Source organism: Butyrivibrio sp. M55, from assembly GCF_900116865.1.
Classification (GTDB): Bacteria; Bacillota; Clostridia; order Lachnospirales; family Lachnospiraceae; genus Butyrivibrio.
In genome coordinates this window covers 113,050-343,735 of the sequence record NZ_FPCD01000002.1, presented here as the reverse complement: position 1 = coordinate 343,735, position 230,686 = coordinate 113,050, and the positions used below count along the sequence as shown (strand labels likewise).

The window sequence follows — 230,686 nt, the reverse complement described above, 5'->3', positions numbered from 1 at the left end:
CAACACGCGCATTTCCGTATAGCGCGCAGAAAGGAAAATTATATGATCAAGTGGAGTACGGTTGGAAAGATAGCCTGTGGTTTTTTGGTTGGAACGGCAGGAGTTAAAATTCTGGGAAGCAATGACGCAAAGAAATGCTACACCCATATAACCGCCGCTGCATACCGCTGCAAAGATTCAGTTATGGAAACATATACGAACATCAAGGAGAACTGCCAGGATATCAGCGCTGACGCAAAAGAAATCAACGAAAGCAGATACGCCAAAGAAAGAGAAAAAGAGATTGCTGATGCCAAAGCCGTCCTTGAAAATGCAGGAGTATAAGCAAGAGGCGCTATATGAGATGTAAAATACTTCATGAATCAAAAGAAAGAATGAGAGTCCATTTATACAGGTCGCACATGGCACCATACGAAGCCGACCGACTTGAGTATTATCTGGACTCTTTTGATTATGTAAAAAAAGTTTCGGTAAACGAAAGAACATCGAATGCCATCATATTTTTTGACCAAAACAAACGTGATGAAGTCCTATCTTCACTCGCGAATTTTGACATTATAAATACCGAGGTTACGGTTCCCGAACACACAGGGCGCGAACTTCGTATAGAATATGAAGATGAGATGTTCTTTCATATTGCACGAAAGGTACTCAATCAACTCTTTCTGCCCGCTTCTATCGGCAGGCTGATAATCATTTGGAAAGCTATTCCGTATATCATCAGCGGAATTAAAACTCTGCTGCAGGGAAAGCTCGAAGTATCCGTTCTTGACGCAACAAGTATCGGAGTTTCTTTGCTTCGCGGAGATCACAATACCGCAGGTTCCGTAATCTTTCTTCTGAAAATCGGCGAGATAATGGAAGAATGGACACACAGAAAATCTGTGGACGACCTTGCAAGGGCAATGTCACTTAATATTGACAAAGTCTGGGTTATAACAGATGATTCTCAGGAAATTCTTGTAAATATTTCCGATGTAAAAATTGGTGACAACATAGTGGTTCGCACAGGAAGTATGATTCCTTTGGACGGAATTGTTTTACACGGCGATGCCTCCGTCAATCAGGCGGCAATGACAGGCGAATCCGCTCCCGTTCATAAAACAATCGATTCCCTCGTATATGCGGGAACCGTTCTCGAAGAAGGAGAACTTATCATCTCTGTGCAAAAAGCTCAGGGCTCGGGAAGATATGACCGAATCGTAACAATGATCGAAGAGTCGGAAAAACTCAAATCCGACACCGAAGCACATGCTTCCCACCTCGCAGACAGGCTTGTTCCTTACACATTTGGTGCAACTCTCCTTACATGGCTGTTTACACGGGATGCCACAAAAGCCACATCTATTCTGATGGTGGATTTCTGCTGTGCACTTAAATTGTCAATCCCCATCGCCGTTCTTTCCGCAATGCGCGAAGCCGGAAATCATAAAATCTCGGTTAAAGGCGGCAAATTTATGGAAGCCGTGGCTGATGCAACTACAATTGTTTTTGACAAGACGGGAACTCTTACTTATGCCAATCCCAAAGTATATGATATTGTCACGTTCAATGATTCAGACGCGGATGAAATGTTAAGGCTTGCCGCATGCCTTGAAGAGCACTATCCTCACTCTATTGCAAACGCTGTTGTAAAGGCTGCCGAAGATAAAAATCTTTCACATGAAGAAAAGCATACTAAAGCCATGTACATCGTTGCACATGGAATTTCAAGTACCATCGATAATCAGAAAGTATGTATCGGAAGCCATCATTTCATTTTCGAGGATGAAGGATGCAGTATTCCCGAAACAGAAAAAGAACGTTTTGATAAGCTTCCTGATGAGTATTCGCACCTATATATGGCGATAGGCGGAGTTTTGTCAGCAGTCATACTTATAGAAGATCCGATCAGAGAAGAAGCTCCGTCAGTTATAAAGAAGCTAAAGAACATCGGATTTGAAAATATCGTAATGATGACAGGCGACAGCGAAAGAACTGCTGCATCGGTCGCTTCAAAAACGGGCGTAACCAAGTATTTCTCAGAAGTTCTGCCTGAAGACAAAGCCACATTTATTAAAGCAGAACACGAAGCAGGTCGAAAAGTCATAATGGTCGGAGACGGAATAAACGACTCTCCCGCTCTCTCCGAAGCTGATGCCGGAATAGCCGTAAGTACAGGTGCTTCAATAGCAAGAGAAATTGCTGATATAACTATATCTTCCGAAGATTTATCCGTTCTCATAACATTAAAAAAACTGAGTAACAAACTTATGGGCAGAATTGACTTTAACTATCGCACAATACTGGGATTCAACTCATTCCTTATCGTCATGGGAATACTCGGAATCTTCACCCCAACCACAACGTCACTTCTGCATAACACATCGACGGTTGCACTTAGCATAAAGAGCATGACAGATCTGCTTGAATAACCTCCCAGCTCTATCTAAGTTTTAAAAATGCAGTAGACCAACTTAATGATCTACTGCATTTTATGTATATTGCAATATTAACTTGTTATTTCTGAAGCTGTTTGGAAATGATCGTCCTATCACTGTCAGATATACCCAAATTACTAAATGCCTGATCTAACGTAACTGATGTGTTCTTCATCAACATCTTAACACTCTGTACCAATGTATTGATTCTGCTAGCTTCAGCACTCTTTATTGTTTCTGCTTCAGCATACTGTTCTGCATATTTCTTTACTGATTCACACACAATATCACGCCCTTCCTCTGTTTCTTTGAAATGATGAACTCCTGCGGCCAGTTCTTCATAATGCATGTCTTTGGAAGACTTTGCATGAAAATCCTGAATAAGCTTTCCTATTGCATCATTTCCTTTGTACGCTCCATTCACATAAATGATATGTGATCCATCATTCAATGGTTCTCCTGTTTCCAAAACAGTTCTGTCTGCTCTATATAATGAAGGAATTCCTGTCCAGCAGAAAAGAAGATATAAGATTCCTTTACCTATTTATGAAATCTAATCTAGTGGACTATATGCAATAATAACATAACCATCTTGCGAATCAGCCAATTTTATTATACTCTTTTTTGTACTCCACTCGTACCAACGATCCTCGATATCATCTGGTTCCCCATATAGCTTTGTGTACTCTGCTTTTATTTCATTGGCTAACTTGTTTGGCGTATAAGCGCAGTCATCACTTATAGTGTACATCAATACTACACTTGATAATGTAGCATTATTTTCAAACTTAAAAACTGCTGCCCATGTAATGCCTTCTCCCCCCTTATAATCATCAAACTTTCCTACAATAGTCTCACTATCCGTCACCATCAAAGAACCTGTTTCGGGACATTTCTTACTCATAGTGTAAAAAGCCGTGTCTATATCAGTCCCCCAAGCCAAGTTTTCATAAAAGCCATTCTTTTTTGTATTTAGATTAACTAGCAATATTGCGCCAGCGGCAATAACCAAAGCTATAAAGGCAACTATAATCGACATTACTTTCTTTGCCGCTCCAATTTTTGCACCACAATTCAAACAAACATCACCACCATCAGGAATCCTGGCTCCACACTTACCACAGATCATTCTTTACTCCTCCTAGCTTACGTCCTTTACCAAAAGTCTAATTTTTAAAATATACCATATCTTGCAAAAAGCCAATACATGAAATATATAGTTGTAAACATCATACAAAATAGTCTTCTAAAATAATAGGCGGCACATGGTAAACCATCACCACGTACCGCCCTATTATACTAATTTTATGCCATCTTCCACTTCTCAGACTGCATCTGAACCGAGATCATATGCTTGTAGATACCGTCAAGTTCTCTTAACTTTGAAGGGCTGTCTGATTCTGCAACCGTTCCGTCCTTAAGAACAACTATCTTATCCGCTCCGTCTACAGTTCTCATACGATGTGCAATAATAAGAACTGTCTTATCCTTTATAAGGTCGCTGATTGCTTCCTGAATGAGCGATTCGTTGTCTACATCAAGAGACGCTGTCGCTTCATCCATGAGGATAATAGGTGAATCCTTGAGGAATGCTCTTGCAATAGATATTCTCTGGCGTTCACCGCCTGAAAGCTCAGATCCATTCTCACCTATAAGTGTGTTATAGCCATCGGGAAGTTTTTCTATGAATTCATCACAGTGAGCAAACTTAGCTGCTGACATAACTTCTTCATCCGTAGCTTCTTTTCTACCAATCCTGATATTCTCAAGTACGGTATTATTGAAAAGAGTAACATTCTGGAAGACGATTGAATACATAGACAAAAGCTTCTCCGGATCGATCTTCGAAATATCCATTCCGCCGACCGTGATCTGTCCCGCATCGATATCCCAGAATCTTGAAGCAAGTCTTGAAACTGTAGTCTTACCGCCGCCCGAAGGTCCGATGAGTGCTGTAACTTCGCCCTGCTTAGCAACAAAGCTGACATCTTTAAGAACTGTCTCGCCATCCTCGTAGGAGAACTTTACATTCTTAAATTCAATGTCATAGCCCTTGTTTGAAAGAGTTTCCGTTCCCGTCTGCTCATAATGTGAAAAGATTTCATCCATTCGCTCACACTGTGTATCTGTCGCGATAAGTGCCGAGAAATTCTGAAGTGCGATCTGAAGGGGCTCATACATTCTTGAAACTACAAGTAAGTACATGAAGAATGTAACAACATCAATCTCATTTTTGATAAGAAGTGCAGATCCTGTTACCGCAACCGTACCTATTCCCAATTTGAGTATCATCTGCGCGCTGCAGACAAATGCTGCATTTAAGAACTCCGAGAAAATATTGTGAGACTCAACATCTTTTATCTTCTTCGTAAGTCCTACCATATATGAATCCTGCGCATTGTATGCCTTAAGATCTCGTACAGTCTCAAGCGCTTCCTGAATTCCGTCAAGACATGCAACCTTGTATCTGCTTCCTCTTCGGTTTACAACATGCATCACATTTCTTGATGTAAATACTATAATGAAAGCAACGGGAAGAACCCATACTGCTGCCACAGCCATTCTCGCATCAAAGAAGAAAAGGCTGACAACAACAATCGTAGTTGAAATAAAAGCTCCCACAAGTTCGGGCAGCCAGTGCGACGAAGCAGTCTCGATCATCGCACAATCCGCCATGATAGTATTTGTAAGATCGGCAAGATCTTTTTTTCCAAAAAACGAAAGAGGAATCTTTCTAAGTTTCTCAGCAAGTGAACGTCTTCTTACACCACTCTCCACATAGGTTGAAAAGAATGTCGCATTATATTGCAGATATTCCGTAAAAGCAATAAGTGCAAGGCAGATAAGACCGCCTACCACAAACAGCATTACATGTTCCTTTGGAATACTGCCATCCAGCAGATCTCCTGCCATTGTAAAAAGAATACCAACAGGCATCATCTGTGCAAGATTTGCTAAAGTGCACGCCCCGAAAGCTTTCACCATATCTTTGGTACCCTGCTCCGAAAGCGCATATTTATGTTGCATTTTTTCCATTATACTCATGCGCCCTTACCTACCTTCCAATTAACAGACTTCTGATACTCGTTCCACATATGGCTGTAGATACCGTTCTTTTTAATAAGCTCATCATGCTTACCTGATTCTGCCACTTTTCCACCTGACAAAACGCATATCTTATCGGTATCAACAACTGTAGATAAGCGGTGTGCGATCATTATTACAGTCTTGTCTTTTGACAGATTTGCAAATGCCTGCTGAACCATGATCTCATTGTCAGGGTCTGCAAAAGCCGTCGCTTCATCAAGAATAAGGATTGGCGCATTCTTAAGAAATGCTCTCGCAATTGAGATTCTCTGGGCCTCTCCGCCTGATACGTAAGTCCCCTTACTTCCGATCATCGTGTGTATACCATCCGGAAGCTTTTCGATAATATCCCAGCACATGGCATCTTTAAGAGCCTTAATAACTTCCTCATCCGTCGCGTCGGGTCTTCCCATTCTGACATTGTCCAAAATTGACATCTTAAGAAGCTTACTGTCCTGAAAAACGTATGAAACCTGCTTCATAAGCTCGTTGGTCGCAATATCTTTTACATCGACTCCGCCAATCTTAATGCTGCCCTCTTTAACATCCCAGAACCTTGCGATAAGTGAAGCGAGCGTGGTCTTACCGCCTCCCGAAGGTCCGACAAACGCAACATGCTCACCGGGCTTAATATCAAGTGTGATGCCGTCTATCGCATTCATCTTGTTTTCGTCATAAGTAAATTTGATATTGTCTATGCTGATTCCGCTATTCTTAGGCACCTTCGGATCTGCTGCCTCTCTAAGCGGTTCAACTTCCAAAAGAGAATACATCCTGCTGAGAGCATCTTTAACTATCATCTGGCTCTCTCCCGCGTATGCCACTTTCATAAGTGTAACCGTGAGAATAGGTGTGATTATGATGTAGAAAAGAATGTTATACAAAAACGGATCCGTTACCACATTTCTTGCAAAGATAAAACTGCATGCAACAAGTGCCGCAAATATTGCATTTGCCGCCGTGGTAAAGCCTATCATAGGCATCCTCATGCCGACGGTATAGGTAATAGTCCACTTTTCATATTTATCAATCGCATCTTTGAATCTTTTAAAAGAAAATACAGACTGACCGAAAGTCTTTACAACAGGTATACCTCTTACATATTCAACAGCCTCGGCAGACATCTCATCGAGGGCATTCTGATATTCCTTCATGTCGTTCTGCATCTTTTCACCCATCATACTGCCCATCATAAGAAAGGCCAGAACAGCAGGAATAAGACAGATAAGACCTATCTTCCAGTCAAAAATAAGAAGCATAGCGATGAGACCAATAGGAGTTGCATAGCTCACCGCTTTGTCGGGAAGGCTGTGCGCAAGATATGTCTCCGTAGCAGCACTTGAATCAGCAACTATCTTTCTTATCTTTCCGCTTCCCTGAGATTCGATATATCCCATCGGAAGCTTCATTACATGCTCCATCATCCTGGTTCTCATATTTGCCTGAACCCTGAATGCGGCAACATGTGAACACATAAGAGCTGCGATATAAATCACCATCGCCAGAAGGCTCATTCCTACCGCACTCCAGCCGTAAGATACAATATGTGTCGCCTTTCCGAAATCGGGACGTACTTCAACAACCTCTTTAATAATGCACCATATGTAATAAAATGGTACCAGTGCTATGATCGCACTTATCGCAGCCAGTATCCATGAACTTATGGTAAAGTACTTGTGATTTCCCGCATACTCAAACAGCTGCGAAATAACGCTCTTTTTCTTTTCCATCTTTGCTCTTTCCTCCGCTTGTGTTTTGTTAGTTTTAGCTAACCAATAATTAAACTTATCTTGAGTGTCTCTTCGACATTCTGATATATAATATCACTATTTGTTAGTTTTTGCTAACTGTTGAACAAAAAATTTTGGAGCAACACTTAATTAGATGTTGCTCCAAAATCTCAAAATAATCCCTTTTATAGTCTTACCCGTAGCTTTATTTATTCCAATACTTCTTTACTTCTCTGTAAAAATTTTCATGTGTTCCGGCAAGAATAACAACTACAAGTTCGTCATTAACATACTCTACAGTATATGCCACGCGATATTCCGTCCTGTTATATCTGAAACCATATGACAAAATTCCTTCAAGATCACCATGTTTTTCCTCTCCTACTGTAGGATCAGCTTTAATTTCATCAAATGCTTCCTTGAATAATTCCTTTAAATTCTTGTCTTTCAATTTCTTTATATACTTACCGGTAGCAGGAGAAATAATAATATTTGCCAATTACTTACTCCTCCTCACCAAATACATCATCATATGACATCGATTTCATTTCACCTTTAGCCATCTTATGAGCTTCATTTAGCATTTCCTTTATGGCAGGTCTGACTTTCGATTGTCTTGACTTAAATTCTTTTAAGAGATCCTTTCCCGAATACCCTTCATTTATTAATTCTTCAAGTATTTCTTCCGCAAATTCCCCGTTAGACTCCAAACGAGCAGGACGAATAACAAGTTCATTGTCTCTTATAATGCATTCTGCCTTGTCATCAAAACCAAGCTTTTCAAAAAATGCTCCCGGTATTGTTAATTGACGTTTGGAAGATATACTGATTATTTTCCTGTTCAATCCTGCAATCATCGGCTTTCCTCCTATATGTAAACCAATTTCACATTTTCTTTGTTTCTTGGTTTCATTGTAATCAAATTTCTTTATTTTTTCAACTTCAGTATAGTATCTTTATACTTTTTTCATTCTTATAATAAAGTCTGTATGATAGCCACAGCATAATACACAATAAAAATGAAATTAGTATACCCTCCGCATATGACCATATGAAGTCCCTTTGGAAGTTTACGTGATAATGGTTTTAATAGAAAAAGAAATCCCGGTGATATAAGCGCCATCCACTGAGGAAATACCGTTTTTCCTAACGCTATAAGAATTATCAAAATAAGAAGTCCCAAGCCTTCACCTGCATACAATATAAGTGCAAGCTTCTGAAAATACTTCATGGCTATATCCAAACCGGCCCTATGTTCATCGTCTCCCAGAAGTCCAAGATACGCACAGTGACTGTGATATGCACCTCCTGCAATAATACCGAAACAACTTAGCAAAAATGCCGCAAACGCAGCATTATGAAATGACTCATCCGTAATCATTACAATGTGATAAAAGCCTATGCAATAAAGAAACGCCGCAACAGGCCCTATCAAACCTCCCAGCGTTACACGCTTAGGAGGAAGCTTTTTCATAATATCAATAATGGGATTTATTGTTCCGTCCTGCACATAATCATTCTTATCAAAGTATAAGGTCATGTCTCCGCAAAACATAAGAAGTGCTCCTATAATTCCTACCGTAATTACCGCTGTCATATCTGCTCCTTTTCGATATTCAATAAAAGTCCCGTGCCCTTAAACAATTCGTCCAACAGCACGGGCATAAATGCAATTTCTTCTTAATAACTATCACCCTACCCCCACATCAAGCGCCATCATCATAATGAACCCTGCCGCAAAACATACCGTTCCTATATTGGAGTGTTCACCTTCAGACATCTCAGGGATCAATTCCTCAACTACAACATAGATCATCGCTCCTGCCGCAAAACTGAGAAGATACGGCATCATTGGAATAAGTACTCCGGATGCGACTATTACCAGAATTGCTCCGATTGGCTCAACTATTCCCGACAGTACGCCATACAGGAAAGTTTTCCCTTTCGGCACTCCCTCACCAAGAAGCGGCATTGAAACTATCGCTCCCTCAGGAAAGTTCTGTATTGCAATACCCAGTGCCAAAGCAAGTGCTCCCGCATAAGTAATGGCACTGTTTCCATACATCCATCCCGCACAAACTATTCCAACCGCCATTCCTTCGGGGATATTGTGAAGCGTAACGGCAAGAACGAGCTTTGTTGTTCTCTTAAGCCCGCTTCTCGGACCTTCCTCAAGCTTATCAAGATGCATATGAGGAGTCACAACATCAAGAACAAGTAAGAATAGCATTCCTATTCCAAAACCGATAGATACGGGAACAAATCCCATCTTTCCCATCTCAGCGGTTTGATCAAGCGCCGGCAATATCAAACTAAAAAAAGATGCCGCAACCATTACACCTGATGCAAAGCCCGTAAGAGCACGCTGAGTCTTTTCTCCTATCGCTTTCTTAAAAAAGAACACGGTCGCTGCTCCAAGCGCAGTTCCGATAAATGGGATCATAATAATCTGAAACATAGAACCTTCTTTCTAACTTATATCTCTCCCACTTCGTAGGATGTTACGTTTTCTTTCTTACATATAATGGCAGAAGTACCATTATCAATATTAATTATATCATCTATTTGAAGCCCAGCTTTTTTAAGAAGTACTTCAAATTCTGCTTTTGTCCGTTCCTTTCCGTTACAGAACACCCACATCTGTATGTCACATATATATCCTTTTATACAAGCAGGATTGTTCGAATCAAGGATAATCTCATCAATTATCACAAGTTTACTGTCATCGCCCATTGCATCTTTTACATTTTTCAATATAAGTTCAGATTTTTCATCATCCCAGTCATGCAAAACTCTGGAAAGAACAAATATATCTCCCGTAACCTGCAAAGGTTTAAAGAAATCAGCCTCTTTAAAAACACACCTTGTGCTAAATCCATCTTTCAAAAGCCCTTCTTCCGCTGCATCTTTCGCCTGACTCAGATCAAGTATGGTGCCCCTGGCCTGAGGATAATATCTCAAAAACTTCTTTATTATGGTTCCTGTCCCGCCCCCTACATCCACAATATCGATACAAGAAAATTTGCTTTCAAGTTTTATAAACAGAGCCTCAAGATCAAGTTGTTTGCTTACGGAGCTCATCATCTTGTTAAATGTAGAAAAGCGGTCTTCATCATTCTCAAGATTATTAAAAAGTTCATCCTCTCCCAAAAGTTCCATCGGTGCTTTGCATTCAACCATGGAATCATACATTTTCATCCATACTTTTATACATTCTCTTCCGCAAAACAAAGTGTAATCTTTAAGTGAATCTTCCGAATCCTCCGCAAGATACTCTCCCATATCAGTCAAGCTGTAGACTTCATTTTCACATCTTATTATTCGATACTGTTCCAACGGTCTAAGTATTTTTATAAGATAAACCGGATCTACATTAAGATCCTCTGCCAAAAGATTCAGCTTATTTTTTTCTCTTTTTATAGAATCAAATACACCGAGTTCGCAAGCGGAATAAATAATCGCAGTGCTCATAAATCCATTGATGAGCATCTGTGTTTGGTTTTTTGCGTTCAAAATCATCTCACCCTTTCATCATTAGTACTTATCCAAGAATTCAATAAGCTTGCCAACTACAAAATCATTGTCATATATATCATGATTTCCGTCCAAAGTCTGAAATGAAACATTATCATTTTTCACTTCATCTCTGTATCCGACCAAACTACATTCTGTTGGTAGAATTTTATCATTGTTGCCCTGAAATACGATTATCGGCAAGTCGACATTGTTTACTCCGTCAAGCGCCGAATAATCGGCATATTCTTTGTAGAATATACGATTATAATCCTCAGCCCCGTATATCATCTGTTTTGTAATAAAATTGGAAAACTTCTTATAATACATCTTTGCATATTCAATTCCGCTGTTAAATGCGGCAATTGCAGCAACTGCCCTCACCTTAAATGAATAATCTTTTAAAATAGCACAGATTGCGTATGCTCCCACACTGTGCCCGGTGAAATACAGCGACTCATAATTATAGTTTTCTTCAACATCATTCAATACAGCCTTTAGATCAATGATCCATTGCTGATAGCCCTTAGGAATGTATATACCATCCTTTACAAATTTATCTACAACATCAAAAGAATATATATCATATCCCGCATCAGACAATGCAATAATAAGCTTTCTGTAATCAGGACAAAAAAGCCCCGTTCCCTTATTCAATACAGCCAGTTTTTTACTTCTTTCCGTACCTCTTGTAAATAAGTATTTTGTAAGCTCTCTTTCTCCCGATGTTACCGTTCCCTTTTTCACAGATATATTCTCTTTTTCAAAACAGGAATAATCTGTCTGTGCCGGATTCAGTTTAAGCTTCATTCTAAAGACAACAAACAAGACCCCAAAACCTACCAACCTGCATAGCATCATTAAACAGATTAGTATTGCGACAAGAATAATAATTAAAGAAGTAACCTTCATAATTTTCATGCCTCCCCGCAGTCAGTATTTAAAAGATCTTTCATTTTGATCGGAACAATTTTTTCTTCAGGTACATCTCTGCTTGTCCCTATCATTCTTCCAATCTCATTCCAGTACTTAGCCGCAGTAAGGTTATGCTGCTGTAAGAGTTTATCGTCAGATTCGCTTTTTATCTTTGAATAGTGGATATTCAGATAATTCCTTATTGTATTTGGCCACTCTTTTTCAAAAAGTCCTCTTATATCAAGGTTATCCTCTTTTTTCAGGATTTCACTTAACTCAATGTTTAAAACGTCATCATTTTGATACGGATCCAGCACGCCTCGCTCATCCCTCGGAATCAGATATCTTGGATTCCAGATTATTTCTCCATGCGACTCCGTCATGCTAAGACTTCCGGACTCTGTATACAGTGTTATTCTCTGCATAAGATAAACATAGTTATCCGGATTATCACTGTTTAATTCATTTTGAATCTTTATCTGGCAGGGAATATTCTTAACCTTTCCCGAAAGCTGACTAAACATTCCAACGTTCAAAAGACTGTTTTCATCAATCTCCCAAGGCGTAAATCCTTTTAATACTCTTCCGATAACATCTATGAGAGGCAGAAGCACCTGCAAACTGCAGGATGCTTCCAGATAAACAGGTCTTGTTTTTTCAATAAGCCTATTTGCCATCTCAATAAATTTATTTGTCACCGGTAAATAGGAATAGAACATCTCGACAAAATAATGGCAATTATTCTTCTTAGCTGCCATATAACATTTGCGCATGTCATCAAAATGCACCGGTTGTTCCTGAATGACATGAATTCCTTTTTCAAGAAAAGCGAGGGCAAGCTCAGTTCCTTTACCTCCGACAATGTTTGATCTGACAACAACACATGCCAGATCGACATCATCTTTTGAAATATCATTCACATCAGTATATAGCCTTACATTCTCTCTTTCGGCAATTTCTTTGGACTGACTGCTCCCCGTAGAAAGAATTCCGACCAGTTCATATTTGTCATCGGATAACTTTACTCCCTCTATGTAAAATCTTCCGAAAGATGTTCCGCATACGACAGTTCTTATCTTACTCACTAAATCTCTCCTTCCTCAGCGTCACATATCTGTTCTTCGATAACTCCTGCCAAAGCTTCAATAGTCGGATGTTCAAAAATCGTTCCAAGATTTAATTCGACATGGAATGAATTTTTAATCTCGTTGACAATAGTAACCGCTTTAAGCGAATCTCCTCCTTTTAAGAAGAAATTATCCCCGAGATAAATCTGCTCAATTCCCAGACACTCTTGCCATATTCCCGCAAGATTTATTTCAACTTCAGATCTTGGAAGCTCACATTTTGCAACATTGTCTGTATTATCGAACATTTTGATAAGCTTCTTTCTGTCTACTTTTCCGTTTGCACTAAGAGGCATATCATCAATATCATAAACTGCTTTCGGAATCATGTAGCTCGGTATCAGATCTTTCAATCCTTCCAGTACATTAATATCGTTATCGTTACGACTAACATATGCCGTGAGCTGATTTCCACTAAACACTACCGCATTGTTGCAATTTGTCAGCTTCCTGATAGCGGATTCAATTTCTCCTATCTCTATACGATATCCGCCAAGCTTGATCTGACCGTCTTCTCTTCCCAGAAATACTATATGTCCTTCGGGAGAATACATTGCCAAATCTCCTGTATTATAAAGACGAAGTCCATCAAAAGCATTTTCTATAAATGCTGCTCTTGTGCGTTCAGTATCATTCCAGTAACATCTCGCAAGACCGGCACCTGCAATATAAAGATCCCCCGGCACATTATTGGGCACAATTTCCATATTGTCATTTAAAATAAACATTTTCTGGTTCGCCAAAGGTATTCCATAGGGAATGCTGGCCCTGTCCTTATCAATGTCCGTTACCTCATGCCAGTTAGACCATATTGACGCTTCCGTTGCACCTCCGAGACCATAAACGATTGCATTTGGAATACATGCATTTACGTTCATCTTTATATCTACCGGAATCCAGTCTCCGCTTAGAAGTATGCTTCTAAGAAAACTACATTTTTCATTTTCGTTCTGCAGATATTCAACAAACATCTGCATATACGCAGGTACCGAATTCCAAACAGTAATTCTCTCTTCTTCCAGTAATTCATACCAATATGAAGGTTCTATGGCTCTCTTAGACTCAGGAATAACAATCTTGCCACCCACGTCAAACATTCCAAAAACGTCATAAACAGACAGATCGAAATTCATTTGAGAAAGAGCTATTGTGGAATCATGTTCCGTACATCCCAATCTTTCATTCACATCTGTTATGGTGTTCATCGCACCTGCATGTGTAATGGCAACTCCCTTTGGTTCTCCTGTTGTTCCCGAGGTATAAATTATATACGCAAGCTCATCCGAACTTACCTTGGGAAAATCTACAACAGTATCATCCAAAGCATTAATATCTATCACACGATAATCATCCTTATAATCATCACATTTGTCGCTGTCTTCGACTATCATTATGCAGACCTTGGCAAGTTCCATGATTCTTTTATTTCTGCTTACGGGATGATTCATATTAAGCGGCAAATAGCAGCCTCCCGCCATCATTATTCCAAGCGCCGCCACAATCTGATTCTTTCCCTTGTCCATGTATATTGCCACGGGCTGCTCTTTATCAATACCGATTTTTAAAATATTGCATGCACATTTTTGTGCAAGTTCATAGATAAGAGCATATGAATAACTCTTTTTATCAAAAACAATCGCAGTACTATCAGGATTATTCTTCGCATTTCTAATAAATCCATCCAGCAAAGTTTTCTCTTCAAACTGCTTATCGGTATCATTTATACTTGCGACCATTGCCTGATTATCAGGAATAACTATACTCTTTTGCTTCTTTTCCCAAATAGCATCATCCTCAATAAATCGGTTCAAGGCGTTTGAATAACATTCAAACATCTCCTCCACCATGTTTTCCGGGAACAGACTTTCAACCGCATCAAGCGATACCACCAATCCCGTCGCATCATCATACACCTGCATATCAAGCCAAACCTGCGGCGTTTGAGACAAGCCGTATCCAAGCTTTCCAAGATAAGAATTATCCTCACTTGTTCTGTCTTCGGTAAGTCCGATTCCACTTGTAAATACCACCGGCATGGTAATTCCGGTCTCTTTGTTTTGATTCATCATTCTCTCAACTTCTACTCCGCTTACTGTAGAATGTGACAGATCTGACCATAAAACTTTTTGAAGATTCTTGGCCCTCTCTACAAAAGAGTCACCCTCTGTCATATCAAGACTTAAAATAGTCAGAGTTGTAAAGTCACCGACAACATGGTTGATATCTTCAACAAAAGGTGTTCTGTTAAACCTCGTCAGATTCAGACTGAATTTCTGATGCCTGCTGTATCTTGCGATTACTTCCGCATACAGATTCATCAGGAATACAGGTTCCGTCAATCCGTTACTCTTAATAAGTTTTTTAAGTTTCTCCCACTTTTGATACGAAACACTTGTGGAAAAACGTCTGAACTTACCGTTACCGCCATCTTTATTAACAGGAAGTTCGGGAGCGGGATAAATACTGTCTATTTTGTCATGCCAGTATTCCACATCCTTCTTATAAGTAGCACTGTCCAGATTTGCATTTGTGCTAAGCACATATTCTTTAAATGTAAAATCTGATTTACTTACTTCAGCATTCGGATTGCCGTAAATCTGCTTCCACTGCCTGAATATGTAGAACATACTCCATCCGTCAAAGAACATGTTGTCAAAACTGATAAACAGCCTTCCTTTATTGTTCTTAAGCTTTGCATATCTAAAGTCATACGCAGGCCATGTATACGGATCAAATATCTGATATGACAATTCATCTCTGATCTCCGATAATCTTTTTTCCGTAAGTTTTTTGGACATGTGCGTAAAATCTTCTATTCTGATATGATACTCAGGTGTTTCCTTCAAAACTCTCTGATTCATATTGTCCGCACATACAACCACTCTCATCATAGGATGAAGCTGTATTATTCGGTTCAGACTTGTCTGCAGTCTTTCTTCATCCAGATCTTCCGTGTCCATCTCAAAATAGCAATGACTGCTCACATTGCTAAGATCGAATACTCCGCTTCGGCCGATAAGGTAAGACTGCTGTATCTGAGTAAGAGGAAACGGTTCATATGGCTCTGTATCCCTTATGATCACAAGTTCTTTTTCTTCTGACCTGTTATCATTCAAAAGCTCTTCAATCTTTTCCGCCATGTCCGAAAGAACAGGCTTAAGGAATATATCTTCCAAAGAATAATCTATATGAAATATATTCTTTATTTCATTTCTAAGAACCGTCGCAAGAAGGGAATCTCCTCCAAGAACAAAGTAGTTATCAGAACGTTCCGAATCTACCTTTAAAAGTTTATCCCATATTCTTTTTAGACTTCGCTCTGTTTCAGAATACTTGACTTCAGAGACCTTCGTTTCTTTTTCTTCTTCAATTTCAATACTCTTAAGCTTTGCTCTATCGACCTTTCCGTTGGTAGTAACCGGTATCTCATTAATAAAGACACAGTACTTGGGTATCATATATTCAGGCACGGTATTCTTAATACCATCACGAATCCACTTATCATCCGTAACTTCGAAATGCCTATTTTTACTTATAAGTTCAAAAAAGCTGAATCCTCCAAATTTTTCTTCGTCGCTATAACTTATGATTACAGAAAGAGGCGATGCATCAATTATCTTTTTCCAATCATCAAATGATAAAAGCATATTGCCTGTATCGGCTCTTAAATCTGTATACTCCCTCTTCAAAAATACGGTTGTCAGAAGTGCAAGCGATGTCATATTTGCAGGCTCCGCAAAGATTACTCTTCCGTTTTCTTTAAGTATTTTGCCTATATTATTAAGAGCATTGTCTACATTTTCGCTTCTGTGAATTGACTCATTGGCAACGATCACGTCATAACCGCTTGTAAGTTTTAAAACAGGTTTTGATATATCAAGCTTTATAACGCTTACGTCTGCATCAATATCCTCTTTAAGCTTGCCTACATAATACTCTGATGACAAAGCCAAAGTGCAATTGCCATATCCGCAGATATCACATACTCTTTTTATAAACTCAGGCGAATGCGAATCAAGTATGAGCACCTTTAGATTCTTATTATCACCAACTACCAAATCCAGTCTTTTGATAATAATATCTTCCTGCACTTTTCCTACTTCATCGTCCATTAACAATTGATCCACTTCAACAAAATCTTCTGAAGTAACAATGTCTTTGGCTGTCATACTTCCTGATAACAACTTACCGATATTTTTTTCAAAAGTTTTAAAAAAGATATCAAGCTGTTCGTCACAGAAATTCTCTTCGTCATATAAACCTGCGATTTTTTCCCATTCACTTATCAGATTCTTATATTTTCCAAGAACCTGCTCTTTATCGATTTTCTTTAAAAGCTGTTTTGCCTTATAAGAACAATATCTGTCATATCTTCTGTTCGCGTTCCTGATCTTATCTATAGTTTCATCCGCTTGGCTGATCTGAATATCATTTTCCGAATCTTTACTGTATATTGATGATTTCAGATTATTAATACAGTCATTTGCAGCATTCTTCAAAGAAACATAAGCAACAAGTGCCTTGCTCTGCTTTCCTTCAATAATATCCACGTAAGATTTCTCTACAGAATCCAGTTTGTCTATGGCATTTTCTATTTCACCCAATTCGATTCTGTGTCCCCGAAGTTTAACTTGCCTGTCGCTTCTTCCAAGAAACTCTATTGTATCGTCATTCCAGAATCTTCCCATATCTCCGGTTCTGTACCATCTTCCGAAAGAATCTGTCACAAACTTATTGGCTGTCAGCTCTTCATCTCCAAGATATCCTTTTGCTACGCCCACGCCGCCGATCCATAGTTCACCCGGAACATAATCGGGACAATCGTTTCCGTTCTCATCAACAACCCTATAAATCTGTTTAGGCAAGGGCTTGCCATAAGGAACAGATACCCAGTCCTTTGGAACACATCCTTTTACAGCGATATAATTTGACCATATAGAAGCCTCTGTTGCACCTCCCATCGCGAGAATCCGAGAATCAGCGTTTAATGCACCGACTCTTTCGGGAATATCCAGATCGATCCAATCGCCCGAAAGCATGATCCATCTAAACGAAGAAAGCGCCTCATTTTCAGCCTCCGCCTCTATCAAAAGCATTTTAAAAAGAGTGGGAACCGAATTCCACAAGGTAATCTTTTCTTCTTTTATAACTTCCAACCATCTGTCAGCAGCTCTCCAAGAATCCTGCGACAATACAAACAGACTTCCTCCTTCTCTGAGTATTCCCCAGAAATCATATACGGAAAGATCGAAGTCGTAAGATGATACATTAAGAATGCTGTCATTCTCCGTCACATCGCATAATTCATTTACGGAATCAATGGTATTTGCCGCACTCTCATGACTTATCTCAACACCTTTGGGCTTTCCCGTCGTACCTGATGTAAAGATTACATATGCACTGTCCGTGCCCTTTACTTCAACCGGTGCTTCAAGCGGTCTGTTATTTATCAAAGTTTCATAATCAAAAACAGTAGCACACGTATCATCAATGTTTTCTTTATACTCACCTTCTGTAATTACATAGGCAATATTTTTCTCCGAGATCATTGTGCGAACTCGCTCTTTTGCCTGTCCGACATGAATCGGAACATATCCCATTCCTGCACATAGAACTCCAAGCGCAGAAATAATCTGCTTTTCACCTCTTGGCATAAATATAGCAACAAGCCCCGACTCATCATCCTTTTTTCGAGATGTTAATCCGCAAGCTATAGCCAAAGCTTTTTTCATAAGCTTCTCATAACTCACGGTATTTCCGCTGTCTACATTTTTAATCGCTATCTTATCGGGATTATTCTTTGCACAATTAAAAATCTTTCCATGTAAAGTCTGTGAAAGAGCACGGTATTTTAAACTTTCTTCCACAGCCTTTTTCCTACGTATCTCACCTAAGGACAGATTTTCAATTTCCTTATTGATTCCATACCCGATGACATTCGACAATTCATTTTTGAAATGCTCAAACATCTCATCAAGAAGTCCGTCCGGAAAAATCTCATCAATGCTGTCCCACAAAAGTGTAAGACCTTCATCCTCATCAAAAGCCTGAAAATCAATCCACACCTGAGGCGTCTGAGAGATCATATAATCAATCGGGCCAAATTCCTCGACAAACTCATCGGAAAGCAAAGGTTCACCCAAATTGCATGAAAAAACAACAGGTGCCTTTATATCGCTTCCTTTTTCCTTTTGAAGCCTGCGCATTACCCAAACACCCGATACATTGGTATGCTCTACGTTTTCCAAAAAATTCTTCCGAATAGCCTTTGCATCTTCAATAAAACTCTTTTGCTTCGTAAAATCCATTTCAACAAGGACAATGTTGGTAAAATCGGCAACAACATTCTCTATTCCTTCCGCAGTATCCCTGTTAAATAACGGAAGATTCATAAGGAATTCTTTATTCTCACTCCATTTTGCCACAGTCCTTGCATAAGCTGTAAGCAAGATCATTGCAGGTGTGAGCTCATTGTCGGATGCGCTTTTTTTGATGGATTCCCAGCCCGACTTATCAAAATGAACCAATCTTCTTTTAAATCTTGGATATTTAATTGATTCAATCCCATGTCTAACGGGTATTTTAGGGCCATCGGGAAGATTCTTTATCTTTTTATTCCAATATTCTTCATCTTCCATGCGACGAGCTTTGTTATTATCGTGAGTATCTCTTAGATACTGTGCAAAATTCCAGTCTGACACATTCGGCAATGTACCGTCTTTATAAAATCTCGCAAGATCGCGCAAAATAATCTTAAAACTAAGTACATCACATATAAGAAGGTCAATATCAAAATGCAATATATAATCCTTATCATTTATCTTTGTAAGCTGTAATGCAGCCACCTGACCTTCATCTATCTTTAAAAGACGATGTGATAACCGCTCCCTCTTTTCAGTAAGATATCGTACCCTCTCATCAGCTGATAAACCTGAAACATCTTCAACATTTATCTTTGATAAATATGGTTTATCCATAATGCACTGCTTGCCATCCTCAGTGTATCTTGCACGAAGCATTTTATGTGAATTCTGAATGGCTAGCCATGCTTCCTCAAGCTTTGAAATGTTTATATCACTGCATCTGACTTCCATATAACCGTGACAACCTACTCCGCCCAGATACTGGCTTTCTCTTCTTCCTATCCAATAAGCATATTGAACATCTGTAAGGTCAAACGGCTCTTTGTCTGAAACGATACCGGCTTTTAATTTCTTAACACCTTTCCTTGGTGCATTCGCAATAATATCCGCCCAGCTGTTTATATAGGGTGCCTTCATAAATTGCGTAAAATTAACCTTGTATCCTTCCTTCATCCAATAGGAAATAATGCGCATGATACTAAGCGAATCTATATTAAGTTCATATAAATTCATCTCGGCGATCTGATCTGCTGCCACATCTTTATTTTTCTCTTTTATCTGCCTGATTAAAGTTTCTTTTATCTGTGATTTATCCATTGACCGGCTCGCTTTCTTCCAACATCTTCTTTAAACGTTTTTTATCAACCTTGCCTACATTCGTAAATACAAGCCCATCCCTTAAATGTATCTCATCGGGAATCTTATATTGTGCCACTCCCTGTCGGTTAAAAAAGCTTGTTATATCAGTAATTGAGATTTCTTTGTTATCCGAGACAAGTACAGCACATGTTCTCTCTCCCAGATTTTTATCTTCACGGCCAAATACCGCCGCGTCTTTTATATCCGGATGTTTCTTTAAAATCGATTCAACCTCCGAAGGAGTTACATTCTCTCCCGCCCTGTTTATCTGTTCTTTTACGCGTCCGCAGATAACAATATTTCCGGCATCATCCATATAGGCTTTATCACCTGTATGAAGAAATCCATCTTCTGTAAAAAGATTCTCATTCAATCTGTCATCACCGTAATATCCAAAGAATGTATACGGACCTTTTTCAATCAATTCTCCCTGTCCGTATCTTGGTAATTCATTTCCATCCGAATCTACAATCTTAACTTCATCTCCTGCAGAAACAGGTTTTCCCTGAGTTGTAAGAATCACCTCAAGATCGTCAGATGCAGATGTATAACAGGTTATTCCTTCACCAAGTCCATATGCCTGATGTAATGCTATTCCCATCTTATCTATCAATTTCAGCGCTATTTCTCTTTCTAATTTGGCTGCACCGATAGTTATCCGTTCCAAAGAAGAGAAATCTCCCTCGTACCAATCAAGTACCTCCGTCCAGATTTGCGCTATAGCAGGAACTATGGATGTGATCGTAACTCTATGTTCCTCTATCATTTCAAAAGCTTCGTCAAAGCCTGCAGTCTGACACATCACAACAGTTCCGCCGTTATAAAGACATCCCAGAATTCCGGGATCGGCAAGCGGATAATCATGTGATGTAGAAAGTACTGCCATATATACTGTTTTTTCCGTAATATCAGTCACCTTGCTTACTGCCTTGGCATTATAAACATATGCCTCATGAATCCTTGGAATCAGCTTCGGCATATTGGTTGTTCCGCCGGAAAGTAAAAATAGTGCGATTTTTCTATAATCATCCTCATAATCCTTGAATTTGGCGATTCCAACGCTTTCCTCATACTCAGGTATCACCGTAACAGGAAATCTTTTCTCTCCTCCAAATTCCTTGTCGGAAAAGACTTTTTCTATTGTAAGCTCAACAGTTTCTTCAGACTCCTGCACCATTTTGACATACTCAAATCCAAGAAACTCATCACATCCTATATAAGCTTTTGGTTTTATCACCTCCGAAACGCTTGACAGTTCCTGTCCCCTATGCGTTGGAAGCATGAGCACGGGAACTATCCCCGCCTTTAAAAGTGCCATCAGAACCGCCACATAAAGCCTGCAGTTAGGAAGCTGAAGTAAAACCGTATCTTCTCTTTTTAATCCGTTCTGTAAAAAGAAAGATGCGAGCCTGTCAGAATATTCATCTAACTCTTTATATGTGTATGAACCGTCACAATCTATTACCGCCGTTTTTTCAGGAAACTTTCCGGCTATATTCGATACCGCACCATGAATTGTTTCCTTTTGCAAATAACCTTGCTCTTCATACATTTGCAACATTTCAATTGAATTCATATTCCGCATTCTCCTATATCAAGTAATCCATGATCTGTTCATAATGATCGCAATCTATACATGTATTGTGATCACCATGTACAATATGCTTTTCACAGTTTCCGAGTACAAATTCATCCCAATCTGTATCAGGTATCATATTGGGATATATCGTTGTCAGATCCTCATCCGGAATAAGTGCAACTATATCACCCGTAAAGAAATCCGGCTTGTATCTGATCATAGCTTTGTATGTATGTTCAAAAATGTCATAGAGAATATTAAGCATAATAACCGTACTCTGATCTCCGCAAAAATCAGGATTTTCTATACTGTCATAAATACTCTCCATGCGCTGCTTATGAGTTTGTTTTGTAAGTTCGCTGAATGCTTCTCCAAGTTCCTTATACTTTCCTGTAAGAGCGCACAATTCCTTGTCGGTTACATTTCTATTCTCTCCTTTAAGGATTTCCTCAAGCGCTCCTCTTATAGATGCAGGATTACCTCTGTATCCGGCTTTGTAAATATCAGCTCCGAGTATCACTCCGTATGCACTTTCAAACAAAAGCTGATTCTCAACGCTATGCAGGCACAGATGCGAGCTTATGGTAAGTACAGGCTCAACATTATATCCTCTCTCAATAAGTACCTTAGCTGTCTCCATTGCTACAAATCCGCCGACGCAATATCCAACAAGCCTGTAACTCTTTGCTTTAAGTTCTTCCAACCTGTTTGCATATGCCTGAGCTCTTACATATATAAGTTTTTCAGGCGGTACATCCAGATACAATTCCTCATCGCCGTATGTAAATCCGACAACGGTTCTATCCTTACATCTCTCGCAAAGATCCGGTGCGATCTGCGCATAATCCTTTATTCGGCCGGTTCCCGCATGGAAAAATGCTGTTACAACATTCCCATCACCCTTTTGATATATGTGCATACATTTGCTGTCATGGTATACGTCTCTCTTTTCGGAAGTACGCGAATTTGCTTCAGTTTCCGAACTGTTATCCTTTTGTGTTATTGCACTTATACCGGCAATTGTCGGATCTTTAAGGATATCTCTCATAAGATCGTCCCATGCTACCTCCTCAAATTCCGGAATGTTCTCACGCATCTTAGTAACAATCTGTGCAATTAAAAGAGAATCTCCTCCCACGGAATAGAAATTGTCATACAAACCGACTGAATCGATATTCAAAACATCTTTCCAGATATCGGCAAGTTTTTTTTGTATCTCATTAAACGATGTGGTTTCATCCGTATTCTCACAATTCAAAGTATCAAAAGCCGGTTTTAACTTTTTCCTGTCAACTTTTCCGTTTGAACTAAGCGGCATTTCCTTTAATACGCTTACCTTGCCTGGAATCATATACGGTAATAAATATCCTTTTAAGAATTCCCTGATACTGTCCGTATCTATTTCTGCCTCCGCCATGTTGACGATGTTCACAAACATCTTTTGTCCTATCTCACTTAAAAGATCCGAATTTCCGGGATAAGTTATTACCGTATCAATTCCTGCTCCGTCAAACATCGTGATCCAGTCTTTTTCAGTAAAAAATGTTTGCTCCCTGTCTTTTCTTACATCTGTAAAGTCGTTAAGTCCCCCTTTTAATTCAAGCGACGTCAAAAGCGAATAAGAATCTGCCGTCGTGTCAATGATAATAAGCGCACCGTTTGCCACAGTCAGCTTTTTGATAATCTCAAGCGCATCAGGACAATTCTTTGCATTATGAAGAACATTTGCGCACAGAATAATGTCATAGTACCCTTCGTGAATATCCTGCTCCTTATAATCTCTGTTGATGTCATAAAGGGCATACTTCATGAACCCGTAGTCCTTATATCTGTCCTTTGCTTTACTCAGAAAAAAGTTTGATACATCAGTAAAGGTGTATGTGATATCCATATCCTTTATGGCAGGAAGTATTGTATTTGTAGTTCCTCCGACACCTGCACCGATCTCAAGAATATTTATTGTACGTTTTAAACGGGTCTGTTTTTCATTGATAATGCCAATCATCGCTGTTTTTACTCCTTGATTCAGCGCGTTGTTGACAATATTATCCTGATATGCCGCCTCAGCCACATCTGTTTTTCCCTCTGGAAAAAACAGATCAAGACCGCGAACTTCACCACGCACCTGCTTTAAAAGAAGATCGGATGACTTTTTCTGATACTCAAACAATTCATGACTGTATTCCACTTTATCTTCCAGTCTCCTGAATTCGTTCCATGCAGCATCTCTGTCAACGAATCCCGTGCCTTTTGGCGTAAGTGAATACTCCGATAAACTCTCTTTTACAAGTTCTTCCTTTTCAAGAACATTGAGCCAGCGTTTTACAATATGCTCAAATTCCGCATTAGGATTTACCGCATCCATTATCTGTCTGTAGGTATATTTTTCGTCTGTTGTATTAAATACCCCGGCACTTCTAAATACCCAGAGCATATCTGTTACAGCTGTATTCTCAGAGCATTTTTTCCAATCGAGTATATCCTTCTTGCTCCTGTCTTTTAAAACTTCATCCGCAGCGCAATTAACTTTTTTCTCAAATGACTTTGCATTCATTCTGTAATCAACTGAAGATTCCTGGGATTTCTTGGGAACAACAAACGCTTCCAATGACTTCCTTCCGTTGGCATCTTCAAATATGGTAGCTACCGCCTGATCGACCAAAGAATGTTTCATTAGAGCGTTTTCGACTTCTCCCAGCTCTATCCTGTGACCATTTAGCTTAACCTGAAAATCCCTTCTTCCAACGAATTCTATAATGCCTTCTTCGTTGTAATACCCAAGGTCTCCTGTGCGATATATTCTCTTACAAAGATCACGGTGCATATAGAATTTTATATTTGTCATTTCCTCATCGCCGTAGTAACCGTCTGCCAGTCCTGTTCCGGCAATGCAAATCTCACCAATGACATTATCGGGACATATCTTGTCCATATCATCCAGAACATAAAACTCCTGATTGGATAAAGGCATTCCATAGGGAATATTTTTGTCCAGGTCATAATATGTAATAGGATAATAAATTGACCAGATTGCCGCTTCCGTCGCACCGCCTAAGCTATAGATTTTTGCACTGTTAAATATCTTTCTTATTTCTCCCGGAAAAGTTCTTGGAATCAAATCTCCGGATAACATAATGCACTTCATCGAGTTGTTCTTAGGATGATTCTCCATACTCTTGTAATCCACGAGCATGGACAGTAACGCAGGTACGGAATTCCATACCGTCACACCGTATTCGTCAATGAGTTCACTCCAATGTGCAGGGCTCTTTTCTTTAGTTTTATCAGGAAGAACCAACGTTGCGCCTTCAGTAAACGCACCAAAAATATCGTATACGGAAAGATCAAAAGTAAGGCTTGATACACCAAAGAGCACATCCTCAGAAGTGATGCCAAACCTTTGATCAATATCCGTTATTGTATTCATGGCTGCTTTATGCGATATAACAACTCCCTTGGGACGTCCCGTACTACCGGAAGTAAAAATTATATATGCACTGTCTTCATACTTAATGTCTTTAAGGCTAAGATCAAATTTTTCAGCAGGCGAAACCTCATTTATATCTATGAATGCAACGTTGTCACATTCAATATTTTTTTCCGTAATAACAATCTTCGCACCTGCATCTTCAATGATTGCCTTCTGCCTAAGAGCAGGTTGGTCGACAGCAATAGGAACATATACTCCGCCCTGAAACAGAGTTCCGAGCACAGCCGCAATCTGCATAATTCCTTTGTTTACGATAATCGCAACCTTATCTCCCTTAACAATCCCCGCATTTTTTAACGAATCGCTGAAGATCTGCACATACTTTGCAAGTTCCCCGTAAGAGTATTTAACCCCCTCGGAAATAAGAGCAATATTATCCGGATTCTTTTCCACATTATTAAGAAAACCTTCATGCAAAAATCTGTCTTTTATTTCAAGCCCTGTCTTGTTAAGCTTTTCTCTCTTTAATAATGTGGCATCCGATAAGCGAATGAGTTCCTTTTCATTCCAAGATTCTTCTCCTTCTGACAGCCTTCTGATTCCGTCCTTTAATGCATTAAACATTTCATCAATAACACAGGAGTCAAAAACCCCGTCTCTTACATCCCAATTGACGACAAGGCAACCGTTCGATTCAATAGTCTGACAGTCTATCCATACCTGCGGTGTTCTGCTTACGCCATAAGTAAGCTCGGATTTTTCTGAAATAGACTGATCTTCTTTAGATCCGAGTGTACTTGTGTATACTACAGGAATCATGACTTTTTCACCCTTAAATCTGCTAAGTTCCTGCAACACTTCTATTCCCGAGAAGCTTTTATTGTCTAAATCTTTGATTAATTCTTCCTGATTATCCTTTGTCCTATCGATAAAGCTATCGCTTGATTCATTCACCGAGAAAACACTGACTGTTGTAAAATCACCGACAACATCATTTGAATCAAGATAACTTCTATCTCTATCCATCAAAGTAAGATTTATACAGAAATTCTTTGAAGATGACCATCTTGATATGGTCTCGATATATGCAGTCATAATAGCTGCAGAAGATGTTACACCTTTATTCTTGGCAATCTCTTTTATCATATTCCACTTGGGAGCTGCCATTTTATAAGTGTGCCTGGTAAAATTAACCTTATTTGTAATATCATCTTTTACCGGAAGAACAGGTGCTCCGGCCATAGTCTGTATCTTATCATTCCAATAATTCCTTGCAGCCCCATACTTTCCCGTCTGCTTGCTCTTTGCCATTTCTTTCCCGTCGGCAATGACAATATCTCTAAATGACAGCTTATCAGCCACATCCGGCAATTCTTCACCCTCATATAATTTAAATAACTGGGAAACGATGACATTTACGCTAACAAAATCTGCAATCAGCATGTCGATAGAGAAATGAATGATATAGTGCCCTTTTAACTTTGAAACTTCAAAACTGTGCATTGGCCACTGACCTATAACATAGTCATAGCTCTCAAGCCTTTTTCTTACATCCATAAACTTATTTGAAGCATCTTCCTCTGTGAGCTCAGAAAAATCATTTACCAAAAGTGCCGGCATCTCGGGCGATTCGATAACCTTTTGGAATCCCTCCTCCGAAAAAACAGCTCTTAGCATGTCATGTCTCATTATGAGCTTATGCCATGCCTCTTCTAACTTTTGGCAATCGATGTCCTCCACCTTAAACTCTGTATAGCTGTGGCAACCTGTTCCGCCCAATTCATATTCTTTGTTTCGGCCGATCAGATACGCATTTTGCATCGATGTAAGCGGAAAAGGCTCGTACCTGTTATCCTCATCATGCTCTACTATATTATTATTTTTAAAGAAATCTATAATCTCCTGCTTGTTCTTCTTAAGCCACTCCAATACCTCTCCATTCATGGCTCCGTCTTTTGCTCTGTACTTGAGCTTACCGTCTTCAGTCCAAAGATTTATTCCCTTACCTTTTAACTGCGCAATTTCCAACTCGATATTCATTGTTGCTTCCCTTTCTATATTTCTCCATACATTAGTTCTCGGGCTTTTTCTTTAACAATATGTTCAACAAAAACGCCACATTCTTTAAGCACTGACAAAAGCTTTTCTGCATCAACATACTCAAATGCCCACATTGTTCTATTAGCCGGATTCTCATCATTTATCAACTTTTCGCACGCTACAGCAGCAACAATGCCCGAAATAAATGAACTCCCCTTTGCTCGTATAACCAGCTTATGTGTCTTTTCAGCGTTATCGGAGATTCCTACCATTGAAAACCATTGCATAGAATCTCCAACAATCAACGATTGTTTTTTAAGTAATTTTTTAAACACCTCCTCCTTTTCTTCAGTATGCTGAATTCCGGCACAAGCAATGCATCCTTCCGCTATTAATTCCTTTGATCTGATATCTCTGATGCAATGATATTGCTCGATATTACCCACATTATATTTTTCATGGATTCTAATCCCTTCCCGGTCAAGCAATGGATCTTTGTATACCAGTTCCGGAAAATATTCGATTTTTTCCTTCATGTCGGCAAATTTTATCTTTTCTTCTATCCCTCCGTTATGAATAATGCGATTTGGCAAACTGTATTCATCTACAGAGCTGTAAACAATATCCTTTAATGCAGCAAGACCACCCAATTCGTTTCCGCCGTGAATAAGCGTAATCTTGTCCGGTACCCCGCACTCCTTCGCAAGGTAGGCCATAACTATTCCTGATAATCCCGGCACACATCCTGCGTTTATGATATTTACCATCTCTTTGTTATTCAGTTTTTCTTCAAGTTCTGCTCCGCCAAATAAGTCAATGCATGGCTTTCCGCAACTATTAACACAATCAATTATTTTCTTTGAATTTATATATGAAGGACCGATAGCATTTATTACCACATCACAGTTTTTACAAAAATTACTTAGTGAAGCGCCATCAAGCGCATCTACCGCAATTTCATTGTTTGAGACATCACTAAAAGTCCTTACCCCCTTAATCACTTCATGATTCTTTTGCAAATATTGAACAATCAAACTTCCGATTGTTCCTCTCGCTCCCAAAACACCTATTTTTTTCATGATCATCCCGCAATCCAGTTTTTCATTGTTGTAAATACATTTTCGTTATCTCTGATAAAGAAATGAGAACCTTCAAACATCTCAAAGGCAAAATCTCCCGGGTTTACCTGCTCCCATCCTTTTATGGCTTCTTCACTTGCTTCCCTGTCGTCATAACCGCCCATAGCTCTTACGGGCGCTTTCAAGCAATTAAGGCTCTCACATTTGTATCCTTCACTTACGATAAAATCAGCTCTTAAGATAGGCAGAAATATTTTCAAAAGGTCTTTATTGGCGACAAGTTCTTCAGATATGCCGTTATAAGAGATCAGTTTTTCCACAAAATCATCATTCGGCAGATCCGCTATCAGCTCTCTGTCTTTATCCATAGGATTCTGACAACCGGATACAATGACAAGTTCAGCTGTTTTCCCCCTCTCTTCCAACCTTTTTTCAACTTCATATACAATTTTGGTTCCCATACTGTGCCCGTATAGGATTAGGGGATTTTCTGTCTTTGAAAGAATTTCCGATACATCATCCGCTATCTTTTCAACAGATGTATAAAACTTCTCGCCAAATCTTTCTTCGCGCCCGGGCAATTGAACAGGACAGACACTACATATACCGTCAAACGGTTTCTGCCATCGATAATAAAACGATGCCCCTCCTCCCGCATACGGAAAAGCTACCAGCACTTTCTTGTCACTTGTAACCTTTTCCAAACCTTTTATCAGTTTTGTATCTTCCATTTAAATTTCTCCCCTGCAATTAAAAATTCTGCTTTAGGCATATTCAGTACTCTGAATGCACCTAAAGCAAATAATGCTAACTAATCCAGTTTAAAAAAGGATTGAACAAACCGGATGTTTTCCTTATTCCATGAGCCGGAAAGCTCTATTTTCCCATCGACCATATAGATAAAATAGTTACAGCACTCCTGAACCAATTCAGGATCATGTGTGATAATAAACTGCGTCTTTCCCATATCATTCAATTTTTTGATACTCTCCGACACTTCTTTCATGTGCCTGTAATCCAAACCGGATGTAGGCTCATCATAAAAGATCACATCTTTATTGCAGGCCAGCGCACCAGCAATGGCAACTCGTTGCTTCTGTCCTCCCGAAAGAGACATAGGATGTGCCTCTTTATATTTGCTGATATCCATCTCTTCCAATATTTTAGAGAGCTTTTGCTCTTTTTCTTCCTCAGACAGATCCGTAACGCCAAGCATTACTTCTTCTTCAACGCTACTGGTAAACAATTGATGATTAACATCCTGCATAACCATATAGCTCTTTTTTATACGCTCTTTTGGCGTTATTTTTCTGCCCGAAAGTTTGACCGTACCTTCCGCTTTTTTCTCCAGTCCGCAAAGACACCTTGCTAACGTGGACTTTCCTGCTCCGCAATTTCCTACTATTGCAACTACCGCTCCTTTGGGAATCTCAAAATTGTCAATATCCAAAATGGTTTCTTTATTTTTGGTAAGCTTCATCTTAGAAATGCTTATGCTCTCCGCCCCATCTTGAACCGTGCTAAACTTTGGCTCAAATTTTTCAGGAGCTCTAAGACCGAATTTATGCATTTTTTCCACAGGATAATCAAAGAATTCTTTGGCGGTCGTATCAAATTTGATTTTTCCGTCTTCAAAACATATGACTCTGTCAGCCACATATTTCAGCCAATTCAACCTGTGCTCCGCTATAAGAATGGTTTTGCCGTTCTTTTTCCATATTTTTATTATGTCTCTTAATTCGTGAATAGACTTTATATCAAGATTTGATGAAGGTTCGTCCAAAACAAATATCTTTGGCATAAGTGCCCCAACCGATGCACACGCTACCTTTTGCTTTTCTCCACCGGATAGGTTATAAAGATTTTTTCCAAGGAGATCTTCTATTTTGAACGCTTTGACCACCTTGTCGAATCTCTTTAAGATATCATCATGCGTAAATCCCATATTCTCACAGCCAAACACAATCTCAGTATCAGTCATCAGTGTGTAAAACTGCGACTTCGGATTTTGAAAAACAGATCCGACATCCCTGGCCAGCTCATACAAATGAACTTTGCTGATATCCTTTCCGGATACCATAATCTCTCCGTCCATTTTGCCTTCGTAATAATGAGAAAGGAGACCGTTTATAGCCTTTATATAGGTAGTTTTCCCACTGCCGGATTCACCGCACAAAAGTACTACCTGGCCTTCTGCTATATCTGTTGTTACGCACGTAAGCGCCGCTCCTTCTATAGTGTTTTCATACGTGTAATTGACATTATGTGTTGTTATCAATTTCTTTCACCTTCCTATATACCAAAAGCCATAGATAAGGCCGCCAGTATCAGTATTACTACCGAAACAGCGATAGCTATGTAATCTTGCACATTAAATCCGATTGCGCACATATTGCTTCTTTTATTTGGCGCATCCAAACCTCTTGTAAGTGCCGATATCGAAAGATCATTTCCTATTGCAGTCAACGAGATCATAAGCGGCACCAGCCTATACTCAAGCATATCCATAGGATTCCTGAAACTTCCGACATTTCTTAGCCTCATCGCGTCGGTTATTCCGTGATACTCCTCAACTATCGTAGGAAAGAACCTGAACATAACAGAGACAGGTACCGTCATTACCTTAGGAATATGCATTCTCTCCATGGCTGCTATAAACTCGCTCACAGAGGTTGTTGCTATCAAGAAATAGAACATTGACATTCCGGGTATCAAACGTGTCATCGTTGCCAGCACCCCTGTAAACAAAAGATTGACTGCCTGAGGCAGATACGCAACTATCATCTTTGGAACAAAGAATGCCACCAAATAGAGAATGCCATAATATACCGCCATCATAGGGCTCTTTATTATTGCAAGAAATATAAGCGGAACAATCGTCATTACAGGAATTATGTAGACAAATATTCCGGTATTATCCATTGCCAGCATTACAGTTGAAACTGTAATGCATAGCAGAATCTTTGTTCTCGGATCAAGATACAACTGTCTTGAGCTTGCTTTTGTATTTCTTAAAATAGTATCCATTTAAATCAATCCACTCTTAACAAAATGCTTTTTAAGCACGGCCTTTCCGAAAAATCCACCGATAAGACCGGCAACAACAGTAACAACACATAATACAGGAAATACCCATCCGGCCGAAAATGCTCCCGACACTCCTTCAACAAAAGCATCACCGTAATTTGCTCTCTGACCTTCAAGCCACTCTTCACTGGCATATAACCAATGGATGTAATTTGTTACAGCAATAAGACCAAATACCGCATAAGCAAGTATTGCTTTAAAAGCACTCTTGTACTTGCCCCAGTACATGATAAGTTCACATAAAAGCCCTATGAAGAATCCGTATCTGAGCGCATCAGGCCCCATTCCGGTAAGAATCATTATTACTCCGTTTATAACTACAGTTATAAGTATCATTCCAAACTTCTTAACACGGATAAAATAAAGCATCATGGGAATTCCGAGAATAATTGCTTCTACGACAGAGATGAGAAGAAATCCCATCGGAAAAACTCCGAGCACACATGCCACAATTATTTCTATAACCAAAAAAACCGCCGTAAAAATACCTACATTCATTAAATCCTTACCGTTTAATCTGTTACTTGTTTCTTTTGAACTCATTTTTTTACTCTCTTTCTTTAATTATTTTTCATATAAAAAATGAACTTTCATAGGCTGTTCACCGATATGTATGCTTAGCTGGCTACATCCTCCCAATTCATTTATAAAGTCAGCTTCCTTTTGCGTTACGTAATAATCGATCTTATCTATTCCTATAGCACCATTCGGATGCCTGGCATTCTCGGTAGATCCGCCTGTAAACCTTGATTTGATAAACGGATATCTTTCATCGTAAGGGAAAAGACATTTGCACCTCAGTATATTTCCGTTTATATCTTTTCGTTTTACAGGCACCACGACTGTCTCCAATTCATTTTTTTCATATATAGGTTTTTCAACCGAAAATGTTTCATCTTCATTTTCGAATGAAATTCTTATATATCCTTGCGGGCCGTTCTGCTGCCGCATCATTCCCTCAACAAACCTGCCGTATCCCATTCTTTTTAACATCCAGCTTAAAAGCTTCGTAAATCCCATGTTTTGAATTATCTCCACATAGCTTCCATCCGGAAAATGAATTATTGCATTATGCGGATTTTTCTTCGATCCGTACTCAACAAAAAATCCTTCTTTCTCGAATAACTTTTTCCCTTCTTCGAGATTGTCTACTTTGTATAAAACATGACTGATTCTCATTGCCGTTTCTCCAACACCCTTTTGTAAAGTCCATACATCACTCATCCTTGTCTATTGTTTCAAGACATTTCCACCTGCACACTTTACGTTCAATCAGATGAATAAGCACATACAAAACAACTCCAAGTAACGCCAGCGAAAGAATTCCCGCATACATATCTTCAAACCTTCTTGCATCCATTGATTTAGTTATGAAATAACCAAGCCCTGTTATAGATGCAAAATTTTCTGTTATGAACAAAAGTGCAGTTGATATTCCGAGAGTTCCTCTTAATGCGGAAAAAATTTCAGGCATACAACTTGGAATCACAAGATGGCTTAGATACTGAAATCTATTTGGATTAAGTGCTTCCATAGAATTGATGAGTTCCATGGGAATATGCCTGACAGCATCTCTGATTGTCAATGAAAGCTGAAAAAACAACACAAGCGCTATTAAAAAAATTTTGGGTTCATCGCCTATTCCCAGGCAGACAACAATTATCGGCAAGAAAACAACTTTCGGAATAGGATACAGAATGTCAAAAATCTTCCCGAAATAATCATCAATCTTCTTATTACAACCTATCAAAAGTCCTATTGGCATTGCCGCAATCAAACCTATAAGTGTTCCAATAACAATCCTGTAGCAGCTCGCCCATAAATGTCTCAACAGTTCCCTACCACCCAAAAGCTCTACGAACGCCTGCAATGCTGTTATAGGTGAAGGCAAAAAATTCTTATCAAAAAACACACTTGTTAATTGCCACAAAAGCAAGATAGTAACAAAAGCTACCATATATTGAAAAATTTTTTTCGTCATTCATCCTCCTCCCAGCATTGCCTTCTTTATAATGTTATGAATAGCCCTTACCTCGGGAGTCCCCATCTTACCTGCAAGATTATTGTCCAGAATTTTGCCTGTATTCTCCTCGTTTCCAAGCACAAGTATCTTGTCTCCAAAGTACGCTGCCTCTTTAACGCTATGTGTCACCAGTACCACCATTATGTCGTTCTCTTTAAAATAAGTTCTGAACTTACTGCATAATTTTTCTCTCAGTATCGGATCGATAGCCGAAAAAGGTTCATCCAGCAGAATAAGTTTTGGCTTTGCCATAAGCGCCCTCGCAAGCGCAACTCTCTGTTTTTGTCCGCCTGACAACTGGCTCGGATATGAATTTCGGACTTCATAAAGCCCAAGATCTTCAATAATTTTGTCCGCAAGATGATATTCAGATTTTTCATGTTTAAGTTGTAACGGAAGAATGACATTTTTTCTCACTGTCTTCCACGGAAACAGTCCGTACCCCTGAAAGACAACCGCAATATCGTCTCTGATATTCTTAATATTCTTTCCGTTGAAAAACACTTCACCTTCCGAAGGCTCGATTATCCCTGCGATAATGCTGATCAAAGTAGTCTTACCACAGCCGGATCCACCAACAATGGCAAGACAATTGCCTTCATCAAATTCAAGGCTTAAATCTTTTAATACCATGCTCTCGTTTTTGCCGTAGCTCTTACTTATATTCTTTAGTTCCAGCATTTATTTCTCCCCGGAAATATAATCGGAATCCACTATATCTTCGTAATCGGGCTCTTTATCCAATAGTTTCTTTTCAACCATCCAATTTACTGTTCTCTCAACTTCTTCTTTATCGGGAACACAATTCTTCGGATAATGCGGAATCTCCCACTTTTCTTGTAAAGGTTCAGGTACATTTGCAACAGAATAAATGAACTCTTTGTCTTCTTCGTTGTGTTCATTGATTCTGTCAACGGCTGCATTATATCCGTCCATGAACCTTTCAAGTGTTGAACTGTTTTCATCTATAAACTTCTTGGTAAAAGCAATAACGGTTACTGAATAATTGTTTTGTAATTTTGTATCATTGATCACTTCGTTACATCCGCTTGCAAGAGCAAGATCTCCCATGGGATCGGGCAATATAGCCATATCGACCTCATCGGCACACAGCGTTTCAAAACGAAGTGCAAGACTTGGAGTGTTTACCTTTTCCTCTTTACTGATATCAAGGCCAAGTTCATTCCAATATGAATCAACAAGATATTCCATCATTGTGCCCTCTGATATAGCAAGGCTCTTCCCTTCTACATCAGCTATATTCTTTATGTTTGAATTAGGGCTTGAAACAATAAGAAATTTTCCTTCGGAAGTATTCTCTCCCAAAGCTGTAGTCACAGCTCTTAGCTCAGTTCCTCCCTTTGTGATCAGATTTTGAACAACCATGTCCGTCATCATCGCATCAATTGCTCCGCCTTCCATGGCTTTGGACTGATCTGAAGCACTTGAAAACTCGACCAGTTCAACATCCGCGCCTTTTTCTTTAAAAAGCCCCATCTCATCACCGACATATATTGGCAAACTGTCTGCTGTTCTAAGTACCCCCACTTTAACTGTGGCTATACTTTCATTTTGAGGTATGGCATCAGAGGCATTATTATTTGCCCCACATCCAGAAAGAATTGATGTCATTACCATGATAGCTAAAACTTTTTTCTTCATTTTTCCCCTTTCGTTAGCGTTAGCTAACCCTTGTGTATTAATAAAGTGCTTCGCTTTGAAGCACTTATTTACAAAACAGCCAAGTCGTTAGACAGAACTAACAGTATTCAAGATACACTCTCACGTCCCAAATATCAACAGCAAATTTTATTTGATATTTTTTTTCGCAATAAAAAAGATCTTCAAACCGTAACTTGGTGTGAAGATCTTTTTATTAAAATTTAAACTTTTATACCGATTGCCTTCTGCCAGTCAAACAAGTCTCCGACTACCTTACAGTGATGTTCAATTTCTTTGTCGGACATTCCGTGAATGATCGGTTCCGTATATAATTGCCACAATGCCGTAACAATTACATGCAGTTCTTTGCGAGAAATTTTCTCATCTGCAAGCTTCCTTTTTTGCAAAGCTTTTAAGTAGTCATAGTCTATATCTGACATTTTATCAAGCCAATGTTCCTGGTATCGACTGTATTGGGTCCCTTCTGAACACTTAAGAAGCAGTTCCAGTCCGTCTTTCATATCCATGAGACGCCTGTTCCAAAGCTTTGTATTCTTCTCGGTATCAACCCAAACTCCTATAAGTTCCTCATCTGAAAGCTTATTTGGATCAACAGTCTTTGCTTCTTCCAAGATATTGTTCATACTTTCGACCGTATCTTTTACAACGGCTTCGAACAGCTCTTCTTTTCCTTTATATCTATTATAAATTGCTCCTGTGGTAATTCCCGCATCCTTACAAATATCTGAAAGCTGCACGCCCAAAAAACCTTTTTCCCGAAATTGCTTTCTTGCGCTTTCAAGTAATCTCGGATCTATACTTGTATCTCTAACTGCCATAATCAGCCAATCTTTCTTTTGCACCATCCGGAATCGGAATTCTTGATCTGCACAAAGTTCTTATAGATTCCGTCTTTTTCCATAAGTGCATCATGTTTTCCTTTTTCAACAATCTTACCATTGTTTACAACAAGGATGCAATCTGAGTCCTTAATGGTCTTAAGTCTGTGTGCGATTATGATAAGCGTCTTACCCTTGCAAAGTTCTGAGATTGCCTGCTGGATAGCGGCTTCATTATCGGCATCGATGCTTGCTGTCGCTTCATCAAGGATAACGATAGGTGAATCCTTAAGAATACATCTTGCAATTGATATTCTCTGTTTCTCACCACCTGAAAGTGATGCTCCGCCTTCACCAACCATTGTTTCAAATCCATCCGGAAGACTCATGATAAAGTCGTAACATCTTGCCTTCTTGGCTGCCTCGATAACCTCTTCTTTAGTCGCATCTGGTCTGCCCATGATGATATTGTTGTAAATGGTATCTTTGAAAAGATATACGTTCTGGAATACCATACTGATATGTTCAAGAAGGTTCTTAAGCGGCACTTCTTTTATGCTCGTTCCGTTGATAAGGATATCACCTTCATCTATATCCCAGAATCTCGCCATAAGATTGGCAAGTGTGCTCTTTCCGCTTCCCGAAGGTCCTACAAGCGCAATTGTCTCTCCCTCTTTAACCTTGAACGAAACATTACTGATTGTCTCTTTTGCATCATATGAAAATCTTACGTTCTTAAACTCAACGGCAGGCACGCCTTCCTTTGCATCTGCTATCTCCTTATTTCCCGAATCGGAAAGTTCCTTCTCATCCATTACTTCTTCGATTCTGTCAAGACACTTATCCATGATTGTAAGCTTCTCAGATTCCATATATGCAACTCTCAAGGGAATAAATACATTAAGCATGAAAAGAGTCACTCCAAGGAAAGCTGTTATATCAATCGTTCCGTTCAAAAACAGGATTGAAGCCACAAAACCAAGCGCAATAGAACAGATTTCATAAATAATATTTATGACAACTCCAAAAGGAATCATCTTGCCTTCAAATCTTAAACTCTCCTTACAGGACTTCTCGAAATTGTCACTCATTTCTTTTGACTTATCTCCGAGAAGATTATAAGTCTTGGTGATTCCGATTCCTTCGATGTAATCAAGAACTGCTTTTGTAAGTCTTTCGCTCTGTTCCTGTCTTTCACCTGAAAGTGCAATTCCTCTTCTGTATTTCACTTCACCGATCAGAACCAAAACCAATGATCCCATAAGCGCTACTACACCGAGTGCTGGATTAAAAACAAGCATGAATACTGTAAAGATTGCAGCCGCAAAAAGATAGCTCATTGTATCTGCAAGTGTCATCATTGAGTTTTCTTCAATGAATACCATATCTGTCGAAAGAACCGAGCTAATCTTACCAATGTTTCCTGCTGTAAAATATCCCATGGGAAGTTTTCTCAAATGCTCACCAAGCTTAATTCTCATATCAGCCATGAGCATAAATCCCGCAGCTGACTGAAGTCTGTCTGAGGCGTGGATGAAGATTGCCTGCGCAATAACACATCCAAGCAACATAAATCCATATTTTACAAAGCTTCCCGCTACAAGTGTTCCCTTAAAGAACTCGTCAACCATAAGGACCGTCAATATTATTACCGCATTCTGAAGAACTGATTTCAAAAAAGAAAAAATAAAAGCAATCTGTATCCTTCCCTTATATTTTCCAGAACAGTCTATAATTCTTTTTATTGCCCCGATCATGCAAATGCCTCCTTCATTGTTACCTTGCTGCCTTTACCTGCAGCAGACCACTCCTTTGCTCCTTCAGACAGTTCCCAAAGATTAGCATACATCTCAGAGTTCTTAAGAAGTTCATCATGAGTCCCTTCTGCCTGAATCTTTCCGCTTTTCATAACTACAATCTTGTCAGAATTCTTGATTGAATATAATCTGTGAGCAATTACAATTACTGTTTTGTCAGAAATAAGCTCAGCTATCGCATTGTTCATCTTTTCCTCATTTTCAGGATCCATAAATGCAGTAGCTTCATCAAGAACAATAATTGGAGCATTCTTTAAGATAGCTCTTGCAAGCGCAATTCTCTGTCTCTCACCACCTGATAACATATTTCCAGCAGCGCCTGCCGGTGAATATATTCCGTTATCAAGCTTCTTAAGGAACTCGGTACACTGCGCTTTATTTGCAGCTTCTATTACTTCCGCATCGGAAGCTCCCGGCTTTCCGAGCCTGATGTTCTCAAGAATACTCATATTGAAAAGGAACTGCTCCTGTGAGACAAAAGATATCTCGCGGTTCAGAGCTTCCAACGTCATACCTGTAATATCCTGTCCGCCAATCTTTACACTTCCTCCCGTAACATCATAGAAATGTACCAGAATTTTTGCCAATGTCGACTTTCCGCTTCCCGACTCACCAACAAGTGCCGTTACTGTATTCTCAGGAATCTTAAGGCTTACATCTTCTATTACGTTCACTTTTCCGTCGTAGGAGAAGTTTACATTCTTAAATTCAATCGAATGATCTTTTCCTTCAAAAGGCTTTGTTCCCTGCTTAAGAGGTGCTGCCGAAAGGATATTTTCCAAAGCTGTGATCTTATAGTTAAGCTGAGGAAGTACGCTTATAAATGTAAGTGCTCTTAAAATTTCGGGGCCTGTTGAGAAAGACATGCACATGACAAGAAGGAAATTGGAAAGCGTTGAACTTCCCGTATATACAAAATATCCTCCGATAGGAAACGTCAAAAGAGCTACACAAGGAAGGAAACTTCCGTACAAAGCCATCCATGGCCAACAGATTTTGTACCATGCAAGCGTAAAATCTCTGTAACTCATGACATCACCTGAAAATCTCTTGTAGCTGTCACCGTCACGTCCGAAGATCTTTACAACTTCCATACCGTTTACATACTCAACGATGGTATCATTCATTTTCTGCGCTGACGCATAATAATCTCCCATCTTGCTTGTTCCCGCACCATACATGGCAAACATTGCCACAACTCCGATTGGAAGAGATGCAAGCGAAAGAAGCGCAAGTTTCCAATCAACAAAAAACATAACTATAATTACAAGCAACGGTACGGTAAGATTAGAAAAACCTTCCGGAAGCGCATGTGCTATCAGAATTTCCATGTTATCGATATCATCAATGAACACCTTTTTAAGTGATCCCACGCCAAGTTCCTGAATAACACCGAGAGGAAGATTCTCCATCTTCTTCTGGAGAGAGATTCGCAAATTCTTAAGTGTCTGATAAGCGCTGAAATGAGATCTGTCCAATCCGTAAATATACAGAGCAACATATATAAAACCACAGATCAACATGATAGCCGACCATTTTACATAAAACGAAATACTCGTCTCTCCTCCGATTGCACCATCTATCATTTTATAGATAGCCACAAACTGAAAAACATTAAATGCCAGTCCTACAACCAGCAAGAACATTGCCAGAAAAGTATATTTCTTATACTTCCCCGTATACTCCAAAACCTTTTTTAACATTGCTTCCTCCTGTCTTTATCGTTAGACATCGCTAACGGAATAATAAAAAAATCGTAGAGAATAATAATTAAATTATTGATAATCCAATTATTATCCTCTACGATTTCTAATACTACCGCATATAATTGTAAAGTCAATACAGATTAGGCTTTGGTGTTGATAAGTTTTCTCAGCAAACAACAGTTAATTGCTCCAAAGATACTCCGTTTCTGTGCGCTGTACTGTAAATCTCGGTAACCTTTTTGTACTTATCGAATGTCTCAAGAGCCGACTTGGTGTCACCGTAAACTTTCCAGAAACCTGTGTATTTCACGCCCTCATCAGGGCTTTTCATGAATCCCAAAACATCTGTCACGGGATATCCAAGAAAAAGCCCTATCTCATGCGGAAACTTTGCATCCTGTCTCAAATGCTTTGCAAGCTCCGCAACACACAGGTCTGCGTTACTGTATGAGTATCCTTTTTCTTTGAGGACTTTACATACTTCTTTATTTGCAAAATCTCTTTTTAAAAAATCAGGCCTGTATACATAGATAAGGACGCGTTTTTCATAATACTTTACGGGTATCATTCGCAGTCCTTTCTTTGCAAACCTGTAATTAAAGTCTCTCACTTCTTTGTTGAAACTATCTCTGTCATCGATATCGACAGTAAAAAGATTTCCTGTTTTAAGCCCCGCCAAAGTCGGTGAGCAAAGACTTATAAGTAATTGATCTCCCATTTTTGTTTCTCCGATTTTATTCTTTAGTATCAGATAATCACCAGCACGCAGTTAGCATCAACTAACCATTCACCATAATGTGATAAATATTATCAATACTAATTCTTGATTATTATGTTAGCATTTGCTAACGTATTTTTCAAGAGCACGACTCGTGAAAATGCTCAGAAAGGATGATCATTAATATGAGTAAAGTTAAAGTAGTTTTTTGGAGTGGAACAGGAAATACTCAGGCAATGGCCGATGCTGTAGCTAACGGAATTACAAGTGCAGGCGGCGAAGCTGAGGTTACAACATTTGACGCTATCAGCGCAGCTGATGCAGCAAAAGATACTGTTATCGCATTCGGATGCCCCGCTATGGGAGCTGAAGTTCTCGAAGAGACAACAGTTGAGCCCTTCATGGCTGATTATGAAGGTTTTGCAAGCGGCAAGAAGATTGCCCTCTTTGGTTCATACGGCTGGGGAGACGGCCAGTGGATGCGCGACTGGCAGGACAGACTTTCATCCGCAGGTGCAACTATTGTTGGCGGCGAAGGTGTAATGGCTAACGGCGCACCCGACGAAGATGCAATTTCAGCGCTTGAAGACCTTGGAAGACAGCTTGCACAGGCATAAAAACACAACAAACAAGTATTTAACCCCGTAAAATTCATATAACAGGAAATGGGCTGTTGCACTAATTTAGTGTGGCAGCCTTTCCTTACGCCCGGCCGCAAAGGTATATGTTCGAAAATGGCTGTAAACATAAAAGTCTAACTTAGAAAAGCCCGACGTTTCTACGTATATAAAAAAGACGTGAACATTACTTCACGCCTTTTTATACTTATCAAAAATGCCTGTCTTGCACCCTCTTATGTAGGTCTGATGCACCATATAACACATCAGTGACTGTTACAACTCCCGGAATTTCTCAAATGCAGCTGCTGCATTTTGAGTTTTTCCGGCTTTATATGATTCATAACCATTTTGCAATTTCTCATGAATTTGCTCACTGCTCATCCCTGTAGTATCAATACTTTCAGGCGCATTAGGAAGCTTTAATGCAAATGGAATTCCTCCCACCAAAACTATCTGGTTAAGGAACATATCTACAGCAGTAGACATCGGTATTCCCAATCGTCCCAATATTGTTTCCGCATCTTTTTTCAATGCAGGATTTACTCTTAAATTTAATGTGGCTGATTTTTCCATGGCATTTACCTCCTCATCTGTTTAAATTGTAACGACATTGTTGTTACTTGTCAATTATTCATAATATCTATATAGAACAAAGAGTTGCTTTGCAACCCTTTGCGCGCCGATGCACGCAAGCTTTAGCTTGCATAATTCATCTGCGCATCGGTCGCATCCATAGCGGAGCGATTTTATTTGATAAGAATTTCCTATCAAATAAAAAAGACGTGAAGCACTGAATATGCTTCACGTCTTTTTAGTCCGTTAACCCCGTCCCCTGAGACCACTTCTTACTTCTTTACATGGAATGCATCCATCTGAGGATATACTGCACTCTCACCAAGCTGCTCTTCGATACGAAGGAGCTGGTTGTACTTGGCAACTCGCTCTGAACGGCTGGGTGCACCTGTCTTGATCTGACATGTATTGAGTGCTACAGCAAGATCTGCGATTGTTGTATCTGCAGTCTCACCTGAACGGTGTGAAGAAATTGCTGTATAACCTGCATTGTGAGCCATTTTGATTGCTTCAAGTGTCTCTGATACTGAACCAATCTGGTTAAGCTTGATAAGGATTGAGTTACCTGCACCAAGTGAGATACCCTTTGAAAGACGCTCTGTATTTGTAACGAAAAGATCGTCACCAACAAGCTGAACCTTGTTACCAATCTTAGCTGTCATCTTCTGCCAGCCTTCCCAGTCTTCTTCATCAAGTCCGTCTTCGATAGAGATGATAGGATACTTATCTACAAGGCTCTCCCAGTGAGCGATAAGCTCATCTGATGTAAACTCTTTGCCTGACTTGGGCTGCTTGTAGAATCCTTTTCCTTTTTCGCTCTTCCACTCTGATGAAGCCGCATCCATTGCAATCATAAAGTCTTTTCCGGGCTCAAATCCTGCTGCCTTGATAGCTTCAAGAATCTTCTCGATCGCATCCTCATCACTCTTAAGCTGATTGGGAGCAAATCCGCCCTCATCACCTACTGCTGTTACATCGCCCATATCCTTGATGAGCTTCTTAAGGCTGTGGAACACCTCTGCACACCAGCGAAGCGCTTCTTTGAATGAAGGTGCTCCTACAGGCATGATCATGAATTCCTGTGTATCAACGGCGCTGTCGGCATGTGCTCCACCGTTAAGGATGTTCATCATAGGTACGGGAAGTCTGTTTCCTGATACACCGCCAAGGAATCTGTAAAGAGGAATATCAAGTGACTTAGCTGCTGCTCTTGCAGTTGCGATTGATACCGCAAGGATTGCATTTGCGCCGAGCTTAGACTTGTCCTTTGTTCCGTCAGCCTTGATCATTGCCGCATCTACAGCATATGTATCAGAAGCATCGATACCTTTAACCGCATCATTGATCACTTTATTTATATTATCTACAGCCTTTGTAACTCCCTTTCCAAGGTAGCGAGACTTATCACCGTCTCTGAGCTCAAGTGCCTCAAATTCTCCTGTTGATGCACCACTTGGAGCAGTACCTGTTGCCACTGTTCCGTCTGCAAGAGTAACCTCTGCCTCTACTGTAGGATTTCCTCTTGAATCCAAAATTTCTCTTCCGATTACTTTTTCAATTGCAAGCTTTCCCATTGTTTTGCTTACTCCTTTCAGATTTTAAACACAGAATTCCCCTTCTCATAGCCGATTCATAGGTTCAGCTATTCAAAAGAGGAATTCACATGATTTACTCAAGCGTTAGCAGGTGCTAACACCACATATTTTATTATAGCGTTTTTTGCATGTCAACGAATCAGACGTGTTTTAGGGGTTAATGAGAAATAGTATCATTTTTATCCTGTTTATGGATTATAGTACTCCGTTAAGAACTTCCTTTAGTGTATCGGCCGATGCCTTGAGCGCTTCTTTTTCACCGTCACTTAGCCTGATCGGCACAGCTCCTTCAACACCGCTTCTACCTACAATCACAGGCATACTGAGTGCAACATCTTCTATTTCAAACTCACCATGCTGAATACTTGATACTGGAAGGATTGATTTCTCATCTCTTACAATGGCTTCACATATACGTCGTACGCTCATTGCTATTCCGTAGTATGTCGCACCCTTTTTCTCGATAATCTTGTATGCACTGTTCTTTACATTCTCAGCAATCTCTTTCATTGATTTCTCATGTTCGAAATGACCTCTCATCTCACAGAAATCATTGAGCGGGATTCCCGATACGTTCGCGCTGCTCCAAGCCGCAATCTCGCTGTCTCCATGCTCACCTATGATGCAAGCGTGAACCGATCTGCTGTCAATCTTAAGGTGTTCTCCGAGGAGGTATTTAAGTCTCGCGGTATCAAGAACGGTACCCGAACCGAATACTCTGTTCTCAGGAAATCCGCTGAGCTTAGCTGCCGTATATGTGAGTATGTCCACGGGATTTGCCACTATCAGAAGTATTCCGTCTTTGTTATATTTTGCGATTTCAGGGATAATACTCTTAAAAATAGATACATTCTTTTTTACAAGATCGAGCCTTGTCTCTCCCGGCTTCTGACCTGCTCCCGCAGTTACCACAACTACTGCCGCATCCCCTGCATCCTTATAGTCTCCTGCATATATCTGCACAGGCTTTGCAAAAGGAAGTCCATGGCTTATATCAAGCGCTTCGCCTTCTGCCTTTTCTTTGTTCACATCTATCAGCACCATCTCAGAAAACAAGCCGCTTTCCATAAGTGCAAATGCTGATGCCGATCCGACAAATCCACAACCTACTACCGCTACTTTTCTTTCATTTAATGTTGCCATGACGTGCCTCCTTTATATATGCATTTATTCAACTGTATTTACCAACTCGCCAATGCCTTCAATAACGCACTTTATAACATCACCTGATTTTAGGAACTTAGGCGGATTGAATCCCATTCCCACTCCTCCCGGAGTTCCGGTTGCAATTATGGTTCCTGCCTTTAATGTCATTCCCTGTGACAATTCGGAAACAGCTTCTTCAACAGTCGTTATCATGCAAGCTGTGTTACTGCTTTGCCTCTTTTCACCGTTTACAAAACATTCAATCTTAAGATCATGAACATCTTTTAACTCATCGGCTGTAACGATATACGGTCCCATAGGTGTATATCCGTCAAAACTTTTCCCTCTGTACCATTGCTGATGCTTAAGCTGAATGTTCCTGGCGCTTACATCATTTATAACGGTATAGCCAAAGATATAATCTTCCACTTCAGAAGCAGACACTTTGAACGCATCTTTTTTTAGAATAACTCCAAGTTCAACTTCATAATCCAAACTGTCGACAAAATCATAGCTTGGTATTATTCCGTCAGGGTCATTACTTCTGTTAACTCTTTTTGAAAAATAAACTGTATCTGCTTTCTTTGTAAAATCGATCACATCCGCTGTCTCGGCTATATGCTCATTGTAATTAACTCCAAGGCATATGACATCCTGCATCGGAACAGGAATCGGAGCAAGTAGCTTATACTCCGTTTCTTCCAATCCTCCTACATCTGCCTCTTTAAGTGCTGTTTGGATTTTTTCTTCGAACTCATCATATCTTTTGATAAGATCATTCATATCATTTACATCAAATCCCAAGCTTTCGATAGTTATCGGTCTGTTCTTTTCGGATAATACCGCAACTTTTTCTTTTCCGTTGATTTCAATCGTACAAAATTTCATATGTCTCCTCTCAAACTGTCATTTCCATAAATTCATCAATAGCTTTAAGAACAGGTTCTGCATACTTTTGCTCGCCGAGTAACCATTGTTCATGCTGCATATCAAACTCTCTGATATCAGGATTGTGAAAATACTTCTTGTAACGTTTTAAGTACTTTTCCCCCATCTTGTTTGCATAGATGAAATGTGCCCTTGTGTGTTCCACATATATATCATCCTCAAGATGAGTAAGTAAATCCGTATAATACTCATTCTTTATAGACTCAGGATTGAACTTAGAGAAACAATTCATGAATTTCTCTGCCGTTTCATCACTCATGAGAAAAAGATTTTTCAACTTTTCCTTAGTTTTGTTCCTCTTTTTCTCACCTTTTGTAAAACTTGTAAGAAGCGGAACAACCAGCAACGACTGTAATTTAGCCGCTATTTTTCCGCTCTGATCAAGGTCCGGACTTCCAAAAATTGCATGATCGATATGTATTTTTTTCCTCATTACAAGTTGTCCGACAAAACTTGAGCCAAGCGAGGAGCCTATAGCTCCGTCCACTCTGCCGCCATGCTTATCCGTTATATATTTTTCAATCTTTTCTGTCACAGTGATCATATCGGGAAAAATTTCATCGCTACCGTCAAATCCATCATAATTAACACATATAAGATGATATTTCTCAGAAAATTTTTCAATCACACTCCCAAAATTTGTCTGCCAATCGCAGCATGTTCCCGGTAATAACACTAACGTCTTTCCTGACATATTTCCCATTTCTTCAAATTGCATAACTTATTCCACCTCTATTAAGCAATCTCAGGTTCTCTGACAAGATCATACATATGAAAATTTTCTCCGCAGTTTCTTACTCTGTCAAGATTCATGCCAAGATGTCTGTATCTGTCGCTCTTATCTTTATCATCGGTGTCAAGGATTACAAAAACGCCTTTTTTATCAGCCATATCATATACATACCGGAGCATTTTCTTCATAAAGCCCTGCTTCTGGAACTCTTTTCTGACTACCAGAACTTCAATCTTTATAAATTTCTTTTTGGCCTTCTTCATTCTTGTTTCAATGGAATGGCCGTTAGAAAAACATGCAGATATAAACTCTTTCATCTTCTTGAATCCGCCCAGAGCCCTTTTCTCAGCAAAGATCATTTTCATTCCGTCTATGAAACCTACAGTTCCTACTCCCTCTCCCGAGAGCACCAGAAATCCTTCTCTTTTCTCGGAAGTAGTATATAGAATACCGCTTCTGTAGGCAGCTTTGATAATGCCACCGATATATGTATACATACTTTCTCTGTTTGGAATAAACTTTATAAGTCCTTGGTCTTCTTTGTTATATTTGTAATCGTAAAAAGCATCAGCTATCTGCCTTGAGATAACCTCAACTTCCGAATCGGACAGCCCTGTAAGTTTGGTCATTGTATCCCCCTGTTATTTTGTGCCTATTAAAAGAGTAGAACCGGAAAGTCCCATCCATGAAGCTTCCCACTTACTCATAAACATTCCGTTTGTCGTATCGATAAGTCTTACCTGTTCGTATCCCATGTCTTTAAGCTTATTTGCAAAACTTTCCATATCTCCATATTTGCTTTTAGACATGATGTCATGGATTGCGAAAGTTCCGCCCTTTTTAAGAGTCCTTAGTGTCTCAAGCAAGATTGCCTGTCTATCCTTACTGGGAATATTGTGATATACGTAATTGCTTGTCACCGCATCAAAGGTCTCATCGCCAAAATCAAGCTTCACAGCGTCTCCCTGCTGAAAAGTCGTGTTTGAAACACCTTCGGCAGAAGCATTGCTTTCACACAGATTTTTGCTAAAAGAAGCGTACTCTTTGCCCCATCTGTCCATTCCTATCATTCTTGCTTTCGGATTTTTCTTGGCACATGCGATGGTAAGCGCCGCGCTTCCGCATCCGACATCAAGACCAACACCACCGTCAGGAATCTTCACATATGACGAAACACCTTCAATTATCTGCTTTGACATCTGCCTTGTTCCGTTGTAAGAAAAGGCTCTGTACATAAGGAACATCCAAATAGTCATAAGTGCACTTAGTATCGTTAGCGCCAGCAAAACCTTTCCGATTATCGTTCCGACACCTACTGCGCATGCTGAGGCACATAGCACTATTGTAGATATTAGCGTCCCTCTTATCATTCCCTTCGGCATCCAGTTTTTATAATTCGCTTTCATACTCTTCCTCCATCAAAAAAATCATTTATGAATCTCATGATATCACTTTTTGTTAGCTATTGCTAACATTTATTTAAAACCGCAACCCATCATTTTGATGGTTTTTCAAGGTGCATTTACCATCATTTTGATGGTTTGCCCCATAAAAAAGGAGTCACAGAACTTCAAAAAAAATGTTCTGTGACTCTTTGCTAACCGTAATCTTTTACCTGTCAATTGCCTCTATTTCCGCAACAACTTTGCGTTTTCTGTACAGCACTACTACTTGATAAATAATAAATGCATAAAGTGCGGCTTTGTACCAATAGTATGAATATCCATACCACGATATGTGCCAGTCACCTTCTATAGCTGTTTTAATAAAATCATAAAGCTCATGTAATACATCAACATACAATCCAAATATTGAAATGATTCCAAGTATTGTTGCCCACATTATATTATTATTCTTTTTTATAAAAAAGAATATACATGAAACTACGCCCAATAGATTAATCATAGCATTTGCCAATATTAGTGAAATAATCTGCCAATCCGCTCCATAGCTTAATAAGGCGATAAAATTGGTGCAATGGATTACAAAGTTAACAGTAAAAAACATTATCCACCCCAATCCGATTCTTCTAGGTGAAAGCTTCCCTTTTATAGCATTTATCAAGCAATACAAAAAGCCAGCCACCTGAAGTAAAGATACCACCCCACCTGTGAGATAAAATTCACCAAACTTTTGTTCCAACGTGGAATGATCGACAATATCTACATCAAAACCCAAAAACCGCGGATACGGCGTAATTATAAGTGATATTACAGCAACCGTATAAAGCAATACCATTAAGGTATTTATCAGACTATTCTCTATAACAGGATTTCTTTCAACTATATTTTCCATATCTTCTTCAGATATAAGATCATCAGGACTCACACCGAGAATCTGTGATATTTTCTTTGTTGTAACAAGATCAGGATAACGTTCGCCGCATTCCCAATGTGATACAGTCTGCTTTGTCATAGACAATTGTTCAGCCAAAGCCTGCTGGGTCATTCCCTTTTTTTCTCTTGCTCTTCTGAGCTGTTCGCCAAATTCAACCATATTAAACATTCGCTCCTTCCTCTATTACTTTGCCACTTACTTCGGCAGTGTTATCTTGTCTTCTGTACAGCACTATTGCCTGATAAATGATCAAAACATACAGTGGAAGTCTTAAAATCAGCGTTTCAAGTACGGCTCCCGGCCCCGGTAAATAATTTGGAATAAGTCGCGACATCTTAATCTCATGCCCATAGTAAAGCACTACATCCCCAAAGAATCCAAGCACTGAAACAATCCTCAGAATCATACTCCATATTTTGCAATTTTTGTTTTTGATAAAAAATGAAACACTTCCAACCGCTCCGAACGCATTAAGCAGAATATCCGCAAACGTAAGCAGCGCGACCTGCCAGGTTAAACATTCACGAAAAACACTAAAGAAATTGCAGAAATAGAATAAAGCGTTAATCGTAAAAAATATCAGCCAAACACTCCCAATTCTTTTAGGTGTGAGTGTCCTCTTAACAGCATTAAACACACAATATGTAAAAATAACTATATAAAGAATTTGTACCACATGATGAATGTGAACAAACATCATAAACAATTCAGCTTCTTGAACAAACCTGATTGCTTCCGCATAAAATCCCATAAAATTGCTAAACGGATTCCTGATCAAAAACATTATAATAACCGTATAAAGTGCCAACATCATATTATTTGACGCTTCATTCTCAACTTCAACTACAGGATTTCTTTTCTCTTCCTTCGCCATATCTTTTTCGGATAAAAGGTCTTCAAGGCTCACATCCAGAATCTGCGTTATTCTCTTTGCTGTAATAAGATCAGGATAACGTTTGCCGCACTCCCAATGGGACACTGTCTGTCTTGCCACAAATAATTCTTCAGCCAGAGTCTGCTGCGTTATACCTTTCTCTTCTCTTGCTTTCCTGAGCTGTGCACCAAATTCGACCATATAAATCAAATCCGCTCCTTTCGATTTTTTCACCTGCAGATGTGATTTTATTATCCCGTCTGTGAGAAAAAATAACAAGCTACACTCTCAAAAATCACGGTCAACGCTGTGGCGACATTAAGCAACCATGCGTTTTCACACTTCTTCGCAAATATATATCCGTTTCTTTTTCATCCAATAAAGAGCTTCTTTTTCATCGGCAAATTCTTTTCCGGTCACAGAATTAAATGCATCAAGATTCGTAATTTTAGCCATTATCACGGGATTGTCGGGAAGCACTTCTCCCATATCGAGTTTTCGAAGTTCGTCTTCCTTGTTCATTCTCCTGATGTAGTTATCGTCTCTTACACAGTAAATATCATATTTTTTCTGAATTTCATCATAACTTGGGATCCTGTCTTTAGAAAAATCGCATATCTTTTCAAAGCCCATCCAAGAATATATGGACTCATCGACAGGTAAAAGAAATATAAAAGGGATCTTCTCACCCTTAAGAAGTTCAAATGTCTTTTCAAACACGCGGGTCATATGCCCTCTGTGGCGCATGTTCTTCTTAGTTGCAACCGCAACAACGTAATAACTTGGAACGACCGTTCCGCACAGATTTACAGAAAAAGGATTCAAGTGAAGCATGGACACAACTTCCCCGCCCTCAAGACTCACTATCATCCTGTTGTCGATGCACTTGTCCGAATAATAATAATCGACAAATTCCTTCGGATCGTCAAATGCCTCTTCATACAGCTTTCTCGTATTCTCTTTTTCCGCATACTCTATTATCATATGTTCTTCTCGCAAACTCTGTATTTTCTGGCAAAGCCTACAGGATTGTAACTCTCCTTGGCCTGCCGCAGTCCTTCGAGTCCCATGTCGTCTTCTCTGTTTACAAGTTCCGCATCTTCGAAAGCGTTTAAAAGAAATTGCTGATTGATCATCTGATATATTCCGGGGATTTCAGGATTTCCTTTTTCCACACTGATAACCGCCATTTTTTCCCGACTGTTATATGAACCGATGGAAAACGCCTCAAGAACTTCATCGATAAAAACCCCGCCAATCCTGAAAGTAACTTTATCACAGTTTCTGAGTATATCTATAAGTCCGTCTTTTTCCGAAATAAGGGTTTCTCTACTCTCCGCACCTTCGGAAAGCCTTATATCAACCCATTTTTTCATAAACTCCTCAAGGAAATACTCATCAACACAGCACATGGTTTTATACTCCCATCTACCATCGTATTCCTTCATGAATTTATTCACAAGATTTCTCTTTTTCTGAAACTTCTTTCCCGCAAGGCTCCTAAGTTCCTCCGCATCATAAAGATAATCCTTAAGATCAAACTCTTCCTCAACGGTAAACTCCGGATTATTCATAAAATCAAGAACATTCAGCGCATCTTCATCCGCAAGGTCTATTCTCAAGGGGGTCTTTAATTCCTCATTGAAATAGTTTCTTAGCATCTCAAAATATCTCGGAAGCTCCTCACTCCTGCAATACGGCATTGCCGCAAAGTAGCCCTTATCATCCCGCATTAAAATAAGCGCCGCTTCATCCTCAATATAAACTTCTGTATTATACAGCTCTTTCCAAATATATGTATCAAGAACCGTGCTGTCGCAGGTCTTGTTGTCTCTTAACGCGTATATTTCCGAAAGTTTCGCCGCTTCTTCAAATGTCGGTTTATGAAAATCAAGATTTTTTTCCATATGACCTTTCCGCTCCATGCATGCGCATTATAAATGTGCCGCAAGCTCCGCTCCGATATTGCTTTCCTTGATTCGATTCTTTTTGTACCACACATATCTAAGCCATGCGGTAAATCCGCTCATCGACCAAACGATTCCGACAGACCACCAGATTCCCCAGAGTCCGATAAACGAAATCTGTGTCAAAAGAACCGGAACTATAAATCTTCCGATAACCTCAACAATTCCGTTGAGCAGGGCAAAAAACGAATCTCCGAATCCGTTGAGTACACCTCTTACAACATATATCATTCCAAGCATAACATAGAAATAGCTTGTTATCCTAAGCGCCATCGCTCCCATTGCGATAACGGCTTCATCTTCAACAAAGATTCTTATGATAGCCTCGCCAAAAAACTGCATTATCGGAAGCATAGCCGCTGAAAAAATTGCCATCAGCATCATGCTCTTTTTATAACCTGCAGTAATGCGGTCATTCTTACTTGCGCCGTAATTCTGTCCCGTAAATGTTGAAAGTGCGGCACCGAGTGTCTGATACGGCTGATGTATAAGCTGTTCAATCCTACTAGTTGCAGTAAATGCGGCAACTGCCACTTTTCCAAAAGAATTAACTACTCGCTGAAGTGCCATGCATGAGATTGCAATAAGCGAAAACTGCAGTGACAACGGAATTCCCAGCTTCAACACTTTCATAGAAATATTCATATCAACCTTAAGTTCATCACGCCTGATTTTGAAATACTCATTAAATTTCATGGCATAGATAAGGCAACTGATTCCAGAGACAAGCTGTGCAATTACCGTAGCAACGCCCGCGCCGACAACACTCATATGAAGTCCGCACACGAACAGCACATCAAGCGCTGTGTTAAGAAGGCATGAAAAAATAAGGAAATAAAGCGGTGTCTTTGAATCACCGAGCGCCCTAAGCATCGAAGATGCATAGTTATAAAGCGACACAAAAACAAGGCCAAGGCACATGATTCTAAGATATGCCACTGCATCCGGCATTATCTCATCAGGCGTTGCAAGCATCTTTAAAATCGGTTCAGATAAAAGAAACGCAACTATACCAACAATGATCGGAAATACCAGCATAATATACCCTGTGTTGACAATACAGCTTTTTATCTCATTTTTATTGCCTTTGCCAAAAAACTGGGATGTTATGATTCCTCCGCCACTTCCGATTCCGTTGCACATAGCAAAGAACAGGAATGTTACAGAGCCCGTTGCTCCGATTGCCGCAAGCGCATCAGCGCCGACAAATTGTCCCACGATAACAGAATCCACCAGATTGTATAGCTGCTGGAAAAGATTTCCGATAAGCATCGGTATGGAAAAACGGATAATTAAAGAAACCGGGCTTCCTTCGGTCATATTAAGTACTGCTGATCTTTGTGCTTTCATTTTAAAACTTCCTTGCAATCATAAAAATAAAAGGGACGGTGCCAAGAGCTAAGCTCCTGACACCCGCCTTATCCTACATAACCAAATAGAAATTATATGCCCGTATTTTTATGAATGCTTCTTATTTTCTGTTATGAAACATCTCAATTTTTGTCTTTTTTGATAGTTTCGCGTATCTATGCCGTTTGGTAAAGATTATGCATAAAATCGGGTTGTCTATTTTTCTTTTATGCTCGCAAGAACATCATCGCTCATATCGTAACTATCCCCAATTACGAAAAACACAAATAACCAGACAAATAAAAATACTCCCAAGAACAAATGATAAACACCTATAATATTTCCAAACAATAAAATCAATGCTGACATAACTATATTCCTCCCATGATTCTTCAAAAAAATATATTCAACATAAATTCTGCTTTTTCGCTTTCAAAGAAGATATCTTCAGTATCATTTTCAGCCTGGAATATTACAAGCAACGCATCGGAAAATGGGCGCTCCAATATGGTGACATGCGGTAAAATCAAGGTTTCAACGTCACATTTTATGTTGCTTTTTCAAAAAGGAATGGCACCTGCTTTTTTAAAAAGAAAACACCACAGAAAATCCTCTTAGGAAATTCTGTGGCGTAATACCCGTCTCATTGCACCGTGGCTTCCACAAGCTGCTCTTCGTTGCTTAGATCCATAGCCATTCTGCGCTTTCTGTACAAAGTGTATGTCTGATATATAATCAGAGCCGTAAATGCAATACCAAGCATAAAACCGGCTATTATTTCATTTACATTCCCAACAGCCTCTCCAAGGGTAGCCGTTGAGGAGTTCGCTGTATAAAACTTTTCCACCTTAAATCTTTTGATAAATGTGATAATAGTATCAAGTATTCTCAATGCCGCGGATATTATAATCATAAGTTCCCATTTCTTGGAGTTTTTACCGCGTATAAAGAAAGAGTAAGACGCCAGTCCCCCTAAAATACCGGGAATTATAGAAATGCACAATATATAAAGTGCAACATTCATCAAAAATGACATCAAAACTGCTTTGCTTTCTTCTCCTGAAATAAAATCTGTTATCTGATAATTCCCACCAAAAATATCAACAATACCATTCATTAAAACATAAACCGCAAAATACGAAGTAAGAATTATTCCGATTATTTTGGGTGTCAGCTTATCAAGTATTTGGTTATATAAACCATAAGCAAAAATAACAAATAAAACTATACTTTCTATACTTCTTATAAATCTTGGAAGATAAAAATCAAATCCAAATCTTGTATATGCGCTAACAAAATATAGGGCCACCTCTCCGGCAATTCCCATAAATAGCATTATCACCACAAACGCATACAAAACACTCGTAATATTATTAATTGTCTTATTTTCCACTACAGGATTCTTTTCCGCCACTTTAGTCATCTCCTTTCCGGATAAAAGGTCGTCAAGGCTGACACTCAAAACCTGAGATAATTTCTTTAATGTGATAATATCCGGATAACGCTCTCCGCACTCCCATCTGGAAACCGTCTGCCTTGTTACATATAATTGATCGGCCAGTGCTTTTTGCGTCAATCCTTTTATCTCTCTCGCACTTCTGAGTTGCTCACCAAATTCGACCATAACAAAACCGTTCCTTTCAAAATTTATTTTTTCACCTGCAGATGTTGAGATAAGTATCTCTCGACTCATATTTTTTTACAAGAAAAAGACATCAAAAAGCGGGGTTCCATAATGGTACCCCGCACAGTTACTGCATTTGCAGCACATACACTTTCTTTACTTACTATCAAATTTTTGGTCCAATAACCCCGTCCCCCAGGGTCATTTCTTCGTCAAAAATGTCTACATATCCTTTCAATGAAAGAGCTTTTTGACGAAGTGTCTTGGAATGTCCCCAGACCAAAATGTGAGATTTTCCTTTTCCGTTCTTGGCTTCCTGAATGAGATTTGCGGCGGCGCTGTTTCCGTCAAAGGCTACAACCATCGATGGTCTTCTCTCAAATATCTCATAGTTAAAGCTCTTGTAGATTCCCATTCCCTGAGTCTCCGTAGAAACTCTGATCCTTACATTATAGGAAAGAAGCATCTCTTTTTCCTTCTCGGTGATCATGGCAGGAACAACCGCATATACAATGAAATTCTTCTTATTGTTATCAAGAAGGTACTTTTCATATCCGGACAGCTTATGTCCTATGACAAAGCAGACTTCTTCCGGACTAAGCTTATCCATAAGAGCATCAAGCTGCGCGGCGCCTTCCTTGGTAACTCTTGTAGCTCTGTTCTCTGTATTAAAGCTGCCTCCAAGAAGTACGACCGGGAAATGTGACCAGGAAATTTCTCTTATGCGATCCTTGAGTTCTTTATTGGCATCGAGCAAAAGATCTTTTGAAGAAGGTCTCTTTTTCGATATCTTAACGGCTTTCATCTTCTCAAGAAGCACTTCTTCCATATCTCTGTCTTTTATAAGAGCATTGAACGCTTCTTTCTTGGCCGCATATGATGCTCTGCTTATCTCTATTATCTCTGTCTCTGCCTGTTTCATTAGGCTTATGTCGTTATCAGAAAGTCCCAGCATCTTAACAAGTGAAAGCTGCTCATCCACTGAATTTGTTCCGTAAAGAGCCGCTCCGTCGGTTCCCTGAACACACTTAAGCCCCTGTTTCAGATATTGCTTCAAAGGGTGCTTATCAAGTGAATTAAGGTTATTAAGTCGTACGTTACTCGTAAGCTGAAACTCAAGAACCACGCCGTTTTCCTTAAGCTGTTTAAGGACTTCTTTTCCCTTCTGAGACCTCGGGCTGTAGGTATAAAGTCCGTGTCCAAGTCTCATACGTGGCATCTGCTGTCCCGTAGCAAGTGATTCTCGTACACACTGTATGCTGTGCGAGATGTTATCTTTCTGGCTGTCGTTCTCTCCCGCATGAACTCTTATCACAAAAGAAGGATCTTTGGCCGCGATCTTCACTATCTCTTTAAAAGCAGGCTTCAAAGTTATGATGTCATTTATCTCTTCTCCCACGAAGTCGCATCCCGCAACATACGGATCAAGTGCCGTTGCCTTCAGAACTTCGAGGTTCTGCTCAAGATAATTTGCCGGAGTTACAGCATCTTTGATGATTGTAAGCGGTATCCTTCGCATAGCGGCAAGAAATCTGATCATGACTCCCGTCTCTCTGTGGATACTAGGCATAACCTCGTGCACCTGCCTAAGCATATCGATCGACTCATATTTTTTTACAAGAGTCGTATCGCTTATCTCTGCGTAGTAGATGCCCTGCCTTTTGTAATTCCTTGCAATCCACAGGAGCTTATCCTGAAAAAGAGTATTGTGACAGTATTCTTCCGTTTCTTTGTCCATCAACATCTTTTCCAAAACTCTTTTCACATCTTCGTCGGGAATCTGGGAAACGCTGTGAATATCTATCTTTTCATCACATTCTTTTCCCTTGGTAAAGATATATCTGTAAATGTAAACCTTCTCAAGATTGGTAAAAACGGCCTGTCCGTCCTTGATAACGGCAAGAGAGCCTCTGATCTTAACAATGTTCAGCTCCGCGTCATTTAAGTTATTAAGGATAAGATCCGCAAAGTTGATAAAGGTGTTGTCATCTATTTTTCTATCAAGATATTTGCCCTGTAGTTCAGATGATGAGAACTGCCTTGCGACTTTCTCCCTGTTCTTGAGAACCTTGATCCACTGCTTCTCAGTGAGCTCGAGATTCAGTTTTTTTACATAATACAAAGGATATCTGATCTGATGATAGATTCCGAGCGCGATAAGAATATCCGCAGGGAGGTTGCCGTTCATATGCGTATGAAGATCGGTCCTGAACTTAAGATTCTTGTTTATATAAGTCTTGAAAACAGTCTTGTTAAGGTCAAGCTGATAGTTCTTGGTCTGGCTCATCAGTGTCTTGGCGATTGCCGGAACCGAAGCCATGACTTCAACTCTTTTATCCGGAAAGATCTTGGCTATCTCTACATCACGCAAGCTGAATATGTAGCTCTCTTCATTGTTTCCGTCAATAAAACAGGGAACCTCGCCCTTTGCAACAAGCATCCCGTTCTCATCCTCAGAAAGATTCAGTTTGCATATCGCGGCGAGGTTCCTTATAAGGTTTCCTGTGTGGTGATTTGGCGTTGAAAGCACATACCACATCTTATCAAGATCTTTGTACAGACTTACTATGATATCTTTTTCATCATCAAGAAAAAAACACGTAAAATAAGTCATAAAAGTTATCCTTCCTTCATGTGCTTCATAAGCTCATCAATTGTCATTTGCTTTCCTGTCTGTCTCTCATAAATCTCAGTGAAAGAAAGTCCCTGATCCTCAGGGTTCAGATCTACGTCCTTAGTTCTTGCTTTCCATCTGTTGTCATCCGGAAGAAATGCATATGCAAGATTGTGCTGCTCCCACTCGTAAGCCATATCATCAGGCGTTCTGTACGACTCCATGTCGCTTCCGTGTACGGGGTGCTCCTCTATCAAAGCCGAGCAGATAATCTTCATATCCTCATTATTTGCAATCTTATATGAGTTGATTATCTTCCAGTTATCCTTGGTGTATACTGCCGAATACTCTTCTCCGTCATAGGTAAAAGCGTAATTTTTGCCCTTTCCGTCAACATCGTGAAGATTTATGTCGGAAGGGGCACTCAAAATTCCTTCCTCATCCAATTGTTCTTTTACTTCTTTTGCCTTCTCAACACCTTTTTTGAGTTTCTTCTTTGTTTCAGTTTTAGTATCATTCAATCCGTCTATTTCTATGCCAATGCCGAATTCGGACTCAAGATACGAACTTGCATCGGAAACAACTCCCGTCATGGCTTCAGAAACAGTTGAAAGCCCGGATGCAATTTCTTCTGTTCCCTCAAACCGAGAAAGAAAATCCGCGCCGCAACCTGAAAAGCATACCACTAAAACAATCAGTAGTAGTAGAATAATCCATATTTTACTTTTTCTATTATATTCATAATCATATCTTCTCATAACGTAATTATAAGGGCTCAGGTCAAAAAGGTCAAAAAAGTTAACAAACTACATCTTTGACACTATTATGTTTATGGTGTATTTTGGAAAAAAGAGATAAAGAAATAACGCTCAAATTAAGGAGGAGTTTTCATGTCAGATACAATTACACTTACAATTCCGAAGCAGAAATCAATTGCACTTATCGCTCATGACGGCAAAAAGCCTGAGCTTATCAAATGGTGCAAAGATAATGCCGAGACATTAAAAAAGCATTTTCTCTGCGGCACAGGTACAACGGCAAGAATGATCACAGATGCCACAAATCTTCCTGTACGCGGATATAATTCAGGCCCTCTTGGCGGCGATCAGCAGATCGGTGCAAAGATCGTAGAAGGAAAGATCAATTTCGTAGTATTCTTCTCAGATCCTCTCACAGCAGCTCCTCACGACCCTGACGTTAAGGCTCTTATGAGAATTGCACAGGTATACGATATTCCTTTTGCAAACAACAAGGCTACGGCTGATTTTCTTCTCCACTCGAGTTTCATGGATGAAGAGTATGACCACGACGTAATAAACTTCAAGCAGAATATTGCAGAGCGTGCTGAGACTCTTCCGAATGAGTGATGTGATTCTTTAACCGATAGGTTATGCGAGAAGGTCAAGGTATCAGTATATAAGGCGTACTTTCACAGTGAGTTTTGTTCGTTGACATTCAAGGCATATAAAGACGGAGGAATTTATTCTTTCAATCCAAACTCGCCCATAAATGGGCTCAAACAATGGATTGAAAAACAGAATAAATTACTCCGTCTTTTTATGCTCTTGAATGTTGCAATTCACAAAAATACTGTGAAAGTACGCCTTATATACTGATACCTTTTACTTTATCGATGATGTATTCGGTTAAAGTTTTCCTTATTTCAGTTTTTCTTTCTCAACATTCACTTAGATTTCTTAAAGAATATCCTGCACTAAGCTGTGTTTGCCGTTATTTGATTCGTAGACGAAAATTTCGCAGTTCTTGGGACGTGGACGCCAGATGTAACCGCGCTTGGCGTTTTCGAAGTAGCCGCGAATGGGACGAATAATTCCGCCGTGGCAGACAACGAGTACGTTTTCATAATCTTTTTGCTCAAGTTCTGTGAGGAAAGATCTGGTACGATCGACCATTTCCTTTATAGTCTCCACTCCTGACGGAGCCGGAAAAATTTCAGGAAGCGTCCAATACGCTGTCATGGGAAGGGCTACTTTGTAGTAATTTACAGCTTCATATCTGCCAAAGTCTGCCTCAATGATTCGTTCATCTTTTATTATCTCTGAAGGATCTATATCTCCTATTATCGACGCCGTCTGCACCGCTCTTATAAGTGGACTGGCATACACGGCATCAAACTTAACATCACCAACTTTTGCCTTAGTTGCATGTGCCTGCTCCATTCCCGTTTCGTTCAAAGGAATATCGCTTCTTCCCTGCATCAGTTCTTTTTTGTTATAGTCAGTCTGTCCGTGTCTTGTAACGTATATCTTCATCTGTATTCCTCATCTAAAGCTTATCTTGCACGTTTTCCTCTCTAATAGAAAAACGCATATCATATTGCATTTATTCAAGTCATCGCCTTGCCTTCTTGCTGTAATCGGGTCGGGCGTTTTTCAGATCTTCGTATATTATCTTGTAATTCTCATAGCGAACTGCAGAAATCTTGCCTTCGCTAAGCGCATTCTTTACGCCGCAGTCAGGTTCTGCGATATGCGAGCAGCCACCGAACCTGCACTCGGGCTCAAACTCCTCAAATTCAGGATAGTACTGCATAAGATTGTCTGTCGTGACATCATTTAAGTTAAGCGACGTAAATCCGGGAGTATCAAAGAGATATGTCTCATCGTCACCATCTGAAAGCTCGCTTACGAAAAAGAGTTCCGAATGTCTCGTCGTATTTTTTCCCCTGTCTATCTTACGGCTAAGCTCTCCTGTCTGCATAAGCGCATCGGGTACAAGTTTGTTTAAAAGAGATGACTTGCCGACTCCGCTTGGTCCCGCAAGAGTTGTAGTCTTGCCTCGAAGGAGCTCTTTTAACTCATCAAGTCCCTTGTCCTCTTTGACACTTATGAAAAGGACTTTATAGCCACACTTCTCGTAGGCATTATAAAGTTCCAGCTGTTCTTCCTCCGTTGCAATATCCTGCTTGTTGAAACAGATTATGACGGGGAGATTCTGCTGTCTCATCATGATAAGAAAACGATCGAGCAGGTTGTAATTGGGATCCGGCTTAACTATGGCAAACAAAATAACCGCCTGATCCACATTGGCAACAGGCGGTCTTAAAAGCCGGTTCTTGCGGGGAAGTATCTCTGTGATATTCCCCTTTTTATTCTCTTCGTCGATAATGTCTATCATGACATTATCGCCAACCAGCGGTTTTACATTATCTTTTCTAAAGATGCCCTTTGCTTTACATTCATAGATTTTCTCATCATGAGTTTCTATGTAGTAAAAGCCGGCAATTCCTTTAATTATCTTTCCCTGCATTAATGGGTCTCCTGTGTAAACTGGGCTCGTGTCTGAACATCAACCTGCTTCGGTACAAAGCCCGCATCAGGTTCCTGTGCAGGTACAGAAACATAATATGTATAACTCACCACTCCCGTAGGTGTTTTAATACCACTGATATCAACAGGATACGGGAATGAAGTTGTATCAAACTCACGAAGTACCGCTCCATCTGATGAAGTGATTGATACATGCACTTTATCTCCGGGATTATAAGGTGCTTCTCCGCCTTCAGGTGCAGGTAAATTCGCCTTAAATGAATACGAAACTTCACCGGGGCCTGTAGATACCTCTATATGTACAACAGTTCCTTCCTTAACTTTCTTTCCGGCTTCGGGAATCTGTCTGCAAACCTTATCTATAAGCTTAGGATCGGAATTCTTAACATCCTTGGCTGTTCCAAGTTCAAGTCCTGCTTCTACCAATACAGCCATAGCCTCATCTGTCTCAAGTCCGACAAGATCCGGAACTTCGATTTCGCCTTCCATTGAAGACGACTCAGATGATGCATCTGCTTTTCCCTTATAATTTGAACCGTTACTTACATACACAGTGATCGTAGAGCCTTTATCAAGCTTCTCTCCGGCCGCAGGTGATGTTGATACAACGGTATTGTTGGGTTTGGTGTTATCTTTATCAGCTTCTTTTTTTACCTTATAGCCTCTGTCATCTTCAAGTAATGACTTTGCCTCGGCATATGTCTTTCCGACTACATCCGGAACTTTTCCCTTGTCACTGTCCTCGGCTGCAACCTTGGCATTACTTGCACCTGAAGAACCTTCGTTAGAATCAATTGTTCCGAAAAGTCCGATTCCTCTTGCCACAAGCAAGACAACAACAAGAGCAACTATTACCGCCATCACAATGGCTATTGAAGATGTAATTCTCTCGATTTTACCATCTTCCTGCATTGTTCCTCTGCGTCTTCTGTCATGCTCTTCGCGGTAATAATAGTCTTCCTCTTCTTCATCGGCATCGTCGTCTTCGTAATCTCTGCCGTATTTTCTTATTTCTCTATCGTAATCGTCATAGTCATCCTGTTCATATTCTCTGACTACATCGCGTTTGAGCCTCATCTGCTCAGGTTCAGGCATACGTGGATCTCTATTCTTCACATGCCTCACCTCCTCATCGGAAGCAACTCTGGTTACACCGTCCTCATCGGGATCTACCATAGATACAAAATCCTTGTCAGGTGTAATAAGTGATTTCTTAAGGTCCTGAATAAGCTCGGCTGCATTCTGATATCTTCTGTCAGGACTCTTTTGACAACATTTAAGAACAATCTTTTCCACACTGATAGGAATTTCTTCGTTAAAGTCCGCCGGTGTGGGAAGTTCCTCCTGAATATGCTTAATAGCTATTGCAACGGTAGTGTCCCCGTTAAAAGGAACTCTTCCGGTAAGCATCTCAAAAAGTGTGATACCAAGTGAGTAAATATCACTCTTGGCATCGCTGTATCCGCCTCTTGCCTGCTCGGGAGAAGTATAATGTACCGATCCCATGACATTGGAGGTGATGGTGTTACTTGTAGCTGCTTTTGCAATACCAAAGTCTGTAACCTTAACCTTACCATCTTTGGATATCATAATGTTCTGAGGCTTGATATCTCTGTGAATGATATTGTTATTATGTGCAGCCTCAAGACCCATGGCAACCTGTATAGCAATGCTGACAGCCTCTTTTACAGAGAGTCTGACCTTTTTCTCAATATATTTTTTGAGAGTGATTCCGTCTACAAGCTCCATGACGATATAGTTGATACCGTCCTCGTCACCAACATCATACACATTTACGATGTTAGGATGCATAAGCCCTGCTGTTGACTGCGCCTCAACACGAAACTTTGCTACAAAATTCTCGTTCTCGGAAAATTCCTGTTTCAGTATTTTTACCGCAACAAGACGATTAAGTTTATGATCTTTTGCTTTATACACATCGGACATTCCGCCGGTGCCAATCTTTTCAAGCACCTCGTAGCGATCTCCGATCACCATACCTATTTTAATCATTCAGTCCTCCATCGCGAGTGGGTTCATCGGCAAAGGGTTCTATCAGGATAACTGCTATATTATCCTTGCCTCCGTTATTATTTGCCGCGACAACCAGCTTCTGGGCCTTCTCTATAATGTCTCGCTGACCGCTGACAATCATGCGGATTTCTTCATCTTCAAGCATATTCGTGAGACCGTCCGAGCACATAAGGACGATATCCCCTCGATTAAGTTCCACTGTAAAAAAATCGATGTCTACAGTTTCCGTGGCACCGATTGCCCTCGTGATAATATTTTTATCAAGATGTGTCCGAGCAGTTTCTCTATCAATTCCGCCCATTCTGACCATCTCTTCCACAAGGGAATGGTCTCTTGTTATCTGGGTGATTTTATCATTGATGACGTAGAGCCTGCTGTCACCGACATTCGCTACTTGCAAATACCTGCCGATAACCGTACATGCGACAACCGTTGTTCCCATACCAAAGAGCGACGGGTTTTCTGCCGCTTTTTCTCTGAGGTTGCGATTCGCTATCTTAATCGCGTTCTCCAGAATCTTAACAGGACTCTGTTCAAAAGACTTCTCTATCTCTTCTACCATTGTGTCAACCGTATACCTGGACGCATAGTCACCTGCGTTGTGACCTCCCATGCCGTCCGCAACAATAAACACATTGGAAAGATTACCGATTTTTCTGTCTGAGGAAAAGATATAATCCTGATTAAGCTTTCGCTTCTTTCCAATATCCGTCACGGAAAAAGTCTTTAACAAACCAACATCCTCCACAAACCCTTTTTCATCATACACATACAAAATAAGCAGGTACTACATTTTCTCCTCCAAAAGCTTCCTGCAAAGTAGTTTACAGGCGCTATAAACATCCCTGCTCATTTCACTCCTAATTATAACCAACTTTATAGTCTTTAGCAATTATAAGTGTTTGATATTGTATTTGCAATCTTTTCATATTTTAGTCATCAAATGCCTTTATATCCCCATTTTTATGTATCGAGCGCGATCACTTTTACATTGCCATCGCAAGGAATGCCAAAATATATATCGCTATAACCGATACCGTCGCAAATATATCAAATATACCTAAGATCTTTACAGTCTTGTCGCCTTTTCCCAATGAACGTCCCACAAAAAAGAACACAAAGCCAAAAAATGCAAAAAACATTGTAATTGAATTTAATGCTCTTATTAAGTTTGAGTCCTCAAAAGCATATAAAAAGATAAAATTCAAAACTGCCGATACTATCGGTACTATCTCCACTATTGTTGCTATCTTTTTCTTGTCCATTCCCCTGTTATCATGGTCATCCGAAAATGACCATTACTCCTTTCCTTTTCTTTCCAATCACTTGAGTTCTATTCTAACTCATAATCGGAATTTTTTTAAGTTTCGATATTTCGTCAACCCCAGAAATAATCAGAACTTTCTCCCCGAACCGATTTCAAAATGGCACTTTACGATACCGATATCTATCTTGCTGTATGGGCCACCCTTATCGACAAATTCAACATTTTCACCATCCGTAAGCTTAATCGCAAACTTCTGCTGATTTATCGCAGTTGGGGCCAAAAGAGCCAGCTCAACACCTTTATCAAACCAATCGGGACGCTCTCCTGCTGCCTCAACAATCTGCTCCGCAGTCTTAGACTTGCGCGCCTTGCCCTGATCCTTGCCATAGCCTATGGCAATAGCTATAACAAGCTTTTCATCGGGAGCGACCTCGGCAGGTATCGTCTTGTGATTAAAAGTTCCGGTCCAGCAAGTGTTTAGTCCCAGACTCTGTGCAAAAAGAACCAGCTTCTCGCCGTAGTAACCAATCCTAGTCTCCAGATCCGCCGCATCTTTACCGACACATGCGATAACACTCGGCGCCGAGCCAAGTCCCATAGCCCTGTTCAAGAGCTTATTATATGTATTTCCCGCATCTTCAATAAACTGCATGCGCAGTCCGCCTTCAGCATTAAGCTCTGCTATCTTCGCCCTTAGCTGAATAACCTTCTCCGGCTCGATCATGCCCCGCTTATAACTTCTAACCGAATGTCTGGCCTTGATTGCTTCGATCTCTGTCATAGTTTTTCTCCTTCCAGATATGAAATGGTCTTTCCATGTTCTTTTGCATATTCAATCTCTGATCTTGTGCTGTCTCCGATATAGCCTCCGACATTTATCACAAAAATCTCATCAGCCATATCTATCTTTCTCTTATGCATATCATCAAGCATTTCTTTTGTCTTTGTAAGTGTTCCCTCGTCCATGCTTTCCCAAACTTCTTTATCACCTGAATGGCCAAAAAGCCCTACGCTGATAACGATTTTTCCATCCAATGTCAGTTTCTTCTGAGCTTCCATAAATTCGTTCTTAAAACGTGTACTTCCGCATAATGTGACTACTTTGTAGTTTCCGACCATTGATAAACACTCCCATCCAACCTATTTATTTTTGAATATAACATTCAGAAAAACTATGAACAAGGCAATTTTTATATTTATTTTATACTTTTCCTCTTCATATACCAAACGCTTCCGTCGATAATAAAAATAAGAAATGGGTAAGTATTCGCTCATTGTATTTGAAACGGATGTCAGCACTGATACGCTCTATGTTTTATGACAATTTACCGGAGCGTTTTTTACAAGGAGGTAAAAAGAATATGTCAGGAATTAACAGTATTTCCTCATCCGGAGGAAGCTCGGAAATCAATAAAACTTCTTATACAAATAAAAACAATCAGGCAAATGCCGCTAAATCATCCCAGCCAGCAAAAACCGAGTTAAAGTCATGGAGCCCGATAGATACCAAGAGTTCACTCGTTCCCTCTATGACCGATTACGGCATGACTATCGGAAACGTGGAGCTTTCAGATAAGGCTAAAGATTACCTTGATAAACTCAAAGCAAAATATCACAACATGGAATTCATCACCGTCAGTAAGGATATGAAAGCGCAGGTTCAGCAGAATGCTGCCGCGTACGGCAATGCCAACAAGATGGTGGTTCTTATAGATGAAGAAAAACTCGAGAGGATGGCTACCGACGAGGATTTCCGCAAGAAATATGAAGGTATCATCGCTTCATCTCAGGCAAAAATGTTACAGGCAAAGATGGGCCTTACAAGCAGCGGAGCAAACATAAAGAATTTCGGAATGTCCGTCGATTCAAACGGAAAAGAGAGTTTCTTTGCTACAGTTAGTGATTCTCTGGATCTGCAGAAGAAGCGCATCGAGAAGAAGGCCGCAGAAAAGAAAGCTGAGAAAGCAAAGGAAAAGAAAGAAGCCGAAAAAGAAGCCCGCGAAGATCATATTCAGAAGGCAAAGGACAAAAAAGCCGAAAAAGCTGAACCTGATAAGAGCAAATCTGATAATGATATTGATGAAGTCAATGATGAGAAATATGTTATGTTCGAAGCTGATTCAATGGAAGAGCTTCTTTCCAAAGTACAGACCTACTCTTACAACAGCTCCTCAAACAAGATCATGGCCGCTTCCGAGCGCACCGTCGGCACCACAATCGATTTCAAGGGGTAAAAACATTTCGCTATTCAATAAAAAACAAGTGTCTGAGCACTATTATGCATAAGCGGAAGTGTATTTTAATTATATTCTGTTCTGCCCCTAACCCTCATCTTATCGATATAGGCAGTTTATTTTGCCAATGTCTTTCTGCCTCTCTAAGTGTTTATAACAATAGAGGCAGAAAGATTACTTAAAAATCAGCTGCCTCTATTCTTCAACACCTTCATATAGGCATTAACCTAATTCATAATTCAAATGCCTATATTCTCAGCTGTCTTGATATAGGCAGAATAACACCCCAAAAATCAACTGCCTTTATGGGCAAAATAAAAAAAGTGGCAGAATAAAAGCCTTCATTAAAGACTCATTTTGCTGAAATATGCTATAAATGAACACAACGCAGACCATCTTGAGGAAGATGTTCATTTTCAATATAGGAAAATTACTGTCTCTTCTCCCCGACATATCTTCTTCTGAGCTGGCCACAGGCTCCGTCTATGTCCCTGCCCATCTCTCTTCGAATTGTCGCATTTATCCTGCTCTTTTCAAGCTTTTCCTTAAACTTAACCGCATGAGAACGATCAGTAGGTTTGAAATCTCTTTCTTTTATCGGATTCACAGGAATAAGGTTTACAACGCAGTTAAGCCCCGACAAGAGCGTAGATAGTTCAACCGCATCCTCGTCAGAATCATTAACTCCCGCAACAAGTGAATACTCAAAAGTAAGCTGTCTTCCCGTCTTGTCAAAATAGGTCTTGCAGGCATTCAAAACTTCGTGAATCTCATACTTGTTCGCGATGGGCATTAGCTCTTTTCGCTTGTCGTTATTGGATGCATGAAGAGAAAGTGCCAGATTTATGGACAATTTCTTTTCCGCAAGTTCCAAGATTTTTGGCACGATACCACATGTAGATACCGTGAGATTGCGCTGCCCGAGATTCATTCCATGCTCATCTGAAAGAAGCTCAATGAACTTAAGCAGATTATCATAGTTATCAAGCGGCTCTCCGCTACCCATGACAACGACTCTGGATATCTTTTCCCCTGTGTAACATGCTATCGCGTATATCTGATCAAGTATCTCCGAGGGCAAAAGATTTCGCACAACGCCGTCAATTGTCGACGCGCAGAACCTGCATCCCATCCTGCATCCAACCTGAGATGATACGCAAACGCTGTTACCAAACTTGTACTTCATGAAAACGCTCTCTATAACGTTTCCGTCCGACAATCCAAACAAGAATTTCTTGGTACCGTCAATCTTAGATTCCTGAACCTGCACAATATCATGCGATGTGTACGTACACTTTTCAAGAATTTTTTCTTTCAAAGATTTCGGGATATTCTTCATCTCGTCACAGCTTCTTACCTGTTTCACATGCATCCAGTCATAGAGCTGCTTAGCTCTGAACGTAGGCTCACCGATTTCCTTGATGAATGTTGTAAGTTCATCAAAATTAAGCGACTTTATATCTATTCTGTTTTCTTTTCCTAAAATGTAATCACTCATAATTCTTTCCATTAATCTTATCGCAGTGCTTGCGCTGTGTGCGACTTTTTATAGTCTTGGTTATATGCATGGAAAGCATGATTCCAAGACACAAAAATAACCGCCTGGCCTGAGAAACTAAGCGGTTATCACAACGTTTATTCATCTTGGGACTAACCGTCTACCGGTAGCACCTTTTCATTTAATATACTATCATCAACTTTCAGCATCGTCAAACAATTTAATACCACATAAATATAAGCACGCTTTATTTCACCACTCTCTTAAGCTTCGCAATGAAGAACCCGTCTGTTCCGAATTCTCCGGGAAGAAGCTGTATGTAGCCCTTCTTTGCTGTATCTTTTATGTTGTATTTATCGTTCTCAAGGATGTACTTCGGAAGTACATTTGTGATATCCACAGGCTCAAAAGGCAATTCGTTGCAGATTCTTGTGATCATCTGCTCATTCTCGGCCTTATTTACCGTACATGTAGAATACATAAGCGTTCCGCCGACCTTAACATAGTCCCAGCAAGACTTTACGATATCCCACTGAAGTTTGGTAAGTTCGGTCAGTTTTTCTTTTTTGATATTATGCTTGATATCGCTCTTTCTTCCTATGATTCCAAGTCCTGAGCAAGGAACATCGAGATAGAGATAATCAGCATTTCTCTTCATGTTATCATCGTGAATTTTGGCATCGACGACCTCTATCGTGATGTTATCAAGTCCAAGTCTGGCGGCATTCTCTGCAATAAGCTCTTTCTTGGACACCGATACGTCTCGGGAAAAGACCTTTCCGTCCGCGCCGACTTTCTGCGCCGCATGCATGCTCTTTCCACCGGGAGCGGCACATACATCAATGACTGTATGTCCTTTTAAAATACCGGCAATCTCAGTCACAAGCATAGAACTTACGTCCTGAACCGCAAATCTTCCTTCCGCATATCCGGGAAGATACTTAATGTTATCAGTCTTCTCAAGTTCAAGAGCATATGGCAGGATCGGGTTCTCTTTTACAACAACTCCGGCATCCTCAAGCTCTTTCTTGAGCTTATTGGCATTTTCCGTTGCAATTTCCATATCGGATGGTCCACTAACCCCGTCCCTGTGGTCCACTGTGCACCTGATGGCTGTGGGGCGAGGTTCAAGGAAGAACTTAAGCATTCCTTCGGTTCTTTCAAAGCCGTACTCAGTAAGCCACATCTTGCAAAGCCAGACAGGAACCGAATAGAGCACCGAAAGATAGTCTGCTCCCCCGTTCTGCGTTTTATCCGGATATGAAATATTTTCTTTATTCCTTGAAATATTTCTGAGAACGCCGTTCACAAAACCCTTGAGTCCCGCAAACTTATGCTTCTGCGCAAGTTTAACCGCCTCGTTACATGCTGCGCTGTCGGGAATGCTGTCCATAAACATTATCTGGTACGTTCCCATTCTTATAAGACTTCTGATCAGAGGCTGCATCTTTTTTACCTCTGTCTTGGAAAAAGAATCTATAACATAGTCTATCTGTATATTTCTCTCAAGGCAGCCCTCAACCACTCTTTTGATAAACGCTTTGTCTCTTGTTTCAAGATAATCGTATTTTTCAAGCGCATCCTTTAAAAGCGTAGTTTTCCTGCCGCCGTCCTTGTCGTACTCCATCAGAATGTTAAGTACTATCTCCCTAATATTCACCATTTATCAGTGCCTCTCATTTTTATTTTCGTATCTTTCGCAGAACCTTGCAGAAAAAGAAGGTTCTTCCCCCGCGATATTAAGATGAGTAATGTCTCCCATGCCTATTGTTCTGAACGTTCCTATCCCCTTCTCACGTTCTTCGGAAGCCACGATCGTAACCGAAGTCGGCGCAAGTGCAATGAACTGAAGTGGAACAAAAGGTGAGACATTCCATAGATATGACAGAAGAACAGACGTAATGCCATAGTGGCAGAAAAAAGCTATAACTTTGTCATTACTCTCATTTATCTTAAATATCAGCCCGTCTTTCTCATACCCTTGCCTGCGCAAGAATTCATCAAAAGACGAAACTACATAATCATACACCTTACACATGTCGCTGTATATAACAGGTTCGGCATTTCTCCACGCATCCTTGTCAAAAAGCTCCGGATGAGCTCCATAATACGACGGAAGCATATCCCACAAAATTCTCGTCTCGTATTTGCCTGTCGCAGGATCTGTCTTAAGCTCGGTTTTATATGCCTGCCTTGCACTCTCTGAAAGATTCGGATCAAACTGAGCCGGGAACTCTTTTAACCAGTCATAAGTAACCGCCTCTTTTCCAAGTGCCTTAAGCGAATACTCCGCAGTCCTCTGCGCCCTTCCAAGAGGCGACATATAGATCTCATCGATGTTGTAATTCTTTATGTACTCAGCAAGGAGCTGTGCCTCTCTCTGCCCCTTCTCGGTGAGCCCGTCAATCTCATAGTCCGGATCACCGTGCCTAATAAATATCAGTTTCATTTCTCTTTCCTTCATCAAAAAAATTAGCTTTCGCCATGTAATTATTATATATCCAAAACGGCTCACGGTGGGCTCTTATTAAGAATCCCGCTTTACAAATCCCGTCTTATTTTTCTCGACTCTCAAAAAACTTTTATTGTTTCTCAATAAAAAAATATTGCAAATCAAAAAGGAACGTGTTATAAAAAAATTATACAAGTACTTGGTGAAACAATTGGAGGATAACATGGATAGCAGATTAAATAATTTCGTTAAAGCCATCTTGGATCTTTGCTTTTATTTCGGGCTTGTGGTCATTGTCACAGTTCCTTTTTTCCTAAAGCATGCAGTTAAGCTGGCAATCTACACTTTAGGTGAAAGCACAGAATACAGTGCGATCAACGATCACTACGGATACGCGCTTGTTTCTATCATGATCGCGGGCATTGCTGCTCTTCTCATTTTGTACGAACTTCGAAAGATGATGAAAACAGTAACCGATGACAACTGTTTTGTTGATGCGAATGTAAAAAGCCTGTACCGCATGGGAACTTACGCTTTTATTATAACCGGGATCAAACTTCTTAGATGTTTCGTATACTTCACCCCGGCAGCCGTGGTTATCGCAGGTGTATTTCTTTTCGCCGGACTGTTCAGTAAAGTCTTGGCAAGGGTCTTCGACAGGGCCGTGAGATACAAGCAGGAAAACGATTTAACCATTTAACGGGGCAGGTGAGAATATGATCGTAATTAACTTAGATGTAATGATGGCAAAGAGAAAAATGGGACTGACCGAGCTCGCCGGCAAAGTCGGTATCACCCTGGCTAATCTTTCTATCCTAAAAAACAATAAGGCGAAGGCCGTCAGGCTCGAGACCCTTGATGCAATTTGTAAAGCTTTGGATTGTCAACCGGGAGATATCCTTGAATACGTTGACTCTCAGGAGGAATAAAAGTATGGAAACACAAAATAATCAGATGCCGCAGAATAACAATAACGGATATGAATATAATGGACAAACAGGCAATTACACCCCTGTCGGAGCCATGCAACAGCCCGTAAATCATTTTGCGATTCAAGCTGCTGCCGTTCAAAAAGAAAGTGCTGAACATTTCAAAAAATACGGAATATTATCCGCTATATTCGGCTTAATATACAGCATCTGTCTGTATAATAACCACTCAAGCATAACATACCCCGTATTTATGCTCTGCGCTCTGATAATACTCAAACTTGTAAGGGGAAAAGACGGCCTCTCACTGATAGCCGACTGTAACGGCAAAAAAGGGCTCGGAATCTTTTACGTAGTTTCCCTGATGCTTCTTTCCGTTCACAGATGCCTTACGACCAGTTTCACATTGGCTTTTTGGGAAAGAACCGCTATCTTCATGCTGTTCTTCAGCTACATTATCTATCTTTATGTAGACACGACAGGATTCAGTATCAGTGAATGGCTCATAGGTCTTTTTTCAACCGTCATAAAACCTTTTGAGCACTTTTCACGCCCGTTCTCAGACTTTGTTGCACATGTCAAGCTCAAGAACAACGATGTTGACACAAGCGAGAAAAAGAAAACTATCCGTGCAGTACTCATCGGAATTGTCATCGCAGTGCCTATGCTTCTTGTGATTGTTCCTCTCCTGTGCTCTGCGGATATGGTTTTTAAAGATGTACTGACAACCATAAATATCGATTTCAGCATCACTGAAGAAATCTATCATACGATAATGATGGTCTTTACTGCAGTTTTTGTCTTCTGGAGTTCTTATACCATCATCACTTCGATGATTGCAAAAGAACTGAAGATAAAGATCAATGACCTCGGCACAAAGAATCCTGTAATTGCCATTACATTCACAGGCATCATCGGCGCTGTTTATGTTCTGTTCTGTATCATTCAGCTTCTTTATCTTTTTAGCGGAAGCGTCGCTCTTCCCGAAGGATATACTTATGCAGAATATGCACACGAAGGTTTCTATCAGCTTTTGACCGTTTGTATCATTAACATCGTTATGGTATCGGTCTGCCAGACCTTTTTCAAAGAATCAAAGGTGCTTAAAGCCCTGCTTACAGCCATCGCCGGATGCACATATATAATGATCGCATCTTCAGCAATGAGAATGGTACTCTATATCGGCGTTTATCACCTGACATTCCTTAGACTTTTCGTACTCTGGTTCCTTGCCGTACTGTGCTTCTGGCTCGCCTTTCTTATTGCAAGCATGTACATCAAAAACTTCCCGGTATTCAGAGCCGGAATGGTGACGATAACAATTGCGTTTTTGATATTTATCTACAGTAATCCGGAATACAGGATTGCCAAATACGACATCGAAGCGACAGGCCCGTCAATAAACGTGCAGTCTCCCGACGCCTCATATATAAAGTGGTTTCTTTCTTACGATGCGGTTCCGGCGCTTGAAGGAAATGAAGTCTTAATATATGACTACAAGGACGGCCGCAAAGATTACAAATTTGATGATGAGAAAAAATATACGGGACTTAGAAGATTCAATTTTTCATATCATATTGCGCAGAAATATCTGAAATAAATCACATAAAAGGATAGAGAGTTCGTATGTACTCTCTATCCTTTTTAGCATCACTGAGCTTTGGGAAGCGATTCATGCATAAATGCAAAAACATCATCCGGTTCAACTATGTTTTTGGGCTTAAGAAGAGTATTCTTCACATCTTGAAGAGTGTAGGTATAATCACCAACATCCTCAAACATCTCCTTAATAAATATATTCTCATAGTAATCAGGGCTGATATCTCTTCTCTTAGTAACAGGCATCTTCTCGATAATCTCCCAAACCAATGTAGCAAGAGTGTTACGAAGATATTCGGTCAGTTCATATTTCCTATCAGGTGAATACTTGCTTGCATCTATGTTTTTTCCAATGTTCATATAATACTTATTCCCATCACGCACAAGTGCAACAGGAACTATATCTGAATTTGTATCTATCGCCATCTCAGCTGTTCCGGCATACGGATGCATTACCAACTTATTTGGACTGATATTATATGCACCTTCTGAAAAAATAATAAGATTTCCTCCTTTTCTAAGAAGTTCCATAGATCTCATCTTAGCAATATGCCTGTCCTTTTTGTGGTCTGAGTCAAACGCAATAACACCGTTAAATTTCATCATCGCCCCCGGAAAATTGTGGTACATCTCACGAGGATCTGCCATCATAAACCAAGCCGGTTCACCTATACCCTCAAAAACCATTTCGACATCAGCTCCTCCAATATGCGTGGGAGAAAAAATAGTAGCCTTGCCATTCTTAAGATGTCTGTCATTTACAATAATAAGCTTCTGTCTTTTTACAATTCTTTGCATCATTAGAAGCATTACAAATATTCTATTGGTGAAACGATGCCACAAAAGATGCTTAATATCAAGATTCCCACGTTCATAACTATCATAACGCTTTTTTCTGTATTTGATTTCTATGTTGATAGTCTTCTTGTTCATAGCTTTTAACTTCCTCTCCCAATTTCAACCGCATGATCAATATCTTCTGAATCTCATATATCTGTCATTTGTTATAGATTTCCCGTTCTTCTTTCCATATTTCACCAAGAACATGACCATCTCATCTTTGATATGATTACACATCTCCTTCATATTCTCTTTACTGAGATTCTCAGGTTCACTGATAACTTTTTCTATAATCCCGAGCTCATACAGATCGTCTGAAGTCATCTTCATAATTTCAGCCGCCTCAGCTGCCTTGGAATTATCTTTCCATAAAATACTTGCATAACCTTCAGGTGTAAGAACAGAGTACACAGAATTTTCCAGCATCCACACTTCATTTCCCACTGCAAGGGCAAGTGCTCCACCGCTTCCTCCTTCACCGATTATTATCGATAATATGGGAACCTGAATCGAAGATACATCTCTTAATAGTTCTGCAATAACTGCCCCCTGTCCTCTCTCTTCAGCATCTCTTCCACATGCAGCTCCTATTGTGTCAACAAAGCAAATGATTGGTCTGTTAAACTTCTCTGCTTGTTTCATAAGCCTGTATGCTTTACGATATCCGCTTTGAGAAGCCATACCCCAATTACGGTATACTGCTTCATTTAAGTCCTTCTTACCCTTTTGCTGTCCAATGACCGTGACCGGATATCCATCTAATGTAGCTATACCTCCAACTATGGCATGATCATCTTCATAACTTCTGTCACCATGAAACTCAATAAAGTTATCAAACATCCTTTTCACATAATCAAGCGTAGTAGGGCGTTCATGAGCTCTGGCAATCCTTACTCTCTCCCATGGACTGCTTTTTTGGTTTTTGTCTGCAACATAATCTTCCCAATTAATTATATGATTTGCCTTAAGTTTTACCTTTTTTCTGCTGTGCATATGAAGAATCTTTCCAAGCAGATCCCTCATCTCCGGTCTCGTCACAACTCCATCAACAAAACCTTTCGAAAGTTGAAACTCTGCTGTCTGAAAATCAGGTGGTAGTTTTTCGCCAATATTCTGTTCTATAACTCTTCTGCCGGCGAAACCAATCATAGCTCCTTTCTCAGCCAGAATAATATCCGCAGACATCGCATAACTTGCTGTAACTCCACCCATAGTCGGATTGGTTAATACTGAAATATACAATAATCCCGCCTCAGAATGTCTCTTAACTGCTGCAGCGGTCTTTTCCATCTGCATCAGAGAGACTATTCCTTCTTGCATTCTTGCTCCTCCGGAGCAACAAAACAAAAGCACCGGAAGTTTTTTCTTCCTAGCCTCTTCAAATAACAGTGTTACTTTTTCACCTACAACCTGTCCCATACTTGCCATCATGAATCTCGTGTCCATAACTCCGATAGCAACCTTTTCTTCCTGAATTTTCATCACTCCTGTAATGATGGCATCCTTAAGATTATGCTTTTGTGATGTCTCTTCAAGTTTTTTGGCATATCCCGGATCGTTTAACGGATTTCTGCCAAGAAGCCCCGCTTCCCATTCTCTAAATGTTCCCGGATCAGCTAAAGAAGCTATTCTCTTTCTGGCATGAAATCTTAAATAATTGCCGCAATTAGGACATATTGAATAGTTATTGTCCAACATACTCCGAGATATCTGGCTTTTACAACAACTGCAAGTTCTTTCGCTCATAACACTTATACCTCTCTGCTCTCTCAAGCATGATCAGGTATTATCGGAAGCAAATTTCTCATATGTGGTTTGTTCAACTACGCTCTTTCCTATAAGTGTAATAGCCTGAACCGGACAATGGCTTATGCATCTATAACACATAGTGCATCGTCCAAGCTGCTTTGGCTTATCCTGCCCTGTATGAACTAAATTATTCATCGGACATTGCCTTTGACATAACCCGCATTTTATGCACGCATCGCTGATCTTCAGCTTATCAGAATAGTGCTCTGTCTTTTTTAAATACCATACTCTTTGTCCCATAAGCCCTGATATATGATTCAAAAGATTAAGCCCTTCTTCGGGATATATGCCCTCTTTTATCTTTTCCACCCACTTCTCAATCTTTTCATCAGCCTGCTTAATAATCTTCTGATTTGCCTCAAAACTCTTCTTAAGTAACTTGCTGTCACAAACGGAGTCCGGCATTTTTATCTGCAGTCCACCTAAAACATTTGCACCGTATTTCTTAAACAGCCTTGCGGTACATCCTGTTCCGTCGCCACTAAATGCCCCCATAGTATTAATGCAAAAAACTTTCTTTCCCCTCCAAAGACCAGCATGTTCCCTAATGAAATCTCTAACCATCAAAGGTGCATTTGAAAACTGAGTCGGATAACCAACTACAATAAAATCATTTTTTCTAATCTCATCTACTACCGTTTCTGTCTCAATTGGAAATGTTTTTCCCTTTTCATCCAACAATCCGACAAATCGTTCAACACAATGTTTGGAATTACCTGTCCCACTTAAATAAATTCCCAGCATAATTAAGCTCCTTCTCTATTATTCTTTCAGTCTCTATTAACAAAACATATAACCTGACATATACCATTTTCAGAAGAGCTTATAACTTTTGCATCACATTGCTCCAAATCTGACAGTCTTATATGTAATCCTTTTAATCCGACTTCAAATCCAATTCCCATTGCCTTTAGGTATGCCTCTTGAATACACCACATTTCAGTTTGCCCAATACCATTCATGCAATTTATAGTTTCTGCATTTTCCTTTACATAAAACATGTTCACAAAACAATCGGAAAATAATCTGACTTTTTCAATATCAACTCCAACAAAAGCTTTATCGCTTATGCCAACGCATACATAGCCATCTGCATATGAAATAGAAATGCTTATATCGGTCAGTTCACCTTTTATATATAATTGGGGCTGACCTTTTATGCCATCAGTACCGTTAAGCACCTCTATATCTTTATATGTAAAAGCATTACCGTTTCTTTCTGCGATCAACTTTTTTATAAGCATCCTTCCACTTATGATTGATGCCATTCTTACAGGATTACGATACATTCTTTTTATCTTTGCCCACTCTCTCACGGAAAAAAAATGCACATAATCATCTGATGCATCTTTATCTATATGGGAGAAGTAAACTTCTCCCATATCATTTTTATACTGCCGCGGAATACTCGTCTGATGCTTCACACAAATTGAAGTCTCCATTAAACTTATTGATTCTCCTAAGTCTCATATCCTTAATATCAAAAACAAGATTTCCATTCTCATCTAACGCATACGCCGAATATACGACATCCATACCGTTTTCCGACTCAAACCTGCAATAGACATTAAGCACTTCACCCGGAATCATTGTTCTATACTGAACTGCACTGTCTATCAATGTCGGCACTATTGTATATCCATTTAAATTGAATTCTCTAAACAGCATAAGTCTGCCAATATTATCAATTGTTACCGGTGATATACATGTATCGGCGCAGCGTGTAAATGTAAAGTAACTGCTGTCATTGGGAACACGTACTTTACCTACTATTTCTCTTTCTCCGGTAAGCTTGACATCATAGATACATTTAAATGTTTCACCAAATGTAATTGCTCCGGTAGCAAGATCATAGTACTTATCAAGATTCAACAACTGTCCGTCATTCTCAAACGTTCTCTTTTCTGCGGAAAGATTTGTTGATCTTGTCGCAACAATATCGCCCTCTGAATGGAGTCTGTCCTTCTCGATTGTCATTCCCTTTCCGTTTACAAAATCTGATTTAAGCGTTACATGCATCTTAATTGATTCACTGTTACGATCAACTATATTTCCTTCAATCTTAAGTTCCAAAGGATTTCCCCTGAATGCCTTAATAAACTTATAGAAATTGAAACCGGAAATATCGCTTATCCTGTAATCCTTCATATCGTTTGCTTCAAGGAAATATTCCAACATCTCGCATGCAGTCTCAACATGCATAACTCCTGCAAATACATGTTTTCCTTCTACCTTATGATCGATAAGGTGAACATCATTTTTTAATGTAAGCCCCTTGACTGCACTGATTTTCTTGTCGCTTATCTCCTCTATCTTCTCCAGCATAGGATACTTAATCCTATCTATAACAATTTCATCCGATACCAGCTGATTTTTAACTATCCTCCTATCTGCGGGATCAAGTGCATCAAGCTGTCCCAAAGGTAGATTGTCTTCTCCGAGTTTTCCAAATATCAATACTTCCGGATAATTTCCTCCAAAGAATACTTCATTTAAGAATCTGCTTGTTCCTTCTTTTACAGAAAGATATTCCAAACCTCGTGTCTCTTGCTGTACCTTCTTCACCTGCTCGCCTGCAGCCATTCCAACTTCATCCCATGCAGACCATCCCATAACCGTAAATCTGGTTTCTTTTTTCAACTGACTTACATACATTGTCATCCTTACAAGCAAATCTGCAGCTGCGGAATAATCAACCTGACCGTCCATTCCAAATCTTCCCGATATGGATCCCATGCTGATAAAGAACTTAAGTGGCTCATTCATACATTCCTTCATAGCCACATATGTGGAATCGGCTTTTACTTTAACAACCATTTCCGCAAATTTTTCATCCTTCTTTGGTATCTTTCCAAACGAAGGCAATCCTGCACCATTAACAATGCCTGTTATCTTCCCGTACTTATCCTTGATATTTTGGATTAGTTTTTTCATATCGGTCATATTTGCAGCATCGCATTGAACATACTCTACTTTATAACCCTTTTCTTTCCAATTTGAGATATTCTTTCCAAGAATACGCTTATTTGAAATCTTATCGTATTCTCTTTGAATAGCAACAGGTGACAGTTTAGGATCAGATGCATGCTTTTCTTTAAAGAATTCATTTCTGTAGCTTTCAAATTCTTCATCTGACATCTGCATTTCTTTTGCATCATGCGTCAATAATTCGGTTCTTCCCGTCACAATAACTCTTGGCGAAGATATTTTTAAAAGAGCATCAACACACTCATAGATTATTCCTCTTCCTCCGCCTGTTACCAAAATCACGTCATCATCCTCAACCGAGTATGAAAGTGCATCTTCTCTTATTTCCTTTGGAAGGACTTCAACAACTTTTCTTCCGTCATTGTCATATCCAACTTCCACCAATTTCTCTATAACCGATGCCTCTGCGAGTATTGTTTCCGCTGTCCTATCCGAATCCGAGATATCACTGAAATCCACCACCTTACACTTAAATGGACGTAGTTCCTTTTCAAGTGCTTTTACAAAACCTGCGCTTATTGCTCCTACAGGGTTCCCTTCATATCCCCTTTCCATTCCATATATTCCGCCAATGTTTGTTGCTGCAAAATATGCTGTTCTTTCCTTATCGTTTTCAAAGTTGGAATAGATAGCTTTAGTCACATAATAGTTGCTATCATAAACTCTCATACACTCTTTTTCCCAATCCTCAGCAGATTCAGAAGTAATATCCAGTTTACTTCGTATTGCTGAAAGATTGATCACAACATCTGTCCTGTTATTAGAATTGATATCCGCAACAACCTTCTTAATTTCTTCACTTTCATCAAGTTTTACTATTCTGATATCTTTATCAGCTACAACAGATGATTTTTCTTCTGAAAGAACAGTCACCGATTCTGCCCTTTTAATAAGTTTTTCATATAAGCTATCTGCAATCTTATGTGTTTCATCAGCAACAATTATTATGTTCTTCCCGTCAAAACTGTAGTTTTCTTTACCGATTTCTTTATGAACCGGAATTGAAACAAATCTTCCTGATGAAAACCCTTCGCTTATAAGCTGTGGATTCTGTCTGTTGATAAACTCATCTTCTTTTTTGGGACTTCGATTACCGGATAGCTTAGAACAAATATATTCTTGCACTTTATTTACAGTTGCAAGTTCCTTAATTGACTCTCCTTCTTCAACATCATACCTATATTTGTCATGTAGCACTGACATTATCTCGCCCTGCTTTACAGAATCAATTCCAAGATCCGCCTCAAAATCAAGATCTTCTCCAAGCATATCCTTGGGATATCCCGTCTTTTCTTCGATAACATCAAGAATAAATTCTCGTATTTCATCTGCATCAACGCTCATTTCTTCTATATTATCGAGATTGCTATCCTGAACCACACTTACTTCTTTTGCCAAACCTGTTCCAATAGCTGTTTTCTTGCTGACATAGGCGACAATTTTTGAAATATTACACAATTCTTTTATGCTCTCGCCCTCAGCTACCTGATATTGGTATTTCTCTTGAATCTTCGAAAGAATTTCTCCTTGTTTTACAGAATCAATTCCAAGATCTGCTTCAAAATCAAGCTCATCTTCCAACATATCTACCGGATAGCCTGTTGTATTTTCAATTATGCCGAGTACAAATTCTCTTATATCTTCTGAAGATTCCGTTATCATAGTCGTATTTGCCTTTTCTTCCACATCGCCGGACTTGTTCTCATTAGATGTCACGTCAAGTGCAAGTTCTCTGTTAATTCCATCGATTGACACCAAGTTCCAATCAATGTTCTTGCCGACATTATATTTAGAAGAAATATCCTCAATTATCAGATCTTTAATACGATCAGTAATCGCATAATATGTGAATACAGGATGTTCTCTGTCCACAAAAACATTTTCAGGGTACATCGTATACCTTGAAAAAATACCAACAATCTCATCTTTTTGAATTGTCTGCTCCATCTTTTCTCCCACTCCCATACATTCCGCTTTTATTTTGAATTTTGCTATTTCCTCCAGTTCATCACGCTTTGCTCTGTTTGTTGAAAATACATAGCATCGCTCTCCTACAATATTTCCAACCAACTTTGTCATAATGTCCTTCGGTCCTGCTTCAATAAAGAAGCCCACTTTATAGTCTTCCACAAGCGAATCTATAATATCGGCAAAATTAAACGGTGTAATCAACTGATTTGCCAATATTCCTGCGAACTTTGCAGAGTCATTCATCTCATCTGCATACATATTCATAAGAATAGTTGAATAAACAGGAATCTCCGGTTTATTAAAAGTAAATTTCTCTATACTTTTTCTATAAGGATCCACCGCAGGTGTCATAATGTCCGAATGAAACGCGTGTGATACCTTAAGCACTACCGAACTGATATTATTATCATCACAATATTTTTTAATCTTATTGATTGCCTCTGTAGATCCGGATATATTGAACTGATTGTGTGAATTGATAATGCTTACCTGACAATCTTTTCCTCCTTCATTACACAGTCTTTTAGCCAGATCTTCCGAATACTCAACACCTATACTGAGCATCCCCCCTCGCTCATTAAGTGGTATAAGTTCAACTGCCTCAGCCCTTCTGTATGCAATTTCCATAACAGCTTCCATTGAAACTACTTTTGCCGCGTATAAAGCAGCAAGTTCCCCCAAACTATGGCCAATGAGATAATCGGGCTTGTATCCCATATCAAGTATGTATTCATACATTGCTATATCGGCCAATACTATCGCAGGCTGCATTGCAGTAGGTTTAAGAAGCTCTTCTTCCGCTTCTTGTCGTTCGGAAAAGATAATATCCAACAGACTTTTCCCTGTAAGCTTTATATATATTTCTTCCCCCCTGTCAAACATCTTTCTTATGACATCTACGTTGCTGTACAATTGTTTGAACATTCCCACATACTGTGCGCCGTGTCCGGGAAAGACAACTGCTGTTTTCTCAGCAACTGAAATATCTTTTAAAAATATGCCTTTCTCCTCGAGCATATATCTCACTTTAGTATTCATTCTCCCCTCCATTAAATCATTTGATTATCTCAAATTCTTTTCCTACTTTATAAAGTTCATCCAATGCTCTATCCAACTGGCTTTTCTCCAAAGATGCCGTTATTGTTGCTCTAAGTCTGCTCATATTATGCGGTACAGCCGGGAAAACAGCTGTAGCAATATATACACCTCTGTTGAATAGTTCTTTTGTCATCTGCATGTTTTTGATATCATCTCCAATGAAAATCGGGACGATAGGTGACATACTCTGCAATGTATCAAATCCCATTTCTTTGAGCCTTCTACGGAAATAAATTGTATTCTCCCATAATTTTTCAGCTCTCCATGTTTCTTTTTCCATTACATCAAAAGCCTTGATTATACCGGCTGCCACTGCAGGCGGTATGCTGGCATTAAACATATAAGGATGTGCATTATGCCTAATGTAAAGACAAGTATCCGCATCAGAAGCAATACATCCTCCCACACCTGCCAATGATTTACTGAAGGTTGTCATCTTAAGATGTACTTTTTCTTCCACACCGAAGTGTTCACTTGCCCCACGTCCTGTCTTTCCGACAAAACCAAGCGAATGTGCTTCATCTACAAAAACCGATGCATTGTACTTCTCTGCAAGCTCAGTGATTTTATCCAAAGGAGCAATATCACCATCCATCGAATAAACACCGTCAACTACTATGAGTTTCTTTTTGACATCTGAATTATTCTTGAGAATATACTCAAGTTTTTCCATATTGTTATGTTCAAAAATCCTAACTTGGCCATTGCTCATGGTTATTCCATCCACAATGCTCATATGATTAAGCGAATCTGTTATGATCATGCCCTTTCCGTCATCAACCATCGCAGATAATCCCGCAACATTCGCAAGATATCCCGCACTTACAATAACTGCATCCTCTGTTCTGAAATATTCCGCACATCTTCTCTCAAGTTCTTTGTGCAATTTCGTTGTTCCGTTATGCAGTCTCGCACCACATGTTCCACTTCCATAAATATCAACCGCGTCTTTTATAGCTTTTTTAATTTCCGGATGTGTAGCAAGTCCAAGATAATTATTTGATGTCAACATAACAACATCTTTACTTTCACATACAGCTTCTCCGTCCTGAGCGCTTTCAAAAGCCGGCCCAAAAAGATATAGTCCCTGTGCAATACCATATTTAATCTGCTCGAGTCTTGTGCTAATATCTTCAGCAAAACCACTCCCCATCATAGCTCTCATTATCAAATTCCTCCCCCGATACTTTTGATCAATAGTTTTTTCTTATTTTCTAACTCTTCTAAAGAGTTATACGTAATAACCAGTTTGAATCTTGACCTGTTTGTACTAAATTCTTTATGATCGATCATATTGTTTAAAAGTTCCTGCTTCGTATCCGCAGCATAATAAGATATATTTCCAATTTCGATAGTCTTTTTTTCCTCTGCTGCAAAATGCTCATCTCTACCACATAGCGGATATGAATATGTTTCTCCAAACATATTCGTGGATTCAATCACTTCAGGCTTACTATCCGTTCTTATATTGGATACCTTATCAAGAAGCTTAAATGCACCATCTGCTCCAAAATAAAATGGTTTATTTGTAAAATCACATTTCTGTGCATTTACAGAATGCTTAATTCCGGATATCTTTGCATATATATTGTCATCAGGAGCAATATCTTCTACTCTCTTTATGGCAAAGAACGCTGCACCCTCTGCCGGAATAGAACCTGCGCATCCCATCTTTTCAAGGTTTGCAAATGTCTCAGGTAACATATTTCCATGGACTCCGCCTACTATGATAAGATTGTTTTCTTTCTTATTAAGCGAAGCAAGCCCTTGATAAAGTGCCGCTTCAAAAGATGCAATATCCTTGTCATAAACAGCATTGCTACCTGAAAAATCATAGAAATTCGATATACGTCCCGCTATGATATTGTCCATATATCCGGGAAGTGTATCCTCCTTAACCTTGATCAGATATGAATGTATCTTCTCTGTTATTGTTTTTTTGATATCTTGCAAAGATACTCCCATATCTTTTTCACAATCATCAAGTGCATCAAGATATTCAACATGCCTTACTCTCAGATCGGTTTTCAATGCCGAAGATAATCCCATCATAGTTCCTACATATACTCCGGTCTTATCTCCATCAATCTTATCTTTCCCATAATCCTCAATAGCCTCTCCGGCTGCAACAAGAGCATATTGCTGACTTATATCTATCTCATCAAGAATCTTGGGTGGTACCTTGTACTTCATAAATGGGAATTTAAAATCAGATATAAGATAGCCTTTCATATCTTCATATAATCCTTTTGCTTCCTCAGGATAAAACTTGCTTATGCTTGTCTTGGAATAATCTGCTTTTTGAGTAATCTTATCTTTCCACTCCTTATAGTTGTTTCCTTTATGATCCAAACATCCGATTCCGACTATTGCATATTCACCGTCATGAAGTGCTTCTTTCTGCTCTTTAACTAGATTTTTATGATAATCCGGAATATATTCCTCGAGAAATACATTGGCATTTATTCCCCCAAAGCCAAATGCATTTAACATCGCTCTTCTTGGAGTATGATCATTTCTACGTTTCCAATATTGCTGTTTGGTATTTACATATAAATTCCCCAAATCGACTTCCTGAGGTGGTCTGTTGTAATTGTGTGTAGGAGGTATGATCTCATGTTTCATTGCTTCAAGAATTTTAACCATGTTCGCCATGCCGGCAGCAGAAAACGCATGTCCAATCTGTGATTTCACAGAGCCTATCGGCACCTTACGATTACTGTCTCCTTCACTCTTAAAGAACTGCTTTATCGTTTCTATCTCAACCTTATCCCCCACCTTTGTTCCGGTAGCATGCGTCTCAATATAATCAACATCTTCGCCTTTAAGACCTGAAACAGCGATTGATTTCTTCATCGCCTTAAGCTGGCCTCGTGAACTTGGAGCATATATAGATTGTCCTTTTCCGTCGCTTGCAACTCCGGTTCCTCTGATAACTCCTAATATCCTATTTCCATCCTCAATGGCACATTTAAGATCTTTAAGGATAATTGTCCCGGCTCCCTCTCCGGGGATAAGTCCGCCCGCTCTTTCATCCAACGGGAATGATGATGTCTCGGATAAGCCTCCAATCTTGGCAAATCCGATATTTCCCGTAACAACCATGTTTCCAAGAACTGCAGAAGTAACGCACATTTTTTCGGGGCCATACTGTATGCTCTTTATAGCCTCATCAATAACCAGTCCACTTCCTGAACATGCACCGTCTACGATACAACCATGTCCATTTATCTTTAGCAGATTTTTCAATCTGTACAAAAGCGATGAAGGTATAAGGTTTTCATTATCTGCTTCTTCAAATCGTCCTGAAAACTTTTCTTCAAACAATTCAAGGAGTTGCTTTTTCTTTTCAATTTCCAGGTTTTTGTACTCATCGGAAGCTTCTATATACTTTTCAATTTCTTTCACTCTGTTCTTCAACATATTGTCAGGAACATCAGCATCCCCCAGCATGTTTCCGACAAAAAAATTAGCATCAGATAAATCTTTTAACTCCAGCCCCGATTGGCGTATTGCTTGAATAATTGTATCCAGAGTCATCTTCTGTGTTTTATTTAACCCTGTAAGATCATCTTTTAAAAAACCAAGTTCCAATGCATTATCCATTGGAAACTCATAATCTGAAACAACTCCCCCTTTCTTGCAATACGTCTTGTCTTCAACATGCTTATCCTCGTTGAAGTATAGATCCTCTTTCCAATACTTTTTGCTAACATCTTCTATTCCGTTAGCACCGCTTAATACATTTCCCCAAAATGCATCTGCGTCCTTTCCCCCTCCTGGGAAGACACAGCCATAGCCTATTACGGCTATTGGTTTAAACTGTTCCATTGCTTTTCTTCCTCCAAAAATGATTATGTTGACAGTGTCAATATTGCTATAGTATACTCGCTATGTTGTCACTGTCAATATCTTTTTTTAGGAGGAAAATTTATGATAAACCAAACAGAATTACAAGAAGCACTGTATAATCGTCACAAAGTAACCAAATATAAGTCACAAAAAATATCTGAAAAAACACTGGAAAAATTGAATTCATTTATATCAGAAATCAATTCCGAATCAGATTTGAATTTTTCTATCAACATAAATGATTCAATGTGTATGGGCTTTTTCTTCAAACATTTTGCATCAAAAAACGCATGTAACTATGTTGTACTGACAGGCGATAGCGACAATCTTGAAGAAAAAGTGGGTTATTATGGCATGAAATTCATGCTTTATGCGCAATCTTTGGGGCTTAACACATGGTGGATCTCTGATACATATAACAAGAAATACATCTCCGAAAAATACCCCAATAAACATATTGTTGGTATAATTGTTTTTGGATATGGGATGAACAATGGTACTCCTCATAAATCCAAAACCATGTCAGAAGTAAGTAGCTACACAGGCAATACTCCCGAATGGTTCAAAAACGGTGTAAGCGCCTGCTTACAAGCACCTACTGCAATGAATAAACAAGCTTTTTTTGTCAAGGGAAACAAAAATAAGATTGTACTGGAATGCAGCAGTAACAAAAAATACTGTAAAATTGACAAAGGAATTCTCAAATACAGCTTTGAGCTGGGCGCCGGAATAGGTGAGTATTCCTTTGAATAGAAAACAAAGAAAGGAAAAAGTGATCAGAATAGATCAAAGGTTTTCATATGCCAGATTCATACCACCACGGAAATCTAAAGAACGATCTGATTGAGCGCGGCAAAGAACTGATACTCCAAAACGGTATACACGATTTTTCTCTTAGAAAACTTGCTGCCGAATGTAATGTTAGTTACGCAGCACCAAAAAATCATTTCAAGGATAAAGATGAGCTGATTGAAGCTATTATAAATGAAATCTCTGAAGAATTCACAGAACATCTTCGCTCAATATACTCAGCTCATAAAGATGATAACAATCTGCTTGTTTTACTAGGGGAAGGATATGTCGAATTTTTCATAAATCGCCCTAATTATTTAAGTCTTTTTTTTCATGAATTCGCAATACAAGAAAAAATAAAAATGAAAGATGATGGTAGCATTGAAAGCAATTTTATGCCATTCACCTTCTTTATGGACATTGCAACAAAGTTTCTTTTAGATCATGGAGTAACAAATGAAATAAATGAATGTATTCTATCGATGTGGTCATTGGTACATGGCATTTCATCAATATATACTTACTCATTTTTTACATATAACGGCGACATCCTGGAATTGACAAAAAAAATCCTCAATCAATATGTTGTAGCTAATTTTCAACGTTCTCCCTTGTCACGTTCCGGAGACAGCAAAATAAAAGAAAAAATCGACAGATAGTGATTGGGCTCATAATTGTTTATTTAAAAAGTGCGTATCTTGTTTTATCTATAACAAAATACGCACTTTGTTCTTTTTTCGTATTCAATGCAGCTTACTATAACCTGCAATTTCTTCGTAAGATACTACCGTATATTCATCCGGAATCCCGGTCTCTTTTGAGCAAACGCATAGGCTGTAATCCCCGGCAAATTCATATCTCATAAAATGATACTCACCGGATTCTTCACCATTTTCACACAGCTTGTACTCTCCGTCTTTTTTTACGATTCCAAACTCATCAAGAGGCTTGGACAGCCCCATGCCGATGCACTTTATGTAAGACTCTTTAAGGCTCCACATGTCGTAGAAGAGTTTTTGTTTTTCATCATTCGAATCCGAAGCTCTTTTAAGCGCATCTTTTTCTTCCTTAGAAAAGAATCTGTCCGCTATATCAAGTCCGCCGCTCTTGTGTTCCTGAACATCGATTCCTACAGGACTGCTGCCTACCGCGCATACAACATAGTTACCGGAATGTGAGATATTAAAATGAACACCGCTCTTTCCTATCACGTGTGGCTTTCCGTACTTATTTTTTTCAAACCTTATCTCGTCCTTCTGAATGCCAAACGCCTCGCCTATCGCATATTCAGATAAAAGAATCCCTGCGAGAGCTCTCTTTTTGTCCTCAATGAAATGAAATCTCATTATCCTGTCTTTATGCTCAGGCTCGACCTTAGACAGCGAGTTCTCAAATTCTTCATCGCTTAATTCATTTAATGCATTTATTACATAAACCTGCATAGGTAATCACCACTCAGACAAGTACTCCGCTTGCTTTTCTCCTTCGATTATCTTCTTTATCTTTCTTGTAAAAACTGCTCTTACAAGGAAACAGATTATGTTTAATATAACAAACATATAGACAATCGTAAAACCTGAAACTTGAAACGGCATATAATCACCGGTTGCAAAGGACGTATTTATCTGTATTTTTCTCGCCGCATATATGCATATCGGAATCGATAGGAAAAAGATTATATTCGATACGATAAGGTACGGATCAAGAAGTATACTGTTTATCTTCTTATTGTCATATCCAAGCAGGTCAAAAATCAGGATGCTCTCTGTGTTTCCTGACAGTCCTATAAATATCGCAAGGAAAATGAGAAGGCATCCGGTCGCCACGCCGATGCTCTGATTTATTATCGCGCTAGCTTTATTGGAAGTCTGATCTCTTGAAAGCGCCTCCATCTTGTCTTCATAAAGAGTACTTGCGCCCTCATCCAATGAAGCTTTTGACAAAGTGCCGTTATATACTGCATTATCAACATCCATTAACGCAGCAAGTTTTTCTTTTGAAACGTACATGCTTTTTATTCCGGCGTTTCTCGCAATACTCGTTGTTTCGAGCTCTACTGCCCTTCCGTCTATCTCAATGTTTAATTTATCGCCGACCTTGATTCCGTAGTTCTCAGCAAGCTCGGGATTAAGTACAACTCCCTGTTCGTTTGAAATATCGATTTTATTATGCTTTTTATCATACAGGCTAAAGAGCCCGTTATCGCTGTCGATACCTATAATGTTGTAGGATATCTTTTCGCCGTTATGATTTATTTCCGCGTTGAGTTTGAGGTAATATGCCAAATTGTCAGTGTTATCTGATGAAGTAACCTCTGTCGCTTCGGACTCGATTGTTTTCATCTCATCATACTCAGTAATGTAGCTGTATTCTCTTCCTTCGCGCTGCGATCCCATAATCTCTCTGCTGCTAAGAAGCAGGGAAACACTCAGAACAAACATGATTCCAAACGTAACAATCGCAGTGATAAGAAGCAACAACTCACTTATATTCTTCAAAGTAAGCTTGTACTTATATCCGCCTTTCAGCTTGAAAAAGCCGATGACCTTCTCAACAAATCCGGGCTTTGCGGCTGAGCTGTCAGCTTTTTTCATAAGTAGCGCAACTTCCTTGTTGGCCGATAGCATATATGCTATAACTGTCACGATATATATATACGCTCCCCAAGCAAATGGATAAATGAATGACGAAAAGCTTATCCCCTTTGAAATAGAATCTACCATGTATGTCTGCTTATATGCGGACATAAGTATGCTTGAACCAAAATAGCCGGTAATAATCCCTATCAAAGCCGTAATCCAAGATACTACAGAAAATAAAGTAGAAGTCTGTAGTGCTATGCTCAAAGTTGTATATCCAAGTGACTGCAAAAGTCCCATTTTTGCCTGATTTTTCTTTATGGTATTTGTCAAAAAAAGAAATAATATCAAAAGAAAAACTGTGAGCATCGCCGTTGTCATATTGCGAATCAGAGTTTCATTGATCTCCAGCGCGTTAATAAACTTGAGCTCGTTCTCGGCAAGAGCCGCTTGATCAAGCTTTCTGTATATCTTTAAATTTTTATCAGCAGAAAAATGAACAAAATAATGCAGAAAGGATGTACCTATCAAAAACAAAGACAGAATTGCCATCATTGTCTTTTTGGCAAGAAAATCTTTTTTAATATGCTTGTAAAGTAATTTCATTGTACTCAAATCCCCCATGCCATTGCGTCAGGCTCAATGATCTCGTCGTTCATATAATCGTTTATGATATTTCCGTCTTCGAGCACAAGCACCCTGTCGGCTGTTTTTGCGATTTCTCTGTTATGTGTGGTAAAAAATATCGTGGTTCCGAATTTCTTTTTTATCTCATGAAGGAGCTTAACGATATTGATACTGTTGTCCTTATCAAGCGCTCCCGTTGCCTCATCGCAGAACAAGATCTCAGGATTTTTTGCGACAGCTCTTGCAATGCAAACTCTTTGCTGCTCGCCTCCCGAAAGCTTAAAAGGATACTCGTCAAGATACTTATCTATTCCAAGAAGTGCGCACAGCTCCTCGAGATCCTTCATATCCGTCTTGTCTTTTTCATAACTATTTCTTTTCTCCGCTCCAAGGAAAATATTCTCCCTGACAGTAAGATTCGGAAGAAGCATATAGTGCTGGAAAACAAAGCCTATCTTGTCTCTTCTGAGATTTGCGATTTCTCCTTTTGAATAGCGCGTAATGCTTTTTCCGTTGTATAGAACTTCACCCTTTGTCGGAGTAAGTATTGTTGAAAGTACATTAAGAAGCGTCGATTTTCCCGATCCGCTATGTCCCAATATTGCGATAAAATGGCCTTTTTCGATTGAAAGGCTCACCTCATTAAGTACATTTCTTTCATCGAACTTTTTGCTTATTGATTTTGCTTCAAGAATTATATTTCCCATGACTGTCTCCTCTTTTCTTGCTAATATCTAGAACTGCAAAATGCAAACATCTCCATACATTAACATACGAATAATTCCGATAATTATCAGATGCGCCGGATAGTAAATGTAGAAAAACCACTTAAGCCATCGCACCTTCCCTCGCTCTCCGTTGTAACACTTCATAACGGGATAAACGATTATAACAAATAATTCCAGTATTCCATGAATCTTGCTGACAAAAAGGAATGAAACAACAGCATACAGAAGCACCCACGCCATCATAGCTGCGGTCTGCTTCTTTAAATTGCCTCTGTTTCTGTAAATCCCGATAATTGAAAGAACCGCGATACAGCTCCAATCCGCAGGAAATGCAGACCATATCAAAACAAATATAAAAATATGTTTGATTGTTTTGTTCATAGCATCGTTATCCTGCAGCCACAGAACAACAACCGCGATAAACAGCGGATACATGACACTTGTCTGATTGAAGATTCCCGTTTTGAACGGAACATAACTCATTCCGAACGCGAAACAATATGCAAAATGCGAAACAAGCGCAAATATACCAAGTCGCGACATATAGTTCTTTAAATTATGAGTATAATGGTATCCTTCCGCCACAAAGAACCACATGATAGGCGCCGTGAGCCTGCCTATAACGTGAAGAATAAACGGCATCGGTAACGCCGGAAATGAAGGATAAAAAAGATCTGTTGCATGATCTACGGTCATTGCGATTATCGCAAGTAACTTCAGGTGGTTCGAATTAAGTCGTTTCATGACGTCTTCACCGCTCCTGTTTTATATTTCTTCAACAACAACACAAAATATATTTTAGCAGGGTAACGTGATGAATTGCAACTTTTAAATCATCTTTCAAATTTTCTATTCAAAAAAGAGTGCTATCTCGCACTAAGATAACACTCTCAAACATTTGAACTATTTTCAATTTCTCCTTCTGCCGTTCAAGAGAACAAGTCTAAGAAGCTGTACTACTGCTGCCGCTGCACTTGCAACATATGTCATTGCAGCAGCCGAAAGAACTTTTCTTGAATCCTTAACTTCCTCGTAGCCGAGAATTCCGTACTCTTCAAGCATTACAAGCGCTCTGTGAGAAGCATCAAACTCTACCGGAAGTGTTACAAGCTGGAACAAAACCGCCAGTGAGAAAATCCAAATTCCCAAAGTAATAAGCGGTGAAAGACTTACCAGCATACCAAGGAAAATAAGCGGAATTCCTGCTTTTGAACCGATATTGGCAGCAGGAACTATTGCCGTCCTTATCTTAAGAGGTACATAGCCGTAATAATGCTGACAAACATGACCGCACTCATGCGCCGCAACTCCTATCGCCGCAACACTGCTCGAATTGTATGTCGCATCCGAAAGACGGATAACTTTTGCCTTTGGATCATAATGATCCGTGAGATTACCGCTAACGTGCTGGATCATAACATCTGTGATCCCGTTTCTTCTAAGGATCTCAGCCGCAACCTGTGCACCTGTCATGTTAGACATACTGCGAATTCTCTCATATTTTTTATAAACAGATGAAACCCTGTGGCTTGCGACAATGCACAAAATACCCATTATTATCACAAGAATATACATCGGATCAAATCCGTATCCATACATCACTCTGCTTCCATAACCGTAACCCATATAATTCACCTCCGATTCCGGTATATTACTTAATTCATGATTTATCACATCAGCGTACTATCCGCATGTGTAATTATCCAAGCTTAGTTCCGATTTCTACCTTGTTTCCAAGTAAAAAATCTTTCACAAGCATTCTCTTTTTGCCTTCAAGCTGAACTTCTTTTAAAACCAAAGTTCCTTTTCCGGTTGCCACGCCAATGGTATCTTTAGTAACAAAAGAAACCGATCCGGCTGCAGCGTTCTTCAAAACTTCCGCATTTCCCGCAATTTCTTTTGCATTCTTATCATCAACAGCATCGGCCACCCAAATCTTAAGCATCTTACCGTCAAGACGGGTAAATGCACTGGGCCAGGGATTAAGGCCTCTTACAAGATTCCTTATATCCACCGCGCTCTTATTAAAATCTATTTTTCCCATGTTCTTGGAGAGTTTCCCACACTTCGTCGCAAGCTCTTCATCCTGCGGAACAGGTGTAAGCTCGCCTCGCTCTATCTTGGGAAGTGCCTCTACAATAAGCTCTGCACCAAGCTCTGACAACTTATCAAACAGACCGCCGCCTGTCTCATTGTCATCTATAGGTATTTCTCTCTGAAGAAGTATATCTCCGGTATCCATACCTGCTGCCATCTGCATTATCGTAACGCCGGTTGTCTTCTCTCCGTCGATAATTGCCTGCTGAATAGGCGCCGCGCCCCTGTACTTCGGAAGAAGTGACGCATGGATATTTACACATCCAAACTTCGGAATATCAAGGATTTCCTGAGAAAGAATCTGTCCAAACGCCGCAACAACGTATATGTCAGCCTCGTAGTTTTTTAAATAATCAACATTCTCGGGAAGCTTTATTCTTTCAGGCTGAAACACAGGAAAACCATGTTTCAGAGCACATGCCTTAACATCCGAAACCTGAAGTTCGCCGCTTCTGCCCTTTGGCTTATCGGGCTGTGTAACAACCAGAGTTATCTCATGCCCCGCTTCTGCTATTTTTTCCAAAGCGCTCGCCGCAAAATCAGGCGTACCCATAAAAATTATTTTCATATTTACGCATCCTCATTTTCAGCCATGAGATCTTCGTTATCTACAAGCTCGCCCTCAACTTTTTCAACATACATATGTCCGTCAAGGTGATCGTTTTCGTGAAGAATCGCTCTGGCCATGAGCTCTTCGCCTTCTATAATAAACTCTTCGCCTTCAAGATTGATTGCTTTAGCTTTTACATAATTAGGTCTTGTTACGATTCCTGATTTTCCGGGAAGTGAAAGACATCCTTCATATCCGGTCTGCTCTCCGCTTGTCTCAAGTATCTCAGGATTGATAAATACTATCGGTGAATCACCCTCAGGAGATACATCTATAACAAATACTCTTTTAAGTATTCCAACCTGCGGAGCAGCAAGTCCGACACCGTTTGCCTCATACATGGTGTCGATCATGTCCTGCACAAGTTCTTTTATCCTGGGCGTGATCTCTTTTACTTCTTTGCAACGGCTCTCAAGTACATTGTCGCCGTATTCTCTTATAGTTCTAAGTGCCATTTCGGTCTCCTTTAATTCTACTGCTTTTAAAACATCAATATATTACATTCTTGCTTATTATAAAACGCTCCCACGCTATTATCAAATCATTTTATATACTGCAATAGCACCGATCAGAACCCATTTACCGGATCAAAATCAAACTGAACCGATATAGTCTTAAGCCTGCCGGAATCCTGCAGGTCTTTTATGTATTTCTCAAGTACATCTTTTAGGAGAATCAGGCCGTCATAGTCATCAAGCTTAACGTACACAGCAATTCTGTACACATCGTTGATCCTGCCGATCGTAGCAAGCGCCGGCCCGATAAATACAGCATTTTGAATATGCTGTTGCTCCATAAGAGCTCGTAGCCTGTTTGAAAATGCCATTCCCTCTTCTTCATCCCTACTCTGGATCTGAACTGACATCATATGAGAGATTGGAGGATATCTCAAGATGTCCCTATATGCGATTTCTTCAGCATAGAAGGCATCGTAATCCTGCTTTGCCGCCGTCTGAATGCTGTAGTGGTCGGGCTGATAGCTCTGAATAACTACGTTTCCTGCCCTGTCTCCTCTTCCTGCTCTTCCTGCGGCCTGCGTAAGAAGCTGGAAAGTCCTCTCACTTGCTCTGTAATCCGAAGCATAGAGCGACATATCCGCGGCAAGCACACCTACAAGCGTAACATTGGGAAAATCGTGTCCTTTGACTATCATCTGCGTTCCCACGAGAACATCCGCTTCCTTATTTGCGAATGCGGACAAAATCTTCTCATAACTTCCTTTTGTCCTCGTTGTATCCGCGTCCATTCGAAGAACTCTGGCATCAGGCCAGAACTTTTTGACCTCGTCCTCAATCTGCTGTGTTCCTGCCCTAAACGAAGACACGAACTTTGATCCGCACTTGGGACATATCTTCTTTACAGGCTCCTCATATCCGCAGTAATGGCAGACAAGCCTGCCTCCCCTGTGCTCCGACAAAGACACATCGCAGTGAGGACATTTAAACACATGACCACAAGACCTGCAGGAAACAAATCCCGCAAGCCCTCGCCTGTTGATAAAGAGCATCGCCTGCTCACCCTTTTTAATTCTGTCATCCAGAAGTTCCTGCAATCTCAGGGAAAAAATAGATCTATTACCTTTTCTGAGTTCTTCCCTAAGATCCGCTATCTCAACGGTAGGAAGCGTTCCTCCCGTAAGTCTCTTAGTTAGTTCAAAAAGCTTGTTCTCTCCACTTTTTGCTTTGTAATATGCTTCAAGAGAAGGTGTTGCACTTCCGAGCACCACACAGGCGCCGTCCGGAACGAGCCTTGCAAGCTCTATCGCGGTCTCTCTTGCATGATATTTGGGCATCGTCTCACTCTTATAGGTAGTCTCATGCTCCTCGTCGATTATGATGATTCCCGTATTGGGGAACGGGGTAAAAAGAGCCGATCTGGGACCTATTATTATATCTATATCCCCTGTTCTTGCTCTCTCCATCTGATCGAATTTTTCCCCCGGAGACATAGAGGAATTTACCACAGATACCCTGTCTCCAAAATGCCTGTAAAAGCGCATAAGTGTCTGATATGTAAGTGCTATCTCAGGAATAAGGACTATCGCCTGTTTTCCCTTTTTTACAATCTCATCTATGAGCGCTATATAAACTTCAGTCTTTCCGCTTCCGGTTATGCCGTGAATCAGGTATGTCTTTCGTTTACCCTCATCGTAATCTCTTATAACACTGTCAACAATGTTCTGCTGTTCGTCGCTTAGAGTCTTTTTCCCATACCTTGTGGTTTCTGCGGCAACAGGATTTCTATAGTATTCTTCACTGTCTATCCTGATGATTCCTTTATCCGAAAGACTCTTTAATGTTGCAGAAGTGACATTCAGCTTACTTGTCACAAGTTCATAAGGGATCCTGTCTTCGGGATTATCGAGAAGTTCCCTTATGATTCTCTCCCTTGCCGTCTGCTTCTTCCTTACACATTCGTAGTAATACTCGGTCGCATCACGCTGGGATATTCTAAGCGAAACATATTTGTGAACCTGCCTGTTCTGCTTTTTTCCCGAAGGAATAACCGTACGGAGAGCTGCATTCATGGTTGAACCGTAATGTCTTTTCATCCAGGCCGCAAGCTTCATTGAAAGGTCTTCAGCCGAAACGGTATCTCCGGCTATATCAATGATTTCTTTTATCCTGTCCACTTCCCACTGAGGCTCGTCGGTAAGTTCGACAACATAGCCTTTCCTGACATTGTTGCCTCGCCCGAAAGGAATGTTCACCGGACTTCCGACATCTACCTTGCCAATAAGCCTGTCCGGAATGCGGTACTGAAAGGGCCTGTCAACCTTCTCATGCGATATGTCTACTATTACATTAGCGTATATTAACTCGGCCACAGCCCCTCCTTCATGCGGTATACCATACTCTGTAAATAAATTAGTCCAGTGAATTAAACTAATTTTATTTCTCGTCCAATATCTCCTGAATTAATTCTCTTTCATCCATGTGATATTTTACACCTTTTATTTCCTGATAATCCTCATGACCTTTTCCGGCAAGAACAATGATATCTCCCTTCTCGCCGTTCTCGATAACGTAGCGGATTGCTTCTTTTCTGTCGGTTATCTTGATATATTTGCCATCAGTCTTCTTCATACCTGTCTCGATGTCATCGATTATGGCTTCAGGCTCTTCAAATCTCGGGTTATCAGATGTAATAACTGTGAAGTCTGCATACTTTCCACTTACTTCACCCATCTCAAAGCGTCTGTATCTGCTTCTGTTTCCGCCGCATCCAAAGAGGCAGATAAGTCTGTTAGGATGATAATCCTTGAGCGTTGTCAAAAGGCTCTTGAGCGCCATTGCATTGTGCGCGTAATCTATCATAAGAGTAAAGTCATCGGAAACCTTTACCATCTCAATTCTTCCTTTTACCTTGGCCTCTTTGAGAGCAGGTGCGATTTCCTCAGGTGTGCAATCAAAATGTCTTGCAACAGCGATAGCGCAAAGTGCGTTATAAACGCTGAACTTACCGGGCGTTCTTATCTCGGCGTGCATGTTTATAAGTCCGTCTGTGTCAAAGAAAACGCCAAGCTGACCCGGCTTATGGATATATGCAAGATTTATCGCTCTTATATCCGCACCCTCAGAGAATCCGTATGTCTCAACTTCGCAGGTATGTCCTTCAAGAATATCATCTGTATGCACATCATCGGCATTGCAGATACCTACTTTACACTGTTTGAACAAAAGACCTTTGCAATGCATATAGTCTTCAAAATCCTTGTGCTCGTTAGGTCCGATATGATCCGGTTCAATATTTGTAAAGATACCCATATCAAAAACAAAGCCCTGACTTCTGTGAAGCATAAGTCCCTGTGATGAAACTTCCATAACAACGCTGTCGCAGCCTGCTTCTACCATCTTTGACATATAATACTGAAGCATATATGACTCAGGTGTAGTATTCTCGGCATGAATATGCTCATCACCGATGATAACTTCGATTGTTCCGATAAGCCCTACCTTGTGGCCTGCGTTCTGAAGCATATCCCTTATAAGATATGTTGTTGTTGTCTTTCCCTTTGTTCCTGTTATTCCTATTGTCTTAAGCTTCTTTGCGGGATGTCCGAAGTAAGCCGCAGAAATAAATGCCATCGCATATCTTGTATCTTCCACATGAACAACAGGCATTTCGCATCCTTCGGGAAGTTCTATATCATGGCAGACAACGATAGCTCCGGCCTTTTTCTCGGAAGCCTCTGTCGCACAGGAATGTCCGTCAAAATTTGCTCCCTGAATACATAAGAATAAAGAACCTTCCACGATCTTTCTGTTGTCATTTACCACATCTTTAATCTCTACAGACGCGGGATCAACGGTCTTATCTGTGTTTCCGGCAGTTACAGTAAATGTAAGTCCCTCTAATAATTCACTTAAAAGCATATTCAATCCTCCGTTTACTTTTATTAAAATTATCTTCAAAATAAGAAAGTTTAATTATCGAATTTAGCTCAAAAAGATTAATTCTAATTTTTTATATTTTCGACACAATTTGTTCATAATTTTAGTATATGATTAATAACATAGAAGTGAGTTGTTAATTCAACTCGCTATCTCCCCCTCATAAGAAACCGCAAACACACGCTTCGCGTGTGTTTTTGTGGTTTATGCGGAACTTTAGGGAAATTATGTGAAGTCATTCATAATTATCTGAATACTTTCCCTACCCTGATACGTATTTATATCAGGCTGGTACGCGATACTGACTTTCATACTTCCGTCTGTCGCACCGCTGTACAGATTTTCCACATTATTCTCACCATATTTCTCTCTGAGGAAATTATGCCATCTTTCCATATCACCAAAGAACAACATGTCATATAACTTACCGCCTTCATCGGTGACTCTGTATTTACCGCAATTTTTATTCTTGCCCATTATACGTCCCGATAAAAGAGATACGTCTCTTTGCGCAAATAAAGGCTTTGAATTGCCGGTTCCAAACGGCTCCAATATGGAAAACTCTTTTACAAGATCCATATCAATATACTTAAGCGGCATGACCATATCAAGATGTAATACGGGAACGAAGTCCTCTTCGGTAAGGTTGCAATTCTCATTAAGCTTCGTTCTGAGAATCTCTATATTCTCTTCGGGAAGAGAAAGCCCGGCCGCCATCTTGTGGCCTCCAAACTTGGTAAAAAGCTCCTTGCATCGGGATAATTCCTCGTACATATCGTAACTTTCGATAGAACGTCCGGATCCCTTCGCACCTCCATCTGCCGCCTTTGTGAGGACTATTGTGGGTCTGTAATACTTTTCCTTTATCTTACCTGCAATAATTCCCGCAATCGACTCATGAACCTCAGGAAGGTACAGAACGATCACCTTGGGCATTCCGCCCTTTTCGATTTCCTGCTCAACAAACGTAACCGCCTCGTCAACTCCGTTTTTGGTCATATCCTTTCTGCTGTCGTTAAGACTCTTTAAATCCCCTGCAATCTTGGCTGCCTCAGCGGCATCCTCCTCAAGAAAAAGAGAAAGCGCCCTTGTTGCAAGATCAAGTCTTCCCGTTGCGTTAAGGCAAGGTCCTATAACGAATCCGTAATTGTATCCCGTCATGTGATATGCATCAAGACCGTTTACGTCTATAAGAGCTTTTAAGCCCTTATTATCCGTCTTAGGAATGCGTTTAAGTGATTCCCTTACAATTACCCTATTCTCGTCCTTAAGCTCCATTACATCGCATACAGTGGCAATACCTGCAAAGATAAGCTTCTGGAAAAAGAATTCCTCTCTCTCCGCCTCTGAAGGCCCTGCTTCTTTGTTAAGCTCTGACATTGCTTCAAGGAACTTATACGCAACCACGGCTCCGCAGATTTCTTTAAAAGGATACTCTCCTTCAGATCTCTTTGGATCTATCACGGCGTCAGCCGGAGGAAGTATCTCCTTTTTATTTTCATCATCACCCATCTCAAAAGGTACTTCGTGATGATCTGTAACCACAACAGTCATTCCCTTTTTCTTTGCGTGCTCGATCTGCTCCGCCGCTGCGATTCCGTTGTCACAGGTAATTATGGTATCAATTCCCGCTTCATAAGCCTCATCAACAAGTTTGACGCTCAGACCGTAGCCATCTTTTATCCTGTCGGGAAGGACACAGTCAACATCAGCTCCAAAGAGTTTCAAGCCGGATACCAGTATGTATGAAGAGCATATTCCGTCAACATCGTAGTCGCCGATAACTCTTATACTTTTATTATCCCCGATCTTATCAAGGATAATCTTTGCTCCTTTTTCCATATCCTTCATCAGAAAAGGATTGTGAAGAAAAGAAATATCTCCGCTTATGTAGGTCTTAACAGCTTCTTCGCTGCACTGAATACTCTCTTTTGTCCTGTCCGTGATAAGCCTGTTGGCTATCAGTCTTGCGGTTATGTTTTTTATGGAGAATTCGCGGGCCAGCCCGTCAAAATCCGCCTTCTTATTTGCTATCATCCATTTTGCCATATCAAACTCCGTATATATATATTAAAAAAGGCTTATAAGTTGGTAATAAATGCTGTGCGGAAATAAACACAAGCTTCGTTGTGCTTGAGTGCTCTACACAAAAGAAAGCCGCCTTGGGTGTAAAAACTACACCAAAGACGGCGCCCTTATTTATTATACATCAGCAATTAGTTTTTAGCTGCTTTTTTGACCTTTGTCTTAAGATCATACCATACAGGTGATGCGATGCAGATTGAAGAATATGTACCACAGATCACACCAACCATAAGAGGAAGTGCAAATGCCTTAATATCAGCAACACCAAAGATATAAAGAGCAAGTACAGTGAAGAATGTTGTCAAAGATGTAAACAAGCTTCGTGTGATTGTCTGAGAAACACTCTTATTAACAAGCTCTCCCAGCTCTTTCTTATTGGTTGCATTGTGCTGGTTCTCACGGATACGGTCGAATGTAACGATTGTATCGTTGATTGAATAACCGATGATTGTAAGAATTACAGCAATGAATGTTGTTCCGACAGCATATCTTGAAATTGCATAAGCAACAACAACGATAAGCGCATCGTGTGCAAGTGCGATAATAGCAGCTGCACCGAACTTAATATCCTTAAATCTGATCCAGATGTAGATAAGCATAAGTACAAGAGCAACAATAAGTGACTCAGCAGCACCTACTCTCATCTCACCGCTGATGGTTGAGCTGATTGTCTCGGCAGCGATGTTGTCATTGCTTACACCATACTTCTCTTCCATCATCTTATCAAATGCTTCTCTCTGATCTACAGTAAGTGTTCCTGTCTTAAATACGATCTGATTTGTTCCTTCTACAGCCTGAGGAAGAACTTCCTTAGCACCTGTAACTTCTTTGATCTGAGGAACAATTTCAGACTCTACAGTAGCAAAATCATAAGCCTTATCAAATGTTACATTTGTAGATGTACCACCTACGAAATCAAGGCTGTAATTGAATGCTCCCTTTCCCTGTGAAGCATTAACTGCCATAAATACTACACCAACTGCAACAACTGCGGCAGATATAGCATAGAATATCTTTCTCTTGTCTACGAAAGGCTTTGTTGAAACTGCCTTAGCCTTGCCATAGAATACAGGATTCTGAATACCAAGTCCGAAGAAGATTGAAGTAATTGCTCTTGTAACAACAAGTGCTGTGAACATTGAAAGGATGATACCAAGGATAAGTGTCTCGGCAAATCCCTTGATTGAACCTGTTCCTCCGACTCTAAGAACTATGGCAATAATAAGTGTTGTAATATTTCCGTCGAGGATTGATGAAAGAGCCTTGTTATAACCGTTCTTTCTTGCATCATCGACAGCTTTTCCGGCTGCAATCTCTTCTCTTATTCTCGCAAACACAAGAACGTTCGCATCAACCGCCATACCGATTGAAAGAATAATACCTGCGATTCCGGGAAGTGTAAGTGTCATCTCGAATGCTGAAAGCAGGAATACGATAAGTCCGCAGTAGAATCCGAGAGCAAGTGTAGCTGAAAGACCGAGTATTCTGAAGAATACGATCATAAATACAGCAATAAGAGCAAATCCAACAGCTGCTGCGATCAAACTTGTTCTGATAGCGTTTGAACCAAGCTGTGCTCCGACAACGTTTGAACGAAGTTCCTTAAGATCGAGCTTAAGAGCACCAAGTCTGATATTTGTTGCAACTCTGTCAGCTTCTTCAAATGTAAATCCACCGCTGATAACGCTCTTACCGTCAAGGATCTCAGCCTTAACAGAAGGAACACTTATAAATCTTCCATCATAGTAGATTGCGATGGTATCCTGATTGTTATTAAATGCTTTCTTTGTAGCCTCTGCGAAAGCCTGTCCGCCTTCCTTGGTAAACTCAAGTGATACTACGGGCTCCTGCTTACCATACTCGTCATTCTGGCCTACAACCTGTGCAGATGCAACATCTTCACCTTTAAGAACGATAGATCCGTCTGCCTCAAGCTCTTCAATTGTCTTATTGAGCTGATATCCGGGTGTAACGCCTTCCTCGAGCTGCATATTTCCATCAGCATCGGTAGTAAAACCACTGTGATATGAGTAGTTCTCATTGCCGTCTTTATCAAGATGGCTGATAAAGAAAAGTGTACCGGGCTGACCAAGCTCTGAAAGAATCTTATTGGCATCGGAAACACCGGGAATCTCGATATTGATTCTGTTGCTTCCCTCCTGATAAACCTGAGACTCTGTGCTATACTGATCAACACGCTGCTGAAGCTTGAAGATTGTATCATTCATATCTTCCTTGCTGGGATTCTCTTCACCAACAACTTCATAAGTGATGCTGACACCACCTGCGAGGTCAAGTCCAAGGTCAATACTTGACAATGATCCGGATTTGTCTGCGCCCAATCCGTATGCTGCTGAGTAACCAATTCCAACTAAAAGAGCAAGCATAAGAATCAGAGCAGGAATCCATTTTAACTTTTTCATTATTCATTCCTCCCATGAATTTTTCTTATTCGGCCAATGCCGCTTTAATCATAATCGCACACTCTATGCGCTTTCTCTGGAGCTCACATCCGTGCTTGTATGTTGCATTGATGTCTCCATTGAAATTGTATGCGTTAGCAGCGCAACCACCGCTGCAATAATATCTTGCAAAGCATTTCTGACATTCGGGTCTTGAATAAACATTGCTCTTCTTGAACATGTCCCTTATGTCGGGTCTGGTTATTCCATCGAAGACATTACCCATGATAAAGTCTTCATTTCCAACAAACTGATGGCAGGGATATAAATCTCCCCAAGGTGTTACACCAAGGTACTCACATCCCGATCCGCAACCTGACAATCTCTTGGCAACACACGGGCCACCCTCAAGATCTATGTTGAAGTGGAAGAAATTAAAGCCTTTTCCTTCCTTGTGCTTCTCTATATAATACTTGGCAAGCTTGTCATACTCTTCGCAGATGATCGGAATATCCTCATCCTTAAATGCATACCAGTCTTCAGGCGAAGCAACTACAGGCTCTACGGATATCTGCTTAAATCCAAGCTCTGCAAGATGCTTAACATCTTCCGAGAAGTCAAGATTGGCATGAGTAAATGTTCCTCGAACGAAGTATCTGAGCTGGTGACGGCTCTCCGCAACCTTCTGATACTTTGGAACAATGTCATCATAGCAACCCTGTCCGCCAGCTCTGGGACGCATGGAGTCATTGACTTCCTTTCGTCCGTCGATGGAAAGGACTATATTGCCCATCTCCTTATTAACAAACTTAAGTATCTCATCATTTAAAAGAGTTCCGTTTGTCGTAAGCGTAAAACGGAAATTCTTGTCATATTCTTTTTCAATTGAGCGACCGTACTCAACGAGCTTCTTGACAACTTCCCAGTTCATAAGGGGTTCGCCGCCAAAAAAATCGACCTCGAGGTTCTTTCTTCCGCCTGAATTCTTTACAAGGAAATCAAGCGCAGCCTTTCCGACCTCTTCGCTCATAAGTGCTCTTCTACCGTGATACTCACCTTCATCCGCAAAGCAGTATTTGCATCTCAAATTGCAGTCGTGAGCAACATTCAGGCAAAGTGCCTTAACAACGGTTTCTCTGTTCTGAAAATCCTCCACATATCCTTCATACACATCATCCGTAAAAAGAACCTGTGCCGCTCTCAGTTCAAGAATCTCTTCGATTCCCTCTTTTATATCCTCGGTTGAATATTTAGATGCCAGATCTGTTTTTGCCAGGACACCTTTATACAACCTGTCAAGTTCGCCCGTAATAACCGTAGTCTGACCTTCGGGTGCCGCTGCGGTACCGTATGTTCTCTTAAGCTTATCCTCAATGATCTTGACAAGGTCAAAAACTACATCGTCAACAACATGTACCGATCCGCTATTAACATCCAGAACAATATTATACCCATTGTTCTTATATGCGTGAATCATAATATCTCCTGTAACCTACATACGGCGGGCAGCGACCATGGCCGCTGCCCGCCTAATTTTACTTTAATTAAACAATATTATTTGCTAAGCTGCTCACAGCTCTGATTTCCAACTGTGCATGATGTCTTGCATGCTGACTGGCATGATGTCTGGCACTCACCGCATCCGCCCTTCTTCATTGATTCTTTAAGATTTCTTGTAATCAAAGACTTAACGTGCTTCATCGATTTTCCTCCTACTGATTGCCTCAAAATACTTATAGTTTCTGAGCCTTATACATCGACTCAGTATATCATATATTTCTGAAATATTAAAGTGTTTCTTTTTGTTCCTTCGATAGTTCGCAGTTGACTGTCATAAGCACTTTCGTGATCCTGTTTCTCTTGATTCCGCGCGCTGTAAGCGTTATTCCGCTGTCAAGAGTGACCGTCTCCCCGTAGCTTGGGAGCCTGTCAAGATTCTCTATCATCAGACCGCCGATAGAATCGTAATCTTCTGATGAAAGATCGGTTCCGAGAGCATCATTGATATCTGCGAGCTTCATATTTCCTTCCACAAGGTACTTCCTACCGCCTACATTCTTTATGAGCTCAGCTTCATCCGAATCATACTCATCCCTGATCTCGCCAACTATCTCCTCAAGAAGATCCTCAAGCGTTATCATTCCCACAGTAGAGCCATATTCCGAAAGAACAAAGGCTACGCTCCTTGTTTTTTCTCTCATTTCCACAAGAAGATCTGATGTCTTCTTGTATTCATATGTGTAATAGGCCTTTCTGATGTGGTCTTTTACCTTGAAATTCTCTTTATCCTTGATAAGAATCAGGTCTTTTACATTTATAAGACCAATGATGTTATCCTGATCGTTTCCGTCATACACAGGAATTCTTGTGTACATATCCTCTTTGAATACGCGCATTACCTCTGTATAATCGGCATCCGAACTCACACAGCTCATATCGATCCTGGGAATCATTATGTCTTTTGCAAGCGCGTCGCTGAAATCAAAAAGATTAAAGATGATCTTCTTCTCATCACTTTCGATAACACCGTCTTCATGGCTTACATCAACATATGTCTTAAGCTCATTTTCGGTTACCTTCTGTTGCTTGTTGGTATCGATCCTGAAGATCTTAAGTAATGCAGTCGCTATCCCATTAATAACAAAGCTGAACGGAACCATAAGGATCATTACGGTCTCTATGAGCGGCTCATACAAAAGAGCCATGTTCTCCGCATATGCCTTGGCTATTGTTTTCGGAATGATCTCACCAAATATAAGAACTACCAAAGTAAGTGCTCCGGTTCCGAGTCCTATGTAAAGATTGCCCCACATATCCGTGACAAACACTGTCATAAGCGCAGAAGCACTCAAGTTTACAATATTGTTTCCGATAAGGATCGCAGAAAGCATCTTCTGCGGATCGTCATATATCGCAAGGATCCGTCCCGCCTTTTTATTCCCATCATCTGCAAGAGCCTTGATCCTGACTCTGTTGATCGTCATGTAAGCTGTCTCCGCGGATGAAAAAAATGCAGACAACAGAACCAATAATACCAAGGTGATTATTCTGACTAAGTGGGTGTCCAATCACATTCCTCCTCTGAGAACCCGGGCCGCTCTGCCTGTCTTATTCAAGCGGCTTGTCATAAAAGTCCCTAAACTCCTCATATCCCTGCTCTGTAAGGCTCTGCTTCTGGAATTTCTTGTTCTTATTCATACGTACAACAAGAACCTGCTTTCCTTCAGCCCTCTCCTTCTGTGCTTCGGATATGATCTCTGCAAGTCTGTCGCCCTTTATACCTTTTTCGATAAGGAAAGCAACTTTTGTGCTCGCGCCGGGAATCTTGAATCCTTCATCCATCATTATCATGATGATTCTCTCAAATCCGATTGAGAAACCGCAAGCAGGTGTATCCTGTCCAAGGAACTTTCCTACCATCTTGTCGTATCTTCCGCCGCCACCGCAGCTTCCGCCGTACTGAGGCATGGATACTTCAAAGATTGTTCCCGTATAATACGACATTCCTCTTACAAGCGTGGGATCGAATACCATCTCAAACTGTGCCGACTTTGTCTTCTCAACACTGTCGATGATCTCGGTAAGACCTTCACTGACCTCAGCGTCAAGATTATCACTGATCTTGTCTGCAACGGCCTTAAGAGCATCAATTCCGCTCTTTCCGCTTATAAGTTCAAAAAGCTCGATATACTTATTTACAGAATCGGCATCATAACCGTCCTTAATAAGTTCTTCCTTTACTCCGTCAAGTCCGATCTTATCCATCTTATCAAGTGTGATGAATACGTCATCGTACTTCTCCTCAGGGAATCCGCTGTATGCAGCCATTGCCTTGAGAATCCTTCTGTCATTGATACGTATCTTGAAATCCTTGAATCCAAGATTTCCGAGCGTTGTGGTTGTTGCAAGAATAAGCTCTATCTCAGCAAGATTTGAAGGCTCTCCCAATATATCAATATCGCACTGCATGAACTGACGGTATCTTCCCTTCTGGGGTCTGTCGGCTCTCCATACATTTCCCATCTGAAGTGCCTTAAAAGGAGCCGGAAGTTCATTTGCATGATTTGCATAAAAACGAACAAGAGGAACCGTAAGGTCATAGCGAAGTCCTGAATCCGTAAGGTCGTTCTCTTCCTTCGCCGTAGCCAGGTTAAGCTTTTCTCCTCTCTTCATCACCTTGAATATAAGCTTCTCGTTCTCTCCGCCCTGCTTACTGTTGAGGTTTGCAAGTGACTCAACACAAGGTGTCTCTATAGATGTGAAGCCAAATTCAGCATATGTCTTCTTAATAATACCTATACAATAGTCTCTAAGTTGCATCTCGGAAGGAAGAATGTCCTTCATTCCGGTAACCGGTTTCTTTATCAGTGCCATACTTTACCATCCTTAAATTATAATCAAGCATAAATTTTACACTCACTAAGCCCCCATTGCAAGGAAATACTGATTGGGTACGTTTCCCTTAATTATTATTCTGCAAAAACTCAAGGAACTGATCTTTCGGCATTGGCCTTGCATAGAAAAAGCCCTGAATATGGTCGCATCCAAGCCTGATTATCTGCTTTGCCTGCTCGCCCGTCTCAACTCCCTCAGCCACTATTTCTTTTCCGAGGCTCTTAATTATCTTTATCATATTATACATGATCATGTATGAATTCTCTGATTCAAAGGCAGCCTGAACGGTACTCTTATCAAGTTTAAAAATCTTGACCGGCATATCGGCAAGTCTTGAAAAATTCGAATATCCCGTTCCGAAATCATCCATGGAAAAAGTGATTCCCGAACTCATAAGCTTGCTGATATTCTGATCGATCACGGACGTAACATCTTTATCCCAGGTCTCCGTTATCTCAAGATTTATCCTCGAAGGCCCGATGTTATGCTCTTTCAGGATCTTAAGAATACTCTCGGCAAGATTGGTCTGAATGCAGTCGACAACGGAAAGATTTACTTCAACATATTCAAGGCCGTAACTTACCGCCTTCGTAGTTGCCAGCATCTCACATACAGATGAAAGCACAAATCTGTCGATTCCAAGAACCGTTCCGTTCTTCTCAGCTATCGGCATAAATACGGCTGGAGAAATATAGCCCGCCCTAGGATCCTTGAGCCTTATAAGCGCCTCACATGAAGAAAACTTTCCGGTAACAGGCGAATAAATAGGCTGATAATAAACTTCCAGCAAGCCGTTATCAAGAGCATGGCGCACAAGATTTCCGATCTTTTTATCATATTCGATATGCTTAAGATTAAGGTCCGACACCCTGAGCACATATTTACTGTCCCTAGAAAGTGCCTTGTACATCATATTACTTATCTCATCAAACCGCTCTATCGTTTTGACATCATCCGGAAACCCTATCGCGCTTGTACTTACATCAAAGCCGACTTCCAAGTCTCTTAATTTAAATGGCTCTTTAAACCTCGCCTTTATGGCATCCGAAAGCTTGTCGATATCCTCCGAACTTGATTTCACATCAGGAATGAGCAGGGCAAAAAAGCCGTCTCTTGGGAAAAATACTTCCGCTCCGGAACAGGACTTTTTCAAAAACTCGGTCATCTGCCTCAAAAGATCGGAAGCCGCTTCCACCGACTCACTTCCGATTGTTATGGGAAGTTTATCCACTCTTATTTCCATGAGTGTGAACGTCTTTTTTTGTAAAAGCTTTGTATATACCGCGAAATTCAGGGCATTTTTTGTACCGACTCCGGACATCCTGTCCACAAATTCACTCGGATTCTGGAAAGTAAAAACGCACAACAAAAGAGAAATCGCAACACTGAACTCAAACACAGTCCCCGTCCTGAATATAATCCTCATGGGAACTCCAAGGAGCATCAGAATGTAGTACGTATAGATAGCCATCGTCTTTTCGCTCGCCAGGACTCTTCCGTATTTGAGCATAAGATATGACGCAAAGACAAGATATAGAAATATTCCGATACTTACAAGAATCTCATTTGGAAAAAAATAGATAATCTCGCCGTTATGATCAAAGTAATAGAAAAAGTCGGTAAAAAATCCCAACAACAAAATAAGAATTGTAAACACCGTGGGCAATATTATGACAAGTTTTTTCCACAACTTGTTTAATTGCATCCCAAAAATAGCCATAAGATACAGGATGGAAAAGAATGCGACAAGATACGACATCACTTTTTCCACCATGACCACAAAGCAATTCATCTCGTAAGTCAGGCAATCTTTCATCCACCTGTTGTTCACCCACAGAATATGAATTAATCCCATCACATTAAGAATCGTTCCGACTATGATCAATCCGCCAAAGATACGACTCTGCTTTCCGTAAGAGAACTCTTCCGAAGAATATATGATTATGATAACTGCCATCAGCACAAGTGCCGATATCGATAAGCAAGCATCATAGTTGTTCGGATCGGTTAAAAATCCCATCAATACCCCTTTTCAAAATACTCATCAATCCTGTTCACGTATGAACTGTCATTTACCGGTTTTCCCATGTAGTTACCTATAAGATAATCGCACCCGATTTCTTCAGCTATATCCTTGTCCTCAGCTGTATCCACACCCGAAGCACACACAAACAGACTGATATCGTGAAACATATTGACCAGCCCGCTTATAACGTTCATCATCCGTTTTGATTTGCCTGCCATTTTGATAAGGCTCTTTGCAAAATTTATCTGAACCACCGGAAGAGAGATTATTCTCTCGATATTTCCGTATCCGTTTCCGTATTCGTCAACTATAATGTTTACATTGATATCACCGAGCATCTTAAGATTTCTTTCAGCCACATTATTCATTGTTGTTATAGCTGTCTCTGTGAGCTTTAAGCTGATCCAGGATCCTTCAACTTTTTCTTCTTTGAGAAGTGCCTTAAACCACCTTAAAAAATCTGTTCTTGATATTCCCGCCTGTGACATCGGGATGATAGCTCTGTACTTACCGTTCTTATCTCCGGCATTCCAAAAAGACAAGACTCTCAGCGTATTTTTTAAAACATACTCATCGATGTCGATAATAGTCTGAGTAGATCCGGTATCTTCTATATACTTTCTTACCTCAACCTCTCTCTCGTTATCGTCATATATATAGCAGACCGCTTCAGCCGTGTAATCGATCCTGTAAATTTTGGAAAGAATAGGTCTGAATTTAACGATTGCCTTTTTCTCGGCAATATTCTTCTTTGCAAGAACTTCATAGTCATACGCGCCAAGCTTTTTCTTGAAATCTATCTTGTCAATATCGATCACGGCATCTGACCACTGTGCCACATCATCGCTTATAAGCTCAACTTTCGACATAAGCTCCGCAAGATTGCCGTACCTGTCCGGATAGCTCATCATAAAGCAATGGCACTCGGCTTTTATGGTCATATCCATATAATTCCAAGGTTCGCGGATTCTGGCCGCAATCTTATACATGAGAGACTCGGCTCTTTTTTTATCATTTGTATTTACCGATATCGCAAAGATATTATCGCTGTATCTGTAAACATATGTGACAATATTCAGCTCTCTTCTTCCCACTTTTTTAAGATAACCGGCAATCGTCTTGATAACGCCGTCTGCCTGATTATTACCGATCTCGGAACTAAGGGCTCTTACATTGTCTATTGTCACAAAAACTATATAATGCGGAGTTTTCTTTTTTATCTTAAGACCAAGTGACTCGAAAAAAGCTCTTCTGTTAAGGACATTTATCCTTCCGTCCACCATTTCACTCGGATTCTGAAGAGTTATAAATACCAGGGTTATACTGATCGTGCTGAGGAAATTTTCTATAAGAAGCTGCGGATAGCGGTACTGCAGATAGATTCCCAAAGCGACAAAACCAACATGGGTAAGAATGATCACCTTGGTCTTTCGTCTCATCAGATTGCTGTATTTCAGCGTCAAAGTAACTCCATACACAATGTAATAAAAAGCTATCAGATAAAATCCGATTATGAGACTGCCTCTAAAATATATTCCATTTTCGTCATAGCCAAACAAAAGCGGGCTGAACCAGTTCATTATGACCGTTATGATTCCTATGACATAGCCAAGATACACAACAAAGAAGCCCTTAACGGATTTCGTGTCATAAAAAATATCAAGAACAGCCATTATGTACAGCAGGTAGCAAAGTCCCGATCCAAGATGAGCAAGAAAATAAAAACTTCCGCAGACCATCTCCGCATAGTGATACCATGCTCCCTCATACGGATTCATCTGCAGGAAAGTCTCTATTCTCTCAAAAAGAGTTGACATAAATACAGCAAAAAGAAGCAGCGAATAAACTTTCTCTCTCGATGACGGAACTCTTTTTCTAGACAGAGAGATTATTCCAATCGTTGCCAGTATACATAACGCACATGTGTCAAAGTAAAAATTGTATTGCATGGAAAACTCCGTAGCTTCTATTTTTAAATAAACACAACAGATAACATTATTATACGTCAAAACGTAATATTTTCATACGATATACAATAATTAGCCAAATTTCTTCATGTAATATGAACCCGTCTGAGTGATAAGCCCCTTCCCGCACATATCAAACAACTCCTTAAGAAGGTCCGGAACCGCGATATCTATGCCGACCATACTAAGCTTGTCAGCTATATAGGAAAAAGAAACAGGCACAGCGTCAAGCAGATCAAGAATCGCTTTTTCTATATGCGATGCACAGGCTCCGCTCCGGTCATCATTAAAGCTGTGCGTATCCGCCAAAGAATCTTTTCTGTAATTCCATGACGCAAGTCTTTCTATCACGTCATCAACATCAAGCACAACTCCCGCTCCCTGGCATATAAGGCGGTTACAACCGTCGCTTAACCTGTCCGTTACTCTTCCCGGAACCGCAAGAACCTCCCTCCCCTGCTCAAGTGCAGTATCTACGGTTATCTGCGTCCCCGAATGAAGTCTTGCTTCCACAACCACGACAATGTCGGACAATGCGCTTATTATCCTGTTCCTCATAGGGAAAAAAGATGCTTTGGGCATAGTTCCCGGCGCATACTCCGAAATGATTCCTCCGTTTAGTGAAAGTTCCTCGTAAATTTCCCTGTTTTCATCGGGATAACATATATCCGCGCCGCACCCTACAACAGCGTAGGATTTTCCTCCGGCGCACAATGCCGCTTTCTGGCTTACGCCATCAACGCCCCTTGCCATTCCGCTTATAACCTTAACTCCCGCAAGCGCCAATCCTCTTCCGAGCTGCCTCGCCATGTACCTGCCGTATTCTGAACAAAGCCTCGCTCCTATTATTGCAACCGACGGACTGTCGTCTCCCGGAAGTTCCCCTTTTACATAAATGGCAAATGGGGGATTGGGGATATTCTTTAGCTTCTCTGGAAACCGCGGATCTATCCTTGATATAAACTTTATGTCACTCTCTGCAAGTTTCTTTTTCTCCTTAGCAAAATCCCAAGTGTCTCTTGTATCCAAGACCGCCGAAACCTGCTTTGGTCTCAAAATTTTCTTAAGCTCCGCCTCTCCCATCTCATATATTTCCCTGCATGTCCGTCCTCCGCATAAAAGTCTGTCAGCAGAGACATTTCCTATGCCCGGAGTTGAAAAAAGCCAGTGGGCATAGTCATTTTCCGTTATATTCTCTGATTTATTTTCTGATACTTGTGCTTTTGCTGTCTGCATCAGCCTTCCTCCTGTCTCCAATATTTTCCGTCTGTCATCCTGTAGCTGACAGCCTCCATCAGATGTATCTCTTTTATCATCTCCTCGCCTTCCAGATCGGCTATTGTCCGCGCGAGCCTGAGAACCTTATGATAGGCTCTGGCACTTAGATCCATGGAGCAAAAAGTCTTTTCCAAAAAAGCTCTCTCCCTCATATCAAGCTTGCAATACTTTCTGATATCCGCAGGCGTCATCTCAGAATTGAACTTAAGATCCGTTCCCTTAAACCGCTCTTCCTGTTTCTTCCTTGCCAAAAGAACTCTTTCTCTCATGGTCTTACTTGATTCATTACAGGTATCACTCTTCCCCGAAAGCTCCCTGATATCGACTTTGGGTGCTTCTATGCATATATCGATTCTGTCCAATATGGGCCCCGATATTCTGCCAAGGTACCTTCGAATCTCATTTGACGTGCACTTGCATTTATTCCTGTCGGGATAATACCCGCACGGGCAAGGATTCAGCGCCCCTATAAGTTGAAAGTCCGAAGGGTACATGAAAGTTCCTCTGTTTCGCACGATATGAACCTTTCTGTCCTCAATCGGTTGCCTTAGCATATCAAGTTTTGTTCTGGGAAATTCAGGCATTTCATCCAGAAAAAGAATGCCTCTGTGTGCCAAAGAAATAGCACCGGGTCTTGGGATTGTACCACCTCCTACAAGCGACGCTTCGGTTATAAGGTGATGAGGACTAACAAACGGCCTCTTTGTTATAAGTGCCTTGTTTTCGCCCATCATTCCCGCAACCGAATAAATTGTTGAAACTTCTATGCTTTCTTCAAGGGAAAGACGCGGAAGTATCGTAGGAATACGCTTTGCGACCATACTCTTTCCCGAACCCGGAGGTCCGACGATCAAAATATGATGAAAGCCTGCCGCCGCAACCATCGCCGCTCTCTTGACGGCTGATTGCCCGTTGATATCTGCAAAATCCAGGCTCTCACTACTTTCTTCATCTTCGGAAAGAATCTTATCAAGATTTACTTTCGTCGGCTCTATAAGCCCGTCCCTTTCTCTTTCCGGTGTCGAAAGATACATGATAACTTCTTGAAGCGATGATACTCCGACAATCTTCATCCCGCTTACCACAGCACCTTCTCTGGAATTTTTGATAGGGAGGATAACTTTCTTGTATCCCGCTTCTTTTGCCTTTGTAACTATAGGAAGAACCCCTTTTACTTCTTTGATATCTCCGTCAAGTCCGACTTCACCAAGTACGACCGTATCATCGGTGCATCCCGGGCTGACCTCTCCTATTGCCTCCAATATTCCTACGGCAAGCGGAAGGTCTACCACAACGCCTTCTTTCTTGATATCTGCAGGGGACAGATTGACGGTTATCTTTGATGCGGGAATCTTTATACCGGCGTTTCTTAAGGCAACTTTTACTCTGTCACCTGCCTCTCTGACGTCGCCACTCATGAATCCCACCATGTTGAATCCGGGAAGCCCGGAAGATACATCCACTTCGATCTGCATCAGATAAGAAATAATTCCTCTGACGCCACCGGATGTAATAGAACTGTACATTTTTTCCTCTTTTCCGATATGAGCATAAACAAAAATAGGAAATTATACGCACAACGACCTGCTGATTATACAGCAGGTCGTTCTATAAAGTCTTTAAGGTTTTCTTAGTATTTCCTTAAGATTTTATGTAGTTGATTTTATCTTAACTTTTTGCCTCGATAATTATTATCTGAGCATTTTGTTCTGCATTGTCTCAGGATCCTGGGCAAACTGGAGGGCAGCTTCCCTTGTGATCTTCTGCTGCCTGTACAGCTCAATGATAGCCTCATCCATGGTTATCATTCCCTGTTTTCTGTAAGTCTGCATGTATGTAATGAGCTGATGATTCTTACCCTCACGAATAAGGTTTCTCACAGCGCTGTTTACGTGAAGAACTTCAAATGCCGCAAGTCTTGATGAACCGTCAGCCGCAGGAAGAAGCTGCTGTGAAATAACTGCTTCAAGCACGCTCGCAAGCTGGATTCTCACCTGTTGCTGCTGATGAGAAGGGAATACATCTATAAGTCTGTCCACCGTATTAGACGATCCGATCGTATGAACGGTAGAAAGAACAAGGTGTCCCGTCTCTGCTGCCGTAATAGCGGTACTTATGGTCTCAAGATCTCTCATCTCTCCGACAAGGATAACATCGGGATCTTCTCGAAGTGCCGCTCTCAAAGCATTGGCATATGAATTCGAATCGGTTCCTATCTCTCTCTGATTGACTATCGATAATCTGTGCTGATAAGTAAACTCTATGGGATCCTCAAGTGTAATTACATGTGCTTCCCTGTTGTTATTTATCATATCGATAATGGAAGCAAGTGTTGTAGACTTACCGCTTCCCGTAGGTCCCGTAACAAGCACAAGACCTCTTTTTTTCTTATAAAGATCAATAACAGTCTCAGGTATGCCAAGGCTCTCCGCTGTGGGAATCTCTGTTGCAACAACTCTGAAAGCCATCGCTATGGAGCCTCTTTGCTTAAAGATATTAAGTCTGAATCTACCAACTCCCATGATAGCGAAGGACAAGTCGTGCTGACCGTTCTCCTCGAGCAGCTGTTTCTGTTTATCATTTGTAACTTCATGTGCGATTTCCTGAGTGTCGCTCGGCATCATCTTGCCATAACTATCCATGGCTATGAGTTTGCCGTTAAGTCTCATCTTAGGCGGCACACCGACAGTAATATGAACGTCCGAAGCGCCTTTTAACTTTGCTTCCTTCAGGATTTCTTCAATTTTAGACATATACTTCCATCCCTGTTCTGATAAATTCTATTTGTACGTGTCGCAAGTACAGCTATATACCACAGCATAATCCGCACTTTCACACATACTCAGGCTCTTCCACGACAATACCAAGGCCTTTGACTTTGGACAGATCCATCATATATCTGTTATCCATAGTCTTCATAATATCTATAATCTCAATATCACCGTATGCCCTTCTATTCGAAAGGTCGATAATGCTGTTATCCTTAAAACTCAAAACAGTCGGACGCAGGAAATCAAGATCGTTGGTCTTGATAACCAGAGCTTTCTCACCGGTGTTAAGCTCAACGCTGACTCCCGGAACAAGAATGTTTATGGAATCAACAAGTGCCTGAACCACTCTTGGGTCAAAGACATCACTTCTCTGCATCATCCTTCTGATAACGAGAACTTCGGAAATAGGCGCATCGTCTACTCTCGCAGCCGTTTCCTTATCAAATATTCCCGCAACTATGAGAATCCTTGCAGATAAAAGAGTCTTGGAAATGTCCACATCATTTCCTTTTCTGTAGTCAAGAAGTACTTTTCTTGCCTGATTGCATGCTCTCTTTACATTCGGCAAAGAAGAAAATGCATCGTCAATGATAGGATAGCCCGCCATCTCATGGGCATCTATCGTATTTATCTCTTCAGGTGTACACTTAAGTTTGGACTGAAGTTCCGCAGAAAGAGTAAGTTTTCCGATATCATGTATAACACCGGCCATTACCGCTTCGTTCTGATCGGAAAGCGAAGCATTTAACGAATGTGCAATCATCGCAGAAATGATTCCCACATTCAGACTGTGTTTGTATATATAATCCTCGGTACTTCTAAGTCCCTGCTGGAAAGTAATCTTCTTTTTTAGATTACCGTAATTCTTTATTATCTGGGCACAAATATTAGGAAACTTCTCCTGTTTGTGCACCTTAACAATATGAGCAAGTTCCTCCATGATGTCGTGATACATCACAGTCTGAAAACGTTCAAACTCAATATCGTCCTGAGTCATAGGCGGAACAGGCTCTGCGGGTTCAAGAATAAACACACCAATAAGCCCAAAGTTCCTGATATTATCAATACTTTGCTCATCCTTAAGGACATGGGCCCTGTCATATAAAAGTGCGCCTTTCCTACTGTATATCGGTCTTGCTAGTCTCATCCCCGGTCTCAGTTCATCACACTTAATAAAAAGCATGGTAAATATTTCCTCCCTATATACAAAGCATAACACCCCAATTTATACACTAATTATCGCGCTATCATGCGGAAAAATCAATAAATAAAGTCTTAAGTTAAGTTAACTCATCCAAAGTATTTCCGTAAGATGAAAGGAACTCATTTACAAAATCAAGAACCTCGGGAAGCTCCATATACAGGCTTCTCACGGATTTTTCAGTACTTTCCTTCGCAGTTCTGAACTCATTGTTGCCGGCACTTGTTTCTGCCATACACTTGATAAGCGCGGATAATTTGTCTGCAGCTTTTACAAGGCGCCTCATATAGCGCTCATCTTCGCTGTCATCCGCCTTAAATACCTGTTCAAAAGAAGGCTTAAGATCGTCGGGAAGCTTTTCAAGCAGCTTATCATCCGCAATCGCCTCAACCTGCTTATATGCTGTTTTTAATTCCTTATTGTAATATTTTACGGGAGTCGGCAGATCTCCTGTAATGATCTCAGAAGCGTCGTGATAAAGTCCGACAAGAGCCGCCTTATTGGCATCAAGATGCCTTCCGTACCTTGTATTTCCTATAACGCAGAGAGCATGAGCTATCATGGCAACTTCCATTGAATGCTCACAAAGATTTTCCTGCCTTGTATTTCTCATAAGTGCCCATCTGTCTATATATTTCATTCTTGAAATAAGTGCAAAGAAATTGTAATTCATTTTTTATTCCCCCAAGTTATACATTTAGAATAAATATATCATCAAAGCAAAAAGTCCGCCATTACCGTATTGCAAACGTCAAGTCCCCGCTCGGACAATCTAAGATATGCCGCCTTCTCTTTATCACCGGTGATATTCATATCCTTATCACGAAGCTCAAGAAGCGACATCATAAGATATTTATCGATAACTTCATCATAGACATCAAATACTGTCTTTCCGAATTCTTTCTTAAAATCATCCGTCCTTATCCCTTCCGTAAGCCTAAGCCCAAGGAACATAAACTCTTCTGTCTGCGCCCTTACGGAAAGCTCTTCTCTGTCTCTTTTCATCCCGTCTTTGGATAAGCTCAGGTACTCTGCCATGTCACGAGTGTTGCTAAAACGCACATTGTCTACAAGAGACGCAGCGCCAAGCCCAAGTCCAAGGTAGTTTCCTCTTTTCCAGTAAACCTTGTTGTGCCTGCAATCAAATCCGTCTTTGGCATAATTTGATATTTCGTATCTGTGATATCCGTACTCATTAAGAATCTCAGCAGTCTTGTGATACATATCCCTGTCTGCGTCTTCTCCGGGAAGGTCAAGGTCCATGTCAAAAAACGGTGTTCCCTCCTCGATAATAAGGCTGTACGCCGAAATATGCTCAGGGCCTAACTTTGCCGCTTTATTAAGAGTATCCGTGTAAGATTCCACGCTCTGCCCCGGAAGCGCGCTCATAATGTCGATATTTATGTTGTCGAATTCCGCTCTCACCGCATCTTCGTAGGTTCTAACCGCAGTCTTTGAATCATGTATTCTTCCAAGTCTTCTAAGTTCTTCATCGTTAAAAGACTGTATGCCTATACTTAGTCTGTTAAATCCCGCATCCCTGTAGCTTCTCATCTTGTCAAAAGAAGCTGTTCCGGGATTAAGTTCAAGACTTATTTCCACATCTTTAGATAAAATATAATTCTCTTTTATATCGGCTAAAATATCACAAATATAAACCGCATTAGGCAAAGAAGGTGTTCCTCCTCCGAAGAACACCGTTTTTACCTCTCTGTCTCTATAATCGCCCGCACTCTCCTTAAGTTCTTTTGAAAGTGCCTTAAAGTAATCATCCATAAGGCTTTCTTTATCACCAAACGACAAGAAGTCGCAGTAAAGACACTTCCTGACGCAAAAAGGTATGTGCACGTATAAAGATAGTTCGTTATTCATTTAGTAATGCCTCATAAAACTTTCAAACAATAAAACCTGATTTTTTGCATCACATCAGTCTGTACTGTCAAGCTTAAGAACGCTTAAGAATGCTGCCTGCGGAACTTCTACGTTACCGATCTGGCGCATCTTCTTTTTACCCTCTTTCTGCTTCTCAAGAAGCTTCTTCTTACGGGTAATATCACCACCGTAACACTTGGCAAGGACATCTTTTCTATAAGCCTTTACTGTCTCTCTAGCTATTATCTTGCCGCCAACGGCTGCCTGGATAGGCACTTCGAAAAGGTGCCTCGGTATCTCTTCCTTGAGCTTCTCACACATCTTGCGTCCACGCTCATACGCGCCGTCCTTATGAACGATAAATGAAAGCGCATCGACTTCTTCTCTGTTGATGAGAATATCAAGCTTAACAAGATCCGATCTCTCATAGCCCTTGAGCTCATAATCAAACGAAGCATAGCCCCTTGATCTTGACTTAAGTGCGTCAAAGAAATCGTAAATAATCTCATTGAGCGGAAGTTCGTACTTAAGGATTGCTCTTGTCTGCTCAATGTAATCCGTACTTATATATTTGCCTCGTCTTTCCTGGCAAAGCTGCATTATAGCTCCGACATAATCGGTAGTTACCATAATCTCGCCGTTTACCATAGGCTCTTCCATGTACTCTATCTCTGTAGGATCGGGCAAATTGGAAGGATTGGTGAGATCAAATACCGTTCCGTCATTCTTGTGTACCTTATAAACAACGCCGGGCGCTGTAGTAACGAGGTTAAGGTCATACTCTCTCTCAAGTCTCTCCTGGATAACTTCAAGATGAAGAAGTCCCAAGAATCCCGCTCTGAATCCGAATCCGAGAGCCTGTGAAGTCTCAGGTTCATAGAATAAAGAAGCATCATTAAGCTGAAGCTTTTCAAGTGCATCTCTAAGATCTGAATAATGCGCCGAATCTGCAGGGTAAAGTCCGCAGTAAACCATCGGCATAACTTTCTTATATCCGGGAAGTGCCTCTGCGCAGGGGCTTGCAGAATCAGTTACCGTATCACCGACTCTGGTATCCTGAATATTCTTGATAGATGCCGTGAAGTATCCAACATCTCCGGCTGTGAGTTCATCGTTCGGAATAAATCTTCCGGGTCCGAAATATCCAACTTCAACTACTTCGGATTCTGCGCCGGTAGCCATGAAGCGTACCTTCATGCCCTTCTTAAGAACACCGTCTCTTACTCTTACAAATACGATAACACCTCTGTATGAGTCATATATACTGTCAAAGATAAGCGCTGTAAGAGGCTTTCCCGCATCTCCGTTTGGAGCGGGAATTTTCTGTACTACCGCCTCAAGAACTTCCTCTATTCCTATTCCGTTTTTTGCCGAAATAAGCGGAGCGTCCTGAGCCTCTATGCCTATAACATCTTCTATCTCATCCTTAACTTCCTGTGGCTGTGCACTGGGAAGGTCTATTTTATTGATAACAGGAAAAACATCCAGATCATGGTCGAGCGCCATATACACATTTGCAAGTGTCTGAGCCTCTACACCCTGCGTAGCGTCGACAACAAGAATTGCTCCGTCACATGCCGCAAGACTTCGTGAAACCTCATATCCAAAGTCTACGTGTCCGGGAGTATCTATCATATTAAATGTATATTCTTCTCCGTCCTTGGCCTTATATATCATTCTTACGGCCTGAGACTTGATGGTAATTCCTCTCTCCCTCTCAATATCCATATTGTCGAGAACCTGGTTCTGCATCTCTCTGCTTGTAAGAACACCGGTCTTCTCGATCATTCTGTCGGCAAGAGTCGATTTACCGTGATCGATATGTGCAACTATACAAAAATTTCTAATTTTACTCTGATCCACAAAGCTACCTCTATTCCTATTCATCTTTCATTACATCATCATATGATACCATGACAAAAGGCAAAAATCTATTGACAGTTTCTTGAAATTCATCTAATATATTTAACGTATGTAGCATTAACTGTCCGTGTCCGGCTTAATGCGCACACGAACTTACAAATAATAATCATATTATTTTTCGGAGGTAACTATGGCAAATATTAAATCCGCCAAGAAAAGAGTTTTAGTTAATAAGAAAAAAGCAGAAAGAAATCAGATGATCAAGTCAGCAGTTAAGACTGAGATCAAGAAAGTTAGAACTGCTATTGATGCAGGTAACAAGGATGAGGCTGCTAAGGCTCTTCTCGCTGCTACATCTGCAATCGACAAGGCTGAGTCAAAGGGTGTTTTCAAGAAGAACACAGCTTCAAGAAAAGTTTCTCGTCTTGCTCAGGCCGTAAACAAAATGGCTTAATTATTTTAAAAATGTGTATATAACAAAACCTCATGTCTTCTCACCGACATGAGGTTTTTTATTGCTTTGTTTTTTGTTCTGTTTTTATTTCTTACGAATGTTTGAAACCTTTTCTTTTATCTCTTCCAAGCTAAGCTTGAACTTCTCAGATACCATGCTCGGGTTTCCCTGAATAGTCTTTTCTCTGTACCACTCAAAAAATCCCTTTATAGGCTCGGGAGTAAGTTTGGACATAAGAATACGATACTTTGCATAAAGTTCGGCTATCTCATCCTTAACATCACTTACATAACCTGAGGGGTTCACGTTTATCTTTTCCCTTATCTTTTTAAACGAACTGTCAAGCGTTGCACTGAGTGCATCTACTCTCGTTTCAATTCCGCCTCTTACATTCTCACTCTTGGATGTAACAAGGGCATCAAGCCTCTTCTGCATCTTTCTCATCTCATCCTTGGCTTTCTCCATATAGATAAGAACGTCTCTAAGATCGAGAGCAGTCTTAAACGCTATCATGAAATCGCCGCCAAGAAGGAAAGTAACAATAAGAGTAGCTATAGAAAGCACGTGATAAGGAATCGCACGTACCATATGCTCTATCGGAATCTGGAAAAAGTGCGAAAACACTACCGTCAGGACTCCCCAAAAGAGTGTTGATTCAAGGCAGATATGTCCCTTGAAATTAAAAGGCTTATGAGAATAATCCCAGTATCTGACCTTAAACAACGCCTCCATTGTAACTCCGGTGATATATTCAAGCAGCGTTGCTCCGACACAGCCCGCAACATACACCAAAAGGATATTGCTGTAGAAGGGTTTTGATACGACAAGCATCATTACACCGCCGCATCCGTATAACGGCAAAAAAGGGCCTCTCATAAAGCCCCTGTTTACCAACTTTTTCTCTAAAATTGAAACATATGCAGATTCGAAACACCAGCCAAAAAAGCTGTAGAAATAAAACAGAAATAACCACTGTATTGGAAGATATTCAAACATATAAGCTCCTGTTTTACATATATTATTGCTGAGGATTAGAGAAATCAATTACAGGATACTCGGGAGCATCCGTCTTCTCTATAGAAATAGCCTCAAGAACCGGTCCTTCCCCGTTGTACTCGGGAACAAATTTCTTTGTAACTTTGGCAGTCACAAGAACCCATTCTTTTTCTGTAAGAGTATCTACTTTGTCATACTCACAGGCAAATCCAAGGAACTGCATGTCCTCTGCGCAACAAGTCATAGCCATTCTTCCCGGAACAAATCTGTTCTTAGGGAACTCCGGCGGTATAAGTACCATCGCCTTGAACTTAACGTTCTTTCCTTCATATCTATCAACATGCTCAAGTGCATCCAGATAGAACATTCCGTATCCGAAATTATTGAGCTCTATAGGATCTGCGTTAAGATCAAAAGGAAGATCCTCATCAAGTGTAACATCAACCTCGCCGTTCATATCTTCAAATATGATATCAGCCTTCTGGTTAATTGCTTTTACATTTCTCTTAAACGAAGCAAGATCGCTTATTCCGTCACATCTGTTGAACAGAATAAGATCAGAGTTTCTAAGCTGTTCTGCCAAAAGAGACTTCATATTATTGAAATACAACTCAAAATTAGAAGCGTCTATAACAGTGATCTGCTGTTCCAGATTCCACATAACGGGAAGCTTCAAATTCTTAAAGTTCCACATTCCGTTGTACTCGATAAGAATACGTTCCGGATTGTACTTGGCATCAAGCTTTATCAGATTATCGGGATTAAGCTCTTCTTCATCTTCTATCTTCTCAAGAATAGTATTCGTAGACTTAAGAAGTTTCTCTTCATAATCATTCTCACCCTCTTCACACACCAAAAGAAGAGTCTTACCTCTGGTCCTGAAATAAGGCTGAGCTATTGTATAACGGAAAAAATCAGTCTTTCCGCTGTCAAGGAATCCATTGATAATATATACCGGTTTCAATTTCTTTCTCCTTATCAAAGTTTGCGGAAAAGCTGTTCAAGCTTATCTTCATTAAGGCCTGAACCGATTACGCAGATCTTTCCTGTAACATCGGCAGCGCCGCTTCTTACATCAGCTTCGCCGGGAACATAGTCAAATTCGATCCATGTGCCGTCTGTTGCGGGAACAACACCCTTAGAACGAAGAACAATTCCGTAATCAGAGTCTTCATCAAGCTTTTCAAGCATATCCTTGATCTCGTCAGCCGTATACTTAACGGGAGTTTCCATTCCCCAGCTTGTAAATACCTCATGAGCCGCATGATCGTGGTCATGTCCGTGGCCATGACAGCAGCAATGATCGTGCTCATCTTCATCCTCATCGTCGTGATGGTGGTGGCAGCAATGCTCATGCTCGTCTTCTTCCTCATCGTCGTGATGGTGGTGGCAGCAATGCTCATGCTCGTCTTCTTCCTCATCGTCGTGATGGTGGTGGCAGCAATGTCCGTGCTCCTCTTCATCTTCATCGTCGTGATGGTGGTGGCAACAATGCTCATGCTCGTCTTCATCATCGTCGTGATGTGTTCTGTATACTACCGAACCATCCTCATTAACCTCTTTGTGGCTTCCGTGATGATGGTGGTGATGGTGATGTTCCTCAGCTTCTTCCATTACAAGCCTAAGAAGCTCTGCCTCAAGATCGCTGTTTCCCTCAAATGTATCAAGGATCTCTTTTCCTGTTATCTCATCAAGAGGAGTTGTTATAATGGTAGCCTTCTCATTATGGCTACGGATAAGCTTAACCGCCTCCTCAATCTTCTTCTGATCCGCCTTATCTGTTCTTGAAAGAATAATGGTTCCGGCATTTTCAATCTGATTAATGAAGAACTCACCGAAGTTCTTGATATAAACCTTAGCCTTAGATACGTCAACAACGGTAACAGCGCTGTTGAGTTCCATATTGTCGTCTGCGTCTGCAATATTCTGAATCGCTCTCATTACATCTGAAAGCTTACCAACTCCCGAAGGCTCGATGAGAATTCTCTCAGGAGCATATGTTGTCATAACTTCCTTAAGAGATGTCTCAAAATCTCCTACAAGTGAGCAGCAGATACAACCTGAATTCATCTCTGTAATCTCTATTCCGGACTCCTTCAAAAAGCCGCCGTCGATACCAATCTCACCAAATTCATTTTCGATAAGAACAACCTTGGTTCCGTTAAGCGCTTCCTTAAGAAGTTTCTTTATAAGGGTGGTTTTTCCGGCACCCAAAAATCCTGATATAATATCAATCTTTGTCATTTGTACTCCATTCCGCACATGTTAGTCTGTGCTACATCTACTACAACAAAGTATATTCTATTAACACAGTATCAAAATGTCAAGGAAGTGCTATATCACTACTCTGTTCGATATTTTCACTTTGATTTTCGGCTTCTTCACTGCTTTGCACAGATGCATCTTCCTCATTCAAATCTTTTGCCGCTTCGCTCTTTTCGGCAGTCTCCGCATTTATTTCAGCTGTTCCTTCTTTATTATCATCTATAGAATCCGCTTTTTCTTCCGTCTTATCAAAAGAAGCTTCGATAGCACCTTCGTTCTGAGTAACTTTCTCATTTTCGCCATGAACATCTTCTTTTACATTCTCAGATACTGAAGCTTCCGAAGAATCCGAAAGATCACCGCTGTCATCATCATTATCTGCCGGTTCCTCATAATCCTTTATCGCATCAAGACGCGACTTCATCTCATCCTCACTGAGACTGAAGCCTCCAAGCGACGCCGCTGCACCTCTTGTAACCATACGGTTACTTGTTCTAAGCGATCTCGATGCATTTATTGCAGGCACCGTCGAATTATATCCCGAATACCTGCCGTTAAACTTAATATGTGCCGACACAACCTGACCGTGTGCATAACCACAGGAAGGAGAATAACCTTCAACATAGCTCTCATTTTTGTTACACACCATTATTGTCTGCGTATTAACTCTTTGTATGACACCGTCTCTTTCTTTTGCCTCTTCAATCGAATATACCGTTTCTTCATGCCATGAATTGGTATTGTTAAACCTTGCTCCACAGTGTTTGCACTCATAAGAAAAGACCGGTGTTCCGTCTGAGTAATCTTTTACATGACTGCGACGCCTCGTATCTTTATTTGTACTGATAACATATATATTTCTTGTTGTATAGCACGCATCGGTATGTCTGTGATATACGGGTGTCGTGTAACATCCGCCGTATCTATCCGCTAAAACATAACTGTCGCCGCAAGCCTGTCCTCTTCCGTCTTTATGATAGTGATAATCATACTCGATACTTGCCGCGGTATCACCGGAATCGATAACAACCTGTGCAGGTATGTTCTCTATGGCTCTTACAAATTCCATAAATGTGGCATCCTCTTTTATCTTTACACCCTTAGTGAGTAATGCGGATGCCAAAAGCTTTTTACCATTACTCACACGCTGAAAAACCTGGTCGAGCTTGTTGTTTATTCCTGCTGATTTCGCATCGATATAGCCCTTAATACCATCCATATTTGTGCTTATGTTTTTGTTTATGTCGGTATTGATATTGGTAATTCTCTGGTCAATCTTATCGCCTCTTGCCTTGCTTTCCGAATTGTAGTTTTCTATCTTTTGACCAAGCGCATCTCCGCGCGCTTTGCTTTCCGAATTATAATTTTCAATCTTCTGCCCGAGTGCATCGCCAATTGCCTTATTATCCGAATTATAATTCTCAATTCTTTGTCCAAGAGCTTCGCCTATAGCCTTATTGTCCGAATTGTAATTCTCAATCTTTTGACCGAGGGCATCTCCACGCGCTTTGCTTTCCAAATTATAATTTTCAATCTTCTGTCCTAGTGCATCGCCCATTGCCTTATTATCTGAATTGTAATTCTCGATCTTTTGACCAAGTGCATCGCCCATCGCCTTGTTATCTGAATTATAATTCTCGATTTTTTGGTCAAGCGCTTCTCCCATCGCTTTATTCTCGGAATTATAATCATCAATTTTTTCATTGATCTCTTTTCCGAGAGCTTCACTCAAAGATTCGAATTCGCTCTTTAAATCCGAAACAGAATCCATATTTCTTTTTTCAAGTTCCTTATCAAACTCTGTAAGCTTCTTAAGGAGCTCCTCATATCTTGTAAGTGAATCCGTTGATATCTTGTCGTCACCGTTCTTCACCTCGGTTCTGATCTCATTATCGAGGTCTTCCATCAGCTCTTTATTCTGCTTCTTTACATTTTCATATTCGTTTTTTATGTTCTCGAGCTCTATTCCTATCGCATCAAATTCCTTGGCTGCCTTTTCTCTTGTCTCGCCGTTCCCGTTTTCGATAAGCTCTTTAAGGCTCTCAATTCTGGTTTCCGTGCTGTTTACCGAAGTATGAATATCTTTTAGATTCGTACCAAGTCCTGAAACCTTCTCACTGACTGCATCTGTATTTTTATCACCCTCAAGACGGTCATTCTTGGTCTTTTCATAATAAGAATCAATTCCCTTCTGATTCTTAACGATCATCTTATCAATATCCGTCAGGTAATTATGAAGTTCATCAAGCTTCTCAGTAGTCTTTTCGTTATTCTTGTTTTCCTTCTGCACCACCTGATCCCTTGCGCTCGCCGCAACAACGGGAGTACTCATATAGATAAGTCCTCCGCACAATACAAGCGCGATAACAACCGCCACAGTTACAACAAAAGTGTCGTGTCTTCTAAGTTTCTTCATAAGCAGTTTGACTGAATTATTCTGCTTTTCCCAACGTTCTCTTAAATTCATTTCGTTCCTTTCCATACTCATCAAGCACGGAAAAAAGCAGACTTATACCGCGCCAAACAGTAATAAATAATATTGATTAAAAAATGTGGAATTATCCCGGATGAATATCCAAGATTTCGTCAGCAGAAAACTGACAGAAATTTATTATACATATAAAAAACAAAAATGCAATACGTTTTTTCAAAGACGAAAACAATTACCATATTCAAAATTGAAATGCTATTTTCACAATGTTTTCTGCTATACTTTAGTGTGAAATTATTTATATGAGAGGCTTTTAGTGGATAAAAAACTATTCAAAAAAAATGATCTTATTCTCATAATCTTTTTAACACTTGCTTCAGCCGTCATGCTGATCGGCATCTCTCTTTTTTCCCAAAAAGGTGCAACAGTAATCGTCAGTGTCGACGGAAAGGAAGTCGCATCTTTTCCCCTTGACGAAGATACCGTTTACAACATCGGCGGATATCACGGAGGCGAGAATATTCTCGAGGTAAAAGACGGAAAGGCTCATCTTACAGATGCATCATGCCCCGACAAACTTTGTGTCAACATGGGCTATATCAGCAAAAGCGGTCAGTCTATCATATGCCTTCCCAACAAAGTAGTAATCGAAATAAAGGGAAATACCAAAGATAACAATAACTTTGACACCATATCGGAGTAAAAGAATTTATGAATATAAGGACCAAAACAAGTAAAACAGCGATCTACGGCGTACTTACCGCACTCGCAATAATACTAGGCTATGTAGAAATGCAGCTCCCGGCCTTCTTTGCCGTTCCGGGCATCAAACCTGGGTTTACGAACATCGTAGTAGTTGTCGCGCTCTATTCTCTGGGCGAAAAGAGCTCTCTCTTTATCAACTTTGTCAGAATCGCCATAGTCTCCATGCTCTTCGGAACCCTGATGGCTTTCGCATTCTCACTGACAGGCGGCATCCTCAGCACACTTGTAATGATTCTTCTAAAAAAGACCGGCAAATTCAGCTCCATCGGTGTAAGTGCCGTAGGAGGCGTAACCCACAACATCGGCCAGATAATTGTCGCCATGTTCATAACCGGCACCACCAACATCCTCTGGTACTTGGCTGTCCTGTGGATTACAGGAACATTAAGTGGAATCATAGTCGGACTCATCGGTGGGCTAATATGCAGCCACCTCGATATTAGTAAGATATGTAAAAACTGATTATGGCATAAGGAAAGGCTGCCGCACCAAAATTGGTGTGACAGCCTTTATATGATTTAATATTTTATGAAGAATACTTAATTAAACAATACCCTGAGCCTTCATAGCTTCTGCAACCTTAAGGAAGCCTGCGATGTTAGCACCTGCAACGTAGTTGCCTTCCATGCCATACTTCTTAGCTGCATCATCAATGCTGTGATAGATGTTAACCATGATCTGCTTAAGCTTAGAGTCAACCTCTTCGAAGCTCCATGAAAGTCTCTCACTGTTCTGTGACATCTCAAGAGCTGATGTAGCAACACCACCTGCATTTGAAGCCTTACCACAGATGAAGAGAACCTTGTTAGCCTGAAGGTACTCAGTAGCCTCGATAGATGTAGGCATGTTAGCACCCTCACATACAGCCTGAACGCCGTTAGCAACAAGCTGCTTAGCATCCTCAAGAAGGAGCTCGTTCTGTGTAGCGCAAGGAAGAGCTACATCACACTTAACTGACCATACACCCTTACCTTCGTGGTACTCAGCTGACTTTCTTGCAGCAGCGTACTCTGTAAGACGTGCTCTCTTAACTTCCTTAACTTCCTTAAGAAGCTCAACATCGATTCCTTCGGGATCATAGATCCAACCTGTTGAATCAGAACATGTTACACACTTAGCACCAAGCTGCTGTGCCTTCTCGATAGCGTAGATAGCAACGTTACCTGCACCTGAAACTGCAACTGTCTTGCCCTTGATATCAGAGCCGTTGCACTTAAGAAGCTCTTCTGTGATATAAAGAAGACCATATCCTGTAGCCTGTGTACGAGCGAGTGATCCGCCGTATGTAAGACCCTTACCTGTAAGAACGCCTTCGTATGTATCTCTGATCTTCTTGTACTGACCAAAGAGGAATCCAATCTCACGTCCGCCTACACCGATATCTCCGGCAGGAACGTCTGTATCAGCGCCGATGTGTCTGTAAAGCTCTGTCATGAAGCTCTGGCAGAATGCCATAACTTCTCTGTCTGACTTGCCCTTAGGATCAAAGTCAGAACCACCCTTACCACCACCGATAGGAAGGCTTGTAAGAGAGTTCTTGAAGATCTGCTCGAAGCCAAGGAACTTGATGATACCAAGGTTTACTGAAGGATGGAAACGAAGTCCTCCCTTGTAAGGTCCGATAGCTGAATTGAACTGGATACGGAAACCGTTGTTAACCTGAACCTGTCCCTTATCATCTACCCAAGGTACTCTGAAGAGGATCTGTCTCTCGGGAGTTACAAGTCTCTCAAGAAGAGCATCTCTACGATACTCGTCCTCGTTTGCTTCAATAACAACACGAAGTGACTCAAGCACTTCCTTTACTGCCTGGTGGAATTCAGGCTGAGCAGGGTTCTTTGCTACGACATAGTCGTAAATCTCGTCTACATATGACATTTTTAGTTCTCCTTCCCGTGCTAAAAAGCACATAAAAAACATTAAATTACTGAGTATAAACTCGCATTAACGTGATTCAAAATGTATCTGCACACCGTATTTCTTAAAAGAAAAAGGGCGTAGGAAACCAGTGGTCTCCACGCCCCATTGCGCAAACATCATTGTCTGAATGGTATTATACGCTTTAGACTTTTAAAGTGCAATAGTCTTTATTACATTAAATCAAAAAAATCTTTCCGCTTTTTTCAAGTAAAGGTGTTTACTCGTCATCATCGCTGTCATCGTCATCATCATCGGAATCATCATCGTGATGTTCTTCTTCATGATTTTCTTCCTCATGTTGTTCTTCCGCGGGAGCTTCCTGATTCTGTTCAGGTTGCTGTTCCTGCTGTTGCTCAGGCTGCGGTTCTTCGGGAGCCTTCTCTTTAACAACCCACTTATAGAAGAATGCATGATTTCCCAGCATAGTGTATTCAGCTATTCCATAGTGATCTGCCCAGTATCTTGTCATAAAGAAAAGATAATCGCCGATACGGGCTCCGTTTAAAACTTCCTGTGCAGCTTTTATACATATAGCATTGGGACCTCTGCCCATAATAAGCTCAACCTTACCGGAACGATATGATGCAAACTGCATATTCTGCGTAATAACACCTACAACATCGTTAGGGAAAGCAGAACTCTTAACTCTGTTCATTATAACCGAGCCGACACCAAGCTTACCCTGATAAGATTCTCCGTCAGCTTCCGCCTGTATTGTAGCCGCAAGCCATAAAAGCTCGGAATCGGAAGCCGCATAAGCACCGCCCGTATTCTCTTTAGGCCTGTCAGCAAGTCTTTTTGCATACTCAGCCTGTGCAGAAGCAACTTTAGCCGCCAGTTCCTTCTGAAGCTGATCCAGTCTTGCAAGCTCTTTATCATAATCCGCAAGTTTTCCGTTTTCGGCGTTAAGCGTTTTGTTTGTAGTACTCAGCTGTCCGTTGACAGTTGCCGTCAAAGATTCCAGTGTATCCTGTTTATTATCCAGCTCATCCTGTATAGACTGCAGTCTTTCTTCTTCATGCTTAACTTCGTCGGTCTTAGACTCTATTTCCCTCTGCAGAGCCTTATATTCGCTGATTTTCTTGTTATCATAAGATACTACCGCATTTAAATACTCAAACTTTGTCAAAAAATCTCTAAAAGAGCCCGAGCCCAGAAGAGTCTGTAACACTCCCCTGTCTCCGCCTTTTTCATATGTTGCCTTTATACGAAGCTTAAGATTCTTATAGCGCTCTTCTTCCTGCGCTTTGGCATCAGAAAGCTCGTTCGACAACCTGACTATATTTGCCGATACCGTATCCATTTCAGCCTCATTGGCCGATATTTCCTTACTTATGACATTTAATTTGTTGGAATAATCATTGATCTGGTTTTGAAAACCCTCTTTTTGATTCTTAAGATTTTCTACATTCGACTTTGTTTTCTCTTTTTCACCCTGAAGATTCTCTATAGCTTTCCTGGCTTCGGCAGTCTGCCTCTGAAGTTCGGAGATTTCCTTCTCGGATTCTGCGATCTTATCATCATATTCATCGGCAATGCCATACACTGGAAAGCTCGTCCACAAGAGTATAAATACAAGTGTCCCCAAAAAAAACTTATTTTTCATATTTCTTCCGCTCAACTGACTTTTTTACCGTTTAATTATAACTTATTCAAAATCATCCTCTTCGGCTTCTTCATAAAACTCATCTTCATCTATTTCATCAATTCCATTCCACTCCCCCGGGAATGTTATATCATTTCTTTTCCTAATAAAATCCATAAATTTGAGCATCATGAGAGACTCAGAATGAGGCATTTCGGAACATTCCGTCAATTTCTGCTGTATAGCCTTCACACAGGCATCAATCTCATATTCGTATCCGGTCTTCTGCCTGTGGCGCTTATGATAAGCAACCTCATTATGATTTTCATCATATACCGAAATTCCTTCGATATTATTGATATTATCTACGATAATATAGCCTTTGCTTCCATAAATGACACCACTTCTATCGCTCATAGAAAGCGCAGAAGTATTAAGCACAGCCATCCTACCATCCTTATATTTTATGGTGATGCTGTCATTCATGTCCATTCCTTCATCGTTATAGGTGCAAACGGAAATAATGTCATCAACATCATTACCAAACACCATAGAAGCAAAATTAAGCGTATAAACACCAAGATCAAGGAGAGCTCCACCTCCCAGCTCCGGTTTTGTTATTCTGTCTTTATCTGCAACGTTATATCCAAGGCTGGCAGTAAGCATAGTGGGCTCACCGATAACGCCGCTCTCAAGTATTTCCTGAAGCTTCTTACGCATCGGATGAAATCTCGTCCACATAGCCTCAGAAAGAAAAATACCGTTTTCCTCGGCGTAATTAAATACCAAATCCGCCTGTTTCTCATTAAGCATGAATGCTTTTTCACATAATACATTTTTCCCGGCTAAAAGAGCCAGTTTTACGTTCTTAAAGTGCTCAGAATGAGGTGTCGCAATATAGATAAGGTCTATCTTGGGATCTTTTACCAATTCCTGATATGAACCGTATGCTTTTTTTATGCCTAACTTCTTTGCAAAGCTGTCGGCGCTTTCTTTTGTCCTGGAACCAATAGCATAACATGACACATTTCTCATTGATTTGAGTGTCATCGCCATGAGCTCAGCCATGCTTCCGGTGCCCATGATTCCCACCTTAAATCGTCCAAACATTCAACAACCTCCGTATTACTGGTCGATAAATTCACTCTTAATATATCCTGTCTGTCCCTCATATTCAACCTTTGACCATCCGGATGGAAGGTTTTCAAGCACTTTAACAGTTGCTCCCTTATCCATGCTGGTCAGAATAGCGGAATCTGTTCCCTGTCCGCTACGGAGTCTGACTGAATCTCCATTTACAGTCTTTGTCTCGCCTTTTCCATCTGATTTATTATCTTTATTATCAGTGTCATCTTTATCTGACGAACTTTCTTCCGTACTGTTATCTGCAGGCTCTGACGAAGCATCATTTGCAGCATCTTCGGCTTCCTCATCAACTGCACTCGATCCGTCATCGACAAGCTCAAAGTACTCCGACTTTACAAATGCTTCAATAGCCTCTCCATTTCTCTCGTAAGAGATCTTGCTCCATCCGTTTGGAAGTTTCTCAATTTCCTGATATTCCTTACCTATCTCAGTCTTCTCAATAACTTCAGCGTCTGTGCTGTCACTAGCTCTGATATTTACGACATCGGTAGCTCTGATAGTACGCACCTGATGCGCATCAATATTTTGCCACTCTTCTTTCTTTTTCTCATCAGCAATTGCTGCATCGGCCTTTGCCTTATCTTCCAATCCATCTTGCACTTTCTCCTGGATTGCATTGCTCTTGGCCGCAAGGAATGATGAAAGAGATTCATCAGAATTTAGTATCTCACTATATTCAGATGAAACCTTATTGTTAAGATCAATCACATCTGCCTGGGCATTCAGTGCTTTAACATACTCAATGACCGTCTGATCATCCGTATCACCACATATATATAGCTCTCCGTTTTCCGTGTTGGTACAGATATACAGTGTTTCCAAACCGGGTAACGCCTCGTCATAATCAGCAAGCTTTACCAGCTGATATATAAATGCAATATAACTGTTGGGAACGGGACCGGGCTTGGTATATACCCTGATTGAATCATATCTTTCGATGATTCCGCTCAAAGCCACAGCCTTTATTCCCTGTGAATTATCAAATCCTTTGTAGATACTGTTTACTTCATCCGCATTACCTTCAATGATTGCAGTATAGTACCTGCTGATAAGATTGATTATATCGGGATCCGTACACTCTTCAAGAGCGCTCTCCTCAATCTGATTTGATCCGCCCATAGAGGCTTTACCGGCCTTAAGTGCAGAATTGGACACCATAAGATTTGCCTTATATGAAACTGCTACAGTTACAAATGCAGCGGCAAAAAATATTATAGGCATAAAAATGTTTTTATTGTCGGAAAAAAACGACCCTTCTCTATGCCTTACATTTCTCACTTCTGCAGATTGATTTTTCTTTTTTCGTTTCATGATCTACCCCTGCCCGACGACAACTTACTTATCAGCCGTCGATAAACTCGCTCTTAATATATCCTGTCTGTCCATCATATTCAACTTTTGACCATCCGTTAGAATATCCCTCGATTACTTTAACAGTTGAGCCTTTCTCCATAGTAGCCAGGATAGCTGAATCAGTTCCCTGTCCCTTGCGCAGTCTGACAGAGTCACCTTTTATCTTCTTGCTTTCATTTTTCGCAGCAGCATTACCGTCCGCTGAATTTGATGCAGCATCTGATGATGTATCTGCCTGTCCTTCACCAACTTCGGTTCCGTTATCGATTCTTTCAAAGAATTCTGTCTTTACAAAAGCTTCGCCACCGTTATATTCAATCTTACTCCAACCATTTGGCTGAGCTTCAATCTCTGTAAGTTCATCACCAGCTTCAACCTTACCGATTTCCTCGGCGTCCGTGCTGTCGCCTTTTCTGACTTTTACATTATCCTTAGCTTTGATAGTGTGAGTAGTCGGCACCTCAGCGTCCATAGAAGCTCCGTCTGAAGCAGCCTCTCCCGAATTGTCCGCAGATGCATCTCCTGATGACTGATCAACCATTGCTTCAGCCACCTTAGCCTGAATATCTTTTCTCATGTTTGTAAGCTGTGCCGCAAGATTTTCATCGGCATTTATCATCTCGTTATATTCAGACGCAACCTTATTGTTAAGATCGATTACATCAGCCTGAACACTAAGAGACTTAATATAATTAATGATGGTCTCATCCTCTGAATCACCATTAATATACACTTCTCCGTTCTCATCTGTACATACATAGAGTGTTTCAAGTCCGGGAAGAGCTTTGTCATAGTCATACAGCTTAACCATATTATAAACATATGCGATATAACTGTTCTGAATCGGACCGGGCTTTGTATATACCTTGATTGAATCATATTTTTCAATAAATCTGGATATAGCCTCCGCCTTAAGTCCCTGCGTATTATCAAGTCCTCTGTAGATATTATTGACTTCTTCCTTATTTCCGTCAGCCATAGCCTGGTAATATCTGTTAACGAGATCTACTATGTTCTGATCTTGGCATTCTTCCATTGTGATTTCCTGAATCTCATTCACTTCTCCAACCGAAGAATTATCACCCGCCAATGCATCTTCAGAAGCTGTGCGATTTGCCTTAAATACAATTACTACAGTTATAAGGACCGCAATAAAAAAAATAACCGGCATGAGAAACTTCTTATTATCGGCAAATATCGCCAAAATACCGGTTCTATCATTTCTCCAGCCTGTAACTTGACTACGCTTTCTTTGTTTCATGCTCTACCCCTGATCGTTTCTTAATAGAGAATGCATTACACTCTCAAAGCAAATACACCCGACAGGAATCGAACCTGCATTAAAGGCGTCGGAGGCCTCCGTTCTATCCATTAGACTACGGGTGCATACCCAACAATAATACCATATGGGCATTGCAATGTCCAACCGGAGCGAACTTACAGGTTTAATGATTCCAGCCGATGTGTATATTTTAAATCTTTAATTACCTCCGTATTACTGCTCAATAAATTCTGTCTTTACGTATCCTGTCTGTCCCTGATACTCAACCTTTGACCAACCGTTATCGCAATTTTCGATAACACTTACGGTTGCTCCCTTGTCAAGGCAAGCAAGTACAGCAGAATCAGTTCCCTGTCCTTTACGAAGATTTACTGCATCATTTTTGATCTTCTTGTTTCCTAATTTTCCATTTGCACTATCTGCATTATTATTAGCTTCCGTTGTATCGGATGAATCATTCTGTCCATCACCCGTCTGCTCATCAACACGATCAAAGAATTCTGTCTTTACGAAAGCTTCTCCGCCATTGTATTCAATCTTACTCCATCCGTTAGGCTGAGCTTCAATCTCTACAAGTTCCTGACCGGCTTCAGTCTTACCAAGTTCTTCGGTATCTGTACTGTCACCTTTTCTGATCTTAACAACTTCTCTTGCTTTAATAGTATGAGTAGTAGGTGCCTCCGGTTCCTGTGATGCCTCTTCAGAAGCAGCATCACCTGCCTCATCTGTAGATGCATCGGCATTTGCCTGATTAACCATGGCTTCTCCCATAGCTGACTTCAGATCATTCCTCATAGCTGTAAGCTGTGCTGCAAGATTCTCATCTGCATTTATAAGTTCGTTGTACTCAGACGCAACCTTATTATTGAGATCGATAACATCAGACTGTACGCTAAGAGATTTAATATAATCAATGATCATCTGATCTTCAGAATAAGCATCAAAATATAACTCACCGTTTTCATCTGTACAGATGTACAACGTTTCAAGACCGGGCAGAGCTTTATCATAATCTACCAGTTTAACCATATTGTACACATATGCAATGTAACTGTTCGGAACCGGACCGGGCTTAGTATATACAGTAATAGATTCATACTTCTCAATAAACTGTGATATTGCCTCTGCCTTAAGTCCCTGTGTATCATCAAGTCCCTTGTAAATACTGTTTACTACATCCTTATTTCCTTCAGCCTGTGCCTGATAATATGTATTAACAAGATCGATTATCTTCTGATCCTTGCACTCTTCCATTTTGATCTCTTCAACTTCTTTTACATCTCCCATGGAAGCCTTGTTTACTTTCAGTGCCGACTCAGATGCCATAGTATTTGCCTTATGTGCTACAGCTACAGTTATAAGAACTGCTACCAAAAAGATTCCAGGCATAAGAAACTTCTTGTTATCGGCAAACACTGCCAATACCCCCTGTCTGTCGTTTCTCCAACCTGTTACTTGATTTCTTCTTTTTCGTTTCATGATCTACCCCTACCCTCTATGCGTTGATGTGCATAATATTTTGTTTCAAAACAATTAATCTAATTACAATATATATTTTAACATTTAACGAAGATAAAATAAAGTATAATATATATTCAGTATTTATGCACGTTTCAGCGCACACTTATTCACAAACGGCGAGATTTCCTGCACTTTTTTCATAGTAATAAATTTTATCGCTCAAAAATTCTTCTCTGCTAAGCACTCCTGCGTTGACTTGGCGTACTATTGATTCAAGCATTTCTGCTTCATTTTCATCGCCTCGTTCCGGCAAAACCAAGACTTCATGCACCGATGCAGGAAGAACATACAGGTTTTTCCCGTATTTATCGGATATTTTCTCAAGTACTCCCGGATATAATATGGCACCTGCTCCATAATTCTGTTCTTTGTTAGAAACTATGATGATATTTTGTAAAACTTCGGAATCGTTAATATATTCTTCACCAAGAAAATCAGACATACTCACCATCTTTATCCGGGATATTTTTGCAGCATTCTCTATAAGATTTTCCCATAATCTGTCACAGGTTATTCCCCAAAGATCCAAATGCGAATCCTTTATGGTAATATGCCCTTCTCCTATTTCAGCGTTTCTTACCATGCATATAGGCACCATTGCAAGATCTTCAAATTTACGGTAGGGAATATCCTCGAGATACTCCAAATTATCTTTGATACCAATTAATTTAAATGACAATTTATCTTCAACGCCGTCAAAGTTTTCAAAGAAACTTAAATCTATATTTCCATTATTTACTATAATATTTCTCATTAATATATCTCTCCTATCACTAAATGCTCTGCACAAAAAAAGACAATAGTTTTGCGCATATATAAATGCGAAATCTATTGTCTTACATTTGTTTCTTTATAAATTTAATATGACCGTTTTACGTGTCAGTTAGGTATTGTGTCCAGATTATACTCTTGAAAGATACTCGCCGGTTCTTGTATCAATCTTAATTACATCTCCCTCGTTAACGAAGAGAGGAACTGCTACTGTAGCGCCAGTCTCAACTGTTGCAGGCTTTGTAGCACCTGTTGCTGTATCACCCTTGAATCCGGGCTCAGTCTCTGAAATAGTAAGCTCTACGAACATAGGAGGCTCAACTGCGAATACGTTTCCGTTATAAGAGTTAACCTTGCAGATCTCGTTCTCTTTAACGAACTTGAGAGAATCTCCGATCTGATCTGCTGTAAGTCCGATCTGCTCATAAGTCTCGGAATCCATAAAGTTGTAAATATCTCCATCCTGATAAAGATACTGCATATCCTTCTTGTCGATACGAGCTGCAGGGAACTTCTCAGTGGGACGGAAAGTTGTCTCCTTAACACCACCGTTAATGATATCCTTGAGCTTAGTTCTTACGAAAGCAGCGCCTTTACCGGGCTTAACGTGCTGGAATTCAATAATCTGACATACATTGCCATCGATTTCGATGGTCATACCATTTCTGAAATCACTTGCAGAAATCATATAATAATCCTCCTAAAACTTTACATCAAACAACTAGTTTATATTAAACTATAGGATTTGATTTTTCAACTATTTTTTTCATCTTCTCCGTTATTTCCTATATCAAATATCGAGCTGCGTATCATATTTGTATAGAACGGATCCATGCTGTTTGCAGCGATTTCTCTCTGTGTCTGATGCTCCGATACTTTAACTACATCAGTATTAAATCTGCTGTGTGAAGCGATATTGTCAGCGATCATGCTGCCTATATCAAACTTGGGAAACGGAACGGATGTATCTATACGCCTTGCACTATCCGATTCAGCTGTAGTCGCTGTATTTTTTGCAGGCGAAATATCTGCCTTATCATAAGTATATGGATAAGTTGCCGAGGTATCCATGCTCCCAAGCAACGACTTAAATGCGTCTTCACCTGAAATGCCCTCGGTTTTCTTCTGCGTTTCATCAAGCATAGCCTTATTGAGATATTTTTCAAAAAGGCCGCTGAGATTAGGATCAAGTGCTATCTCGCTCTTTTTCTGCGCAAGAAGCTTATTGGTATCGGATATTGAGTTTAAATACTTATTTACCGATCCTGTTATTGCAGACAGATCAAATTCCATCTCATTTCCCCTCAAAGATATTTTTTTAATGAACGATAACCGCCGTACCTACATCTATAATATCATACAATGAGTACGCCGTCTCTGTCGGAAGATTCACGCATCCGTGAGATCCGTCCGACTTATAGATATTTCCGCCAAACTTGCTTCTCCAATTTGCATCATGAAGTCCGACATTTCCTGTAAATCTCATCCATCTGTCTACCCATACGTTCCATGTGGGTCCTACAAGATATTTTCCGGGAATCTTAGATCTTACAACGAACTTTCCCTTAGGTGTAGAATTGCCGGTGTTTGGATTACCTGTAACGCAAGATGAAGACAAAACAATCTCTCCGTCTTTATAATAGTTCATTGTCTGATTGGCAATATCAACGTCTACATATGTATCTATAGAGCAAGAAGCAACGCCCGAAGCCTCTTCTGCCGCATTCTTAAAGCGTCCTTCTTTCATGCCGTAGTTAAGATAATGATTGTAAAGCTCTATCGCATTATTTCCGTATACAGCACGAACGTCTGCATACGCATTTGCATAATAATCCGCATCGAAATCATCTGTATCACTCGCGTGTGAAGGCACTGTGTATATTATGTTCAAAAATAATACCGCGAAAACAAGTGCGCTCATTCTTATAATAGTTTTCATACTCTAACTCCTTTTAAAGAAATATTCGTTCACAAATTTTAATATCTCTTTAACAATTTAACACATTATAAGTATAAGTCAATCATTCGCGGTTATATTTTATAAATTATTTTTAATAAAATCAATTGCTTCCAAGTAGCCATCCAGTCCGTGACCATATATCTGTTTATCACAGGCAGGTGCGGTAACAGACACTTTTCTGAACTCTTCTCTCAAACTGATATCTGAAATATGAACTTCCACCTTGGTAATGTTCTCAAGGCTTTTTAAAGCATCATGTATAGCGTAGCTGTAATGAGTATATGCCCCGGGATTTATTACTATTCCGTCCGTATTGTCAAAATACGCTTCCTGAAGCCTGTCTATTATTGCGCCTTCATGATTTGACTGGAAGAGGATCACCTCATCTTTTTCAGCATCCGCTTTCTCTTTTATCATATTGCAGAGATAGTCATAATCCTGATTCCCATATATCGCTTTCTCCCTGATACCGAGAAAATTCAGGTTTGGTCCGTTTATTACAAGTATTTTCATTATTCATTTCTCCCTGTCATTAAGATATACGAACTGTTTCGTCTAATATTATATCCAAGTAACCTTAAGATTCCTATACTCTGCCGAAAGTTCACTGCTCTGCTTAAAGCCAATGCTTCCGCCTGTCAGTATATCTCCACTGGTAATACCGTCATCCCTGAAATCAAGAATAACCGTCTCATTTTCAGAAAAGGTCACTCTGTTTCCCTGCTTAACAACGCACATTCTGTACCACGGTAGATCTTCAGATGCATCGGGAAGAGGGTCCGGTCCTTCCGCCACAATAAACTCCCCTTTATCCTTTATAAGCTTACACATGTGGAACGCTCTGTCTTTATCGCTTTTCCTTCTGAAATAAGACACATAAAAGGCATTCTCATCCTTAATTGCAAAGATAAAAGTAGCTTCTCCCGGCTCCTTAAGCGGTCTAAACTCCCATTCAACCCTGATATCTGCAGGAAAAGAAACGGGACACCACAAAACGACCGGCATATCATTTGCTCTTTTGCCCGAAAGCCTCATGGCATTGTTCTCAAAAGATATCTCGGCGATGTGTTCACACACAAAATCTTTAATATTTTCTTGTATTCCAAGCGGATTTTCGTAGATTAATTTAGACATATTTTTTCCCCATAACTCATTGCCTAATTATAGCATATCTTGGCGCTTCTCGGGGAATAAATGTTAAAAAGAAATTTATTTCATCACATTTTCAGGATAAAGAATTCCCGGCCTTAACCAAATAAGACCGGGAATTAAACTACTTAGAAATATACTGATTTTAATCAGTTATAACTTAATATTTTATATACTTAAGCACCGCTTAAATCTTTGCAATATCAACAAGCTCAAGTCCTTCTTCCGTGCTCTCGTTCTCAAGACTTGTAACAAGGGCTCTTGCGGTATCAAGGGCTGTAATAACATTTACGCCTGTCTCGATAGCGGTTCTTCTGATAAGGAATCCGTCACGGCTCTTATCTCTTCCCTGTGTAGGTGTATCAATAACAAGGTCGATCTTGTGTCCGAGGATAAGGTCGATGACCGTAGGTGATTCCTGATTGATACGATTGATTCTTCTTGCCTTTACGCCGTTCTCTGTAAGAGTATCCGCTGTTGATCTTGTAGCGTAAATGATATAGCCAAGCTTCTCATAGCGTCTTGCAATATCAATGATCTCGCCCTTATCGGAATCCTTAACGGTGATGATCATCTGCTTATATTTAGGAAGATTGACCCCCGCACCAAGGAATGCCTTATAAAGAGCTTCGTTAAAGTTCTTGCTGATACCGAGACACTCACCTGTAGACTTCATCTCAGGTCCAAGGCTAATCTCAGCGCCTCTGATCTTCTCAAATGAGAATACAGGCATCTTGATAGCCACGTAACCTGCTTCAGGCTGAAGTCCGGGTGTATATCCGAGATCTTTGAGCTTCTTTCCGAGCATTACTTCTGCAGCGAGGTCAACGATCGGAATACCTGTTACCTTACTGATATAAGGAACTGTACGTGATGATCTCGGGTTCGCCTCAATGATATAAACATCATCTCCCACAGCGATGAACTGTACATTTATAAGTCCGATTACATGAAGTGCTTTTGCAAGTCTTCTTGTATACTCTGCAATTGTCTGCTTAACCTTATCAGAAAGAGACTGTGCGGGATATACAGAGATTGAGTCACCTGAATGAATACCGGATCTCTCGATATGCTCCATGATACCGGGGATAACGATATCTTCTCCGTCGCAAACCGCATCAACTTCAGTCTCAACACCCTGAAGGTACTTATCTACAAGGATAGGATGATCCTGAGCATATCTGTTGATGATGTTCATGAACTCTTCTATCTCTTCATCGCAAAGAGCAATCTGCATGCCCTGTCCGCCAAGTACGTAAGAAGGTCTTACAAGTACGGGATAACCAAGGCGATTTGCAACTTCTTTTGCTTCCTCTGCAGTATAAACCGTAGCACCCTGTGCACGCTTGATCTGAGTCTCTTCAAGAATCTGATCGAAGATTTCTCTGTCTTCTGCAGCATCTACGTCCTTAGCATCTGTTCCGTAGATCTTTACGCCCATCTTCATAAGATCCTGAGTGAGCTTGATAGCTGTCTGTCCACCGAACTGAACAACTGCTCCGTCGGGTTTCTCAAGTCTTACGATATTCTCAACATCCTCGGGTGTAAGAGGCTCGAAATAAAGCTTATCTGCAATATCGAAGTCGGTACTTACAGTCTCAGGGTTGTTATTTATGATAATTGTCTCAAATCCGGCTTTCTTAAATGCCCATGTTGCGTGAACAGAGCAATAGTCGAACTCGATACCCTGTCCGATTCTGATGGGACCTGAACCGAGTACAAGGATCTTTTTCTTGTCAGTGTTACTCTTAAGCGCTGCCTCATCCTCTGAATCGGGACCGTTGTAAACTGAGTAGTAGTAAGGTGTCTCAGCCGCAAACTCAGCCGCGCAGGTATCAACAATCTTGAATGTAGCCTTGATGTTGTAGTCATATCTGAGCTCTTTTAACACATCCTCAGAGAAGCGTGTAAATCTGCTGATAACAGCATCGGGATACTCAAGACGCTTAGCCTCAAGAAGTGTCTCAAAGCTGATGATCTTCTTTGCTTCCGCAAGGTCCGCATCCTTACCCATTGTATTCTTCTCACCGATTCTAAGGAGCTTAAGTTCCATCTTAACAAGTGAATGAAGCTTATCAATGAACCAGATGTCGATGAGTGTGATGTCATGGATCTCTTCGTGTGAGATTCCTCTTCTGAGTGCCTCTGCGATAACCCAGATTCTCTGGTCGTCTACGATATTAAGACGCTCTCTGAGCTCTTCATCATCAAGCTCTGAGAAATCATAGCTTGTAAGGCAGTCAACGTGCTGCTCAAGTGAGCGGATAGCTTTCATCATGGCACCTTCAAAGTTGGTGCAGATACTCATTACCTCACCTGTAGCTTTCATCTGTGTTGTAAGAGTTCTCTTTGCAGTGATGAATTTATCGAAAGGAAGTCTCGGGAACTTAACTACGCAATAGTCAAGTGTAGGCTCGAAACTTGCATATGTCTTACCTGTAATTGCATTCTTGATCTCATCAAGTGTATAGCCGAGTGCGATCTTAGCTGCAACCTTAGCGATCGGATAACCTGTTGCCTTGGAAGCAAGTGCAGATGAACGGCTTACTCGAGGATTAACCTCAATTACGCAGTACTCGAAGCTTGTGGGGTGAAGCGCGAACTGAACGTTACATCCACCTGTGATCTGGAGCTCATCGATAATATTGAGAGCTGCGCTTCTGAGCATCTGGTATTCCTTATCGGAAAGTGTCTGAGAAGGAGCCACAACGATGGAGTCACCTGTATGTACGCCGACAGGATCGATATTCTCCATGTTACATACAGTGATGCAGTTTCCTGCAGAGTCACGCATTACCTCGTACTCAATTTCTTTCCATCCTGCGATGCATCTCTCTACGAGAACTTCGTTTGCACGTGAAAGTCTGAGTCCGTTCTCAAGTATCTCCTCACACTCAACCTGATTGTGAGCGATACCGCCGCCCGATCCACCAAGTGTGAACGCAGGACGAAGAACTACGGGATATCCGATCTTATTGGCAAACTCAACACCGTCCTGTACGTTATGAACAACGAGTGAAGCTGCGCAAGGCTCACCGATTCTCTCCATGGTGTCCTTGAATTCCTGTCTGTCCTCAGCCTTTCTGATTGTCTCAGCTGTTGTTCCGAGAAGCTTTACGTTGTGTGACTTAAGGAAACCTGACTCATCAAGCTCCATACCAAGGTTAAGTCCTGCCTGTCCTCCAAGTGTGGGAAGGATTGAGTCGGGCTTTTCTTTTTCAATGATCTGCTCAAGGACCTTGACTGTAAGAGGCTCGATATAAACCTCATCGGCAATGTCCTTATCTGTCATGATTGTAGCGGGGTTGGAGTTTACGAGGATAACCTCTACTCCTTCCTCTTTAAGTGAACGGCATGCCTGAGTTCCGGCATAGTCGAACTCTGCAGCCTGTCCGATTACGATAGGTCCTGAACCGATTACCAGTACCTTTTTTACATCCTTATTCTTTGGCATCAGTTCTTACCTCCTACTTTTCCTTTTTTCATCATATCTATAAATCTGTCAAACAAATAGCTTGAATCCTGTGGTCCGGGGCATGCTTCGGGATGGAACTGCACAGTGAAGATGTTCTTACCTACATAAGCAAGTCCTTCGTTTGTTCCGTCGTTAACGTTGATAAAAGCAGGCTCAGCCACGTTCTTATCAAGTTTGTCCATATCTACTACATAGCCATGGTTCTGTGATGAGATGTAAACTCTGCCGTTTGAAAGGTCTTTTACCGGGTGGTTACCACCTCTGTGGCCATACTTCATCTTGAATGTATCCGCACCTGTTGCAAGCGCCATGAGCTGGTGTCCGAGGCAGATTGCAAAAATAGGTGTCTCTGAATCGTAGAGTTTTTTCACCTCTTTAATAACATCCACGCACTCCTTCGGGTCTCCGGGGCCGTTTGAAAGCATGATTCCGTCGGGAGCATCCTTAAGGATCTCCTCAGCCGTTGTATTTGAAGGATAGATTGTAACATCACATCCTCTTGCTGCAAGTGAATCTGCAATATTCTTCTTGGCACCTACGTCGAGAAGCGCTACCTTGAGGCCTTTGCCGTTAAGCTCTTTAACAATTGCAGGTCTCTTTTCTCTTTTTGAATGATCTCCTGCAAGATCGGCCTTGTAGTTCTCTGCGTTAAATACCGCACTTCCTGAAAGAGGTCCGTTCTCTTCAAGGCTTGAAACACCCTTTAAGAACTTCTTTTCTTTGCAGGAAACCTTGCTTACAACATCGCCTGTTGTATAAGCGTGAAGTTTTTCCTTGATATCATCATACTTTAAGTTCTTGTTTGTTGTGATGATACCGTTCATTGTTCCCTTTTCTCTGAGGATTCTTACAAGTTTTCTTGTATCGATTCCTTCGATTCCGGGAATCTCATATTTATCCATAAAGTCCTGAATGGACATGTCACAGCGGAAGTTTGAAGGTATATGAGAAAGCTCTCTTACGATGATCGCATCAACCCAGGGTCTCTCTGATTCCATATCATCGAGACAAACTCCGTAGTTTCCGATAAGAGGATAAGTCATGCATACTGCCTGTCCTGCATATGAAGGATCTGTGAATACCTCTGTATAACCTGCCATAGATGTGTTAAAAACGATCTCGCTTATCACATCTTTATCTGCACCTATGTGCTTGCCTTCAAAGACTGTGCCGTCTTCTAATATCAAAAAAGCTTCCATTACTACCTCCGATTTTCTATGCTAAAGTTCTGTCTTGCTAAAGTACTTCGGTCTCAGTATAACCAAGACCGATTTTTTCAATTATTTGAAGTACTTAACGCCGGACTCAAATATCTTGATGTCCTGATCTCCGAAGATGTTAACAGCTACGCCGTCGCCTCTTCTCTCTGAATGAGCCATCTTACCAAGGCATCTTCCGTCGGGTGAAAGAATACCTTCAACCGCTCTGTAAGATCCGTTGATATTCCACTCATCATCCATTGTTACATTGCCTTCAAGGTCGCAGTACTGTGTTGCGATCTGGCCATTCTTAAAGAGCTGATCGAGAACAGCATCGGGAGCAACAAATCTTCCCTCTCCGTGAGAAGCAGGGTTTGTATATACTCCGCCGAGCTTTGCTTCCTGAAGCCAAGGTGAATTGTTTGAAACCACCTTGATGTATGCCATCTTGGAAATGTGTCTTCCGATGGTATTGAATGTAAGTGTAGGTGAATCCTGAGTCTGGCCTGTAATCTTTCCGTTAGGAACAAGTCCGAGCTTTATCATAGCCTGGAAACCGTTACAGATACCAAGCGCAAGGCCGTCTCTATTCTGTAAGAGGTCTTCAACCGCCTCTTTTATCTCCTGATTCTGGAACGCTGTCGCAAAGAACTTAGCACTTCCGTCAGGTTCGTCACCGGCTGAGAATCCACCGGGAAACATGATGATCTGTGCATCCTTTATAGCTTTCTTAAACTCTGCTACAGACTCCACGATATCCTCTGCATTTCTGTTCTTGAATATCTTGATGTTTGTATTTGCGCCTGCTCTCTCAAATGCCTGTGCACTGTCGTACTCACAGTTACTTCCGGGGAAGACAGGGATAAATACTGTAGGCTTTGCAACCTTATTCTTGCATACATATACGCTGTCAGCCTTGAACAGAGGGCTTTCTACAGCTGTCTTTTCCTCATTTACGGTTGAAGGGAATACCTTTTCGAGGCTTCCTTTCCATGCTGCAAGAGCTTCATCCATTGTGATAACGGCTCCCTGAACCTCGAATGCAGCGTTGTCTGTAACTTCACCGACAAGGCGCGCACCTGCTACTTTAAGAGCATCTGCAAGCTTATCTGCGCTTACTTCCGCAACGATGTCAGCCATATCATTTGTAAAGAGCTCTTCTGCCTTGATACCGGCATCAATCTTAACTCCGAAGCCGTTACCAAATGCCATCTTACTTACTGCTGCCGCAATTCCGTAGCTATCCTCAGCATATGCTGAAACGATGCTTCCGTTTCTCATAAGCTCTGTAATTGCACTGTATATCTCCATGACCTTATCGTAATCGGGAAGGTCATATGAATCTCTGGGAAGCTTGAACTGTACAAGCTTGTTTCCTGCCTTTTTAAGCTCAGGTGTAATAACATCCGAAAGCTTTGCAACGTCTACCGCAAAAGATACGAGTGTAGGCGGAACGTTGATCTCGTTGAAGGATCCTGACATTGAATCCTTACCACCTATTGAAGCGATTCCGAAACGAAGCTGTGCTTCGAAAGCTCCAAGGAGTGCTGTGAAAGGCTCGCTCCAACGCTGCGCATCCTCGGTCATTCTCTTGAAATACTCCTGGAATGTGAAGTGGAGCTTCTTATAATCACCACCTGATGCAACTATTCTTGATACAGACTCTGTTACCGCGTAAGCAGCTCCGTGATAAGGGCTCCAGCTTGAAAGATAAGGATCGAAGCCGTAGCTCATCATTGTTACCGTGTCAGTCTTTCCTGAAAGAACAGGAAGCTTTGCGATCATTGTCTGTGTCTCTGTAAGCTGATACTTTCCACCGTAAGGCATAAGAACCGATCCTGCGCCGATTGATGAATCGAACATTTCTACAAGACCTTTCTGTGAGCATACGTTGAGATCCTGAAGCTGTGCTATCCATGCAGCCTTAGCGTCATTACCTGAAAGTGCAGACTTAACTTTATCTGAAGCTACTTTATTGAAGTAGTTATCATTTTCCTTAGGAAGATCAACTTTAACCTTTGTCTCCTGATGTGCTCCGTTTGTATCAAGGAATGCTCTCTTGAGGTTAACGATCTTCTTGCCTCTCCAGTTGAGCACAAGTCTGGGATCTTCTGTTACAACGGCAACCTTAACCGCCTCAAGGTTCTCCTCAGCAGCATAGCCAAGGAACTTCTCTGCATCGGCAGGAGCAACAACAACTGCCATTCTCTCCTGTGACTCAGAAATAGCAAGCTCTGTTCCGTCAAGACCTGCATACTTCTTGGGTACAAGATCAAGGTTGATATCAAGACCGGGTGCAAGCTCACCGATTGCTACGGATACACCGCCGGCACCAAAATCGTTACATTTCTTGATAAGTTCACTTACTTCAGGTCTTCTGAAGAGTCTCTGGAGCTTTCTCTCTGTAGGTGCATTACCCTTCTGAACTTCTGCTCCGCAACTTGTAAGTGACTTTGAATCATGAGCCTTGGAAGAACCTGTAGCTCCGCCGCAGCCGTCTCTACCTGTACGTCCGCCAAGGAGAATAATGATATCTCCGGGATCTGCAGACTCTCTGATTACATGTTCCTGAGGAGCAGCACCCATAACAGCACCGATCTCCATACGCTTTGCAACGTAACCGGGATGGTAAACTTCTTTTACATATCCTGTTGCAAGTCCGATTTGGTTACCGTATGAAGAATAACCTGATGCGGCACCGCGAACGAGCTTCTTCTGTGAAAGCTTGCCCTTCATTGTCTCAGCAACGGGAACTGTAGGATCTGCAGCACCTGTTACGCGCATTGCCTGATATACATATCCTCTTCCTGAAAGCGGATCTCTGATAGCACCGCCAAGACATGTTGCAGCGCCACCGAAAGGCTCGATCTCAGTGGGATGGTTATGTGTCTCATTCTTGAAGAATACAAGCCAGTTCTCTCTCTTTGTTCCCTCGCCGTAATCAACATCGATGGGCACAACAACTGTGCAGGCGTTGTTCTCTTCAGACTCTTCCATGTCTGTGAGCTTTCCGTCTTTCTTGAGCTTCTTCATACCCATAAGGGCGATATCCATAAGAGAAATGAACTTCTCTTTTTTCTTCTCATCTGTCTTGTAAAGGTCTTCTCTTGCTGAGAGGTATTCGTTATAAGCATTAACGATAGGCTCTTTGTAGAAGCCGTCCTCGAACTCAACTTCCGTGAGCTCTGTTCCGAATGTTGTGTGACGGCAGTGATCTGACCAGTATGTATCAAGAACTCTGATCTCAGTCATTGAAGGATCGCGGTTCTCATCATCATGGAAATAAGTCTGGATCCACTTGAAATCGTTGAATGTCATTGCAAGTCCAAGTGACTCGTAGAGCTTTTTGAGCTCAGCTTCTTCCATATCCTTGAATCCGTCAAAGATCTTTACATCTTCAGGCTCGTCGAATACAGAAACGAGTGTCTCAGGCTTATTTGCAGCTGCGATTCTTGAATCTACAGGGTTCATTGTGTAATCGCAGATCTTTTTAACTTCTTCGTCGGAGACGTTACCGATAAGCATGTATGTAACTGCTGTCTTGATGACAGGCTCCTCGTCTCCCTTTATAAAGCGAACGCACTGTTCAGCTGAATCAGCTCTCTGGTCAAACTGACCGGGAAGAGCTTCTATGCTGAATGTTTTTGCATTAGCGGGAACTTCGATCTCTTCTCTGTAAAGAATGTCTACAGGAGGCTCGGAAAATACTGTTGTGCAGGCTTTCTCGAACACTTCATCAGAAACATTTTCAACATCGTATCTGATGAAGATTCTTACATCCTCAACACTCTTTATTCCAAGGTAGCCCTTGATCTCAGCCTTAAGCTCCTTAGCCTTGCCTGCGTAAGGTGCTTTTTTTTCAACATAGATTCGTTTTACAGTGCTCATAATATCTCCTTGTTTATCATAAAAATTTATATAGCTCGCACTAGCTTCGAAAATACCTCAGCAAGTGCTCTGCTCAAAATAAAGAGTGCCTTAAATAAAGCACTCTCTATTAATCATCATTAATATTTAATTCTTCGGGCACTAATCCCTCTAAAACATACATTAATTCTTTGTCAATGGCTTCTTCGGAAATGCCGACAGTCTTGGAAGTGATCTTGAGTCCTTCCACAACGTACATAAGATTGCGAGCACACCCCAAAGGATTCTCACAATAAAACTCACCGCTCTCGATTCCGTTTTCAATTAATCTCTCAATAATCCTGACTGCAGTGTCAAACTGCTCTTTAAGAGGATTATCTTTTGGCGATACTTTATTAACGGAAAAATATTCATATGTTGCGACAGTAAGATTGTTCTTCTTTCTGAGGATTTCTTTCTTCTGTTCCTTCAAAAAAAGAGCCAACATATCACCGGCAGTTGCAGTTCCTGTAAGAGCGGCTGTAATGGTCTCTTCGTCGTCCTCATCGGTCTCTGAAGAAAGAACCGAAAGGAATAATTCATCCGTACTTGAGAAATAGAGATAAAGACCCCCACGACTTATCTCGCAGGCATCAACTATATCTTTCATTGTTACATTCTTAAAACCTTTTTCAGCAAAAACTGTTCTTGCTTTATCAAGAATGTACTTTTTCTTGATCTCGGATTTTTCTCCCATTCTTCGCTATCCTTACTTACAGTCTAAAACTATTTGATGTACCTTCGCCCTGTCCCCAGAACTCTACAAGCTCATTCATCTTATTAACTACGCTGTACAAAACTCCGTTATTAACACCCTCGGCCCATACGGTACCTTTGGTCATACCGGAAAGTATATACTTGGATAAAATTCCGGAAAGCTCATCCATCTCGGTGATTCCGGCTTTCTCTATAAAAAGAAGTTCATCCTTGTAGTTACGAAGACGATTTCTGCTGTAAACATAGACATAATTGCGGTCGAGCAGATTTGTACTCTGTGCTGCCTTTACAAAAGCCAACAGATTGGAGTCGTATATCGGAAAAGACATAGACTTGAGCTCGCTGTTGGAATATGCCTGCGCTACATCAACGCTTGCGTTACTCCTAAGCCATTTTAAATATGGAGTCAATTTCTTGAGCTCAGGACGATACCTTTCAACGACATCTTCCACACTGCCTTCATTGACATTGTTGTCATTTTCTAAATTCATGAAAACTCGCTCCTGTTCTGGCTTTCAGCCACATGCCACCCGATTTTTTGCATTCAAAAAAACTCCCAGTCAGAGTTCTTGAAACATTATAACAAGGTCGTTTGCTAATATCAACTAATTTTTGCTAGAATAAATAAAGAAAAAAGGAGTCAACAATGACCAACAACCTTGAATATTACAAAGTATTTTATTATGTAGGAAAGCTCTCAAGTATAACTCTCGCAGCCAAGGAATTGTCCATCTCCCAGCCTGCCGTGAGCCAGTCGATCCATCAGCTTGAGAAGACGCTTGGATGTACTCTTTTCCGAAGGACCGCTAAGGGCGTACGCCTCACAACGGAAGGAAGCCTTCTCTACAGATACATAGAAAGAGGATATGAACAGATAGAGCTCGGAGAACAGCGTCTTAAGCAGCTCCTTCATCTTGACGCCGGCGAAGTCAGGATCGGCGCAAGCGACATGACTTTGAGATTCTTTTTGCTCCCATATCTTGAGAAATTCCACGAGTTATATCCAAACATAAAGGTTACGGTCACAAACGGTCCTACTCCCGAGACGCTTGAATATCTGTCCGATGACAGGATTGACTTCGGCGTGGTCTCAACTCCTTTTATAATGAAAGAAGACATTTCATCTCTCCCCGTTGCAGAGATCGAAGATATATTCGTTGCGGGCAGAAAGTTTATCCAGTACAAAAACAAAATGCTCGATTTCTCGGACCTTGAAAAGGTTCCTCTCATAATGCTCGAAGGACAGACCAGTACAAAGAGCTATATCAGTTCTTTTCTTGCAGAAAACGGCGCCGATATACGCCCTGAGTTTGAGCTTGCAACAAGTGACATGATCGTTCAGTTCGCGCTCAGAAACCTCGGCGTAGGCTGCGTTGTAAAGAGCTTTGCCGAAGAACACCTTGAAAGCGGAGTTTTGTTTGAACTTCGTTTTAATAAGATGATTCCAAAAAGAGAGATCTGCGTCATCACCGATGACACTAGACCTCTCTCAATTGCCGCAAGTAAATTATATGAACTTATAAAAGAAGATATTTCAAAAGAAAAATAAACTTCCTTAATATATAACTCCGAGTGCTTCAAGTTCTTTTTTGGTGCTCGCATAGTCCTTGTACACGATTCCGTTCCAGCTAAGTTCTTTTGCCGCATCGATATTTACCTTGGTATCATCGATGAACACAGTCTTTTCCGGAACAAGATTGTAGCGCTCAGCAAGCAGGTTATATATAGCATGATCGGGCTTTACGACCTTATCTCTGTAGCTTAAGATTCCACCGTCAGTCTCATCGATAAATGCCATTGCATCGGGACAAGCTTCAAGAACCTGCCATGAAAAGTTTGAAAGATACAGCACCTTATATCCTGCTGCCTGAAGAGACTTTATCCAAGGAATAGCATTATCCCTCTTGGTAACTATATCTGTAAGATCCTCAAAGGTCTTCTCTATCACATCCGCAATCTCGGGATCGTTTTTCTTAAATCCGTCAATTATCTCTTCTGTAGAAAGAACGCCGCGGTCATATTCCGTCCACTCTTTAGTGTGTACAGAGGCGTCTGCGATTCTTTTTGCCAGCTCTTTATCAGAAACTTTTTTCTCAATAAAATCCATGTAAGCAAAGTCTGTGAGCACATTTCCGATATCGAAAACAACCGTATCAATCTTGCCCTCAGGCACAACGTTTCCTCTTGAATCGTGCTGCTTATTTGCAGTCAGCGGGTCAAGCGATGCGATCGTATGTCTTCCGGTTATACTGCTGAAAGCCCAGATGCAGATCCATGTAAAAATGGGAATAGCGACCGTAGCCACAACAGCGCCCATAAAGTAATCAAACGGCGTACCGATGATTGCCATCACAAAGAGAATCACGTAAGTCGATAAAAGAGCGATTATTCCGATTATCGCGATCACTCTTTTTACCATAGGTGTCTTGTTATTATCCGTCATTTTAAAACCATCCTTCTATATATTACTGTACTTCATTTTGACATTTATATCACGGTTGTAGTTTCCAAAGCCCTTACCGAATATCGTAAGACCTCCGACGTGCTCCGCATTCTCCGGAACCTCGAGCCTTAGCTTAAGCGGTGTTTTATGGCTCAGCTTAAGATCGTCAACCGTAACATCCGAAAGCTTCTGTCCGTCTATAAAAACGCCCTCGTGATTTATGACAAGCATCTTAAGAAGGCCGTACTGATTCCACAGCGGGAACCACCAATCAGGGGTGAAAAGACCTTTCACATCGCCGAAATCTCCGGGCGAAGTCCATTTTCCGAGCAAGGTATTATTAAGGTAAAAATAGATATCCGAAGGATAATTGTTATTATATCCCGGTGCCTCTGAGCACATCTCGGCTGCGATACTGAGCTCATCTATCTTCTGATTGAACGGAACAAAGTTTGGAATGTCATATTCAACAAATCCCCTTGTAAACCAGAGAATATCCGCATCAAATCTCTCTCCGTGAGCAAAGTACCTTGGGTCGTCAACTTCCCCGATAACCTTCTCAGACGAAGCAAGACCGCAAGTCGGCTCTATATGGCAGTCAGAAAAATGTCCGACCTTAATATCCGTCTCATAAATCGCTTCGTTCTTTTTAGGCGCCCTTATATCTATAAGAATATTGTCAGGCTGAACGGAGCATATCTTCTGATTACCGTGTCCCGTCGTCTCCGACGTAACCTGCACGATACCGCACTCCTCAAGCTTTTTTATATGGCTTGTAAGCGCTCCGTTCGTGATATTAAGACGCGTCGCAAGATCGTTCATATTTGAACTACCTTCAGCTACAAGAATCTTTACTATCTCAACTCTTATATCAGATCCAAGTGCTTTAAAAAGCGCAAGTCCTTCATCCAGTGATTGAATATGGATCATAGTTATATACCTTTCAGTTATATACTTTTAATAAGATATATCAATTGTGTTTTACAATACGAACATTATACGGGAGAGCTTACTTAAAAGCAAACAAGCACAAAAACTCTCTTTCATTATGATATGTTATCAAACATTTATACTTACAGTATATATCTTAATTATATGATTTAGGATTATAATACATAAAAATGCGTTTCCCCCTTCAAAATCAATTCAGATAAAAAGGAGTCCAAAATTGCTACATTTAGAGAAGCTAAACAACGCACAAGTCGAAAACGTTTATAAAGAAAGAATGGTAATAGATTTCCCAAAAGCCGAACTAAAGCCTCTGGATATTCTCTACAAAGCAATAGATAAAGGCATATATGAGCCGCTTGGATTATTCGATGAAACTAAGCTCATCGGTTACACCTTTTTGGTAAAAAACAATCTCGATTATCTTGTGGATTATCTCGCCGTATATCCGCAGCAACGAAATCTCGGATCCGGCGGTGTAATGGTCCGCTTACTTCCTGATTATCTTAAAGATGCCGAGAATATCATTGCCGAAATCGAAAATCCCGAATACGCAGAAAATGAAGACGACAAAATCCTCCAAACAAAGCGTTTTGGCTTCTATACAAGAAACGGCTGCTCCGACACCGGTCTACGTGTGAGATGTTTCGGTGTTCCGTTTATGATTCTCAGATGGGGCACAAAAGAAAGCGAAGACCCTCACGCACTCTGGAATTTATATCAGTCTTTTTACCGCATACTGCTTCCCAAAGATATGTTTGAAAAGAACATTAAAAAGATGTGAGATTGCTGCGCTTTTCGAAGTTTTTTGAATTTACCGGCCTTTTCATAGACAGCCCGGCCACAAAGGTATACATTCGGAAATGCGCTGTCTTCGGACGAGCAAGATGATTTTCAACTTTCATAAAACCCGAAGATGCTGACTTCTTTGAACAACGTGAAAGAAAGCATCTTCGGGTTTTATAAAAGTATGAAAATCACTGCGCAGCCGTACACAGCACATTTCCGAATGTATACCTTTGCGGCCGGGCGTAATGAAAGGCGTAATCACCACATTGGAAAAAGTCCCCCACGCAGAGTCTTAGTCTACGCAAAGGACTTTCTGTAACTACCCCAAAATACATTTAGGATATGCAATTAACCACTTATTGTAAATCTTCCGATAAGGTCGTTGAGACTCTCTGACTGTATCGAAAGTTCCTTGGATACTTCGCTTGACTGCTCGGCTGTCTCGGAGTTCTTCTGAACTACGCCTGAGATCATCTCAATTCCCTTATCGATCTCTTCCATGCTCTGAGCCTGTGCCTGAGCGAGGTTTCCTGTATTCTTGATCATGTCTGTGATCTCTTCTACGCTGTGTTGCATGGCATCAAGCGCATCCGTAGTCTCGGCAACAACCGCATTTCCGTTCTTGATCTCTTCCATTGTATCTGCAATGAGCTGATGTGTATTCTTTGCAGCTTCACTTGACTGATCTGCAAGTTTTCCGATCTGGTCCGCAACAACCGCAAATCCTTTTCCTGTTTCGCCAGCTCTTGCAGCCTCTATCGAAGCATTGAGGGCAAGAAGCGATGTCTGGCTTGCAATCTCTTCAATTGTATTTGTAACCTGCTCAATCTCTGCAGATGCTTCGGTAATCCTTGTCATGGCGTCAGTAACAAGATGCATCTTTCTGGCACTGACTTCTGCCTTATCCTTAACATCACCTGCCATGCCATGACTTCTCTGTGCAACTTCCGCAAGCTGCCTTGTCTGATCGGTAACGGAGTTTACAGATGCTGTAAGTTCCTCAACTGCAGCAGCCTGATCCGTAGATCCTTCAGCAAGGTCCGTTGCGCCCTGCGACATATTAAGAGCACCGTCCGAAACAAGAGTCGATGAATTCCTTACTTCAAGGAGTGTATGGCTTAAGTTACTTGAAATATTTCTAAAAGCCTCTTTTATCTGAACATAGTCACCAATATAAAGCTTCTCGTTCTTTGAACCGCAGGAGAAATCTCCGGTAGACATACGGTCGAGGGTATCACTTATGTCTTTTACAATATCAGCGATAACATCGGTCGAATATGTGATATCGTCCGCGAGTTTACCAAGCTCATCCTTTGAATCGGAAGGAACCTTGATATCAATCTTACCTTTCGCCATATCATTGGCAGCTGCTGAAAGAGCCTTGATAGGTTCCAGAATGCCTCCCGCAAGTGCAGCTTTTGCCTTATTTGAATAAAGAATTGCATATATAACGATAGCCATTGAAAGGATCGTAAGTATGATAACTATCGTAAGCGCTCCCGTATATGCTTTCTGAGCCTGTTCTTTGGCAGATATTCCTATCGCCTTAAAATCTTTTACAACTACCTTGATAGCCTCATTTACATTAGCTACATAATATTCATACAATTCAGTGTGCGATGCGCCCGATGAAAACATGCCGTTAAGAGTCTGTCCGTAATTGTCTATATCAGCGATATGCGCATAGACCGTAGTAAGATCGTCTTTATAAACTTTGCTCAGTGTTCCCAGTCCGTCATTCAATTCCTGGATCTTTTCGGAAGCCCCGTTCATCTGCTCTTCACGGTCGGCATCATCCTCAGCATTAAGTGCCCAGAGATAATACTTTGCAAGAGCCTGGATTGTTATACGAATCTCGCCCTGCTGCGTATTCTGCTCATAGTAAATGTTATATATACTGTGCAGATTGAATATTGAAAAAGCATCTATCAATAGAACCACAATAAAAACCAGAACCAGATTGTTCTGAAGTTTATAAAAAACTTTTTTGAGCTTATCCGCTACAGAAAGATTTTTAAATGTCTCATTACCAAATTTCTTCTTATCGTCGATCGATTTTGCCATACTGACCTCCTGATACTATTGAATAAAGAGCTTTTGCGACTCTTTGACGTACGAATTAATCTGATATACAGCCACTTACAGATTATATGTATAATTGTAGCGCTTTTTTAACGAAAATGCGTCAATAAACTGTATAATTTTATATAAAATTTCGAAAAATAAGCAATACTTATATCATTCATAAAAAATATTGATTTTACTTATATTTCTTTTTCCGTTATTATACTAATGTACGATTTTAATCATGTTTTCTATTAAGGAGGAACAATAAATGGTAAAAGCAGTCGTAGGCGCTAACTGGGGCGACGAAGGAAAGGGCAAGATCACAGACACTCTTGCAGACAAAGCCGACGTTGTAATCCGCTTTCAGGGAGGTGCCAACGCAGGACACACCATAGTTAACGATTATGGTAAGTTCGCACTTCACACAATGCCTTCAGGCGTTTTCCATCAGAATATAATGAACATCATCGGAAACGGTGTTGCTTTTGATATCACAAAGTTCATGAACGAACTTAACGAGATCACATCAAAGGGCGTTCCCGCTCCTCAGATCATGATCTCAGACAGAGTACAGGTTATGATGCCTTACCACGTTCAATTCGATTCTCTTGAGGAAGCAAGACTTGCAGGAAAGTCATTCGGCTCAACTAAATCAGGAATCGCACCTTTTTATTCAGATAAATATTCAAAGATCGGCTGGCAGATCAACGAATTCTTCCAGGATGACGGTGTTATCAAGGAAAAGATCGACAGAATCGCCCAGATCAAAGACGTTATCCTTGTTAATCTCTATCACGCAGAGCCTATCGACAAGGACGCACTCTTCAATCAGATAGTTGAATGGAGAGAACAGGTTAAGCCTTACATCGGAAACGTATCTCTCTACCTCGACAAGGCAATTAAGGGAGGAAAGACAATCCTCTTAGAGGGACAGCTTGGAACCATGAAGGATCCCGACCACGGAATCTATCCTATGGTTACATCATCTTCTCCTCTCGCAGCTTACGGTGCTATCGGAGCAGGTATCCCTCCTTATGAGATAAAAGAGATTGTAACTGTTTCCAAGGCTTATTCTTCAGCTGTAGGTGCAGGTGCATTCGTATCTGAACTCTTCGGCGACGAAGCAGACGAACTCAGAAACCGCGGCGGTGACGGTGGCGAATACGGCGCAACAACCGGAAGACCCAGACGTGTGGGCTGGTATGACTGCGTAGCAAGTAAGTACGGCTGCAGACTCCAGGGAACAACAGATGTTGCTTTCACAGTTCTTGACGTACTCGGCTACCTTGATGAGATTCCCGTATGCGTAGGATATGACATCGACGGAGAAGTTACAACAGAATTCCCTGTTACACATCTTCTCGACAAAGCAAAGCCCGTATACAAGACTCTTCCCGGTTGGAAATGTGAGATAAGAGGAATCAAGAATTACGAAGATCTTCCGGAGAATTGCAGAAAGTACATCGAATTTATCGAAGAGCAGATCGGTTACCCCATCACAATGGTTAGTAATGGTCCTGCAAGAACAGATATCATCTATAGAAAGAGCGCTCTTAAAAAGAATTGATCTTATGAGCATAAAGGTTGAAGCCATCGCAATTAAGCGATGGCTTCTTTTAGTGGGGGATACAATATATAATAAAGTACCGGTTGTTTCAGTATTTTATTATCAAATTAAACGTGCTTTTTGAGAGTTTCTCTTACAGCACCTGTGCCTGCGATAAGCTCCTCGAAATATCCGATGATGATATCTGAAAGGCCTGCTGCTTCAAGATCTGTTCCAAAGATTGTAGCGTCCTTAAGAAGAGGAAGAACCTTGCTCTTAAGAGTCTCTTTGTCATACTCTCCACCAAGCTTGATGTCCTTAACAAATTCCTGTGCTTTCTCAAGAAGCGGATCGGGGCTGGGCTCAAAGCTGTTGCCGTTATCGTCAACACCCATGAGGTAACGAAGCCATCCCGCATGTACAAGAGGAATGCACTTAAGATCTGCTACATTGAGCTTATCTGAAGCCATGTAAGCCTTGATTGTCTCACCAAATCTGATTGCAAGCTTCTGTGATGTATCTGTTGCAATTCTCTGAGGTGTATCAGGCATGAACTTGTTAGGGATTCTAACATTTACTACTGTATCGATGAATTCCTGAGGCTTGATAACTCCGGGATCTGTAACAACGGGAAGTCCCTCTACATATCCGATAGTCTTAACGAGCTTAACAAGCTCCTCATCCTTCATCTCTTCTGAAATCTTGTCATAACCAAGGAGGCATCCGTATACAGCAAGTGCTGTGTGAAGAGGATTAAGGCATGTGCAAACCTTCATGCGCTCAACCTTATCTACTGTCTCCTTCTCTGTGAAGATAACACCAACCTTCTCAAGAGCGGGTCTTCCATTAGGGAACTTATCCTCGATTACGAGGTACTCACTCTCCTCAGCGTTTACGAAAGGAGCAACCCAAGTCTTCTTTGATGTAACTACAGGCTCAAGCTCTTCTACGCCGTCATTCTTAAGAATCTCATTAACTGAGTCGTCAGGTCTGGGTGTGATCTTATCTATCATTGACCAAGGGAAGCTAACCTTGCTGTCATCTTCGATATAAGAGACGAATCCTGCCTCTGCCTTGCCGTTTGCAGCCCACTCTTTTGCGAACGCATGAACAGCGTCAAAAAGCTTGTCTCCGTTATGTGAGCAGTTATCTGTGCTCACCATGGCAATCTTCTTCTCTCCTGCAAGGAATCTCTCATAGAGAAGAGCCGCAACCTTACCGATATAGCTCTGAGGCTTAGAAGGTCCGTTTACAAAATCATCCTTAACTGCTGCAAGAAGCTCGCCTGCGGGATTTACAAGTGAATATCCCTTCTCTGTGATAGTGAAAGTAGCAAGCTGAAGAGAATCGCATCTGAAGATCTCTTTTAATCTGCTGAATTCCTTGTCATCGTTTGAATCAAGAATACATGACTCAGCGATGCTGGCAATAACTGACTTCTCAACAGAACCGTCAGCCTTAAGTGTAACAAGAAGTGAAAGATTGTCATGAGGTCTGTACATCTTCTCGATGATCTCATAATCAAATCCCTCTACTACTGTAAGTCCCTTGTCGTTCATTCCGCCATCAAGCATTCTCTGAGCGAGATTAGCCTGAAAAGCTCTGAAGATGTTTCCTGCTCCGAAGTGTACCCACTCAGGTGCCTCAACTGTCTTCTTTATCATGTCTTCCTTGTCAAAAGTAGGGAGATAATATCCTTTCTCTTTCCAAGTGCTATCTGTTGCTACGCTATTAGCATTTAATTTCATTGTTAACCCTTTCCGCTTTATCCTTTATCCCATATAACAAAGCTTATGTTTAAATTCCACGCTGATGTGACTTCTCAATAGCCTCCCAGAGACCGTTGATGTATGTTGCTCCGAGTGCTCTGTCATAAAGACCGTATCCGGGCATTGCTACTTCTCCCCAGATCATTCTTCCGTGGTCGGGACGGATAGGTCCGTCAAATCCTGTCTCGTAAAGAGCCTTAACTATCTCATACATATCGAATGTTCCGTCAGATGAAAGATGTGCTGACTCCTCGAAGTTTGTAGGTGAGATAAACTTAAGGTTACGAACGTGTGCAAAGTGAATTCTTCCCTCAAGTGCTCTGATCATGTGAGGAAGGTCGTTCTCAAGACTTGTTCCGTATGAACCTGAGCAGAATGTAACACCGTTGTGTACATCGTCTACAGCCTTCATAAGCTTAAGGATGTTTTTCTCATTGTTGATGATTCTGGGAAGTCCGAATACAGACCATGCAGGATCATCGGGATGGATAGCCATCTTGATATCATATTTGTTACATACGGGCATGATTGCCTTTAAGAAATATACGATGTTCTCGAAAAGCTTCTCTTCATCGATTCCCTTGTAGAGTTCAAAGAGCTCCTTAACGTGCTCCATACGCTCAGGCTCCCAACCGGGCATAACAGCTCCGTTTGTGTCACCTGCAAGTGACTCGAACATCTTCTCAGGGTCGATAGCATCGATTGCTTCCTGTGTATAAGCAAGAACCGTTGAACCATCGGGTCTCTTTCTGGCAAGCTCACTTCTTGTCCAGTCAAAAACGGGCATGAAGTTGTAGCATACCATGTGGATATCTTCTTTACCAAGGTTCTCAAGTGTCTTGATGTAATTATCTATATGCTGATCCCTCTCAGGTGTAGCTGCCTTGATGGCATCTGATACATTAACAGACTCGATACCTGCAATATGCATATTCTCAGCTGCAACTTCGTTCTTTAATGCCTTGATCTCGTCCTGCTCCCAGAGCTCACCGGCCTGCTTGTTGTAAAGAGTTGTGATAACTCCCTTTACACCGGGAACCTGTCTGATCTGCCATAACTTAACAGTGTCATATTTGCTGCCATACCAGCGAAGTGTCATTTCCATTGATACTAAGTACTCCCTTCGTCGAATAAAATCTAATTAAATAAAACAGTTTCCGAACGTTAATAATTCGTATACGTATACAATAACTTTTTAGGGCAAAAATTAGAATTGAATATTTTGTTTCACACCTTGCAAAAATTGCCACAGGTGTTTATTATGTATTTATTATGAAAAACAAATTAAGATCATCCTTTAACACAAGACAATACATGGTGTCTTCGGATTTCGAGGTTTACTACTATTCTGACAAGAACTTCAATACCTTGAAACCACACGCCCACGACTACTATGAATGTTACCTTTTCATCGAGGGCGATGTCACCATGGAAATATTCAACGCAGAGGGAGTGGCATCAAGATACAAGATGTCTCCGGGCGACCTCATGCTGGTTCCTCCCGGAATCATGCATCACGCCCTTATGAACAATCCCGAAGCGAACTACAGACGTTTCCTTTTCTGGATAAGCAAGAGCTGCTGTAACAGGCTCATGCAGGAATCCGTTGACTATATGTATCTGATTCAGAAAGCGGAAGCATTCCACAAGTACATATATCACATGACTCCCGCCCAGTTCCATATGATCGAGTCGAAATTCCTTCGTCTTCTCGAAGAAGTATCGAGCGAAAGATACGGAAGCTCGGCCTTTATACACCTGTGCCTGTGCGACCTCATCCTTACAATCAACAGAATCGTTTACGACGAAGAAAACATGAAGAACTCAAGCGATGAGCTTACTCTTTTCCAGAATATCATTTCATACATCGAAGGAAATATTGAGGAATCGCTCACACTTGACGATATTGCGGGCAAATTCTTTATAAGCAAATACTACGTTGCCCATCTGTTCAAGGATACGCTCGGCGTCTCGCTCCATCAGTATATTATAAAAAAGCGTCTCGATGAATGCCGAAACGCTATAACCGGCGGAGCAAGCATCACGGGAACATACGAGAAATTCGGCTTTAGGGACTATTCAAGTTTCTTTAAAGCATTTAAAAAAGAGTACGGTATGTCGCCGAAGGAGTACCAGAGTTTGTACTCGCACAACCTCATTCCGTAATACGGCGCGGCTTTATGCTTTTAGTGAAGCTGTTTAACACATAATAAACATCATTTATGATATAAGGTAAATGCTATGATACAGGATATTGCACCGGCACATCTTAACAATCACTACGATCCGGCAAAAATTGCGGACGAAAACTCAATAATCTTAGTCTTTTCGGATAAAAAAAATCTCTTAGGTCGCTTAGACAGCGCAACCAAAGAGATTTCTTTTCCACGATTAAAGGATTTTAAAACTATTGAAAAAGAAAAACTCACTTATCTTTTCAGTATTGATGACGAGGATTTCTTTCTATTATTGAATGATTCAGAAAACAAGGACTTCCTGAACTCTTCTGAAGTATCATCTTATGACTTTTACAACCTAAGAGATTTCAGAAGCATCTACTACTATCCGCAAACTTACGTCTATGCATCCTTTACGGCATATCAGCTTGCCGAATGGTATATGGTCACCAAATTCTGCGGAAAGTGCGGTGCAGAAAACGAACACTCTAAAAAAGAGCGCGCAATGATCTGCCCCAAATGCGGCAACATAATCTATCCCAGAATAAATCCCGCTGTGATAATCGGCGTAATCGACAAGGAAGCCAATAAACTCCTTGTTACAAGATACAAAGTCGGCTACGGCCACAACGCCCTAGTTGCGGGCTTCACAGAAATCGGTGAAACTCTTGAAGAAACCGTAAGCCGTGAAGTCATGGAGGAAGCCGGCATCCATGTAACCAACATCCGCTACTACAAGTCACAGCCATGGGGCATCGCAAGCGATATCCTCGTAGGCTTCTTCTGCGAAGTAACCGGAAGCCGCGAAATCACCATGGACAACAACGAGTTAAAATTCGCAAGCTGGCTCTCTCCCCAAGAGATCGAACTCCAGCCGCTTGAATACAGCCTTACCAATGAGATGATGAAGGTATTTAAAGAAGGAGATGTGCACTGAGTTAGTGTACATCTCCTTTTTTAATCATTATAATTCTTTTATATAATTCTTACTTCATTAACAGCATGTGCATCTACACCATGGATAACCTGCGCTTTCCCTACTCTTTCCCAAAATTCTTTTCGGTAATGATTAGTCTGAAGCTTAGATGATTCGTTCATCTCAAGCGGAATATTCCTTTGGATGGCACCTTCAATTATCCGATCAGCCATCTCAGTCATGTCTACTGACCATGTTTTTTGCTTCCTGAAAATCCTGTCAGGATGAGCAACCACATCAAAATATCCACTCTCAATTCCCTGTATCTGCGCATTTCCAAGGGCTATATATTCTTCACGGCATAGCTTCTCTTTATCCCAGGAAAAAGTATATTCCTCAGGGCCTGTCTCTGCCATGTGCTGCCCCAGCAGCAACATCTCAAAACTTTCTTTTGATTTGAGTTCTTTGTAATATCCTGCCTTGTCAAAAGACGGAAAATACTCAGTCTCCAAACCAATATGAACGCTTATTGCACTTTCATATTTCTGCTTTAATTCAAAAAGAGTATTAATATACTCATCGAGCTCAGAATACTTCATTCTATTCCCAAACGGATCTCCCGGAAATGGAGCATGATCCGTAAACCATATTCCCGAAGCCCCTAGAGATATTGCCTTTTTTATATATTCTTCGTCCGAAACATTTTCGGCATGTCCACAGCGAAATGTGTGTACATGAAAAATATCTTTTTCTCTGATGTCCATCTTCTTCAACCCCAAAATTTATTTTGCTATTGAGATTAAAGCCTCAATAGCCTTTATAATTTCAACACCATCCTCAGAAAAATCCTCATTTGGAACCCACTCTACTCTATACATTCCTTTATAATAGTTATAAACGCTTTCCATTCCCGTTTTCTCAGCATTATCTTTGTCTTCCTTTGTAAACTTGTTATCTATAACCATATTGGCCCTTAACACCTTTCATTCCCTATGCACTCTACATGCACGTCATATTGTAGCACAATATTTAACTTTTTGTAGACAGCCCTGCTCCAAAGCCATCCATTTAGAAGTGTAGATATTTCACCGTGAGACAACAACCTCTAAACGGATGGCTTTGAGATAGGGCGTGAAAAAAAGCTGTAACACTAACTTGTGCTACAGCCTTTTCTATTTTATTCCACCGCTTTAAGCAAGCTGCTTACGCAGTAAAGTGTCTGTCCGTTATATTCGACTCTTGACCAGCCGACATCGTTATTTATACCTGTTCGGGTTGCAGTCTCACCGGCCTTCAGTGTAGCTGCAACAGTTGCATCAGCATCGGTAACACTGGGCTTCGTTCTGAGGTTAGCCTCTTCTTTGGCTGTTACCGTCTCGTTGCAAGAAGCAAACTTAGTCTTAAGACCCGAGTTATCTTCTACAGGTGCAGCTGCCGACTGCTGCTTGGGTGCGTTTAGATCGGTCGTCAGATAGCTTGATATCGCATAAAGAGTCTTGCCGTTATAAGTTACTCTTGACCAGCCGCTTGGACTTGTTCCCGTACGCTGCGCAGTCTGGCCGTTCTGAAGCGTCTCAACAACATTACTGTCTGCTCCCTGGCTCGGCTTATTTCTTAAATTCGTCACGCTCTTAGCTGTGACTGTTTCATCCACAGGATCAAACTTCATAAGTGCTTCAACATCGGCAGAAGCAACTTCTCTCTCAGAAGTATCTTTTGCAGTCTCAGTTCCGTCATATCCAAAATATGCTACGTCTACGTCAACCTTCTTGCTGATTCCGTCAACGTCACCCTGATTGGTGTACTGCCACATTGCGCACTGACCGCCGTAAGCAGGTCCCTTTGCAATATTTGATGTATCCTGATTGTACCATGCCATCCAGATTTTATAAGACTTCTCAATCTGTGATGTATTCCACTTCGCATCCTCGGCAAGTTCTCCCTTTGATGCGTAGAAAATAGGCGTATATCCTGACTTGTGTATCTGCTCAAGGAATGCGATCGCAATATTACTTCTATCGTCCTTGGTAAGGTTAAACTGTCTGCTCGTCTCTTTTTCAAAGCCCTCGCAGTTATATCCTACGGGATATGTGATTGAATATTTTGCGATATAATCTTTTACCCAGTTAGCTTCTTCTATCGCTTCGTCCTTGGTTACAGCTGTGGAAAAAAAGTATGCTCCGACCTTAATACCGTTTTTCTCAGCTTCCTGCATATTGAACTTTGCGTTGGTATCGGGCTTGATTTCTCCCGATGCAGAATCCCTGTAACCGACTCTTACCATGGCAAAATCAATTCCTGTTCCCGCAACCTTGGCCCAGTCGATAGTTCCCTGGAACTTTGATACGTCTATTCCGTATGTCACCTTGGAATTCTCACCGACACTGCTTGCACTCACAAGTTCTTTGATATTGACATTTGCTCCCGTCTCCTTTGGAGCCGTTGTCTGTGGATCCGTTGCAGCTACCTCTTCCGAAGATGCTTCTGTTGCTGCTTCTTCCTCTTCAGAAGCTTCCGTTGTAGCCTCCACAGCAACCTCCTCTTCGGGAATTGATTCCTCGACCTCTGCTATATCAAGTTCTTCCTCTTCATCCTTTGAACCCTTAGACAGCAAAGAGCCAAGTAAAATACCTACAATAAGAAAAAGAACCGCTCCGCCTGCGATATAAATCTTTATAAGGTCTTCTTTTCTAAGACCTCTTCCCCTGCGATTTTTCCTGCCCCCTGTACTACCAAAACTGTTTTTCATAAAATACTCCTATATTTTCAGTGTGATGTCTGAACAAAAAGTTACATCATCTGCCGATCACCGATTGATAAATCTCATAGTCGTGTTCCGAGAAGTTCACTATTGTGATCTGCATATCATACCCCGAATTATCTGAAAGCCACGTTGTTATCGCACCAAGCGCCGTTTTTGCGGCAGCTTCCTTGGGATAACCGTAAACTCCCGTAGAGATTCCGGGAAAAGCGATGCTGTGAACATCATTTTCTTTTGCCAGCGAAAGCGAATTATAGTAGCAATTATACAGGTCAGTCTCGTCGCTCTCTGCGCCTGAATAGATCGGTCCGACCGTGTGAATCACATATTTGGCGGGAAGATTGTATCCCTTCGTAATCTTCGCTTCGCCCGTTCTGCATCCGTTAAGCCCTCTGCACTCGTTAAGAAGCCCGGGGCCTGCCGCTCTGTGAATCGCACCGTCTACTCCGCCGCCACCAAGAAGGCTTGAATTGGCGGCATTTACAATGGCATCAACTTTAAGTTTTGTGATATCTCCAACGTAAAATTCAATATTTTTCATTTTCAATGTCCCTCAGATAATGAAACTGCGATCAGTCATATCAAAAACCGCTATCTGCCAGTTCTAAAACAACTTTTTTATAAAATTCGGGAATATCGGAAACACCATCACCTTGCTTGCGGCTTAATCTGCACCTTCGCATATCAACCTCATCACAATGTGAGATTCCGCGTCCCGTATTGCTGTAAACTACGCCTTTAAAGTCACCCCACTTAACCGCGCGTGGAGCCAAAAGTCCGTCATTTTCGCCCTCAACAAGCCATACAACGAGACTTGTAAACCACAAAAACATATCCGCAAAAGGCGACTTCATCGCAAACGCATAGCTACGGTAATATGTCTCTTTTGAATCCGGATATTTCTCATTGAATTTCTCTGCTTCTTTAGTTGAAAAAGACTTAAATACGCTATATGAATCAGGATTCTTATCGCCAAGAATCTTAAATACAATATCAGTACATTTTCCCGCAAATCTCACAAGAAAATCCGGAAGTTTAAGTAGTTTATCCACAGTAACAGAACCATGATGCGGCGTACTCATGGTAGTTACCGATGCAATCTTGTCACCAAGGCCGTATTTCGAAATCGCGCACCTGATATCAAGTCCGCCCTTTGAATGCGCAATAACATTTAACTTGGGCGCACCGGTCTCCTCTAAAATATCTTTTATCCTGTCTGCCAGAACCTTCGCATTTGTCTCTATAGCCGCATTGCTGTCCTGATTTCCGTAGAATATACGACAACCGGACTCCTCCAGCTTGGCAGGTATTCTTCCCCAATAGTTTAAATACTTATGATCCCTAAAGCCCATTCCATGCACCATCAGGATCGGGTATCTAAGTTCCGCCATCAACTACCTCTTTTTCAAAAAAACAACAGGTCAATCCTTCTTAAGATAGATCAAATGATAAGCCGCACCTACGCAGATACCGCCGCCCACGATGTTTCCGAGCGTTACAGGTATAAGGTTGGTGACAAAAAATCCCAAAACAGACAGTCCGTCTGCAGGAATGCCATGTACATATGACGCAAGAAATCCTGCGGGAATAAAGTACATATTGGCAACGCAGTGCTCAAATCCGCAAATAATAAAGAGCATAACGGGAAGCCAGAGCGCAAACACCTTGCCGGCAAGCTCATCTGCTGCAAAAGAGCACCAAACAGCCATGCATACAAGAACGTTGCAAAGGATTCCGCGTAAAAAAGCATCTCCAAATGAAATGGTTGATTTTGTGACAGCCGTTTTTACCACCTGAGTGGCAAGATTGCCGTCATTAAATGAATATATATGGCTAAAAGCAGCAAGTGCCGCGATCAAAAAACCTCCGACCATATTTCCGATATATACGATTATCCAGTTTCTGATCATTCCTTTAGCTGTAGCTTTCTTTGATAAAACAGGTATTGTAATAAGACAGTTTCCTGTAAAAAGTTCAGCTCCTCCAACAAGCACCATAAAAAGACCGATTGGGAATACAACAGAGCTGATAACCCTTGCGCTTGACGGATCTGCCGCGCAACTTGATGCAATCTGGCTTCCGAGACCGCCGAGTGCTATAAAAGAGCCCGCAAGAATGGCAAGCATAAAAGTTTGCAAAAATTTTCCTTCTGTCTTTCCCTTTCCGACTACTTCATACTTTGCTGCTATCTCTGCAGGTGATTTCATTATAATTTTCCTCCAAAAAAACTTTTCTTCATAATTCGACTATCTGATTATAGACCTCTTTTGCCATATTGAAAAGAAGCCGCACCCTGTTTTTTTCAAGGTACGGCTTCTTAATTATCTGTTCTTATTATATATCGTCAAAAGCCCGCGCATCAGCAGATCCGGATCTCTTATAACTTCCGCATCCATCCACTCTGCTACAGCTTCTGACCATCCCCCTGTTATGACAACCTTTAAGTCATCATAACCATGCTCTTTAATGACTTTTTTTATCAGCCCCGTGAGCATTATTCCTGTTCCTGCCACGACTCCCGATATCATATTCGATTCGGTATCCGTTCCAAGAAGCTTATTTGTCTTACGTGCTGTAAGTTGTGGGAGTTTCGAAGTTCTTTGTGCCTCTGCATCAAGCGACAGCTGAACTCCGGGACATATCATCCCCCCTACGAGTCTTGCTTTCTCATCAGCAACCGTTATTGTCGTGCATGTTCCCAGATCACATACCATTACAGGGCATCCATACTCTGAAACTGCAGCCGCAAGATCTGCAACCCGATCAAATCCCAAGCAGGAAGTGTCATATCTTGATACGTCTATTCCTGTGTTCATTGTGGTGTTTGGAATCATTGCATCTTTACCTGTTATCTTCTTCAGTGCCCCTGCTGCCTTATCCGTCATCTCAGTGACAACGCTTGATAAAACTGAGCCGTCAAATGATCTTTCTTTTAATCCTGCCTTACTTATCAGGTCTGCAAATCCTTCCGCAATCTCATCTTCAGAAAAATCCCTGTCAGACTTAAGTCTTCCAAGTTCTCTATATTCAGATCCGTCAAAAAAACCTATGACAATATTTGAGTTACCGATATCTACAGCTAAAACTCCGCTCATGAAAATCGCCTTTTAATTAACCCCTGTGAAGTGCCTTGGAAAGTACCATTGCAAGTGTGCCTCCCAAAACGCATCCGACAACAGCCTCAATCGTTGCCTGAACGCCTACCATTCCGATAACGAATGCCATAGGTGTTGTAGCATTGTAATTAGCTGCAAGTCCCTGTACAAATTCAGTATTAAAGAAGAACAGGCAAAGTGAGCCCATGAAGAATGCCGTATTAAGAAGAGGCATAAGGGCGCCTGTTATATAGTAGGAAGCTGTCTTGAGCTTGCCCTTGTGTATAAGCTTATAAACAAATGATGTAACCGCTGCATCAAGAAATCTTGCAACAACTGCTGTCACAAACACTCCGAAAGGATTGATGTTAAAGAGTGTTGAAAGAAGTCCGCTTGATCCGTTGAGCGCACCAATAAAACTGTTGATACCAAATGCAAGGCCACAGATAATGCCTGCAACAGGTCCAATCAGCATAGATGCAAGTGCAACCGGAACGGTTACGATTGAAACTTTCAGTAAAGGTGTGGGAATTGTGCCTAAAAAAGTGTTACCCATGATGATGGTAACGGCAACAAGAAGTGCAGTCTCTACCATGTACTGCGTCTTTTTGCTCAGTCCGCCTAACTCCTCAGTCTTGCGGCTAAGTGATGATGTACTATCCATTTTTAATTCTCCTTAAATAATGCTGCAGTTTCAGTTCATACTAAATACCGCGCACCATAAATATATCACAGAAAAGTTTTTTTGCAAGCAGAAAAAAATGTACCGAATTTTAATACAAAAATAAATCACTGAGATGTATGATCTGAACTGCCTTTCAGACGCTTATGTGCTTCTTTGTAAACCTCACTTTCTGCCCTCATGCCTATTACAATAACGCACATTACATTGCCTATGTACTTCAGCTGATATACAATTCTGATCCCGCTCTGGCGTAATTTAATCTTAAAACATCCCGATAATTTTGAATCTTTATGATTACCTAAAGGTTTACCATACCCTCCTTCGCTCTCTGCTACAGGATTTTGAACCACCTTATCTAAAGCTTTAATAACTAACTTTTGTTGTGATCCATCAAGCTTTTCATATCCTTCTTGGCTGCTGAAGAATACTCAAGTTGCCATTTACTCAAACTCAACATCCTCCATAGCATCTATTTCTTCTTGAGTTATTCCAAGCTCAGACATCATCTCTTTGCCGCTGATTGTTTTTGAAAAATCCTCTTGCTCCAGTCTCTCAAGGGTAAGCTGAATGAGTTCATAATCCTCGGCCATATCCATCAGCCTTTTATATTCCTGCGGAGAAAGAAGCACCGCTTCAGGTTCATTATTTTTAATTACAACCTTTGAAATTCCCTTCTTTACTTCACTAAATATCTTTCCGGCCTGTCCACGATTAAAAAGCGAAATGGGAATCATATTTTCAAGAGCATAAACCATGTTCTGCATTAATCATACCTCACTTTCTATCCTCAAATTATCATTTGTACACTTTTTTGTCAACTTATATATCTATAAATATATCAACATATTTTATTGAATAATACAAAAAATCCCATCGGACGGGAGATATGTAATCCGATGAGATTTTTTATGAGATTGTAATGAGATAATATATTATAAAAAGCCTGTAAAAGCTTTTTATACGCTGTATTGTTTCTTTTATGCTTTTAGATGAGCTTCTCTACATATTCCGCTACATCTTCCATCTTCTGTGTAGGCTCAAAGCGGGCAACGACATTGCCGTCTCTGTCAATGACAAACTTAGTGAAATTCCACTTTATATCAGGATTATTCTTGTAATCCTTATCAATCTTCTTAAGCATTACATTCATAGCCAGCGCAGCTGCACCCTTCCCGAATCCTTCAAAACCTTTCTGCTCCTTAAGGAACTTGTAGAGTTCAAGCTGGTTTTCGCCGTTTACATCAGATTTTTTCATCTGAGGGAACTTTGTATTGTAGTGAAGCTGGCAGAATTCGTGGATCTCCTCATCGGTTCCCGGTGTCTGACCCGCGAACTGATTGCATGGAATATCAAGAACCTCAAATCCGTTATCGTGGAACTTCTCATACATAGCCTCAATATCCTTGTAATGAGGTGTGAAACCGCATCCTGTAGCGGTATTAACAACAAGAACAACTTTTCCTTTATATGCATCAAGCTTAACTTCATTGCCCTGAGCATCGGTTACTGAATAATCATAAAATCCCATGATATTACCTCCGTTTTGAAACAATGTTAATGGGTTTTCGTTTTAATTTAATAAAATTATATTGTATGCAATTTAAAATGTCAATTACTTTTTTTATAAAAAAAATATGAACTATTCCCTCCTTTACATCCCTAACAAAATCGCGGTATACTCAAAGCGAATTTACTGAAATTACTGCATATTGTGATTGGAGAAACGATGTTAAAGGGAAAAAATGTAATTCTGGGTGTTACAGGCGGAATTGCCGCATATAAGTCAGCAGATCTTGCTTCAAAGCTCGTAAAGGCACATGCAAATGTAGATGTTATCATGACAGAGAATGCAACAGAGTTTATAACTCCGCTGACATTCGAAGCACTTACTCATACAAGGTGCATAACAGGCACTTTTGAACGAAATCATCCTATGGAAGTTGAGCACATCGCACTTGCGGACAAAGCAGACGTACTTGTCATCGCTCCCGCAACCGCCAATTGCATCGCAAAGCTTGCAAACGGAATCGCTGATGACATGCTGACAACAACAGCTCTTGCGTGCACATGCAAGAAGATCATCGCTCCTGCCATGAACACCAAGATGTTCGAAAATCCCATAACACAGAAGAATATAGAAACTCTTAAAAGCTACGGCTACATTATAGTAACTCCCGGCGAAGGTTTCCTTGCCTGCGGTACTGTCGGAAAAGGCCGCATGGAAGAACCTGCAAAGATCCTTGATGAGATAATATACGAAATAGCCTGTCCAAAAGACATGGAAGGCATAAACCTTCTTGTTACGGCAGGTCCCACAAGAGAAGCACTCGATCCCGTCCGCTATATCACCAACCACTCTTCCGGCAAGATGGGCTACGCCATTGCTACCGCTGCCGCACGCAGAGGTGCAAATGTAACTCTCGTATCGGGAAAGACCAATCTGGAAGTGCCTTCTCACCTTAATTTCGTGAGCATCTCTTCCGCAAAAGACATGTATGAAGCCGTGACTCAGCGCTCAAACGAGCAGGATATCATTATCAAAGCCGCTGCCGTTGCTGACTACACTCCCGCTAACTACGTAGACGACAAGATAAAAAAGAGTGCTCAAAAAGGTGACCTTGCTATTCAGCTTAAGCCAACCGACGATATACTTGCGTATCTTGGAAAAAATAAAAAGAAAGGCCAGATATTATGCGGTTTTTCAATGGAGACAAAAGACCTTCTTGAAAACTCAAGAAAAAAACTTGAAAAAAAGAACCTTGATATGATCTGCGCCAACAACTTAAAAGTCGAAGGCGCAGGCTTTGAAGTAGATACAAACGTACTTACTCTTATAACATCGTCCGATGAAAAAGAACTTGGAATCATGAGTAAAGCTGACGCCGCAAATATTCTTTTATCGGAACTTTTAAAAATGCGATCATGATTTAATTTACAAATATATTTTCTCTGTTCTTGAAATAAATATTATTTACAAAGATCATGATCACACCGACAACCGTGCTTGCAACCATAGTTGTAATTTCACCATTCGATGAAAGCGCAAACGCGATAGCAATCAGATTAACCACCACAACTAGTGAATATGCGATAAGCACAAACTTTCTTGCATCGCTTTTTCTCTTAATAATCTTGATTGCTGCAATAAAGTCGATGGCGCCTGTTATTAAGAAGAGAATCGCAAGCACCGTATATGCAGAAGACACTCCGGTCAGCGCAAAACAGCCAAGTCCTGAAACAACATTGGCAAGTCCGCCAAGCCACAGCGCAAAATATCCAAGGAAATCTGCCCACTTAGTTCCAAGCCTTGGCTCTGCCTGAACATTCTGATAAGCACCATTCCCCATCATCGGCTGCGAAACCACCTGCTCATTCCCCGTAAGCGGAGTCTGACAACTCGGACATATAGCAATCCCATCTTCAACCATCGCTCCACATCTGTTACATACTCTCATACGAATCCTCCTCATGTAAGTTTAAGTTGTTATACGAGAAGCCCCTCAGATAGCCATAGCATCCTGCCCGCCCCCGGCATTTCCAATCACAACTCTCGCATTTATGATAATTATTCTACGTTATATTAATATGCTACCATACCAATTCCCCTCAGAAAAGCAATTCTTACAACATTCCGCAACTTTTTGCATTTTTATTCATATCCATAGCAAAGCTTTTTTCTATATAAGAAAAGCAACTACCCATTATTGCACTCAGAAGAAGTACTGCCGTATCCTGCGCAGGCTGGAAGGGTATATTGCTGATTTTTTAGTATGTGAGTATTTTGCCATATTCATGAGTATAAAAAAGTAGAACTGCTTGTTCCGCTTTCGCTCCACCTGTCTGAGCCCATTTATGGGCGAGTTTGGAGCGAGGAACAAACAGTTCTGCTTTTTTATGCCATGAATATCAAAATACGAACCCACTAAAAAATCGGCAATATACCCGTCAGCCTACGCAGGATACGGCAGTACTTCCCCCTTTTACTTATCGCGCACAGCCTTGATAATCCCTGCGATAGCTCCAAAGAGCATAGCTGCAACGGGCCAGATGATCCATGTTGTTTCCCACTTGTCGGTCAAAAAGCTGACTCCAAGGAATACAGCTACGATTATAGGCCAGTATATTGCTGCAACCTTACCTGTAATCTTATTAAGTCTTTTTCCGCTCGGAGTGTAGTCCTCTTCCTGAAGCACCTTATTGCATGCATCAACAACCGCATTTCCTCTTATTATCATATTTACACCGACAGATACCATGATAAAAAGCACGCCTACCATAAGACTTGTAAGTTCTCCGCCGGGATTCATCATACTTGTTGCAAGAAGCGGTACACAGCTAAGGATGCACATAATAACACCGATTGCGATAAAGCTGCTCTTTTTCTTTTCAAAGCGGGATTTTTTTTCCCTGAGCATGCCGTCTACGCCGTAAGCAGTGTCAATCTCCTCTTTTTCAAGATACTCAAAAGGCTTAAGGTCTTTATCTGTTGTTATAAAGATAAAGACACCTGCAGCTACCATGAACAAAAAAATCACTATTCCGCCAACACCTGCAATATTATCGGGGCACAAGCCATATTGACTGAGAGTTGAGAGTGCCATCATCACAACAGGTGATGCTATGCAGAGAGATACGCCAAGCGCTATAAGTGGATTGGTTCTCTCCACCGCATCTATATATGATGTTGCAGTTTCCATTGTCACAAGCTTTTTGGGGCTGTAATCTCCCTCATATTCCATAAGCTCGCCTTCTCCGGTCTGCTCGATATCATCCTTTAATAAGTAATCCGTGCTGACGCCAAAGATCTTAGACATCATAAGTATTCTGTTAAGATCGGGTGTCGACTGTGCACTTTCCCATTTTGAAACAGCCTGTCTTGATACTTCAAGTTTATCTGCAAGTTCTTCCTGAGATAAACCAAGTTTTTTTCTTTCATTGATAATCTTATCCGCTAAAATCATTTTCTTTTCCTCCAAAATTTTTTTCGGTTGTTTGTTATGGGTCAAGATTACAAAAAAGTATGGTTGCTATCTATAAAGTCTACTTTGAAATTTGTCAACCGGCGGTTGCATATAGCGCAAATAGTGGTTTTGCGGCATCTTTCTCTTCTCGGGTATATGCCCCAAATCTGTACAAATAATAAAACAATTAAAAAAAACAAAAATTACTTTTACATCTATTGATATCACAAAAAAACGATGATAATGTGGAATTATAACAACATAAAGTCGCACCCCCTTCAAGGAGGCATCATATGATTAAAAGTCTTAGAACCAAAATTCTTTCATGTTTCTTCCTTTTAGCCTTAGTCATGATCATAGGCGTAGTTCTTATTGCAATCAGTTTCCAGGACGCCGTAGATGCGGCAAATACCATGTCTGGTACATATCTGTCAATTGAACGAGACTTTGGAGACGCCAACACCAATCTGCAGAATCTAGTAAAAAGATTCTTCCTTGTCCAGGCTATGGCTCCCACAGGCGCTATGGATACCGACGAAGGTGTTGCATCAATGGTAGATCCCGGCAAACCTGAGCAGGAAGCATTGCAAGCTGCCCTTGACGATCTGGGTGTGCAGGTTCAAAAAGTAAATGATCCCGATTTCACCTCGGAATACAATACAATGTATTCAGCAGGAAGTCTTTTCCTTTCCACATATAAAGAAATGGAAACAATGTTCTACTCAAAACAATACTCAGAATCCTATGACCTTTATTTTGCAAACTGCCACGAAGCAATACTTACATACGAGGATAATGTCACTCTTATGAAAGAACAGCTTCAGGTTCTCGTAGATAAAAACACCGCAACCTTAAAAGCGGCTGAGAAAAGCGTTCATAAATCTATTATAATTGGTTCCATTCTTTCAACAATCGTAGCTGTAATCGGAGTTTATGTCGTAAACAAGACAATTTCTCCTTTGCGCTCAGCTTCAAAAGAACTTGACGAAATACTTTCCGCCATGAATGCGGGAAATGCGAATCTTTCACGTCGTATAGAAAACACCTCGACAGACGAAGTCGGAGTACTTGTTTCAGGAATAAACAATTTCCTTACAACCCTGCAGGATATTATCGTAAAGATCAAATCCGAATCGGGGCATATTTATTCATCTGTTGAAAACACTGTCGGTCTGGTCAACACTTCCAAAGAAGATGTCAGCAACGTATCCGCGGTTATGGAAGAACTTACGGCAAGTATGGAGACCGCAAACAATACACTTATTTCTCTTAATAACGGAGCAAAAGATGTAAATACCGCTGTCGGACAGGTATCCGATCAGGTTGCAGCCGGTAACCAGCGCGTATCGGATATCAAAGATCATGCAACAGTAATCCGCGAAAACACCGAAAAGAAGAGAAATTCCACAAACGAGATGGTTTCTTCCATAAAGGACGGGCTTGAGAGCTCTATCGAAGACAGTAAAAACGTTGCACAGATTCAGACTCTTACCGAAGATATCCTCTCAATCGCTTCGCAGACCAACCTCCTTGCTCTCAACGCATCCATAGAAGCTGCAAGAGCAGGCGATGCAGGAAAAGGATTTGCGGTTGTTGCAGATGAGATCAGACAACTTGCCGAGCACAGTAAAGATACCGCAAACTCCATTCAGGAAATCAGTAATCAGGTTATTTCCGCAGTTGAATCACTTGCAAAAGATTCAAACGAGATGCTCACATATGTAAGCGAATCGGTACTTGCGGACTACGATGAATTTGAAGATGTTGCACAGCAGTACTATCAGGACGCAGAGGATATCAACCAGGTGCTTAAGTCGGTAAACGAAAACACTGTTGTTCTTAACAACACAATCGGTGAAATGGCAGAACAGATTGACAACATCTCACACGTTATCAGCGACTGTACAACAGGAGTTTCAGATGCAACAGAGAGCACTACCGGAATCCTTGCTTCCATCACTACAATTCACGATGATTCCGAGAGTAACAGAGAAGTATCTGAACGTCTTCAGGAAGAAGTTAACCGCTTCTCTTCCTCCGAAGAATAATAAGACTTATAGAAAAGACAAGGTTTTTGGACCTTGTCTTTTTTCTTAATTACTTATATATTCTCCATCCGGCGTAACATCACTTCCCATATCCGGAAGTTCACCCGTATGCGATACGTACATTGAACTGCCAACTTTATGGAATGCCACATATGCTTCCGAAGCCTCATCAACACATGCTATCGCCGTATCCTCCGATACAAAATACGCTGTACCTGAACAATCTCCGGTATTTACGGTATAGATAAAAAATCCTTCAAATGAAAAACCTTCTTTGGTCTGATCACTTATCTCAATATCACCTGCGGAATTCTCAATTTCTATTCTCTGCCAATCACCTTCAAAATTCTTGGCCTTGGAGACGGATTTTCTTTTGGCATACAAAGAAGGAATATCTTTTTCTACAATGTAATCCGATGACAGGCTGCCACCTTTACCTGTTCCGTTAAGATCTCGCTGCGAAACCACTCTGACTGAAGAGTCTTCCTCCGCTTCCTCTGTTTCTTCTGTTTCCTCTTCCCCAACTACCAATGCATTCTCAAATGAATACATATCGTCGTCCGAAGAATCGGATTTACCCGCGCATCCACAAACTAGCATCGCGGAAATAACTGATGTCAAAATTACTTTACTACATTTCATTCCGACCCCCTAGAAACAAATCGGCCCATCAGTGCAAAACATCTTTTATACGTCGTACAGCGTCATCCAAGCCATTCTCGGCTCTGACTTTCTTAGAAATCTCCTCTGCTCTTTCTTTTTTGAAATAATATGAAGAATTCATTTCGTCAAGCACATCCATTATTGCTCTCTTGCTGACTTTGCTAACTTTTACCATCTTGGTCGCTATTCCGAGATCGTTTAACTTGATCGCATACTTAACATGCTCCGCCATGTACGGAATAGGTATCGACGGAACCCCATAAACCATGGAAGCAGCACAAGTGCCAAAGCCGCAATGATGAATAACATATCTTGAACGACTAAATAACCAGCTATGCGGAACATCTCCGCATGACATAATACTGTCAGGAAGCTTGTAATTGGTCGCTATACTCTTCTGGAATCCCTGAATGATCACCTTTGTATCAGTTGCTTCGAATGCCTTAATGAATTTATCAAGCTTATCAGCAACAACATCATCCTCATAGGACATTGAACCAAATGACAGAACTACAGGCTTATCACCTGTTTCCATAAAGTTCTTAAGCTTCTCATCGGGAACAAAATCAACATCATCTTCATACCAAAAACCTGTAACAACGTTCTTGGCTTCCCAGTAAGGATTTCTGTCATTAACAGTCCTGCTGATCGGCATAAGATTGAGCCTGTCTGAAAAGAGCTCATCTACAGATTTAATTGGTCTGAGACCATATATTTTTCTCAAATTATTAAAGGGTTTTATTGCCCTGTTAGATCCAAAATTCTCCAGAACCTTCTCTGAAACGGTCTGCTGTCTGAGTTTCTCGGGAATTGATTCTTTCTGAAGCGTTACATTTATCGTGGGAATACCTAAGGCCTCGGCTTCTACAGCACCAATCATAGTATGGCCTACAATAACCATATCTCTTCCCTTGCAAGCATTCAAAATATCATGAGTTGCATTTTGGAAGAAGTCAGCAACAAATTCCTGCTCCCTCATTGCACTCATGGGATTGGTACCGTTGCCTCTTATCGCAGCCATTTCTCTCTCAATATTTATATTGGAACCTATGGGAACAAATTTTACTCCTGCCTCTTCGACAAGATCCTTCCAGTGCGGATGTGTTCCAATAATTGTGTCGATTCCTTCTTCTATCAGCTTCCTTGCCAAATAGATATACAGCTGAACATCCCCACGCGTTCCCATTGTAAAAATCGCGATTTTGCTCATTTCAGTTTCCTTTATAAAATATTTTTATCCAATGTTTTTACACTGGATAGCTCAAAACAACAGATTTCGGCAATCCTATCATCAGAGCTTAACATGTATAATTATGATACCCGTCTTCTTCCAGTAAATCAAATACTTTATCGCTGATTTCCTTACTTTTTTCAGTTACAACGCCAAAATCGCATATAATATCCACTTTTTTGGATTGATTACGGCCTTTTTCGCATAAAATAAGGATTTTCGCACAATAAACAGCAACTGTTTCTTTGGGAATGAGTTTATAAATATACTTATTTTTATCATACCCCACAAAAACACTTACTTCAACTACCGGATGATTTCCCTCCGGAGAACCATCGAAAAAAAGTTTTTCTTCTATTATTTTATCATCAAAAATGAAATTTGTCAGATTATTGTCTTGTAAAAGCGTATCTCAAACGTCGTTCCCACGCCTTCGGTGCTACTTACACGAATTTCGCCGTGCTGGTCTTCCATTATCGCTTTTGAAAGAGCAAGACCTATGCCTACACTGTCTTTTCCGGAATTCTTCCCCTTGTAAAAGCGCTTAAATATGTGTGGGAGGTCTTCCTTAGCTATTCCGCAGCCTGTATCTTTTATCTTTATCTGTGAAAAAAGATTTGTATCCGATGTCTCTATTTCGAGTCTTCCGCCTGCCTCCATGTGCTCAAAGCAATTCTTTATGATGTTCCTTATTGCTTCAAGAGTCCAGTTGATATCGCAATTAAGCGTTATGTCGGTGCTTTCGACTTTAGTTTCAATATCTTTTAACTCCATCTGAATTTCAAAGGGCTTGAGGGCAGATTCTATGAGGTCTTTTGCTGTGATTGCCTCTTTTTTTAACTCTATTGTTCCGGCGTCAAGTTTCGACAACTTAAGAAGTGTCTGTACCAGCCAGTTCATCCTGTCAAGCTGGTTACTCTGCGTCGCAAGGAACTCTTCTCTCTTTGCGGGATCGTCCTCACTCTTTAACAGGTCGTTCATGACCATCATTGATGTGAGCGGCGTTTTGAGCTGGTGACTGATATCCGCGATGGCATCGGCAAGTCTTACCTTGTCTTTTTTCAAAAGTTCATTCTGGAAACTCAGAATTGAAGCTGCCTTGTATATATTAGTCCTAAGTATTGAAACTTCGCCTTCTTCCTGCTCTTCTGTCTCAGGAAGCGTTCCTCCTGCAAGTACAAGTGTCAGATAGTCGTTAAGGCGCTCCAATGCTTCATAGCGCTTTTTGGTTATATGGGCAAAATAGGCTGTGAGCGCCACGCCAAAGATAAGAATTAAGAATACGGCTTTTATGCCGGCAAAAATATAGGCACATAGTGAAAATATCAATGTGCCTGCAAAACCTAGGAGTATTAAGTTTCGGAAGTCTTTATTTTTTAGCATGTTTTTGGTCTCTTGGGGACGGGGTTTGTGGTCCATTAAGCATGGTTTGGTCTCTTGGGGACGGGGTTTGTGGTCCATTACATCACAATATATCCGAGTCCGCGAACAGTCTTAATGATCTGCGGATTTGTCGGATCTTCTTCTATCTTGTCACGGAGTCTCTTTATATAGACCGTGAGTGTGTTGTCGTTCACGAAATCGCCGCTGACATCCCACATGTCTTCCAAAAGTGATTTCCTTGAAAGAACTATTCCTCTGTTGTTGCAAAAAGCAAGGAGAAGTCTGTACTCAAGAGCTGTGAGCTCGATTGTTTCTTCGGTTTCGGTGCCACTTTTTAGTCTTGTGACTTTTGCTTCATTTGTATATATGGTGATGTTGGCAAGTTTTACTGTGGCCATGGTGGTTGTTGTTCTCAACGCCGGATTGCTGTTTTGTGTGTTATCGCTTTGGCCGCTGTCACCTTGATTATTGGCATTCGTAGCACTGCTTCTTCGAAGAACCGCTCTAATCCTCGCCATGAGCTCGTTTACTCTGAATGGTTTGCATATATAATCGTCCGCGCCAAGTTCAAGTCCCATGACTACATTTACTTCCGCATCGGATGCAGTCAGAAATATCACAGGAACATTGCCGCTCTTCTTAATCATCTTGCAAATATCGTAGCCGTTTCCATCGGGCAGGTTTATATCAAGGATGGCGAGTCCATACTCATCGGGCTTCCAGTTATTTCGCGCTTCTTCGCATGTTGTTGCATGCGCAACCACGTAGCCTTCCTTCTCAAGCGAATACTTAAGCCCCATACCTATGGCATCATCGTCTTCCAGCAAAAAAATCGTTGTATTCATGTTTATTTCTCCTACCAACTACTTTATCACAATACCGCTACTTATGTGAATTGTGCAGGCGGAAGTTCTTTCAAGAGAAGGGGGATTGGCTATAGGGGAAGTTTTTTAGCCAATCGTCTTCTTTCTTGAAAGAACTGTCCTTGTCTGCCCATATACATTTTTCTTAATTATAGGCAGTGGATTTTTTTATGTCTCATCTGCTCATTTTTATGTATTATCCATTATAGTCAGTGAAAAAATCCGGCATTGCCTTTATTTTTCTAATCCCTTCGCCTATAATGCCTGACCATTGGCATAGTCCCTTAATTATGAGCAGTTCATTTTTCAATTTCTCAACTGCTCATATCCCATCATCATCCATTATGGTCAGTAGAAAAAGTCCGGAGCCAACTGCTCTTTTCTGCCCTTTTTGGGTTTTAAGCAGTGAAAACTTCAGATTTTCTCTCTAAAGAGGCAAAAATCGCCTGCTCATATAAGCATTTTAAAAAGAATGGTCAGTATAAACTTTTTCATTAGACCTTTTTTTCATTTGCCCCCATCTGACATCATTAGCCTCATTATCTCTTGGCTACCGGCTTTTTATTGTTCAAACTTATAACGAAACGTACTATCTAGGCAATTCCCCAAGTCTCTTGCTCTCAATCCCCAATAATGTTCAAGATTACTACCAAAAGAACCAGCACCACGGCGAAAGAGCACATTGCCAAAAGCATGTATCCAGTCCTTTTCTGTGCTATTTTGGGGTGCTTTTTTCCAAGGATATATATCGGTATCATAAAAAGAGATTCAAATATGATCATGCCGATTATGAATCTGACGGCTTTCTTCAGATTGCCAATACCCCAATTTCCGCTAAACAAGCCAAACACCGCGCCGGTCAGTACGATAGCGCAGGTAGTTCCGATGACGCACTGTTTCAGGTCATATATATTGCCGTCTCTGTCAAGGCTCCAGCCCAGTTTTCCGGCTATTATCTTCTTTTCTTCATGTGCGATCTCTTTGGCAACATCAAGAAAGGCATTGCCCTTCTTTTCTTCTTCCTCAATGTAGTTCCAGTATATTTCGGGGTCAAAAGAATCTATTTCAAGCGAATCATCTTTTATTTTTTTGCAAAGATTTATTGAGCCCTGCAATTCTTTCATCTGCTCACAAAGTTTTTGAAGATTATCCGCAAATACCGAATCAACCGGTCTTGCGCCGTCAAAAAGATCTGCTATATCACTTACGGACAAACCTGCCTTGCGGAATATGATTATCTTCTTCAAGCGCTCAACATCTTCTAAAGAGTAATCCCTGTAACGATTGCCTTCACGCTGCGGATTTATGAGCCCTTCCTTTTCGTAAAATCTAATTGTGGCTCTGGGAACTTCTAAGATTTCCTCGACTTCTTTGATTGTCAATTGTGCTGCCTCCTTATTAATCATGTTTTTGAAAAAGCGGATACATAGCATTAAATTGTTTTTCATTTGAATACATCCCAAATGCAATTGTCCGTTTTTCGAAACTATAAGCTGTAAAGAAGGTTTACAGTCAAGACTTTTTTCCATAAATCAGCAAAAGCTGTCATACTGATTTAGTATAACAGCTTCTCTGTCTAAACAAATATAAAGCTCACTTGCTCAGGCCTTATTTCCCGAAACTTTATATGAATACTCAAGAAGTCCGATGTTGAGAACCGCAAAGATCAGGAGATACACGGGCATAATCCCGATGCCGATATGCTGCTGGATGATTCCGAAAACGGTGGGCATGAAGGTGCTGCCAACGTAGGCGGATGACATCTGAAGGCCGATGACGGCGGCGCTGTATTCTTTGCCGAACTTCTCGGGAGCCATGTGCTGTATCGAAGGATAGACGGGCCCCATGCCGGTTCCGATAATCACAAAACCTGCTGCCGCGAGAACATATCCGCTAACAGGGAGCATAATAATTATTATTCCAAGAATTTCTATCGCGATTCCGACTCTGATAAGCAGCTTGTCACCCAGTCTGTCGGACACAAAGCCTGAGATCAGCCTTCCAAGCATGAGGCCTGCGAAGATCAGTGACCCGAAAGATGCGATCATTCCGTCTGAAAGTCCCTCTTTTGTCCCCGCAAAATAACTTGATGTCCAGAGAAAGCAAGTGCACTCGCCGGAACAGTATGCATAAAATGCGATAAGCGTGGGAATTACACCCGGAACAAAAATTGTTTTCCTGATACCGACTGATTGCACACTATCTTCGCCTGTCTTGTTATCATTTTTTGCCCACAAAGGCAAAGACAGCACTACCACGATCATTATCGCCGTCTGAATGTACGCCGTCCATCTGTAGCCCTGATTCCACTTTGCATGCTTCAAGGCAAGTGCCATGATATTAGGGCTTATAACGGCTCCTACTCCGTAGAAGCAATGCAAAAAATTCATCACGGACGACGGGTAATTATTTGCAACATAATGATTTATTGAAGCGTCGATTGCGCCGGCTCCAAGGCCGTACGGTATAGCAAACAGAAACAATATCGCATATGAGTTTGCAAAAGAAAAACCAAAGAGTCCCACGATTGAAAGAAAAATCGAGAACACCACTATATTTTTTGTATGGAATTTCCTGATAAATCTGGGGCTGAACAGAGCAGAAATTATGGTCAAAAAAGAAATCGACATCGATACATATCCCGCATAAGATGAGGGCACGCCAAAGGCGACCTGCATAGTCGGCCAGCCCGAACCAAGGAGTGAATCGGGAAGTCCCAGACTTACAAATATAAAATAAATTACAGCCAATAATAACGAATACATAGTTTATACCTGATTATCAACAGCGCTTCCCTTTATATCATCTGTAACAAGAAAGTTACTGTTAAGGATATTGGTAATTGCCGAATTTACCGCACTCTGCGCATCTTCAAGTGAAGTAGCATCGGGGATCACTATCTTCTGAGACACATTATCGGGATCCAGCAAAAGAGCTTCCGTACGCTCTCTTCTTGCGATAGCTTTTTTCACATCAGCGCTTGTCTTCTCGCCCAATTCAGCATGTTCTCTTATATTGGCGATCATCTCCTGTTGCATTGCTTCTTTTTCAAGCTTTCTGGCTTCTTCCTTCTTCTCTTCTTTCTTTTCTTCCGCAGCTTTCTTGGCCTCTTCTTCGCGCTCTTTTTCTTCTTCGTCAAGGTGGTTTACGGCTTCATTTGCAAGAATTTCGATTACTTCTCTTGTGGAAGTATCCATAATTTTCTCGGCCTCCTTCTGTGCTTTCAGCATGTTGAGAGACTCTGCGCGTTTAATCTTTATAGCCTTATGAGTCAGAACATTCTGTGTGATTTCATCATTAAGACTCTTGATTGCTTTAACCACTGTTTCAAGGCTATCTACCACTGCTTTTTGGAATTCGGTCAGATCGGATACCACCTCAAATTTACGGATTTTTTCATGACTAAGCCCTGATTCACCTATGTCATCTTCATCCGCAATGTCCTTATCTATGTTATTTTTATCTATGTTATTTTCATCTATGTCAGTTTTATCTAAGCTACGTTCCTCTATAATATTTCCATCTGCATCGACTTTATTTATAACAATTTCATCGTGGCTCTGCTCCTGTTGCTGCTCCGCTTCCTCTACTTCAACAATTTGCGGAAACTTATATTTCATATATTCTTCGGGATGTGCCATGACTTCATCCGCAATATCCATTGCTCTTTTGGCTTCTTCGCTCTCGGGATCGACGCCAAATCCTATCATCATGGACTTTATTCTGTCTCGCGCATTTTCTTTAACTACGGCTAGCTCGTCGTTTAAACTGTGTATTTTGTCTCTGATGCTCTTAAGCTGTGCATCGATTCCAAGCTCAACTTTAAAAGCATCCGCTACAACTTTAAGCGCCTGCTTTCTGGCAATTTTTCTTCTCTGTACGACAAGACTTTCCCCTGTAAGATCTGCCCCCGATATCGACTGAGTATTATCTTTTTCTTTCCCTTTTCCTTTTGGAGTTTCTGCGTTATTTTTTGAAAAATAATCTTGGTTCTGAACATTACTCATCTGAACATCCGTGTTCTGCTGAACTTTCATAACCTACCTCCATATTTTAAATGAATCGTGTAAAAGAAATCCCCAACCAAATCCGGATTTCCATAGTACCCCGTTTCCATATATATATCGGCAGAATAAGAAAAAACTTTAAGAAAAAAAATTTACTATCAGATAAAAAACTTCCTGTACCTCGCTCGGCTGTAATTTCAGTATTTTTGCTACATTTACGACCAGCTAAGATATAGGAAGTTTCAATCTTCAATATTTGATTTTCTCAATCCTCAAGGAAAACCGGCTCTTTTGCACCAAGAAGGAGTCTGAATCTCTTAAGTCTCAGATTATTCCACAAGCGGTGCTTCTCTACGCTCTTTTCACACTTCTCAAGCATATTCGCAAATTCTTCTTCGTCTTCCATCCAGGGATTTACTTCGTATCTTGAAGTGAATATCCAGGGCATCAGTCTCTCAACGAGGTATGCTTCTGCCGGGAAGTTTACTTCTTTTCGGTACTCCATAAGGGTGTTCAGATTCTTGTAGAAAGTCTTGGAATTCTTTAGAATCTGCTCCCTGTTTATTATGTAGCAGCCTCCGGGACTGAAATTACAGTATCTCGGAATAACGGGATCCTTGTAAACAAACCTGTAGAAGTCGTCCATGTCATAGAAGTACCTGTAAGAATGACTCTGATTCATGTACCAGGAGCTGTCGAGCTCGATATAGCCTTCCTCCGAAAGAAGCGAAGCGATTGAATTCTCATCGCCGCCTTTTTTGTACCTCTCCCACATTTTCTTGTCCTGATAGAGATACGTAAACCATTTGTTGTTGTAAACTCGGTCAAAAAACTCTTTTGAAACATGTCTTCCTATAATGTTGCCCTTCAAAAGAGCCACAAACTCAGGAAGATTATCGTAGTTATCTATAAAATAATGAAAATAACTTGTAAGGTTGTGTCCGGTATTCTCAACATGAATGAAATTGTAGCCTGCAGCCTTAAGCTTATCAGGTGTCATTCCGTCATCCGAACAATCGATTATAAGGTGATCGTTGCAATATTCGATCAGTTCCTCCGGCACAGTATTATAATTGTGCACAAGAAAAAAAGTGTCCGTCCTGTTCAAAATATTTCTATCCTTCCTTTTAAAGCACGGTCGATTTCCCCTCTTTTTATCAACCCGATAATACATCATGTAACGTCTCGCATTTCATATCTTCATCACTATGAAATATTATTCGTAAATTATAATTTATAGTTAACTTTTAGTCAATATTCGTTAACATTGCAACAATCTTTCCCATATTCGCATCACTCACATCCATAGCGAAGCGATTCCTATCAAATAAAAAAGAAGCAATGCACCGTTAAGCACATTGCTCCTCCTTGATATATTCGGAAACAACAAATTTAATATTGTGGATCTATCGCTCCCACTTCATAGTAGAATATCATTCCGTCATAAAGATCTGTAGGTGCCATCTCAACACGATAACTTGAATGCATAAGATAATATATTCCTGAAAAGCCTTCTCCGAGAGACCCCATTGAAACTTTAGAGTTCACAAGAGAATGGAGCTTAGCGTTGTTTTCAGGTGAAAAAGATCCAAAGTCGAGGAAGAAACGCTTTCCGTCAACATACTTAGCCTGATAAGCAATAGGATCAGCTGTTGTCACATAATAGTCCTTACGCTTATATTCACCGGGGCCTCCGAGATAAACTCTGATATTGGATTTTCCCTTGAAGAAATCTGTTCCGAGGCTGTAGTATGCATCTCCGTATTTTTCCTTAAGAACGCCGCCCATTGTGACCTTCATAAACATGCTCTGACCCTTCTTTGCAATGTGGCCGTCGTGTCCCGCAAGCATTATCTTGCCTGATCCGATTTCTTTTTCAAGATCAAGGATCCAGCTTACGTTCTCAGCCATTGCAGCGTCCCTGAAATTGGTCATTTCCTGAGTATCCTGCATTCCGTAGTCCATTGCGGTACATACATTGTCAGTAATCTTAAGAGCGCATATTGTATCAAAATCGTGTTCGCTTCCGGCAGCACCTTCAATAGCCGACTTAAGTTCAGCCATCTCGCTCTTTACCTTATTCCTCTGATCGTCTGATAAAGGTTCTGTCCTGTTTTCATCGATAAGCAAGTTTGTAGCGGAAAGATCTGCGCCTGTTATTGTGCTCTTTGCAATGTAGTCAAAAAGGAATTTGATGCCCTGATCGGGATTCTGCATATCAAATCCGTAAAATCTAAGTTTCTTATCCTCAGGTGCCGAAGCATTATACTGCTTCATCCAATCAAGGATATCCGCCATCTCCTTGGTGTGATAGATTGTAAAGCTCATATTGTTCACGATTTCTCTTGCATCTCCGTCGCCGCCCTGAACATAGGCATTTGCGGCAAGACAATCACCAAAATCCGCTTCAACCACGATCGCACGATAGTCTTTCTTTTCCACAAGCATCTTAAGCATTTCAAGCTTGGACTCCTGAAACTCTTTGCTTCCATGACTTGCTTCTCCAAGACCAACGATCTGAACGTTATCCGGAATCTCGATTCCTTCAACGGGAACCGCCGCATCAACAACTTCCTTGATCTTGTGACTTGCAAGTACCGTCTTGTAGTTAAGCCCTATTACCAGAGCCACACTCACCATAACTATAATTACCAACAAAACTTTCGCGATTTTCTTTAATACTTTCATTATACTTATTCTCCCCGTAAACTATGTTGTAGTATTGCTTTGAAGTAATTCTGTAAACAAGTGTATAAATTAACAAAAACACCAGACAGACTATTGCAATCGCACAGCAAAAAGTAGACATTTTGACATATAGGATCATACCCATAAACAATTTTAAGATTTTGCTTGCAAACATCATATGCACGATTGCAGTACATACCGGCAAAAAGAACATGAGCATTACCTGACTCTTTATTACTCCCCTTGCCTCTTTATCTGAAAGACCTGCATTTGACAGGATTTCAAATCTCTTTTTATCTTCCATACCTTCAGACATCTGCTTGTAAAAAATGAGCATAACTGTCGCGATAAGGAAAAGTATCGTGAGGAATATTCCAACGAAGAAAACTCCGCCGTAAAGACTGTAAAACAAGTCTCTTTCCTCGTTTTTATAAGAAAAGGTTTTTAATCCGTACTTTTCATTTATCTCATCTTTTAAAATCTGTATCTGTTCATCAGTAGTTTTTTCACCTACATCAAACGAGAACTTAAGTGTAGCGGACAAATTGGGAACATCGGGATTATTTTGAATTATCAAATCTTTTTCTGCTTCATTTGCAATAACTATATATTCAACGTCACAAAAATCGTCATACGTATCATCATCCCCTAAAACGTTTCCATCTATGCTCTTTTTTACATAAAACTCTTTTCCGAATATCGAAAAGCTCTCACCCTCTTTTACTTTATTATCTGTACTGTATCGTAAAATCTCTCCGGGGCTAAGAATCTCTTTCTCTCCGGTATATAGATAATAATCATCCAAAGTCACCATATATATGCAACATGTATTGCTTAAATCTTCACGTGGAAAACAATCCGGCTCAATCCCTTTTTCTGTCATTTCGCCAAAGCAAACACTATATCTTTCATCACGCCTGTTTTCGGCTTCAATACCTGATTTATCAAGTGCTTCATCAACTGCCTTTCCTACTTCCTCCAAAGATAAACCACCATCAGATGCCATACTTATAGTAACATCGTGGGGATACATGATATCAATATTCTGCTCACCAAGCATCATAAGTGATGAAGTACAAACAAGTAACAGAATCACTCCCGTCGAAAGAATACATATAGACGCAAGTCCCGCAGCATTATGTTTCATCCTGAACATAAGATTTGAAACACTTATAAAATGCTTTGTTTTGTAATAATAATCCTTATTCTTTTTAAGCATTTTCAGAACAAAAATACTTCCGGATATAAAAAGTGCATATGTTCCCACAGATACAAGTACTATCGCTTTAAAAAGACTTGTCATTGCAACCAGGGTGCTCTTAGCTGTAAGAGCCATATAGTAACCGTAAGTAATTGCGGCAACACCGATAATAAGCAATATAATCTTTACTTTAGGCTCTTTTTCTCCGACATTCTCACTCTTAAGAACTGATATCGGATTTGCCATATTAACAGTAAGAATATTGTAGATAAAACATACCGCAAAAATAACCATAAAAAATACAAGTGTGATCAGCGTTGCTTTAAGCGAAAAATCCAGTCCTTTCACAAATGGTTGCTTTACAATCTTGAAAAGAAAAAGGACTGAAATCTTATTCAAAAAAGCTCCTGCAAAAATACCAACCCCTATTGAACATGTACTCTGAACAAGACTCTCGATTAACATGACAAAAGTAACATTCTTTTTACTAAGTCCAAGTACGCCGTAAAGACCAATTTCCTTTCTGCGACATTTCATTACAAAACTGTTTCCGTAGAAAACAAAGATTACCGCAAATATTCCAACAGCTATACAGCCTATCGTCATGCAGAAACGAAGAAAATCTGCTCCATAAAATGCCGGATTTCCATTTTGTATAAGAAACTTACTGTTCACCAATGACAACAATATATGAAAAACAGTAATTGTAACGGAACACAAGGCAATATAAGGAATTACTGTCTTCTTATTATTCTTAAGTCCCGTAAACGCCAGTCTTGTAAGCAAGTTGTTATTCACTGTCCTCTCCTCCTCTCATCAGTACCGTAACTGCATCGCAGATCTTATCAAGCATTTCGCTTCTCTTAAGATTTCCTCTATAGATCTGGTGAAACACTTCGCCGTCTCTTATGAACATAACTCTGTCTGCGTAGCTTGCGGCAACATTACTGTGAGTTACCATAAGGATTGTCTGTCCGCTCATGTGAATATCGCGAAGCTGGTGCATCAGGTTTGTAGCGGCCTTTGAATCAAGTGCTCCTGTGGGCTCGTCTGCAAGAAGTATCTGAGGTTTTGTGATAAGTGCTCTTGCTATTGCCGTTCTCTGCTTCTGTCCGCCTGAAACTTCGTAAGGATATTTGTTAATGAGATCCGCAATTCCAAGCTCTTTTACAAGAGGTGCAACCTTATCGTCCATTGTTCTGTGGTCTTCGCCTGCAAGAACAAGCGGAAGTTTTATATTGTCCTCGATCGTGAAATTATCAAGGAGATTGAAATCCTGGAAGATAAATCCAAGGTTGTTTCTTCTCATGATCGCTCTCTCGTTGTCTTTAAGAGCCGAGAAGTCTTTGCCGTTTACAAGGACCTTACCTGCAGTCGGAACGTCAAGACTTGCAAGAATGTTCAAAAGAGTTGTCTTACCGCTTCCGGACTCGCCCATAATTGCAACGAACTCGCCCTTCTCTACGCTAAAGTGCACATCCTTAAGAGCTGTGACTGAATCTATTCCCATTTTTGTCTTGTATATCTTTTTTACGTGCTCAACTTCAAGTACCGGCATTTTATTATCCTCCAAGTTATTGTTTTGTGTTTGTGTTGGCGTGATGTACGCATTTGTGACTTTTGAAACCTATATCATAATAACAAAAAGGGAAATGCAATACCCTTTCTTTGGCTTACATTTCCCACTGCTAATCTTACATTTATGTAAGTTAAGCGATATTTCTTCAGATATACTTAGAATCCCGCGTATTTACCGATTCTTTGCGGACCTTTATTATGACATCGGTCCCCTTACCGAGCTCCGACTCTATGCGTATGCCGTGTCCAAGCTTATTGCACACGCCTTTGCAAAGATACAGACCGATTCCGCTTGCCTTCTTATCCACGCGGCCGTTGTAGCCGGTATAGCCTTTTTCAAACACTCTCGGAAGATCCTCGCTCTTTATTCCAACGCCGCTGTCGCTTACAACGATTTCTTTTCCCTCATCAGTATCACGGGAAAAAATCTTGATTCCGCCCTCCTTGGTATATTTGAGTGCGTTTGACAATACCTGCTCGAGGACAAAAGAAAACCACTTATCGTCAGTAAGTATCTCGCAGTCAAGGTTATCAAGTTCTACGGAAAGATGCTGACAGATAAAGACTGTCGAAAACTTTTTCACGGTCTGCTTTACAAGCGGCTCAAGACTGCACTTCTCAAGGAGAAGGTCGCCCGACATCTCTTCGAACCTCAGGTAATTAAGCGCCATCTCCACGTAAGTTTCTATTTTAAAGAGCTCACTCTTACATTCGTACGTGTTTGGATCGGCATCCTCAAAAAGGAGCTTGAGCGCCGCAATGGGAGTCTTTATCTGATGCGCCCAGAGTGCAAAGAAATCCTCTTTTTCCCTGAGTTTCTCCCACATAACCTTGTCTGATCCATCTTCGCTTTCATTATTATATTCCGGAATCTGAGTTCTGTTATGTATGGAATTATTATTTATAAAAGCGGCAATTACCGTAATTATCAGCATAAAAGATATCACATAAAAGATAAACTCGCCCTCAATGTGATACAGAGCACTTACAGCCCAGAAAATAAGTATAAATACTGCATTTGCCGTAAGGTATATTCGGTTATTTTTCCAAAATCCGTTATTCCCCAACAATGTAGCCAAGTCCTCTCTTCGTTGTGATGAATCCATCTTCGCCCGCTGCTTCGAGCTTCTTGCGAATTCTTGTGATATTGACGGTCAGAGTGTTGTCATCAACAAACTCTTCCGCGCCCCAAAGTCTCTCCATTATGCTCTCTCTTGATACGACTTTGCCCGGCTGTTCCATGAGTGTCTTTAAGATCAGATACTCGTTCTTTGTAAGCTCAAGCCTGCTATCTCCTGCTGTAACGGAAGTATCATCAAGGTTGAGGCGCACATTTTTTACCTCAAGCTCATGTACCGAAATGCTCTCTCCATAGCTCCTTCTAAGAACTGCCTGAATCTTGGCGGTAAGAACCTGAAGGTCGAAGGGCTTTGATATAAAGTCGTCGGCTCCCATATTCATCGCCATTACTATATTCATGTTCTCATCCGCAGATGATAAAAATACGATGGGAACCTGTGAAACCTTCCTGATCTCGCCACACCAATAGAAACCGTTGTATGCGGGAAGTTTTAAATCCATAAGCACGATGTCCGGCTTAAACTCCTCAAACTCTTCCATGATATTCTGAAAATTCTCTGCTGCCTTTGCTTTCATCTGCCAGGTCTCAAGATGCTTTGCCACCTGACTTGCTATTATCTCATCATCCTCAACGATAAAAACTTTTTTCATAATTCTTTTTTCCTTCTCATGAACATTAGATATCCAAAGCACAATACTATCTGAACTATTGTAGAACAAGGCGTTGCGAGTCCAATGCGAAACAGAGTCACAGGCGGAATCTTGCTCACAATAAATGAAAACGGAACACGAATCGCAAACGCGCCTATAATTCCCTGGATCATTACAAAACCTGTATGTCCCATTCCGTTAAAAAAGCCGATAAAGCAGAACAGGAAACATGTAAACAGGCAGTCGATCGCATACGCTCTAAGATAATCCGCCGCTGCAAGAATGACATCGTAATCGTTTGAAAAGATAGATGCCAGAAGGTCTCCGCGGAAGAATGAAAATACAAACATAACAACGCCAAATATAAATGATATAAGAACCGCCGATCTAAAGCCCTTGAGAGCTCTGTCAATCTTGCCCGCTCCTCTGTTCTGAGCAACAAATGCAGACATAGACTGCATGAATGAAAGAGGTACAAGCATGATAAATACGCAAACTTTCTGCGCAACGCCTGCTCCCGCCGACTCGTTAAGACCTATGGAATTTACGATTGAAAGGATTACCAAAAAAGATATTCCAACGAGAAAATCCTGTAATGCAATAGGTGTGCCGATGGATATAATCCTTTTTATGATATCGCCGTCCCATCTGACCTGTTTGCGATTAAAGGTAAACGGAAGTTTCTTCTTTGATATAAGTCTGCAAGAGATCACAACGCTGATAAACTGCGCAACAACAGTAGCAATCGCTGCTCCTATTGTTCCCATGTGAAGTCCCGCAACAAAGAAAAGGTCTCCTATTATATTGCTGATACATGCGATAAGAACCGTAACAAGGGGCGTTGTGGAATCTCCGAGTCCCCTGAATATACCGCCTATAAGGTTATATGCGATTATGACAACAGCTCCGCCACCGCAGATTCTTATATACCAAACGGTCAGCTTATATGCTTCCTCAGGCGCATTCATTGTTGCTGCAAGACTTGGTGCAACAAAAGGCACAAGAAGCGCAAGCATAAGTCCCAAAGCCGCGAACATCAAAAGGCCGCTTCCAACGATCTTACCACCTTCTTCCGCTTTCTTTTCGCCAATCTTCTGTCCCAGTAATATCGTCATTCCCATGCAAAGGCTACTGATGAGGTTAGTAATTGTCGTCATTATCTGCGAGCCTGTCGAAACGGCAGAAACATCCGCAGAACCTGCGAATTTACCCACAACAAGAAGATCGACCGCGCCGTACATCGCCTGCAAAAACAGCGCCATAAGAACGGGGCCTGCAAATTTTAAAAGAGGTGCTACTATTTTTCCTTCGGTAAAATCAATATTTTTTTCCATATCTATCCTTATTCATCCAAAAAACTATATTCAAAAGCACATCTATTATATTTTATTGCCACAGGCGATTCAACAAACGCGCAGTTCACATTTACGGAACAAAGAGTTGCTTTGCAACTCTTTGCGCGCCGATGCGCGCAAGCTTTAGCTTGCATAATACTTCTGCGCATCGGTCGCATCCATAGCGGAGCGTTTTTTATATCATAGGAAAGCAATTTCCTATGATATAAAAAAGAGCCATCCTCTTATTGGGATGACTCTTTGTGTACCGAATTATTTTGTTATTAATTATTGCAATTATTATCAGAAGAGATAAGGCTGCTCCCACAAGTTGAGCTTTGTTCCGATGCCGAGTTCCAATGCCTTTTCATAGCATTTTTTACCCCAGGCAACGTCCTCTACAGGCATTCCGCCTACAGAATAGATAATAACCTCATCGTCCGATTTTCTTCCTTCTTCCTTTCCTGCAAGAATAGCTCCAAGGTTTATGATCTTGTCTTTTGAAAGCTTGCCGTCGTGAACAAGATCAAGCCACAGACAACCTGGAATGTAGATCTGGTTGTATGTCGGATAAGGATACTCCTCTGCCCATGCCTCATAAAGCTTAATGTTGTCACATACAAGTTTTGCTTTACCGCTACAGATATATTCATCGGAGAAATCACAAGAACCGGGAACGCAGAACAGTGCGCCGGGCTTGATCCACTCCTCTTCTACGAAAGGATACTGACTTCTGTCCATACCCATTGATGTTGAAGTCGCAAAGCTAAGGATATCCGAATCTCTTACGCATTCCTCAAGAGTATCCACTACTTTGATAGTTGTGAACTGAGGCAGATGCTCTTTTACAAAAGCTATACATCTGTCGATTGAAGCTTTTCCTCTACCTTTTATCTTGAGTGTATCAAGTGTGGGGCGTAACGCCGCAAATGTTTCGATAGCCGTGATGTTGATAACGCCGGGACCTACAATTCCAAGTACTTTGGCATCCTTAACCGCAAGGTTTTTTACACCCGCTCCGGGGATACCGGATGTACGATAGGCTGAGAGAAGGTTGGCAGACATAAGAGACAGCGGAGCGCCCGTATCCTTGTCATTTAGCATTACCATAAGGATAGACCTCGGAAGTCCTTTTTCTCTGTTCTCAACGTTTGAGCCATACCACTTCATTCCTGCCATGGCCGTCTCACCGCCCACATAAGCCGGCATCGCCATGAATCTTCTGTCGGGGCCGCTCTTTGGCATGTTGGGGAAAATAGGATTGTCAGGGAAAGTAATCATTGTTCCGTGAGAGTTTCCGTTTTCTCCACCCATCAGGTAATCACCTTTATCGAGAGTTACCAGAAGTTCCTCCATACATGATGTACAACTTACCACATCATTAACACCTGCCTTGATCATGTCAGGCTCACTTAAATATAAAAGATCTAATTTTGTATCACTCATACTGCTTTCCTCCTATTCGCCTTTTTATCTATTTCATCAAGTCCTTTACGGCTATGAAATCTAAAGTACAATTCGTTCTCCATCGCCATTACTTCCTTTATCGGATATGGCTTAAAGAGCGGTCTGTTTATCTTGAATTTGACCCATGTGAATGAATAAACCGCAAGCGCCGCCATGGTTATCAGCACAACTCTGTAAAGCGAGAGCTTCACATCCCACGAAGTGTCAATGTTGTAGATCATATATGCAGATCCTGCAATTCCAAGGATCGGAACGAGATATCCGCAGGGCGTCTTAAAGTTTCTGGGCGCCGCGGGGAGTCTTTTTCTCAAAAGAATTACGTTTATATTTGAAACAATGTAGCTTATAAGCCAAAGCACCGCCAAAACCGAAATCATATATGAGATGGAATCGGTCGATGAAAGGCCCGTTATATTAAGTACCAGGAATATCGCAGCCTCCAAAAGGATTCCTACGTAAGGAGCGCCCTTTGAATTTTTCTTTTGAAAAAATTCGGGAAGAAGACCAATCTTGGACATTCCCATAAGGATGTATGCAAGCGAGCCCATTATCGTATTTACGGAACTTATTGCTGCCAGAAGTGTGATGATCAGCATCCAGTATCTTCCCATGGGTCCCAAAAGAGCCATTCCGTACAGCATCTGCGGTGTCGTGCTTCCCGTCATATCTTCCCATGCCGTGTAATTCTTAAATCCGAGTGTAAGGAATGTCTGCATCGCCAAAATGATCAGCATACTGAGCACCATTCCGAGGGGAATATCTCTTTTTGCATTCTTACAACTCTTGTTAAGAGGGATTACATATTCGCCTCCTACAAACAGGAAGAACGCAAGTCCGCACAATCCGGTAACACTCTTAAAATCTGTTGCAAGTGCCGCGGGCTGTTCAATAACCTCTCCTGTTCCGATCCCAAGAGCTCCGAGAACACCCATTGTAGCCAGTGAAAAGATAAGTGCATAAGCCACAAAATCCTGAACCTTGATAAATACATCAACGCCGTTTAAATTCGTAATTGCCAAAAAAGCTATAAGCACCAACGAGAACACCCATGCCGGAAGTCCCGGTCCCGCGAACATCTCCGCAAAAGTATTTCCGAAAACAGCTCCTTCAACGGATCCCGCAAGCGAGTTGCAGAGAAGATATCCGCCCACCATACAGATGATGGTGATAAAAGGTCCGACACATGCCAGCGAAAACTGTGCAAGTCCGCCCGTTAAATCGGGCATCATTGAGTTTAATTCGGCAATTGACAACAAAGTAAATATGTTTACGCAACACGCGATTATCATAGTTATTATGAAAGGAGTTCCTATGCTGCCTGCACCAATGCCAAGGGTCAAAAGACAACTTGATGCCACCACGAGTCCTACTCCCGTTGCTATGACACTACCCAAACCAATCTTTTTATCATTCATAGGCAACAAGCCTCCTTTCTCAATCGAGTGCACCCTCTTTAAGTGCATCCATTCCTTCTTCACCGGTCCTTACCCTTACCGCATTCGTAACCGGGGTAACAAAAATCTTTCCGTCACCTATGTGACCTGTGTAAAGTGATTTCTCCACAAAATCCAAAAAGCCGTCAACTTCTCTTGAAGGGAGCACAACCATCACAACCTGCTTGGACAAAAGTTGAGGTGTTGTATTTTTTTCTGCTTCATATTCCTGTGTTCCAAGCTGGACACCGCATCCTTTGGCTTCGTAAATAGTCATTCCGGTAATACCGAACTTACCAAAGTTCTTTGTAAGCTCTGCAACCTTGGCTTCTTTTGTGATAATCTCAACTTTTGATAATTCTTCGATCGCAACTTTCATAACGTGTGCCTCCTTTTACTTCTTATATTTTGGCTTTGAATCTACCGTATCGTAGTCCCGATATATCCACTGCCGTCTTTCCTTCATCTATAAGCATCGCCAGCTGCTCTCCGACAGCCGGTGCTATTCCAAATCCATGTCCCGAAAAGGCACATGCTACAACAAGTCCCGGAACTTCATCGACAAATCCGAGTACCGGTACGCCATCCTGACAGATATCAAGGTATCCTGCCCAGGTTCTTACGATCTTGGCATCTTCAAGTGCAGGGAAGTATTTCATGATTCCTCTGCATATGCACGGCGCCGTTATCGCCGCATTACTCGGTGAATTTACAGGTCCGCAGTCTTTGTTATTAAGCTCAAGTCCCGACATTCCGCCAAATACGAATGATCCGTGATCTGCCTGATGTCCGTAAAAATCTGCCTCTGCGGTACCAAGCATCTGATTGAACATATGAGGTTCAGCCTCGGTCACAAGGCACTCACACAGTTCCTTGTGCATCGGAACGTCAACTCCTATCGTTCCGAGAATCTCTCTTGATTCGTAACCTGCGGCTACAACTACGAACTCTCCTTCATATTCATTCTCTTTTGTATAAACTTTGCGAAGGCGTCCTTTAACTTTTCTTAGTCTCTCAACCTTTTCACCTGTGATAAATCTAACGCCCATCTCTCTTGCCTTTTTGTAAAAAGCAAGTGTTGTGACCATCGGGTTTGCATGTCCGTCAGTCGGACACCAGCTTGCTCCAATAACTTCATCAGAAAGGTAAGGATTGATCTCTTTTACCTCATCAGAATCGATCATTCTGACATCAAGTCCGCAAGCTACCGCTCTATCTGTAAGTCCCTGCAAGATCTTGAGGTGCTCGGGTGTCTTGCCGAGACGAAGATTTCCTTCTTTGTGATATTCACAGTTAACTCCGAGTTCTTCCGAAAGTGTCGGCCACAGCTCTTTTATTCCATACATCGCAAGCGGCAGTTCCCTGGGGTCTCTTCCCGACTGTCTTACACCACCGCCGTTTCTGGATGAGCCGCCGTTTCCGATATTATCGCTCCCCTCCAGAACAATTACGCTTTTTCCACGTTTACTCAGGTAATAACTAATGGCACAACCGATGATTCCGGCACCGACAATTACTACATCCGCTTTATTTTCCATTACCATAGCCTATACCTCCTCTGTGCCAAATATTCTCATTTCCGTAGGACGCATCGGAGATCTTGCAGTTGCAGGCTCAAGCTCTGCCGGAGATACACCAAGTTCTCTCGCAACAATACCTTTTACAAGTCTTGAGCAGGTCTGTCCCTGGCAAAGTCCCATTCCCGTTCGCAAATATCTTCTTATTTCCGTGAGCGTCCACATCCCGTCATGTACGGCTTTTCTGATCTCACCTTTTGTAATTTCCTCACATCTGCAGATAAGCATGTCGTCATCCGGCTGTGCGATGAATTCACCTATATCTATTGATCTGTCAACTACAGTATTCATAACGATCGCTCCTTTTCACTTCTTTAACTACATTTGAAAAACCTTGCTTTCATCGCATATTCCTTCGGAACCTTCATGGTAAGAAGGTTTGTATGATCGAATGCTCCGACGCTCTTTACAGAAACAACTTCTGCTTCGCAGAGCTTCTCGCCTTTTCTTGAAAGTCCGAATCCAACCGTTCCTACTTCAGGAAGCGGGAAGAATTCATATGGAAGGGTTACGGTTGCGCTTCCGTCGCCGCAATCTTCGTTTACAAGGAATATCGCCTGTCCCGAGCAGCTTGCTACGCACATTCCGCAGTTGATACATTCGCTTCCGTCCTTAACAAAAGGAAGGTATGTGATATTTTTTCCTGTTGAAATACAGCCTTTTTTGCATGCATCCTGGCACGGGTTGCAGGGGATATTCTGCGTACATTCGATCACAGGATGAACTCCCGACTTATGAACGACACCGGGGAATCTCTCAATCTCATCGTCTTTTACATATCCCTTTTTAAGAAGGTTCTTGGATATCTCGATTCCTTCTTCGGTGCTCTCTATGAGTTTTCCTCTGTTCTTGGGAGCAAACATTCCCTGTCTCAAGCTGTTAAGGTCTGCATCGAATACTTTAAGGAGGCTGTCTTTTTCTTCCTCATCGATATATCCGAGGTACTCCGCTACGCACACGCCTGCCATTTTTCCTTCGATCATGGCCGATGAAGCTTCCTCGATTCCGGATACATCACCTGCCGCAAATATTCCCGAAACGGATGTCTCACCATATTCATCAACGATAGGCACCTGGCCTCCGCGCTTTGGATTATCTTCCATAACACAACCGGCCATCTTAAGAAGCTGTGACATAGGAGATAAGCCAACCGCCATGCAGACTGTATCAACTTCGAAGAACTTCTCGGTATCGGGTATCGGTGCAAAATGATCGTCGACCTCTGTGATGGTTACGCCTGTAACACAATCTTCTCCGTGAACCTGCTTGATCGTGTGTGAGAGGTAGAAAGGAACTCCCGTCCTTGAAACCTTTGATGCGTGAACTCCGTATCCGCCGATTCTTGGAGCAGCATCAACAATTGCTACCACTTCACATCCTGCCTGCAAGAGCTGGAAAGAAACTACAAGTCCTACATTTCCCGAACCGAGCATCAGGATCTTTTTTCCGGGACGAATGCCGTGTATGTTCATCATTGTCTGCGCTGCACCGGCTCCGATAACTCCGGGAAGTGTCCATCCGGGGAAAGTGACCATATTTTCGGAAGCTCCGGTTGCAATTATTACCGTGTCGCCCTTAAAGTGGTGTATCTCATCATTGATCCTTACATTTACTTCTTTGTCGGGATATAAGCCTACGACCGTTGCGTTAAGAACAACTTCTACTCCGAGCTCACCAGCTTCTTTCAAGAGTTCTTCGCCGATCTTATATCCTCTTATCTTGGCGTGATGCTCTTTTGATCCGAAAAACTTATGAATCTGCTTAAAGAGCTGTCCGCCCGGTTTATCATTCTCATCGAATACGACTACCTTAAGTCCTTTCTTGGCTGCCTCAATAGCTGCCGAAAGTCCTGCCGGGCCGGCACCGACGATTATTACCTCGTATCTTTTCATAGAACGTTACCTCCTACATGCCTACTGCTTTGACTCCGTCCTGCGTGTTGACTACCATTCCTTCTTTAAGAGGTGTTACGCAGGTCCTGATATTTGGCTTTCCATCCACTACCATTACGCAGTCGGTACATCTTCCTATTGCACAAAAGAGACCTCTTGGTTTGTGTTCTTTCTTTGTATATCTGTGGATCATCACTCCGTTTGCCTTGAGTGCTATCGCAATAGGCTCATTCTCAAAGCCTTTCATCTTCTGTCCGTCAAAGGTAAATTCAACTTCTCTGCCTTCTTCTTTTTTCCCTAAAATAGGATGTTCCGATATTCTAGACATTTCTTGTTCCTCCTATTCTGAAAGCATTGCTTCAAGTTCTATCTCTACAAACTGTGTAGGTCTGTTAAGTCTTGAGATCTCAACCATTGTGTTTAGCGGTTTTATATCGTGGAAAAACTCCGAATACGCTTCACATATCCGCGCCCCCTGCGATATATCCGTCGTATAAATAAAAACTGAAAATACATCTTTGGCAGAGGCATTTGCCTGTTCCAACAGTTTGATCTGTTTTTCTAGTACATATTTGGTCTGTTCGTAAGCATCCTCTCCGTAAACGGTTCCGTCGGGCTGAACAGATGTGGTTCCGCCGATTTTTATATACGGTCCGATCTTTACCATTCTGGAGTATCCAACCTTCTCCTCAAGCGGAGCTCCCGAGCTATAATTTGTTCTTTCCATTTTCATATCCTTGCCCTGCCTTTCGTAAATTCATAGATGGTAAAAAAAAGAGCGCTCACACTTTTTTTGTGAACGCCTTTGTTCTTGCTGCTGTATGTTTTGCTTTTCGTATGTTATAACATTTTAAATCGCTCTTGAAAAACAGAAAAAGGATTTAGCAGTTAAACCAAAATGTTTAAGCAGAGTTAATATTTTGACTTTTGGAGCTGATTGATATATCATATAAAACAAATTTGCAAAGGCGCACGTTTTTATTAACGCGCGCCTTTTTTGTACTATTTTTTTGATCGGTAATTATATGTATTGGTGCATTGAATGTAACGCAGTGCACCGCAGGGGGAATACTAATGAATCAGCGTCAGTTACATTATTTTTTGGAAGTATACTCGCAGAACAGCATCACCAAGGCTGCGAACAATCTTTTTGTCACTCCACAGGGACTAAGTAAGACCATCTCTACTCTCGAAAAAGAGCTGGGGGTGCAGTTGTTCAAACATAAAAGCAACAGGATCCTGCCGACCGCAGAAGCTGCGCGACTTGCGATCCACGCGAAATATATAATCGATGAATATGATGTGATAACAAACAGGCTTTTCCAGGAAAAATCCACAGTAAAGACCGTTACAATATACTGTTCTTACGATGTTCCGCAGCTTATATCAGCATCTTTTTTCAGGGAGTTTAATAAAGACTTTCCGAACATAAGGATAAATATAAAAGAGTATCCGGATGACTATGCTCTTAAAAAGGTTGAAAATAACGAAGTTGAACTGGCCATACTTCCCGGCCCGTTCAACCCTCACAAAATTTCTTATACACATTTGTGTACGGAATCTTTTTGTATTGTGGTAAATAAAACGCATCATCTGGCGAAATATGATTCCGTTCCGTTTTCAAAAATAGCAAACGAATCGCTCGTCATCAAGGATTCTTCATCCTTTACAAGCATAAACCAGATCTATACTTTTCTCGGCTCAAAGAACGCACCAAGTATCATTCTTGAAACTTCCGACGTTCATCTCATTCATCAAATGGCCGAGGATTCTCAGAATGTGGGCATAAGTCTAATGTATCTCGCCCGCAAGATTCGCTCAGACAAGATAAAAGTCATTCCTTTCGACGAGGACTGGCTATCGAAGAAGCTGTTCATCGTCCACAACAAGAATAACATTCTCAGCAATGAGGCGCTGTTGTTTGAAGAAGCACTTGTAAAGTTCTTCAAACAACAGTTGATGTCTAAAACATGATCCCTGCCAACACAACTTGAAGCAATGGTATCGTCGCCACCGACAAAAGAGTCGTGAATGCAACGCACTTACCGGCTATCTCACGGCCGGTTCCAAACTGTTGAGCAAACATAACTACCATACTGCCTACCGGTGTTGCAAATACTATAAGGCATACATGCAGCATTTCCTTACTTACGCCAAACTGTGCAATAAGAATCATTAAAATCATCGGCATAACTATCAATTTCAAAAGCGAAAACAAAACCAATTTATAATCAGATATGATTGATTTAAAATCCACATTGCAAAAGGATGCACCAATTACCATCATCGAAAGCGGCGCAGCAAGATTGCCAAGCATTCCGAGCGGCTCTGTTACAATTTCCGGAAGCTTGAAGCTTGATAAATATATTATCATTGCCCCAATAGCAGCTACACTTCCGGGATTAACAAGATTTTTTATACGCTGCTTTACGGATAAACTATTATCTTCACAAACGTTACAGAGAAGATATACGCCATAGGTATAGATCAAAATATCATATGGAATCTGAAATACAGTAATATAGAAAAACTCTTTGGGACCGAAAACCATTTTCACCAAAGGAATTCCCATAAATCCGATATTTGAAAACATCAGCATAAGCTCGTAGATGTTTCTTTTACTATTTTCAACTCTTATAAATCTGAGAATCACCTTGCCGGCCACCAAAAGCAGTCCATATATCAAAAAAGTAAATCCCACAGTCTTAACCAATTCAAGCGAGGAAACATCGAGCGCATTTTCAGCGCCCGAGCTTAATATCAGCGCCGGATTGGCTATTTGTGTAACGATAACCGACAAAGGTCTGAATGAATCTTCCGTTAATATTTTAATCCTTCTGCAAACATAGCCTACCAGCATCAGCAAAAAAAGAATGATCATCTGTCTCATCAAAATCATAGAAATCTACCCAACCTTTTCACAACCGATAAATCCGAGGATCTCATCGATATTGCCCGCCAGAAACATTCCCATACTTCTTCCGCTGATTTCTTCCAGTGCCCTGTTTGAATCCTCGGAATAAAAGGCACTGTGTGGAGTCAATATAACATTGCTCATTTTGGCAAAAGGACACTTATCAACATCCGGATCTTCGTCAGTCAGAACATCAAGACCCGCAGAGCAGATACAGCCGTTTTGAAGTGCATCTAAAAGAGCCTGTTCATCCACGCTTCCGCCTCGTCCAACATTTATAAAGATCGGTTGTTTCTTAAGTCCGGCAAAAAATTCCTTGTTGAAATAATTGGTTGTTGATGCGTTCAGCACCATATGGTTTATTACAACATCCGATGTCTTAAGCGCTTCATCCAAATCCACTATTTTCACATCATACTCTTTTGCCACATCTTCTTTTACATAAGGGTCAACAGCCTGTACCTTCATGCCTAATGCATTTGCAAGCTTCGAAGTCTCTCTCCCTATCTGCCCAAAGCCAAATATTGTAAGTGTCAGATGATCCACCGTTCTTCTCGGCGCCAGATCCATATACTTCCATTTTTTTCTGCCCCGAATCTCATCAGCGTACTGCGGAAGATTTTTATTAAGTGCCAACATCAATGTAATTGCATGCTCCGAAACTTCACGTGTGCAGTAGGATGTTATATGGCTCATAGCAACTCCATGTTTCTTTAAGGCATCCATATCAAGAGAGTTGTAACCTGTTGCATTTACCGATATCATTTTTAGGTTCGGTGCTTTATCAAGAAAGGCGTCATCTACCTTAATAAAAGCCGTGATAAGTCCGGTGGCTTTTTCTAAAAGTTCCCAGAACCTCGGTGTATCGTAGGGTTCAACGTAAAAAGAAATCTCTTCCTTGGATTCACTTAAGCCAAATCCTTCTATCACTGACTGTTTAGTAATCTCATAACTGTTTAAAAGCTGATCTTCATAATCACTAGCAAGCACGATCATATTTGCGTCCCCTTATCTCATCTAATTGACTGAGCACACGCTGCATTTCTTTTTCTGTTCCGATTGTAATCCGCAGATAATTATTGATTCTTGAATCATTGTAATGTCTTACAAGGATACCCCTCTTCTTTAACTCCTTGCAAAGCTCTGAAGCAGAAATATCAGGACATGAAAAGAATGCAAAATTTGTCGTGGTACGCATAACGCCAAATCCCCTGTTCTCCAATGCATCTTCAAAATCTGCACGAACTCTTTCCACTTCATTTACACATCTATGGAAATAATCTTTATCATGAATAGCCGCCACTCCGCCTACAATTGCAAGTGAGCTCATGTTAAACGGATTAAATGCGAACTTGATCTTGTTCATATCACTGATAATATCCTCGGATGATATAGCAAAACCGATACGTGCTCCCGGCATATTGCGAGATTTTGAAAAAGTCTGAACAACAACCAGATTGCTATATTTTTTGACAAGACTTACACAGGACTCATTGCCATAATCCACATATGCCTCATCGATAATAACCATGCGCTTGGGATCTTTTGCTACGATGCGTTCAATATCCGCAACAGAAATAGCTTTTCCTGTCGGGTTATTGGGATTTGCAAGAATAACATCTCTATCTGTATTTACGTATTCATCGACATCCACGCTCAGATCCTGTTTAAGCGGAAACTGCTCGAAGTCAAGGCGATAAGTCGTTGAGTAGGTTCGATAAAAATCGTATGTGATATCAGGAAAACATACCTTCATTCCGGGCTTAAAAAAGCTCATCATGCAAAAGCCCAATACCTCATCCGCACCGTTTCCAACAAATACCTGCTCAGCAGGAAAACCATATTCCTCACCGATAGCCTTGCGAAGCTCCATGCAGTGCGGATCGGAATAATGTGCCATGGAATTAACTTCTGCTGAATTCATAGCCTCCAAAACCTTTGGTGACGGAGGATAAGAAGACTCATTTGCGTTTAGTTTCAAGTATTCTCTGTCCTTTGGCATCTCACCGGGGACATAAGGTTCCATATGTTCATATTCGTCTAAGAAAAAATAGCTCATTTTAATCTGCTCCTATATTTTTATTCTCTTATAAGCGGGAATGTCATGCAGTGGGGACCGCCGCCGGCTTTTAAAATTTCCGTGATTGGAAGCTCAATAACACGCATTCCGTGATCTTTCAGCTGTCTGTTAACCTCTGTATTTCTCGAAAGAGACAATACTCTGTGATCACCCAATGCCTGTAGATTACATCCGTGAAGGAAAATTGCCTCTTCATCAACCTCTATCAGATCTATATCCATGTCTTTAAGTGTTTTCCTGAAATCCTCGGGAAGCCCGTCCGCGTATGTCACTGCCAAATGATCATCAACAAGATTAAAACACATATCAAGATGAAGATATGCCGCATTAAGAGGAACTCCAATTATTTTGTAACCAAGCGGTTCAAGCTGATTTCTTATCTCATACACACCTTCAGGGTTGGAACGGTCTGCCATTCCGATTGCGATCGTACTTTCATTCATAAACATGAAATCTCCGCCCTCAAAAAGTCCGCGATCTACTCTGGCAATACAAGGAATTCCAAGCTCTTCCATTCTCTTTTCATAATCCACATGTTCCTTGTCTCTCATAGAAAGTTTGAATTTTCCAAGAATATACCCTTCTTTTACGCATCCTCCGAAGTCCCTTGCAAACACACTGTTAGGTCTTTCGGGATCGGCTTCAAGGTATTCAACTTCAACTCCCTCTGCAGCATAAGCATCCGTCAAGATCTTGTGCTCTTTTTCCATAAGAGCAACATCCATTGTGGTATCCTTCCACTTTTTTGCTATTTCATTTATAGGGGCCGGTTTAAGATAGCTTGGTCTGCTGACAAGAACTTTTTTTAACACCCCTGTTCCATTTTTTACAAACATACTAATCCCTCGTTTTCTCTATTCTATATATCCAAAATAACTTAACGTTTCCTTCAATAAATACGGAAGCACTTCAAAGGTATACGGAATATTGACTCTCTCCGTCCATTTGTGTGCATCCTTTCCGTAGCATCCAAAGTCTACTGACGGAATATTTAATCTTTTGATTTTCTCAAGAGGTACCGGATAAAGCTGCTCCATCACAGGAAAATTACTCTTGAGTTTTTCTATAGATTCATCCGAATCATCTATTTTCAAATAACTGCTGTCAGAAAGACTTGGGAAAAAATGCATAAAACGATACTCAAATTTTGCTTCTTCGCCGACCTTGCCCGCAATGCTCTTAAGATCGTCTTCTAAAGACGCACATTCTTTTTGAAGCATATTGTGAGGGCAATAAGGCGGGGCAAAATACAGCACTATCACTGAATCATTTATGCCAAGCTCACCCAGAAAGTATCTGATAATATTAATCGGAATCTCTCTTAGATCCGTTCCGTTTTCCTTTTCTGCTTTAGTTATTTCATTTTCCTTGTCACGTAGTTCTTCTGCCGAAAGACCTCTTTTGTTTTTGACCAGTTCAATAAGTTCTTCATATAAAAGAACATTTTTATGATCTCGAAATTCTGAGATATCGGCACTTTTCTCAAATTCCCGGCAAAGTTTGCTTGTTCTGTAATAATTTGATGCTTCCTTTGCAACCTTTAATCTTGTATCCGACAATGCACCCTCTGCTGCCGCAACCAACTTAGAAAGAATATCTTCTATCCGGGCATTATGAACGAAATAATTGAAATATACAAAAGAATCTTTTGCTGTCTGCACGTTATACCAGGGCTTCAGATCCTTCATCTTTAATACTGAAGGTGGCATAGATGCTTCGCCGTCATATACATCACTGAAATCCATATTCAGATGGATTCTGTTAACAAGCCTCGACGCTATGTAGCCTGCATCCATCCCTTCAAAACACTGTCCGACATGAGTTTCCTTTCCACGAATGTAAAAACATGGAAGAAGCTTTCCGACCACTCCTGTATACATAGTAATCTTCTTATCACTGTCAAATAACGGACATGTATAATCATTATTGATCGCGAGGTTATATGAAAGATCGTATTTCTCTTTCCATTCAAGAAGTACATCAAGCCCTTCTATAACGCCGGTATGAAGATTCTCTTCAACGGGATTAAGAGATAAGATCACATTTCCCGAAAGTTCTGCTACATTTTCTGACAGCCATTCAACAAGCGATATAAAAACAGCATCACCACTTTTCATATCACACGCGCCTCTGCCAAACATGTAGTCCCCGGATTCAAGATCCTTTCTAACTTTTTCCGGAAGATCCATTGTCTTAAGTCTTTCCGCCAATAGATCCGGATCAAAAGCTACATCCTTACATCCTCCAAAGTCTTCAACTCCTACCGTATCTGTATGTCCGTGTAATATAATGGTTTCTTTCCTCGGATTTTTCTCTCCGATCACGAGAGCCATCACATTTTTACGATGAAGCCTGTCATCTTTTAACTCCCTAACAACAAACTGCTGCGGATGATTCTTAAAATACGGCATACTGCCAATCAAGCTTTCCAAGTAATCTGCAATATGTCTTTCTCCCTCGGTGGTATTAACACTTGGGATCATTACCATTTCCCGGGCTATTTTGAGAGCCCGCTCATCTCTTTGTATCATACTGTTCCTTCCCGGAATTTATGATTATTTCTAAAAAGTATCAAAATAATTTTCCATCCCTTTTTTATAGTTAAATGCAAACCAGATAGCCTGTTGAAATTCCATATCCTTATCTTCAAGCCCTAACGTTTCCTGTGCTTTCTTTATACGATATCTGACCGTATTCACATGCACCGACATCTCTTCGGCAGTCCTTTTAGTGTCGCAATTGTTGTCAACATAGCAGCTCGCCGTTTCAAATATCTCAGTCTCTGCGTCTGCCTCTTTAAGCTTCCGGATAATTCCTTCACAGTAATTCTTCATCCAAACATTATCTCTGTTGGGAAGGATCATCTGCCAAATTCCCATCTCGGAAAATCTGCAGACCTCCATTTTATTTTTGGCCGCAAAACGCTGCGCATACAAAGCTTCTCTGATCTCATTTGCAACTTTATCTGTTTCAAAACTTCCGGTGCTGATACCTATAACGTATTCATCCATACATATTCCGAGCTTAAAAAGCTTATCGATGGTCGTCTGTTCATCTATTCCCATGGTACAGATCAATATTCCATACTGATAAGGAAGAATTTCCATTCCGTCTGTCTTTTTGTTTCTCAGAAGCTGTAATTGATGCTGGAAGCCATAGGTATTTATCTGATGCTTTGAAACAAGATAATAGAACCCGTACGGTGCTCTGAACAAAGGAATTATCTCCTGCGCCGTCATGAGCCTTGTTGCCGAACTTACCTTGTGTTGCAGAATAAAGCTTATCTTCTCTTCAATCTTATTTATGTTATCGCTTGACTCTATAGCTCTTGTAAGTCCTATAACCACGTTCTCAGCGTAAGTTTTCTCTGATGAAACCAGAATGATAGGAAGATTTATGCTATCGGCAAATTCTATGACTTCGTCAGGCAGGCTCTTGAAATAAGCCTGAATAATAACTATTGCGCTTACCCCATCGGCAAACAGCTGCCTTGTCACACTCAGGATCAGATCTGCCCTGTCTTTTGCAAATAACATAGATGTGACAACAACCGATTTCCGGTCAAATAATCCGTCCGGTTCTTCGCCTGTAGGAATCTTGGAATCATATTCATAATCCAGCAGATTTACATTTTCAACCACTCTACCAAGTCCGCCCTTACCGGCAACCAGCGTATAACTATCTGCAAAAGGAAGTTCAAGTATCTCTCCTACCGTAAAGCCCATAACCATCATCCTCCCACTTCTAAATCATCAGAGAATCTTCGATAAGAATTCACGACATCTCTCACTCTTAGGATGCTCAAAGAAATTGTCGGGATCGTTTTCCTCAACAATATGTCCTCCGTCCATAAACATGATCCGACTTGCAACATTTCTGGCAAATCCCATCTCATGAGTAACAACAACCATGTTCATTCCGCTATCGGCAAGCTCTGTCATCACATCCAAAACTTCGCCTACCATCTCAGGATCAAGCGCTGATGTAGGTTCGTCAAAAAGCATAACCTTCGGCTTCATTGCAAGTGACCTGACAATAGCCACTCTCTGCTGCTGACCGCCGGACAACTGTGCCGGATATGCATCCGCTTTATCCTCAAGACCTATTCTCCTAAGAAGAGTTAATGCATTCTCTCTTGCTTCTTCCTTCTTCATCCTTTTGGTCTTTATCGGGGCAAGTGTAATATTGTCCATGATCGTCAGATTCTCGAAAAGATTGAAATGCTGGAATACCATTCCCATCTGCTGCCTGATCGGATTCAAATCGGTCTTGGCATTTGTCAGCTCTACATCATCAAGCCACACCTTTCCGGCAGTAGGACTCTCCAGCAAATTAAGGCATCTTAAAAAAGTACTTTTGCCCGAGCCGGAAGGCCCTACAATAACAATCTTTTCTCCCTCCTTAATCTCACAGGAGATCCCTTTCAAAATTTCATTATCACCATATGACTTTTTTAAATTCTCAACACGTAACATTTTGGCGCAGCCTCCTTTCAAGATTTCCAAAAAGGATTGTAAAAAACTTTATTATCACAAAATATATGACAGCCGCGCCAATAAGTGGCATGAAAGGCTGATAAGTTCTTGAAGCAACCTGATTTGCAACTCTTGTCAGATCGGCAAGTGAAACATATCCGACTATCGCTGTCTCTTTTAACAAGGTGATAAACTCATTGCAAAGAGCAGGCAAGGCATTTCTGAATGCCTGAGGTAAAATTACGTATCTCATCGTTGTAAATCGTGTAATACCAAGCGAATCTCCTGCCTCAAGCTGTCCCTTATTCACCGCCTGAATTCCGCCTCTCATAATTTCAGAAACATACGCTCCGCTGTTAATGCCAAAAGAAATAACTGCCACAAGTACCCCATTGGTACTACTCTTCATGATGATGAACCACATGATAAGAAGCTGCAGAACCGAAGGTGTTCCTCTTATAATGTCTATATAGATCATAGCTATATAATGTAAAACAGTAGGTTTTCCCTTTTTCGAAGTCGACATATACATAAGGCAGCTGATTGTTCCGACTGCAAGTCCCAGTATGGTGGCAAAAAGAACTATTTCCAGCGTTGTCCAAAGCCCTTGGAAGTATAATTTCCATCTGTCATCGGTTATAAATGCTGCATTGAATTGTTCCATAAAATTACTCCGCTTCAATATATTTCTTTATAAGTTCATCATAAGTACCATTTTCTTTAAGAGTCTTTAGTGCGCCATTTATCTTGCCGCCAAGCTCTGTATTTCCTTTTGAAAGTGCAATTGCATATTTCTCAGGTTCAAATCCAAAATCATTTCCATCAAGTGCAACCACCTCATCATACTGACCGGCAAATACTTCTGCAGGGTTCTTATCCAAAATAACTGCATCTACTCGACCGTTCACCAGATCGTTTACTGCATCAAGCGCCTTGTCATAAGTGCTTATTGTTGTACTGTCATCTTCTGCCTTAATATCCTCGCTTATGAAATCGCCGGTTGTTCCCATCTGTGAACCGATTTTTTTGCCCTTAAGATCATCATAGCCTTTAATCTCTGAACCGTTCGGAACAAGAACATACTGAACAGCGTCATAATATGAATCTGAAAAATCTACAGCATTTTTTCTTTCTTCAGTGATCGTCATGCCCGCAATTGAAACGTCTATCTTTGAGCCGATGGAAGCTACAAGAGAATCAAATTCCATATCCTGTATCTCAACTTCCAAGCCAAGTTCATCGCCAATTGCTTTTATCAAAGCGATGTCAAAACCATCAGGCTTTCCGTCATCTCCGATATATTCAAAAGGTGGGAATGCCGCATTTGTACCTACAACAAGCTTTCCTTCATGTATCAGCTCATGTGAACCCGATGCCTTTGCCACAGTGTTTTCACTTCCACATGCACATATACTCAAGCCGCAAAATATCGTCATTATAAGAGCAATAATTCTTTTCTTCATATGTTCTTTCTCCTCATCTTTGAACTCATCATTTTTTTCCGGAAAAATAAAAAAGCAGACAAAGAAATTTCCTTGTCTGCTTTGACGTCCATATTTTAAAAAATATAATAGATAAATTGCCTTTCATTTGGCTAAACTTATCTTGCTAAAGATATTAACACTCTATGGATTAATTTTGCAATGTATTTTATACAAAAATTTATTATTTAATTTGTTTTTTTCACAAACACTCTTCTATGCCTTATTTGTAGCATTTCGTGCACTCTTAATAATATCAAGAAGCCCTTTTTCCTTGATAATGGCTATTCCCTCGCCCTCACTTCCAAGTACGATGAGGTTGTCGCCGGGATTTATGTCAAAAACTTTTCTGGCTTTTGCAGGAATCACGATCTGTCCCTTATCTCCGACCTTCACCATTCCGAATATGTACTTTCCTTTTGGCGGTACTACAAGTCCCATATTTTCCGTTTTTTCTTTGTCATAATTAAGAAGATCGTCGATACTTACAGCAAAAACATTGGCGATATTACTGCATTTTTCAATATCGGGAAGTGATTCTCCCGTTTCATATTTTGACAGTGTCTGTCTTGATACTCCAATTTTTTCCGCAAGTTCTTCCTGCGACATGTTATGTAGTTTTCTGAGTTCTACCAGATTATCTTTAAACATAATATCCCCCTTACCTCTTTCCTCTGATTCCAAGCACTGCCCATCTAAAGAACGGGATTCTTGAGATTATCGCGTACAAACCATATCCGAACACAAAGCCTGCGATAAGGCTAAGGACATACGCCGTCAAAGGTGAGATCAGCCCGTTTCTTGCAAGGAAAAGGGCTACCGATGAAATTCCGAGATAATGAAAAACATACAGTCCGAAGCTGTGAGTGCTCATCCATTTGGTAAACTCTGTTTCCAAGTCAAAAAATCTTGCAAAGCCGCCAAGCATGGCAAGACATGCAAAGTAGCTGTAAAACAAGAACAAAGGTGATTTATTTACGGGCTTATCCGCATAATTTTGGCCAAAGTATTTTATACAAAACGCCACGCCGAGCGCTATAGCTACAGGGCAAAAGAGTACAAACCATTTTTTCAATATATCAATCACTTCGTCATGAGAAAAAACAAAATATCCCATAATGAAGGCTGTAAAATAAAGGCCGAACCTGTAAACGCAGATAATAGGGGTGTTCAGTATCTGTCCCGCTCCGTAAAAGGCTAATGATAAAAGAATAAGCGTCGGAAGATTTGTCTTTTTTCCTATGTTCAGAAGACGATTCTTTTCAATCTTCCTGATAAGGACAAGTATCATGGAAAAGAGCCACAACACCTGGATATACCAAAGCACTCCGATTCCCGATGCAAGCATTATCAGGTACTTGATAACCGCGGGAATATCCATGCTTCCCGCATCACCGAATGACATGTTGATATAGCCTTGAATAAACTGAAACGCAACAAGGCCTATTGTGCATGGAACAAGGAGCTTTGTTGTTCTGCTTCCAATAAACTCTTTGTCCGTATGTTTGTCCAGATACAGTTTGGAGCTAATGCCTGAAACAATGAACAGGATTGCCATGAACCATGGGAAAACGATGTACATATACACATCATAATACTGCACCTCAAGGCTCGTAATCTTGCCAAGGGTCCCAGCGATACCCTCACCGTTATACATGTAGAGAACATGGAAAAAAACAACCAATACAACTGTAACCCATCTGATGTTGTCCAAGTATGATTTCCTCATATTTATCCCACCTTTGCTAAATATTTTAACATTATATTAGATCCGGTAAATATGAAAAACCACCAACTTTTGTTGTCAAAAATTGATGGTTTGTGTTAAGGATAGTTGCAGGAGTTTTTATTCTGATTATCTAAATTCATCCCTGTGTTTATCAAAGAACTCGAAATAAGTCCTAACACCCTCGAGCTCCGTCCACTTCTTGATATCTACAGGACATTCATCAAGATCATAGATTCGTGCTCCCTTTAGTGAAAGCAGAAACGGTGAATGAGTTGCTATTATAAACTGGCATCCGAAGAAGCGCGCCGAGTTCTGAATAAAGTCCAACAATTCGAGCTGTCTTTGCGGAGAAAGTGAGTTTTCCGGCTCATCCAGCAAATACAAGCCGTTGTCTTTAATCTTCTCTGCAAAATACTGTAAAGCACTTTCCCCGTTGCTATGTGTAATGACATTGCTTCCGATTACATCCCTAACATATCTTGACTGGGTCTTTGAGCGGGCTTCCACCACCTTTTTAAGCTTGTCATAATCATCCAGTGATTGCATCCGGAATGTGGAATTCTTATTCTCAATCCAATCATCAAAAGCCTGCTCTCTCTTGCGATCCACGCCCTCATTAAGCGCACGCAGATTGAGCATAAAATCAAACACATCATCACTTGTGATAATCCGTATTTCTTCCGGCTTTTTTCCGGGAGTTATCTCAAACGAGCACATTTTCAAATAGTCTCCAAAAAAGCTTGTTCGATTGAACAGTGTATCTCGCTCAGCCTTTATTTTCTCTGCAATAAGATTAAGCGCTGTGCTTTTTCCGGAGCCATTGTTTCCGTACAGAATTGTTATTTCCGAAAAGGATAAAGACTCCAGCATGTTTTCGGCAAACACTCCAAAAGGGTAAAACGAGCTGTAGCATGTCCTTCTTATGTAGTTTACAAACTGTTCTTCCGCGCCAATTCCGGGGAATTTAAATGAATCGATGTACATCTGAATTATGTTATGCCTTCCTTGTATTGTGTCTTTCTTATTGTTATGCACGGATATGCATATTCCGCGCGCAGGCTATTTTATTTCTACTTGTTATTTACCTATATAATGCTATCAGATTTTAATTCGATACTTCTCAAGATTAACCTTTCCTTCGGCGACTTCTACTCCCTCACTCTCCAGTATCTGAGCCTGCTTCCATGCTCCGCCGAATGCATATTCGCCGGCAAGTTCGCCCTTGGAATTGACAACGCGGTGGCATGGTATCGTGCTTGGGTCGGGATTTTTATGAAGTGCATTCCCAACAGCCCTCGCCATCTTTCTGTAGCCGGCCATTTCTGCAACATCTGCGTAAGTAGCAACTTTCCCTTTAGGAATCTTTTTTACCGCTTCATATATTCTTTTTGTCGGAGAGTCCGTAACAAGATCGTAGCTCTCAGCAATCATCCGCTTTATGACATCATCGGGAATTGAGCCATCAAGAACAATCGTGTTCCAATGCTCCTTGTTCTGATGATACGCGGGAAGCACCGATTTGTATGTCTTTCGCCAAAGATCACGCCACTGCGGATCAACTTTTAGATTCAAATTGATATAGCCATCTTTTTCATATGTCCACAAAAAGGCTTTCTTCGACTTTTTTACCCGAACAAGCTGCCAATTTGTATCACGAAACGGCGCCTCCCTGTAGGTGTCCGGAAAAGACAGACCGTAGTTTAGGGCTTCTTCTCTTGTTTTCATAGGTATCTCCTTTTTGACACTTTGATGTGCTTATTCTGATGAGATAGTGCGATTTTCTGCTTTCTGCACCGTATAAATTCATTGCAGCTGTTCTGTGCGGTGCTAATTTCCGTTTCTGCACCGTACATGTTCGTTGCAGCTATTCTGTGCGGTGCAGATTCTTGTTTTCACACCGTACACTTTCATTCCTGCCATTCCATACTGTGCCTTTTTCTGTTTTCGCACCGTACGGTTTCATTTCAGCTATTCTGTACAGTGTTAATTCCCGTTTCTGTACCGTACACTTTCCTTCCAGCTATCCTGTGCGGTACTGTTTCTCGTTTCTTCACCATACACTTTCCTTCCAGCTTTTCTATACGGTGCCATTTCTCATTTTCATACCGTACACTCTCATTCCAACCATTCTGTACGGTGACATTTTCTGTTTACACACCGTATACCTTCCTTCTAGCCATTTCGTACGGTGTTATTTCCCATTCACACGCCAAAGCGGTATTCTTTTTCATCCTTATCATTTGGCACAAGCCCGAATTTCTGAATTACACGATCTGCAACTTCATCGGGCTCCAAATGAGTATTATCAATTTTTATGTGATTCTCAAAACATTTCTCGCCTTCATCCGTGTTCAGCTTGTGATTTTCGGCATCCTGTAAGAGATTGGCTCTGCTCCATTCCACATCTTTTTTGGACGCTTTTCTCTCCATGCGATGAGGCGTCTCATTTCTGAATAGCCTCTCCTCCAGAGTTGCTTTTAATTCAACGAAAAAGAAATGTCCTCCTGCCTGCTCAAACAGGTTCTTTAATGACTCAAGGTATGCAAGATCTTCCTTCATATCGAAAGCACACACATAAGTGAATATCAGATCAACGTTATGCTTTACAGCCAGCTCAAATGCATTCTTCCTAAATAAGCTATTGAATTCCCTTTGTGCAGGGGTATCAAATCCAAATATCTTATCTGACATTTCAATACTATCATGATTCATCATCATATTGTACCTGAGCTTATCTCTAAGACTCTCCGCCACTGTCATCTTTCCTACCGCCTGGGGTCCGCACACTACTATAAGATTTGCCATTAAACTTCCTCCCTTTTCAGTAATAATCTCTTGATATAAAAATAGACCTTATCAAAACCGATGTGCTTCAGCTTGATAAGGTCTTATTCCTTGTAATGTAAACACCAATAATTCAGATTCTACATATTATTTGGCCTCATCTCGCATGTCAAAATATACCCCTGATTATTATTCATGGGTATATTATTGATCATTCCATTGATGAGGTTCTTGTTTGTCATAATAATTCTTCTTTCTGAAAAAATATTAGTTGTTAGTATAATTGACAGAAAACTTACTGTCAACACTTCAAACACATAATTCTCTCTTAAGCTATCATAGCATATTAAAACAGGTATACCCTCTCTCTTAATTCTTTTTCGATGGATTCGTATTCTTCTTTAGAAAACACTTTTTCCTCACTTATTTTCTTAAGATATTCCTCACAGATTTCATTCGCTTTCTCTTTTTCTCCTGCTTTCTCGTACACGATCATGAGGTTATGATTAAATTTCTTCCAAAAATATTTCATATTGTCAGTCGTATATTCCGGAATTGAAGAAAATGCTTTGGCAACATGTTCGCACCACTCAAGATTTTTGAGCGTTTCGTTCTTTTCTCCCCAGTATGCATAGTTTTCCATCATGCAATTAAGCTGGCTTAGCAAGACATTGCACAACATCTTATTGGCTGCGGTCAGACTATCTTTCATCTCTTCAAAACCATGCTCAAAAAAGCTTAGCTCGGAATATAAGAATTCCCTAACCTTTGCATTTTCAAGACTCGGCAATACATCGATATGCTCTCTGGCATTCTCAAAATCCTTCCTGTGAATATAGATCCAGGCAAGGGCGTAATGAGCTTTTTCCACAAGACTTCTACTGTCAGCGTAACGGATTATAGTTACGCCTTTTTTTATTCCGTCTTCTAAAAGAGCATTCGCTCTCTCAGGGTTCTCCGCCAGCAATCCCTCCATGTCAATGTAATAGCTCAATTCAGCGACCTGCTGAACATACAATAGATTTATTTCAAAATTCATCGGGTTTCTGCTAACTTCACCCGAAAGATACTCTACTCTCTGCAGTGCACTTCCTTGTGCATCGGAAATGTCATACATTGCCTTTATTTTGTTTTTTACAGTTTCCAAAAGATAATCATCTTTGTCAGAAGGATTATAGCCAAGCAACATATCAGTAGTGACATTAAGCGCCTGCGCAATCGGCACGACCATAGAAACATCAGGAAGTCCCGCTTCTGACTCCCACCTGCTCACTGCCTGCGGTGTAACCCCAAGCATACCTGCCAGTTCCTCCTGTGTAAAACCTTTATTCTTTCTAAAACCTCGTATATTGGCACCCAGATTGTTTTTCACTTTTTTCCTTTCCCGATTGACTTATCAACCGCATAAACTTGTTGTGTATCGGAAAATGTCTGCAGAATCATCTTCTGAATTCAGAATACAGAAAAGCTCATAACATATCAAACAATGCATACTTGAGAAAAACACAATCACTATTTACAGTCTTGAAATGAAAGAATATATTCTACATTCTCTTCAACCGGCTTCATGCCATCGATTCTGATTATCGGACAATCTATATTTTCAAGCCAAGATGTGACAAAGTCTTCAGGCCTGCTATTAACCTTCGCAAACCATGAGTTCTCTCTGTCGGAAAGATCTCCGCCAGCAAGTATTCTATCACCAAACTTTTGATCCGAGCGCTCTTTTACCCGTTCCATCCTTGTTTCTTTAGGAACTTCAACGAGAATAACGTAATCTAATTTTGTAAGCAGTTTGTCCCCGTAATCGCCTTTTACAGCAGCAAAGACAAATTTATCATCCTCTTCAATTTTTTCCTCCAATATTTGAATCACTTCGTCCTTACTTCTTGGATTGGCGAACATGTATGACTTATCATCCTTCGGAAAATACAAGTCTTCATTATCTATAAAGCAATACGACAAGCGCTCTGCCAGCTTTTTCCCGATTGTACTCTTTCCGACTCCGTTAAGACCACATATTAGTATGCCCATATATCCTCCGATGTCTGTATATATTCATATAATTTTTAATAACACTAATTCCGATTTTTTATTAAATTGACTCGCGCATTTTAAGCAATAATCTTTATACATAAGTTGGTAATACGTTTATATCCTCAATAAATTCATTACCATAGCTGTCATAATATCCTTTTCATCCGGATTAGATTCAGCAATCATAAGGGTTATTGCAACAAGAGCTCCATCACTTATTATCTTCTGCCCATCCCTAAAGAGCGCGTTATTTCTACTCAAAAACTCCAAGAATAATGATGCTGCGATTCTCTTACATCCATCCTCAAAAGGATGATCTTTTATCATGAAATAAAGAAGATTGGCTGCCTTTTCCTCTAATGAAGGGTATACTTCCCCTCCGAATACATCCTGATAGACTGCTGCCAAAATGCCTTCAACCTTACCGGCTTCTTTCTCAACACCAAATACGTCTGATTTGAATGTATCCTCCATATGATCGACCATCTCTCTACAATCACTATAGGTGATTCTGTATATTGGGCTTGAACCTTCAGGCTTCTCAAGAGACTGGTGATCATATTGATCCAAAAGCATGAGTGCCTGTGTGTATAGATTTACAGCCTTAAGTACATCCTGTTGCTCAATATCAAGCGTACCTGCAATCATCTTTGTTTGTATTTCAACAGTTTTCTGAAGTGCCTGTAGCCTGCGCTCATTAATAGCATAGCCATTAATAATGTATTGCTTCAAAACATTATTAGCCCATTGTCTGAATTCAGTTCCGCGCTGAGATTTAACTCGATAACCAACGGAAATGATAACATCCAAACTGTAATGCTTAGTTCTATACTTTTTGCCATCTGAACCAGTTGTCAAGAAATCCTTGACAACTGAATTCTTATCCAGCTCTCCCTCTTTAAAACAATTATTCGCATGTAAACTAACATTTTGTTTTGTGGTATCAAAAAGATTTGCCATTTGTAACTGAGTTAGCCAAACTGTATTCCCATCCATAGCTACTGGCAGAACAACCTTTTTATCTTTTGATTCAAACAATACTATCTCATTATTTTCCATCAACTTACCCTCTATCCTTCATCATTTTTTCAAATTTAAGCTGATAAGCAATCAACCTCGGAATATACTCCGGAGGAGTTCTACGTCCCGCTTCCCAGTCCTCCAATGTACGCACCGGAATACCTGTATGAACCGAAAACTCTTTCCTTGTTTCCCCCGTGCTCTCCCTTAGTTGCTTAATTTTCTCCGATATATCCATAATTGCACCTCCACGCAATGCGATAAATAGATTATAATATATTCTTGTGACACTCGCAATGCGTGTATTTTAAAATCAAAAAAGGAGTCCACACATGAACTCCCTTATCTATGAAAATTTTAAAAAGCCCTTAATCCGAAAACTCCTATCTTAGAATCTCATCTATCGTAGAAACCGTACTAAAGCTTCCCGCATGTGTTGAGATGATTTCTTTCATAAGCGGAAGTTCGAAATAACTGATATAACAGATGAGTGTGTTGTTCTCTCCGGCGATTGCGCCGCGAGAATCCATGATGGTGCAGGTCTTATTCAGTTTATCTTTTATGTCCTTAATGATTCCGTCGGGATCCTGGGTTATTATCGTCACCTGCTTGATGGCTTCGAAGTGATCGGTGTAGTGGTCGATAACCGCTGTAGCAACCACATAAACCAAGAGGCTGAGCAGTGCCGCAGTGGCATCTATGACTACGAATACAGTGATATAAACAAGTGCATTAAATCCAAGAAGCATCGGCGTGAGACTGTAGTTACGTCCCGTTTTATCCGACAGCTTTTTTACCACAATATTCGCAAGTATCTCCGATCCGTCAATGCATCCACCGTTTCTAAGGATCAGCGCAAGTCCGGCGCCTAGAATCGCACCGCCGAATGCTACCGCCAGAAAGTGTTCTGTATTAAGTTCAAAAGGAATTTTTTCAAAGAATTCAAGTCCGACCATGTAGACCACTGAACCCACAGCAGCTTTTACAGTGAACTTTTTTCCCAGAAACACATAACCTGCAATTATAAATGGTAAAAAGACAAACAGAACGCACAGTGACAATTGAAATCCCGTAAGTTTACTGATAATAATCGCAACGCCGGCTGTTCCGTAATCTATCGCATCGTTTGGAAGCAATATCAAAGCGACTGAAAAGCTCGCCATTATTGCTCCGAATATAATTAAAACATATGACAGTATTCCTTTACTTTTCTTCATGTTTTCTCCTAAATTTGTTGAAACTATAGTTGCTGTACCGGGGCATATTGCCATGCCCCAATACAACCATTATACATTATGCAACAAAAATAAGAGCACCGCCCATAAGAGCCGTGCCAGTGCTTTACTTCCGCCGGAATATTTATTACAGTTCCCGCAATCATTTCTACTTCCTAATGAACTTATCATCACCTGCGCCCTCTCCGCTCGCATCAGAAACATACCTTTCCACTGTCATGTGCAAGTCATATTTCTCCCGAAGCTCTGTAATCGTCTCCATCATCTTAGAAGCATGATGAACATCGATAGCCTCTTGATTAACCCAACTGTCGATCAGAAGCACCGTATCAGGATCATCCATCGAGATATAATACTCATACCGCAGATTACCGCTTTCGGCACGGATTTCATCAACTATTCCTCTACTTATCATTTCTTCAGCAAATTTTCGGGCATTTCCGTCTTTACCCGTGTATCTGAGATTAACTGTTATCGCCATAGCCCCCTCCGATCATAATCCTTAAATTCGGTTCTTCTTCAAAGATATTTCCATTCAGCCTGTCTACATCCAGCTAATTTTCATTTCCTATATTCCCTCTATTTTTCTCTAATATAGATAAAAATGTCCACGCAAGAGTACCTGCCATTACAAACAGTACCATTACTGCCATATAATCTGCAAAGAAATATATCCGCGGCTCATTATAATCAAAAAATGCAAACATTGTTTTCATAAACATATATCCGGGGAAGCCCCGTTTGATAAACGCAAAAACACCGTATATAGATATTGCCGTTATTATAGAAATAACCGTAATCCACATGCCTTTACTATTCCGTTTCAGCCTGTCAACCGGACCTGTCAGGTGTATTCCAATGTGGATTCCCATCAGTACAAAGCCCCAATACGCAAAAAGCATATGTATCTCTCTTGCCTTCGCAGAGATTGGAAGGACCGGAAGGAATGTATAAAGATGCTTTGACATCAGGATGCCGCTCACCGGCTGAAGTATCATTAAAACCGTCAGCAAAAGATTAAGACCGGTCTGAAAAATCCTTAGAGAAGTCCATTTTCCTTTCAAAAGTGCAGTATACCACTTCCTGTTCATCACATGGTGCACTATAAACAAAATAAATATAGCCGTACCTATGATCTCATGGAGTTTCTCCCCGATCAGCGAATATGACATCAGCATCATAAGAAGGCAGATCATGGCTATGTCGATTATAATCCTTGTTTTCTTTTTCAAGCTGACTGCCTCCTTCCTATCTGCATCCTAATATCCCAGTCCGACAAGCCATTCTTTAACAGAACTTCTCACACTGTCCTGATCGTTCTGACAGTCATTTCCGCGTATCGCAAGTCCTTGTCCGACCATGCTGTTCGGACAAGCTGATGAAAGCTTTTTGTCAAAACCGGAAAGTCCACTTCCTTCATGTGTGGAGAACGGAATCAATGTCTTTCCCGCAAGTCCTTCCCTGTTATTCTCAAAGAAGGTATACATTATCATCGGCCAGTCTCCCCACCATACGGGTGCGCCAATAAAGATTGTGGAATACTGTGAAAGATCCGGAACCTCTCCTTCATAAGCAGGTCTGGTGTTATCATTCTGCTCTTTCTTTGCCACGTCGATCAGATTGTTATAGGAGTCTGTAGGATAGATGTCTTCAACAGGAATAACCTCCCACAAATCCGCTCCAATCTGTTCCGATATCATCTCAGCGACAATTGCGGTATTTCCCTTGTCAATCACGCCAACTTTATATTGCTCACCTGTTCTGGAAAAATACACTACAAGCGTATCGTTCCCTTTATTATTCCCAGCATCAGTGCTTTCCTGCCCTGTAGTGGATTCTGTTTCCGTATCGGCATCATCCCTGCTTTCTATTGCACCTTCGTTATTCGCAGTCTGAGATGTTTCAGAATCGTCAGTTAATTCCGATGCGGAAGCTCCGCAACCAACAAGTGCAAATATAATCACAAGAGCAATACTTAAACGAGCTGTTTTCCACATTTTATTCATATTTTTCCTCTAAACCCTTACTTTTTCTCAAACTCAGGTTTCCAAGCTGCAAACTGTACCAGCTGAGAATCGGTACGATTATAGTATCTCACATTTTTATCAAGTTTTGCGATCTGATTCATCTCATCATCGGTAAGCTTGAAATCTGTAATATTCATGTTGTCTCTGATATGATCAACATTCTTGCTTCCGGGAATAACTACAAATCCCATCTGTGTATGCCAGCGAAGGATGATCTGAGCAGATGACTTGCCATATTTCTTTCCAAGCTCTGTAAACACAGGCTCATTTATAAGGGACTTATCTCCATGACCAAGAGGATACCAGCTCATGAGCTTGATGTCATACTTATCCAAGGTCTTACGAAGTTCGGTCTGGGTAAAATATGGATGCGCCTCAACCTGAATAAACTGAGGAACAATCTCCCATTTTGTCTGTAACTCTTCAATGTATTTTCCTTCAAAGTTAGAAATTCCAATAGACTTCGCCTTACCTTCTTTGTATGCTTTTTCAAGCTGCCTGTATCCTGCGAACCAGCTCCCGGCAGGCTGATGGATATAGAGAAGATCCACATAGTCAACGCCAAGTCTCTCCAGTGTTTCATCTACAGCATTTGGATTCTCATACTCGCTTGGCCAGAGTTTTGTGGAAAGAAATACTTCTCCTCTTGCAACTCCGCTGCCCTTAATCCCTCTTCCAACAGCACGCTCATTCACATATGCATTCGCGGTATCAACAAGACGATATCCCATTTTAAGTGCTTCTCTTGTACTGTTTTCCGCATCAGCAGGTGAAAGCATAAATGTTCCAATACCTACTACAGGACACTCGATTCCATTATTTAACTTGATCATTTCCATTGTAATACCCTCCATTCTTAATCTTTGAATATTCCATTTCTTCGTCCACCTTACATAAGTCCATTTGCTGCAAGCCACTTCTCTACTGCACCTTTTGAATCAGCAGCCCTGCTTCCTGTAATAGAAAGCCCGCTCTTAAATGTTGCTCCCACAGCATACTTTTTAACATCTTTCTCGCTGGATCCCATTCCACTTCCCTCATTTGTACACAGTGGAAGAATTGTCTTTCCTGTAAAATCAAAGTTCTCAAGGAAGGTTACAACTGCCATGGGCACTGTTCCCCAGTAGTTGGGATAGCCAAGGATAATCGTGTCGTATTCATCTATGCTGTACGGCGTGCTTACAAGTTCCGGTCTCTTACCTTCATGAAGATCTCTTTTCGCCTCCTCTATACAGGTCATGTAAACCGGTGAGTATGGATCCTTCATCTCGATTTTAAAGGTATCTGCATCTATAAGTTCTTTCATTATGTTTACTACTATTTCAGTATTTCCAACCTTGACGTACCTCATTGCTCCGCCAAAGTAATTTTCATCTGCTCTCGAAAAGAATGCTATGAGTGTCTTTGCCATCTAATCATCCTCCATTCGTCTTTATGTTTTCCGGTTTCTATGTTTTCATTTTAAGTGGCATGTTATAAAATATCCAATAGAAAGACTCTATATCTAATTTAATTTTTAAATAACAAAGAGGATAAGCTATGAATACAAAGCAGATAGATTACTGCATAGAACTGGCTCACACACTGAACTTCAGTAAGGCAGCCGACAATCTGTTTGTCAGCCAGCCAACTTTTTCATATCAGATCAAACTTTTGGAAGATGAAATTGGATTTACAATCTTTGACAGAAACGGAAAAGGAGCCTCCCTTACTCCGGCCGGAGCACAGTTTGTCACATACCTCACCGGCATGCGCGAAGAGATGAAAAGAGCTATCGAGCAGGGCCAGAATTTCAGCGCTAAATATACTGACAGCATCTCCATCGCTCTTATGGTGAGACAGGCGCTTTTTTTCCTGCCGGAAGCCATAAGAACATTTTGGAAAACAAATCCGGACATACAGATTGAACCTAAGTTTCAGTATGAAAATAGTCTTGAACTGTTCCTCAAAGAAGAAGCAGATATTCTATTCTGCTTAAAAGAGCAAACAAAACAGCTCTCGAACAGCACTGTGCATGAACTGTTCAAGAGCCGAATTTATCTTATTACTACAAAGGAAGATCCTCTTGCAGCAAAAAATGTAATTACTGAAGAAGATCTCTATGGTCGAACACTTATGGTTGGTGGTGGTTCACCTGATGCACTCAGAAAGGTACAGCATCGTCTCATGTCCACCGGTAAGATTGATTATTTTAACAGTCCCGATCACGACTCAACTCTCACTAACGTAGCCGCAGAAAAAGGCGTCTGCCTCGCTCCCGGTTTCTTAAATGACCACAGCGGACAATTCGCCTGGATTCCGTTCGACTGCAAGGAGCACTTCAACTGCGTACTCTGCACCCATAAGAATGACAATCGCGAAAACCTAAAGAGCTTCATAAATTTGCTCAAAAAGCTTTATAAGGATACAGTGGCTTTCCCGTTATAGATTCGAGTACAACTTACTCCAACACCATTCTCATCAAAACTGTTCCCTCATTGTTTTCGAGTTCATCAAAGCCCATCTTCTTATATAATGCGTAGCCTACGCTCATAACTTCAGGTTTTGTGGTAAAACGAACCTCCTTAAAGCCTAGTGAACGACATTTATCCAGCATCGTATTAAGCATAGGTCTTGCATAGCCTCGCCCTCTGCATTCAGGCTTTATGAATAAACGCTTTGCTTCTGCAGTATCATCATCTATCTTTTTGATGGCGATCGTTGCAATGGGCTTATCTTCATCATATCCCAGCAGTAAAGCTCCGTCTCGGTAAAAGCCTTCAAGGTCCGCCAGCTCTTTATCAAGGGATACGAAGCAGGCTTCCGCGCCCTTTATCTTTGAATACTCCAAAATGAGTTCTTTTGCAATTTCATAATTATCACAGTCTCTTATATCAATCATATTTTCGTCCTCTATCACAGCAATTTTGCTACATCATTGGTTTTCAAAACTTTTCCGGACGACACGACCTTTTCATCGATTACCAATGCCGGCATACTCATAATATCATATCCCATGATTTTCTCCATGTCAGTTATATATTCAACTTCCGCACTAATGCCCTTTTCTTTAACAGCCTCTTTTGTTGCCTTAAGCAGCGCCTCAGCCACCGAGATTGTACCAAAGATATCAGCATACATCGGAACACCTACAACCGTTGCAATAATTACTCCAAACGGATTGTTACTGCCCAGAATGTTTTGAATCCATTTCTCCGGTATCCAGTTATGAATAATCGCACCTATTCCTACACCAATCACTATAAAAGGAAAAATTTTTTTAAAAGTGCTTACCACCTGATCCTTTGCATAAATCATTCTATCTTTTAACTTCATATTCGGTGTCTCGACCTCAACACTGATATTTCTATTACGGATAAAATCAGCAACCTGATCTTCCATATGAAGCTTCTCGATTATTGCACCGCCAATAACAGCGATTACTAAACCGAGCATTACATAAACGATTGCTATCTTTGCTCCGAAGATACTCATCAAAAGAACAATACTAGCAAGATCTACCATAGGCGAAGATATCAGAAAGGAAAATGTCACTCCCAGTGGTAATCCCGCCGCCGTAAAACCCATGAAAATTGGTATTGAAGAACATGAACAGAAAGGAGTTACCGTACCAAGCAATGCCCCGACAATATTTGCTCCGATTCCATCGAACCTGCTCAAAATTTTCCTGCTCTTCTCCGGAGGGAAAAAGCTTTGTATATAAGAAATCATAAAAATCAGTCCACAAAGCAGGACGGTTATTTTGATAACATCATACAGAAAAAAATGTACGCTCCCACCAACTCTTGAAGTTATATCAACTCCCCAAATAGACATCAGGTTGCCAATCAATTCATATAGCCATTTCATCCCCAATACCTGATTCTGAATTAGTTTCCACATTGTATCACTCCTTTAGTTTGACATATTCAAATGCATCAATATGTCGTGCTTTTATATAGGCAATCCCTACCGAATTGCCTATTTGTACTTCTTTTTCTATGAAGTTTATTTGCAACAGCAACTGCTTGCGCTTTCTGTATTCTCGCAGTCGCACCTTACGTATGATCCAATCATTTTACGAAACGCCTCTATGCCTTCTTTGGAAATTGAATAATACATCCACTTTCCATCTTTTCTTCCAATCACAAGATCACTGTCACAAAGGAGTTTCATATGATGTGAAAGAGTAGGCTGTGTAATATTAAGCTCTTCCAATAAGACACATCCACATTTTTCCCCATGCTGGAGTGACAGCATGATCGCCAAACGATTCTCATCTGCAAGAGCCTTAATCTTTCTCACATCTTCTCTAAAACTCATAGTTTTCACCTCCTACGGATGAAAAGAATATAGCATACACATTTATGCATGTCAATATATAAATATGTTCTTAATAGACTTTGTGATTTTTATCTTCCTTATACCAGATCACCACAGCAGCTATAAAAATAATCCCAAAGTATACGTACGCTGCATTTGATTTCGGGTATGTGTCAAATAGCTTATTCCAATCATAAATAGCGCCTATGGAATTTATAAAAGAGTGATAAACAGCACATGCCAGGACGCTCTTCGTAGATTTATAGATTGCAGCGGCCACAAAGGCCCATACAAATATGTTTATAGCAAAACCTACCATGCTATCGCCATAGTGATTGGAGGTCGGCTGTAACCATATCGGAAAATGCCATACACACCAGATTACCGCTACAATAGTAGTTGCAACCGGGAAGGGAAATCTTTTTTCCAACATAGGTTGCAAAAAGCCACGCCAGCCGGTTTCCTCCGCAAATCCGGCAAACGGCAGCATAATAAGAAAACCAAGCGGCATCAGGTACAATGGCGAACCGTTAGGTTCACCGCAGAAAATGGCAAATACCAAGGCACATATGCAGAACAGGCCTGTTATTAGAATCGTTTTCATCTTTTTGGGGGTATATAAAAAGCGCTTCAAATATTCTTTTACAGTGATATGCTCTTCTTTCCTAAGTACGATAAAAAGAGAAATAGACGGAGCCGGTGTTGTAAAGAGTATCCCTATGGTCGCATACATAATATATGCAAATTTTAGCTTTCCCGTTTCCGCATAACTAACCGACGCAGGTTCGAGAATAAACATAATAATTTGAAAAAAAACAGTTATAAACAGAAGCCAACCAAAAAAATCTGCTATCGGAGCTTTCTTTTTTTCATCAACCCACATTTTTTTGTCCTTTCATAATCCCTGAAATCAATGCATCTACGCCATAAGCAAAACTTTCATCCAAAGAGATTTCATCTCCAAAACTACCATGTAACTCCAGCATCGAAAATCCTTCCACAAATCCTCTAAGGCTTCGCATCACATGCATTTTCTTAACTTCGTCGAACTCAAGAGAATCCAGAACAGAATATAAAGATGATATAACCCCTTTTGTAATTTCATGGTTCAGTTCGGATGTATATGAATTGTGCCAGCATATTGCCTCAAAAACTCCGGGATGATCATGAGCAAATTCACGCAAAGCATAACACATTGCTTTTAATCCTTCTTCCCGCGACTTTCCTACTGCTGATTTAGCGATCTTTATATCAATTTTGCTCCAACCATATACCGGGATTGCCTCTTTTATTTCATCCAAACCGCCTTGAAAATGCTTGTACAAAGACGGCGGCTTTATGCCTAATCTATCAGCGATAGTTTTTATAGAAAGATTCTGAAAACCATCTTTATCTATCATTTCAACACACACTTCGATGATTTCTTGTTTTCTGGACATTCTTCCTCCTTGCTAATTATTTTAACTATTAAGCTAATGCTATTAGCCTATAGGTTAACATAGACTCCTTATACTGTCAAATCGAATATCTTTGTACGGCATAACAAAAAACATGACGAATGCCAACATTCGCCATGCCTCTAAAATTTTTACGCTCTCACTGAAATTTACGTATAATATTTGTCAACAATCTTAGCGAGCGGTGTAACCACCGTCAACAATAAGATGTGTGCCTGTTATAAACTCGTTTTCTGCAAGGAATATGATTGCATGAGCAATCTCTTCCGGCTTAGCAAAACGGCCAAGTGGATGCATTGCAACAAGTGCATCATGAAGCTCCTGACCAATTGCTTCAACGCTGACAAGCGGAGTATCCACATAACCGGGATTTACTGTATTAACACGAATACCATCTTTTGCAAGTGAAAGTGCTGAGGATTTAGCAAGCTGGTTTACACCACCCTTAGCTGCACAATATGATGGGATAAGAGGATCGCCAATCACGCCCTCAATTGAAGATGTGGATATGATTGCTCCGCCTTTGCCCTGCTTCTTCATCTGAATAGCAGCATACTTGGTGCCATAGAATACACCATTAAGATTGATGTCAATAACCTTTGCCCAATCATCAGCGGACAATTCGTCTACTGTTCCATGAATACCTATCCCTGCGTTGTTGACCATAACGTCCAAGGAACCGAATTTTTCGACCGCAAAATCTACTAACCCCTTTACACTACTTTCATCAGATGTGTCGCCCTGATAAAATACTACGTCAGCAGATATTTTTGATAGTTCTGCTACTGCATTTTCCCCACGCTGGGCATTACGACCTACAACAACAACTTTTGCTCCTTTTTCAAGAAAAGCCTGCGCTGTTGAGAATCCTATGCCAGATGTACCGCCGGTTACAATAGCTGTCTTACCTTTAAGTTCCATGTAATACCTCCTCCGTTCGTATAAAATATAATTAATTATAATATACCGCAGGAAGAATTTATATGAAGAAATATAGATAAAAGAAAACCCCCAGAAACACTGAGTTTCTGAGGCGAGTTGCTGTTTACCTGCTACGTACGGTAGAAAGCTCAGGGCTACTGTATGCGGTTGGTGGCAATTCTGTTATTTCTTTCTAAAGCAGTTCCATGCAAGTATTATTGTAAAGTTATCTTCTGCTTTAACGTTTTATAATCATATTGCATCTACCCCAAGACTCGTCTTTATACTTGAATACATCAGGAGTATTTTGCCTTTCTGTAAACCCAGCACCCTCATAGCATTTCTTGGCTCTTACATTCTCTGAAAACACATTAAGTTGTACACCCAAAGCCTCCGAATCAGAAAAGGCGTAACGAACAAGTAGCCTGATCATTTCTTTTCCGATTCCTTGACCACGAACAGATGCATCAACCATAACAAACTTAACCATCCCTTCATGTGCCTCACGATTAAGTGAATAGCAATAGAATCCAACAGCACGCCCTTCATCATCTACCGCAATGAAAGGACTATCTCCAAATTTTTCTGATATTTCTGATAGAAAACTCCTAAGTGTTTCTTTTTCGATGGGATACGGAATCCGATTTGCGCACCACATCATATGTGTTCTTTCATCTGTGATCCATGTCTTGATCACATCAAAATCATCGTTGAGATCAAATGCTCTTATTTTCATTTTTCTTATCCTTGAAAAACCGAAATTTAATCCACACTACAAATCCCGATTCGTATTTATCCAAAATCGCTTCATCCTACATCCGTCTATTTCTATGATTTTTTCAAGATGTCCGTTGTTTGCAAGTATTGTATTTTCACTGGCAATATTATCCTCATCGCATACCATAAGCATCCTCTCAATGCCAATTTTATCTGCATTAAGCACATTCTGTCTGAGCATTTCCGTGGCATATCCCTTTCCTCTTTCAGAAGGTCTGACAGAGTATCCACAGTGACCGCCCCATGTCCCGAGAATTGGATGATTTATATGATGGCGCAGATCTATTACTCCTACTAGCCTATTATCTTTTTCCCTTATCGCAAAATATGTCGTTGACGGCACTTCTGTTCCAGTCTCTTCACAAGTCTCTGCACTTTTTCTCAAATTGCAAATATCAATCCATTCTTTAGCAGTATCACAATTTTCTAAGCCCATACAACCTGCGAATTGATCATCATTGTCCTTATCTGCTTGAAGCACTTCATCTTTAAACTTTTGAAGTTCATCTGCAAACTCTTCATTTGCCTCAGTTAGGAAAATAGAATCTGCTCTTTTATCTAATTTCTTTTCCATTAGAAGAAATCTTCCCTTTCGCCATTCTGCATATCCGCGTTTAATATACCCATATATAGATAGGATCGAGCCTAAAAGAAAACCTTAAGTCAATGACTTGACTTCCAGTAAATTAAAATCTTGAATAATCTCGTATCGAGAACCGATTATCTCTTTGAGAATTCTTTCACAGTTTTAATTTCTCACCAATCACAATAGCCTTTGAATCATGACCATGTCCGATTTCCTTAGTACATGCAATCGGTAATGTATCTGAAATGTGCATTTTAAGCAAATCAAAAACGCTAAGCTTATAATCTTCTTTTTCATAGTTGGTGAATGTTCCAAGAAGTATGCCTGATACCTTATCAAAAACTCCAATCTGCTCAAGCTGAGTAAGCAGTGTTGCTATCTGTCCTGAACCTCCGCCTAGTGATTCGAGAAGAAGGATTTTTCCGGTCATATCAGGCCAATATTTGGTTCCGGCAAGTTTTGTAAGGCATCTGATATTACCGCCAACTACTGTTCCTTCCATGTGACTTTCCTGTAGAAACTCATAATTCAAGTCAAACAATGACGCGGTGCTTCCTTCCAAATAATCGGAAAATCTTTTTCTCTGTAGCTCTGCCTGGGAATATACCATATTCTTAACCTGATATAAGACAGAGGATTTACCTGTGATGGCATAAATTGCATTTATTACTGTAGTCAGGTCACTATAGCCCCAAAACACTTTATCTGAACCAGCTATTACATCAAAATCAAGATACTTCAAAACGCCATTTGCCAAATCGCCACCAGAAATATCATATATTGCCTCAATGGAATCATCTGTATAAAACCGCATGAGATCAGCAGCTCTTTCCTCATCTTTTCCGCTAAAAGTATCCTCTTTAGCCTTTATATGTGGAGCAAGAACTGGTTCCATGCCAAAGTCTTTCAAAACCTGTACAAGTTCATCTACCTGATATTCCCACTCTTTTATATGTCCATCCGAACAAGCTGATAATCCAACCTTCATACTAAATTTCTCCCCACGCTTTTCCTAACCTCAGGAAATTGGTCTAAAATACCGCGTTCTGAGTTTTAACACGTAGTCATGATACGTTTAATATTGTACTAATAACAAGACTGGTCTGCAATTGAAATAGCTATAAATACATTGAAGCTGTCCGTCTGGACAGCCTCATTAAATATTTCATATTCTCTTTTTACTTATGCCCTTAATGAATGTCTTTTTCAGCTCATTCGGTTTATAAAAGAATTGTTGTTCTCCCTTACTCAATCTTTTTTCATCCCTTTTTATCTGGAGAAGATCGATAGTACATAGAAAATCTGCAGCCTGCAAGAGACGATATTTCTGCGGTTCAGCTTTCCTAAATTCAACATTGTATAACTGAATAGAAAAGATAGCATTAAGAATTGAACCAAGCTCCCTCTGACCATTATCATAATATACGATTACCTTATCATATCCTTTAAGATAATCCATATGCTCAGCAAGCATAGCATTTATAGCCTTGCCGAGTTTACCTGACAGCTGAACCCTGTCATTTGCCTCTTTTCTTTTAATGGCTACAGTGCAAAAATTTATAGGACATTTCATTACAAAATTGAACATCTTGTATAGCAACTGTCTTCTTTCATCTAAAGAATACTCTTTAAAGATTCCTTCCTTACGAATAACAGGACCAGCATGAATATACTCGATATCCAACCCAGATTCTTTAACACTATTTTCCAACTTTATTGTATTATCTTTAATATCATTATCTTGATCATGAAAAACAAAGGTCACTAAATAGTAATCTCTTACATCTCTTGTTTCTCCAAAATCACCTGACTCATCAATAAAAACGCTAAGCTCTCTCATTGTGGCTAACTCCAAAAAAAATGACGGGAAATTCTTCCCGCCTACGGTGATCCAAAGAGCTCTCGCTCAGATCAATATAATAGTATCATAAATCAGCTATTTTTTCAACATTATTAGTTGAGAACAGTACAACCACTAAAAAAGCCCACAACCAAATGGTTGTGGGTTTCTGAAATCTGCCGAAGCAGAAATTATCTCTTTGAGAACTGAGGAGCACGACGAGCTTTCTTCAAACCGTACTTCTTTCTTTCCTTCATACGAGGGTCTCTTGTAAGGTATCCGGCCTTCTTAAGTACAGGTCTGTACTCATCTGAATCAGCCTGAAGAAGTGCTCTTGCGATACCGTGTCTGATAGCACCGGCCTGGCCTGTTGTGCCGCCGCCTCTAACTGTTACTACAACGTCGAACTTCTCAGTTGTCTCTGTAGCAACAAGGGGCTGTCTAACGATAACCTTGAGTGTCTCAAGTCCGAAATACTCATCGATAGGTCTCTTGTTGATTGTTATATTTCCATTTCCGGATACAAGGTATACTCTAGCGATTGATTTCTTTCTTCTACCTGTTCCGTAATAATTAGATGACTTTGCCATTTTTACTATTCTCCTCTCCGATTAAAATGTTAATACTTCAGGCTTCTGAGCTGCGTGTGGATGCTCTGCACCTGCGTATACATGGAGCTTTGTGTACATTTCTCTTCCAAGAGATCCCTTAGGAAGCATTCCCTTAACGGCATGCTCGATAACTCTTTCAGGCTTGTCCTGGATCATCTGACGGAGTGAGAACTCCTTGTGGTGTCCAACATACTCTGTGTGATGCCAATACATCTTCTGATCAAGCTTCTTTCCTGAAACCTTGATCTTCTCAGCATTGATTACGATTACATAATCACCTGTATCAATGTTGGGAGTATAGATGGGCTTGTTCTTACCTCTAAGTACGTTTGCTACATTTGAAGCAAGACGTCCAAGTGTCATATCGGTAGCATCAACTACATACCACTTCTTCTCAACTGTAGTTGCACTAGGCATATAAGTTTTCATTGTATTTCCTCCAGTAAATAATTACTTGATTGGTTACTTATGTGAAAACCCTTCACCTGATTCTCACATTATATATGATGTACATATTGAAGCTTACCGGGACAACAATATGACATTTTCACCTAATAGTGGACATGACGTCACACAGTAAGATATTATATATCGCATTTAGTCTTATTGTCAACACTATTTCCAACGATTGGAACGCCATCCAGGAACTTGTATTTTATAAGAAATAACCCCTCCGGCGGCGCTGTCGGACCTGCTGCTTTACGGTCCCTGCTCTCAAGCACTTTCTTAACTTCCGAAGGCTCTTTTTTCCCGCGTCCCACAAGTAAAAGCGTGCCTGCGATTATACGAACCATATTATATAAGAAGCCGTTGCCCGTAACGCTTATTATCACTTCATCTCCGTGTCTTTTTACCGTGATGTCCTTGATCGTGCGCACATGGCTTGCCGCCTGCGATTCAACATTGCAAAAGCTCGTAAAATCATGCTCTCCAACAAGATACCTCGCTGCTTCCTGCATCTTTTCTTCATCCAAAGGCATACTGAAATGGTATGTGTACAAACGCCTTACAGGAACGGGCATCTTGGTATTCAAAACCCTATATTCATAGGTTTTCTCAGTATCACAATGACGCGGATGAAACTTCGGCGCAACTTCCATCGATTCAACGATTCGTACATCCTCGGGAAGCATATGATTCAGGGCAAAAGAGAATCTGTCTCCCGGAATCGTCGAGCAAGTATCAAAAACAGCGACATTTCCGTAAGCGTGAACGCCTGCATCCGTCCTGCTTGCGCCTATAACCGCAACTTCTTCTCCGGTGAGACCATGAATTGCCCTGTTCAGCACGCCTTCAACGGTATTGGGTGTTGAATTCTGAAGCGCCCATCCGCTGTAATTCGTACCATCATATGAAACTGTCAGCATTATTCTGCGATTTTTTGCCATTTCTTTATTATCTCTCAGAATTTCATTCTTCCAATCACAACACATATTATAAGGAAAAGAACAAGCACAACATATGCAAGCCTGTCTCTTTTCTGATAAATAAGCGGCTTCATCTTGGTTCTGCCCTCGCCGCCGCGGTAGCACCTTGCTTCCATTGCCATCGCAAGGTCCATCGCTCTTCTGAACGCAGATATAAACAACGGCACCAGTAAAGGCACCATATTTTTTGCCCTTTTAATGATCGATCCGGTCTCAAAATCCGCACATCTAGCCATCTGCGCCTTCATGATCTTGTCGGTTTCCTCAAGTAAAATAGGAATAAATCTAAGTGCGATTGACATCATCATTGAAATCTCATGCACAGGAACATGCACAAGCTTGAGCGGATTAAGTAAACTCTCAAGCCCGTCAGTCAAGTTGTTGGGCGTTGTCGTAAGTGTCATAAGCGACGAGCCCGTAATAAGGAACACCAGCCTGATTGCCATCTTTACGGCAAGTTTAAGGCCCTCATCCGTGATCTTGATCTTCCAAATTGTGATTATCGGATCTCCCGGAGTCAGAAACAGGTTAAACACCACCGATATCATCAGCAGGAAAAAGATTGATTTCATTCCCCTGAAGATAAACTTAACCGGCACATTCGACAGTTTGATGTTCATAGCAAGGAAAAG

General features: G+C 40.8%; 204 protein-coding genes, 1 tRNA gene and 1 pseudogene (1 of these 206 cut by a window edge). 22 read left to right on the top strand and 184 right to left on the bottom strand.

Annotated features, from left to right (window positions below; genetic code table 11):
* Positions 1 to 42: 42 nt before the first annotated feature.
* Positions 43 to 324: a DUF6110 family protein gene (locus tag BM398_RS03905; protein WP_026667571.1), complete on the top strand. Its 282-nt coding sequence runs from the start codon at positions 43 to 45 to the stop codon at positions 322 to 324.
* 14 nt (positions 325 to 338) lie between these two features.
* Positions 339 to 2,414 (top strand): heavy metal translocating P-type ATPase, encoded by a 2,076-nt coding sequence (locus tag BM398_RS03900; RefSeq protein ID WP_092336503.1) that lies wholly within the window; start codon positions 339 to 341, stop codon positions 2,412 to 2,414.
* An 85-nt stretch (positions 2,415 to 2,499) separates the two neighbouring features.
* On the opposite strand, the gene BM398_RS03895 is transcribed toward BM398_RS03900, so the two are convergent.
* The 27 genes from BM398_RS03895 to BM398_RS03765 form a co-directional block, all read right to left on the bottom strand.
* Positions 2,500 to 2,871 (bottom strand): hypothetical protein, encoded by a 372-nt coding sequence (locus BM398_RS03895; protein ID WP_092336502.1) that lies wholly within the window; start codon positions 2,869 to 2,871, stop codon positions 2,500 to 2,502.
* 102 nt (positions 2,872 to 2,973) lie between these two features.
* Positions 2,974 to 3,549, bottom strand: coding sequence for a zinc ribbon domain-containing protein (locus tag BM398_RS03890; protein ID WP_092336501.1), 576 nt, complete (start codon positions 3,547 to 3,549; stop codon positions 2,974 to 2,976).
* A 176-nt stretch (positions 3,550 to 3,725) separates the two neighbouring features.
* Positions 3,726 to 5,459, bottom strand: coding sequence for an ABC transporter ATP-binding protein (locus BM398_RS03885; protein WP_334292778.1), 1,734 nt, complete (start codon positions 5,457 to 5,459; stop codon positions 3,726 to 3,728).
* Between the two features lie 2 nt (positions 5,460 to 5,461).
* Complete coding sequence (locus BM398_RS03880; RefSeq protein ID WP_092336499.1) at positions 5,462 to 7,237, bottom strand: ABC transporter ATP-binding protein; 1,776 nt, start codon at positions 7,235 to 7,237, stop codon at positions 5,462 to 5,464.
* 205 nt (positions 7,238 to 7,442) lie between these two features.
* On the bottom strand, positions 7,443 to 7,736 hold the full coding sequence (locus BM398_RS03875; protein WP_026514313.1) for a type II toxin-antitoxin system RelE/ParE family toxin: 294 nt from the start codon (positions 7,734 to 7,736) through the stop codon (positions 7,443 to 7,445).
* A gap of 4 nt (positions 7,737 to 7,740) precedes the next feature.
* Entirely contained in the window at positions 7,741 to 8,094 is a 354-nt protein-coding gene (locus BM398_RS03870; RefSeq protein WP_092336498.1) for an AbrB/MazE/SpoVT family DNA-binding domain-containing protein, read from the bottom strand.
* A 116-nt stretch (positions 8,095 to 8,210) separates the two neighbouring features.
* Positions 8,211 to 8,834, bottom strand: coding sequence for a DUF6796 family protein (locus BM398_RS03865; protein ID WP_092336497.1), 624 nt, complete (start codon positions 8,832 to 8,834; stop codon positions 8,211 to 8,213).
* A gap of 93 nt (positions 8,835 to 8,927) precedes the next feature.
* The gene (locus tag BM398_RS03860; protein WP_092336496.1) at positions 8,928 to 9,695 is read right to left on the bottom strand and encodes a ZIP family metal transporter; all 768 of its coding nucleotides are present in this window, start codon (positions 9,693 to 9,695) and stop codon (positions 8,928 to 8,930) included.
* 17 nt (positions 9,696 to 9,712) lie between these two features.
* Positions 9,713 to 10,750: a methyltransferase gene (locus BM398_RS03855; RefSeq protein WP_175531831.1), complete on the bottom strand. Its 1,038-nt coding sequence runs from the start codon at positions 10,748 to 10,750 to the stop codon at positions 9,713 to 9,715.
* Between the two features lie 21 nt (positions 10,751 to 10,771).
* Complete coding sequence (locus tag BM398_RS03850) at positions 10,772 to 11,662, bottom strand: alpha/beta hydrolase (protein WP_175531830.1); 891 nt, start codon at positions 11,660 to 11,662, stop codon at positions 10,772 to 10,774.
* Positions 11,663 to 11,667: 5 nt separating this feature from the next.
* Positions 11,668 to 12,750, bottom strand: a complete 1,083-nt coding sequence (locus BM398_RS03845; protein WP_092336493.1) for a Gfo/Idh/MocA family oxidoreductase — start codon at positions 12,748 to 12,750, stop codon at positions 11,668 to 11,670.
* Positions 12,750 to 20,252, bottom strand: coding sequence for a non-ribosomal peptide synthetase (locus tag BM398_RS03840; RefSeq protein ID WP_092336492.1), 7,503 nt, complete (start codon positions 20,250 to 20,252; stop codon positions 12,750 to 12,752). The genes BM398_RS03845 and BM398_RS03840 overlap by 1 nt, the downstream gene beginning before the upstream one ends.
* Positions 20,245 to 21,870, bottom strand: coding sequence for a (2,3-dihydroxybenzoyl)adenylate synthase (locus tag BM398_RS03835; protein WP_175531829.1), 1,626 nt, complete (start codon positions 21,868 to 21,870; stop codon positions 20,245 to 20,247). The genes BM398_RS03840 and BM398_RS03835 overlap by 8 nt, the downstream gene beginning before the upstream one ends.
* 13 nt (positions 21,871 to 21,883) lie before the next feature.
* The gene (locus tag BM398_RS03830) at positions 21,884 to 27,343 is read right to left on the bottom strand and encodes a non-ribosomal peptide synthetase (RefSeq protein WP_092336490.1); all 5,460 of its coding nucleotides are present in this window, start codon (positions 27,341 to 27,343) and stop codon (positions 21,884 to 21,886) included.
* A gap of 14 nt (positions 27,344 to 27,357) precedes the next feature.
* Positions 27,358 to 28,422, bottom strand: a complete 1,065-nt coding sequence (locus BM398_RS03825; RefSeq protein ID WP_092336489.1) for an NAD-dependent epimerase/dehydratase family protein — start codon at positions 28,420 to 28,422, stop codon at positions 27,358 to 27,360.
* A 2-nt stretch (positions 28,423 to 28,424) separates the two neighbouring features.
* A complete protein-coding gene (locus BM398_RS03820; RefSeq protein ID WP_092336488.1) occupies positions 28,425 to 29,153 on the bottom strand; it encodes a thioesterase II family protein in 729 nt (242 codons plus the stop codon).
* An 80-nt stretch (positions 29,154 to 29,233) separates the two neighbouring features.
* Positions 29,234 to 30,700: an ABC transporter ATP-binding protein gene (locus BM398_RS03815; RefSeq protein WP_092336487.1), complete on the bottom strand. Its 1,467-nt coding sequence runs from the start codon at positions 30,698 to 30,700 to the stop codon at positions 29,234 to 29,236.
* A gap of 14 nt (positions 30,701 to 30,714) precedes the next feature.
* The gene (locus BM398_RS03810; protein WP_092336486.1) at positions 30,715 to 31,449 is read right to left on the bottom strand and encodes an energy-coupling factor transporter transmembrane component T family protein; all 735 of its coding nucleotides are present in this window, start codon (positions 31,447 to 31,449) and stop codon (positions 30,715 to 30,717) included.
* Positions 31,450 to 32,052, bottom strand: coding sequence for an MptD family putative ECF transporter S component (locus BM398_RS03805; protein WP_092336485.1), 603 nt, complete (start codon positions 32,050 to 32,052; stop codon positions 31,450 to 31,452).
* A 21-nt stretch (positions 32,053 to 32,073) separates the two neighbouring features.
* Positions 32,074 to 32,688 carry a VOC family protein gene (locus tag BM398_RS03800; protein ID WP_175531828.1) on the bottom strand — a complete coding sequence of 205 codons (615 nt, stop codon included), beginning with the start codon at positions 32,686 to 32,688 and terminating at the stop codon, positions 32,074 to 32,076.
* Between the two features lie 37 nt (positions 32,689 to 32,725).
* Entirely contained in the window at positions 32,726 to 33,490 is a 765-nt protein-coding gene (locus BM398_RS03795; RefSeq protein WP_092336483.1) for an ABC transporter permease, read from the bottom strand.
* Positions 33,491 to 34,213, bottom strand: coding sequence for an ABC transporter ATP-binding protein (locus BM398_RS03790; RefSeq protein WP_092336482.1), 723 nt, complete (start codon positions 34,211 to 34,213; stop codon positions 33,491 to 33,493).
* A complete protein-coding gene (locus BM398_RS03785; protein ID WP_092336481.1) occupies positions 34,214 to 35,194 on the bottom strand; it encodes an ABC transporter substrate-binding protein in 981 nt (326 codons plus the stop codon).
* A 221-nt stretch (positions 35,195 to 35,415) separates the two neighbouring features.
* Positions 35,416 to 36,033 carry a TetR/AcrR family transcriptional regulator gene (locus BM398_RS03780; RefSeq protein ID WP_175531827.1) on the bottom strand — a complete coding sequence of 206 codons (618 nt, stop codon included), beginning with the start codon at positions 36,031 to 36,033 and terminating at the stop codon, positions 35,416 to 35,418.
* A 2-nt stretch (positions 36,034 to 36,035) separates the two neighbouring features.
* Complete coding sequence (locus BM398_RS03775) at positions 36,036 to 37,790, bottom strand: ABC transporter ATP-binding protein (RefSeq protein WP_092336479.1); 1,755 nt, start codon at positions 37,788 to 37,790, stop codon at positions 36,036 to 36,038.
* Positions 37,787 to 39,553: an ABC transporter ATP-binding protein gene (locus tag BM398_RS03770; RefSeq protein ID WP_092336478.1), complete on the bottom strand. Its 1,767-nt coding sequence runs from the start codon at positions 39,551 to 39,553 to the stop codon at positions 37,787 to 37,789. The genes BM398_RS03775 and BM398_RS03770 overlap by 4 nt, the downstream gene beginning before the upstream one ends.
* 169 nt (positions 39,554 to 39,722) lie before the next feature.
* The gene (locus tag BM398_RS03765) at positions 39,723 to 40,274 is read right to left on the bottom strand and encodes a DUF3793 family protein (RefSeq protein WP_092336477.1); all 552 of its coding nucleotides are present in this window, start codon (positions 40,272 to 40,274) and stop codon (positions 39,723 to 39,725) included.
* A gap of 185 nt (positions 40,275 to 40,459) precedes the next feature.
* Between BM398_RS03765 and BM398_RS03760 the strand changes: the two genes are divergently transcribed.
* On the top strand, positions 40,460 to 40,891 hold the full coding sequence (locus BM398_RS03760) for a flavodoxin (protein WP_092336476.1): 432 nt from the start codon (positions 40,460 to 40,462) through the stop codon (positions 40,889 to 40,891).
* Between the two features lie 276 nt (positions 40,892 to 41,167).
* Here BM398_RS03760 and BM398_RS03755 read toward each other — a convergent pair whose 3' ends face one another.
* The 17 genes and pseudogenes from BM398_RS03755 to BM398_RS03685 all read right to left on the bottom strand — a co-directional run bounded on the left by BM398_RS03755 (position 41,168) and on the right by BM398_RS03685 (position 57,341).
* Positions 41,168 to 41,467: a type II toxin-antitoxin system RelB/DinJ family antitoxin gene (locus BM398_RS03755; protein WP_092336475.1), complete on the bottom strand. Its 300-nt coding sequence runs from the start codon at positions 41,465 to 41,467 to the stop codon at positions 41,168 to 41,170.
* 272 nt (positions 41,468 to 41,739) lie between these two features.
* Entirely contained in the window at positions 41,740 to 43,041 is a 1,302-nt protein-coding gene (gene eno / locus BM398_RS03750; protein ID WP_092336474.1) for a phosphopyruvate hydratase, read from the bottom strand.
* Between the two features lie 216 nt (positions 43,042 to 43,257).
* Positions 43,258 to 44,205: an L-lactate dehydrogenase gene (locus BM398_RS03745; protein WP_092336473.1), complete on the bottom strand. Its 948-nt coding sequence runs from the start codon at positions 44,203 to 44,205 to the stop codon at positions 43,258 to 43,260.
* A 24-nt stretch (positions 44,206 to 44,229) separates the two neighbouring features.
* Positions 44,230 to 45,096 (bottom strand): fumarylacetoacetate hydrolase family protein, encoded by an 867-nt coding sequence (locus tag BM398_RS03740; protein WP_092336472.1) that lies wholly within the window; start codon positions 45,094 to 45,096, stop codon positions 44,230 to 44,232.
* Between the two features lie 10 nt (positions 45,097 to 45,106).
* Positions 45,107 to 45,874: an alpha/beta fold hydrolase gene (locus BM398_RS03735; protein ID WP_242949754.1), complete on the bottom strand. Its 768-nt coding sequence runs from the start codon at positions 45,872 to 45,874 to the stop codon at positions 45,107 to 45,109.
* 17 nt (positions 45,875 to 45,891) lie between these two features.
* Positions 45,892 to 46,518: a GNAT family N-acetyltransferase gene (locus tag BM398_RS03730; protein ID WP_092336471.1), complete on the bottom strand. Its 627-nt coding sequence runs from the start codon at positions 46,516 to 46,518 to the stop codon at positions 45,892 to 45,894.
* A 12-nt stretch (positions 46,519 to 46,530) separates the two neighbouring features.
* Entirely contained in the window at positions 46,531 to 47,295 is a 765-nt protein-coding gene (locus BM398_RS03725) for a class I SAM-dependent methyltransferase (RefSeq protein ID WP_092336470.1), read from the bottom strand.
* 205 nt (positions 47,296 to 47,500) lie between these two features.
* The gene (locus BM398_RS17015; protein ID WP_139233779.1) at positions 47,501 to 48,394 is read right to left on the bottom strand and encodes a helix-turn-helix domain-containing protein; all 894 of its coding nucleotides are present in this window, start codon (positions 48,392 to 48,394) and stop codon (positions 47,501 to 47,503) included.
* The gene (locus tag BM398_RS03715) at positions 48,387 to 49,301 is read right to left on the bottom strand and encodes a helix-turn-helix domain-containing protein (RefSeq protein WP_092336469.1); all 915 of its coding nucleotides are present in this window, start codon (positions 49,299 to 49,301) and stop codon (positions 48,387 to 48,389) included. The genes BM398_RS17015 and BM398_RS03715 overlap by 8 nt, the downstream gene beginning before the upstream one ends.
* 135 nt (positions 49,302 to 49,436) lie before the next feature.
* Positions 49,437 to 50,084 (bottom strand): GNAT family N-acetyltransferase, encoded by a 648-nt coding sequence (locus tag BM398_RS03710; RefSeq protein WP_092336468.1) that lies wholly within the window; start codon positions 50,082 to 50,084, stop codon positions 49,437 to 49,439.
* Positions 50,081 to 51,007 carry a DUF2156 domain-containing protein gene (locus BM398_RS03705; RefSeq protein WP_092336467.1) on the bottom strand — a complete coding sequence of 309 codons (927 nt, stop codon included), beginning with the start codon at positions 51,005 to 51,007 and terminating at the stop codon, positions 50,081 to 50,083. The genes BM398_RS03710 and BM398_RS03705 overlap by 4 nt, the downstream gene beginning before the upstream one ends.
* Before the next feature lie 27 nt (positions 51,008 to 51,034).
* Positions 51,035 to 52,417, bottom strand: coding sequence for an MATE family efflux transporter (locus BM398_RS03700; RefSeq protein ID WP_092336466.1), 1,383 nt, complete (start codon positions 52,415 to 52,417; stop codon positions 51,035 to 51,037).
* Between the two features lie 216 nt (positions 52,418 to 52,633).
* The gene (locus tag BM398_RS17070) at positions 52,634 to 52,786 is read right to left on the bottom strand and encodes a hypothetical protein (protein WP_155833766.1); all 153 of its coding nucleotides are present in this window, start codon (positions 52,784 to 52,786) and stop codon (positions 52,634 to 52,636) included.
* A gap of 274 nt (positions 52,787 to 53,060) precedes the next feature.
* Positions 53,061 to 53,831, bottom strand: coding sequence for a hypothetical protein (locus BM398_RS03695; RefSeq protein ID WP_242949753.1), 771 nt, complete (start codon positions 53,829 to 53,831; stop codon positions 53,061 to 53,063).
* A 24-nt stretch (positions 53,832 to 53,855) separates the two neighbouring features.
* A pseudogene (locus tag BM398_RS17640) lies at positions 53,856 to 54,041 on the bottom strand (helix-turn-helix domain-containing protein); the annotation flags it as partial.
* Between the two features lie 166 nt (positions 54,042 to 54,207).
* Positions 54,208 to 56,655, bottom strand: a complete 2,448-nt coding sequence (locus BM398_RS03690) for an amidohydrolase family protein (RefSeq protein ID WP_092336464.1) — start codon at positions 56,653 to 56,655, stop codon at positions 54,208 to 54,210.
* 5 nt (positions 56,656 to 56,660) lie between these two features.
* The gene (locus tag BM398_RS03685) at positions 56,661 to 57,341 is read right to left on the bottom strand and encodes a hypothetical protein (RefSeq protein WP_092336463.1); all 681 of its coding nucleotides are present in this window, start codon (positions 57,339 to 57,341) and stop codon (positions 56,661 to 56,663) included.
* 204 nt (positions 57,342 to 57,545) lie between these two features.
* Between BM398_RS03685 and BM398_RS03680 the strand changes: the two genes are divergently transcribed.
* Positions 57,546 to 58,022 (top strand): methylglyoxal synthase, encoded by a 477-nt coding sequence (locus BM398_RS03680; protein ID WP_092336462.1) that lies wholly within the window; start codon positions 57,546 to 57,548, stop codon positions 58,020 to 58,022.
* A 330-nt stretch (positions 58,023 to 58,352) separates the two neighbouring features.
* Here BM398_RS03680 and BM398_RS03675 read toward each other — a convergent pair whose 3' ends face one another.
* The 7 genes from BM398_RS03675 to BM398_RS03645 all read right to left on the bottom strand — a co-directional run bounded on the left by BM398_RS03675 (position 58,353) and on the right by BM398_RS03645 (position 64,365).
* Positions 58,353 to 58,928, bottom strand: coding sequence for a histidine phosphatase family protein (locus tag BM398_RS03675; protein ID WP_092336461.1), 576 nt, complete (start codon positions 58,926 to 58,928; stop codon positions 58,353 to 58,355).
* Positions 58,929 to 59,007: 79 nt separating this feature from the next.
* Positions 59,008 to 59,925 carry a ribosome small subunit-dependent GTPase A gene (rsgA, locus tag BM398_RS03670; RefSeq protein ID WP_092336460.1) on the bottom strand — a complete coding sequence of 306 codons (918 nt, stop codon included), beginning with the start codon at positions 59,923 to 59,925 and terminating at the stop codon, positions 59,008 to 59,010.
* Entirely contained in the window at positions 59,925 to 61,958 is a 2,034-nt protein-coding gene (pknB, locus tag BM398_RS03665; protein ID WP_092336459.1) for a Stk1 family PASTA domain-containing Ser/Thr kinase, read from the bottom strand. The genes rsgA and pknB overlap by 1 nt, the downstream gene beginning before the upstream one ends.
* A complete protein-coding gene (locus BM398_RS03660) occupies positions 61,951 to 62,712 on the bottom strand; it encodes a Stp1/IreP family PP2C-type Ser/Thr phosphatase (protein WP_092336568.1) in 762 nt (253 codons plus the stop codon). Before BM398_RS03660 ends, pknB begins: the two co-directional genes overlap by 8 nt.
* A 253-nt stretch (positions 62,713 to 62,965) precedes the next feature.
* On the bottom strand, positions 62,966 to 63,244 hold the full coding sequence (locus tag BM398_RS03655) for a hypothetical protein (protein ID WP_092336458.1): 279 nt from the start codon (positions 63,242 to 63,244) through the stop codon (positions 62,966 to 62,968).
* Between the two features lie 129 nt (positions 63,245 to 63,373).
* Positions 63,374 to 64,027: a nitroreductase family protein gene (locus BM398_RS03650; protein ID WP_092336457.1), complete on the bottom strand. Its 654-nt coding sequence runs from the start codon at positions 64,025 to 64,027 to the stop codon at positions 63,374 to 63,376.
* Entirely contained in the window at positions 64,024 to 64,365 is a 342-nt protein-coding gene (locus tag BM398_RS03645) for a hypothetical protein (RefSeq protein ID WP_092336456.1), read from the bottom strand. The genes BM398_RS03650 and BM398_RS03645 overlap by 4 nt, the downstream gene beginning before the upstream one ends.
* A 242-nt stretch (positions 64,366 to 64,607) precedes the next feature.
* On the opposite strand from BM398_RS03645, the gene BM398_RS03640 reads away from it, so the two are divergent.
* Complete coding sequence (locus BM398_RS03640; RefSeq protein ID WP_092336455.1) at positions 64,608 to 65,480, top strand: DUF6033 family protein; 873 nt, start codon at positions 64,608 to 64,610, stop codon at positions 65,478 to 65,480.
* A 430-nt stretch (positions 65,481 to 65,910) separates the two neighbouring features.
* On the opposite strand, the gene rlmN is transcribed toward BM398_RS03640, so the two are convergent.
* The 3 genes from rlmN to BM398_RS03625 all read right to left on the bottom strand — a co-directional run bounded on the left by rlmN (position 65,911) and on the right by BM398_RS03625 (position 69,427).
* Complete coding sequence (rlmN, locus tag BM398_RS03635) at positions 65,911 to 66,978, bottom strand: dual-specificity RNA methyltransferase RlmN (protein WP_092336454.1); 1,068 nt, start codon at positions 66,976 to 66,978, stop codon at positions 65,911 to 65,913.
* A gap of 247 nt (positions 66,979 to 67,225) precedes the next feature.
* Entirely contained in the window at positions 67,226 to 68,641 is a 1,416-nt protein-coding gene (rsmB, locus tag BM398_RS03630; protein ID WP_092336453.1) for a 16S rRNA (cytosine(967)-C(5))-methyltransferase RsmB, read from the bottom strand.
* 3 nt (positions 68,642 to 68,644) lie between these two features.
* Entirely contained in the window at positions 68,645 to 69,427 is a 783-nt protein-coding gene (locus tag BM398_RS03625) for a histidine phosphatase family protein (RefSeq protein ID WP_092336452.1), read from the bottom strand.
* Between the two features lie 226 nt (positions 69,428 to 69,653).
* On the opposite strand from BM398_RS03625, the gene BM398_RS03620 reads away from it, so the two are divergent.
* From BM398_RS03620 to BM398_RS03610, 3 genes are read left to right on the top strand one after another with little or no spacing between them, the layout of a single operon-like run.
* Complete coding sequence (locus tag BM398_RS03620; RefSeq protein ID WP_092336451.1) at positions 69,654 to 70,130, top strand: DUF2975 domain-containing protein; 477 nt, start codon at positions 69,654 to 69,656, stop codon at positions 70,128 to 70,130.
* A 16-nt stretch (positions 70,131 to 70,146) separates the two neighbouring features.
* Positions 70,147 to 70,359: a helix-turn-helix domain-containing protein gene (locus BM398_RS03615; RefSeq protein WP_026655458.1), complete on the top strand. Its 213-nt coding sequence runs from the start codon at positions 70,147 to 70,149 to the stop codon at positions 70,357 to 70,359.
* Between the two features lie 4 nt (positions 70,360 to 70,363).
* The gene (locus BM398_RS03610) at positions 70,364 to 71,959 is read left to right on the top strand and encodes a DUF4153 domain-containing protein (protein WP_175531825.1); all 1,596 of its coding nucleotides are present in this window, start codon (positions 70,364 to 70,366) and stop codon (positions 71,957 to 71,959) included.
* A gap of 50 nt (positions 71,960 to 72,009) precedes the next feature.
* Here the strand turns inward: BM398_RS03610 and BM398_RS03605 are convergent, their stop codons facing one another.
* From BM398_RS03605 to BM398_RS03575, 7 genes are read right to left on the bottom strand one after another with little or no spacing between them, the layout of a single operon-like run.
* Positions 72,010 to 72,891: a lysophospholipid acyltransferase family protein gene (locus BM398_RS03605; protein ID WP_092336449.1), complete on the bottom strand. Its 882-nt coding sequence runs from the start codon at positions 72,889 to 72,891 to the stop codon at positions 72,010 to 72,012.
* A gap of 36 nt (positions 72,892 to 72,927) precedes the next feature.
* Positions 72,928 to 74,544 carry an acetyl-CoA carboxylase carboxyl transferase subunit alpha gene (gene accA / locus BM398_RS03600; RefSeq protein WP_092336448.1) on the bottom strand — a complete coding sequence of 539 codons (1,617 nt, stop codon included), beginning with the start codon at positions 74,542 to 74,544 and terminating at the stop codon, positions 72,928 to 72,930.
* Between the two features lie 33 nt (positions 74,545 to 74,577).
* Positions 74,578 to 75,351 (bottom strand): EFR1 family ferrodoxin, encoded by a 774-nt coding sequence (locus BM398_RS03595; RefSeq protein ID WP_092336447.1) that lies wholly within the window; start codon positions 75,349 to 75,351, stop codon positions 74,578 to 74,580.
* 26 nt (positions 75,352 to 75,377) lie between these two features.
* Positions 75,378 to 75,989 carry a 4'-phosphopantetheinyl transferase family protein gene (locus tag BM398_RS03590; protein WP_175531824.1) on the bottom strand — a complete coding sequence of 204 codons (612 nt, stop codon included), beginning with the start codon at positions 75,987 to 75,989 and terminating at the stop codon, positions 75,378 to 75,380.
* A 7-nt stretch (positions 75,990 to 75,996) separates the two neighbouring features.
* Complete coding sequence (locus tag BM398_RS03585) at positions 75,997 to 80,604, bottom strand: SDR family NAD(P)-dependent oxidoreductase (RefSeq protein WP_175531823.1); 4,608 nt, start codon at positions 80,602 to 80,604, stop codon at positions 75,997 to 75,999.
* Between the two features lie 16 nt (positions 80,605 to 80,620).
* Entirely contained in the window at positions 80,621 to 81,829 is a 1,209-nt protein-coding gene (locus tag BM398_RS03580; protein WP_207648068.1) for an aminotransferase class I/II-fold pyridoxal phosphate-dependent enzyme, read from the bottom strand.
* Positions 81,830 to 81,831: 2 nt separating this feature from the next.
* Positions 81,832 to 84,495: a beta-ketoacyl synthase N-terminal-like domain-containing protein gene (locus tag BM398_RS03575; RefSeq protein ID WP_092336444.1), complete on the bottom strand. Its 2,664-nt coding sequence runs from the start codon at positions 84,493 to 84,495 to the stop codon at positions 81,832 to 81,834.
* Between the two features lie 102 nt (positions 84,496 to 84,597).
* Here BM398_RS03575 and BM398_RS03570 point away from each other — a divergent pair, with 102 nt between their 5' ends.
* Positions 84,598 to 85,269, top strand: a complete 672-nt coding sequence (locus BM398_RS03570) for a nitroreductase family protein (protein ID WP_092336443.1) — start codon at positions 84,598 to 84,600, stop codon at positions 85,267 to 85,269.
* Between the two features lie 47 nt (positions 85,270 to 85,316).
* The gene (locus BM398_RS03565; protein WP_092336442.1) at positions 85,317 to 85,967 is read left to right on the top strand and encodes a TetR/AcrR family transcriptional regulator; all 651 of its coding nucleotides are present in this window, start codon (positions 85,317 to 85,319) and stop codon (positions 85,965 to 85,967) included.
* A gap of 84 nt (positions 85,968 to 86,051) precedes the next feature.
* On the opposite strand, the gene BM398_RS03560 is transcribed toward BM398_RS03565, so the two are convergent.
* The 24 genes from BM398_RS03560 to lepA all read right to left on the bottom strand — a co-directional run bounded on the left by BM398_RS03560 (position 86,052) and on the right by lepA (position 118,227).
* Positions 86,052 to 86,750 carry a 4'-phosphopantetheinyl transferase family protein gene (locus tag BM398_RS03560; protein WP_092336441.1) on the bottom strand — a complete coding sequence of 233 codons (699 nt, stop codon included), beginning with the start codon at positions 86,748 to 86,750 and terminating at the stop codon, positions 86,052 to 86,054.
* 6 nt (positions 86,751 to 86,756) lie between these two features.
* Positions 86,757 to 88,493: an FtsX-like permease family protein gene (locus BM398_RS03555; RefSeq protein WP_175531822.1), complete on the bottom strand. Its 1,737-nt coding sequence runs from the start codon at positions 88,491 to 88,493 to the stop codon at positions 86,757 to 86,759.
* A gap of 5 nt (positions 88,494 to 88,498) precedes the next feature.
* Positions 88,499 to 89,221, bottom strand: coding sequence for an ABC transporter ATP-binding protein (locus tag BM398_RS03550; RefSeq protein ID WP_092336439.1), 723 nt, complete (start codon positions 89,219 to 89,221; stop codon positions 88,499 to 88,501).
* A 27-nt stretch (positions 89,222 to 89,248) separates the two neighbouring features.
* Positions 89,249 to 89,986 (bottom strand): TraX family protein, encoded by a 738-nt coding sequence (locus tag BM398_RS03545; RefSeq protein WP_092336438.1) that lies wholly within the window; start codon positions 89,984 to 89,986, stop codon positions 89,249 to 89,251.
* Positions 89,987 to 90,151: 165 nt separating this feature from the next.
* Positions 90,152 to 90,868, bottom strand: a complete 717-nt coding sequence (locus BM398_RS03540; RefSeq protein ID WP_242949752.1) for a zinc metallopeptidase — start codon at positions 90,866 to 90,868, stop codon at positions 90,152 to 90,154.
* A 73-nt stretch (positions 90,869 to 90,941) separates the two neighbouring features.
* Positions 90,942 to 91,907 (bottom strand): methionyl-tRNA formyltransferase, encoded by a 966-nt coding sequence (fmt, locus tag BM398_RS03535; RefSeq protein ID WP_092336437.1) that lies wholly within the window; start codon positions 91,905 to 91,907, stop codon positions 90,942 to 90,944.
* A gap of 2 nt (positions 91,908 to 91,909) precedes the next feature.
* Entirely contained in the window at positions 91,910 to 92,404 is a 495-nt protein-coding gene (gene def, locus BM398_RS03530) for a peptide deformylase (RefSeq protein WP_092336436.1), read from the bottom strand.
* Between the two features lie 113 nt (positions 92,405 to 92,517).
* A complete protein-coding gene (gene priA / locus BM398_RS03525; RefSeq protein WP_175531821.1) occupies positions 92,518 to 94,776 on the bottom strand; it encodes a replication restart helicase PriA in 2,259 nt (752 codons plus the stop codon).
* 64 nt (positions 94,777 to 94,840) lie between these two features.
* Entirely contained in the window at positions 94,841 to 96,325 is a 1,485-nt protein-coding gene (locus BM398_RS03520; RefSeq protein WP_092336435.1) for a UDP-N-acetylmuramoyl-L-alanyl-D-glutamate--2,6-diaminopimelate ligase, read from the bottom strand.
* Positions 96,326 to 96,568: 243 nt separating this feature from the next.
* Positions 96,569 to 98,392, bottom strand: coding sequence for a single-stranded-DNA-specific exonuclease RecJ (gene recJ / locus BM398_RS03515; protein WP_092336434.1), 1,824 nt, complete (start codon positions 98,390 to 98,392; stop codon positions 96,569 to 96,571).
* A 167-nt stretch (positions 98,393 to 98,559) separates the two neighbouring features.
* Complete coding sequence (secD, locus tag BM398_RS03510) at positions 98,560 to 100,851, bottom strand: protein translocase subunit SecD (protein WP_092336433.1); 2,292 nt, start codon at positions 100,849 to 100,851, stop codon at positions 98,560 to 98,562.
* 25 nt (positions 100,852 to 100,876) lie between these two features.
* Positions 100,877 to 102,307, bottom strand: coding sequence for a thioether cross-link-forming SCIFF peptide maturase (gene scfB, locus BM398_RS03505; protein WP_092336432.1), 1,431 nt, complete (start codon positions 102,305 to 102,307; stop codon positions 100,877 to 100,879).
* Between the two features lie 77 nt (positions 102,308 to 102,384).
* Positions 102,385 to 102,531: a six-cysteine ranthipeptide SCIFF gene (scfA, locus tag BM398_RS03500; protein ID WP_034462031.1), complete on the bottom strand. Its 147-nt coding sequence runs from the start codon at positions 102,529 to 102,531 to the stop codon at positions 102,385 to 102,387.
* Positions 102,532 to 102,617: 86 nt separating this feature from the next.
* Positions 102,618 to 103,859 (bottom strand): HlyC/CorC family transporter, encoded by a 1,242-nt coding sequence (locus BM398_RS03495; protein ID WP_255367642.1) that lies wholly within the window; start codon positions 103,857 to 103,859, stop codon positions 102,618 to 102,620.
* Positions 103,860 to 103,938: 79 nt separating this feature from the next.
* Complete coding sequence (gene hisS / locus BM398_RS03490) at positions 103,939 to 105,204, bottom strand: histidine--tRNA ligase (protein ID WP_026655478.1); 1,266 nt, start codon at positions 105,202 to 105,204, stop codon at positions 103,939 to 103,941.
* Positions 105,205 to 105,292: 88 nt separating this feature from the next.
* Positions 105,293 to 107,245 carry an EAL domain-containing protein gene (locus BM398_RS03485; protein WP_092336431.1) on the bottom strand — a complete coding sequence of 651 codons (1,953 nt, stop codon included), beginning with the start codon at positions 107,243 to 107,245 and terminating at the stop codon, positions 105,293 to 105,295.
* Entirely contained in the window at positions 107,245 to 109,200 is a 1,956-nt protein-coding gene (locus BM398_RS03480; protein ID WP_092336430.1) for an EAL domain-containing protein, read from the bottom strand. Before BM398_RS03480 ends, BM398_RS03485 begins: the two co-directional genes overlap by 1 nt.
* Positions 109,201 to 109,290: 90 nt before the next feature.
* A complete protein-coding gene (gene dprA / locus BM398_RS03475) occupies positions 109,291 to 110,454 on the bottom strand; it encodes a DNA-processing protein DprA (protein ID WP_092336429.1) in 1,164 nt (387 codons plus the stop codon).
* Positions 110,454 to 112,022, bottom strand: a complete 1,569-nt coding sequence (locus BM398_RS03470) for a YifB family Mg chelatase-like AAA ATPase (RefSeq protein WP_092336428.1) — start codon at positions 112,020 to 112,022, stop codon at positions 110,454 to 110,456. Before BM398_RS03470 ends, dprA begins: the two co-directional genes overlap by 1 nt.
* Positions 112,023 to 112,187: 165 nt before the next feature.
* A complete protein-coding gene (locus tag BM398_RS03465) occupies positions 112,188 to 113,249 on the bottom strand; it encodes a type IV pilus twitching motility protein PilT (RefSeq protein WP_092336427.1) in 1,062 nt (353 codons plus the stop codon).
* Between the two features lie 79 nt (positions 113,250 to 113,328).
* Positions 113,329 to 114,450 (bottom strand): HD-GYP domain-containing protein, encoded by a 1,122-nt coding sequence (locus BM398_RS03460; protein ID WP_026655485.1) that lies wholly within the window; start codon positions 114,448 to 114,450, stop codon positions 113,329 to 113,331.
* A 97-nt stretch (positions 114,451 to 114,547) separates the two neighbouring features.
* Positions 114,548 to 115,141: a 5'-deoxynucleotidase gene (gene yfbR, locus BM398_RS03455; RefSeq protein WP_026655486.1), complete on the bottom strand. Its 594-nt coding sequence runs from the start codon at positions 115,139 to 115,141 to the stop codon at positions 114,548 to 114,550.
* A gap of 41 nt (positions 115,142 to 115,182) precedes the next feature.
* On the bottom strand, positions 115,183 to 116,340 hold the full coding sequence (gene hemW, locus BM398_RS03450; RefSeq protein WP_092336426.1) for a radical SAM family heme chaperone HemW: 1,158 nt from the start codon (positions 116,338 to 116,340) through the stop codon (positions 115,183 to 115,185).
* Between the two features lie 54 nt (positions 116,341 to 116,394).
* Positions 116,395 to 118,227 carry a translation elongation factor 4 gene (gene lepA, locus BM398_RS03445; RefSeq protein ID WP_026655488.1) on the bottom strand — a complete coding sequence of 611 codons (1,833 nt, stop codon included), beginning with the start codon at positions 118,225 to 118,227 and terminating at the stop codon, positions 116,395 to 116,397.
* Positions 118,228 to 118,393: 166 nt separating this feature from the next.
* On the opposite strand from lepA, the gene rpsT reads away from it, so the two are divergent.
* The gene (gene rpsT, locus BM398_RS03440; RefSeq protein WP_026655489.1) at positions 118,394 to 118,657 is read left to right on the top strand and encodes a 30S ribosomal protein S20; all 264 of its coding nucleotides are present in this window, start codon (positions 118,394 to 118,396) and stop codon (positions 118,655 to 118,657) included.
* Between the two features lie 84 nt (positions 118,658 to 118,741).
* Here rpsT and BM398_RS03435 read toward each other — a convergent pair whose 3' ends face one another.
* The 4 genes from BM398_RS03435 to BM398_RS03420 all read right to left on the bottom strand — a co-directional run bounded on the left by BM398_RS03435 (position 118,742) and on the right by BM398_RS03420 (position 124,385).
* Complete coding sequence (locus BM398_RS03435; RefSeq protein WP_092336425.1) at positions 118,742 to 119,653, bottom strand: putative ABC transporter permease; 912 nt, start codon at positions 119,651 to 119,653, stop codon at positions 118,742 to 118,744.
* A 22-nt stretch (positions 119,654 to 119,675) separates the two neighbouring features.
* Positions 119,676 to 120,617, bottom strand: coding sequence for a TIGR03943 family putative permease subunit (locus BM398_RS03430; RefSeq protein ID WP_242949751.1), 942 nt, complete (start codon positions 120,615 to 120,617; stop codon positions 119,676 to 119,678).
* Between the two features lie 14 nt (positions 120,618 to 120,631).
* Positions 120,632 to 121,897 carry a CobW family GTP-binding protein gene (locus BM398_RS03425; RefSeq protein WP_092336423.1) on the bottom strand — a complete coding sequence of 422 codons (1,266 nt, stop codon included), beginning with the start codon at positions 121,895 to 121,897 and terminating at the stop codon, positions 120,632 to 120,634.
* A gap of 79 nt (positions 121,898 to 121,976) precedes the next feature.
* The gene (locus BM398_RS03420) at positions 121,977 to 124,385 is read right to left on the bottom strand and encodes a coiled-coil domain-containing protein (RefSeq protein ID WP_092336422.1); all 2,409 of its coding nucleotides are present in this window, start codon (positions 124,383 to 124,385) and stop codon (positions 121,977 to 121,979) included.
* A gap of 280 nt (positions 124,386 to 124,665) precedes the next feature.
* Between BM398_RS03420 and BM398_RS03415 the strand changes: the two genes are divergently transcribed.
* Together BM398_RS03415 and BM398_RS03410 are read left to right on the top strand one after the other, a co-directional pair.
* The gene (locus tag BM398_RS03415; protein WP_242949750.1) at positions 124,666 to 125,052 is read left to right on the top strand and encodes a NusG domain II-containing protein; all 387 of its coding nucleotides are present in this window, start codon (positions 124,666 to 124,668) and stop codon (positions 125,050 to 125,052) included.
* Positions 125,053 to 125,060: 8 nt separating this feature from the next.
* The gene (locus tag BM398_RS03410) at positions 125,061 to 125,576 is read left to right on the top strand and encodes a Gx transporter family protein (protein ID WP_092336421.1); all 516 of its coding nucleotides are present in this window, start codon (positions 125,061 to 125,063) and stop codon (positions 125,574 to 125,576) included.
* Between the two features lie 81 nt (positions 125,577 to 125,657).
* On the opposite strand, the gene gdhA is transcribed toward BM398_RS03410, so the two are convergent.
* From gdhA to BM398_RS03320, 18 genes are all read right to left on the bottom strand, one after another.
* A complete protein-coding gene (gdhA, locus tag BM398_RS03405) occupies positions 125,658 to 126,992 on the bottom strand; it encodes an NADP-specific glutamate dehydrogenase (RefSeq protein WP_092336420.1) in 1,335 nt (444 codons plus the stop codon).
* Positions 126,993 to 127,251: 259 nt separating this feature from the next.
* A complete protein-coding gene (locus BM398_RS03400) occupies positions 127,252 to 128,640 on the bottom strand; it encodes a cell wall hydrolase (protein ID WP_092336419.1) in 1,389 nt (462 codons plus the stop codon).
* Positions 128,641 to 128,682: 42 nt separating this feature from the next.
* Positions 128,683 to 129,729 (bottom strand): Gfo/Idh/MocA family protein, encoded by a 1,047-nt coding sequence (locus BM398_RS03395; protein ID WP_092336418.1) that lies wholly within the window; start codon positions 129,727 to 129,729, stop codon positions 128,683 to 128,685.
* A 15-nt stretch (positions 129,730 to 129,744) separates the two neighbouring features.
* Entirely contained in the window at positions 129,745 to 131,076 is a 1,332-nt protein-coding gene (locus BM398_RS03390; RefSeq protein WP_092336417.1) for an SH3 domain-containing protein, read from the bottom strand.
* A 31-nt stretch (positions 131,077 to 131,107) separates the two neighbouring features.
* Positions 131,108 to 132,379, bottom strand: a complete 1,272-nt coding sequence (locus BM398_RS03385) for an SH3 domain-containing protein (RefSeq protein WP_092336416.1) — start codon at positions 132,377 to 132,379, stop codon at positions 131,108 to 131,110.
* A gap of 53 nt (positions 132,380 to 132,432) precedes the next feature.
* A tRNA-Arg gene (locus BM398_RS03380) sits at positions 132,433 to 132,504 on the bottom strand.
* Positions 132,505 to 132,613: 109 nt separating this feature from the next.
* A complete protein-coding gene (locus tag BM398_RS03375; protein WP_092336415.1) occupies positions 132,614 to 133,879 on the bottom strand; it encodes an SH3 domain-containing protein in 1,266 nt (421 codons plus the stop codon).
* Positions 133,880 to 134,024: 145 nt separating this feature from the next.
* Positions 134,025 to 134,675, bottom strand: coding sequence for a DUF5688 family protein (locus tag BM398_RS03370; protein ID WP_092336414.1), 651 nt, complete (start codon positions 134,673 to 134,675; stop codon positions 134,025 to 134,027).
* Positions 134,676 to 134,822: 147 nt separating this feature from the next.
* On the bottom strand, positions 134,823 to 135,380 hold the full coding sequence (gene efp, locus BM398_RS03365; RefSeq protein WP_026655502.1) for an elongation factor P: 558 nt from the start codon (positions 135,378 to 135,380) through the stop codon (positions 134,823 to 134,825).
* Between the two features lie 65 nt (positions 135,381 to 135,445).
* On the bottom strand, positions 135,446 to 135,985 hold the full coding sequence (locus BM398_RS03360; protein WP_092336413.1) for a hypothetical protein: 540 nt from the start codon (positions 135,983 to 135,985) through the stop codon (positions 135,446 to 135,448).
* 25 nt (positions 135,986 to 136,010) lie between these two features.
* Positions 136,011 to 136,631, bottom strand: a complete 621-nt coding sequence (locus tag BM398_RS03355; RefSeq protein WP_092336412.1) for a L,D-transpeptidase — start codon at positions 136,629 to 136,631, stop codon at positions 136,011 to 136,013.
* Positions 136,632 to 136,730: 99 nt separating this feature from the next.
* The gene (locus tag BM398_RS03350) at positions 136,731 to 137,165 is read right to left on the bottom strand and encodes a type II 3-dehydroquinate dehydratase (RefSeq protein WP_092336411.1); all 435 of its coding nucleotides are present in this window, start codon (positions 137,163 to 137,165) and stop codon (positions 136,731 to 136,733) included.
* A gap of 48 nt (positions 137,166 to 137,213) precedes the next feature.
* Complete coding sequence (locus BM398_RS03345) at positions 137,214 to 137,786, bottom strand: DUF1961 family protein (protein ID WP_092336410.1); 573 nt, start codon at positions 137,784 to 137,786, stop codon at positions 137,214 to 137,216.
* 202 nt (positions 137,787 to 137,988) lie between these two features.
* The gene (gene carB / locus BM398_RS03340) at positions 137,989 to 141,255 is read right to left on the bottom strand and encodes a carbamoyl-phosphate synthase large subunit (RefSeq protein WP_092336409.1); all 3,267 of its coding nucleotides are present in this window, start codon (positions 141,253 to 141,255) and stop codon (positions 137,989 to 137,991) included.
* Positions 141,255 to 142,475, bottom strand: coding sequence for a carbamoyl phosphate synthase small subunit (locus tag BM398_RS03335; RefSeq protein ID WP_026515514.1), 1,221 nt, complete (start codon positions 142,473 to 142,475; stop codon positions 141,255 to 141,257). The genes carB and BM398_RS03335 overlap by 1 nt, the downstream gene beginning before the upstream one ends.
* An 81-nt stretch (positions 142,476 to 142,556) precedes the next feature.
* Entirely contained in the window at positions 142,557 to 146,363 is a 3,807-nt protein-coding gene (locus tag BM398_RS03330; protein ID WP_092336408.1) for a phosphoribosylformylglycinamidine synthase, read from the bottom strand.
* 109 nt (positions 146,364 to 146,472) lie between these two features.
* Complete coding sequence (locus BM398_RS03325; protein ID WP_092336407.1) at positions 146,473 to 147,078, bottom strand: TetR/AcrR family transcriptional regulator; 606 nt, start codon at positions 147,076 to 147,078, stop codon at positions 146,473 to 146,475.
* Between the two features lie 16 nt (positions 147,079 to 147,094).
* The gene (locus BM398_RS03320) at positions 147,095 to 147,589 is read right to left on the bottom strand and encodes a hypothetical protein (protein WP_051199039.1); all 495 of its coding nucleotides are present in this window, start codon (positions 147,587 to 147,589) and stop codon (positions 147,095 to 147,097) included.
* A 155-nt stretch (positions 147,590 to 147,744) separates the two neighbouring features.
* Here BM398_RS03320 and BM398_RS03315 point away from each other — a divergent pair, with 155 nt between their 5' ends.
* Positions 147,745 to 148,647 (top strand): LysR family transcriptional regulator, encoded by a 903-nt coding sequence (locus BM398_RS03315; RefSeq protein ID WP_092336406.1) that lies wholly within the window; start codon positions 147,745 to 147,747, stop codon positions 148,645 to 148,647.
* A gap of 6 nt (positions 148,648 to 148,653) precedes the next feature.
* Here the strand turns inward: BM398_RS03315 and BM398_RS03310 are convergent, their stop codons facing one another.
* A complete protein-coding gene (locus tag BM398_RS03310) occupies positions 148,654 to 149,541 on the bottom strand; it encodes an HAD family hydrolase (RefSeq protein ID WP_092336405.1) in 888 nt (295 codons plus the stop codon).
* 15 nt (positions 149,542 to 149,556) lie between these two features.
* Positions 149,557 to 150,471 (bottom strand): ArsR/SmtB family transcription factor, encoded by a 915-nt coding sequence (locus tag BM398_RS03305; RefSeq protein WP_092336404.1) that lies wholly within the window; start codon positions 150,469 to 150,471, stop codon positions 149,557 to 149,559.
* A gap of 238 nt (positions 150,472 to 150,709) precedes the next feature.
* Between BM398_RS03305 and BM398_RS03300 the strand changes: the two genes are divergently transcribed.
* On the top strand, positions 150,710 to 151,273 hold the full coding sequence (locus tag BM398_RS03300; RefSeq protein ID WP_242949749.1) for a GNAT family N-acetyltransferase: 564 nt from the start codon (positions 150,710 to 150,712) through the stop codon (positions 151,271 to 151,273).
* Positions 151,274 to 151,626: 353 nt separating this feature from the next.
* Here BM398_RS03300 and BM398_RS03295 read toward each other — a convergent pair whose 3' ends face one another.
* Positions 151,627 to 153,342 (bottom strand): methyl-accepting chemotaxis protein, encoded by a 1,716-nt coding sequence (locus BM398_RS03295; RefSeq protein ID WP_092336403.1) that lies wholly within the window; start codon positions 153,340 to 153,342, stop codon positions 151,627 to 151,629.
* A gap of 271 nt (positions 153,343 to 153,613) precedes the next feature.
* Between BM398_RS03295 and BM398_RS03290 the strand changes: the two genes are divergently transcribed.
* Entirely contained in the window at positions 153,614 to 154,912 is a 1,299-nt protein-coding gene (locus tag BM398_RS03290; RefSeq protein WP_092336402.1) for an adenylosuccinate synthase, read from the top strand.
* A 107-nt stretch (positions 154,913 to 155,019) separates the two neighbouring features.
* On the opposite strand, the gene BM398_RS03285 is transcribed toward BM398_RS03290, so the two are convergent.
* Both BM398_RS03285 and uxuA read right to left on the bottom strand, forming a co-directional pair.
* On the bottom strand, positions 155,020 to 156,639 hold the full coding sequence (locus BM398_RS03285) for a mannitol dehydrogenase family protein (protein ID WP_092336401.1): 1,620 nt from the start codon (positions 156,637 to 156,639) through the stop codon (positions 155,020 to 155,022).
* A gap of 49 nt (positions 156,640 to 156,688) precedes the next feature.
* Positions 156,689 to 157,765 carry a mannonate dehydratase gene (gene uxuA / locus BM398_RS03280; protein ID WP_092336400.1) on the bottom strand — a complete coding sequence of 359 codons (1,077 nt, stop codon included), beginning with the start codon at positions 157,763 to 157,765 and terminating at the stop codon, positions 156,689 to 156,691.
* 167 nt (positions 157,766 to 157,932) lie between these two features.
* Here uxuA and BM398_RS03275 point away from each other — a divergent pair, with 167 nt between their 5' ends.
* Positions 157,933 to 158,826: an AraC family transcriptional regulator gene (locus BM398_RS03275; RefSeq protein ID WP_092336399.1), complete on the top strand. Its 894-nt coding sequence runs from the start codon at positions 157,933 to 157,935 to the stop codon at positions 158,824 to 158,826.
* Positions 158,827 to 158,901: 75 nt separating this feature from the next.
* Positions 158,902 to 159,774 carry an NAD(+) diphosphatase gene (gene nudC / locus BM398_RS03270; RefSeq protein ID WP_092336398.1) on the top strand — a complete coding sequence of 291 codons (873 nt, stop codon included), beginning with the start codon at positions 158,902 to 158,904 and terminating at the stop codon, positions 159,772 to 159,774.
* Positions 159,775 to 159,812: 38 nt separating this feature from the next.
* Here the strand turns inward: nudC and BM398_RS03265 are convergent, their stop codons facing one another.
* The 10 genes from BM398_RS03265 to BM398_RS03215 all read right to left on the bottom strand — a co-directional run bounded on the left by BM398_RS03265 (position 159,813) and on the right by BM398_RS03215 (position 167,822).
* Entirely contained in the window at positions 159,813 to 160,517 is a 705-nt protein-coding gene (locus tag BM398_RS03265) for a PHP domain-containing protein (RefSeq protein ID WP_092336397.1), read from the bottom strand.
* An 18-nt stretch (positions 160,518 to 160,535) separates the two neighbouring features.
* Positions 160,536 to 160,718, bottom strand: a complete 183-nt coding sequence (locus BM398_RS03260; protein WP_092336396.1) for a hypothetical protein — start codon at positions 160,716 to 160,718, stop codon at positions 160,536 to 160,538.
* A 212-nt stretch (positions 160,719 to 160,930) separates the two neighbouring features.
* The gene (locus tag BM398_RS03255) at positions 160,931 to 162,502 is read right to left on the bottom strand and encodes a GH25 family lysozyme (protein ID WP_092336395.1); all 1,572 of its coding nucleotides are present in this window, start codon (positions 162,500 to 162,502) and stop codon (positions 160,931 to 160,933) included.
* 46 nt (positions 162,503 to 162,548) lie between these two features.
* The gene (locus tag BM398_RS03250; RefSeq protein WP_092336394.1) at positions 162,549 to 163,055 is read right to left on the bottom strand and encodes an O-acetyl-ADP-ribose deacetylase; all 507 of its coding nucleotides are present in this window, start codon (positions 163,053 to 163,055) and stop codon (positions 162,549 to 162,551) included.
* Between the two features lie 40 nt (positions 163,056 to 163,095).
* The gene (locus BM398_RS03245) at positions 163,096 to 163,905 is read right to left on the bottom strand and encodes a lipase family alpha/beta hydrolase (protein ID WP_092336393.1); all 810 of its coding nucleotides are present in this window, start codon (positions 163,903 to 163,905) and stop codon (positions 163,096 to 163,098) included.
* A 30-nt stretch (positions 163,906 to 163,935) separates the two neighbouring features.
* Positions 163,936 to 164,721, bottom strand: a complete 786-nt coding sequence (locus tag BM398_RS03240) for a formate/nitrite transporter family protein (protein WP_026655533.1) — start codon at positions 164,719 to 164,721, stop codon at positions 163,936 to 163,938.
* A 114-nt stretch (positions 164,722 to 164,835) separates the two neighbouring features.
* Positions 164,836 to 165,609 carry a type III pantothenate kinase gene (locus BM398_RS03235; RefSeq protein ID WP_092336392.1) on the bottom strand — a complete coding sequence of 258 codons (774 nt, stop codon included), beginning with the start codon at positions 165,607 to 165,609 and terminating at the stop codon, positions 164,836 to 164,838.
* A 16-nt stretch (positions 165,610 to 165,625) separates the two neighbouring features.
* On the bottom strand, positions 165,626 to 166,273 hold the full coding sequence (locus BM398_RS03230; RefSeq protein ID WP_092336391.1) for an ECF transporter S component: 648 nt from the start codon (positions 166,271 to 166,273) through the stop codon (positions 165,626 to 165,628).
* Between the two features lie 461 nt (positions 166,274 to 166,734).
* Positions 166,735 to 167,058: a type II toxin-antitoxin system Phd/YefM family antitoxin gene (locus BM398_RS03220; protein WP_092336390.1), complete on the bottom strand. Its 324-nt coding sequence runs from the start codon at positions 167,056 to 167,058 to the stop codon at positions 166,735 to 166,737.
* Between the two features lie 221 nt (positions 167,059 to 167,279).
* On the bottom strand, positions 167,280 to 167,822 hold the full coding sequence (locus BM398_RS03215; RefSeq protein WP_092336389.1) for a glutathione peroxidase: 543 nt from the start codon (positions 167,820 to 167,822) through the stop codon (positions 167,280 to 167,282).
* 198 nt (positions 167,823 to 168,020) lie between these two features.
* Between BM398_RS03215 and coaBC the strand changes: the two genes are divergently transcribed.
* Positions 168,021 to 169,220, top strand: coding sequence for a bifunctional phosphopantothenoylcysteine decarboxylase/phosphopantothenate--cysteine ligase CoaBC (coaBC, locus tag BM398_RS03210; RefSeq protein WP_092336388.1), 1,200 nt, complete (start codon positions 168,021 to 168,023; stop codon positions 169,218 to 169,220).
* Position 169,221: 1 nt separating this feature from the next.
* On the opposite strand, the gene BM398_RS03205 is transcribed toward coaBC, so the two are convergent.
* Together BM398_RS03205 and BM398_RS03200 are read right to left on the bottom strand one after the other, a co-directional pair.
* A complete protein-coding gene (locus BM398_RS03205) occupies positions 169,222 to 169,749 on the bottom strand; it encodes a hypothetical protein (protein WP_092336387.1) in 528 nt (175 codons plus the stop codon).
* Between the two features lie 525 nt (positions 169,750 to 170,274).
* Entirely contained in the window at positions 170,275 to 171,255 is a 981-nt protein-coding gene (locus BM398_RS03200; RefSeq protein ID WP_092336386.1) for a helix-turn-helix domain-containing protein, read from the bottom strand.
* A gap of 293 nt (positions 171,256 to 171,548) precedes the next feature.
* Here BM398_RS03200 and BM398_RS03195 point away from each other — a divergent pair, with 293 nt between their 5' ends.
* Positions 171,549 to 173,303: a methyl-accepting chemotaxis protein gene (locus tag BM398_RS03195; protein ID WP_092336385.1), complete on the top strand. Its 1,755-nt coding sequence runs from the start codon at positions 171,549 to 171,551 to the stop codon at positions 173,301 to 173,303.
* 45 nt (positions 173,304 to 173,348) lie between these two features.
* Here the strand turns inward: BM398_RS03195 and BM398_RS03190 are convergent, their stop codons facing one another.
* The 22 genes from BM398_RS03190 to BM398_RS03080 form a co-directional block, all read right to left on the bottom strand.
* Entirely contained in the window at positions 173,349 to 173,945 is a 597-nt protein-coding gene (locus BM398_RS03190) for a hypothetical protein (protein ID WP_092336384.1), read from the bottom strand.
* A 28-nt stretch (positions 173,946 to 173,973) separates the two neighbouring features.
* Positions 173,974 to 175,176 (bottom strand): glycosyltransferase, encoded by a 1,203-nt coding sequence (locus tag BM398_RS03185; protein ID WP_092336383.1) that lies wholly within the window; start codon positions 175,174 to 175,176, stop codon positions 173,974 to 173,976.
* A 405-nt stretch (positions 175,177 to 175,581) separates the two neighbouring features.
* The gene (locus tag BM398_RS03175; protein ID WP_175531820.1) at positions 175,582 to 176,526 is read right to left on the bottom strand and encodes a sensor histidine kinase; all 945 of its coding nucleotides are present in this window, start codon (positions 176,524 to 176,526) and stop codon (positions 175,582 to 175,584) included.
* A gap of 131 nt (positions 176,527 to 176,657) precedes the next feature.
* The gene (locus BM398_RS03170) at positions 176,658 to 177,425 is read right to left on the bottom strand and encodes a response regulator transcription factor (protein WP_092336380.1); all 768 of its coding nucleotides are present in this window, start codon (positions 177,423 to 177,425) and stop codon (positions 176,658 to 176,660) included.
* Between the two features lie 638 nt (positions 177,426 to 178,063).
* On the bottom strand, positions 178,064 to 178,825 hold the full coding sequence (locus BM398_RS03165) for a MerR family transcriptional regulator (protein WP_175531819.1): 762 nt from the start codon (positions 178,823 to 178,825) through the stop codon (positions 178,064 to 178,066).
* Between the two features lie 219 nt (positions 178,826 to 179,044).
* Entirely contained in the window at positions 179,045 to 180,208 is a 1,164-nt protein-coding gene (locus BM398_RS03160) for an MFS transporter (protein WP_092336378.1), read from the bottom strand.
* Between the two features lie 3 nt (positions 180,209 to 180,211).
* A complete protein-coding gene (locus BM398_RS03155) occupies positions 180,212 to 181,480 on the bottom strand; it encodes a hypothetical protein (RefSeq protein ID WP_092336377.1) in 1,269 nt (422 codons plus the stop codon).
* A 235-nt stretch (positions 181,481 to 181,715) separates the two neighbouring features.
* Positions 181,716 to 182,558 carry a DUF3431 domain-containing protein gene (locus tag BM398_RS03150; protein WP_175531818.1) on the bottom strand — a complete coding sequence of 281 codons (843 nt, stop codon included), beginning with the start codon at positions 182,556 to 182,558 and terminating at the stop codon, positions 181,716 to 181,718.
* 284 nt (positions 182,559 to 182,842) lie between these two features.
* The gene (locus tag BM398_RS03145) at positions 182,843 to 184,138 is read right to left on the bottom strand and encodes an erythromycin esterase family protein (RefSeq protein WP_092336375.1); all 1,296 of its coding nucleotides are present in this window, start codon (positions 184,136 to 184,138) and stop codon (positions 182,843 to 182,845) included.
* A complete protein-coding gene (locus BM398_RS03140) occupies positions 184,059 to 186,137 on the bottom strand; it encodes an FtsX-like permease family protein (protein WP_092336374.1) in 2,079 nt (692 codons plus the stop codon). The genes BM398_RS03145 and BM398_RS03140 overlap by 80 nt, the downstream gene beginning before the upstream one ends.
* Positions 186,130 to 186,897, bottom strand: coding sequence for an ABC transporter ATP-binding protein (locus BM398_RS03135; RefSeq protein ID WP_092336373.1), 768 nt, complete (start codon positions 186,895 to 186,897; stop codon positions 186,130 to 186,132). Before BM398_RS03135 ends, BM398_RS03140 begins: the two co-directional genes overlap by 8 nt.
* A gap of 166 nt (positions 186,898 to 187,063) precedes the next feature.
* A complete protein-coding gene (locus tag BM398_RS03130; protein ID WP_242949748.1) occupies positions 187,064 to 188,023 on the bottom strand; it encodes a sensor histidine kinase in 960 nt (319 codons plus the stop codon).
* Complete coding sequence (locus BM398_RS03125; RefSeq protein WP_092336371.1) at positions 187,974 to 188,648, bottom strand: response regulator transcription factor; 675 nt, start codon at positions 188,646 to 188,648, stop codon at positions 187,974 to 187,976. Before BM398_RS03125 ends, BM398_RS03130 begins: the two co-directional genes overlap by 50 nt.
* Positions 188,645 to 189,982 carry an MATE family efflux transporter gene (locus BM398_RS03120; protein WP_092336370.1) on the bottom strand — a complete coding sequence of 446 codons (1,338 nt, stop codon included), beginning with the start codon at positions 189,980 to 189,982 and terminating at the stop codon, positions 188,645 to 188,647. The genes BM398_RS03125 and BM398_RS03120 overlap by 4 nt, the downstream gene beginning before the upstream one ends.
* Before the next feature lie 303 nt (positions 189,983 to 190,285).
* Positions 190,286 to 191,428, bottom strand: a complete 1,143-nt coding sequence (locus BM398_RS03115) for a tyramine oxidase subunit B (RefSeq protein ID WP_092336369.1) — start codon at positions 191,426 to 191,428, stop codon at positions 190,286 to 190,288.
* Positions 191,425 to 192,864: an APC family permease gene (locus BM398_RS03110; RefSeq protein WP_175531817.1), complete on the bottom strand. Its 1,440-nt coding sequence runs from the start codon at positions 192,862 to 192,864 to the stop codon at positions 191,425 to 191,427. Before BM398_RS03110 ends, BM398_RS03115 begins: the two co-directional genes overlap by 4 nt.
* A 19-nt stretch (positions 192,865 to 192,883) precedes the next feature.
* Positions 192,884 to 193,261, bottom strand: a complete 378-nt coding sequence (locus tag BM398_RS03105) for a P-II family nitrogen regulator (protein ID WP_081670574.1) — start codon at positions 193,259 to 193,261, stop codon at positions 192,884 to 192,886.
* Positions 193,262 to 193,283: 22 nt separating this feature from the next.
* A complete protein-coding gene (locus BM398_RS03100) occupies positions 193,284 to 194,426 on the bottom strand; it encodes an NAD(P)/FAD-dependent oxidoreductase (RefSeq protein WP_330365429.1) in 1,143 nt (380 codons plus the stop codon).
* A gap of 3 nt (positions 194,427 to 194,429) precedes the next feature.
* The gene (locus tag BM398_RS03095) at positions 194,430 to 194,750 is read right to left on the bottom strand and encodes a (2Fe-2S)-binding protein (protein ID WP_026515551.1); all 321 of its coding nucleotides are present in this window, start codon (positions 194,748 to 194,750) and stop codon (positions 194,430 to 194,432) included.
* 23 nt (positions 194,751 to 194,773) lie between these two features.
* Positions 194,774 to 196,351, bottom strand: a complete 1,578-nt coding sequence (locus tag BM398_RS03090; RefSeq protein WP_026515552.1) for an FAD-dependent oxidoreductase — start codon at positions 196,349 to 196,351, stop codon at positions 194,774 to 194,776.
* 13 nt (positions 196,352 to 196,364) lie between these two features.
* On the bottom strand, positions 196,365 to 196,679 hold the full coding sequence (locus BM398_RS03085) for a (2Fe-2S)-binding protein (RefSeq protein WP_026515553.1): 315 nt from the start codon (positions 196,677 to 196,679) through the stop codon (positions 196,365 to 196,367).
* Positions 196,680 to 196,691: 12 nt separating this feature from the next.
* A complete protein-coding gene (locus BM398_RS03080; RefSeq protein ID WP_330390526.1) occupies positions 196,692 to 197,078 on the bottom strand; it encodes a Rid family hydrolase in 387 nt (128 codons plus the stop codon).
* A 347-nt stretch (positions 197,079 to 197,425) separates the two neighbouring features.
* Between BM398_RS03080 and BM398_RS03075 the strand changes: the two genes are divergently transcribed.
* Positions 197,426 to 198,325 carry a LysR family transcriptional regulator gene (locus BM398_RS03075; RefSeq protein ID WP_092336366.1) on the top strand — a complete coding sequence of 300 codons (900 nt, stop codon included), beginning with the start codon at positions 197,426 to 197,428 and terminating at the stop codon, positions 198,323 to 198,325.
* On the opposite strand, the gene BM398_RS03070 is transcribed toward BM398_RS03075, so the two are convergent.
* The 24 genes from BM398_RS03070 to BM398_RS02955 form a co-directional block, all read right to left on the bottom strand.
* Positions 198,315 to 199,250 carry an AEC family transporter gene (locus tag BM398_RS03070; protein ID WP_092336365.1) on the bottom strand — a complete coding sequence of 312 codons (936 nt, stop codon included), beginning with the start codon at positions 199,248 to 199,250 and terminating at the stop codon, positions 198,315 to 198,317. The two genes, BM398_RS03075 and BM398_RS03070, sit on opposite strands and share 11 nt — an antisense overlap.
* A gap of 6 nt (positions 199,251 to 199,256) precedes the next feature.
* Positions 199,257 to 200,261, bottom strand: coding sequence for a 2-hydroxyacid dehydrogenase (locus tag BM398_RS03065; protein WP_092336364.1), 1,005 nt, complete (start codon positions 200,259 to 200,261; stop codon positions 199,257 to 199,259).
* Positions 200,245 to 201,324, bottom strand: coding sequence for a histidinol-phosphate transaminase (gene hisC, locus BM398_RS03060; protein ID WP_092336363.1), 1,080 nt, complete (start codon positions 201,322 to 201,324; stop codon positions 200,245 to 200,247). Before hisC ends, BM398_RS03065 begins: the two co-directional genes overlap by 17 nt.
* A 20-nt stretch (positions 201,325 to 201,344) precedes the next feature.
* Complete coding sequence (locus BM398_RS03055; protein ID WP_092336362.1) at positions 201,345 to 202,181, bottom strand: dimethylarginine dimethylaminohydrolase family protein; 837 nt, start codon at positions 202,179 to 202,181, stop codon at positions 201,345 to 201,347.
* An 18-nt stretch (positions 202,182 to 202,199) separates the two neighbouring features.
* Complete coding sequence (locus tag BM398_RS03050) at positions 202,200 to 203,876, bottom strand: M20/M25/M40 family metallo-hydrolase (RefSeq protein ID WP_092336361.1); 1,677 nt, start codon at positions 203,874 to 203,876, stop codon at positions 202,200 to 202,202.
* 30 nt (positions 203,877 to 203,906) lie between these two features.
* Positions 203,907 to 205,070 (bottom strand): PucR family transcriptional regulator, encoded by a 1,164-nt coding sequence (locus tag BM398_RS03045; protein WP_175531816.1) that lies wholly within the window; start codon positions 205,068 to 205,070, stop codon positions 203,907 to 203,909.
* A 27-nt stretch (positions 205,071 to 205,097) separates the two neighbouring features.
* On the bottom strand, positions 205,098 to 205,820 hold the full coding sequence (locus BM398_RS03040; protein WP_092336359.1) for an amino acid ABC transporter ATP-binding protein: 723 nt from the start codon (positions 205,818 to 205,820) through the stop codon (positions 205,098 to 205,100).
* Entirely contained in the window at positions 205,807 to 206,484 is a 678-nt protein-coding gene (locus BM398_RS03035; protein WP_092336358.1) for an amino acid ABC transporter permease, read from the bottom strand. Before BM398_RS03035 ends, BM398_RS03040 begins: the two co-directional genes overlap by 14 nt.
* Before the next feature lie 4 nt (positions 206,485 to 206,488).
* Positions 206,489 to 207,283: a basic amino acid ABC transporter substrate-binding protein gene (locus BM398_RS03030; protein ID WP_092336357.1), complete on the bottom strand. Its 795-nt coding sequence runs from the start codon at positions 207,281 to 207,283 to the stop codon at positions 206,489 to 206,491.
* 234 nt (positions 207,284 to 207,517) lie between these two features.
* Positions 207,518 to 207,952: a helix-turn-helix domain-containing protein gene (locus BM398_RS03025; protein WP_175531815.1), complete on the bottom strand. Its 435-nt coding sequence runs from the start codon at positions 207,950 to 207,952 to the stop codon at positions 207,518 to 207,520.
* Positions 207,953 to 207,962: 10 nt separating this feature from the next.
* Positions 207,963 to 209,030 carry an acyltransferase family protein gene (locus BM398_RS03020; protein WP_092336356.1) on the bottom strand — a complete coding sequence of 356 codons (1,068 nt, stop codon included), beginning with the start codon at positions 209,028 to 209,030 and terminating at the stop codon, positions 207,963 to 207,965.
* Positions 209,031 to 209,156: 126 nt separating this feature from the next.
* Positions 209,157 to 210,065, bottom strand: a complete 909-nt coding sequence (locus BM398_RS03015; RefSeq protein ID WP_330390525.1) for an AAA family ATPase — start codon at positions 210,063 to 210,065, stop codon at positions 209,157 to 209,159.
* 63 nt (positions 210,066 to 210,128) lie between these two features.
* Positions 210,129 to 210,755 carry a methylated-DNA--[protein]-cysteine S-methyltransferase gene (locus BM398_RS03010; RefSeq protein WP_092336354.1) on the bottom strand — a complete coding sequence of 209 codons (627 nt, stop codon included), beginning with the start codon at positions 210,753 to 210,755 and terminating at the stop codon, positions 210,129 to 210,131.
* A gap of 477 nt (positions 210,756 to 211,232) precedes the next feature.
* Positions 211,233 to 211,835: an ATP-binding protein gene (locus BM398_RS03005; protein ID WP_092336353.1), complete on the bottom strand. Its 603-nt coding sequence runs from the start codon at positions 211,833 to 211,835 to the stop codon at positions 211,233 to 211,235.
* A 325-nt stretch (positions 211,836 to 212,160) separates the two neighbouring features.
* Complete coding sequence (locus BM398_RS03000; protein WP_092336352.1) at positions 212,161 to 213,186, bottom strand: helix-turn-helix domain-containing protein; 1,026 nt, start codon at positions 213,184 to 213,186, stop codon at positions 212,161 to 212,163.
* A gap of 140 nt (positions 213,187 to 213,326) precedes the next feature.
* Positions 213,327 to 213,848: an AAA family ATPase gene (locus tag BM398_RS02995; RefSeq protein WP_092336351.1), complete on the bottom strand. Its 522-nt coding sequence runs from the start codon at positions 213,846 to 213,848 to the stop codon at positions 213,327 to 213,329.
* Positions 213,849 to 213,965: 117 nt separating this feature from the next.
* On the bottom strand, positions 213,966 to 214,910 hold the full coding sequence (gene rhuM / locus BM398_RS02990; protein WP_092336350.1) for a RhuM family protein: 945 nt from the start codon (positions 214,908 to 214,910) through the stop codon (positions 213,966 to 213,968).
* A 4-nt stretch (positions 214,911 to 214,914) separates the two neighbouring features.
* Positions 214,915 to 215,109 carry a helix-turn-helix domain-containing protein gene (locus BM398_RS02985; protein WP_092336349.1) on the bottom strand — a complete coding sequence of 65 codons (195 nt, stop codon included), beginning with the start codon at positions 215,107 to 215,109 and terminating at the stop codon, positions 214,915 to 214,917.
* Between the two features lie 145 nt (positions 215,110 to 215,254).
* Positions 215,255 to 216,088 (bottom strand): YitT family protein, encoded by an 834-nt coding sequence (locus tag BM398_RS02980; protein WP_092336348.1) that lies wholly within the window; start codon positions 216,086 to 216,088, stop codon positions 215,255 to 215,257.
* A gap of 166 nt (positions 216,089 to 216,254) precedes the next feature.
* Entirely contained in the window at positions 216,255 to 216,587 is a 333-nt protein-coding gene (locus tag BM398_RS02975; RefSeq protein WP_092336347.1) for a putative quinol monooxygenase, read from the bottom strand.
* A gap of 73 nt (positions 216,588 to 216,660) precedes the next feature.
* Positions 216,661 to 217,338: a DUF4405 domain-containing protein gene (locus BM398_RS02970; RefSeq protein ID WP_092336346.1), complete on the bottom strand. Its 678-nt coding sequence runs from the start codon at positions 217,336 to 217,338 to the stop codon at positions 216,661 to 216,663.
* A gap of 27 nt (positions 217,339 to 217,365) precedes the next feature.
* The gene (locus tag BM398_RS02965) at positions 217,366 to 218,112 is read right to left on the bottom strand and encodes a flavodoxin (RefSeq protein WP_092336345.1); all 747 of its coding nucleotides are present in this window, start codon (positions 218,110 to 218,112) and stop codon (positions 217,366 to 217,368) included.
* Positions 218,113 to 218,129: 17 nt separating this feature from the next.
* Entirely contained in the window at positions 218,130 to 218,972 is an 843-nt protein-coding gene (locus tag BM398_RS02960) for an aldo/keto reductase (protein ID WP_092336344.1), read from the bottom strand.
* Between the two features lie 50 nt (positions 218,973 to 219,022).
* Entirely contained in the window at positions 219,023 to 219,544 is a 522-nt protein-coding gene (locus BM398_RS02955) for a flavodoxin (RefSeq protein ID WP_092336343.1), read from the bottom strand.
* A gap of 128 nt (positions 219,545 to 219,672) precedes the next feature.
* Between BM398_RS02955 and BM398_RS02950 the strand changes: the two genes are divergently transcribed.
* Entirely contained in the window at positions 219,673 to 220,560 is an 888-nt protein-coding gene (locus tag BM398_RS02950) for a LysR family transcriptional regulator (RefSeq protein ID WP_092336342.1), read from the top strand.
* 13 nt (positions 220,561 to 220,573) lie between these two features.
* Here BM398_RS02950 and BM398_RS02945 read toward each other — a convergent pair whose 3' ends face one another.
* The 14 genes from BM398_RS02945 to BM398_RS02880 all read right to left on the bottom strand — a co-directional run.
* The gene (locus tag BM398_RS02945) at positions 220,574 to 221,014 is read right to left on the bottom strand and encodes a GNAT family N-acetyltransferase (RefSeq protein ID WP_092336341.1); all 441 of its coding nucleotides are present in this window, start codon (positions 221,012 to 221,014) and stop codon (positions 220,574 to 220,576) included.
* A gap of 14 nt (positions 221,015 to 221,028) precedes the next feature.
* Positions 221,029 to 222,015 (bottom strand): MTH895/ArsE family thioredoxin-like protein, encoded by a 987-nt coding sequence (locus BM398_RS02940; RefSeq protein ID WP_092336340.1) that lies wholly within the window; start codon positions 222,013 to 222,015, stop codon positions 221,029 to 221,031.
* Between the two features lie 105 nt (positions 222,016 to 222,120).
* On the bottom strand, positions 222,121 to 222,435 hold the full coding sequence (locus tag BM398_RS02935; protein WP_092336339.1) for an ArsR/SmtB family transcription factor: 315 nt from the start codon (positions 222,433 to 222,435) through the stop codon (positions 222,121 to 222,123).
* 70 nt (positions 222,436 to 222,505) lie between these two features.
* Positions 222,506 to 223,318, bottom strand: a complete 813-nt coding sequence (locus tag BM398_RS02930; protein WP_092336338.1) for a CPBP family intramembrane glutamic endopeptidase — start codon at positions 223,316 to 223,318, stop codon at positions 222,506 to 222,508.
* Complete coding sequence (locus tag BM398_RS02925) at positions 223,308 to 223,874, bottom strand: TetR/AcrR family transcriptional regulator (RefSeq protein WP_092336337.1); 567 nt, start codon at positions 223,872 to 223,874, stop codon at positions 223,308 to 223,310. Before BM398_RS02925 ends, BM398_RS02930 begins: the two co-directional genes overlap by 11 nt.
* A gap of 192 nt (positions 223,875 to 224,066) precedes the next feature.
* Complete coding sequence (locus tag BM398_RS02920; RefSeq protein ID WP_092336336.1) at positions 224,067 to 224,813, bottom strand: SDR family NAD(P)-dependent oxidoreductase; 747 nt, start codon at positions 224,811 to 224,813, stop codon at positions 224,067 to 224,069.
* A gap of 238 nt (positions 224,814 to 225,051) precedes the next feature.
* Positions 225,052 to 225,549: a GNAT family N-acetyltransferase gene (locus BM398_RS02915; protein ID WP_092336335.1), complete on the bottom strand. Its 498-nt coding sequence runs from the start codon at positions 225,547 to 225,549 to the stop codon at positions 225,052 to 225,054.
* Between the two features lie 36 nt (positions 225,550 to 225,585).
* Entirely contained in the window at positions 225,586 to 226,164 is a 579-nt protein-coding gene (locus BM398_RS02910) for a GNAT family N-acetyltransferase (RefSeq protein WP_092336334.1), read from the bottom strand.
* Positions 226,165 to 226,330: 166 nt separating this feature from the next.
* Positions 226,331 to 227,164 (bottom strand): S66 family peptidase, encoded by an 834-nt coding sequence (locus BM398_RS02905; protein ID WP_092336333.1) that lies wholly within the window; start codon positions 227,162 to 227,164, stop codon positions 226,331 to 226,333.
* 177 nt (positions 227,165 to 227,341) lie between these two features.
* Entirely contained in the window at positions 227,342 to 228,016 is a 675-nt protein-coding gene (locus BM398_RS02900; RefSeq protein WP_092336332.1) for a DUF3800 domain-containing protein, read from the bottom strand.
* Between the two features lie 191 nt (positions 228,017 to 228,207).
* A complete protein-coding gene (rpsI, locus tag BM398_RS02895) occupies positions 228,208 to 228,606 on the bottom strand; it encodes a 30S ribosomal protein S9 (protein ID WP_026655595.1) in 399 nt (132 codons plus the stop codon).
* Between the two features lie 21 nt (positions 228,607 to 228,627).
* Positions 228,628 to 229,056 carry a 50S ribosomal protein L13 gene (rplM, locus tag BM398_RS02890; protein WP_026655596.1) on the bottom strand — a complete coding sequence of 143 codons (429 nt, stop codon included), beginning with the start codon at positions 229,054 to 229,056 and terminating at the stop codon, positions 228,628 to 228,630.
* A gap of 155 nt (positions 229,057 to 229,211) precedes the next feature.
* Complete coding sequence (gene truA, locus BM398_RS02885; RefSeq protein ID WP_092336331.1) at positions 229,212 to 230,015, bottom strand: tRNA pseudouridine(38-40) synthase TruA; 804 nt, start codon at positions 230,013 to 230,015, stop codon at positions 229,212 to 229,214.
* Positions 230,016 to 230,029: 14 nt separating this feature from the next.
* A protein-coding gene (locus BM398_RS02880; protein WP_092336330.1) for an energy-coupling factor transporter transmembrane component T family protein crosses the window boundary here: on the bottom strand, positions 230,030 to 230,686 show its 3' portion. The gene runs 147 nt beyond the window's last position; 657 of the gene's 804 nt are visible here — the last part of the coding sequence; its start codon lies off the right edge, out of view; it ends in the stop codon at positions 230,030 to 230,032.

Bases quoted from the DNA above. Each gene is read 5' to 3' on its own strand.
- BM398_RS03395 (WP_092336418.1), bottom strand. From the start codon at position 129,729: ATGTTTGGACGATTTAAGGTGGGAATCATGGGCACCGGAAGCATGGCT.
- BM398_RS03610 (WP_175531825.1), top strand. From the start codon at position 70,364: ATGGAAACACAAAATAATCAGATGCCGCAGAATAACAATAACGGATAT.
- BM398_RS02905 (WP_092336333.1), bottom strand. From the start codon at position 227,164: ATGAAGGTTGGATTATCAGCTTGTTCGGATGGACATATAAAAGAGTGG.
- BM398_RS03690 (WP_092336464.1), bottom strand. From the start codon at position 56,655: ATGACTTATTTTACGTGTTTTTTTCTTGATGATGAAAAAGATATCATA.
- BM398_RS03190 (WP_092336384.1), bottom strand. From the start codon at position 173,945: ATGAAATGTAGTAAAGTAATTTTGACATCAGTTATTTCCGCGATGCTA.
- BM398_RS03645 (WP_092336456.1), bottom strand. From the start codon at position 64,365: ATGGTCGGAAACTACAAAGTAGTCACATTATGCGGAAGTACACGTTTT.
- BM398_RS03200 (WP_092336386.1), bottom strand. From the start codon at position 171,255: ATGATTTTAGCGGATAAGATTATCAATGAAAGAAAAAAACTTGGTTTA.
- BM398_RS03125 (WP_092336371.1), bottom strand. From the start codon at position 188,648: ATGAAAAAAGTTTTTATCGTTGAGGATGATGAGATAATAGCAAGTCAG.
- BM398_RS02975 (WP_092336347.1), bottom strand. From the start codon at position 216,587: ATGGCGATAACAGTTAATCTCAGATACACGGGTAAAGACGGAAATGCC.
- BM398_RS03470 (WP_092336428.1), bottom strand. From the start codon at position 112,022: ATGTACAGTTCTATTACATCCGGTGGCGTCAGAGGAATTATTTCTTAT.
- BM398_RS03295 (WP_092336403.1), bottom strand. From the start codon at position 153,342: ATGGCAAAATCGATCGACGATAAGAAGAAATTTGGTAATGAGACATTT.
- BM398_RS03735 (WP_242949754.1), bottom strand. From the start codon at position 45,874: ATGCAATTTGAAGAAATGGGAAATATGTCAGGAAAGACGTTAGTGTTA.
- BM398_RS03065 (WP_092336364.1), bottom strand. From the start codon at position 200,261: ATGATCGTGCTTGCTAGTGATTATGAAGATCAGCTTTTAAACAGTTAT.
- BM398_RS03565 (WP_092336442.1), top strand. From the start codon at position 85,317: ATGCCAGATTCATACCACCACGGAAATCTAAAGAACGATCTGATTGAG.
- BM398_RS03775 (WP_092336479.1), bottom strand. From the start codon at position 37,790: ATGATCGGGGCAATAAAAAGAATTATAGACTGTTCTGGAAAATATAAG.
- BM398_RS02915 (WP_092336335.1), bottom strand. From the start codon at position 225,549: ATGAAAATAAGAGCATTTGATCTCAACGATGATTTTGATGTGATCAAG.
- BM398_RS03310 (WP_092336405.1), bottom strand. From the start codon at position 149,541: ATGACGGATAATAACAAGACACCTATGGTAAAAAGAGTGATCGCGATA.
- BM398_RS03205 (WP_092336387.1), bottom strand. From the start codon at position 169,749: ATGAGAGTATGTAACAGATGTGGAGCGATGGTTGAAGATGGGATTGCT.
- BM398_RS03325 (WP_092336407.1), bottom strand. From the start codon at position 147,078: ATGGGAGAAAAATCCGAGATCAAGAAAAAGTACATTCTTGATAAAGCA.
- BM398_RS03860 (WP_092336496.1), bottom strand. From the start codon at position 9,695: ATGTTTCAGATTATTATGATCCCATTTATCGGAACTGCGCTTGGAGCA.
- BM398_RS03030 (WP_092336357.1), bottom strand. From the start codon at position 207,283: ATGAAGAAAAGAATTATTGCTCTTATAATGACGATATTTTGCGGCTTG.
- BM398_RS03560 (WP_092336441.1), bottom strand. From the start codon at position 86,750: ATGCAGGTTTATGTAATAAATGCATTAAATGAATTAAGCGATGAAGAA.
- rlmN (WP_092336454.1), bottom strand. From the start codon at position 66,978: ATGAGTGATTACATTTTAGGAAAAGAAAACAGAATAGATATAAAGTCG.
- BM398_RS03555 (WP_175531822.1), bottom strand. From the start codon at position 88,493: ATGAAATTACTTTACAAGCATATTAAAAAAGATTTTCTTGCCAAAAAG.
- BM398_RS03870 (WP_092336498.1), bottom strand. From the start codon at position 8,094: ATGATTGCAGGATTGAACAGGAAAATAATCAGTATATCTTCCAAACGT.
- BM398_RS03010 (WP_092336354.1), bottom strand. From the start codon at position 210,755: ATGAAAACAAGAGAAGAAGCCCTAAACTACGGTCTGTCTTTTCCGGAC.
- BM398_RS03805 (WP_092336485.1), bottom strand. From the start codon at position 32,052: ATGAGTTCAAAAGAAACAAGTAACAGATTAAACGGTAAGGATTTAATG.
- BM398_RS03435 (WP_092336425.1), bottom strand. From the start codon at position 119,653: ATGTTTGAATATCTTCCAATACAGTGGTTATTTCTGTTTTATTTCTAC.
- BM398_RS03095 (WP_026515551.1), bottom strand. From the start codon at position 194,750: ATGAATACTGTAGTTGACAGATCAATAGATATAGGTGAATTCATCGCA.
- BM398_RS03260 (WP_092336396.1), bottom strand. From the start codon at position 160,718: ATGGTTATAGATAACAAGTTTACAAAGGAAGACAAAGATAATGCTGAG.
- BM398_RS02950 (WP_092336342.1), top strand. From the start codon at position 219,673: ATGAATACAAAGCAGATAGATTACTGCATAGAACTGGCTCACACACTG.
- BM398_RS03655 (WP_092336458.1), bottom strand. From the start codon at position 63,244: ATGGACAAGAAAAAGATAGCAACAATAGTGGAGATAGTACCGATAGTA.
- BM398_RS03220 (WP_092336390.1), bottom strand. From the start codon at position 167,058: ATGCAGAACATGGTTTATGCTCTTGAAAATATGATTCCCATTTCGCTT.
- BM398_RS03765 (WP_092336477.1), bottom strand. From the start codon at position 40,274: ATGGGAGATCAATTACTTATAAGTCTTTGCTCACCGACTTTGGCGGGG.
- BM398_RS03570 (WP_092336443.1), top strand. From the start codon at position 84,598: ATGATAAACCAAACAGAATTACAAGAAGCACTGTATAATCGTCACAAA.
- BM398_RS02995 (WP_092336351.1), bottom strand. From the start codon at position 213,848: ATGGGCATACTAATATGTGGTCTTAACGGAGTCGGAAAGAGTACAATC.
- BM398_RS03780 (WP_175531827.1), bottom strand. From the start codon at position 36,033: ATGGCAGTTAGAGATACAAGTATAGATCCGAGATTACTTGAAAGCGCA.
- BM398_RS03820 (WP_092336488.1), bottom strand. From the start codon at position 29,153: ATGGAAGATACAAAACTGATAAAAGGTTTGGAAAAGGTTACAAGTGAC.
- BM398_RS03320 (WP_051199039.1), bottom strand. From the start codon at position 147,589: ATGAATTTAGAAAATGACAACAATGTCAATGAAGGCAGTGTGGAAGAT.
- BM398_RS02985 (WP_092336349.1), bottom strand. From the start codon at position 215,109: ATGGATATATCGGAGAAAATTAAGCAACTAAGGGAGAGCACGGGGGAA.
- BM398_RS03080 (WP_330390526.1), bottom strand. From the start codon at position 197,078: ATGGAAAGAACAAATTATAGCTCGGGAGCTCCGCTTGAGGAGAAGGTT.
- BM398_RS03020 (WP_092336356.1), bottom strand. From the start codon at position 209,030: ATGAGGAAATCATACTTGGACAACATCAGATGGGTTACAGTTGTATTG.
- BM398_RS03465 (WP_092336427.1), bottom strand. From the start codon at position 113,249: ATGTCTAAAATTGAAGAAATCCTGAAGGAAGCAAAGTTAAAAGGCGCT.
- accA (WP_092336448.1), bottom strand. From the start codon at position 74,544: ATGAGCGAAAGAACTTGCAGTTGTTGTAAAAGCCAGATATCTCGGAGT.
- BM398_RS03615 (WP_026655458.1), top strand. From the start codon at position 70,147: ATGATCGTAATTAACTTAGATGTAATGATGGCAAAGAGAAAAATGGGA.
- BM398_RS03045 (WP_175531816.1), bottom strand. From the start codon at position 205,070: ATGGGCTTTACGGTAGGAGAGATACTTGAACTTCCTTTTGCAGATAGT.
- BM398_RS03865 (WP_092336497.1), bottom strand. From the start codon at position 8,834: ATGACAGCGGTAATTACGGTAGGAATTATAGGAGCACTTCTTATGTTT.
- BM398_RS17015 (WP_139233779.1), bottom strand. From the start codon at position 48,394: ATGTTTAATATGGTTGAATTTGGCGAACAGCTCAGAAGAGCAAGAGAA.
- BM398_RS03105 (WP_081670574.1), bottom strand. From the start codon at position 193,261: ATGAAAGTTGCGATCGAAGAATTATCAAAAGTTGAGATTATCACAAAA.
- BM398_RS03625 (WP_092336452.1), bottom strand. From the start codon at position 69,427: ATGAAACTGATATTTATTAGGCACGGTGATCCGGACTATGAGATTGAC.
- pknB (WP_092336459.1), bottom strand. From the start codon at position 61,958: ATGATTAAAATAGGTATGGTGATCGGAGATCGCTACGAGGTGCTTGAA.
- efp (WP_026655502.1), bottom strand. From the start codon at position 135,380: ATGATTTCTGCAAGTGATTTCAGAAATGGTATGACCATCGAAATCGAT.
- BM398_RS03890 (WP_092336501.1), bottom strand. From the start codon at position 3,549: ATGATCTGTGGTAAGTGTGGAGCCAGGATTCCTGATGGTGGTGATGTT.
- BM398_RS03055 (WP_092336362.1), bottom strand. From the start codon at position 202,181: ATGTTTGTAAAAAATGGAACAGGGGTGTTAAAAAAAGTTCTTGTCAGC.
- dprA (WP_092336429.1), bottom strand. From the start codon at position 110,454: ATGCAGACAGCAAAAGCACAAGTATCAGAAAATAAATCAGAGAATATA.
- BM398_RS03245 (WP_092336393.1), bottom strand. From the start codon at position 163,905: ATGGCGGAACTTAGATACCCGATCCTGATGGTGCATGGAATGGGCTTT.
- BM398_RS03710 (WP_092336468.1), bottom strand. From the start codon at position 50,084: ATGATAATAGAGTATGCGGAAAAAGAGAATACGAGAAAGCTGTATGAA.
- BM398_RS02900 (WP_092336332.1), bottom strand. From the start codon at position 228,016: ATGAGAGAGCTTAGCGTTTTTATTGATGAGTCAGGTGATTTTGGAGAA.
- BM398_RS03460 (WP_026655485.1), bottom strand. From the start codon at position 114,450: ATGCTTTTTATTAAGTGTGATGAACTGAGACCGGGGATGAGACTAGCA.
- BM398_RS03285 (WP_092336401.1), bottom strand. From the start codon at position 156,639: ATGAAATTAAATGCTAATAGCGTAGCAACAGATAGCACTTGGAAAGAG.
- BM398_RS03115 (WP_092336369.1), bottom strand. From the start codon at position 191,428: ATGAGTGATACAAAATTAGATCTTTTATATTTAAGTGAGCCTGACATG.
- BM398_RS03905 (WP_026667571.1), top strand. From the start codon at position 43: ATGATCAAGTGGAGTACGGTTGGAAAGATAGCCTGTGGTTTTTTGGTT.
- rhuM (WP_092336350.1), bottom strand. From the start codon at position 214,910: ATGGAAAATAATGAGATAGTATTGTTTGAATCAAAAGATAAAAAGGTT.
- hemW (WP_092336426.1), bottom strand. From the start codon at position 116,340: ATGAATAACGAACTATCTTTATACGTGCACATACCTTTTTGCGTCAGG.
- BM398_RS03345 (WP_092336410.1), bottom strand. From the start codon at position 137,786: ATGTCTAAATTAATCTACGAAAATCCGCTTGGAATACAAGAAAATATT.
- BM398_RS02920 (WP_092336336.1), bottom strand. From the start codon at position 224,813: ATGGAACTTAAAGGTAAGACAGCTATTGTAACCGGCGGTACATCTGGC.
- BM398_RS02925 (WP_092336337.1), bottom strand. From the start codon at position 223,874: ATGTCCAGAAAACAAGAAATCATCGAAGTGTGTGTTGAAATGATAGAT.
- BM398_RS03745 (WP_092336473.1), bottom strand. From the start codon at position 44,205: ATGGCAACATTAAATGAAAGAAAAGTAGCGGTAGTAGGTTGTGGATTT.
- BM398_RS03700 (WP_092336466.1), bottom strand. From the start codon at position 52,417: ATGAAAGCACAAAGATCAGCAGTACTTAATATGACCGAAGGAAGCCCG.
- rpsT (WP_026655489.1), top strand. From the start codon at position 118,394: ATGGCAAATATTAAATCCGCCAAGAAAAGAGTTTTAGTTAATAAGAAA.
- BM398_RS03900 (WP_092336503.1), top strand. From the start codon at position 339: ATGAGATGTAAAATACTTCATGAATCAAAAGAAAGAATGAGAGTCCAT.
- BM398_RS03070 (WP_092336365.1), bottom strand. From the start codon at position 199,250: ATGATTTTGATGAGACAGATGATCATTCTTTTTTTGCTGATGCTGGTA.
- rplM (WP_026655596.1), bottom strand. From the start codon at position 229,056: ATGAAAACTTATATGCCTAGTGCAACTACAGTTGAGAAGAAGTGGTAT.
- BM398_RS02940 (WP_092336340.1), bottom strand. From the start codon at position 222,015: ATGTGGAAACTAATTCAGAATCAGGTATTGGGGATGAAATGGCTATAT.
- eno (WP_092336474.1), bottom strand. From the start codon at position 43,041: ATGGGAAAGCTTGCAATTGAAAAAGTAATCGGAAGAGAAATTTTGGAT.
- BM398_RS03580 (WP_207648068.1), bottom strand. From the start codon at position 81,829: ATGAGAGCTATGATGGGGAGTGGTTTTGCTGAAGATATTAGCACAAGA.
- BM398_RS03830 (WP_092336490.1), bottom strand. From the start codon at position 27,343: ATGAATATCGAGTTGGAAATTGCGCAGTTAAAAGGTAAGGGAATAAAT.
- BM398_RS03480 (WP_092336430.1), bottom strand. From the start codon at position 109,200: ATGCAATACAATTTTTACTTTGACACATGTGCGTTATGTATACTGGCA.
- rpsI (WP_026655595.1), bottom strand. From the start codon at position 228,606: ATGGCAAAGTCATCTAATTATTACGGAACAGGTAGAAGAAAGAAATCA.
- BM398_RS03085 (WP_026515553.1), bottom strand. From the start codon at position 196,679: ATGTCTAGAATATCGGAACATCCTATTTTAGGGAAAAAAGAAGAAGGC.
- hisC (WP_092336363.1), bottom strand. From the start codon at position 201,324: ATGAGCTATTTTTTCTTAGACGAATATGAACATATGGAACCTTATGTC.
- BM398_RS03705 (WP_092336467.1), bottom strand. From the start codon at position 51,007: ATGGAAAAAAATCTTGATTTTCATAAACCGACATTTGAAGAAGCGGCG.
- recJ (WP_092336434.1), bottom strand. From the start codon at position 98,392: ATGGCAAAATGGATGATAGCAAATAAGAAGGCGGATTTTGACGGGCTG.
- BM398_RS03755 (WP_092336475.1), bottom strand. From the start codon at position 41,467: ATGGAAAAATCAGCCACATTAAATTTAAGAGTAAATCCTGCATTGAAA.
- BM398_RS03840 (WP_092336492.1), bottom strand. From the start codon at position 20,252: ATGGATAAATCACAGATAAAAGAAACTTTAATCAGGCAGATAAAAGAG.
- BM398_RS03330 (WP_092336408.1), bottom strand. From the start codon at position 146,363: ATGAGCACTGTAAAACGAATCTATGTTGAAAAAAAAGCACCTTACGCA.
- BM398_RS03160 (WP_092336378.1), bottom strand. From the start codon at position 180,208: ATGTATTCGTTATTATTGGCTGTAATTTATTTTATATTTGTAAGTCTG.
- BM398_RS03790 (WP_092336482.1), bottom strand. From the start codon at position 34,213: ATGCTGGAACTAAAGAATATAAGTAAGAGCTACGGCAAAAACGAGAGC.
- secD (WP_092336433.1), bottom strand. From the start codon at position 100,851: ATGAAAAAGTTAAAATGGATTCCTGCTCTGATTCTTATGCTTGCTCTT.
- BM398_RS03520 (WP_092336435.1), bottom strand. From the start codon at position 96,325: ATGCTTTTAAGTGAATTATTAGAGGGACTTACATTTACTGTAACTGCC.
- BM398_RS03315 (WP_092336406.1), top strand. From the start codon at position 147,745: ATGACCAACAACCTTGAATATTACAAAGTATTTTATTATGTAGGAAAG.
- rsmB (WP_092336453.1), bottom strand. From the start codon at position 68,641: ATGGTGAATATTAGGGAGATAGTACTTAACATTCTGATGGAGTACGAC.
- BM398_RS03605 (WP_092336449.1), bottom strand. From the start codon at position 72,891: ATGAACAAGAAGACTATCAACATAGAAATCAAATACAGAAAAAAGCGT.
- BM398_RS03850 (WP_175531830.1), bottom strand. From the start codon at position 11,662: ATGAAGGTTACTTCTTTAATTATTATTCTTGTCGCAATACTAATCTGT.
- coaBC (WP_092336388.1), top strand. From the start codon at position 168,021: ATGTTAAAGGGAAAAAATGTAATTCTGGGTGTTACAGGCGGAATTGCC.
- BM398_RS03250 (WP_092336394.1), bottom strand. From the start codon at position 163,055: ATGAAAAATATTGAATTTTACGTTGGAGATATCACAAAACTTAAAGTT.
- hisS (WP_026655478.1), bottom strand. From the start codon at position 105,204: ATGGCACTGATAAAGAAACCGGTTACCGGAATGAAGGACATTCTTCCT.
- BM398_RS03100 (WP_330365429.1), bottom strand. From the start codon at position 194,426: ATGGTAATGGAAAATAAAGCGGATGTAGTAATTGTCGGTGCCGGAATC.
- BM398_RS03785 (WP_092336481.1), bottom strand. From the start codon at position 35,194: ATGAAGAAAAAAGTTTTAGCTATCATGGTAATGACATCAATTCTTTCT.
- BM398_RS02930 (WP_092336338.1), bottom strand. From the start codon at position 223,318: ATGTGGGTTGATGAAAAAAAGAAAGCTCCGATAGCAGATTTTTTTGGT.
- BM398_RS03195 (WP_092336385.1), top strand. From the start codon at position 171,549: ATGATTAAAAGTCTTAGAACCAAAATTCTTTCATGTTTCTTCCTTTTA.
- BM398_RS03385 (WP_092336416.1), bottom strand. From the start codon at position 132,379: ATGAAACAAAGAAAGCGTAGTCAAGTTACAGGCTGGAGAAATGATAGA.
- BM398_RS03825 (WP_092336489.1), bottom strand. From the start codon at position 28,422: ATGAAAAAAATAGGTGTTTTGGGAGCGAGAGGAACAATCGGAAGTTTG.
- BM398_RS03305 (WP_092336404.1), bottom strand. From the start codon at position 150,471: ATGATCCATATTCAATCACTGGATGAAGGACTTGCGCTTTTTAAAGCA.
- BM398_RS03050 (WP_092336361.1), bottom strand. From the start codon at position 203,876: ATGATACAAAGAGATGAGCGGGCTCTCAAAATAGCCCGGGAAATGGTA.
- BM398_RS03170 (WP_092336380.1), bottom strand. From the start codon at position 177,425: ATGAATACAACGATTTTTTTGCTGGAAGACGATGATGCCATAGGTATG.
- BM398_RS03350 (WP_092336411.1), bottom strand. From the start codon at position 137,165: ATGAAAATACTTGTAATAAACGGACCAAACCTGAATTTTCTCGGTATC.
- def (WP_092336436.1), bottom strand. From the start codon at position 92,404: ATGGCACTTAGAACTATAAGAGAATACGGCGACAATGTACTTGAGAGC.
- BM398_RS03485 (WP_092336431.1), bottom strand. From the start codon at position 107,245: ATGGGATTTTTAACCGATCCGAACAACTATGATGCTTGCTTATCGATA.
- scfB (WP_092336432.1), bottom strand. From the start codon at position 102,307: ATGATTCACGCATATAAGAACAATGGGTATAATATTGTTCTGGATGTT.
- BM398_RS03370 (WP_092336414.1), bottom strand. From the start codon at position 134,675: ATGAGAAATATTATAGTAAATAATGGAAATATAGATTTAAGTTTCTTT.
- scfA (WP_034462031.1), bottom strand. From the start codon at position 102,531: ATGAAGCACGTTAAGTCTTTGATTACAAGAAATCTTAAAGAATCAATG.
- BM398_RS03040 (WP_092336359.1), bottom strand. From the start codon at position 205,820: ATGTTACGTGTTGAGAATTTAAAAAAGTCATATGGTGATAATGAAATT.
- BM398_RS03730 (WP_092336471.1), bottom strand. From the start codon at position 46,518: ATGACCAAACTTACAGGGCTGTCCGATTCGGAAGTTGAGGTTATCTCA.
- BM398_RS03425 (WP_092336423.1), bottom strand. From the start codon at position 121,897: ATGACAAAGATTGATATTATATCAGGATTTTTGGGTGCCGGAAAAACC.
- BM398_RS03355 (WP_092336412.1), bottom strand. From the start codon at position 136,631: ATGAAAACTATTATAAGAATGAGCGCACTTGTTTTCGCGGTATTATTT.
- BM398_RS03420 (WP_092336422.1), bottom strand. From the start codon at position 124,385: ATGAATTTAAGAGAACGTTGGGAAAAGCAGAATAATTCAGTCAAACTG.
- BM398_RS03035 (WP_092336358.1), bottom strand. From the start codon at position 206,484: ATGGAACAATTCAATGCAGCATTTATAACCGATGACAGATGGAAATTA.
- BM398_RS03390 (WP_092336417.1), bottom strand. From the start codon at position 131,076: ATGAAACGAAAAAAGAAAAATCAATCTGCAGAAGTGAGAAATGTAAGG.
- BM398_RS02965 (WP_092336345.1), bottom strand. From the start codon at position 218,112: ATGAATAAAATGTGGAAAACAGCTCGTTTAAGTATTGCTCTTGTGATT.
- BM398_RS03090 (WP_026515552.1), bottom strand. From the start codon at position 196,351: ATGAAAAGATACGAGGTAATAATCGTCGGTGCCGGCCCGGCAGGACTT.
- BM398_RS03275 (WP_092336399.1), top strand. From the start codon at position 157,933: ATGAAAAACAAATTAAGATCATCCTTTAACACAAGACAATACATGGTG.
- BM398_RS03770 (WP_092336478.1), bottom strand. From the start codon at position 39,553: ATGTTAAAAAAGGTTTTGGAGTATACGGGGAAGTATAAGAAATATACT.
- BM398_RS03620 (WP_092336451.1), top strand. From the start codon at position 69,654: ATGGATAGCAGATTAAATAATTTCGTTAAAGCCATCTTGGATCTTTGC.
- BM398_RS02960 (WP_092336344.1), bottom strand. From the start codon at position 218,972: ATGGAAATGATCAAGTTAAATAATGGAATCGAGTGTCCTGTAGTAGGT.
- BM398_RS03005 (WP_092336353.1), bottom strand. From the start codon at position 211,835: ATGGCAAATCTTATAGTAGTGTGCGGACCCCAGGCGGTAGGAAAGATG.
- BM398_RS03585 (WP_175531823.1), bottom strand. From the start codon at position 80,604: ATGAATACTAAAGTGAGATATATGCTCGAGGAGAAAGGCATATTTTTA.
- BM398_RS03540 (WP_242949752.1), bottom strand. From the start codon at position 90,868: ATGGGTTACGGTTATGGAAGCAGAGTGATGTATGGATACGGATTTGAT.
- BM398_RS02945 (WP_092336341.1), bottom strand. From the start codon at position 221,014: ATGATTGATATAAGAGACTGTGATAATTATGAAATTGCAAAAGAACTC.
- BM398_RS03595 (WP_092336447.1), bottom strand. From the start codon at position 75,351: ATGCTGGGAATTTATTTAAGTGGGACAGGTAATTCCAAACATTGTGTT.
- BM398_RS03835 (WP_175531829.1), bottom strand. From the start codon at position 21,870: ATGAATTCAATTGAAATGTTGCAAATGTATGAAGAGCAAGGTTATTTG.
- gdhA (WP_092336420.1), bottom strand. From the start codon at position 126,992: ATGTCATATGTAGACGAGATTTACGACTATGTCGTAGCAAAGAACCCT.
- BM398_RS03265 (WP_092336397.1), bottom strand. From the start codon at position 160,517: ATGGACATCAGAGAAAAAGATATTTTTCATGTACACACATTTCGCTGT.
- BM398_RS03650 (WP_092336457.1), bottom strand. From the start codon at position 64,027: ATGACAGAGATCGAAGCAATCAAGGCCAGACATTCGGTTAGAAGTTAT.
- BM398_RS03800 (WP_175531828.1), bottom strand. From the start codon at position 32,688: ATGAGAATCAGTCATGTTTTATACAAAGTAGACAATCTCGAAGAAGGG.
- BM398_RS03410 (WP_092336421.1), top strand. From the start codon at position 125,061: ATGAATATAAGGACCAAAACAAGTAAAACAGCGATCTACGGCGTACTT.
- BM398_RS17070 (WP_155833766.1), bottom strand. From the start codon at position 52,786: ATGTCAGCATTGATTTTATTGTTTGGAAATATTATAGGTGTTTATCAT.
- BM398_RS03810 (WP_092336486.1), bottom strand. From the start codon at position 31,449: ATGGATACTATTTTAAGAAATACAAAAGCAAGCTCAAGACAGTTGTAT.
- BM398_RS02955 (WP_092336343.1), bottom strand. From the start codon at position 219,544: ATGGCAAAGACACTCATAGCATTCTTTTCGAGAGCAGATGAAAATTAC.
- BM398_RS03025 (WP_175531815.1), bottom strand. From the start codon at position 207,952: ATGTTTAAAGATAATCTGGTAGAACTCAGAAAACTACATAACATGTCG.
- BM398_RS02910 (WP_092336334.1), bottom strand. From the start codon at position 226,164: ATGGAAAAGAAATTAGATAAAAGAGCAGATTCTATTTTCCTAACTGAG.
- yfbR (WP_026655486.1), bottom strand. From the start codon at position 115,141: ATGAATTACAATTTCTTTGCACTTATTTCAAGAATGAAATATATAGAC.
- BM398_RS03230 (WP_092336391.1), bottom strand. From the start codon at position 166,273: ATGGATAGTACATCATCACTTAGCCGCAAGACTGAGGAGTTAGGCGGA.
- BM398_RS03360 (WP_092336413.1), bottom strand. From the start codon at position 135,985: ATGGAATTTGATCTGTCTGCAATAACAGGATCGGTAAATAAGTATTTA.
- BM398_RS03375 (WP_092336415.1), bottom strand. From the start codon at position 133,879: ATGAAACGAAAAAGAAGAAATCAAGTAACAGGTTGGAGAAACGACAGA.
- BM398_RS03550 (WP_092336439.1), bottom strand. From the start codon at position 89,221: ATGGGAAATATAATTCTTGAAGCAAAATCAATAAGCAAAAAGTTCGAT.
- BM398_RS03545 (WP_092336438.1), bottom strand. From the start codon at position 89,986: ATGAAACGACTTAATTCGAACCACCTGAAGTTACTTGCGATAATCGCA.
- BM398_RS03335 (WP_026515514.1), bottom strand. From the start codon at position 142,475: ATGGAAGCTTTTTTGATATTAGAAGACGGCACAGTCTTTGAAGGCAAG.
- uxuA (WP_092336400.1), bottom strand. From the start codon at position 157,765: ATGGAAATGACACTTCGCTGGTATGGCAGCAAATATGACACTGTTAAG.
- truA (WP_092336331.1), bottom strand. From the start codon at position 230,015: ATGGCAAAAAATCGCAGAATAATGCTGACAGTTTCATATGATGGTACG.
- rsgA (WP_092336460.1), bottom strand. From the start codon at position 59,925: ATGCAGGGAAAGATAATTAAAGGAATTGCCGGCTTTTACTACATAGAA.
- BM398_RS03075 (WP_092336366.1), top strand. From the start codon at position 197,426: ATGAATCAGCGTCAGTTACATTATTTTTTGGAAGTATACTCGCAGAAC.
- BM398_RS03675 (WP_092336461.1), bottom strand. From the start codon at position 58,928: ATGAAGATATACGTTACAAGACACGGACAGACTGACTATAACAAAAAA.
- BM398_RS03575 (WP_092336444.1), bottom strand. From the start codon at position 84,495: ATGGAACAGTTTAAACCAATAGCCGTAATAGGCTATGGCTGTGTCTTC.
- BM398_RS03795 (WP_092336483.1), bottom strand. From the start codon at position 33,490: ATGACGAAAAAAATTTTTCAATATATGGTAGCTTTTGTTACTATCTTG.
- BM398_RS03185 (WP_092336383.1), bottom strand. From the start codon at position 175,176: ATGAGCAAAATCGCGATTTTTACAATGGGAACGCGTGGGGATGTTCAG.
- BM398_RS03120 (WP_092336370.1), bottom strand. From the start codon at position 189,982: ATGGAAAAAAATATTGATTTTACCGAAGGAAAAATAGTAGCACCTCTT.
- BM398_RS03760 (WP_092336476.1), top strand. From the start codon at position 40,460: ATGAGTAAAGTTAAAGTAGTTTTTTGGAGTGGAACAGGAAATACTCAG.
- BM398_RS03240 (WP_026655533.1), bottom strand. From the start codon at position 164,721: ATGAAATCACCTGCAGAGATAGCAGCAAAGTATGAAGTAGTCGGAAAG.
- BM398_RS02935 (WP_092336339.1), bottom strand. From the start codon at position 222,435: ATGAGTTTTAGAGAAGATGTGAGAAAGATTAAGGCTCTTGCAGATGAG.
- BM398_RS03155 (WP_092336377.1), bottom strand. From the start codon at position 181,480: ATGAAAGTTCAGCAGAACACGGATGTTCAGATGAGTAATGTTCAGAAC.
- lepA (WP_026655488.1), bottom strand. From the start codon at position 118,227: ATGAATAGGAATAGAGGTAGCTTTGTGGATCAGAGTAAAATTAGAAAT.
- BM398_RS03135 (WP_092336373.1), bottom strand. From the start codon at position 186,897: ATGCCGGTACTTGAAGTTGAGCACGTAAAAAAGATATACAAGACAAAA.
- BM398_RS03215 (WP_092336389.1), bottom strand. From the start codon at position 167,822: ATGGGATTTTATGATTATTCAGTAACCGATGCTCAGGGCAATGAAGTT.
- BM398_RS03725 (WP_092336470.1), bottom strand. From the start codon at position 47,295: ATGAAAGCGAATTATAAAAACTGGATGCCGAAGGGAATGATAAGAGGG.
- BM398_RS02980 (WP_092336348.1), bottom strand. From the start codon at position 216,088: ATGAAGAAAAGTAAAGGAATACTGTCATATGTTTTAATTATATTCGGA.
- BM398_RS03400 (WP_092336419.1), bottom strand. From the start codon at position 128,640: ATGAAAAATAAGTTTTTTTTGGGGACACTTGTATTTATACTCTTGTGG.
- BM398_RS03145 (WP_092336375.1), bottom strand. From the start codon at position 184,138: ATGAAAGTATTAAAGAAAATCGCGAAAGTTTTGTTGGTAATTATAGTT.
- BM398_RS03110 (WP_175531817.1), bottom strand. From the start codon at position 192,864: ATGAATGATAAAAAGATTGGTTTGGGTAGTGTCATAGCAACGGGAGTA.
- BM398_RS03290 (WP_092336402.1), top strand. From the start codon at position 153,614: ATGGTAAAAGCAGTCGTAGGCGCTAACTGGGGCGACGAAGGAAAGGGC.
- BM398_RS03590 (WP_175531824.1), bottom strand. From the start codon at position 75,989: ATGGGAGAAGTTTACTTCTCCCATATAGATAAAGATGCATCAGATGAT.
- BM398_RS03680 (WP_092336462.1), top strand. From the start codon at position 57,546: ATGTCAGATACAATTACACTTACAATTCCGAAGCAGAAATCAATTGCA.
- fmt (WP_092336437.1), bottom strand. From the start codon at position 91,907: ATGAAAATAATTTTTATGGGTACGCCTGATTTTGCGGCGAGCGCTTTG.
- BM398_RS03235 (WP_092336392.1), bottom strand. From the start codon at position 165,609: ATGAGCGGAGTTTTAGCTGTAGATATCGGTAACTCAAATATTGTCATA.
- BM398_RS03255 (WP_092336395.1), bottom strand. From the start codon at position 162,502: ATGAAAAACAGTTTTGGTAGTACAGGGGGCAGGAAAAATCGCAGGGGA.
- BM398_RS03130 (WP_242949748.1), bottom strand. From the start codon at position 188,023: ATGGATTCATCACAACGAAGAGAGGACTTGGCTACATTGTTGGGGAAT.
- carB (WP_092336409.1), bottom strand. From the start codon at position 141,255: ATGCCAAAGAATAAGGATGTAAAAAAGGTACTGGTAATCGGTTCAGGA.
- BM398_RS03740 (WP_092336472.1), bottom strand. From the start codon at position 45,096: ATGAAATTTTGTACGATTGAAATCAACGGAAAAGAAAAAGTTGCGGTA.
- nudC (WP_092336398.1), top strand. From the start codon at position 158,902: ATGATACAGGATATTGCACCGGCACATCTTAACAATCACTACGATCCG.
- BM398_RS03715 (WP_092336469.1), bottom strand. From the start codon at position 49,301: ATGGTCGAATTTGGTGCACAGCTCAGGAAAGCAAGAGAAGAGAAAGGT.
- BM398_RS03880 (WP_092336499.1), bottom strand. From the start codon at position 7,237: ATGGAAAAGAAAAAGAGCGTTATTTCGCAGCTGTTTGAGTATGCGGGA.
- BM398_RS03640 (WP_092336455.1), top strand. From the start codon at position 64,608: ATGTCAGGAATTAACAGTATTTCCTCATCCGGAGGAAGCTCGGAAATC.